The following is a 222,756-nucleotide window of genomic DNA, read 5'->3' as shown; positions in this document are numbered from 1 at the left end:
ACGCCGGACGCGCTAGCCGCGCTGCGAGCTCAAGGCATGCGGTTGGTAATGCTGACCGGGGACAATCGCACAACGGCTGAAGCTGTCGGACGCAAGCTCGGCATTGATGTTGTCGAGGCAGAGGTGCTTCCCGAGGATAAGTCACGCATCGTTACGCGCTTGAAGAGCGAAGGCCGGGTCGTGGCGATGGCTGGAGATGGCGTGAACGACGCGCCAGCGCTCGCGGCTGCGGACGTCGGGATTGCGATGGGCTCGGGGACTGACGTTGCGATCGAGAGCGCGGGCGTGACCCTGCTGCATGGCGATCTGACGGGCATCGTTCGCGCCCGTGCGGTTTCACGAGCGACGATGAACAACATCCGGCAAAACCTGTTCTTCGCGTTCGCGTACAACGTGGCCGGCGTGCCGATCGCCGCTGGCGTGCTCTATCCAATCACCGGCGATCTCTTGTCACCGATGATTGCGGCAGCCGCGATGGCGTTGTCATCGGTTTCGGTGATTGCGAACTCCCTGCGTCTGAATTCGATCAGGGTCTGATGCGGTGAGGGTGTGGCGCGACCGACCGCCTCAATGCCGCAGCGTTTTTTGGTCACCGAGAAGACGCTGCGGCAGCAATGCGTCATGTCGGCGCTGTACGTGAGGTCAAGTGGGGCGGCCCATTGGCGGTCATTCGCCGACGACTTCGGCGCATCACGCCGCTTGCCAGGCTCGTAGTAGCGTCTCGCAGATCTCTCCGTAGGGCTTGCGACGTTTGGGTCGTGATACCGATTGTGCGATAAACCAATCTAGGGGTGCTCCACTGACGCCTCCGGCTGACGCGAGCGTGCAGGCATGTGACTCTCGGATGGCGAATTCGCTGTATTCTGGGGCGCAAGGGGAGAACTTTTGTTCCGGGCGTGGGGTCCGGTTATGAAGTTGCTGGTGGTCGAGGATGATCCGAAGGCGGCGCGCTTCCTTAAAAAGGGGCTCGGCGAGGAGGGGTTTGTCGTCGATGTCTGCCATGATGGCGAACTCGGACTTCAAGCGGCGCTGACCGGCCAGTACGGGCTCATGGTGCTCGATGTGATGCTGCCCTCGCTCGACGGATGGAGCATCGTCGAACGCATGCGCGCCGAATCCTGTGACACGCCGGTTCTCATGCTGACCGCGCTGGATTCCGTGGCGCACCGTATTCGCGGCTTGTCTCATGGAGCCGACGACTATCTCGTAAAACCCTATGCGTTCGGAGAACTTGCCGCGCGGATCCACGCCGTGCTGCGACGGCGCACGAATGCGGTGGCGCAGACTCTGCAATTTGAGGATCTGCGTGTCGATGGCAAACGCGGCTTCGCTGAACGTGGCGATCACAAACTCGATCTGACCGCGAAAGAATTGCAATTGTTGGAACTTCTACTCTTGCATCGCGGCGACATCCTCACCCGAACGTTCATCGCCGAGGCGGTGTGGGAGATGACGTTTGATGGCGACAGCAATGTGATCGACGTGAACATCCGTCGTCTGCGTGCGAAGGTCGACGATCCGTTTGAACGCAAATTGATTCACACCGTGCGTGGGCGAGGCTATGTCCTTCGCTGACCAAGTGCTTGGCGGCGCCAAAGCGTTCGTCCAACCGTCGAAAAGGCAGCCGCTCCAGCGCCGACGTCTCGATCTTATCTACTTCGCTCTTGCGGGATTTGATCTGCTCACTATCGGCTTCACTCTGATGCTGAGCAATCATATCATGGGCCTCTATCAGCAATCCGTTAGTCGCAGCGCCGTCTGGTCAGAGCGTGTGGGAGAGGTGGTTCAGCTTGCGCAATTCGCCCAAGAAGCCAATGCGCCTGGAAACGATGTGTTCGACAGCCATGACGTCGCCCAAGAGCGCGTGAGGCGAGACGCGGGTCTCGCGCAATATCAGGCGCAGCGTGACGCGGTATTGGAAAGTCTTTCTGCGACAGAGCAGGGAGAAGACGTCTCGACAGTCATTGAAAATCTCCGCAGCGCCGATCTGCAGATGCAAGAGATGATGACGGAGGCGGATCGTATCTTCGCGGAGATTGAGCGCGGAGGTGATGAAGTCGCCGCCCGACGCATGGCGACGATGGATCGAATATACGCGCGGCTTACACGCGACCTATTGAGCGCGGTGCTTGCGGTGCAGGCGATCGAGGATCGCAATCTCGCGCGACAGGTCAAGCTCGCATCAAGTTTGCGGCAGCTCGAAATGATGGTGATGGGGTTGATCTTCCTCATCGTCGTCGGCGTTGCGCTCTATGGCCGCCGAATTGGGCAGGTCATGCGGCGAACCGAGGATGCGCACAATGCGATGTTGCACGAATTGGAATCCGCCAACGAAGGGCTTCAGCAATACGCGGACAACGTGGCGCACGAACTTCGCAATCCAGTGAACAAGATGTTGCTCGCCTCGGAGGTTGTGCTTTCTCGCGCGCGCAGTAATGAAGAGTACGAAGACACGCTTCTTTCCATTGTGGAAGAAAGTCAGCGTCTCTCAAGTATCGTGGGAAGCCTGCTCTTTCTGGCGCGCGCTCGGCAAACCCGAATTGACCTGGATCTGAGTTCTGTCGTCGTGGCGACAGAATTGAACGTGATCCGGGAGTACTTTGAGACGGCGGCGGAGGAGGCAGGGCTCAATTTTTCCGTTGTGTGTCCGCTGGACTTAACCCTCGCGGTTGATCGAACCCTCTTCCAACGCGCGATCAGCAATCTGGTCTCCAACGCGATCGCCCATACGCCCAAGGGGGGCGCCGTGGTCTTAAGTGGGCGGCAGGAAGACGATTGGGTGTCTATCGAAGTGCGAGACACTGGCGAGGGGGTGTCCGTGGAGGATCAATCGCGAGTGTTTGATCGGTTCTATCGGGCCGATAAGGCGCGAAATCCTTCCAGTGGACGGCTCGGGCTTGGGTTGCCTATCGCCAAGAGCATCATGGATTTGCACGGCGGCGCCATGGCTCTCGACAGCGAGATTGGGCGAGGGACGTCGGTTGTGCTCCGTTTCCCGACGGCCCCAAAGTAACATTACAACTCGTGTAATGTGGGCGTCATTTTCCCGTAATTTTGCTGTCACGGCTCCGTAATCGGCCCTCAGTTACCGTTGTTCCCGATGATGCGTGTGAAGGCGCGTTGTCGGGGATGGAAATGTCTGCACGTCGTTCGGTTATTCGATTTGGTCGTCGAAAATGCCGAACCCGGCCGGCGGGAGACAAGCGCAAGCGCGTAAGTGTTCGCCAGAATTCCATCTCCAGGAAGTTAAGAGGCCCCGTGAAGACGGGGGAGTTGCGCGCCGTGGCGATTCAGCGGCGACCGTGGCTTGAGGAGACGGAGGCGCCAGGTCGCTTGTGGTTGGCCACATCGATCGTTTTTGGTTCTCTCATCCTCATCTTCTTTTTCTGAATCGCAACGCACGGCAGTGCGCAACGTCGCTTCAAAAGGGCGGCGCGCTGCGCGTTTCGGCGCGAAATTAAGTTGTACAAAATGCACAGAGCACGGAATAAGGCGCGGCGTCCTCGATCCGCCTTCGCGCAGTGCGCGAGTGTAATGCGCATGATCGCCATCGACGCTACTTGAATTGAGCGCGCGCGCCAACAAGCGCAACCATTAACCATTGGGCGCGCGATTGACGCGCGAGATGGCGAATGCACGGGGCGCAAAATGGTTCAGCTATTCCGTACTGATCTTCAGTTTATTCTTGATCAAATCATCTTAGCTGAGAGCGGCGCACTGCCGCCAACTGCGTTTCACCCGTGGGGTTTGCGCACAGTAAACGGCACGAACAATCACATCATTCCAGGCCAAGAGGCGTGGGGATCCGCGGATCAGAATTTTCCACGTTTGCTGAATCCAGTGTGGCGCAACGCAAGTGTAGTCACGATGCCGGGCTTACCCGGACAACCACTCGGTTCTTCGACAAGCTATTTGCAAACCTCCGGCTACGTATTCGATCCCCAGATTCGTCTCATCTCGAACTTGATTGTCGATCAAACGCCGAACAATCCGGCGGCTGTCATCGTTGCTCTGCAAGTGGCGGGGATATCGAACGGCGACAACGTGCCAGCGCTTCAGCAAGCGCTTCAGAACGCGCAAACATTGGCTGCGGGACAGAGCGCCGAGGTCGGCCCGCTCTTGGCGGCTCTGACCACCGCAAATGCGCAAGCTGCCGCCGCCGCTTCTGCGGCGGCCGCCGCACAGGCACAGGCCCAAGCCGATGCGAGTGCTGCCGCTAGTGCGCAGGCGGCGGCGAGCGCGGCGGATGCAAGCGCAGCAAGCGCCTTGGCGACGTTGACAGCACTTTTGAACGCGGACGTGTCGCCGGCGGCGGTTGCGGCCGCGCAGGCCGCCTACGACGACGCGGTGACGGCCTCGGATGCTGCTGACGCGGCGGCAGCGGCTGCGGCGGCAAGCGCTGCAGCTTCGCAGGCGAACGCCGCTAGTGCAGCCGCCGCTGCCGGTGTTGCGGCTGATGCAGCTATCGCCGCGCAAGCAGCGCTCGATAGCGCCGTTGCGGGAGCGACTGTTGCGCAGGCTAATGTTGATGCAGCCAACGCAGCGCTTGCGGTTGCGATCGCGGATCGCGTCGCGGCGGATGCGGCGGCGGCTAACGCGAATGCAAACCTTGTGACGGCTTTGGCGGTGCTTGCAGCTGCGGACACGGCGTTGGCGTTGGCCAATGCAGACGCGGCCGCTGCGGCCGCCGCTGCTGTTGCCGCCGAACAAGCCGCAACGGACGCGAACGCAGCTGAGGCGGCGGCATTGACGGCGCGGGACGATGCCCAGGCGGCTCTGGACACCCTGATCGCCAACGGCGCCGCGCAAGAAGAAATCGATGCAGCCACGGCAGTGCGAGACGCTCGCCAGTCCGACCTGGATGCAGCGATTGCCGCCTCCGACTTGGCGGATGCTGCTGCTGCTGCTGCCAGCACTGCCTCCGCAGACGCCGCCAGCGTCGCGGCGACAGCAGCGGCGGCTCAGGCTGCCGCCCAGGCCGATGCGGACGCCGCGCAAGCGGCTGCGGACGCCGCCGCTGCAGCGGCCACAGCCGCGGCTCTGGTCGAGGCGAATGCGAATGCGGCGTTGGCAAGTGCGCAAGCAGACCTTGACGCCGCCAATGCGCTGGTTGTCACGCGTCAGGCTGAGTTGGATGCGGCCAATCTCGCGAATGCGGATGCGCAAGCAGCGGCGACGGCTGCGGCGGCCCAAGCCGCCGCCGATGCTGCGTCGGCTGCGGATGCGCAGGCGCAGGCCGATGCTGCGGCGGCCGCTGAGCAAGCCGCGCTGGATGCGCTGACAGCGCTGCAAAACGCGGACATTCCGCAAGCAACGATCGACGCCGCGCAGGCGACGTACGACGCGGCGGTGATTGCGGCCGCGGAGGCGAACGCACAAGCGGACACATTGTTGGCGCTCGCAACCGCAAGCGCGGCGAATGCCGCAGCGCTTGGCGCGGATGCAGCGGCCGCCGCCGCTGCCGCCGCCAGCGCCCAGGCGGCTTACGATGCCGCTGTGAGCGAAGCCGCGGAGGCGAATGCCGCGGTAGTCGCAGCTCAGGCAGCGCTGGATGCAGCGCTTGAGGGCGCGCCGATCGTCCAAAGTCCGGGCCTCGATGGGGCCTTTGGCACAGGTGACGATCGCGACGTCTTCTTCATTCCAAATATCGCCCCCGATGAAGGCTTGTCGGCGCCGTTCAACAGCTGGTTTACGCTGTTTGGCCAGTTCTTCGATCACGGTCTCGATCTCGTGAACAAGGGTGGTTCGGGCACGGTCTTCATGCCGTTGATGCCCGATGATCCGCTCTATGATTTCGGTGCGGATGGTGTGGTCAGTGCGGACGATGGTTTCGGCGCCGATGGCGTGGCCAACACGAGCGATGACAGCCCCAACTTCATGCTGTTGACGCGAGCGACGAACGGGCGTGGCCCGGACGGAATTCTCGGCACGGCCGATGACATCCGCGAGCACAACAACCAAACAACACCCTTCATCGATCAAAACCAGACCTACACGTCACACCCGGCGCACCAGGTTTTCCTCCGCGAATACCGGCTCAACGATAACGGCGACGCGGTGTCGACGGGGCGCTTCTTGGATGGTGCGCACGGCGGATTGGCGACGTGGGCGGACATCAAGAACCAGGCGCGCGACATGCTGGGCGTGCTGTTCAGCGATCATGACGTGCACAACATCCCGCTCGTCATGACCGACGCCTACGGGCGCTTCATTCCCGGCGCCAATGGGTACGCGCAGATCGGTGTTCGCGTCGGCAATGGCGCCGATGGGATCAGCGGCACCGCCGACGACGAGATTGTTTACGTCGAAGGCGTCGCGGGCGGCTTGGACATCAACGACCCGGCGGCGATCTCGGCAGCGCTTGCGGCGGCTGGTTCGTCGTTCACGTCAGGCTCCGTGGTTCGCATCAATCACGCGTTCCTGGATGACATTGCGCATGGCGCCGCGCCGGGCGTGTTTGACCATGACGGAAGTCCGGCCACACCGCGGATCAACCAGACTGCGGACGCCGACGATCTGGTTGGCAACAATGATGGTCTGCCGGGCACCTATGACGATGAATTGCTCGAAGCGCACTTCATTACGGGTGACGGTCGCGGCAACGAGAACATCGGCCTCACCGCCGTTCACACCATCTTCCACTCCGAGCACAATCGCCTGGTGGGCGCGATCCACGACGAGGTGCGCGCGATCCTGGCGACCGACGGCATTTCCGACTTTGTGCGCGGCTGGGTCTCGCGCCTGCCAGGTGAGAGCGATGCGGCGTTCGATGCGCGCATCCTGGACGGCATCAGCGACGAAGAGTTCAACGGCGAACGTGTATTCCAAGCCGCACGTGTCTTCACTGAGATGCAGTATCAGCACCTCGTCTTCGAAGAGTTCGCGCGTAAGGTCCACCCGGGCATCGATATCTTCATCAATATCGATATGACGATTAACCCGGCGATCTTCGCCGAGTTCGCCCACGTCGTGTATCGCTTCGGTCACTCTATGTTGACTGAGACGGTCGATCGCTTCGATGCGGATTTCAACGTCATCGGCGCGGGTGGTGTCGCTGGCCCTGAAGAACAACAGATCGGGCTGATCGCCGCGTTCCTCAATCCGGTGGAGTTCGTGGCGAGCGGTGTTGATGCGGCCGAAGCGTCAGCCGCCATCATCCGGGGCATGACCCGTCAATCGGGCAACGCCATCGATGAATTCATCACCGAAGCGTTGCGCAACAATCTGGTCGGCTTGCCGCTGGACCTTGCGGCCCTCAATCTAGCGCGCGGTCGTGACACCGGCGTTCCCGGGCTGAACGAAGCGCGTCGCCAGATTTACGCGATGAACGGCGATTCTGCGCTGACGCCGTATACGAGCTGGATCGACTTTGCGCAGAACGTGAAGCACCCGGCGTCGGTGATCAATTTCATCGCGGCGTACGGCACCCACGCGCTGATCACGGCGGAAACGACGATGGAAGGCCGCCGTGCGGCGGCGATGGCGATCGTCACTGGAGTGGATCAGGTGTTGGCGGACGGACGCGTGATTGCGGCGCCCACCGACGCGTTGGCGTTCTTGAATGCCACCGGCGCCTATGCGGGTGGCTCTCTTGGCGGTCTGGAAGATGTCGATCTGTGGATCGGCGGTCTCGCCGAAATGCCGCCGCCCTTCGGCAGCATGCTCGGTACGACGTTTGCGTTTATCTTTGAAACGCAGATGGAGATGCTCCAGAACGGCGACCGCTTCTATTATCTGGCGCGCTTCTCGGGCCTCAACTTCCTCTCCGAGCTGGAAGGCAATTCGTTTGCCTCCCTCATTATGCGCAACACTGACCTGAAGCACTTGCCGGGCGACGTGTTTGCCACCCCGGATTGGACGCTTGAGGTCGACCAATCGCAACAACACACGGGCCTTGGGCCAAATGGCAATGCCGACCCGACTTGGGCCGACGAAGGTGAGCCCAATAATCTGTTCACACCGCTCGTCTCACGCAACAACCCGGATACACTTGGCGCCGATACGAACTACCTCCGCTACAATGGCGGCGGCCACGTTGTGCTCGGCGGCACTGAGAATAATGACATCCTAATCGGCGGCATTGGCGACGACACCGCCTGGGGTGACGGTGGCGACGACCGGATCGAAGGCGGCGGCGGCTTCGACATTCTGAATGGCGGCGACGGCAATGACATCATCACCGACAATGCCTTTGATGGTAATATCAAAGGCGGCGATGGTGATGACGTCATTCACGCCGGCGACGGCATCGACTTGGTCATCGGCGGTCGCGGCAATGATTTCGTGAACCTCGGCACCGGTGAAGGCGATGAAGTGTTCGCCGGTCTGGGTAACGACTTCATCACCGGCGACGGCACGCTTGTGGGCTTGGTCGGCGGCTTCGGCGACGATTGGGTGGAATCCGCCTTCGGCATCGGCACGCTCGCTGGCGATAACGCCGACGTGGACGGCGCCGCGTTGAACTTCGCGGGTGAGGATGTCAATGGCGGCCACGATGTGATCATCGGCGGCGGCGCGCCCAACGATTTCGACTCGTTCGGCGGCGATGACATCATGGTGTCCGGCCTCGGCACTGACCGCCTCGAAGGCTTCATCGGGTTCGATTGGGTCAGCTATCAGAACAACACCGAGTTTGGCGCTGTCGCTGACATGGAAATCCGTGTGTTTGGCCAGCCGCCATTGCCGGGCGATCCGGGCGCCACGCTCGATCGCTTCGACATGGTTGAAGCGTTGTCAGGATCGCAACTCGACGACGTACTTCGTGGCGATGATCGTGTAGCCGACCCGCTCACCGAACCTGAGCTCACGCTGACCGGCCATGAACTCAATGCAGAGGGCATCGCGCGTATTGATGGTTTGGCTGAATTGCTTGGTCAACTTGGCGCTGGCGCGAACGGAGTAGTGGGCGACGCCGACGACATGTTCACCGGCGGCAACATCATCCTGGGCGGCGGCGGATCGGATATGATCGAGGGCCGCGGCGGCAACGACGTTCTGGATGGCGACGCCTACTTGCAGGTGGCCATCGGTGTCGATCGCAACAATGATGGCGACTTCAATGACGCAAACGAGCGCGTCACGAGCATGAAGACGATCCAAAATGAGATGCTCGCCGGTACGCTCAAGGTGAGCCAGCTTGGGATCGTGCGTGAGATATTGACCTCAGCGACACCCGACATCGACACGGCTGTGTTCACGGGCAATCGCGCGGACTATTTTATCGAAGGCCAAGACACCTTCGAGGGGATCAGCGATCAAGACGGCGATGGTTTCATTCAAGTGATCCATCTGCAGCGTGACGGCGCGGGTGTCATCGTACCGGGCGCCGTGGGCATTGATGGCTTCGACTACCTGCGCAACATCGAGCGCATGCAGTTCAACGACACCGTCGTTCAACTGGGCGATATTGCAAATGAGGGTCCCGTTGGCGTACCGCTGATCAACGACACAACGCCTGCTGAAGGCCAATTGCTGACAGTTGATGTTTCGGGCGTCACGGATCCGGACAATATCGCGACCGGAGGCGTGATCACGGGGCTCTCCTCGATCACCTGGCAGGCCGATGGCGGCGATGGCGCCTGGCAAGACATCATGGTTGTTGGCGGCGCCAACGGCAATGAAGGCCCAGTGCCGGCAACCGGGCCGACGTTCCGCGTGACCCAATTGGAAGCTGGCGCGCAACTGCGCGTCCGCTTCAACTACATCGACGAGAACGGCGTGCTGGAGACGGTGTTCTCGGCGCCGACGGCGTCGGTGACGCCGCTCAATGACGCACCGGTGGGGGCGCTGGTGATCAGCGATACGACGCCGACAGAGGGAGATATCCTCACGGCCAATGTGGCGTTTATCGATCCGGACGGCACGGACGGCGCGGTATTCACGTTCCAGTGGCAACAGCAATTGGCGAATGGCACATGGCAAGACATCGCCGGCGCCAATCTGCAGCAATTCCTTGTTGCGGCGGCGCAGATTGGTCGCCCGTTGCGCGCCATCGTTACCTACACTGATGATTTCGGCACGACAGAAACGGTGACCTCGGCGGCAACCGACGCCGTCGGCGATTTCATCACCGGCACCAATGGCGCCAATGTCATCACGGGTACGGCGTTCGCCGATCGTATCCTCGGTCTAAACGGCGCTGACACACTCAACGGCGCAGCTGGTGGGGATGTGCTTGAAGGCGGCGCTGGCGGCGACATTCTGAACGGCGGCGCGGGTGCGGACGTTCTCCTGGGAGAAGCCGGCGGCGACTCGCTCAACGGCGACGCTGATAACGACACGCTCAATGGCGGCGCCGGCAATGACAACATCAATGGCGGCGGCGGCGACGACCTGATCCAGTACACGATTGGCGACGGCACAGACACCGTGAACGGCGCGGCAGGCAACGATACATTGGCGATCACCGGCACGACCGGCGACGACGTGCTCGACGTCCGCTTCAATGGCACGCGTCTTGTCACCGTTGAGGACGGCAACGTCACCAACGTCGAGGTGGTCAACGCCAATCTGCTCGCGGGCAGCGATACGTTGAATTATTCAACAACGCTCGCGGCTGTGGCTGTTGCGGTCAATCTGACAACTGGCGTGGCGTCCGGTTTCACCACAATCGCTGGCATTGAGAACGTGACCGGCGGGTTGGGTAACGACAACATTGTCGGCAACGCTGGAGCGAACATCCTTACCGGTCTCAATGGGGCCGACACGATCGATGGCGCCGGCGGTGATGACATTCTCGTTGCCTCAACGGGTGACGGCAATGACACCTATGTTGGCGGCCTTGGCGTTGACTTCTACAGCCTAGCGAACACGACAGCCGGCGCGGTGGTTAACGTGTCGACCGGCTCGGCGACGAGTGCGCAGACAGGCACGGACTCGCTGTCGGGCATTGAGGGCATTATCGGCTCATTCGGCGCCGATAACATTACCGGGGACACCAATGCGAACATCATCGATGGCGGCGATTCTGCCGATGTCATCAATGGCGGCGCAGGCAATGACACGCTCTCGGGCGGTGCAGGCAACGGCGATGTCGTCAATGGCGGCGCGGGCAACGATCTCATCATCTACAATTTCGGTGATGGGACAGACAGCTCGTACGATGGCGGCGCCGATGTAGATACATTGCGCATAAACGGCACGACCGCTGCGAATACGCTGACGGCCGTGTGGAATGGCGCACGTCTCACCAACGCCAACGGCACGACGCTGATCAATATCGAAGCGGTAAATGCCGATCTGCTCGGCGGGGTCGATCGCCTCGACTACACCGGCACGGGCGCTGGCAACGGCGTCACGGTCGATCTGGGCGCCGGTTCGGCCTCCGGCTTCAGCGCCATTGCCGGCATTGAGAACGTAACCGGCGGCGCCGGGAACGACTCAATTCTGGGCGACGGCGGCGCCAACGACCTCGATGGCGCCGGCGGTTCGGATACCTTGAATGGCGGCGGCGGCAACGACAACCTCAATGGCGGTGGCGGCAGCGATACGCTCATTGGCGGTTTGGGCAACGACGATCTGAATGGCGGCGCTGGCAACGATACGTTCGTCTTCAGCGGCGCGTTCGGAGCCGATCGGATCACCGGGTTCGACGAAAATCCAACTGGTGGTCAGGATCTGTTGGACATCAGCGCCTTGGGCGTCACCGCGGCGAATTTCGCTGCCTCGGTGACGATCGTCCAGCAAGGGGCGGACGTTCTTGTCACGATCAACGGCCAAACCATTACGCTGCTGGGAGAGACCGTAGCCAACATTACGGCTTCGGATTTCTTGCTCGCGCCGTAAAATCTCTGCGCGCGGTCGCTCTTAACCAAGCGACCGCGCGCAGATGGTGTGCGCGCTAAGCCGGTTGGGGAAACGGCTGTCGCTCGGGGAACCTGTACGCAAGGGTTATGAGCGTTACGCGAGAGTATGGGCCGTGGCTGGGCTGGGCATAAGATTTCCACGTCTTTCATTGGTTGAGTTGTGGGCACGGGGACAGGCCTTGCTGTCGCGCGCGGCCGACTTCGTGCGCACGCGTATCGGTGCGCTGCGTGCGTCAATTGACCGGTTCTTTAATCTGCCGCCTGAGCAGCTCGAAACATTTTCCGCCGCGCAGATGATGAGCCGCGGACCGCAGAGTCTGCGTACGCATGTGATGTTGATCGTGGGCTTTAGCGCGGCGATCAATCTGCTGTATTTGGCGCCATCGCTCTACATGCTGCAGGTCTATGATCGCGTAATCCCAACGAGCGGGGTGCTAACGCTTGTTTTGCTAAGCGTGGTGCTAATCGCAAGTTTAGCGGTTTTGGCGCTGCTTGATTCTATTCGATCGCGACTCTTGGCGCGTGCTTCGGTTCGCGTCGAACGTCTCGCGGCGGACGCCGTGATTGAAGAGGGGATGCGCGCGCGCCGCGCGGGCGCACAGCCGGAAGCCACAAGCCGTGATCTGGACAATCTGCGCACGGGCATCACAAGCCCCGCGGCCGCGGGTTTGCTGGATCTGCCCTGGACGCCGCTCTTCATCATTATCTGTTTTGTGATCCATTTTTGGATCGGCGTGCTCGCCATCGTTGGCGCCGTTATCATTTTGCTGCTGGCGCTGGCGAACGAGCGAAGCTCACGTGACTCGATCTCTCGTTTGTCGAGCCTGGCTGCGCGTTTCTATTCGGCAAGCGATGCAGACTTGAACGCCGCTGAGACTATCCATGCGCTGGGCGCCAATTCTCGCTTTCGCCATCGTCGTGGAAAGGCGCGCGCCGATTTCGTCGGCGCTCAAACCGATGTCGCCATAACGGGTGCGGGATACTCGTCGATCACGAAGGCGACGCGCATGCTGCTGCAATCCGCCGCGTTGGGACTGGGCGCCTTTTTGGCGGTACAGCGGGAAATCTCACCTGGGGCCATTATCGCGGCGACCATCCTGACGGCGCGCGCGTTCGCGCCGGTTGAACAGATCGTGGGCGGCTGGCGACAATTGGGTATGGCGCACACCTCCTATCTCGCATTGCGGAAATTGTTTGCAGCCATGCCGACGTCAATGGCGCGTACGCCGTTGCCGACCCCGGAAGGGCGACTCGAGCTTGAGCAAATCTCAGCGACCGCCCCGGATGGACGCACATTGGCGCTGCAAGGCGTGTCCTTGCAGATCGAGCCGGGTGAGGTTGTTGGCGTCATCGGTCCCAGCGGCGCCGGCAAGACAGCGCTTGCGCGCGTGCTTGCGAATGCGGCGACGCCCCGAATGGGCGCGGTGCGATTGGATGGCGCACGGTATGCGGACTGGGATGAAGAGGCTCTGTCTCGCCACATCGGTTATCTGCCGCAGCGCATCGATTTGTTCGACGGCACGATCGCTGACAACATCTCGTCCTTCGTGCCGAGAACGCCTGAGACAAGCGAAGCGATCGGCGAAAGTGTCGTGGCGGCTGCGATCGAGGCTGGCGCGCACGATCTCATCTTGCGCTTGCCGCGCGGCTACGAAACCGAACTGGGGCCGTCAGGCTCGGGCATTTCACCCGGTCAGGCGCAACGTATAGCGCTGGCGCGCGCGCTTTTCGGCCAGCCCTGCGTGCTCGTGCTGGATGAGCCGAATTCGCACTTGGACCAAGAGGGCGAGGCCGCGTTGGCCGTAGCGATCCAGCGCGTACGCGCACGTGGCGGCGTTGTTGTGGTGGTGGCCCATCGAGCCGGCATCATCGGTATCGTTGACAAATTGCTGGTGCTTCGAGACGGGCGTGTCATCGAGTATGGACCGCGACAATCCGTGCTTGCCAAGATCCAAGCAGCGGCCGCGCCTAAGTCTGCACCTGTTGGGGCGCGTTCATGAAGATGGAGCCGCCACCTACCGAATTTGAGGCGCTCAACGACAATCCGTGGCGAGAGGGGCGCCTTGGTGTGGTCGTGCTTGCGGTGTTCTTCGGCGTGTTCGGACTTTGGGCGGCCTTTGCACCGCTGGATGCCGGCGTCGTGGCGGTGGGCGAAGTGATCGTTTCGGGCAATCGCCAGGTCGTGCAGCATCGCGAGGGCGGCGTGATCTCAAGCGTTGCTGTGCGTGAAGGGGATCACGTCGAAGAAGATCAGATTCTTATCGAACTCTCTGCGGTGGAACTGCGCGCACAGGAGCGCGCGCTCGCCGGGCAAGCGATTGAACTGGAGGCGTCTCGGGAGCGCTTGTTGGCGGAGGCGGCGCGCGCGACACGAGTGCAACGGCCTGCAAGTTGGGCGAATTTGCCGTCGGAATATGTCTCGTTGGCCGATGCCGTGTTGGCGCGCCATCAAGATGAGCTACGCGCCAGACGATCCGCCGTTCGCGCACAGACGGGCGTCCAAGGGCAACGCCAATCACAATTGAGCGCACGTATTGCCGGTTACCGCGAGCAGGTTGCCGCCATCGATCAGCAGCACGCGCTGATCAGCGAGGAGCTGCAGGGCTTGCGCACTTTGGCGGCGGAAGGGTTCGCTGCGGAGACGCGCGTGCGCAGTGTCGAACGCACGCAGTCCGAACTCGCTGGGCGTAGAGCGGAATTGCAGGGATTGATTGAGCAATCGCGCGAAGGCATCGGCGAGGCGCAAATGCAATCTCTCTCCATCCGAGAGGATCGCGCGCAATTGATCGCCCAAGAGCTGCGTGTGACCGAAACACAGCTCGCGGAAGTGATTCCGCGTCTCCATGCCGTGCGCACACAATTGGAATCTTCTCGGGTTCGCGCGCCAACCTCTGGCGTGGTGGTGGGACTTTCTTTCTTCAATGAAGGCGCGGTCGTGGGCCCGGGGGAGCGCATTCTGGAGATCGTTCCTGACGAACAAGATATGATCATGAGTGTGCGCATCAGACCGATCGACGCCGACAATGTCGCAGTGGGCCAGCCGGTCAATGTGCGCCTTGCCGCATTCGAAGGCCGGCAAATGCCCTATCTGCGAGGCGAGGTAAGCCGCGTCTCGGCCGACAGGTTCGAAGATGAGCGCAGCGGCGCGCCGTACTTCGTCACCGAAATCCGCGCACCGAGTTCTGAACTCGAGCGGCTCACGGCGGCGATGGGCGGCGACGATCTGCGACTTTCGCCTGGTCTGCCCGTCGAGGTCATGATTCCGCTGCGCAAACGCACAGCACTGCAATATCTACTGGAGCCGCTCAGTCAGACCGTGTGGCGGTCCTTCCGAGAGAATTAATCGATGCGTTTGTCTGCTGCGTCTGTTGGTATTGTTATGCTGATCGCCACTGCCTCGTTTGACGCGGCGGCGCAGGAGACCGAGCGGGCGACGTTCGAATCCGAGGCGATGATCGCGATTTCCACGAGTCCGACATTGGCCGCCGAGCGCGCGCGCGTCCGCGCCGTGCGTGAGGCGCTGCCCCAGGCGTGGTCAGAAATATTGCCGCAAGTTTCGGTCGATGCGAGCGCCATCGAGCAGGATAGCACGGAGGACGAATTCACGCCGGCCTTCACGATCCGAGAGCAACCGGAATATTGGATCGCATCGGTGCGCGCCTCGACGTTGCTGTTCGGGTCCGGGCGTGTGTTGGCGTCGACGCGCCAGGCGCGGGCGCAAATCGCATCGGCAGTGGCGCTTTATCAGGAAGCTATTCAAGGTGCGGCGCTTGAGTTCACTCAAGCCTATGCGCAGACGATCTTCACGCGTGAAGCGCTGCTCGCGCAGGAAGAGCTGCTGACGAACCTTGAAGAGCAGGTGCGCTTTGCCCGCGCCAACCAGCGAGAAGGTTTCTTGACGCGGACAGATGTCGCACAAGCGGAAGCGCGTGCGGCGCAGGCGCGCGCCGATATCTCGCGTGCGCGTGCGCGGATGATCGAGGCCACACAATTCTATGCCCGCGTTGTCGGGCATCTCCCCCGGGAGCTTGCGCCGCCGCCGCCGTTGGCGGGGTTGCCGGAGAGTTTGTCTGATGCGCTCGCACGTGCTGAGGATGATCACCCGGCGTTGGTGGCTGCGGCCGCGGAAGTAACCGCCGCCAACGCGGCGGTGGATCTCGCCGCGGCAAATGGACGGCTGAGGTTGTTCCTGGAATCGTCGAACTCGACCTTCGATGCGATTGGCGGCTCCACCGACTTCAATCAAGAGTTCGAAAGTACGGTGTCTGTGCGCGTACAGGTGCCGCTCTTCTCGGGCGGCGCCAATCGTTCGCGCGAGCGGCAGCAACGACACGTGCGTGACGCCGCGCGCTATGGGTTGCTCGAGACCCAACGGCGCGTGAATGAACGCGTGAATGTGGCCTGGTCCGACGTGGAGGCGGCGCGCGCGCGGGTGGAGGCGTCGCGTATAAGGCTTGATGCGGCGGACCTTGCAAGCCGTGGCGCGCGTCGCGAGCAGCAATTTGGTCAACGGTCCATGATTGATGTCTTGAACCAGGAGCAGGAGCGTTTGAGCGCGCGCGTTTCCATGGCGGAAGCAGAACGCGATCTCGCGATCTCAGAGCGTGCGCTCGCTGCGGCAGTGGGCACTATTGCGCCATTGCTCGGCGTTGAGGCGGTGGCGCATCCGCGTCGTGAGCGTCGGCGCGAACCGGTGATTGTGGACAATGACGATTGGTGGTGAACGCTTCACGCGTCGACTTGTGTTGGCAAGCGGCGCGGCAAGCCTCGTTGGCGTATCCGCGTGCGCCCCTGCGGCGCCGAATGAGTTCGCCAACCTTGGCCGGGGCCTTGATGATGTGACGCTGACAAGTTCCGCAGGCGCTTCCGTTCGTTGGGGTGAACTGGCCGGCGCGCCGCGCGCTTTGTTTTTCGGCTTCACGCGGTGTCCCGTCATATGCCCGGTGACGATCTACGAGCTGACAGCTTCGGCTGATCGTATCGGCGAGCCCGTCGCCGATCTCAGGATCGACTTTGTCACCGTGGACCCTGATCGCGATACACCCGAACGCATGGCGCAATATTTCGCTGGCTTTGGACCAAAGGTGACGGGCTTCACGGGTAGTCAGGAAGCGCTCGCGAGGCTACGCGAGGCGTTTGATGTATCTGCCGCGCGTGTGCCGTTGGAATCTGGGGATTACACAATGGATCACACGGCGACCGTTTTCCTGGTCGGTCGGGATGCGCGTGTGGCGGATGTCATTGCCTATGGCGCCGATCAGGGCGTGATTGACGAACGCCTCCGGGCGCTCGTCAGCCAATAATCATCCCGAGGATTTTCTCGGCTGTCCAAATCAAGCCGGCCCACAGCAGCAACGACGCGATGACCGCGCTTAATGCGGATGCAGCTGGCGATGCACGCTGGGGTGGTGGATCCGGGCGGGTCCCGACGACAGGACGTGCTATAATAGGCCGCGCGGACAGTTTGCGCGTCGTGTTGGCACGCGGCACGTGCGCCTCCGCCTGTTGCGCCGATGACTCAATCTCGACGGTGAGAGACTACGATCTGGCCAAAGTATTATTCCGCCGCCTCATTGTGTTTTGGCCCATTATGGGTCTCGCGCCGCGCGCCAGCCAATAAGGTCAATCTCAACCGTCGTTAGCGGGAGACTGTCCCGTTCTATTGCGCCAGTCACGCGATAGAGTTGAACCTCAAACCCTGTCGGATTGACCGTCTGGCTCACGCCCGAGATCGGTGTGCTGGACCAAGCGAGCTCCGTGCGCGCATCGAGCCGCCGCCGTCCGGCTGGCGTGGACATCGGGTTGAGGTCGCGGAGTAGCGCCAGTGCATTTTGGGCGCTCGTGGATTGTTCGTGCGATGCGTCCAAGCGCGCTTGGCTGCGTGCAAGCTGCGTCTGCAACATCATGATCGGGAAGAGCGCTACGGCGATGATCGCCACAGCCGCAATTACCTCCAGGGTGCTGAAGCCGGATTCTCGACGGCGCGTCATAGGGTGAGCGCACGCAAGACGGCGATAGCCGCGGTCGCCGCGGCCAGGCCTACGCCAAACGGCGCGCCCACAGAGACCACGCCGCCGCGGTTTCGAACCGCCACAACCAAAATCGTCGCCAGCCCCGCGATGAAAACCGCGTAAAAGGCATGCACAGGACCGAGCACCGCGCCGATGGCCGCCGCAAGCTTCACGTCGCCAAGGCCAAGCGCTTCGGCGCTGCCGCGCGCCGCGAATGCGTAGCGTGTGGCCAAGAAGAGGGCGCCCAGGACAACTGCACCGAGTGTTTGGGCTTGAAGGTCATCATCAAACGGCATGACCAAGGCAAGCGCAAAGAGCGCAATCGTGAATGTGTCGGGGATGAGGTGGTGACGTCTGTCCGTTTCGATGATCATCAAGCAGATCAAGATGAGCACGCCGAGCGAGGCGAACGCCGGTCCGATCGCGTGAATGCTCAAGCTCAGGGCTACGGCAAAGGCGCTGAGTGTGGTCCAGAGCGGTATCCGAAGGTCGCGCCGCGCGCCCCATGCAGTCAGGAGCGTTACGACCGTGAGTATGATGACGGACAGAGTGTCGATCATGCGTTAGCCGATCGCTTCGTAAACGCCCACCAGCGCCGAGGCGAGCGCGAGTACGACGCCGCCCACCATCAGCGCAACGGTGGCGATCGCCGCAGGTTCGACGATCAGCGTCAGGCGCTTCAGCACGTCCCGAAGCGCCTCCTCCTGGCGATTGGCGATCGTGTGAAACATTTGGGCAAGCGCGCCGGAACGCTGCCCCGCCCGCAACAAGCTCGCATCAATCTCGGCGATAGCCCCTGCGCCCCGAAACGCGGTGTCGATCTCCGAGCCGGCGCGCAGCGCGGGGATCGCAGCCAGTACAGCTTGGCGATGTGTGCCAGCCGGAAGTGCGCCGGCGGCAAGTGATGTGGCGTCGAGAATTCCTACGCCCGCATCGAGGCTGAGTGCAGCCACGCGGGTCCAGGTGGCGCCCTGGCGGGCTGCGAGCAACGCGCGCAGACCAGGCGTGGCATGCGCGAGGCTGCGCAAGTTCGCGCGGAAGGATTGCGTGCGCGATAGCGCAGAGATCGCCAGTGCCAGGCCCACGAGGCTTAACAGGATCGCTGCCGCATTTGCATGAAAGGCGACGCCAGCATCTAGTACGAACCGCGAAAGGCCATTTGGCATCGATCGCGAGTTTTCCAGCATGGTCGCGAAGCGTGGTACGACCGCGTAAAGCAGAAATGCAACGCTTGCGACGCCGCTGACCACTAGGAAGACGGGGTACGTGAGTGCGTTCAGAATGTCGCGCTCAACGCGTTGTTCGAAGGCGAGCTGTTGTGCTGCCTCTGTCAGGACGCGTGGGAGTTTGCCGCTGGATTCACCGGCGCGCACGAGGCCGTACACATAGGCCGGATAGATAGGCAGCGATTGTTCCAACGCGTCGCCGAACCGATCGCCGCGGCGCAGCGATTGGTTGATCGCGTTAAGGCGCGCTGCCGCCTCGGAACCCGTAAGCGAGTCCGCAAGTGTTTCCATCGCGTCGAGTAAGCGAACACCGGCGCCAGTCATAACGGATAGTTGTTTTAGGATCAGAATGGCGTGCTCGCGCGTCACCGGCCGGCGGCGGGGCGTGCTTTGCGCTTCTTCGCGCAAATCAAGGATCGTGTGGCCAGTTTGCATTGCATCGCGCATTGCATCGGCTCGCGTGGGGGCTTCAACGGCTTGCGTTGTCACCCGGCCGTTGGCGCCCACTGCGCGAATGACGAAGCGGCGCGCGCTCATGCGCCGCCCCCTAGGACGCGCAGAGCCTCAACAAAAGTAGTTTGCCCCTTGCGCGCCGTTACGAGAGCGTTTTCGAGAAGTGACGAGAAGCCATCTTCCCGCGCCAGCGCTGTCAAGACAGTCTCGGGTTCGCGGTTGCGGATTGCGTGCTGAAGTGCAGGCGTGACGCGCGCGGCTTCGAAGACGCCGATGCGGCCCTGATAGCCAGACCGACCGCATGTGCTGCAGCCAATTCCATGCCGCCAACGCGCGTCGCCTGTGCGCAATGGGCCGGGAAGCAAGCGCTCGGCCTTTTGCTCGATGTCGGCCTCGGGCTCGGGCGCCCCACATTGTGTGCAGACACAGCGCACGAGGCGTTGGCCGATGACCATGCGAAGCACATCGGCGAGTAGGAATGGCTCGACGCCGAGATCATTCAGGCGCGCCGCGGCCGCGAGCGCAGAATTGGTGTGAACCGTGGAGATGACGAGGTGGCCGGTTAGCGCAGCTTGCACTGCCGTTTGCGCCGTCTCGGCGTCGCGGATTTCGCCGACGAATATAATGTCTGGATCCTGGCGGAGGATGGAGCGCAGGCCCGCAGCGAAATCGAGTTCGATGTCCGCGCGCACGCCCATCTGCAGCACGCCCGGCAGATTGAGTTCAACTGGGTCCTCGATGGTGACGATCTTACGCACGCCGTCGTTCAGCTCCGAGAGCAGGCGATAGACGGTGGTGGTCTTGCCGGAGCCCGTGGGGCCGGTAATGAGAACGAGACCGTGCGGTTGGTGGATCGCCTCAAGAATGATGCTGCACTGGTCGTCCGTGAGGCCAAGTTCGCTCAGTTCTGGAATGCGATGCGTCGCGCCGAGAAGGCGCAGCACGATGGATTCGCCCCAGGTCGTGGGCAGAGATGAGACCCGAAGATCGACGTCTTGGCCGACGACATTGATGCTCTGGCGGCCATCTTGCGGCAGGCGTCGTTCGGCGATGTTCATGCCGGACAATAGCTTGAGGCGTGATGACACTGCGTCGAACATGTCGATGCTGACGACGCGGCGTTGCGTGAGGACGCCATCGACGCGCATGCGGACAATGAGCTTGTCCTCAAACGGCTCGAAATGAATGTCGCTGGCGCTGCGTGAGAGTGCTTCGGAGAGCACCGAGTTCACAAAGTCGATGACCGGCGCCTCTTCCGCCAACTCGGCAAGGCGACGCGGATCCAAGTGCCGGCTCCGCTGATGTTCCCCACGCAGCGCCATCAGAATGGGATCGACCATGATTGCCTTGGCGAGATGAAGCGTGTAGCCCCCGGCCACCCATTGCTCTAGCGCTTCTTGGATCGGGGCTTCGTGCGCCCGCGGTCCAGCGGCGTGCATGCGCCCCTCAGCGTCGCGCCAGAGGACCAGGTCGTGCTCGATGAACCATCTGATCGGTGCGTCGGTTGTCGCAAGCGTCTCTCGCACGGCCTCAAGACTCGGGCCCCCTTCGAGCGGCAAGACGGGCAAGCGGAATTGATCGCTGAGGAAATCAAGCAGCGCATCTTCGGAGATCACGCCAATTCGCATCAGCGTTGAGAAGAGTTCGTGGGGTTCGCCTTGCTTTGCCGCGATCGCCACAGCGTCCGCCGGCGCAAGCCCACGCTCAACCAGAATTTCCCCTAATTGGTGCATGACCTCACCGGTCCCGATATGGGTGGGAGATTAAGCTATAGGTGCGGCTGCGCGGGAGCCAATATTGGCGCGCGTGGCGCGTGTTTTTCGCGAATTCGGCAGATCGCTGGTGGCGCGCGTCGCGACAAGCTAATCTGGTATGCGGGATGCGCCGCCGGGCCGATACTGCACGCGTGAGAAAGCCTGAGCACTTGAAACGAAATCGGCGACGCGAGCGGGGCTATAGCCTGCTCGAAGTGCTCATTGTGCTGACCATTATCGCGCTCATCGCGGCCCTGGTGGGACCGCGCCTCATGGCGCAATTGGATCGCTCGAAAGTGACGGCCGCGCGCGTTCAGGTGCGTGCGCTGGGCGCGGCGATCGAAACGATGCGGATGGATCTTGGCCGCTATCCAAGTGACGAGGAAGGCATCGCCCTTTTGAACACGCCGCCGCGTGGGGACGATGCGGTGCTGTGGCGTGGGCCGTATCTCGATGCGGACACGCCACTCGACCCTTGGGGCGCCGCGTACGTGTATGCGGCGCCGACGACTGATTTCGGGCGGCCGCGTATTGTGAGCCTTGGTGCGGACCGCGCGGAGGGCGGCGAAGGTTTGGCGGGCGATATCGCCTATGGCGATGATCCGTGAGCCAGCGGCGGGACGGCGAACGGGGTCTGACGATTATCGAGGCCATCGTCGTTACGACAATCACGGCGCTATTGGCCCTCTTGATCCTGCCATTGCTGACACGCGGCGCGATCAACAACACTGCAATCGCAGAGCGCGCTGTCGATACGGTCGATGAGATGCGCGCCGAGCGTGAGTTCAGAACACTCGTGCGCGCCGTGTCGCGCCGCGAGCGTGAGGGCGAGCCGGAAGCGGTGATTGTGGGCGACACCACGCGTATCGTGTTGCACCCAAGCTTACCGACGATTGCCGCGTGCGCCGATGCAGGCGCGCCGGCGGTGGTGCTTTCGATTGGCGACCAGGCATTGAATTGCATCAGCGATGGACGCGAACGCGAGATACTGGCGTGGAATGGCGGTGCGGTGGGGGCTTTTGCCTACAGCGCCGATGGCGTTTCGTGGCAGGAAACTTGGCGCGACGCCGAAAATGCGCCTTTTGTCCGGTTTGAGTTGCGCCAGGGGACACGCGCGCGTGTTATATGGATCGAGCGCGCGTCAAATGGTGCCTCATGAGGCCGGCCGAGCGGGGATATGCGCTGTTGTTGGCCATTGTCGTGGTCGCCGTGCTGGCATTTTCGGTGCTGGCCGCCGCACGTGTCGCCGGTGATGTGAACGCTTCATCTATGCGGTTGCGCGAAAGTGGGGATTTGCTCGCCGCGGAAAATGCGGCGACGCGGGTGGCGTTTCTGTTGCTCACGCATGACGCGGACGGGCGGGCGCTCCGAATTGGCGACGCGGCGCGTTGGGATGGGACTGAGCTTGCGCTCGATGGGCGTTGGTATGCGGTCGAAAGTGCGCCGGGGCTCCATGTCGCGGTGCAGGACGAAGCGGGGCTTTTTGAGTTAAACAATCCAGACCAAAGCGGGCTCGCGTCGTTGCTTCAGCGCGGCGGCGCCGGGGAGGCCGCGCCTGCGCTCGCGGCCGCGTTGGCGGATTATGTCGATGGCGACGATCTTGTGCGCGATCGCGGCGCGGAGCGCGCGGAGTACACGCGGGCCGGAATGCCGGCGCCCGCCGATCGGCCGCTGGTAGCGCGTTGGGAGGCGTTGGAAATTATGGGTTGGCGTGCGCAGGGCATGGATCGCAGCGACGTCTGGGATTGGTTAACGGCGAGCGCACCGGGCCCCGGGATCAACATCAACACGGCGCCGCGGCCGGTGCTGGAGGCGATGCTCGATGATGCGCGTAGTGCAGCAGCGCTCATCGTGCGCCGCGAGGCATCGGCGTTGACTGATTTCGCGGAGCTTGAAGGTCTTATCGGCGCCGGGCGCGTCGCGCGCGGCGACTTTAGCCTCGTCCCTGGGCGGGAATTTCGCGTCCGAGCCGTTTTCGGTTCTCGCGGCCCTCGGCATGGGATTGAAAGACGGATGGAGTTGGGCGGCGAGGACGCCACGCAACCCTTCAGGTGGGTGGAGCAACGCGAACTCAGGTTAGCGCCGATACGGGATGACCAAGCAATCACCTCCCTCTCGCTCGCACCGCCTGCTCCTTGAGAGCGGCGCTGTTTCGGATGTGGCGACGCCGCACCGTGGCGGTGCGCGCGATGTGATTCTGAGCCGCGCCTTGACGCGGTTTCGCGTCTATCGCGCGCCACCTTCGCTGAACTTCTTTCAGCGTGCGCAGGCGGCGCGCGTGTTCGCTGAGGCTCATGCACCATTCGACAATCCGGGGACGCTCATTCTGCGCACGACTATCGGCGCCGCCATCTGGTATTGGGATCGCAATAAACTCGCGGCTTTGGAGCCGCTTGGACGGGTGTCTCCCGAAAGCGTATGGGGCGCCGCAGGTGAAGGTTGGCGTATCGTGGCATGCGCAGAAGGCGTGGCGGGGGAATATTGGGAGGCGGGATGCCTGCAAGCCTCGATGTGGCGGCGACAAGACTTTACCGCTGAGCAATGGCGCACTTTCGTGTTGAGTGTGGCGAGCCCAGCTATTGCGGCGCCGGCTGATCCGCCGCCTCCGATAAAGCTGCCGCTGAGCAGCATAGCTTGGCGGTGGCGCGTAATTGGCCCGCCGCCTTCTTGGCGCGATGCGGAGCGCGCAAGCGTAACAATGGCGATATGCGCGGCCGCGATTGGTGCGTTCCTGAGTGGCCAGGCGATCAAGTCGAGCGCTATTGCACAGCGCGAAGAGGCGCGCATCGAAGCCGTCGAGCAGACATTGCGCGAAGATGCGCCTGTTGCCGAGGCGATTGAGCAGCATCGATTTCTGACTGAATATGCGCGGGCGACCCGACCGCGGCACGTGTTGATCGCGGCGACAGAGGCGCAAGAGGTGCTGGCTCGGTTCGGTCTGCAGGCCGATACTTGGCGCATCAGCGACGGACAGATGAGCCTGCTCGTAAACGGTGTGCTTGGCGAAACGCCGGTGCGGGATGTAGTGCGCGGCATCGACGAAGCCGACCATCTTTGCGCGGCGATGCCGGAGATTGCCGGCGCTGGCCGCTTCGAGATCAGGGCCAACGTAACAGAACCGGACGCGCCATGTCCGGCTATGGCAGGGCCGGAGGAGCGCGGGTGATCGCATCGACGGTTCAGGCCATCGCTCGGACAGTGAGTGGATCGACGCCGCGCGAGCGCGCAGGGCTTGCGCTTCTTGCAGCAGTGGCGGCCGTCACGGCTGCATTCTACGCGCTTGAGTGGGCAAGCGCGAGTGGTCGAGAGGCGGCGCGGGCCACTCAGCAAGCTGCAGAGCGTGCAACGCTGTTGAGCGTGTTCTCGAACGAGGAATTTCGCAATCGCGTGGCTTTAGGCGTTGGAAACGCCTGGCGCTCAGGGTTGGCGACCGACGAACTATCCGGCGAAGAGATGTTGGTGGAATTGGAGACCTACGCCCAGCAAGCGGGCTTCTCCGATGTGCAGATAACCCTGCTGGAACCAAGCGGCGGCGAAGGGCGTGTGACGCTGCAGCCCGTGACCATAAGCGCGGCGTTTGATTGGGGCAGCATGATTGCATTGCTGGAGGCCCTGGAATCCACTGAACGCAGTTACGCGGTGCAATCAATTGATGTCGTTGGCGAGGAGGGGGCGCAGCAGCTTACGCTGGTGGTCGCCGTGCCGCTCCTGCGAGAGATTGGTTCGCCATGAATGCGCAGATGTGGATCATCCTTGGCGGTGTGCTCGGCGGCTTGGGGCTTGGATGGTTAACGGCGCCGAGGCCTGCGCCTGCCAATGAAGCGGCGATTGAGATTCCCACATTGGCGCATCCGAGCGCTGAGGCCGCAGAAGCGAGGGCGCGGCTGGTGGCGCTGGGATTGAGGCCGCCCCTCGTGATTGATGAGGGGCCTCCGCCGCCGGATATCGCACTTCTTTTTCGCCGTGATCTCACGGCAATTGAAGAGCGCGATGACGGCCATGTGGTTTGGATCGTGGACTTTAACCAAACAACGCAGAGACGCGCACTCCGTGTGGGCGATGTTTACCAGGATCGCTGGCGTGTTGCACGAATTGGACCGCAATCGGTTGAGCTGCGCCGTCGCCGCGAGGTGCGAACGATCGATGTGTTCGCGTCCTCGGGGATTGCACCGTGAGCGTGGCCCCAAACGTGCTAGGCGGTCATTAGCGGAGAAATGCGTGGCCAGGGCCCCGGGGACATTGCGACAACGCGCGCTCATATTGGCGGCCTATGTGCTGGCCTTGTCGGGCTGCGCGTCGTTTCCGCGACTTCAGGCGACGCCGGGTGTTGGGTTGCCGGACGGCGCCGCGACCATTGCGGGTCCCCGTGAAGATGCGGCTTCAAGTGCTATCGAAATCATAGCACCATCGCCGGCAGAGACTCCTGCGATCGCAGAGGTGCAACGGACGGCGCCCACGCAAGAACAAATCTCAGCGCTCGTCGATGCGCGGGACCTTCAGGTGAGTTTGCCACCGCAGCCTCTGCCTCAATTTCTCGATACGGTTTTTGGTGAATTGCTGCGCGTGCCCTACGCGATGGGGCCGGGTGTCGCCGAGCGTCGCGAGATCATCGCGCTCCGGGGGCCGGACGTGATGACAACCACACGTCTGTTCACCATGGCGCAAATGTCATTGGCGCAATACGGACTCGCGGTCGTCATCGACGAAGGCGGCGTGCACATCCTTGACGACACTGTCTTGAGCGGTCGCGCCCCAAGCTTCATCCGCGCGCGCACCGGACCGGAGACACCGGGGCCGTCGCGCCCTGTGATGCAATTCTTCCCGATCTCGACGCTCGACGTTGCGTCGATACTCCCAGTTCTGGAACAGGCTTATCCAAATCGCGGGTCAGTGCGCTTCACCGCAAACGAAGATACGAACACGCTGTTGATCAGTGGTGGCGCGCGCGATGTGGCGGCTGCGGCTGCGGTGTTGCGTGAGCTCGATCAACCGCACTTTTCAAGTGGACAGATCGCGCGCATTGAGCCTGTGTTTCTGTCGGTCGAACAATTGGCGGAAGAGGTGACGTTAGCGCTGCGGGCCGAGGGATATCGGGTGCAGAACCCATTGGAGGCACGAGGTGGATCGCTTGTGCTGCTGCCCTTGCCCAATGCCAATCAGGTCCTGCTCTTCGCAAGCGATACGCGCATGTTCGACCGTGCGCTCCACTGGATCCGGACGCTCGATAGCGCCTCCGCCCTGGGCAATGGCGAGGGGCTGTTCATTTATACGGCGCAGAATGTGAGCGCCGAGGAATTGGCTGCGTTGGTCGGACCAGGCTCAGCCGCGAGCGAATCCGCCGCTAGCGTCACGCCTCCGGAAATTGCGGTGCGGCGAAATGGAAACAGCGGCGGAGGGCGTACCGTTCAGCCGGTTGCACGAGGCGCCGGCGGTATCACTGTGGACGCGATCGGCAATCGGCTAATCTTTCGCGGCACGTCGAGTGAGTATCAGAGATTGCGCGACACACTCGTGCAATTGGATCAGCCGCCACGGCAAGTGCTCGTGGAGTTGACGATCGCGGAAGTGACGCTAACTGACGAGACGCGGTTCGGCATCGAGTGGTTTTTGGATCAGACGATTACAGACGGTACGCTCACGGCGACCACAGAAGGTGGAACTACGCGACAACCAGGTGGGCTCGGCGTGGTGGCGTCGCATGTGTTTTCGCGGGGGCGCGTGGAGGCCGCTCTGAACGCGTTTGCCTCAAACCGAAATTTGAACATTCTCTCAACGCCGCGTGTGTTCACGCGCTCCGGTAATGAGGCCGAAATCTTGGTTGGTATCGATGTGCCAATCATTACGTCGCAACGCGCCTCAGACAGTCAAAGCAGCGGGGATACGGATGTGCTGCAGACGGTGCAATATCGTCAGACCGGCATCATTCTCAACGTGCGGCCGATAGTGTATGGAGACGATCGCATCGATATCTCGCTCTACCAAGAGGTCTCGAGCCAACAACCGAATACGAGTGCCGCGATCAATAGTCCGCTCATCCTCAATCGTAGCGTCTCGACACAGATCTCGCTGCAAGAGGGCATGACCGCTGTCATTGGCGGATTGATGCAGGACACTTACACGCGCGACCAACGCGGTATTCCGGGCCTCAAGGACCTGCCCGTTATCGGTGCAGCGTTCCGGAGTGAAGAGGTCACAGGCGACAAGGTGGAACTCGTCATTCTGCTGACGCCCTACATCGTCCGCGACGATGACGATGTGCAGGCGATGACCGATGCCTTGACGCGCTCGGTCAACAGTTCGCTTCGCCGGCGGGGCGCACAAGTGTATACGCTCTATCCCTGGCGAACGCCTTTCTCATCCGACCGGACGCATGATCGTCTCACGCCGCGACCGCCTGCGCTCAACTAGTCGCGCAAAGCACCCCAGCCAAAAATGTTGTCGTGTCCTGGGTCTCCGAGGTCGTGGGCGCGCCGCTGCAAGTCAGCGATGATGGCGATTGCGCGCGTCGGCGAGGGTTCGTGCAGATCTTTTGCAACGCGTGCGGCAATGACAGGCGCCGCGAACGATGTGCCGGTGACGTGCATTGCGTCGTTCTGCAGCTGCACGGGTACGTCGACGCCAAACGCAGCGAAATCGATATAGTCGCCGCGATTGGCGCGGATGTAGGGCTGGCCCTCGGCGTCGATCGCTGTGATGGCGAGCACGCCGTCAAAGGCGCCGGGGAAGGTGGGACGAGCGGCAGGGCCGCGATTGCCCGCGGCAGCGACAATGATGTGACCGCGATCGACCGCGCGTCGAACCATCTCTTCCAGGATGGCGTTGCTAGGTCCCTGCACGCTGATATTCACCACCGCCACACGATTAGCGATCATCCAGTCGAGGGCTGCGGCGATGCGCTCGGCAGAGGCGGCCAAAGCGCCGTCGGTGCTTTCACCGAAGACGTCCGCCACGTGGACGTGTGCGCCGTTCTGCACCGCAATGGCGGCGACAGCAGAGCCGTGAGTGCGCGCAACGCTGCGCGGGCCGGCAAACGCACGCTGGCTCAGCAGGGCGTTGGATACGGGTAGAGCGTTGGGGTCGACGCCCGTGTCGATAATGCCAAGTGCGCCTTGGAGCCGCGCAGGCGCGCGCGATCGCCTGGATGCAAACGTCGCGCTCGAGGATTGGGAGCTGCGATAGATGCTGTTGTGCGTCACGAGCGCCTGTGGCGCCGCGTGTCTGAGGATTGCGAGCGCCTCTGGAATAGGCGTTCGTGAAGGAATGCGCAGGCGCACCATCACGCCGCCGGACGTAAGTCGCCGTGTGCTGAGGCGTCGGAAGCCAAGTCGGCGTGCGGTTCGTACGTCTTCGGCGTGGCCTACGAGCACGACCTCGTGTGGTAGATACTCGCCCCAGTGCTCGTCGTATTCGATCGAATAGAGGACGTGTTCGATGAGCTGAGCTTGATCATAATCTGCGCCACGGATGTTGCGGGAGGCTTCATGCTCGTCACGACCGTCATCCCCACCACCACCCGGGCCGGAGTTCGAGTCGTCATCGGGCTGGTCGTCGAAATCATCGCCGCCGCCATGGCCGCTTGAATCGTAGTCGTCATCGTCGCCCGGCTCCCAATCGCCATTCCCAGGGCCGGAATTGTCATAGTCGTCCAGATCGGGGCCATCGTCAGCGTCATCGCGACCCGACGCCCAGGCGGACGAGCCATCGAGGAAGGAGTTCCCCGCTCCTGGCCATCCAAAGCTGAGCGCTGTGACGATAAGTGCACACGTCGCAAGAGAGACAAGCCGCGTCATTTCACCCACCGCGCGTCTTGATGCACCACGCCAGGAGATCAGGCGAATAATACCGTGCGGGAATAGAAATACTCGTCAAGCGTAGTCGCCCTGAGGGATGAAAAAGGACAGCCTCGCCTTCCGGACGGAGCTCGTGTCGCTGCTGCCGCGGCTGAGACGTTTCGCGCTTGCGCTGGCGGGGCAACAGGAAGCAGCGGAAGACCTGCTACATTCTGCCGTGGAGCGTGCGCTACGCAATTGGGCGGCGTTCGAGGCGGGGCGACGCCTCGATTCATGGATGTTCAAGATTATCCAAAACCGGTGGATCGATATGCGGCGGGCGCAAAGGCATGCGCCGTTTCAGACGCTCGACGACATGGATGTCGCGGGCGAAGACGGACGCGAGATCGTTGAGATGCGAGACGAGATGCGCGTGGTCCGTGCAGCCTTCGGTGCATTGCATGCCGATCAACGGGCGGTGCTTACTCTAGTTGTGCTTGAGGGGCTTTCCTATTCGGAGGCAGCCGAAACGCTCGGTGTGCCAATTGGGACGATTATGAGCCGGTTGTCGCGCGCCCGTGCCGCGCTATCGACCGCGCTGCAGCGCGGCGATGTCGTGCCAATACGGAGAGGCAAAAATGCTCAATGACGAGTTGATCGGTGCGTTTCTCGATGGCGAGCTAGACGCTGATCAGCGCGCTGATGTGGAAGATAAGCTGCGTCGCGACAACGGCGCTGCGACGCGCTTGAGGCGCATGCAAGCGGCGGATGCTTTGTTGAAACGTGGACTAGCGCCGGAAGTGCAAAGCGAGCCCGACGCGATTGCCGCGATGATATTGCGCGGTGAACAAAAGCGTGCTTGGCGCAATTGGGGCGCACGTGTTGCGGCAGTTGCTGCTGCGTTGGTGCTGGGCGTCCTTATTGGCCGGATTGTTGACGAAGCCGCGCCAATGCACGCTGTTTACGAGATACCCGCAGACCAAGCGCGTTTGCTCAATACATTGTCCAGTGGTCGTGTATACGAAAGCGACTTCGGAATATTCGAAGTTGTACTGTCATTACAAAGCGAGGCGGGCGAATTTTGCCGACAATTCAGGCTGACGCGGGACCAACACAGTACTGACGTGCTGGCATGTCGCCATGAGGGTGGCGCCTGGCGGATGGTGGCCAGTGCGGTCGCTGCTGACGATGAAGCCTATACGCCGGCAGGGGCGCATTCACCGCTTGATGTCGCCATTGCGAATTTGGGGCGGGTCGAGGTGCTCGATGTGAGCCAAGAACGCGCCGCACTTGCACAAAACGGCGCTGAGGCGCCTTAGAGTGGTTGCAATTACAGTCGTCAATGTATTGATAAATAAGCCATTCCCTTAATGGGCGAATTACGTTCGCTTCATGGTAAATTGTTCCAGAATTACTTGGTTTCCATGTGCGGACGCTGCGGTCTGTCGTGGGAATCTGGGGATTCAGAATGGGCGCGCTTTTTGGGATTGGTCGGTATTCGGCAAAATTGATCGTCGGTGGCGCCCTCGCCTTGACGCTTCTGACCACGCCGACTGCAAAAGCAGAAGATTTCGATGTTCCCACTGGCGGGCCGCGTAGCCCAACCTTTGGGGCGACGCCCTTCAGTCAGCCGCTGATGTTGTTTGAGGAATTCGGCACCCAGGCGGTGCCGACAGCGCCTTGCCCCACGTGTACGCCATTGCCTTCAGCGAATGGATGCGCTGGCACGCCCAACAGCGCAGCGCTTGATACGTTCTTGCGCCAACCCTTGTCGCCCTTACCGACGCGCGAGGCGAACCAAACGCGTGGCTCTTACTGGGCCACGCTGGTTGGGTCTTGCGTACGCCCGCTCGCGACGAGTTCCGTCGAGGGGCGGCCGCCGGGCGAATGGTTTGCTCACCAGCGCTGGGATGAGTTTTATCCGCGCGTCTATTTTCAATCGGCGCAAGCGGGCGCGCGTGCGAACCGCGGTTTGCGCGATGCATGGCAGCGCCATGGTTATGCCGTCGGTGAGTTCCGTCGTAATGGCGGCCTCTATTACAGGGGCGGCACGACGCGCGGCACCGAGGTTCGTTTTCACCCCAACTTTCCGATTCAAAATCGTAATTCGGTGTGGACCTTCGACGGCACGATGCCGCCTAAGCTGCTGATGGCCCGCATTGGCGAGCCGGTTCTTTTCCGTCACTTCAACACGCTTCCAATTGATCCCTCCGCCAACAACGGTTTCGGGGCCAACACGATCACCACCCACCAACACAACGGGCACAATCCCGCTGAAAGTGATGGGTTTGCGGCCGCGTTCTTCTTCCCTGGGCAATTCTACGATTATCATTGGCCGATGGTGTTGGCGGGGCACGACACGATCAACACCAGCGCCACGGACAATCGCGCAGGGTATCCGGACGGAAATGGCGGCATCACCCGCATCCGCGGCGATTGGCGCGAAACGCAAAGCACACTTTGGTTCCACGACCACATGCTCGATTACACGGCGCAGAACGTGTACAAGGGCAATGCGGCGATGATGAATATCTACAGCGCCATTGATCGTGGTCGTGAAGGTTTGCGCTGCAATTACGCTAACGCGAATAATCCAAACCTTTGCTTCCCGAGTGGCACCGCGCTTGATTGGGGCAATCGCGACTACGATGTGAATCTTGTCATTGCCGATAAGGCCTGGGATTCCGCTGGCCAGCTCTGGTTTAATATCTTCAATCTCGATGGCTTCCTGGGCGACCAAGTGTTGGTGAATTGGACCTGGCGGCCATACTTGGATGTTCGCGCGCGCCGTTATCGCTTCCGTATTCTGAACGGCAGCGTGTCGCGAAATTTCCAACTCGCCTTGGTCAATCAGCTTGGGCAACCAGTGCCGTTCCATATGATCGCCAATGATGGCAACATCATGCAGCACACTGTGCGTTTCCCGAATTCGGAATCGCAGTCGCTGCCGGAGCAAGCGATCGCTGAGCGCTACGACATCGTTGTCGATTTCAGCCAATTCACACCGGGCGCGCGGCTCTATCTCGTGAATCTGCTTGAGCACCGTGACGGTCGTCGCCCGCGCGAAACGGTGCCGATCGCGGACGCCTTCAGCGGTCGCTACCAAGGCGATCCGGGCGTTGGCCGCATCATGGAATTCCGCGTGCAGGCTTATGGTGGCGTGGATCGGAGTATGGATCCCGCAATGTACGAGGAGGGCGGCCGTCAGATGGTGCCGCTGCCACAAGTATCGCAGACCGAGATCAACAATGCACGTCGGCGGACATTTGAATTTGGCCGCACTGGAAACACGGACGAAATGCCGTGGACGATTCGTGTAGATGGGGACGTTGGCCTCGGCATGGATCCTCATCGCGTCTCCGTCGCCACCACTAACAATCGCTGGGAAGTCTGGGAGTTTGAGTCAGGCGACGGCTGGGCGCATCCGGTCCATGTCCACTTCGAAGAGGGGCGCATTTTGAGCCGTGACGGCGCCCCGCCGCCGAGTTGGGAGCGCGGTGCGCGGAAAGATGTGTTCCGCGTGGGGGCTGGCCCGCACACCACAAGCCGCGTGCAGGTGCTTCTGCGCTTCCGCGAATTCCTCGGAACCTACATGGAGCATTGTCACAACACGATGCACGAGGATCATTCGATGCTGCTCAGGTGGGACAACCGTAATCCCGGCCAGGCGGTGGCGATCCCGACGCCCATCGCAGACTGGGAGGGCGTGTATTACGAGCCATCTCTCGATCTGCCGACGGCGCAATGATGCGAAAGTGGCGACTCTGGGCGCGCATCGCATCGGCGCTCACGATCACGGCGCTCACCTTGATGCCGCAATCGGCGATGTCACAGCAGACGCGCTGGCGGGCCGAGTATTTTCCGAACGTGGTCCTCACAGATCACAACGGGAGGCAGGTGCGTTTCTATGATGATCTGATCCGCGGGAAGATTGTCTCGATCAATTTCATCTTTACGTCGTGCGCAGACATCTGCCCGCTCGACACCGCCCAATTGCGGCGTGTCCAACAAATCCTGGGCGATCGCGTGGGGCGCGATGTCCATATGTATTCGATCTCGGTGGATCCTGCGCGCGATACGCCAGCATCGTTGCGGCGCTTCATGCGCTCATATGATGTCGGGCCGGGATGGACGTTCTTGACGGGATCGCGAGAAGACGTGGACTTGCTTCAACGCCGGCTTGGCGTTCGTCCGATTGACCCTGGCAGACCGCTCACGGAGCACGATACGAACATAATCGTCGGCAACGAAGTCACCGGACAATGGATTCGACGTACCGCGTACGAAAATCCGCAATTGCTCGCGAACCTTCTAAGCAGCCGTCTGCAAAACCACATGCCTGACGGTGAGTCGCGGCAAACTTATGCGGTGGCGGGACGTGTGACGGAAACCTCCAACGGCGCATATTTGTATCGAACCCGTTGTCGGTCGTGCCACACGCTCGGGGAGGGCGATCGGCTCGGACCCGACCTAGCCGGCGTGACGCAGGCGCGTTCAAACGCTTGGCTCTCGCGTTGGATTCGTGAGCCCGACGTGATGTTAGCCGAGGGCGATCCAACAGCGACGGCGATGCTTCCCCGCTATCGCAATTTGCCTATGCCCAATTTGGGGCTCTCACCCTCTGAAGTGGATGCGGTCATCACCTATTTGCGCGAGCAAGACGAGGCGCGCGCACGACGGCGACAATAGAACCGCAAAGCGTGTTCAGTTGAGAGCGCCTGGCAACCAGTTGAACCGGATTCCAACCATCGCGTCAGGGCTTGCGTCGGACAATCCACCGCTTGCGGTGAGGGTGATGCGGAGCCGCTCGCTCATGCGGTAGGAAACATAAGCACCGGCATTAGCGGGCTCATCGTTTCCTTCAACCGAAGCCTCGCGCCAATTTGCGAATGCGCCAACACGTGTTCGACCGCCGACGGGTACCCAGGCGCCCACGCTCGCTTGGGCGCCATCTTGCCGTTCGGGACCCTCGTCCCGCTGTCCCAACCAGCGATGACCCGCGCTGACATAAACCCCGCCTGCGTTTGTGGCGACGCCGACTTCCGCAACGAGCGCATAATCGACAGTACCGACGCCCAGGCCGCGTTCCTCGTCGCCAGTAGGTAGTCTGGCGCGCGCAGAGATCTCCGCGTAGGCGCTTGAGCCGCCAATGCGCCTAAAAGCCCGTTCGACCGACAGATGTGTGTCGCCAAGACCTTTGTCGGCGCCGACGCGTGTGACAGCGCCCGTTCCGTCTCCGGTCTCGCCATCCTCGCTGACATCGGCGGGGCCATCTACATGGAGATAGGCGCTCGAGGCTCGAATGGTCCAATCATCGACGGTGAGACGAACGCCGAACGGAACAGCGATGACCTCGGTCTCTTCTTCAGCGCCGTATTTACCACTCGAGTAATCAACTCCAGTGGAGAAGCTCAGCCGCGTCTCCGCCTCGGCTGGGTTAACGAAGGACCAAAGCGCGACCAAAGCTGAAACAGCGATCACTCGCACGCGCGTGTGCATCAACGGCTCCCCGGAAGATAATTTGATCTAGGGAACACGAGGAGTGGGGGATTTCACGGTAATTCTCTACTCAAGCGATCAAGGTCTCGATCTCGCGAGTGAGCGCGGTCGGCTTCGTGCGAGGAGGGAATGCCATCTCATGCGTCAGGCAATTGGCGAAGATACGTCCCACGGGCCTGCACTAAACGCGGGTTAAGGTTAATCGTGGGGGATCATTTGCGTCTGCTTGTCGCCATCGCGCTAATGCTGTCGGCATGTGCGAAGTCAGAGCTCGCCAAACACAGTGAGATCGCCGGTCGCTTACTAGAGCAGCGCGGCGCTCCAGATTTTGCCGACGCGAGCACGCATGAGTATCCAGCCATTCGACACGTGCCCAGCGGTATGCTTTGCCTGCTTCCGGCTGAGGGCGCATTCGAGTTTGACGTCTTTCCAGCGAGCGCATTGAACGCCGGAGCGCAGTGCTCAACGACTTCAGGCGACACGCTAGTTGCGTGGGTCGCCGTGCAGTTTCGCGAACCGACAACGCTCGACATTGCCTTCGCGAGCGCAGTTGCTCAATTAAATGAGGGCGATCCCAACGCGCGGGCGTGGGAAGGTGAGCCCAGCGCTGCGGACAAGTCATCACCGGAAGGTCTGCCACACTATCGTATTCACAGACTGCGATCCAACATTGGCGGCGAGGACCGGTATCTGCGTCTCGCAATGAGCGAACGTAACGGATGGTACGTGCAGCAACTTGTCTCTGCGCCGATTGCTGATGCGACGACGACAGAGGCGCAAGCTGGTCAGACTTGGCGAACGGTGCTCCGGGAGTTTGCGGCGCAACCTGTGGATCACTAGGGAGTGGCCTTGTCCCTTGGTGATGTGAAGAAAAGGATTTGCGTGTCATTCTGTTGAATGGCCAAGCGGATCCTCCGCCGGCAGGCTGTCCGTAGATGCGTTCCTTTTTGGTCGGCGCTCAGGTTCAGACGTAGGTTCGGGAGCGGATCTGATCCGTTTAGCCGCGGCCGGCGTACCTTCCCCTTCGTGATTTGGTCGATCTGGGATGGCCGCTTTGCTGGTGCAAATTCGAGTGTTGGCGGCTGCATTGGCCGCTGTTGTCGCAGTCGCGGTTCCGACTGCGCAGGCGCTCTTTGGGTTCGGGCTTTCGGCTGGGGAATTTTCCTACCAGGGCGATGCGACGCTGCGCGTGGCGGGTTACGCGTTCTCGATCTGGGGGCTGCTCTATATCGGCATGATCGCCCATGCCGGCTACCAAGTCGTGCTGGGGCCACGATCAGACACGCCACCGATGTTAGTCTGGGGTTCTGTGCTTGCGATGAGTGGATGCGGGCTTTGGATTATTGCTGCGGCGCTGAATGGCGTTTGGTGGACGCTTGGAATTCTGAGCGTCGCCGCCGCGGCACTTATTTTTGCGCTTGCGCGCGCCGGTGAAGCAGGATCGACGCCGGAGCAGTGGTTGGTGCGCGCGCCGATGAGTCTGCTGGCCGGCTGGCTCACGATTGCCGCGATTGTGAATGCCATGACGTCGCTGACGATCGAAGGGTTCATTGGCGCTGAGCATGCGCAAATTGCAGCGCTTGCCGCGATTGCCGTTGCTCTTGTTTTGGCGAGCGCGTTGGCCTTGCGCTTGCGCAATGCGCTTTATCTCCTGCCGATCGCCTGGGGCCTGGGCGGCGTCTATGCTGCGGAACTGGCGCGAAAGACGCTTGTGGCGCAAGCTGCTGCGGCTGCGGCGTTGGCGCTGCTGGTCGTGGCCGTACTTGTCATCGTCGCGAGACGTCGCCAACGTCAGGCCTAAGCGCTATCTAAAATTCATGCGTGTGGGGTAGGTATGGCAAAGCGGCCATCGACAGAGACTTTGGCGGATGCGAGTGTTTCGCAGCGTGTTCGCGCGCGCCTGGAGAGCCAGGGGCGACGCTTTCACGCCAATGATTGCATCGCCGACGTGCTGGAACCAGGCGATATGGATGCGCTTCTCGAAGAAGTCGCGCAGAAGTTCGAGACGGTGCTCGACGCCCTGGTGATCGACACGAAAAGCGATCACAACACGCAAGACACAGCGCGTCGCGTCGCCAAGATGTACCTCACCGAGGTGTTCGCCGGTCGCTATGCGCCGCCGCCGCAGGTCACGGAATTTCCCAACGCGGAATCGCTGAATGAATTGATGATCGTTGGCCCCGTCACTATTCGGAGCGCGTGTTCGCATCATTTTTGTCCGATCATGGGGCGTGTGTGGATCGGTCTCATGCCAAATCAGCATTCCAATCTGATCGGCCTCTCGAAATATGCGCGCTTGGCGCACTGGATCATGTCGCGGCCGCAGATTCAGGAGGAGGCCATCACGCAATTGGCTGACTTGCTCAACAAGAAGGTTCGGCCCGACGGCCTCGCCGTCGTCATGGAGGCGGATCATTATTGTATGCATTGGCGTGGCGTGAAGGACGACAACACCAAAATGATCAACAGCGTCATGCGCGGTGTCTTTCTCAAGGACCCTGCGCTTCGACGTGAGTTCTTGTCTCTGATCAATCTTAAGGACTGACGCCATGCTGGTGCGATTGCTCTATTGCAGCGAAATGGCCGAGCCGCGTGGCTCAAAGCTGCTGGAAGACATCATGGCGCAATCGCGACGCCTGAATCCCGAGCGGGGTGTGACCGGGTTGCTGTGCGTGTCTGATGCGCAATTTATCCAAGTGCTCGAAGGCGGGCGCGCTCAGGTTTGCGCTTTGTACAATGCCATCGTTCGTGATCCGAGACATACGCATGTCACCTTGCTTTCGTTCGAGGAGATCACCGAACGCACGTTTGGATCTTGGTCGATGGGGCAAGTGGAACTGGCCAAGATCAATCCGGGGCTGCTGTTGAAGTATTTCGAGCACGCCAAGCTCGCCCCGACGGCGGCGTCCGGTCGTGCGACCATGGCTCTGCTCGAAGAATTGCTCGCCAGCGGCGCGATCGTTCAGCGTGCGGACTCCTGATGCTGTGTTGAGCGCAACACGCCACACCTCCTGATCCGCGTCTGCCCCATTGACGTATCAAGGACGTTAGCGGGGGTAGTATGCGCATTTCGACTGTAGGTTTGACACTGGGGATGCTGTGCGCTTCGGTGGGCGTTGCGACGGCGCAAGAGCGTGATGCAAGCGGCTGGCGTCTGAGCGTTGGCGCCGGCGCTATCGTTTCTCCATCGTACGAGGGTGACGACGAGGTCCGTCTTTCGATAGTCCCCGACATTCGCGTGGCGTATGGCGATCGCTTTTTTGCATCTGTCCAGGAGGGGATCGGCTATCGCGCTGTTCTCACGCCCAATCTGCAAGCAGGCCCGATCGCGCGCGTGAAGTTTGGCCGTGAGGAGAGCGGTGAGCAGGCCTTTGCGTTGAGCGGCGACGACAGCGCCGATCTTGTCGGGCTGGGCGATGTCGATACGAGCCTCGAACTGGGTGGGTTTGTGCAATATGCTTTGGGCCCGATGCTGGTCGAGGCGGAGGCGCGTCGGGGCGTGTCTGGCCATGAGGGATTTGTCGCCGACATTGGCTTGAGATGGCGCGGACAAGTGGCGCTCGATGGATCGACGCTTCGTTACGGCTTGGGGCCGCGCGTTCGTCTGGTCGATGATGATTACGTCAGCGCATATTTCGATGTGGACCTGGCGCAAGCGGCGGCGTCTGGCCTCGCGGTGTTCGACGCGGACGGCGGCTTGTATTCGTTCGGGGCCGGCGCCAACGCCCTATGGCGTCCAAACGGCGCCAGTCCATGGTCTATCGGTGCGTTCGCTTCGATGGATCAACTAAGCGGTGATGCGGGCGAGAGTTCGCTCGTAAAGACGCGCGGCGACGCCACGCAAGTCAGCGGCGGCGTCTTCTTCTCACGTTCTCTCTTTTGAGTAGTATGGGAGATCGCCAACCGCTCGTTGGGCGCGCGGTCGTATTCGGCGCCCAAGGCGCGATAGGCGGAGCCCTAGCGGATTGTCTGGCTGAGAATCCGGGAATCGAAATAGTGTATTGCGGCGCGCGGCATGAGCCTCGTGCGGGTTCGAAGCGTCTTCCATTTTCGTTCGATCTGGTTGACGAACCGAGCATCGCCGCAGCGGCGGCGCAGATCGGCGCGGATGGCCCGGTAGATTTCGTGCTCGTCGCCACGGGCGCGTTGCACGGTGATGCAATGCAGCCCGAAAAGACGTGGCGCCACTTCAGCGCATCACAGTTTGAGCGGATGTTCGCTATCAACGCGACGGGCCCCGCGCTCATCGCCAGACATTTTCTGCCGCTTCTCTCCAAGGAACGACGCAGTATTTTTGCCGCGCTGTCGGCGCGCGTTGGATCGATTGAGGACAATCGTTTAGGAGGATGGGCGTCGTATCGCGCCTCGAAGGCCGCGTTGCATCAAATCATCCGGACATGCGCGATCGAATTGGCGCGAAGGAACCCGAAGGCGCTTTGTGTGGCGCTGCACCCGGGCACTGTGGATAGTGCGCTGTCGAAGCCTTTCCAGCGATCGGCAACACATGGCGTATTTTCGCCCGAAGAGAGCGCGCGTCATCTGATCGATGTATTGGAGCGCTTGGCGTCTTCGGATTCCGGCTGCGCATTCGCGTGGGACGGAGCCAAGATTCCGTTCTAATCGAAGTGACAGACCGTGTTCAAAAGAGGCAGGTCACGTCCACTGTTTGCGCGATCTGAATTTCGACCATGCCTGCTTCCAGAGCAGGCCTCCCAGGAAGTGTTGTGTCCGCGCTCGTCATCATGATCAGGAAGGGACAGGCTGTGCCGGCCTGAGGGCGGGTGAAGATGAAAGTGAAAGGGCGGCTGTCGGTGTCGGCGCCAAGAACCGCCCAGCCTTGGTGTAGCAGCGACGCCGAGATGGCGTCGAGCGCTCCTGTTTCTCGATTGATATCTGTGCGAAGGCAGTAGAAATTGAGGATGGCCTCGCGGTCGCACGTAATGATCTCCGCACCATCGGGCAGGGTTGTCGTGGTGACTTGCGTTTCCCCCGGACGCGAGAACCTAAGCTCTGTTTCCGCGGCCGCCAGGGTTGGCGCAAAGAATAGCGCGGCGAGGAGCGATGCGAGGCGACGTTTCATGCTGCTTTCTTGCGGCTGTTGAACGCTGGCGGCAATCGACGTCATAGCGCTGAAGCGCCCGCCGTTGAGGCGGCGGGCGCACAGGTCTTCACTAGCCGCGCTTTAGGCCGCTGGCGGGGTGACCACCGTATCGATGACGTGGATCACGCCGTTGGACCCGACAACGTCGGCCGCCGTAACGGTCGCATATGCGCCGGATGAATCGGTGAGGCGAATGGCGCCGTTCACACGCGTTGCCGTGAGCGTGCCGCCTTGCACCGTCGTCAAGGTCGCGCTGCCGCCGCCGGCATCGATTTGAGCGCCGAGTTCGGCCGCGCTCACGCGGCCCGAGACCACATGGTAAGTGAGAATACGCGAGAGCGCGTCACGGTTCTCGGGTTGCGTCAGGCTTTGCAACGCGCCGGGCGGAAGTTTATCGAACGCTGCGTTGGTTGGCGCGAACACCGTGAAGGGGCCGGCGCCGGAGAGCGTCTCGACAAGCCCCGCAGCCTGAACAGCGCTCACCAACGTCGTGTGATCGGGCGACGCGATGGCCGCATCGACGATCGTGCCCGACGCGGCCGGCGCTTCTACCGCTGCTTGAGCTGTTTCTTCCGCAGCAGGGGGCGTCTGTTGCGCGCAGGCAGCGAGCGCCACAAGCGCGGCGCATGAGGCCAGCGTCAGTCGAAGAGTGCTTTTCATCAATCGATCTCCTAGGAAGTGATGCGCTGTGTACGCGCGCGAACGCGGATCGGATGAGTCTTCAGAAACGCTCGGGACGCATTACACTTACGTCAGCGAGTGTGGCCACGCCGGAATACGTCTTGAAGTACTGCTCAAGCCAAACGAGCGCCGCCTGCGCGGAGTCTTCATTGCCAATGGCGACAATGAGCAAGGCTGCTTGTTCCCCGACGCCTGTCTGCCGCCACATGCCGTGAGCGCCGGCGCCTTCGATCCCCTGGAACACGCTCCATCCTTTGAAGCCGCTTTTGCCCAGCATGTCTTCAACGGCGGCGAGACCGTGCTGTTCGACGAAAATGTCGAGCCGCTTTTTGGGAACAAGGTTCATAGGAAACCTCCAAGTGCGCTGCAGAGGGCGTGATAGAGGGGAATGCCGACGATCAGATTGAACGGGAACGTAACGCCAAGCGCCATCGGCAATGAGACGCCGGCGTCGGCCTTCGGCAGCGCCACACGCATGGCCGCTGGCACCGCGATGTAAGAGGCGGAAGCCGTCAACACAGCAAAGAGCGTCGCGTCTCCGATCGAAAGTCCGAGGGATGAGGCTGCCAGCGCACCGGCGCCGCCAGCGCATACAGGCCAAAGGATAGCGAAGGCAAAACTCGCGACGTTGAGCTGCGAGTTCTGCGCCAGACGACGCGAGGCCAACAAGCCCATATCGAGCAGGAAGAGACACAAGGCGCCCTGGAAGAGCGGTCCGCTGACAAAGCCGCTCAGTTGGTTTGCGCCGCGCTCACCCGTGATGAGGCCGACAACAAAAGCGCCGACCAGAAGCACGGCGGCGCCGTTCAAGAGGACCTCCCGCCAGAGTCCGGCGCGATACTGCCCGTTTTCGGGCTGAGACCGCTCGCCAACCACAAGAAGCGCGGCAAGGATGGCGGGGGTCTCCATGAGCGCGAGCACCGCGGCCATGTGTCCGCTGAATGCGACATCCATGCTGCGCAGATATTCTGCGCCGGCGGCGAAGGTGACGAGTGAGACACTGCCATAATGCGCAGCGGTGGCGGCGGCGGTGATGCGCTCCAGTTTGCACACATGCCGTAACACGAAGAATGCGACGAACGGTGTGGTGAAGCTGAACAACACACCCAGTGCGCCCGTCGCGACCAATTCTGTCGTGAAGCCGGCGGCGTGCGCCTCAACGCCGCCTTTGAAGCCAATTGAGAGCATCAGATAAAGGGCGAGCGTCTTCGCCGCCTGGTCCGGGATGGTGAGATCCGAGCGCAGTGCGCCGGCGATCGCGCCGAGGGCGAAGAAGAGGATCGCCGGCGATGCGAGATTGACGATCGCCGCGCTAAGTCCGGATTCAATCACGAGAGCCACTCCGCACCTGGGATCGGTGAGCGGCGGCGGAGGTGCCCTGCATCGGCGGTGTGAAGCAACACATCCGCCGATGAGTTTCGCACATCATAGCAATCGGCTTGAACGGGGTGAGGGCGAACCGCGTGCTCTTTCGCGGTTCGCCCTCAGTGCACGCTTAGCCTCTGCTGCTGAGCGCCTCATCGCGCGTGCGGTAGAGCGAGTAGAGCATCGCGCCGCCGATCAGAGCGATCGTCATGAGCAACGCCCAGTGCGGCTCCAGGTAGGGAACCCAGCCAAGCTCTTTCGAGAGCCCGAAGTTCCAGATGATCTTTGCCCCGATCAGCACCAGCACGAGCGAGAGGCCGTACTTCAGATATTTGAAGCGCTCGACCGCGGCCGCGAGCATGAAATACATCGACCGCAAGCCGAGAATGGCGAAGATGTTGGATGTGTAAACGATGAAGGGGTCGCGCGTGACCGCAAAAATCGCCGGCACCGAATCAACCGCGAAAACGATGTCGGCCGCTTCCACCATGATTAGCGCGAGGAAAAGCGGCGTGGCGTAGAGCACCGCTTTGCCCGTCTGCGGATCGGGGAGACGCACGAAGAAATTGTGGTTCTCGATGCGATCGGTCACTCGCATACGGGCGCGCACGAAGGCGAGCAGCTTGTTGTCTTCAAGCTTCATCTCCTGGCCGTGGCCGCTGACCATCTTCCAGCCCGTCCAAATGAGGAAGGCGGCGAAGATGTAGAGAACCCAGGTCCACGAATTGACCACCGTGGCGCCTAGAGAAATGAATATCGCGCGGAAGAAGATGGCGCCCAGGATGCCCCAGAAGAGCACGCGGTGCTGATATTCGCGCGGCACTGCGAAATACGTAAAGATCAGCGAGATGACGAAGATGTTGTCGAACGCGAGCGCGGTCTCAAGCAGATATCCGGTAAAGTACTGGACTACGGCCTGCTGGTTCAAATTGTCCGGCGAAGAATAATATTGCGGATCGGGCTGATAGACGAAGCCAACATAAAGCCCGAACAGAAGCGCAAGCGTCGCGAAGCTCGCCCACATGATGGCGCTCTTCTTAGGCGAAATCACGCTGTCCTTGCGATTGAGCAGACCGAGGTCCACCCAGAGCAGGAATACGATGAAAGAGAGGAATGCGAGCCAGAGCCAGATAGGCTGGCCTGCGTAGCTCGCAGTGAGAAAATCCATCTTCTTGTCTCAAAAAAGCTCGCGCCCGCGCGCGGTATGGCGCGCGGGCGCGATAGGTGGGGAAACTATTCTTCGCGCTGCCCGAAGAGCGACAGCAGCAATTGGAAAAGGTTGATAAAGTTCAGATAGAGGCTCAGCGCGCCCCATACCTGCGTCTTGCTGGCGATGTCGCCAGACATGCCATCCAGATATTCCAGCTTGAGGCGTTGCGTGTCGAACGCGGTCAGGCCGGCGAATACGATGACGCCGAGCACCGAGGCGACGAATTGCAGCAAGCTGGACTGAAGGAAAATGTTGACCAGGAAGGCGATGACGACGCCCACCAACCCGATCATCAAAAATGTGCTCATGCCGGAGAGCGAGCGCTTCGTTGTGTAGCCGAAGAGGCTCAACGCGCCGAATGCCGCAGCGGTCACGAAAAATACTTGAGCGATGGAGGTGCTCGTATAGGCCTGAAACAGGATGCTCAGGCCCACGCCCTGCAGCGCCGCCAAACCCCAATAGAGCCCGTGCGTGGCCGCCGTAGAGAGTCGCTGCGCCATGAAAGAGGCGATGAGCAACAGACCAAGCGGGGCCAGCATGGCGACCCACCCCAGCGCCGTGAATTGTCCGGCGCTGGAATAGAAAAGCGCGCTTGCGCCGGATTGCATGAGCAGGAAGGCAGTTGCGCCACTGAGGCCTAAGCCGGCGAACATGTAATTGTAGATGCCGAGCATGTGTTGGCGCAGCCCGGCATCATAGAGGGCGTCCGCGGGGATCGCGCGTGCGCCCGCTCTGGTCGATCGTTGAAAGTCGTTAAAGGCCATCTCTTCCGTCCTTGTAGCGTTCAAGGTTGGATCGCGGACGGAGGGCCAATCCCGCTTGCGGGGCTTGGGGGGCGAGGGAACGCGAGATCGATGCGCTCTCCGCCGCAATCCTCCAGTCCGACATCGCGGCGCTACGCACCGCCAGAGGGGCCCGGCCTGGCCCCACAGAAGTAGTATCCGCGCGCGCCGAGAAAAGCCCGCGCATCATTTAAAACCGCAATATCTGCTATCGCGATTGCTCATCGGCTTTCGCGCGGCGGCTATCTAGGGACGCCAGAATAAAATTGGCGAGCCGCTCAGCCGGTAATGCTAATGATTTACCGGCACGGACCAGCGCAATCTCGGCATCTGCCAGCGGCGGGAAGCCTTGGTCGGAACCGAACATTATCAGGTCGCTGGGGACCATCTCTGTCGGCAAGACGGTAACGCCCAACCCCGCGCGCAGCGCCGCGTGTTGGCCGGCGAGCGACGGGCTCGTGTAGGCGACACGCCATGGCCGGCCCACCTGATCGAGCGCGGAGATTGCGCGCTTACGATAAACGCAGGGCGCAGGCGCGGCGATCAGGGGGATCGCGCCGTCCTTCGGCAATACATCCTCGCCAGCGCCCACCCAGACGAGATGCTCCTGCCAGACCGATTGGCCCACATTCGCACCGATCGGCTCGCGCTTGATAAGCGCAAGGTCAAGTTCGCCCTGCGCCATTTTATCCATGAGATTGAGGGTGAGATCGCAGGTTACCGAGAGGCTCACATGCGGATAGGCGCGCGCATAATCGCCCAGGATTCCAGGCAAGTGCGTCGTCGCGAAGTCTTCGGGCGCGCCGAAGCGCACCTCGCCTTCGAGCGCGTGCTCGAAAATTTCGCCAACAATCTCGTCGTTGAGACGTAACAGGCGTCGCGCTTGCGCGAGCAGGGCCTCGCCTTGCGCGGTTAGAACGACATTACGAGGATCGCGGCTGAACAATTCAGCGTCAAGCTGTTCCTCGAGACGCTTGATCTGGAGCGAGATCGTCGATTGCGTCCGCCCGAGGCGCACGCCGGCGCGCGTAAAGCTTTGGGCCTCCGCGACGGCGACGAACGCACGCACCAAGTCGAGATCAAGATTCACCAAGCGCGGCTTTTGTTGGGGCATCGATACGGAGCCAAGGAGTGGTCAGAAGGGTGCGCCGCAAACGGCGCCAGGCTCCGACCCTAGCCGGAACCTCATGCCGCGCATACATCAAGAGCGCAATTTGGGAGCTCTAAGCAATGGTTCTGCGGTCGCGCCGTGATTTGCTCAAGGTTCTGAGCGCTGGCGTGCTTGTCGGTGCGTGCAGCGAAAACCCGGCAACGGGGCGGCGTCAATTGAGTTTGGTGTCGGATGAGACGCTGGCAGCCTTGGGACGCGAGGCGTGGGCGGACGCGCTGGCGCGCATGCCCCGTGTTGATGATCGGGGCATGCATGCGCGATTGGAGCGAATTGGCCAAGCCATGGCGGCGCGGTCGAGCGCGCCCGCGGAGTGGGAATTTGCCGTATTCGACAGCGCAGAGGTCAATGCCTTCGTGCTTCCTGGCGGCAAGGTTGGGTTCTTTCGAGGTTTGATGGAAAGTGCGCAATCCGACGATGAGATTGCCGCGGTGATGGGCCACGAGATCGGTCATATCGAAGCGCGCCATTCGAACGAGCGCATGAGTCAGCAATTGGCGCTGGAGATCGGCGTCTCGCTGGCGGCGGCGGCGTTATCGGAAGAGTACGGACAGAATGCGGAGGCGATCGCGGGTGCACTGGGCGCGGGCGTGCTCTACGGGGTTGTCTTGCCGTATTCACGTTTGCAGGAACTGGAAGCCGATCGGCTTGGCCTCGGCCTCATGCGCAACGCTAGTTTTGATCCCCAGGGCGCACTTTCATTCTGGCGTCGAATGTCGGGTGATGGCGTGGATGCAATCGAGTGGATGTCCACGCACCCCGCTGACGCGCGCAGGCTGGAAGCTTTGGCCGCGTTGGTGAGCGAAACGCAATAAGGCCAGGCACTGTAGCTGATGCATGTGACGCTCGGCCTCATCACTGTTGAGAAGTCCGGTGGGTCGACCGGAAAAGGCGCTACTTGAGCCACAGCGTCGTTTGATGGATGGCGAGGCCGATCAGGCCGCCGATGATCGTGCCGTTGATGCGGATGTATTGGAGGTCGGCGCCGACGTTCTGTTCAAGCTTTTCGACCACGGTGGCCGTGTCCCAGCTGCGGATCGTCTCAGAGATCAGGGCGCCGACGTCGCGATTGTGGCGCCCGGCGATTTCGGTCAGTAGCGCACGGAGGCGCCGGTTCAGCGTCTCAACCACCGCCTGGTCTTCGAGCAAGGCTGCGCCAAAGCGCTCGATGCCGGCGGCCAGGGTTGTGCGGGCGGCCATTTGTGTTTCGACATCGCTCAGCGATTGCTTCATCGCCTGCCACACTTCGGCCAGATAGGTCGCCACGGACGGGTGCGCGAGAATGTCGCCGATCATGCGCTCCATCTGCGCGCGCAGCTCGGGCGAGTGCTGCAGGTCCTCGGAAAACTTTTGGAGCAGCGCAGTGATGCGTTGCCGCGCGGGATGGTCCGGCTGCTCCGCGACCTGATGCAATGTGTCTTCGATAGCGCCAATCAGCGCATCGGAGGCGCGCGCGTCGAGCGAGATGATGCGCCAGACCCACGAGGTGCGCGCGCGGACTTGGGCGCGTATCGCTGGCTCATGCTCCTCCAGCGCGCGCCAACCTTCGGCGAGCGCCGCGTCGAGCACGGGTTGATGGCGGCCATGCTCGGTCAGCAGCTTGATGCCGCGGCCGAGCGCAGATGAAAGCCGTTCGTCGCGGCTGAACTCGGTCAGCTGACGGCGCATAAATTCGCTCACCACTTCATCATCGAGGAGATCGACGATTGCCGGCAGCGCGTCCATGATCCCATCGGAAACCCGACGCGCGGTCGCTGGGTCCGCCAATTGGCGGCCCAAGGCGCTTGCAAGGTCTTGGTTGCTGAGGCGCGCGCCGATCACGTCAGGGGCCAGGAAATTCACCGCGACGAATTCGCCAAGGGCTTGGGCGATGCGCTCCTTGCTGCGCGGGATGACGGCTGTGTGCGGGATCGGCAAGCCGAGGGGGCGGCGGAAGATCGCGGTGACGGCAAACCAATCCGCAAGTCCGCCCACCAGAGCGGCTTCCGCGAAGGCGCGCACATAACCCCAGACGGGCGCCTGATCTTGCCGTGAGAGCGCGAGCACGAAAATGGACGCCATCAAGACCAGCAATCCGCCGGCGATCAGTCGCATCGTTGCGAGTGATCGCGCCTTCTCCACTGGCGCTGGCTCGTGTGCAAATTCGTGCGACATGCGCGGAAGCTCTCATATTAGACCGCTGGGCGATTGATTTGAGGCAAGTCTGTCGTCCAGGCTAGGCTCTAGCGTGCCAGGAAAATCTGTGAATGGAGACGGCGGTGGCGTTGGGTAGCCGAATTCTGGGTGCGGTTCTTCTCGTCGGCGTTGGCGCAGTGGCCATCGCCGCGTTGACCGCCGCGCCGCACATCCTGAAGACCGCGCGCCCATTACTGCGTGAGGGGCTGAAGCGCGGTGTGAAATTCTATGAGGGCGCACGCGCGTCCGCCGCGGAGTTTGCGGAGGATGTCGAAGATTTGCTGGCGGAGGTGAAGGCCGATCTGACGGCCAAACCCGAAACGCCCACTGTCAGCGAGAAATCGAACGGCGCGCCATGAGTCTTGCTGCAATCGGCAGGAGGGAGAAGCCGACAATGGTCGCCGTCTCGACCAAACGCGGCGGCGCAATACGCAGCATGTTGCGCAGTGGCGCGAACGCAAACGGCGCAGCAAGCAGCACGTAAGCGGCGGCGACGCCGAGTTCGACCGGGCGATCAAACAGATCGCTGACGGGGCGCCCCGGACGCAAGCGCAGAGCGTGTGCAAGTTGGTGGCTCGCAAGCGCCAGGAACGTGAGGCCGCGTGTGCGGGGCCCCGAACCGTGGCGCGCCGTGCCGATGACGTGGGTGATGATGGCCGGCATAGCCATTCGGAGCGCGTCGCCTGCGATCGAGCGGAGTTCGTCGCGGCCAAACACGTCCTGCGACGCGGCGCGGGGCGGTCGGTCAAGAATATCGGCGGCAGGGCGCGCCATCGAGAGACCGAGCGCGGGGAACACGTCGGTCATCAGATTCAGCCAGAAGAGCTGTGCCGGTGTCTCCAACGCGTTTGGCCCATGCAGGCCTTCGGCGAGGAGTAGCGCCACCTCGCTTGCGTTGGTGGCGAGCAAGAACCGCACGGCGCGTCGAAGATTTTCATCCGCCGTTCGGCCGCGCGCCAGCGCGCGCGCAAGCGTGCCCAGATCATCGTCGGCGATGACGATGTCGGCGATATCGCGCGCGACGTCGGCGCCGGATTTGCCCATGGCAATGCCGACATCGGCGGCCCGCAATGCGGGACCATCGTTTACGCCATCGCCTGTCATCGCGACCACGTGGCCCTCGGCCTGAAGTGCGCGGATGATTGCGAGTTTGTCCGACGGGCTCACGCGCGCGAACACTTCGGTGGTGCGAATGGTCTGGCGGAGCGTCGTAGCGGACATGTCGCGCAACGCGCTGGCGTCAACCACGTCAAGCGCGCCATCATTGGAAAAGCCGAGGTCTTGCGCCAGGCGGCGTGCGGTGCCGGCCTGATCGCCGGTGAGAATAAGCGTGCGCAAGCCAGCCCGTTGAAGCGTCGCCACCATCTGGGCCGCGCCCGGGCGGAGCGGATCGCGCAAGCCGACAAGCCCCAGCCATTCCAGCTGCGTGGGCGCCTCGTCGCCAAGACCCAAGCCGACGCCGCGCGCAACAGCCAGGACGCGCAAGCCCTCCTGCGCGAGTTCGTCATTCTGACGCGCGATCTGCGCGCGATCTGCGTCCGACAACGCGCGTGTGGCGCCGCCTGATCGAACCTTGGCGCACAGGTTCAAGACTTGATGCGGCGCGCCCTTGACGGCCAACAGGCTTGCATCGCCATTCTGGTGCGCGGTGACCATGTAGAGGCGTTGTTCGCTCCGGAGCTGCACGCCCGTGCGTGGCAGAGTCGCACGCAATTCGTCGAGGTCGAGGCCGGCGGCGGCCGCCAAGCGAAGCAGCGCTAATTCGGTGCCTGAGCCCGCCGATGGGGTCTCCGCGTCCGACAATTGTGCGTCGTTGCAGAGCGCGGCGAACTTCGCGACCAGTCGCGCGCCCACGGGCGCACGATCATCTTCGCCCAGGTCGTAACGCGACGCGAGCGTCCGCACCACAGAGGCCTGCATGCGGTTTTGCGTCAATGTGCCGGTCTTGTCCAAGCAGAGCACATCGATGTTTGCCGCGGTTTCAAGCACGTTCACATTGCGGACGAATGCGCCCTCGCGCGACATGGCGCGCGCAGCAATGGCTTTGGTGGAAGCGGCCAACGCCGGCAAACCCTCTGGGATAGCGGAAACAGCCAGCGCAACAGCGCTTCGCGCGACGGCGCCGAGGGGTGCGCCGCGGAGAAGCAGCATCAGTGCTAGTATGGACGACGCGCCAAGGCAGGCGATCGTCAAACGAACGCCAAGTCGATCGAGCGCCTGGTCCATCGGCGGCTTCGGCGGATGCGTACTTTGCAGCAGACCGCGTACACGTCCAATTTCGCTCGCGGCGCCGGTGGCGGTGACGATTGCCAATCCGGCGCCATTGGTGACGATGCCGCCGCGATGCACCATGGTGCGGCGCGCCGCGAGCGGCGCCTCCTCAAGCACAAAGGCGTCCGCCGATTTCTCAACGGGAAAGCTTTCGCCGGTGAGGGAAGATTCATCGACAAGCAAGGCTTCCGATTGCAGCAAGCGCGCGTCTGCAGGTACGGCCGCGCCCGTCTTCAAGGCGATCCAGTCACCGGGCGCCACGCGCGATGTCGGCACACGCATCTCTTGGCCGTTGCGCACCACAATCGCGTCGGGATCGGTTTGTCGTGCGAGGCGGCGGATAAGATTGGCCGTCCAGCTTTCGGTTGAAGCGCCAATGCCCGCGTTGAGCGTGATGACGCCAAGCGTCAACGCTGCATCGATGAGGCCGCCTGTTGCAATCGAGAGCGCCGCGGACCCGCCAAGCAATGCGACGGGCGCGGATTTGAATTGATCGACGAACACATTGAGCGGCGAGGGCGGGGACGGCTCCGCGAGACGGTTTTCACCTATGCGGTAGAGACGCTCCAACGCCTCGCCTTCGCTGAGTCCATTCGGACTTGCGAAGGCTGACGCCACCGCCGCGCTAGGCATAGCGTGCCAGGCGCGCGTCTCAGCATCCGCTGGCGCCGGCGCCACGGGCGCGGTCAGGCCGCTGCGCCATAGGTTGCGGACCATTGCGGCGATTTCTTCGGCCGTGAGGCGCGGATCATGCTCGATCAGAAGCGCGCCGGAGCAAGGGCTCTCGCGCACATCCGCGACGCCCTCACGCGCCGCGACCCGTCGTGCGAGTGCGCCGAGCAGATCGTGCCGGCCACGCAGAGGATCAAGCCGCAGCCGTGTGCGCCCTGGCAAGGCATGGTGCACGCGGACGTGAGGTTCCAGCCGATGGTCGTATGTCACATCGGCGACATCGACTGTGAGGCTTGGCCTCGCTGTCACGCCGGTGGTTTCGCCTGGTCTTCGATCGCAGTCACAGCCGTGTCGTGCTTGAGATGTTCGGCCACGCGCTGCGCGGACTTGGCGCCAACCTGCAGCGCCTCAGCCGTGTTTTCAGCCAAGAAGACCACGGCGTGCCGCAGCGCGACCTGCGCCTCTTGGCCGAATTCCTTCAGCTTCTCCTGCGCGATCGCCGTCTGGTTCGGCAGATCGGCGCGGATGGCTTGAGCCATTAGACCAGCGTGGGTCTTGAAGCGCGCCAATTGCTCGCTCGCTTCTTCAAGGTGCTTTTTAGCTTCGGCGCTGGCGCCAGTGGCGCCGACTTCGAGGTGGCTTTTTGCCTTGGCGAGGCGGTCCTCCAAAGTCAGCAGTGTGGATTTCAAACCTTCGCAGAAATCGATAACGGCCTGGCTCATCACGATACTCCTCTCGGGTCGCAGTGTTCACGCCGGCGCCGATCTTACTTTGCGCCCGATCAAGCCATGTGCCCAGACTTTAGCGCGCAGTGCGAATACGCGCGCCGTCAGCCAGATTGTCACCCGGAAACAGCACCACGCGCTGGCCGGGCTCAAGTCCTTGCGTGACGGCGCGGTAATCTTGGCCGCCCGCGCCGACATTTATGGGCGTCAAGCGGGCGCGCCCACCTTCAAAGACGAACACCGCCCAGCCGCGCCCGTCGCGCACAAGCGCGTCCGTCGGCACGCGCAGAGCGTCGGTCTGTTCGGCGATCACCACGCGCGCATCAACGCGAAAGCCGTGGCCGAGCGATAGCGCTTGGTCCGGCGCTTGAAGATGGAGGATGACATTCACGCGCTGCTCTTCCACGCCGAGGGCGGAAATCTTCGTGCGTGCGTAAGGCTCAATGCGGAACACGCGCGCCGCGATAGGCGTATCGCCGCCCCAATTCTCAATTTGCGCTGCGGCGCCCGCCTGCATGCGTACGGCGTCTTGCGACAAGAATTCCGCCACGATCTCGATTTGCGCCGGATCACCGATCTCGATGAGCGGTGAACCGGCGAGGGCGATGGTCTCGCTTTCCTGCAGAACACGCAGCACGCGCCCTGCGGCTGGGCTGAAAATTGGTGTCGCGCGCCGGGCGCGTGACGAACTCGAGTTCGCGGCTGCGCGGGCGCGCACCAGCTCAGCGCGCCTGGCGTTGACGTTTGCCCGCGCGGCGCTTGCCGACGCATCGGCTGCGTCAAGGGCGGCCTGGGAGGCGAAGTCGCGGGCGTGAAGCGCCGCTATTCGTTCGAGATCGTTTTGCGCGAGACGATACTCAGCTTGCGCTGCATCCAGCGCCGCCTGCGCTGCGTTGACCCCAGCATTGGCCTCCGCCGCGACGCGCGCATCCAGCAACGCCGGATCTGCAGGTGAAATGGTGGCGACGATCTGGCGTGGCTCGACCATATCACCAGGCTCCAATTCCACACGCTGGAGTTCGCCGCTGACTGGCGCGCTGATCACAAAGACGTCGTGAATGCGCGTGCGGCCTTCGTCCACCACCTCGGTGCGGACGGGCCCGCGATCAACCACGGCGACGTCAACCGCTTGCGCGCGCGGCCACGCCAGCCAAACCAGTAGCAGCGCCAGAGCGGCGCCGGCGCCGATCCAGATCCATTGCGCCCGCGCGAGCTTGGGAGGCTTCGTCGGGATGCGCTCACGTACGAGCGTCATCAGTTCGCTGGGTGAAGGCAGGCGCATGTCTAATCCCTGGCCTTGAGAACGCCGATCATATCAAGCTTATCGATCCCTGTCCGCACCACGAACGCCGCCGCCGCGACACAAGCAAGCGTAAAGCCAATCGCGAATGCATAGCCGCTCGGATTGAAGACGAACGGGAAGGCGTACATGTCGGTCTGGAAAAGCTGCATGAGCCAGATCGCGAGGAGCGTGCCGAACGCTATGCCCGCAGGCACGGCCAAAAGCGCCAACGCCATAAGCTCGCCAATCAGAATGTAAGACACCTCGGTTCGCGTGAAGCCTAGGACGCGGAGGGTAGCGAGATCGCGTTCCTGCTCGGCAAGCGTGATACGCGCGGCTGAGAAGGCGACGCCGCCGGCCATGATCGCGGCAAATGCGGCATAGATGTAATTCATGACGCCGACGCCTTCCTCGAACTCGCGTCGCATCGTGGCTTCAGCTTGACCGATATAGCTGGCGCCCGCGATGGCGGGGATGCGCTTGATCGCATGATTGAACGCCTCGAATTGTGTGGCGTCCATCATCAGGTGCGCGCCGCTGATGCGTCCTGGCTCGTGCAAGAGACGTGAGAGCGCGCCAAGCTCCATATAGGCGGACGATCCGATCATGGGCTCTACGATCGCGCTCACGCGTACCTCGGCTGCAAGGCGTTGGCCGCGCGTTTGTTCGATGCGGATTTCATCACCCGGGCGCGCATCCAGTTTGTCGGCCAGGGCGCGGGCGAGCGCGATGCCGGCGACGGGCGGCGGAAGCGGCTCCTGATTGGCGCCGACGACACGACTCAAGCGCGCGATCTGTGACACGCCGAAGACGGCTTCGTGAACCGTGCGACCGTTGTGCCGGAAGATGATGTCGTCGATGCGGAAGGGTTCCGCGTAGAGCACGCCGGGAAGGCGTTCGACATGATGCAACACGCCCTGATCGCGGGCTTCGGCGAAAGTCAGTGTGACGTCCTGGCGGTTGGCGACGCCGAAATTCACGTCGAGCAGATAATCCATCTCCGCTGGGAAGGTGCGGGCGACGACGAGCAGTGCGATGGCGAAGGCGACGCCGAGCGCCGTCGTGCCGGCGCGGCGCGGGAAACGTACGATCCGCCGCATGATGATACGTGATTTCGCATCGAGCTTCGCTGCAAAATCGGCAAGGCCGCTGCTAGCAGCAAAGAAGGCCGTTGGGCGGGGCGGCGTCAAAGCAGCGGCTGGCGCGAGACGCGCGGCGCGCAGCACTGAACCCAGACATCCCGCCAATGCCGCGGCAAAACCTGCCGCCCATGCGCCGATGAAGCTTGCGGGCGACGCCGCGAAGTCGAGGCGCGGGAAATGGTAATAATCGCGATAAATGTCGGCGACGGCGCGGCCTAAGGCGATGCCAGCGGCCGAGCCTAGGAATGCGCCGATGGCCGCGAAGATGAGCGCGCTTTTAGCATAGTGCCAAGCGACAGCTGCATTGGAATAGCCGAACGCCTTTAGCAAACCGATGTTGGAGCGCTCCGTGGCAATCACGCGGCCAAGCGCGATGTTAACCAGGAACGCCGCGGTGATGAGAAAGAGCGCCGGGATGAACGCCGCCATAGTCGAGAGCTGGCGCAATTCCTCGCTCAAGAACCTGTCCGAAAGCATGCGGTCACGGCCGTAGGCGCCGGTGGAGCCGTAAGGCTCAAGAATGCGGTCGATCGCGGCGATGGTCTCGGCGGGGTTCGCATTGCGCCCAAGCGTGAACACGGCATCGTTGAAGGCGCCATCAAGATCATACGCGCGCGCCAATGCTTCTCGACCCATCCAGATCACGCCGAAGCGGTCCGCCTGACGAAACAATTCACCAGGCGCCGCAACGAACACAAACTCCGGTGAGTTAGCGACGCCGACGACAAGCAGATTTTGCCGGCGACCATACATCGTCGCTGCGAGCCGATCGCCCGGTTCAATGTGATTGGCGTCCGCGAACGCCTGACTGAGCAGGATTTCATCAGCGCGCGCGGGATCGGGCCATCGGCCGCGCGTCAGAGTGAGATCATTGACGCGGGGCCGGCCGTCGCGCGGCAGCGAGACCAAGCGCGCTGACGGCGGCTCGTCCACGCCGGCCAGATCCAACAGCGCTATGCCGCTCACGCGCGTTTCCACCGCCTGCACGCCCGGCGCATCGGCCAAGCGCTGTGCAATGCGTTCGGGGGCGCGCACGAGCGATACGGCGATGTCCGCCATGTGCCGCTCGGCATAATAAGCCGTGCGCGTGCGTTCCATCGAGCCGCGCATGCCGACGGCCATCACCAGAACCGAGAGGCCGCAGCCGAGAACGAGCGCCACACCTGCCGCGTGCAGGCGCATGCGCCAGACATCGCGAAGGAGCTTTTTGTCGAGCGTGCGCATGGTTCACCAAACCAACTGCGATGGTGGCGTACGTTGTGCGTTCACTTCAACGCTGCGGACGCGGCCGTCACTAAAGCGGATCACACGCGCCCCCATGCGGGCGACGTCTGCGTTGTGGGTGACGATCAGAGTGGTCGAGCCGTAGCGTTCGTTGACCTCCTGCAGCGCCTCGAGCACGCGCACGCCGGTTTTCACATCGAGCGCACCAGTCGGCTCATCACACAACAGCACTGCCGGCCGCTTGGCGATCGCGCGCGCAACTGCAACACGTTGCTGCTCGCCGCCGGAGAGTTGGGACGGGAAATGGTCGATCCGATTGCCGAGGCCGACAAGCTCAAGCGCCTCCGCGGCGTCGAGCGGGTCGTCACTGATCTCGCCAACGAGTTCGACATTCTCCCGCGCAGTCAGGCTGGGAATGAGATTGTAGAATTGGAAGATGAAGCCCACGTGCTTGCGGCGAAACTGGGTAAGCGCGTGATCGCTCATGCCCGTCAGCGACTCACCGCGAAAGACGATGTCGCCCGTGGTGGGCCGATCCAACGCTCCAAGAATGTTCAGCAGCGTCGATTTCCCCGAGCCGGAGGGCCCGAGCAGGACAATCAGCTCTCCCGCGGCGATGTCCAGATCGACATCAATCAACGCGCGTACGGCTGTTTCGCCCTCGCCATAGGTTCGGCAAATGCCGCGCAGAGCAAAGAGCGGCGCATGCAGATCCGATGGCGCGGCGCTGGTCATGACGTTTCATGCCCATTCTAGTCGGACTAGCCTTGATCGGGCTCAAGTGGGATTGTCTGGCAAGGCATGAATATATGTCCAGCCATTTCACGTAAGCGGACATTGGCAGGTGCGCACATGACGCTGACATTAAAAAGCCTCGGCGGCGCTGAAACCGTCACCGGCTCAAAGCATCTCCTGGATGCGGACGGCACGCGCGTGCTGGTCGATTGCGGTCTCTTTCAGGGGCTAAAGCATCTGCGCGAGCGCAATTGGGCGCCGCTCGCCGTGCCGCCGGATTCGATCGATGCGGTCGTCCTCACCCATGCGCACCTTGATCATAGCGGGTATCTGCCCAAACTCGTTCGAGAGGGCTTTCGCGGTGTCGTGCATTGCACTGAAGCGACTGCGTCGCTTTGTGAAATCCTGCTCAAGGATAGCGCGCAGATCGCCGAGAAGGATGCAGAGTATGCCAATCGCAAAGGCTTCTCGAAACACGAGCCCGCCTTGCCGCTCTACACGATGCGAGATGCTGAACGCGCGCTGAAGCATTTGAAGCCGATTCCGTTCAATGCGGAGTTCGAGGTCGCGCGCGATTGCGGTCTAACCTTTCGACGCGCCGGTCACATTCTGGGCGCTGCGACTGCAGAGGTGAAGATCGCGGGAAGCACCCTCGTGTTTTCCGGTGATCTTGGCCGCTATGACGATGCGGTCATGCTGAGCCCTGAGGCGGTCGCGCACGCGGATTATGTGATTGTGGAATCCACTTACGGGGATCGCACGCACCCCAAAACGGACATCCTCTCAGAGTTGGGCGACATCATTGAGCGCACAATTCAGCGCGGCGGCACGGTGATTATTCCGGCGTTCGCGGTGGGCCGCGTGCAGATTTTGCTCTATCACCTATGGCAGCTGAAACGCACTGGCCGTCTCGCGGCAACGCCGATCTATCTGGATAGCCCGATGGCGATCAGCGCGACGGAATTGCTTCGCGCACATCCCGACGATCACAAGCTCGATTCGGCGGCCATTGAAGGCTCGTGCGCGGTCGCGCGTTATACGCGCGACGTCGCGGACTCGATGGCCATAACAGCAAATCCAATGCCGAAGGTCATCATCGCCGGTAGCGGCATGGCCACAGGCGGTCGCGTGGTGCACCACATTCGCACATTCGCGCCCGACCCGCGCAACACTATTCTATTTGCAGGGTACCAGGCGGTGGGCACGCGCGGTGCGCGTTTGCTAGCTGGCGAGACCGAGCTGAAAATGTTCGGCGACTGGATTCCAGTCCGTGCTGAGATCGCCAATCTGCCCCAGCTTTCCGCGCACGCCGACGCTGACGAGATCATGCGATGGCTGTCGGGCTTTACCCGGGCGCCTCGGCGTGTCTTCATCGTGCACGGTGAGCCCGCAGCATCTGAAGCGCTGCGCACACGCATTGGACGAGAGCTTCACTGGAAAGCGAGCGTGGTCGATGCACTGGTCGGCTATGAGCTGAAAGAAGAATGTGATCGGTCAAACGCCTGCTAAGGGGCGTCATGGAGTTTGGGTCTCTCCCTAAGGCTTGACTCTATTTGCGCGCGGTTTATTGAAGCCGCCCGCTTGAATACGCCCTGGTCCCGCGCCGGGGCGTTTGCCGTTGGAGCCGCCGATGAATACCCCTCTCGGTCTGGACTTCGGCACGACGAACACAGTCGCCACGACTGTGACCGCCGATGGACGTGTCGAAGCGTTTCACTTTTCGTACGCGGACGAGACCTTTGATGCGTTCCGTTCCGTCCTCTGTTTCTGGCAAGCGCAGGACGAGTCGGTGCGCCGCAATCTTGTCGAGGCGGGGCCATGGGCAATCGAGCAATTCCTGGAATTGGCCGGCGATTGTCGCTTCATTCAGTCGTTCAAGACGTTTGCCGCCAGTCCGCTTTTTACGGATACGTTGATCCATGGCCGGCGGATGGCCTTCGAAGACCTGCTCTCGAACTTCTTGACGCGCGTGCGCGCACACGCGGGCCTCGATTTTCCCAAGCGCGTCGTCATCGGGCGGCCGGTCAAATTCGCCGGCGGGGCGCCGGATGAAGCGCTTGCGCGCACGCGCTATGAAGCGGCATTGCGGATGGTGGGCTTTGACGAAGTCTATCACGTCTATGAGCCCGTCGCGGCTGCGTACTATTTCGCACAGCGGCTTGAAGCAGATGCAAATATTATCGTCGCCGATTTCGGCGGCGGCACGAGCGATTTTTCTGTTGTGCGCTTCGAGCGCGGCCAGCGCGGCCTTGTGTACCAGCCGCTGGCGCATGCAGGCGTCGGCGTCGCTGGCGATGCCTTTGACTATCGGATTATCGATCAGGTCGTGGCGCGGGCCTTCGGTAAAGGGTCCGAGTATTCGAGCTGGGGCAAAGTGCTGCCCGTGCCTAACGGCTATTTCAGCAAGTTCAGCCGCTGGCATGAACTCTCGATCATGCGCCACTCGCGCGACTACCGCGAGCTGCAACAATTGGCGCGCACCAGTCTCGATCCCGAGCGCATTCACGCGTTTTTGGCGTTCCTGGATGCCGACGCCGGGTATGAAATGTATCGCGCCGTGTCGGCGACAAAGATGGCGCTTTCGCATGCCGAGGAGGCGCAGTTCTCGTTCCATGTCGCGGGGGTCGACATTGAGCGCGCCATCAAACGTGCTGATTTCGAGAAATGGATCGCGCCTGAACTCGCCGAGATTAATGCCTGCGTTGATCGCGCTCTACGCGAGGCCAATTTGCGCGAAGCGGAAATTGATCGCGTGTTCCTGACCGGCGGTACATCGTTTGTGCCCGCTGTGCGGGCGCTGTTTGCGCACCGCTTCGGCGACGCCAAGATCGAGACCGGCGATCAGCTCGTGTCGATCGCGTATGGCTTGGCGCTCATCGCGGCAGAAGACGAAGTCGGGCGTTGGGCGGCGGCATAAGCGCCTGGCGCAAATGTTTGGGCGGCGCCTATTAGCCGGCGTCTTCCAACTTCAGCTGCTCTCGCACTTGTCGCTTCAGAAACTTCCCGTTGGCGTTGCGCGGTAGCGGTTCGGTAAGCAGCCAGATATAGCGTGGGATTTTGTGTTTGGAGATGTGGCGGGCGGCTTCGGCGCGGAAATCGTCGGCGCCAGCTTGCGCGCCTTCGCGTAGCACGATGGCTGCGGCCACTTCTTCGCCAAGACGCGCGTCAGTCACACCGAAGACGATACATTCGGCGATGGCCGGATGACGATAGAGTGCGGCTTCCACCTCGGCGCAATAGACGTTCTCGCCGCCGCGCAACACCATGTCCTTCTTGCGATCGACGATGAAGACGAAATTGTCTTCATCGATACGCACGATGTCGCCGGTGTGAAACCAGCCATCGGTGATGGCTTCGGCGGTGGCTTCGGGGCGATTGAGATAGCCTTTCACGATCTGCGCGCCGCGCACCCAAAGCTCGCCCAATTCGCCAAGTGGCACGACGTTTCCGTTATCATCGACGGCTTTGGCTTCGAAATCCGGCATGATCATGCCGCAGCTCGCCGGTTTGCCGACGAAGAAGTCGCCGGCGACTGACGTGATGATGCCGCAGGTCTCAGTGAGACCGTAGCCGGTATTAGGGCGACGCCCGCCGGGACGTGTTTCGATCTTGGCGACGAGATCAGGCTGCAACGGCGCGCCGCCACCGCCCATCGTCATCAGGCTGGACGTGTCGTACTTGTCGTAATCGGGATGGGTGACGAGTTCGCGCGCCATGGTGGGTACGCCGGAGAGCGCGGTCGCGCGCTCGCGCTCGATCAAGCGCAAAGCTTCGCTCGCATCCCATTTGTGCATCAGTACGAGCTTGCCGCCTTGCGCTGTGATCGGATAGGCGACGCAATTGTTGGCGGTGACGTGGAAGAGCGGCGTGGTCGCGATGGCGATCGGCGTGGGCGGCGCAGGCGGCTCAACACCGGCGCCGCGATGGACGGCGAGACCCTGCACGGCGCCGGAGAAGAGCACGCTCATCAGATTGTTGATGCAGCCGCGATGCGTGAGCTGCGCGCCCTTCGGGTGGCCGGTGGTGCCGGAGGTGTAGAAGATGCAGGCGTCGTCGTCGGGATCGATGGTCGCGTCCGGGAGTGCTGCGCGGGTGGCGATTGTGTCTTGCCATGTTGCGATGCCGGCTGGCGTGGTCGAGGCGCGGACGAGCACGATCTTGCATGATTCAAAATGCTGCGGCGCCAAGCGCGCGAAGCGTTCTTCATCGCAAACGATCACTTTGGGCTGACTGTCGGCGATGGCGTACGCCATCTCCTCGGCGATCCACCACGCATTGAAGCCAACGGCGGCGACGCCCATCGAGGTGCAGGCCCAATAGGCCAGCAGCCATTCGGGATAATTGCGCATGGCGATGGCGACGCGATCGCCGCGGCGCACACCTTGCGCGAAAAGCCACGCCGCGAAGGCGGCGACTTGCGCATGCGCTTCGGCGTAGGTGATGCGGTCCCGCTCGAAGATCAGATATTCCGCGTCGCCGAATGCGGCGGAGGCTTGGAAGAAAGCGCGCAGGTTGGGCGGGGCATTTTTGTAGGCTCTTAGCTGCTGGCCGCGCACCGCCACGTGCTCGATCTCGAACGGCGCCCCCGGCGCCGTGAGCATGGCGGCGGCTTCTTTGAGCTCTTTATAATACATGCGTTTTCTCCCGGCCGACACCCTCACCGGGGCTGGGATCGCGTGCAAGTGGACTTTGCGGGGCTTACGTAACGTTGCCCTGACTAGGGCCCTCGACCCATCTCATCTTCCCAATGTTTGCGGCAGAGGGAGACGTATACGTCTTTCTCGATCTCGACTTGTTCGCCGCTGGTGGCCGCGCTTCCGGAGGCGTCGCGGCGGAGCACCATGATCGCCTTGGCGCCGCAATGGCAGATGGTGCGGACCTCGCGCAGGCTGTCGGCGATGGCGAGCAATTCGGCCGAACCTTCGAACAGTGCGCCGCGGAAGTCCGTGCGCAGGCCATAGCAGAGCACTGGGATTTTCAGCCGGTCGGCAACGCGAGCTAGCTGCCAGACCTGGGCGCGCGTCAGAAATTGCGCCTCGTCCACGAAAACGCAATCGATCTTGGCCGCCTCATGCTCACGCGCGACCCAGGCAAAGAGATCGTCTTCGGCTTTGAACAATTCCGCTTCGGCGCGGACGCCGATGCGTGAGCTGATCTGGCCGTCGTCCATCTCCGCGTAGAGCGCGGAGGTGAAGAGCAGCGTGCGCATACCGCGCTCGCGATAATTGTACGACGCCTGCAGCAGGATCGTGGATTTGCCGGCGTTCATCGCGGCGTAAGAGAAATAGAGCTTCGCCATGCCTTAGGCCTTGAGGCCGATTTCTTTGAGGCGTTGGGTGAGGAACGCGCCAGCGGTGGTGGGCGGATAGAGCGCGCCTTTGCCGACGCAGGACGATAGCGCTGCAAGCGAGGTGTCGGCGGTGGGGTGCATGAAGAAGGGCATCGAATAACGACTCAAATGGGAGTCGGCCGAATTGACGACCCTGTGCGTTGTCGCCGGGATCACATTGTTGGTGAGCCGAGCCATCATGTCGCCGCTGTCGACCACGAGCGCGTTGGCTTCGGTGACGATCGGCAGCCAGGCGCCGTCACGATCCAAGAGTTCGAGGCCGGCGCCACGCGCGGCGACCAGGATGGTGAGCAGATTGATGTCCTCGTGCGCGGCCGAGCGCACGGCGTTGGGATCGGCATCCTTGCCAATCGGCGGATAGTGCAGAACACGCAACACGGAATCGCCGCGCCGCACGAGCGGCTCGAAATGATCGGGCGCGAGGCCAAGGCTTGGCGCGAGCGCTTCGAGTAAGAGACAGCCGGTGTCGTTGAGTGCGGCGAAGAGCTGCTCGAACACGAGTTTGAAATCGCTCGGGCGCGACGGCCAGACATTGGGCGCCGAGAATGGATTGGGCGCTGCGCCCGGTTCGGGTTCGTGGCCGATCTGCCAGAATTCCTTGAGGTCGGGCGTCGGATTGTCCTTGGCGTGCTCGGTGCCGAACGGCGTATAGCCGCGCAAGCCACCCGCGTATTGGCGCTTCTCCGCATCAGGCAGAGCGAAGACTTCAACGGCGCGCGTGTAGGCGTCATTGAGGAGCGCGGTCGACACGTTGTGATCGACGAGCACGATGAAGCCGTACTCGCGCAGGCCGGCGGAGAGGGCCTCGGAGAAGGCCGTACGTGCGGTCGCATCGCCGTGTGTGAACTGGCGCAATGAGAGTTCGGGCACTTTGCGCATTGCGAGTCTCCGATCAGGTGCGGGCAAGAAGTGCGTCGACCTCCGCGCGTGTGGGCATGGCCGGTTGCGCACCTTCGCGTGTGGCGGCGAGAGCGCCGGCGATGCAGGCGAAGGTCAGCGCGGCTTCGGGCGCGGAACCTTCAATCAGCGCCAGCGTGAGGGCAGCGCTAAACGTATCGCCTGCGCCGGTCGTGTCGCGCGCGACGATCTTGGGCGGTCGGGCGCGGGCAATCTCTTCGCCTTGTCGGAAGAGCGTCGCGCCTTCAGCCCCGTAGGTGATGGCGACCATGCTCTTGGCCGCGCTCAGCGCATCGCCATAGCACGCGGCTTCGCCTTCGTTGACGGTCACCAAATCTGCGCGCGCGATCAGTGCATCCGGCACGGGTGCTGCGGGGGCGAGGTTGATGGCGAAAAAGCCGTGGAAGCTTTGCGCGGCCGCAAGATTCGTCTCGACCGGCACTTCCAATTGGCAGAGCAAGGCGTCCGCTTCGATCGCGCCGACATCGCTTGGGGCTAACAGCGCATTGGCGCCGGGCGCGACGACGATCTGATTTTCACTGCTCTCCGCCACCGCGATCAGCGCAACGCCGGTGGGTGCATCATCGCGCGCGCGGCAATGATCGAGATTGACGCCATCCGCGCGGAGTAGCGCCAGCGCTTCGCCCGCGAACGCATCGGCGCCAACGCAGCCCCAGAGCGCGACCTCGGCGCCGAGGCGTCGCGCGGCGAGCGCTTGGTTTGCGCCCTTACCGCCCGGATAGCGCGCGAACGTCGCGCCGCCGACGGTCTCGCCGGGCGCGGGCAGATGCGGTGCGCGGACGACCAGATCCAGATTGATGGAGCCGACGACAGCAATGCGCGGGGCGCTCATGCGAGCCTCCGCGTCAGCAGATCGAACACGCCATCTGCATGCACACGCGTCGCCCAGCATGTAGCGCTTGGTGTCTCAAGGGGAAATTCGACGGCGGTGTGACCGCGTGTGAGCGGCGAATCCGTCTCGACGTCGATACGCGCGGCTTGGGTTTCGAACAATTCGGGCGCCAGCAAATAAGCGATCACGGCAGGATCGTGCAGCGGCGCGCCTTCGCGGTGCGCCAACGTGCGCTCCACGTGTTCGCCGAAGCGTAACAACTGACACGCCGCGCGTGCGCGCGCTGAACTCAACGCCTCGAGCCGCGCCATGCGGGCGGGATTGGTGCGGACTTGGTGCGTCGCGTCCAGGCCGAGCGCGACGATGGGCAAGCCGGAGGAAAACACGATCGCGGCCGCATGCGGATCGGCATAGATGTTGAACTCGGCCGACGCGGTGATGTTGCCGCCCTCGCTGCGTGCGCCGCCCATGATGACGATCTCGCGCACGCCTTGCGCGGCCGCCGCGTTCGCGCGTAGCGCCAGCGCAATATTGGTGAGCGGGCCGAGTACGGCGACGCTCACGGAGTGCGGCGCGGCTTTGCTCAAGGTGTCTGCGAGAAAAGCGACGGCGTGTGTGCTCTCGGGGCCTTTCGTGGGCGCTGCGAAAGTCAGATCGCCAAGCCCATTGGCGCCATGGAAGTGACCAGCCTCGACGGGCGCAACCAGGAGCGGGCGATTGGCGCCGACGAAGACGGGCACGTCTTCACGCGCGGCCAAAGATCGGATCACGCACGCATTGTGCGCGGTGAGCGCGCCGCTGACATTGCCGGCGACGGTGGTGATGCCGCGCAGATCAAACGTGTCCGGCGCCGAGAAGGCGAGCAGCAGCGCCACGGCATCGTCAACGCCGGGGTCGCAATCAATGATGAGCGGGCGAGGCGGCATGATCAGGCTTATCCGGTGATGAAGAGGCTCGCCAGCGCAGCACTCATCAGGTTGGAGAGCGAGCCCGCGGCGACGACGTGAAAGCCATAGCGCGCCATCTCGGGCGCACGTGACGGCGCTAAGGTGTTCAACGCCGCGAGCAAGATGCCGATCGAACTCAGATTGGCGAAGCCGCAAAGCGCGAACGTGGTGATCGCCATCGTGCGCGGCGACAGCGTGTCACCCATCTGGCCCAAATGCATGAAGGCGACGAATTCGTTGAGGATCAGCTTCTCGCCAAACACGCCGCCAGCTTGCTGCGCCTCCGACCAAGGAATATTCAAGAGCCACATCACTGGCGCGAAGATGTAGCCGAGCAGGCCTTGAAGCGTCAGGTTCTCCACGCCGGCCAGATTGCCGAGTGCGCCAAGCCCGCCATTGACCAGCGCAATGAGCGAAACGAAGGCGATCAGCATGGCGCCGATCGAAGCGGCCAGCATCAAGCCGTCTTGTGCGCCCGAAGCTGCGGCCATGATGACATTGCTTTGCTTGGCGCGTTCAAAAGTCTCAGCGTCAGATGCTTTCTCGCCCACGCTATCCTGCGGGCCATCACCGGTCGCTTCGAGTGTAGCGGGCGTGCGCGGCGCTGGTTTGTCGTCCGGCATGATGATCTTGGCCATGAGCAGGCCGCCGGGCGCGGACATAAAGCTCGCCGCCAAGAGATAATTGATGTCGATGCCCATCTGCGCATAGGCCGCCAATACGCTGCCGGAGACCGACGCCATGCCCGTCGTCATGATCGCGAACAATTGCGCCCGCGTGACGTGCGGCAGATACGGGCGCACGACCAGCGGCGCTTCGGTCTGGCCGACGAAGACGTTCGCCGTCGCCGTCAATGATTCAACGCGCCCTGTGCCAAGCAGGAAGCGCAACGCGCCGCCGCCCCAAGTGACGATCGGCTGCATTACGCCGATATGGTAGAGCACCGACATCAGCGCCGAAAAGAAGATGATGATGGGCAGCACGTTCAGCGCAAAGCTGAAACCGACTTCGCTCGCGAGCGGGCCAAACACCATGGCAATGCCGGCGCCGGAAAAATTGATCAGCGCCTGCACGCCGTCCGACATCGCCGCCAGCGCCGCGCGGCCGGCGGGCAGATAAAGCACAAGCGCTGCAAGTGCGGCCTGCAGCGCGAGGGCCGCGGTGACGATCCGCAGCCGGATGGCGCGCCGGTTCGTGGAGAACAAGACCGCCATCGCCAGGATGGCGATAATGCCGACAAGCCCTTGCCAATATTGCACCCGCGCTTCCCCGATTTGGTCCTTGGGCATGGGGCTTAGACCGGTCCAAGCGTGGGTTCAATCGGCGGTGTCCGAACACGGAACGTGGCGGTGGCGCCGCCTAGCCGCGTGGGGGACGCGGTGTGGCTTCGGTTAACGACTTCTTGCTGCGTCCAATTGCGGCTCTGATACACGGTTCCGAAATATATGAATGGTATGTGCATGCCTTCGGGTGGGTATGCGAGCCGATGCTGGAAGCGCGAAAGACGATACGCGTTATTATCGCGGATGCGACGCCAAGCGTGTTGCGCCTCTTGTCGGAGGTGCTGCGTGGCGCGGGCGTCGAGCGCATTCATTTTGCGCGCAATGGCCGCGATCTGCTGAATTACGTTAGCGAGTTTTCGCCGGACATAGTCATCACCACGTCGCGCTTGCCGGAATTCTCCGGGCTCGAATTCACGCGTCTGATCCGCGGCGGCTACAAGAGCGTGCCGCGTGATCTGCCGATCATCGTGATGACCAACTCGGCGACGAAGACCTTTCTGGAAGCGGCGCGGACGAGCGGTGTGGATGAGATGCTGGTGCGTCCGTTCACGGGCGAAGCCGTGATCGAGCGCATGCTGGCGGTGCTGAAGCACAAGCGCGATTTCGTCGACAGCGTCGAATATGTAGGGCCTTGCCGTCGCCGCCGCGCGCGTGACGAATATAACGGCCCGATGCGCCGCTTCATGGATCCGACCGACGACATGCCGGGTGCGCCGCTCTGGGAGAGCGAAACGCACCGTCAAGCCGTGCGCAAATGCGTGCAGCGGATCAGCGAGCACGTGAGCGGGCTGACGCCGGGCGATCGCAAGAAGCTTCGCGAGATATACAGCGCGGTCAAGGAAACGGAATCCATGGCCGATGAATCGCGGGACGAAGCGCTTGGCGCGGCGTCGCGCTCGCTGGGGCGCTACATCATGGCGGTCGGCGCTGGCGGCGTTCTGGACGAAGAGACGGTGCGCACGCACATCGATGCGATGCACACGTTGAGCGTGCTCACGAGCGCGGAATATGATGAGCGTCAAAAGCTGGTCGAAGGCTTGTCACGCATTGTGGACAAGAAGCTTGGCCGAAGTGTGGACGTCGCGGCCGCTAATCTGATGCTGCGCTAGGCGCGGGTCAGTCCCGAAAAATCGACGAGCTGCCCCTAGGTCGCGCGTGCGTTCGCGAAGGCCTTGCGCCATGATGCACGCAACGAAAAAGCCTTAGGGGGACGAAATGGGCGGAACGTGGCGTGGGCTGGCGGCGGCTATGGCCGTGCTGGCGGTCGCTTCCTCTGCGGGCGCGCAGAACGATCCGCCTGCGGGCGCGACGACTGAGCGGCCGAACATCGTGCTGATCTTGATCGACGATGCGGGTTTCACGGATCTCGGCGCCTATGGCGGCGAAGCGCGGACGTCGAATATCGACGCGTTGGCTGAGCGTGGCGTGCGCTTCTCGAACTATCATTCTTCGCCGCTCTGCTCCCCTTCGCGGGCGATGCTGCTGACGGGCGTCGATAATCACCGCACGGGTGTGGCGACGATCGGTGAAGTCATCCCGCCGTCGCAGCGTGGGCAGCCAGGCTATTCGCTGCATTTGGAGCCGGGCGTGACCACGGTGGCGTCGCGGCTGCAAGCGAGCGGCTATCGCACCTACATGACGGGCAAATGGCATTTGGGTGATGGGCCTGGTCAGCTGCCGAATTCGCACGGCTTCGATCGCTCGTTTGCGCTGGAAGCGTCCGGCGCGGACAATTGGGAGCAGAAGCCGTACATGCCCTATTACGCGCATGCCGATTGGTATGAGGACGGGCAACCGGCGACGCTGCCGAGCGACTTTTATTCATCGCGTTTCCTCGTCGATCAGATGATCGACTACATCGACAGTGAACGTGCAGATGCGCGGCCGTTCTTTGCCTATGTAGCGTTCCAGGCGGTGCACATCCCGGTGCAGGCGCCGCGCGAGGATAGCGCGCGCTATCGCGGGCGTTACGATCAAGGCTGGGCGGCGTTGCGCGAGCAGCGTTTCCGTCGCGCGCAAGAGCTTGGTCTTATGCCGGCGGAAGCGTCGCTGGGCGCGAGCCCGCCGAATGCGCGCAATTGGCAGGACGTGGAGCCGGGCGAGCGAGCGTTGTTGGCGCGCAGCATGGAAGTGCATGCGGGTATGTTGGATTCGATGGATCAAAATATCGGCCGGCTGATCGCGCATCTGCAGGAGATCGGCGAGCTTGAGAACACGGTGTTCGTGGTCACGTCCGATAATGGGCCGGAGCCGAGCAATCCGCTGGCGGCGCGCGGGTTCGAGCAATGGATGCATCTGAACGGCTACACGCGCGAACTCGATAATCTTGGCGAGCGCGGCTCGATGGTGGCGATTGGGCCCGAATTCGCGAACGCGACGGCCGCGCCCGGCGCGTTGTTCAAATTCTATACGACCGAAGGTGGCACGCGCGTGCCGATGATTATCGCGGGGCCTGGCGTCGGTGCGGGTTTGCGCGCGGATGGTTTTGCGTATGTCACCGACATTGCGCCGACCTTGTTGGAACTCGCGCGCGTTGCGCCGGCGACGGACGGCGTGCCGGTGACAGGCCGCTCACTCTCGGCGGTGCTGCGCGGCGAGGCGCAATCGGCTTATGGGCCGGAAGAACCGGTCGGCCTCGAAGTCTCAGGCAACGCGGCCTTGTTTCGCGGCGACTTCAAGCTCGTGATCAACCAGCGGCCGAACGGCGACGGGCAATGGCGGCTTTACAATGTGCGCCTTGATCCGGGTGAAACGCGCGATCTTTCGACTGAGATGCCCGATCTCTTCGCGCAGATGCAGCGCGAGTATGAGGCATACGTGCAGGAGATGGGCGTGCTGCCCATGCCCGAAGGCTACAACATCCACGGCCAGATCGAGACCAACACGTATGCGCGTCAGTTCACGCGCTATTTGCCATTCCTGATTGGCGGCGGCGTGGTGTTGGTTGTGCTGATTGGTGGGATTGTGTGGCTGTTTAGGCGGAAGCGGAAGGCGAAGGCCTAGGCGCCATGGAGCGCGGGCGTCCTCGCCCGCGTTGAGACACGCAGCACTTTTGGCCGCGCAGAGCTCAGCTCTGCACGGTTGGTGCTGGCGGGAAGATGCGGGCGAGGACGCCCGCGCTCCATGTTAGGAGCTATCCGCTGCAAACACTGGCGGAGTAGCCAGCGTGCTGACGCGCTCGTGCGGTGGGCGTACGAGGCGGATGCCGAAGAGGCGTGTTAGGCCGCGCGCGAGGCGACGCGCGGCGTGGTCGGCCAGCGCATCGACGTTGTTGAGCGCGTTGACGATCAGCAGGAAGCGTCTCAGCAAATCGTGATGCTGCAAGCTTTTGCGCAGACAGGAACCGCGACCGGCGCGGGTGATGGAGCGGACGCGGGTGCGACGTGAGAAGCCGCTGCCGGCGTAATTGCGCAGCTTCGGCGGATGACCTGTGCCCATGCCAAGCTTGGCGGCCGCGTGAAGGATGATGATGTTGTTGATGGTGCGGGCGACGGCGTCGAGATTGGCGTAGAAGCCGCGTGCGAGCAGGTGACGTTCGCTGATGCGGCCTAAGCTGTCGCGAAACATGAGCGCGCCCACCCAGAACAGAAGCAAGCGAGCCCAGGCGATCAGCCTGGTCTTTCTGTGCTCTGTGATGGTGGGCGCGGTGTGTTTCATGCGCGGCAGTGTAAGTGCGCGCACAAGTCGGTCGGATAGAGTCTTTTTCCTGGACCGCCGGCTTTCAGCCGGCATCTTCGTTTGCTCGTGCAACACCGTTGAAGGCCTTGGCCTTTCAGACAATGCCGGCTGGAAGCCGGCGGTCCGAAGTTTGGGATAGAGCGCCGCTCTATCCCCGCATTCAAACGCGCAGCGCCGCTGCCAGTTTGTTTAAGCCCTGCTCGAACAGGTCGTCTTCGATGGTGAGCGGATAGAGCAGGCGGATGGTTTCGCCGGAGATTCCGCAGGAGAGCAGGATAAGCCCCTCTTCGAGCGCGCGCGTGGTGACGCGTTTGGCGGCGGCCCCGTCGGGCGCTTTGGCGCCGCGCTCGGTGATCAGGTCGAAGGCGATCATGGAGCCGGGCCCGCGGATGTCGTCGATCGGGGCCATGTCGTTGCGTGATTGAATTTCCTTGAGCTTGGCTTTGGCGCGTTCGCCCAGCGCATTCGCGCGCGCCAGCAGGCCTTCGCCGTCGATCACGTCGAGTACGGCGAGGGCTGCCGCGCAGCCGATCGGTGAGCCGCCATAAGTGCCGCCAAGGCCGCCTGGATCGGTTTTGTCCATAATGTCGGCGCGGCCGACCAAACCCGAGAGCGGAAAGCCGCCCGCGAGGGATTTGGCCATCGTGATCAGGTCGGGCGTTACGTCGTAATGCTCCATCGCGAAGAGTTTGCCGGTGCGGGCAAAGCCGGTTTGCACTTCGTCGGCGATGAGCAGGATGCCGTGCGTGTCGCAGAGCGTACGCAGCGCGCGCATGAGTTCAGGCGGGACCATGTGGAAGCCGCCTTCGCCCTGGACCGGTTCGATCACGATGGCGGCGACGCGCGAGGGCTCCACGTCGGCGCGCAGAATGTGATTGAGCACGAGCAGCGAGGTCTCCACATCGACGCCGTAGCGCGCGAGCGGGAACGGCACGTGGAAGACGTCCGGCACGGAGGGGCCGAATTGCTGTTTGTAGGGCGCGACCTTGCCAGTCATCGCCATCGTCAGCGTGGTGCGGCCGTGGAAGCTGCCGGTGAACGAGATGATGCCAGTGCGGCCGGTTGCGGCGCGCGCGATCTTCACGGCGTTCTCGACCGCCTCGGCGCCCGTGGTGAAGAAGATGGTCTTCGCGTCGCCTGCGATCGGGGCGCGGGCGTTGAGCTTTTCGGCGAGCGCGATGTAGGGCTCGTAGGCGCTGACCTGGAACGCCGTGTGCGTGACGCAATCGAGCTGCGCGCGGACTGCTTCGATCACTTTGGGATGGCGATGGCCGGTATTGAGCACGGCGATGCCGCCGGCGAAGTCGATATATTCGCGCCCCTCCACGTCCCACAGGCGGGCATTCTCGGCGCGCGCGGTGAACACGGGTGTCGCGGTGGAAACCCCGCGCGGCACAGCTTTGGCGCGGCGGGCGAGGAGTTCGGCGTTGGTGGTCATGATCTTGGCGCCTTCGGTCAAGCGGAAGCTTTTCCTAGCACATATCGCAGCGTCCTGAGGAGCGGCCGCGCTGTCAGACTTGCGGCTTGTTGCCGTCGCGACAGGGCTTTTCAGTCTTGGCGTTCGTCGCGATGTTGGGTTTCGAACCAGAATGAGAGGAGGCCAGAGTGCCGGAAGCTTGGATCATCGACGCGTGCCGTACGCCGCGTGGCATCGGCAAAGTGGGCAAGGGCGCGCTGGCGGACATTCACCCGCAGCAAGTCGCCTCCTCGGTGCTGAAGGCGATCGCCGAACGCAACAATCTGAAGACGGGTGAAGTCGACGACATCATCTGGGGCACCTCGTCCCAACGCGGCAAGCAAGGCGGCGACCTGGCGCGCATGGCAGCCCTCGATGCGGGCTATGACGTGAAGTCGAGCGCTGTGACGTTGGATCGCTTCTGCGGCTCGGGCATCACCAGCGTCAACCTCGCGGCGGCGCAAGTGATGGCGGGCATGGAAGATCTCGTCATCGCCGGCGGCACCGAGATGATGAGCTACAACGCGGCCACGGCCGATCCGAAAAAGCCGATGATGATGGACCAGGGCAATCTGCGCCTGCGCGCCAAGCATCCGCAATCGCACCAGGGCGTGTGCGCCGATGCGATCGCGACGCTCGAAGGCATTTCGCGCCAGGCGGTGGATGAATTGGCTTTGGTCAGCCAGCAGCGCGCTGATGCCGCGATTAAGGGCGGCCATTTCAAGAAGAGCGTCGTGCCGGTTTACAAAGAAGACGGCGCGCTGGCGCTGGATCACGAAGAATTCCCGCGCCCGCAGACCACGATGGAAGGCCTCGCGGCCTTGAAGCCGTCGTTTGAGGCGATCGCGGGCTTTCCACTGGATGAAGAAGGCCTGACCTATGGCGCGCTGATCCGCCAAGTCTATCCGGACCTGAAGATCAATCACGTCCACCATGCCGGCAATTCGTCGGGCGTTGTTGATGGCGCGGCGGCGGTGCTGCTCGCCTCCCCGGACTACGCCAAGAAGAATGGCTTGAAGCCCCGTGCGCGCGTGGTGGCGACGGCCAATGTCGGCGATAGCCCGACTTTGATGCTCAACGCGCCGGTGCCTGCCGCGCGCAAGGTGCTGGAGAAGGCTGGCCTCACGGTGGACGACATCGATCTCTTCGAGATCAATGAAGCGTTCGCGGTCGTCGCCGAGAAATTCATCCGCGACCTCAAGCTCAATCGCGAGAAGGTCAATGTGAACGGCGGCGCGATGGCGCTGGGGCACCCGATCGGCGCGACGGGTTCGATCCTGATCGGCACGGTGCTCGATGAATTGGAGCGCCGCGACCTGAAGCGTGGCCTGGTGACGATGTGCGCCGCCGGCGGCATGGCCCCGGCCATCATCATCGAACGCATCTAACCGGCGTAACCCGCAACTTTACCGCCAGCGCCTTCATTGGCGCTGGCGAGTGCGGCTTCGAGGTCCGCCAGATATTCGTGCGCGACCTCGTTGTGCTTGGGCGACAGCATCAAGTGGAGTGCGGGCGGTTCGAGCAAGGTCGCTGTGAACCAGCCGCGCTTGTACATCTGCACATAGATGTTCATCGGGTTCACGCTGTCATGCGTGAAGGCGATGATGCCAAGCTGGGGCTGGCCCAGCACGCGGAAGCCGAGCTTCTTGACGCCGGCTTCGATCTTCTCACGCGCGTCGGTGACCAGCTTTTGCTTGGCGCGATAGCCGTCGACGCCGAGATATTGCATCACCGCCCAAGCCGCAGCGATGGCGCCGCCGGGGCGTGTGCCCGCGAGCGTCGGCGTAACCATGCGGCCGAGCGGCCAGGGGCCGGCGTCTAGCCCCATATGTTCGTGCAGATCTTTGCTGCGGAAGAACACGGTGGACGCGCCTTTGCTGGCGTAACCGTATTTGTGCAGATCGCCGGAGATCGAGAGCACGCCGGGCACGGCGAAATCGAAGGGCGCCAGAGCCGTGCCGTTCATGCGCACGAAGGGCGCGAGATAGCCGCCGACACACGCATCGACGTGCAGCCAAACATTTCGGCGCAGCGCCACCTCGCTTAGAGTTTCGATCGGGTCGAGCAGGCCGAAGGGAAAACACGGCGCGGAGCCGACGATCATCAGCGTGTTCGCATCGATCGCGGCTTCCATCGCACTGACATCGGCCAAGAGATCGCGCACCGGAATGCGGCGGACTTCGATGTCCATGATCATGCCGGCTTTGTCGAAGGCCGGATGCGCGGTGGATGGGATGATGATGTTGAGCCCGCTCTTCGGGCCGCCTTTGCTGCGCAGATAATCGCGCGCGGTTTTGACGGCCATGAAAATGGATTCCGTGCCGCCGCTGGTCATGCCGCCCGCAGCGCCTTCCGGCGCACTGAGCAGCGCCAAGCCGGTGGCGACGATTTGGCGCTCCATCTCCGCGAGGCTCGGGAAGGCCGCAGGGCCCAAGCCATTCTCGGCGGAGAACATCGCATAGGCGGCCTTTTGCACCTGCTCGAGTTCGGGGCCGGCGTTGAAAATGTAGAGGCCAGTGCGGCCGTCGCGCCATTTCACATCGCCCGCGCCCATCTCGCGCATGCGCGGCTCGATGTCGCTCCAGGGGACGCCGTGGTCCGGCAGGGCCGTCTTTGTCATCGGGAAGTCCTCGTGTTTTGCGAACCGAAGCACGGCCTAGGTCGTCTTGGCTAGGGTGTGACCAGGGACACAGCGTCCGGGGCGGGGTGTGGGTACCTTCAACTCATGGCCGGGGCGGGAAACGCCGGGGCCTAGAGGAGGAAGACCAATGACCGCAGCGATGACCGAAATGGCCCACGACGCCCGCAACACCCTGCAATCCGCGCTCGTTTTCGTGCTCTGCATCGGCGCTGGCATGGTTTTGCCGATCGTGCTCGCGGTACTTGGCTTCCAAGCGCTCTAATCCGCAATAAGGTAGCCTAAGCCGCAGGCCTCAAAAGCGGTGCGGGCGGGAGCGGGTCAGATGCCGGGTAAGATCAGAACAGCCATCTGTGGTCTCTTCCTCACCACGATCGCTTTCATCGCCCCGGCCGCGGCCCAGCCCCGCCTCTTTTCCGAAGAGTCCGAAATTCAATTGCTGCTCGAAGCGCCGTTCACGGATTTGGTCCGGGCGGCGCCGCGCAGCACTGAGCCGTTTGCCGGCGGCGTGACTTGGAGCGGCGAAGGCGGCGATAGCACGCGCTACGATTTGCAGATCGCGCCGCGCGGCATCTCTCGGCGTACGCGCGGCATTTGCAGCTTCCCGCCGCTCCGGCTCGATTTCGATCAAAGCGCGATGCGCGGCACGCCTTGGCGCGGTCAGAACCGACTAAAGCTCGTCACGATGTGCCGAAGCGGCGACCGCTACGAGCAGATGATCGTGCTGGAGATGCTCGCCTATCGGATGTTCAACGAGATCACACCGATGAGCTTCAACGTGCGGCCGGCGCGCGTCACCTATCGTGACGCCAACGGGCGCCGTCGCGAGGAAACGCAGTTCAATTTCCTGATCGAAGACGCATCCGACATGGCGCGACGCAATGAGCGGCGCGCGGTGGAGGTGTTGCCGAATGAGGTGACGTCATCGCAGCTCAATCCAGCCGCGGCGGCGCGCGTGACCATGTTCCAATTCATGCTTGGCAATCTGGATTGGGACATGACCGAAGGCGTGCCCGGCGAAGAATGCTGCCACAATGGCAAGCTGATCGGCGCAAGCGCGGAAGCGCGCAGCGATCTGATCCCGGTGCCCTACGATTTCGACATGACGGGTTTCGTCGATCCGCCCTATGCGTTGTTGCCGGCTGAGGTGCGTGTCGAGAATCTGCGCCAGCGGGTCTATCGCGGCCTCTGCCGCCACAATGACCAAGTGCCGGCCACGATCGCGCATTTCCAAGCGCGCCGCGAAGCGATCTTGGCGCTGATCGATGGCGAAACGCGATTGACGGACGCCCGCCGCCGCACTGCGCGGCAATTCATCGAGGGCTTCTACGCAATCATTGACGATCCGGAGCGGGTGCAGAATTCCATCATTCGGCGCTGCCGCGGTTAGGGCGCGGTTGCCGGCAATTGTAGCGCCGCGTGGCATTGTGAGGCCGTCGTGCGCAGCGGTGAATCTTGTGGTTCGAACGCGAGCACTGAATCCAGATAGGCGCAGGTCTCGGCTTGGTTGCTGACATTCAGCGGCACGCGATGGCCGCGATGGATCGTGGTCAGTGCGCCGTTCTCGATGATCAGGAAGGCGTGCGGATCGGCATATCCGTCGCGCCGGGCGATATCGGTGATGATCACGCGGCCGCCGAAGCGGGGCAGCACGGTGGCGGCGCGCTTGGTGTGGCCGACGATGATGCGCGACACGCCGTGACGGGCGAGCAGCGCAGCGAGATGCGGCTCTTCCCTCGGCTCCTGATTGAGCGAGAGGCCGCGATACCAGAGCGGGCCTTCTTGGTTGGTCAGGATGTCCGCGAAGGCGGGATCAGGCTGGCCGTTCAGCGCATCGCGCACGGCTTCATTCATCGCGTCGCGTTCGGCGGGCAGATAAGACGGGCCGATGCCGGCGTGCAGGAAGAGCAGGTCGTTGATGCGGATGACGCTCTCATGGGAAGCGATCCAGCGACCGTAGCGGCCATGGGGCGACCAGGCTTGGCGGTGTTCGACGTAACCGAGCGGGTGCTCTGCTTCCCATTGCGCGCGGAAGGCGTCGTCAAAGACCGGCACGCCGGTCGGCGGCGGATTGGCGCGCATATACTCTTGCGTCTGGCGATAATAGGCGTCGCGCAGGCGGCGGGAGTTGCGGTCGGCGAAGGCGGCGTATTCGCCCGGATGCACGTAGCGCAGATCGCCTTCGACGTTCATGGCTTCGTGATTGCCGATCAGCGCATGCACGTAACCGCCAGCGCGTTCCGCTTGCGGCTCAAGCCGCATCAAATGATCCATGACCATGCGACTGTTCGGGCCGCGATCGGGAATGTCGCCCAATTGCACGAGGTGCGTCCGCCCGCCGCTCCAATTGCCACGCGTGTCGATCAGGCCGGCGGTGCGGAGCATGTCGGTGAATTTTTCGTAGTCGCCTTCAAGATCGCCGATGACGACGATGCGCTCGACGCCCGTCCAACTGGACTGCGCGCGCGCGAAGCTTGGCGCTACGAGCAGCGCCAGCGTGAGCAACAGAGCGGAGAGGAAACGCTGGAAATGGGTCATGGCACTCGAGGATAGCGGCTCAGCAACGCCCGCGCATCTCCGGCTTCATCGGCGACGGCCAAGGCGCCGTCAGCCAACACAGCTACGCCCTCGGCCTGAATATGGCCTGAACCGAGCGCGCGGGCGGCGAGGAGTTCGCCCTCGGGGGAAAGTTCGGCCAGTCCAGCGTCACGGGCGGAGAGCAACAGGAGCCGGCCCGTGCGCGGGTCAATTTCGAGCGAGGACGGGCGGAAATGTTCGATTCCGGCGCGCCTGGCGATGTCCGCTTCGGCAAGCGTGCGCCAGAGCGGTACGGTGGCGTTTGGACGCCATGTGTAAAGCGCGATCGTGTTGCGCATGTCGCGCGCGATGTTGCGTTTGCAGGCGAAGATGAGGCCTTCGCTTGTGGAGAATGCGAGGCCTTCGATCTCGCAAGCATCGCCGAGATTGGTGTTGAAGCTTTCATAGGCGACGTGGGCGCCATCGGCGCCCTCCCGGAAGCGATGTACCAGGCCTTCGCTGGTGGTGATCCAAAACTCCCCTTCCGCGGTGATGGCCAGGCCCTCGTAATCGCCAGCGAGCGGTGTCTCGCCGAGCGTGAAGCTTTTGACGATCGCGCCGCGCGTAATGTCGATTTGGTAGATGACGGCACGTTCGTCGTCGTGCGCGAAGAGGCGGCCATCGGGCGAGACGGCGAGCCCGGAGATTTCTCGGAGCTGATTAGGCAGGCGCCATACGAGATCAGGTTCAGCCGCGAAGAGCGAGCCGGGCGGCGGCGCGCTGGTTTGTGCGTTTGCGGGCGTTTGCGAAGCTTGGCCGCATGCGCCGACAGCCAGCAGGGCGGCGATCAGCGCCCGCTTAATCGTCGTCGTCATCATCGTCGCGGTGCTTTTTGTGGTCATCGCGCTTTTTTGGTTCCTGCTCGCCCGCCATCCATTCGCGCGAGAACATCTGCTTGCCCGTGGTCTCGGCCCCGAACTCCGTCGCCCAGAGGCCGAGCACTGTGTAATTGAAGAAGATCGAGATTATGGCGGCGACCTCGACGGCGTGGATGCCACAGGCGACACCGACCGCGATGGCGGTGAAGAGATAGGTGGTCTCGGCGCTGTCCTTCAGCGTGTGACGGAAGCGAACGCCGGCGACGATGCCGGCGAGGCTGAACGCAAGCGCCAAGCTGTTGTGCACTACGTGCACGATGCCGGTGATGACGAGTGGCAGGACGAGAATGGTCTGGATGAAGCTTTGGCTCACATCCTTGCGCTTGCGTGCGCCCATGCAGATCCAGGTGACGGGCAGCATGAGGATGAAGGACGAGACGATCGCGAGCGCGAGCTTGATGCCGTCCGCGAGCGTGGAGGCCGCGGGCTGGATCACTTGCGCGGGATCCGCCTGCTCGAATGTCGATTGGCCGACTGCGCCAAAATTCGCCGCGCCGCCGACGGGTAAGAGCTCAAGCAGCTGCGGCTGCAGCGCGAGCATGCCAATGACGGCCGCCGTGACCGTCACATAATAGGCGGTGATGTAGAGATAGGGCTTCAGCAGCTTGGGCAAGCCGGGCGTCGCTGGCTTGGGCGCCGGCGCAGCTGGCTTTGGTGGTTCCGTTGCGTCCGTCATTGCCCCGCCGACTCCTTCGTCGGCGGGACTTTAGCGGGGGCGATCCCGGCGGTCTGCCCTTTTCGCGTTGTCGGCTTAGGCCGCTTGGAGCGTTTCCAGCGCACAGCGGTCGCGGACGACGACGTGGCGCGAGCTGGGCAGGTCTATCGTGTGCTCGCGCTCCATTTGCGTGAAGGCGCGGGAGACGGTCTCGATTGTCAGCGCGAGATAATCGGCGATGTCGGCGCGCGACATCGGCAGATCGATCTCTGGCCGTTGCGCGAAGCGATCGGCGAGCTGGAGCAAGAAGGCGGCGACGCGTTCGCCGGCGCCTTTGCGGCCGAGCACGAGCGCGTGTTCTTGCGCGTTGGACAATTCCTTCGACATGAGGCGCAGCAAGGCTTGCGCGGCGCTCACGTCTTGTGCGGCGGCTTGGTCGATCAGTGAACGGCGGATCATGGAAACTTCCGCGTCGCCGACGGCTTCGGCCGAGAGGGTGTGCGCGGCGCTGGGCTCGAGGCCGAACACATCGCCCGGTAGGTGGAAGGCCATGATCTGGCGGCGGCCATCGGCGCTGAAGCGGATGGTGCGTACGGCGCCCGAGACGACCCGGTACACGTATTCCGCCTTTTCGCCTTCGCCGAAAATTTCTTCGTTGCGCTGGAAGCGCATGCGCGTGCCTTGCAGCACCACGCCGGGGCCAAGGGCGATGCCGTCGGACACTTGTGCGTGCAACGCGCCGCCTGCCGTTTCGATACCGAGATCACGCATGAATTCGTCCTCCTGAGTGAAGGGCTACGCGCTTCGGCGGCGGCGCAAAATTCGGGACGAGCGCTTAAGGGAAACCCCGTAGGACATAAGGCGTAGCGTCCCGCGGCTTGGCCATGGCGGCCTGGTTGGGTAAGGAAGGCTCATGCAATTGAGCGGCGTTTTCAGGAGCTTGAGCGACGCGCTGCAGGCGCGGCGGCCGGCGGCTGTCTACGGCGCGGTGGCGGCGCTGAGCGTGGCGGCCGCGGCGCTGACTCTGGCGCTGCGCATGGCGGCGCCGGATGCGAGCGGCTTTTTGCCGTTGGCGCTGGTCGTGTTCGCCAGCGCGCTGTTTGCGGGGCTTTGGCCTGCGTTGTTTGCGACCGTGCTCGGCTATGGGCTGGGCGCTTGGATCGAGGGCCACGCGGGCGGCGGCGCGCTTGTGTTTGCGCTGCTCGGCGCCGCGGTGAGCTTTGCCGGCGATTGGTATTTCCGCAATCGGATGCGCGGAGATCGCACGTCGCGCGTGCTGGCTGAACGCGAAGCGCATTTGCGTTCGATCTACGACACAGCGCCGGACGCGCTGGTGGTGATTGATGAACGTGGCGTGGTGCAATCGTTTAGCGCGGCGGCCGAGCGTGTGTTTGGCTGGACGGCGTCCGAAGTGCTTGGGCGCAATGTGAAGATGCTTATGCCGCAACCTTATCGCGGCGATCATGACGGCTATATCGGACATTATCTCGGCACGGGCGAGCGCCGCATTATCGGCATTGGCCGCATCGTGGTGGGTGAGCGCAAGGATGGCTCGACGTTTCCGATGGAGCTGGCCGTCGGTGAAGTGCGCTCCGAGCGCGGGCGCGTGTTCACAGGCTTTGTGCGCGATCTGACCGAGCGACAGAAAACGGAAACGCGGTTGCAGGAGCTGCAAGCCGAACTCGTGCATATGTCGCGATTGACGGCGATGGGTGAAATGGCCTCGGCGCTGGCCCATGAGCTCAATCAGCCGCTGAGTGCGGTGAACAATTATATGAGCGGCGCGCGGCGTTTGTTGGAGCGAACGCCGCATCCGGAACCGCGCATTCAGGAAGCGTTGGATAAGGCATCCGAGCAGGCGCTACGCGCGGGCGAGATCATTCGGCGCTTGCGCGATTTCTTGGCGCGCGGCGAAGGCGAGCGACAGGTGCTGTCGTTGCCGAAATTGGTGCAGGAGGCGTGTGCGCTGGCGCTGGTGGGCGCCAAAGAGCATGGCGTGCGCGTGCGCTATAGCCTCGATCCGCGCGTGGACATGGTGATCGCTGATCGCGTGCCGATTCAGCAGGTTATCATCAATCTGGTGCGCAACGGGTTGGACGCGATGAAGGACCAGCCGCGCCGGGAATTGTCCGTGGCGACCGCGCCGGCGGCCGATGATTTTGCGCTGATCAGCGTCAGCGACACCGGCCCCGGCATTGATCCGAGTGCTGCGGCAAAGCTGTTTCAGCCATTTGTGACGACGAAAGCGACTGGCATGGGCGTTGGCCTTTCCATCTCCCGCACCATCGTTGAAGCGCATGGCGGCCGCATCTGGACGGAGCCGAACGCGGATGGCGGCGCCACGTTCAAGTTCACAGTGCGCCTCGCGCGTGAGGAAGAGGTCGAGCCCAAAGATGAGTGAGCCCGTCGTTCATATTGTCGATGACGATCCAGCGATGCGCGAATCTGTGGCGTTTCTGCTGGATACGGAAAACCTCGCGACGCGCGTCTATGACGGCGCGCATGCGCTGCTGGCGCGTGTAGGCGAGTTGGAGTCGGGCTGTGTCGTGACCGACATTCGTATGCCGGAGATGAACGGGCTCGAGCTTGTCGGCGAATTGAAGAAGCGGGGCGTAACGCATCCGGTGATCGTGTTGACGGGGCATGCGGATGTGGCGCTCGCGGTGGAAGCGATGAAGGCGGGCGTGCTCGACTTTCTGGAGAAGCCGTTTCAGGACGAAAATTTGCTCAGCGCGGTGCGCGCCGCGCTGGCGAAGGACGAGGGCGAAGCGAGCAAGGCGAAGGAGCGCGCGGAGATCGAGGCCCGTTTGAGCCAGCTCACGCCGCGCGAACACGATGTGTTCGAAGCGGTGGTCGCCGGTGATTCCAACAAAGCGGCCGCGATCCGGCTCGGCATCAGCCCGCGCACGGTGGAAATCTATCGCGCGAACGTAATGGACAAGATGCAGGCGCGCACGCTGTCGGATCTCGTGCGCATGGCGCTGCTGCGCGGCGACGCCTAGGCGGCCGCGATACCGAGATCGCGGACGCGCGCAATTCGGTGCTTTTGCGCCTCTTTGGGTCCTTCGATGGCGCCGAGCAGTGTCGAACGGATCGGTGAGAGGCCGGCGAAGCCCAGGATGCTCTTGGCGATCGCGCGCAAGCCGAAAGCGCCATAGACGATGCGATAAAACAGCGACGGCGCGCCCATCGTGACGATCATGCGCGCCGATTTACCCTTGAGTTTCCCGCGCGGGCCTGTGCGCGACAATTCCGCGAAGAATTGCCCACGCGCGCATTGCTCGAGGAACGCGCGCAGCAAGGATGGCGCGCCGCCTAGCCAGAGTGGGAAGACGAACACGACGTGCGACGCCCAAAGGATGTCGTTGCGCGCTTCCTGGATGGTGGGGTCGTCTGGCGGCGTGGTGAAATCAGCGGCGCGGCGCAGAAGTGGAAAATTCGCGTCGGCCAAGCGGATGAGCCGCGTTTCGTGGCCGGCTTGGCGCGCGCCTTCGATGTAAGCCTCGGCCAGAGCGTGGCAGAGGGCTGGGCCGCGATCTGGATGGCCGTCGATGACGAGAACGTTGGTCATTCTGAACCGCTAAACCAAGTCGCGCCTGCGCGAATTGATCGCACGCAACGCCCCCGTCTCTGTTGGCGTCATGGTGAACGCCGAAGGGAGCATCGAGATGCTGAAATCAATCGTAGCGGTGGCTTCGGGCGGCCCGGAGGATGAGGCGCTTCTGGGCGTGAGCGCGGCGCTGGCGGCGCGGAGCGACGGCGTCGTTCAAGTGATTCCGGCGTTTCCGGATGCGGCGGCGGATTTGATCTATTATGGCGCGACGCTCGGCGCCAGTTTGCCGGAGGTGGCGGTCGAGCGTGTCGTGGCGTCCGAACGCGAGCGGCAGGAAAAGATCGAGGCGGCGGCGCGTGCGGCGGCTTCCGCGAAGAACGCCAAATTGAATGTTGCGGCGCGTGACTTGGTGCCCGCGATTGCTGTGGCCAACGCGGCAGTGCTCGCCGACGTCACTGTGTTTCACGGCGCTGCGGCGCGCGGCGCGCTCAACGGTGTGTTCGCCGAGACGCTGATTTCGACGCGCGCGCCATGCCTGATTGTGAATGGGGCCTCTGACGCGTTTGCGTGTGGGGCGATCGCCTGGGACGGCAGCGCGCAGGCCGGACGGGCAGTGCGCGCCGCGCTGCCCTTGTTGCAGCTGGCGTCGAAAGTGCTGGTGCTGCGCAACACGGAGGATGAGGGTCTGGACGACCACGCGGCCAGCCCTGCGGCGTTAGCCGAATATCTTGCGCGCCACGGCGTGAAAAGCGTCGCAACGCACGACATCTCCGGCGATCGTGTTGCGCCGTCGCTTCTGGAGGCGGTGCGCGCGGAAAAATGCGACCTGCTCATATCCGGCGCCTATGGTCGGCCGCGCCTCTATGAGATGGTGCTTGGCGGCACGACGCGGACTCTGGTGCAGGCCGAAGCCGCGCCACATCTCCTCCTCGCCCATTAGGAGCAGCCACATGGCGTATAAGGACATTCTCGCGCCGGTTATCACGTTGGACGCCGATGAAGCCGCGCTCAATGCGGCGGCGGAACTGGCGCATATGTTCGGCACACGCGCCACCGCGCTCATTGTGGCCGTGCACATTGCTTCCGCCTTCGCGGACGACCAGCGCCCCTTCTCGGAAGTGTTGGCTGACATCGCCAAGGGCGCGCACAACGCCGCAGCGCAGGAACGGGCGAAGATCGCCGATTGGCTAGAGGCCGCCATCCACGATTTCGAAGTGCGCGATCTCACCATTGAGGCGGCGGTCGATCAAAACGAGGTGCTCGCACACGCGCGGGTTACGGACCTTGTGGTGATGGCGCGGGCCGAGACGCATGCGCATGCGCGCCGGGCGCTTGGCGAGCACGTGTTGTTCGATGCAGGGCGTCCTCTGCTCCTCGTGCCAAGCGCACCCAAGAAGCCGCGCGCATGGAAGCGGGCGCTGATCGGCTGGAACGCAAAGGCGCAAGCGATGCGCGCGGTGAGCGCGGCGCTGCCGTTGCTGAAACGCGCTGACGCCGTGGCGGTGGCGACGGTGGACGCAATGCCCAGCCGCAGCGGCCACGGCCAAGCGCCGGGGCGCGAGTTGGCGGCTTATCTGGCGCGGCATGGAGTCGATGTCGAGGTACGCAATCTCGATAGCATGGGGCGCTCCGAGGCGCGCGCGTTGCTGGATGAAGCACAAGGCTTCGGCGCGGACGTGATGGTGCTTGGCGCCTACGGGCGGTCGCGCGCGAGTGAGTTCGTTTTTGGCGGTGTCACCCGCGAAATGCTGCTGGGCTCGCCTTTGCCGTTGCTGATGGCGCATTGAGGGAGGCGTGAGTGGGCCGTGTTGCTGGAAAGGTGGCGCTTGTTACAGGCGGCGGTCTGGGGCTTGGGCGCGCCGCTGCGCTCATGCTGGCGCGGGAGGGCGCGAAGGTCGTTGTCGGCGATGTGAAGGATAAGGAAGGCGCCAAGGTTGCCGACGAGATCGTGGATTCAGGCGGCGAGGCGATGTTCCTGCACCATGACGTCGCCAGCGAAGCCGAGTGGGATCGCGTCGTGCGCGCGACGGTGGAGCGCTTCGGCGGGCTGCAGATCCTGGTGAACAATGCCGGCGTCGCGCTGGGCGGCGATGTGGAGCACACGACGCTGGAGGATTGGCGCTGGCTCATGTCGATCAATCTCGACGGCGTGTTTCTGGGCACAAAGCGCGCGATCGAGGCGATGAAGCCGAGCGGTGGTTCGATTATCAACCTTTCTTCGATCGAAGGCCTGATCGGCGACGCCAATCTGGCTGCGTACAACGCCAGTAAAGGCGGTGTGCGCATTTTTACGAAGTCGGCGGCGCTCTATTGCGCCAAGGCTGGTCTCAACATCCGCGTGAACTCGATCCATCCGGGCTATATCTGGACGCCGATGGTGGAGGCGCATCTTGCGCACCAACCTGATCCGGCGGCGGCGAAGGCGTTGGTAGCGAGCCTGCACCCGGTCAATCATCTGGGCGAGCCGGACGATATTGCCTACGGGGTGCTCTACCTCGCGTCTGACGAATCCAAATTCGTGACAGGCGCCGAGCTCGTCATCGATGGCGGTTATACCGCGCAATGAATGAGACGCCCGCCTCCAATGGAACTTGGCGGCGTGTGTTGAGCGCGGCGGCGCTCTATTTTGTGCTGGTGTTCGCCGTCGGCTTGCTGCTGGGGCCGGCGCGCGTGCTGTGGCTGGAGCCGTGGCTTGGGCGCACGTTGGCGGTGTTGTGCGAAGCGCCGTTGCTGACCGTGGCGATGTGGTTCGGCGCGCGCTGGGCGCCGGCATGGGCGAAACTTGAGCCGGGCTGGCGGCGGCGTCTGGCGATGGGGCTCTTTGCGTTGGCCATGCAGCAAGTGGCTGATCTGGCCGTGGGTTTTGGTCTGCGCGGCATGACTGTGGGCGATCAGCTCGCCTATTTCGCGACGCCCGCAGGGCTCATTTACATTGCGACCCTGATCGTTTTCGCGGCGATGCCGCTGATCGTGGCGCTGCAGGCGCCGAGGAGTGAACCATGATGAAATGGACGATGAGTGCGGCGCTGTTGGCGTTGGCCGCATGTGCTGAGCCGCCGCAACAGCCAAGCGAGCTGGGCGGGCGTTGGGAGGTGCAACAGGTCGCCGGCGCTTCGTTGGGGGACGGGATTTATCTCTGGGTCGAGATCGATCCGGCGACGCACGCGGTCAGCGGTTTCACGGGCTGCAACGCGTTCACCTCCACAATCACTGAACTTGGCGCTGGTTTGAGCTTTGCGCCGGTGACGGAAGAGCCGGGCGAATGCCCGAGCGAAGCGGCGGCGACGGACGAGGCGCGGTTCTTGGGCGTGCTGCCGTCAGTGACGCGTTATGTGCGCAATGGCCGCTCGCTGGAATTGCTGCCACGCGAGGAAGGCGCGGAGGCGCTGGTCAGGCTGCGGCTTGCCGACGAAGCTGGCGGCTAGGCGCAAGTATCATCGCGGCGGCGATCAGAAACGCCGCCGCACCCGCCCAACAGGCGGGGCAATGGCCGAGAAACTCGAACGCAGGTTCGCCAGCGCCGCACCACGCGCCGCTGAGCGCGCGTTGGTAGGGCGTCAGCATCGCATCGGTGACGGCGCAGAAGGCCGCAGGCCAGAGCGCGCCCGCGCCGGCCAGGAAAGAAGCTGCACCCATACGTTTCAAGTCGAGACTCATCTGCGATCTCCCGCGACATCTCGTCATTAGCCGGCTGCGCCGCAGCACATCTTGACCGAGATCAAGAGCCGCTGACCGCCTCGCTGGTACCGCCTCAACAGATTTCCAGGAATCGCTCGGCGCGCGGGTGCGCCGGTTGGGGAGCGGCGAATGAGTGCTGCAATCACAAAGCAAGAATGGCGCATCGACGCCCTCGCTATTCTTGCGATCGTTGTTTTGGGCGCCTTTTATGCGCTTTGGGGCGCCGCGCACGCCACGGACCGCGCTTTCGCGATCCAAATGTGGACAGCGTTGGCGGCCTTCATTGTGGGCGGCGTGCTGCTGGTCGGCAGCGTCGTCAATCCCAATCCGGCTGACCATGGCTCGCGCTATGAGAACGGCGTGATCAAGGCCGGTGTGATCGCGTCCATGTTCTGGGGGGTCGCGGGCTTCTTGGTCGGCGTGATCATCGCGGCCCAGCTCGCGTTCCCGAACATTCTCTATTTCGAAGATTTCGGCTGGCTCAACTTCGGCCGCCTGCGGCCGTTGCATACCAACGCGGTGATCTTCGCGTTCGGCGGCAACGTGCTGATCGCGACGTCGTTCTACGTCGTGCAGCGCACCTGCCGCGCGCGTCTGGCCGGCGGCTTGTGGCCGTGGTTCGTGTTCTGGGGCTTCCAGCTCGTGATCCTGCTTGCGGGCACGGGCTATCTGCTCGGCGTCACGCAAGGCCGCGAATATGCGGAGTTGCCGTGGTACACGGACATTTGGCTCACCATCGTGTGGGTCGCCTATCTGCTGGTTTTCCTCGGCACGATCTGGAAGCGGCAAGAGCAGCACATCTACGTCGCCAATTGGTTCTATCTGGCGTTCATCGTCACCATCGCGATGCTGCATCTCGTCAACAATCTGGCGATCCCGGTGAGCTTCAGCGGCTGGTTCAGCTACTCCGCCTTCGCGGGCGTGCAGGATGCGCTGACGCAATGGTGGTACGGCCACAACGCCGTCGGCTTCTTCCTCACCGCCGGCTTCCTCGGGATCATGTATTATTTCATCCCGAAGCAGGCGGATCGCCCGGTCTATTCGTATCGGCTTTCGATCATCCACTTCTGGGCGCTGATCTTCCTCTACATCTGGGCGGGTCCGCACCATCTGCACTACACGGCGTTGCCCCAATGGGCGCAGACGCTCGGCATGACTTTCTCGCTCATGCTGTGGATGCCGAGCTGGGGCGGCATGATCAACGGCCTCATGACGCTCTCGGGCGCGTGGGACAAGCTGCGCACGGACCCCGTGTTGCGCATGCTTGTTGTCTCGGTGGCGTTCTACGGCATGTCGACCTTTGAAGGCCCGGTGATGTCGATCCGCGCCGTCAACTCGCTGTCGCACTACACGGATTGGACCATCGGTCACGTGCATTCGGGCGCGCTCGGTTGGGTCGGCTTCGTCAGCTTCGGCGCGCTCTATTGCTTGACGCCGTGGCTCTGGAGAAAGCGCCAGGTGAACCATGCGCTTGTCGAGTGGCACTTCTGGCTCTCGACCATCGGCATCGTGCTCTACATCACGTCGATGTGGGTCGCGGGCATCATGCAGGGCCTGATGTGGCGCGCGTACAACGAGTTCGGCTTCCTCGAATACTCGTTCGTCGAAAGCGTCGAGGCGATGCATCCATACTACGCGATCCGTGCCTTGGGCGGCGTTCTGTTCCTGCTCGGCGCGCTGATCATGGCTTACAATCTGTGGCGTACGGCGACGGGCAAAGAGCCCAGCGTCGACCGCGCCGCCGACGTCCCGGCGCAAGCCGTCGCGGCTGAATAAGGGGGCGCGCTTATGTGGAACTTTCACAAATGGTTTGAGCGTCACACGCTCATTCTTCTGGTTGGCATCTTGGTCGTCGTTTCGATCGGCGGCCTGGTGCAGATCACGCCGCTCTTCTTCATCGAGAGCACGATCGAGCGCGTGCAGGGCGTTCGCCCCTACACGCCGCTCGAGCTGGCGGGTCGACAAGTCTATATCCGCGAGGGCTGCTACACGTGCCACTCGCAGATGATCCGCCCGCTGCGCGATGAGGTCGAACGCTACGGCCATTATTCGCTCGCGGCCGAGAGCATGTACGACCACCCATTCCAATGGGGCTCGAAGCGGACGGGGCCGGACCTCGCACGTGTCGGCGGGCGCTATTCGGACGAATGGCACCGTGCGCACTTGGCCGATCCGCGTTCGGTGGTGCCTGAATCGGTGATGCCGCCTTATGCGTTCCTCGCGAACGCCGAGGTGAACACGTCGCTGATGCCCGATCACCTCCGCGCCAATCGTCTGCTCAGTGTGCCTTACACGGATGAGCAATTGGCCAACGCCGCGATCGACGCACAAGCGCAAGCCGAGCCGATGGGCGAACACGCCTACGACTTCCAAGAGCGCTATCCGACCGCGAGCGTGCGCGATTTCGACGGCGATCCCTCGCGCGTCACCGAGATGGATGCGCTGATCGCGTATCTGCAAATGCTCGGTACGGGCGTGGACTTCGAAACCTATCAGGCCGACGCGCCTGAAAATCAGAGGTAGTCGCCATGAGCTACGAACAAGCGACTCATTTCGCGCAAACCTGGGGGCTCGGGCTTCTTACCGTGAGCTTCGCGTTAGCCGTGGCGTACGCGCTCTGGCCCAGCAACCGCGACAAATTCAATCGCGCAGCACATGCGCCGCTCAATGATGGGGACGACGATGGCCGATAAACGCGAACGCGACGAGGTCAGCGGCACTGAAACCACTGGCCACGAATGGGATGGCATCAAGGAGCTCGATACGCCGCTGCCGCGGTGGTGGCTCTACATCTTCTACGCCACGATCGTTTTCTCGGTCGTCTATTGGGTGCTGATGCCGGCCTGGCCGCTTGTGAACGGCTATACGCGCGGCACGCTCGGGTTTTCTGATCGCGTGAACGTGGCGGCCGACGTGCAGAATTTGCGCTCGGCGCGCACGCCGATGTTTGAGCGCTTGGCCAATGCCAGCGTTGCCGACATCGCCGCCGATCCGGAGCTGCAGGAGTTTGCCCGTGCGGCGGGTGAGTCTGTGTTCGGTGATTATTGCCGCACCTGCCACGGCGCCGGCGGCGCGGGTGCGCCGGGCTATCCGGTGCTGGCCGACGACGTATGGATCTGGGGTGGTTCGATGGCTGACATCGAGCACTCGCTGCGCGTCGGCATTCGCGCCGACCATTCCGAGACGCGCGTCTCGCAAATGCCGGCCTATGGCCGTGATGGTTTGCTGACGCCCGCGCAGATTGGCGACGTAACGGAGCACGTGATCGCGATTTCGGCGGCGAACAGCCGGCTTGAGGCGAACGTGGGCGCAGCTGCGCGCGGCGCGGTCATTTTCCAAGAGCAGTGCGCGGCGTGTCACGGTGCAACCGGCGCGGGTGATCGTGCATTCGGTGCGCCGAGCCTCACGGATGATGTCTGGCTCTATGGCGGTTCGCGCGAAGAGATCCGGCGTCAGATCGAGCTTGGCCGTGGCGGCGTGATGCCATCGTGGGAAGCGCGGTTCGATCCGGGCACGCTGCGCGCACTGGCTTACTACGTCCACGAAATGGGTGGTGGTGAGCCCGACGCACCGCCGCCGGCGCCTGCGACAAATGACGCAGCCGCGCCTGCGCCAGCTCAAAACGCACCGGCGAACACGCCGCTACGTTGAGAGCACGACCAATGGCCCCCTCCTTCGCGGGAGGGGGCGGAGGTTGGGAGAGCCTCCGCTGATGACCAAAGTTACGCTGATCGATAAGCGCGCCAACGGCGAGCACACCATTGACGCAAGCGCGGTCAATTCGAAGGAAGCGCGCGCTCTCTATAAGAAGCGCGTTCAAATCTATCCGAAGCTGGCGCAGGGTTTCTTCCGAAACCTGAAATGGGCGGCGATGGTTGCCCTGCTGGCGATCTATTACATCACGCCGTGGCTGCGCTGGGATCGCGGCGTCGGGCGGCCCGATCAAGCCGTGCTGATCGATTTTGAGGGTCGGCGCTTCTATTTCTTCTTCATCGAGCTCTGGCCACAGGAGGTGTATTACATCACCGGCCTGCTGATCCTGGCCGCTTTCGGCATCTTCCTTTCGTCAGCGCTGTTTGGTCGTGTGTGGTGCGGCTATGCCTGCCCGCAGACGGTGTGGACTGATCTCTACATTTATGTGGAGCGCATGATCGAAGGCGATCGCAATGCGCGCATGCGGCTCGATAAAGCGCCAATGTCGCTGGACAAGGCGACAAAGAAGGTCTCGAAGCACTTCATCTGGCTGTTGATCGCCGCGGCCACGGGCGGGGCGTGGGTGTTTTACTTCGCCGACGCGCCGACCTTGTTCTTCGACATTTTCGCGGGCCGGGCCGATGTCACTGCGTATATCTCGATCGGTCTGCTGACGTTCACGACATATGCGCTCGCCGGCACGATGCGCGAGCAGGTGTGCACTTATATGTGCCCGTGGCCGCGGATTCAGGCGGCGATGATGGATAAAGACGCGCTGAGCGTCACCTATCGCGTCGATCGCGGCGAGCCGCGCGGGCCGCACAAGAAGGGCGAAAGCTGGGAAGGGCGCGGCGATTGCATCGATTGCCGCCAATGCGTCGCCGTCTGCCCGCAGGGCATCGACATCCGCGACGGCGATCAGCTCGAATGCATCAATTGCGCGCTCTGCATCGATGCGTGCGACGACATTATGCGCAAAGTCGGGCGCCCGACCGGGCTGATCGCGTATGACAGCTACGCCAACGAGACGCGGCGTGCGCAGCGCAAGCCAGCGCGCATTCGGTTGATCCGGCCGCGCACGATGCTGTACGGCGCGTTGTTCGCATTGGTTGGCGTGCTGATGATCTATGGGCTCGCAACGCGCCAGACTCTGGATTTGAACGTCATCCGCGACCGCAGCCCGCCTTTCGTGCGCTTGGCCGACGGCTCATTCCGCAATGATTATGCTTTGAAGCTGATCAACATGACGAACCAAGAGCGTCGCTTGGTGATCGAGGTGAGCGGTCTGGACGGCGCGCACTTGCAGGCGCCGGCTTTGGCGGACGGCGATCGCTTCGTCGCCACCGCGCAGGCCGATAGCGTCACCAATGTGCGCATGCATGTGGTCGTGCCCAACAGCGTCGGCCAAGGCTCGCACGACCTCACCTTCACCATTCGCGATTTGGATAGCGGCGATGTCGCCACGAGCGAGTCGGCCTTCCTGGCAGGAGCAACGCCATGAGCACGGCAACGGAGTTTCGCATTCGCGGCTGGCACGTGCTGGCGATGATGCTGGCCTTCTTCGGAGCGGTGATCGCTGTGAACGTGGTGTTCGCCGTGATCGCGGTGCAATCCTTCCCTGGCGAGGATGTGCGGCGCTCGTATCTGCAAGGCATCCAGTACAACGACACTCTGGCGCAACGGCGTCAGCAGGCGGCGCTCGGCTGGCAAGCCAGTGCGGCGCTGGCGCCGAACGCCGAGGGTGCTGTGCTGGAGGTGGTGCTGCGCGACCGCGATGGCGTGCCGATCGACGGGGCCACTTTGAGCGGCGAACTGCAATGGCCGACGACGGATAGTTTCGATCGCGCGGCCACGTTCGAGGTGCGCGGCGATGGGCGCTACGTCGCGCAACTTGGTGATTTGCACCCTGGCCGCTGGCGCCTGCGCGCGCATGCTGAGCGTGACAGCGGATCACTCGATTTCGAAGCGGAGCTGACATGGGCGAACCAGCGTTAAGCGAAGCCGGCTGCCCGTCGGGGCTTGCGCCGCCGCCTGAGAACGACAATCGCGCCAATCCGGCCGCGTTCGTGCGTACGGATAAGCAGGGCCGCGAGTCGATCGAGCTCATGGTGCAGGGCGCAAAGTGCGCGGGCTGCATCAAGAAGATAGAGGGCGGGCTGCTCGCGATGCCGGGCGTGGAGGACGCGCGGCTTAATCTTTCCACTGGGCGGCTGAGCGTCGCCTGGACTCCAGGCGTGCTGCGCGCTGGGCAGGTGACGGAGACATTAGCGAAGCTCGGCTACAATGCCGCCGCGTTCGATCCGGAAGCCGCGAAGCAACAGACCGACGAAGAAGGCCGCAAGCTGCTGCGCTATCTCGCCGTTTCAGGCTTTGCGGCGATGAACATCATGATGTTCTCGGTGCCGGTGTGGTCGGGGCACGGCGAGATGGGCGAAGGCACGCGCACCTTGCTGCACTGGGTGTCGGCAATCATCGCCATTCCGGCCGCACTTTATGCGGCGCAACCCTTCTTCAAATCGGCGTTGAGCGCGCTGCGCGTACGCCGCGCCAATATGGACGTACCGATCTCGCTGGCCGTCTTTCTGACGCTCGGCATCAGCGTGGCCGAGACCTTGCAACAGGGTGAGCACGCCTATTTCGACGGCATCACCATGCTGCTCTTCTTCCTGCTGATCGGGCGCTATCTCGATCACAGGCTGCGCGAGCGGGCGCGTACGGCCGCGCGCGATCTGTTGGCGCTGCAAGCGGTGACGGCGTCACGGATCGATGCGAACGGCCACGTAAAATCGGTCGCCGCGCGCGAAATCGCCATCGGCGATCGACTGCAATTGGCGGCGGGTGACCGCGCGCCGGTGGATGGCGTCATCGAGGACGGCGTGTCCGAAATTGATTGCTCGATGCTGACAGGCGAGACGCTCCCGCAAGCCGCGCGCGCTGGCGTGAGGGTGCATGCGGGTGCGATCAATCTGACGCAGCGAGTCGTGATGCGCGCCATAGCGCGTGTGCAGGACTCTGCCGTCGCCGAACTCGCGCGCCTGATCGAAACGGGCGAGCAGAGCCGCGCCAAGTTTGTGCGCCTCGCCGATAAGGCGGCGCAAATGTATGTGCCGGTGGTCCACTCGCTGGCGGCGCTGACGTTCCTTGGCTGGTTCTTCGGGCCTGCGCTTTTGCGTATGGCCGGGCTTGAGTTTGTCGATGTCGGCTTCCGTGTGGCGTTGATGAACGCCGTGGCGGTGCTGATCATCACGTGCCCTTGCGCGTTGGGGTTGGCTGTGCCGGCGGTGCAAGTCGTGGCGACGGGACGGTTGTTTAAGCGCGGCGTTCTGGTGAAGTCCGGCGATGCGCTGGAGCGGCTGGCGCACGTCGACGTGGTTGTGTTCGACAAGACGGGCACGCTGACGCTCGGCAAGCCGAGGCTCATCAGTTTGGTCGATGTGGATACGCTGCAAGCCGCAGCGGCGTTGGCGCGCACTTCGCGACACCCGCTGTCGCGCGCGCTCGTTGAGGCGGCTGGTCCAGGCGTCGCGATCAAGGGCGTGCGTGAGCTGCCGGGTGAAGGCATCGAAGCCGAGATCGATGGCGCGCGCGTGCGGCTTGGGCGACGCGCCTTCGCTGCGCCGAATGCGCAGGATGTTGCAGATGGCAGCGCTGAGCTCTGGTTCGCGCGTGGTGACGCTGCGCCAACGCGCTTTGCCTTCACGGATGCGCTGCGCGCCGATGCAGCGGAGACGATCGTAGCGCTGAAGAAGCGCGGCATCTCGGTGGAGATGATCTCTGGCGATCGGCCGATTGCCGCCGAAACGGCGGCGTGGGCCGCCGGTATCGAAACCTGGGTCGGTGGTGCGGCGCCCGGCGACAAGGTCGCGCGTCTCCGTACGCTGCGGGCGCAGGGCAAGAAGCCGCTCATGGTTGGGGACGGCCTGAACGACGCCGCCGCACTCGCCGCCGCCTACGCTTCGGCTTCGCCGGGCACGGCGCTTGAGGCGAGCCAAGCCGCGTCGGACATTGTGATCCAGGGCGCGGGACTTCTGCCACTGGTCGAAGCCATTGATGTCGCCAACGCCGCGCGCAGGCGGGCGATCGAAAACCTGCAATTCTCGGCAATCTATAATCTGGTTGCGGCGCCGATGGCGGCGCTTGGCTTCTTGACGCCGCTGGTCGCGGCGCTGGCGATGTCTGGTTCGTCGCTCGTGGTGACGCTCAACGCGTTGCGTCTGCAATGGGAGGGCCGCTCATGGACATCATGATTTTCTTGATCCCCGCGGCCGTGCTGATGGGCGCAATCGGACTTGGCGCGTTCTTTTGGAGTTTGCGGTCGGGCCAATACGAAGATCTCGACGGCGCCGCGCATCGCATTCTCATCGACGACGAGTAGGCGATTTATTCGTTCGCGCCGATACGCTTCAGGGCTTCAATGTCGAGCAGGCGCGCTTGGCCTAGTCGGATTTCGAGAGCGCCCAGGCGACGTAGAGTCAGCAACGTCCGGTTGGTGTGCGCGGTGGTGATGCCGAGCGCGTCGGCGAGATCCTCCTGGCGCAATGGGAACTCGAACGTCTCGCCTTCGACGAGGCCACGCTCACGCAGAGTTGAGTGAATATCCAACACAAGACGCGCGATGCGCGCGACCGCGCGACGGCGGCCAATATCAACCAAGCGCCGTTCCGCTTGATTTATCATGTGTTGCACGTGTGTGGAGAACATCCGCTGTTGAGGCATGTTCGCATCGACGATCTCCAACAGATCGCGCGGCTCGAAGGCGCACAGCACGACGTCCGTCAGCGAGCGCACGGTGAACGGCACTTTGTAATTGTCGACCCAGATGTTCTCGATGCAGATCGTGTCGCCCGGCAACAGCACCGACAAGATTTGTCGTCGCCCGTCAGGGAAGTGAATCGCGCGGCAAGCCCAGCCTTTGAATAGAGTATAAGCGCGTGAAGGCACTTCACCGGCGCGCTGAATTGTTTGATGCGCGCGATAGCGCACGACTTGTTTGCGCAGTCCGCAAATCGTCTGCGGTGATTGCGCGAATGTCGGCGCGTAGATCGTGAGCGCGCCGATCTTGCATGTATTGCAATCGGCTTGGCTCGGCACGTTCTGCACCTTTTCATCACGGATGGGAGAAGGCGCGCGCAATTCATGCGTGCCGCCAAGGAACATCTGGTACCTCATTCTTTGAAGCGCAGGCAACAAGTACAAACTAAGTAAGAAACCTGACTGTGACGTCACTGATAAAGTGTATTGATGTAGATCACTCCGTCTTTTGATGCTGATCATTGCGACTCTGCCTTACGTACGTGTCAGGTTGTCGCGATCTTTGCCTTGATTGCGACAAACACACTTGTGGGTTGTATTTTGGGGTGGGCATCGCGATGGGGCCGAGGAGCGATGTTGCGGCGTTGGCGCACTTTCTGCGCATCGACGAAGACGAGCGCGCGGCGTTGGCGGCGGGGCGCGTCACGCTTGAGGCGGCGCTGCCGCATGCGGTCGACCTGCTCTACGACGATATGCGCCGACACGCGCCGGCTTTGGGCAAGTTCGTAGACGAGCCGCACCTGCAGCGCGCACGCGCCGGGCAATTGAATCATTGGCGCTGGCTCGTCGCGGGTGAATTCGGCGCAACCCATGCTGAACGCGCCAAACGGATCGGCGAGGCGCACGCGCGCATTGGCCTGGATCATGGCTTTTACATTGGCGGATATGCGCTGGTGCTCGCCGAGTTGGTGCGTGCGTTGTTGCGGAACGCTGCGATCGCGGCGGACATGCGTGCGCGAACGGTCACGGCTTTGCTGAAATGCGCGATGCTGGACATCAGCATCGTGCTCTCTGCTTATCTGGACGCCGCAGATGCGGAGAGCACGGCGCGAGCGCGCTTCTTTGCGGGCCTTGGCGATGATCTGCGCACGCCTTTGAATGTGATTATTGGCTACGCCGAGCTCATCCTCGAAGATTTGCCGCCGCAGCTCAGCACGACCGATGATCTGAACCACGTCATCCGCTCCGGCGAGCGTCTGCGGCGGTTGATCAACGGGCTGCTGGAAGTGGCGCGAGTGCAGACTGATGCCGCCGCAGGCTTTGATGTGATTGACCCTGCCGTCGTGGTGGGCGCCGCGGTTGAAATCGTGCGCGAGGAAGCGGCGAGCCGGCGCGTGAACATCAAAGTGTTCGGCGTGGTGCCGCCCGTGTTCACGGATTCGGAAAAGCTTGGGCGCTGCTTGCACATTCTGTTGCGCAACGCCGCGCGCTTCACCGTGGACGGCGATGTCGAAGTGCGCATGTCGCACACGCGGGGGTTGGGCGAGGATGTCGTCACATTCGACGTGCGCGACACCGGTATTGGCCTCAGTAGCGCGCAGCTTGCGCGCCTGTTCGGCGATGGCGCCATGACGGAGATGCGCGATCGCGGTGGGCCGGGCTTCGGGTTGATGGTGGCGCGTACGCTCGCCAAGCAGCTCAATGGCGAGCTGAGTGCGCGCAGTGAATTGGGCAAGGGCAGCGTGTTCACGCTACAGATACATTGTCCTTTGCAGGAGAGAGGTTGATCATGGCGCGTCTGTTTGTGCTCGATGGGCAACCCTTATTTCGCGACGCGCTCTGCGCTGTGCTGACGGAGGCGTGGGGCGAAGGCGCGGTCTGCGCATTCGACGCCGAAGGCGCGCTCGATGATTTGAACAAAGGGGGCTTCGATGTTGCGCTGATCAATGCCGAGACGCTGAAGCGCGTCGACATTGGCGGCGCGATCCGCGCAGCGGGCGAGGCGCCGGTGATAATCACGTCAGCCAGTCTCAACGACGACATCGCACGCCAAGCGCTGGCGGCCGGTGCGCATGGCTATATCGTCAAGACGATGCGCGGCCAGGCGATCGTCGGCGCGGTCGCATTGGTGCTCAATGGCGGCGCCTGCTATCCCACGCAGGCGTTGCCGCTGATGGCGGCGGACCGCTCCGCCGCGCGCTCGGCGCACAGCTTGAGCCGGCGCGAGATGGAAATCTTGCACCGCATCGAACAGGGCGGCTCCAACAAGGTGATCGCGCGTGATCTGGGGCTCTGGCTGGCGACCGTGAAATTCCACGTGCAGAGCCTGTTGCGCACGACCGGGGCCCGCAATCGGGTCGAGGCGATCATCAATGCGCGGCGAATGGGGCTGCTTCCGGTCGCGCGCTGAGACCGTTCAGGCTGACTAAACTGAGACTTTAGCCGAACGCGACGCGATCCTGACTTGGATGGCGGGCCAAAACGCGCCACATGGTCGGCGTACGCGCGTGAGGAGCCCTCTATGGCGATCTACAATTCGGTTCTCGATTCCATTGGCAATACGCCGCTGATTAAGTTGAAGCGCGCCTCGGAAGAGACTGGCTGCACCATCCTGGGCAAGGCGGAGTTTCTGAACCCCGGCCAATCGGTGAAAGACCGCGCAGCGCTCGCCATCGTGAAGGACGCCGAGGCGAAGGGCTTGCTGAAGCCGGGCGGCGTGATCGTGGAGGGCACGGCCGGCAACACGGGCATTGGTCTGGCGCTCGTGGGCGGCGCGCTTGGCTATCGCACGATCGTTGTGATGCCGCGTACGCAGAGCCAGGAAAAGAAAGACGCCGTGCGCGCGCTGGGCGCCGAGCTTGTTGAAGTCGACGCCGTGCCGGCCGCCAACGAGAACCATTATCCGAAAGTCGCGCGTCGGATCGCCGAAGAGAAGGCGAAAACCGAGCCGAACGGCGCGATCTGGGCCAATCAATTCGACAACGTCGCCAATCGCCAGGGCCACATCGATACGACCGCGCCCGAAATCTGGAACGACACGCAAGGCAAGGTCGACGGCTTTATCTGCGCGGTAGGCTCAGGCGGCACGCTCGGCGGCGTGAGCATGGGCTTGAAGGCGAAGAACAAGGATGTGGTGATTGGTATTGCTGATCCCGGTGGCGCCGCGCTCTTCAATTATTACAAGCACGGCGCGCTGAAGGCCGAAGGCACATCGATCACAGAAGGCATTGGCCAAGGCCGCATCACCGCGAACCTGGAAGGCGTCGTGGTCGATGAGGCGTTTCGCATCGAGGACAAGGATTGGCTGCCGGTGATGTATAGCCTCGTGCAGGACGAGGGCCTGAGCGTGGGCGGCTCGTCGGCGCTGAATGTTCTGGGTGCGATCGAGCTGGCGAAGAAGCTGGGGCCCGGCAAGACGATCGTCACCATCCTCTGCGATTACGGCAATCGCTATATGGGCAAGCTCTTCAATCCAGAATTCCTGCGCTCGAAGGATTTACCGACGCCGCCCTGGCTGGGCTGAAGCTCGCGCTTCGTCGCTTTTTGGCTTCCCTCGTGGGGTGTGCGGTCTAGATTGCCGCTCAATCCATTTGGGGGGAACGCTTTATGAGACTACGCCACGTCGCACTTGCGGCCGTGTTCGCGTTGGCCGCCTGCGCCAGCGCGAGCCAAACCACAGAGACTCTGCCGCCGCCGCCAAACGCGACGGCATTCGCCGCGCCGCCGTTGTCGGCGGCAGCGTTGCTAGAGCACACGCGCACGCTGGCGTCGGATGAATTCGAAGGTCGCGCGCCGGGCACCAATGGCGAGCGCCTGACGGTGGATTATGTCTCGCGCTCGTTTGCAGCTGCGGGTCTGGAGCCGGGCGTCACTTTGCCGGACGGCACGCGGTCGTGGGTGCAAGAAACGCAATTGAGCGCAGCCACGCTCACCAACACGCCGACGTTGACGCTGCGCGGCCGCGATGGCGCGCGCGACTATGCGTACGCGACACAATTTTCGGCGTGGACGCGCCGTCTTGAGCCGACGATCAACATCGAGAGCGCCGAACTCGTGTTCGTCGGCTACGGCGTCAACGCGCCAGAGCTTGGCTGGAACGATTACGAAGGCGTTGATGTGCGCGGCAAGATCGTTGTCATCCTGATCAACGATCCGGATTTCGAAACCGGCGATGATCGGGGCTTCGGCGGTCGCGCAATGACGTATTATGGTCGTTGGACCTACAAGTTCGAAGAGGCTGGCCGTCAGGGTGCTGCCGGTGCGCTGATTGTGCACGAAACAGCGCCGGCCTCTTACCCGTGGGCCGTGATCCAAAGCTCGACTGGAAGTGCGCGATGGGACGTCGTGCGCGCCAATGGCGGCGCGGATCGCGCGGGCTTTGAAGGTTGGATGAACAATGAGGTGGCGATGGAAACGTTCCGTCGTGCGGGTCTCGATTTCAACCAGCTGAAAGCGCGCGCACAACAGCGCGGTTTCCGTGCGGTGCCGATGAACCTCTCTGGCTCAGTGCGCCTAGAAACGACCGTGGAAACGCGCACCACGTCGAACATTGTCGGTGTGTTGCCGGGCCGTACGCGTCCGGATGAGACCATTCTCTATTCGGCGCACTGGGATCACCTCGGCCGTTGCCCAGCGATCGACGGCGACGACATCTGCAACGGCGCGCTCGACAACGCGACCGGGACGTCGGCCTTGATCGAGCTTGCGCGTCGCTATCACACGCAGGGTGCGCCGGAGCGGTCAGTGGCGTTCATTGCGCTGACGGCTGAAGAGCAGGGCCTTTTGGGCGCGCTCTATTACATGCAAAACCCGATCTTCCCGGCGCGCAACACGGTGGCGGCAATCAATATGGACGGCATCAACAATGCCGGCCTGACGCGCGACATCGAAGTTGTCGGCTTCGGTAAGAGCGAAATGGATGATCTGATTGTCGAGGCGGCGCGCGCGCAGGGTCGTCGCGTTGAACCGGATTCAGCGCCGGAAGCCGGCTATTTCTATCGTTCGGACCATCTGCATTTCGCGCAACTGGGCATTCCGGTGCTCTACACGTCGAATGGCATTGATATGGTCGATGGCGGCGTGGCGCGCGGCCGCGCCATCAACGAGGCCTACACCGCCAACAATTATCACAAGCCGTCGGACGAAGTGACGGCCGATTGGGATATGAGCGGCGGCGCGCAAGACCTCGAATTGCTCTACGCGGTGGGCCGTCGCCTCGCCGATGGCAATGAATGGCCGCAATGGCGCGAGAACGCGGAATTCCGCGCCGCGCGCACGGCGTCGGGCCGCTAAGCCAAAGCAAACGAATGATTGGGGCTGTGTGGGATGAAACCCACACAGCCCTTTTTGTTTGCGGATTTCCATGAGCGCGCTCGCACTCCGTGTGCCCCGTCCCTATGTCTGCGCCGTCAGGGCATCACAGGCGGAGGGAGTACGCATGTCTGATGCATTTACGCTGTACGGCAGCTCATCGAGCGGCAATTCGCTGAAGCCGAAATGGGTGGCCGATAAGCTGGGCATTCCGTTTCGTTGGGTGGAGGTGAACACGTTCAATGGCGAAACGCGCACGCCGGAATTTCTGAAACTCAATCCAGCGGGCCAAGCGCCGGTGATCGTATATCCCGACGGTCGCGCACTCGCGCAATCGAATGCGATCATGCTGCATCTGGCCGAGGGCAGTGCGCTTGTGCCGAGAGACGCCTTCGCGCGCGCGAAAATGTTCGAGTGGATGTTCTGGGAGCAATACAGCCACGAGCCGACGATCGCGGTGCGGATCGCGCGCAAACATTATCTGGGCATGAGTGACGCGGAGCTTGATCCGGCGTTGCTGACCAAGGGGAATGCGGCGCTGGCGCGGTTGGAGCTGCAATTGGCGCAGACCAGCTATCTCGTCGGGCAAGGCCTGACGCTGGCGGATGTGGCGCTTGTCGCTTACACCCGCGTCGCCCATCGCGGCGGCTTCGACCTTGGCCAATACCCGGCCGTGAAGGCTTGGGTCGCGCGCGTGGAAGGCGATTTGGGCCTGAAACCGGCAGATTAAAGCTGACGCTGTAGTCATTGGTTAAAGGGAACCTCCCTGATCTGGCCGCATTGGGCTGCGAAGGGCTATGATCGCTTGCGAGCTGATCGAGGGTGTTGTTGGAAATTCCGCCTGAACTCTGGCCGGCGCTTTTGGCGACGTTTGGCCTTTTCCTGCTGGTCGGCTTCTTCGCCCAATTGGTCGATGGGGCCGTCGGCATGGCCTATGGCGTGATTTCTTCGAGCGTGCTGTTGGCGTTTGGTGTGCCGCCGGCGCAGGTCTCCGCCACCATCCACGCCGCCGAGTGCTTCACCACCGGCGCTTCCGGCACATCGCATCTGCTGCACAAGAACGTCGATTGGCGTTTGCTGTTACGCTTGGCGCCAGCTGGTATCGTCGGCGGCGTCATTGGCGCGTATTTGCTAACGGGCTTTGAGCCGACTTTCATCAAAGCCTTCATTGTCGCCTATCTCGGCATTTTGGGACTTTTCCTGCTCTTTCGCGCGATCCGCGGGCCCCGCGAGGAGCCGCCGCATCTGAAGCACGTGATTCCGCTTGGCGTCGCCGGCGGCTTTCTCGATGCGAGCGGCGGCGGCGGTTGGGGCCCGATCGTGACGACGACCTTGCTCGGCCGCGGACATGCGCCGCGTTATGCGATCGGCTCGGTCAACACGGCTGAGTTTTTTGTTACGGTTGCGATATCAGCGACATTCATCTGGACGATGATGACCGGGCGCATGGTCATCGAAGGCGGCATCGGACACGCGCTCGCGGCGCTCGGTGGGCTGGTGCTGGGTGGCTTGGTCGCGGCGCCCTTGGCCGGGTATGTCACCAAAATCGCGCCGGCGCGGCTGCTTCTGGGGGCCGCCGCGGTGCTCGTGATTTCGCTGTCGATTTGGCAGGGCATTCAGCTCTGGCCCAAACTGCTGGACGAGCCGATCCTGACGCAGTTTTTCGCCAGCCGTTAACCTTCAAGTGCAAACGCGGCGTTTACGACGCTCTGCGAAGCTGGACGCTTCGCGGAGTGCGTTTTGGTCAGTTCAGTCAGCTCCTCTATGGTCACGGCCTTGTTCGGGTCGACCTCGACGACGGCGACAACCGGCGTTGGCGCTGACTTGCTTGCGGCTTGGGCGCAGTCGAAGGCCGGCATTGGCGTGAATACCGCCACCGCGACACAAGATCCGAATGCGCCGCTGGCGCCGGTTTGGCAGCCGGGCATTTCGCCAAGCGCGGAAGTGCTGGTGCAGCGGGCGCTCACCAACAAGGCCTTCTTCGACACAAGCTCGAAGCTCTACAGCGATCTCGGCGCCACCGGCGATTATCAGAAGCTCTTCGCACTCTATTCCGGGCTCTCAACGCTGAACGCGCTCGCTGCGCGCGCGGGCGAGGACGGGCTTTCGGCGCTCCAGAAAACGCAAACGGCGACCGCGTTCGGTCGCGGGATGACCGAGCTCGAAGCGTTCTTCCGCCAACAGCAATTCGATGACATGCGCCTTGCCCAAGGTGACCGTGTCGACAAAGCGCAAAGCACGCTCGGGCTGCCAGTGAAGACTGAGGATTACACCACTGGCATCATTCACAAGGGCGGGCTCTACGACAAAATCTCCGGCCTCGATCCGAATGCGGAATTTGAGATCGTGGCGACGTCGTCGTCCGGCACGGTGCGCAATGTTGCGATCGATTTGTCCGAGATGGGTTCGATCACGCGTACGCTGAGCAATGTGGTCAGCTTCATCAATGGCAAGCTCTCCGCCGCTGGCGCCTCGTCGCGCATCGAGACGGTGGATCAGACGCCGAAGACCAACACGATCGTGCTTGGCGGCAAGGCGATCGAAAGCCGTTACACGGGGCCGAAGCAATACGCGCTGAAGGTCGATGTGCGCGCGAGCGAGAAGGTTGAGTTCAAGGCCGTCCATGGCGTGCCGGCGTTCTATGCGCTGGGCTCCACCGGCAGCAGCACACGCTTGATCAAGATCGAAGATGTCGGCGAGGCCGCAGGCCAGCCTGTTTGGCTGACGCGCCCGGTCGCGACCGACGATCCAATCGGCGCGTGGATTTCGACAGGCTGGTACGGCGTCGATGGCCCAGCGCCTGCGGGCGCAATCGAGCAGCGCAGCAACGCGCTCGTGTCGGACGACGATGGCGTCACGACCTCATACGAAGATTTGCTCAACAAGGCCGGCGAAGCGGTGCTGAAGCTCGACATGGGTGACGGCCGCGTGCTGAGCGTGAGCACGGCGTGGCGCAGCGGCGATCAAGAGCAGTGGCGCACGTTGACGGGCGAAGGCGCGAACGCGGCGATGCTCAACGATGTCGCCGAGCGTTTGACGCAATTGCTGCACGAGCAGGGCGTCGCGGCGGGTGTCGATGTTTGGGAAGATGATGGGCAATATGGCCTTTCCGTCTTCTCTGTCGACGGCTTGCGCGTTTCCAATTTGAGCATTGGCGGCAAATCCGTCGTCTTCGAAACCACAGCTAATCCGGGCTCCATCGGCGGTTTGAATGATGGCGTGTTCGCGCGCCGCTACGGCGCCAATGGCGTTGCTGCGACATCGGATTTGTTTGTCGACAAGCAGACGTTCGTGTTCACGACGGCCACGACCACGCACTCGATCGTCATTGATGGCGGCGAGGATGGCATCGACGCTGAGACGTTGATGGAAAAGCTCAACGAGCAGCTGCGCTCCAACGGCATCGCGGCCGCGGCTTATCTCGATGACAATGGCGGCGCGCTCGATTTCCGCGTCGATGCCTTGCACGACGTGATCGGTGTCAGCGCAGTGTTGAATGACACCGACAACGACACAATCATCCAAGCGCCGGGCGCTTGGGCAAATGGCGGCTTGCCGGTAAGCGGACCGGGTGAACTCTTCGCCAATTCCATCCGCACCTACAATGCTGCGTCTTCGCCTCTGCTCACGCATACGGACGCGCTTGATCTGCAGATCGTCGTTGGCACGCCGACGGGCCAGAAAACGGTGAGCGTTTCTGTGACGGCGCAGGAGCGCTTGGACAATCCGGATGCTGGACCCGGCGAATGGAATGCGGTGCTGCAGGACCGCCTGAATGCGGCGCTCAACGAAGCGGGCGTGTATCTCGCAGCACCTGGTGGTGATCTGAGTTCGTGGCAGATCGCTGAAGGTTCGGGGCAGCGCTTGTTGTCTGTCACCGTCAATGGCGACGCGGTAGCGCTCGAAGCTGACGCGCCAACTTTGGGCCTTGGCGGCGCCTTCACGGCGGAGCGCAGCTTCACGTCCTCGCAGGCGGCGACCGGCGTTGCCGATGACGTGACCTCGCTGTTGAGCGATGACAATGTGTCCATCACGATCAACACCATCTGGGGCGAGCGCACGATCAGTGCGGCTCTTGAGCCGGGCGACCCGCGTACGTTGGAAAGTGCGGCGCTGCGCCTGAACGAGGCGCTTGCAGCGCAAGGCTATGACGTCGGCGTCGCGGCGACGGCGTTGTCTGACGGTGGCGCAGGGTTGCGCGTCGTCACGGGCGCGTCGCACACAGTGCGCGGCGTGAGCGCGATCAATCTGGGCGGTGAGGTCGAGAACGTGACGCTCGATCCGATCGACGCGGTCTCGCATGTGAACAATCCAGTGGGCGCGCTGCGTGTGTATGACCGCGCCTCGCGCGGGGCCACGATCACGGAAGTGCAGCCCTCGGCCTCCACGTTTACGTCGCCAACCTCCAATTCCGCGGCGTGGTTTCCGGGGCGCGCGTTTGACATCAGCGTGGGCGGCGGCGCGAAGGTCGCGACCGCGCGCGATGTGGCGACTGGGCCGGATGGCTCAGTTTACGTGTTGGCCGATCTCAATGACGACGGCGCCAACACGGCCGTGCGCGGTTCGCGCGATGTCGCGCTGATCAAGTACGATTCCGCCGGCAAGCTTGTGTTCACGCAAATGCTGGGCGCTGTGGAAGAGGCGAACGGTTTTGCGCTCGCGGTTTCGGCGGATGGCAAAGTCGCCGTCGCGGGCTCTGTCGAAGGCGTGCTGTCCGGCACGAGCGTGAAGGGCAAGGACGATTCCTTCGTCACAGTGTTCGACGCGAGCGGCAAAGAGCTCTGGACGGCGCGACGCGGCGCGACGGCGGACGATCAGGTCAACGATATCGCCTTTGCATCAGACGGCAGCTTGGTCGTCGTCGGGCAGACCTCATCCGTGCTCACCGGCGCGATCGCGTTGGGCGGCGTCGACGCTTATGTGCGCGGCTACAATCCGAGCGGTGTTGAGACGTTTACGCGCCAATTCGGCACGGGCGGCGCGGATGCGGCGACAGCGCTGCTCGTGCGCGACAATGGCTCCGGCGGCATCGACATCGTCACCGGCGGCGTTGAAAACAATCGCGGCGTGCTCCGTAGCTTCACCTATTCTTCGACGGCCGGCTTCAGCACCGGCGCGACGCGCGATCTCGGCAATTTCCACGAGGGCTCAATCACCTCGCTCGCAGCGGATGGCGCATCGCTCTACGTCGGTGGCCAGATCGTCGCCGATCGTCTGACTTTGGGCGCGACGGGCCGCGCTTCGGTGGCGGGCAAAGAGGGCTTCGTCGCGCGCCTGGATGTGGGGCTCGTTTCCACCGCCCTCGATCGCGCCAGCTACCTTGGCTCGTCGCAGGACGACATCGTGAAGAGCATCGCCATCGTGGACGGCGATGTTTACGCGTCTGGCGTCTCCGGCGGCTTGATCGCTGGGCAAGGCGCGTCGAAATCGGCGACGAGTTTTATCTCGCGCCTGGATGGCGCCGGCGAAGTCGATTGGATGCGCTCGTTCAGCTCGTCGGCCGGCCAACTCACGCTGACGACGATGGCGGTGGATGAAAGCGGCGCATCGGCGCTGGACATTCTGGGGCTGCCGCAAGGTGTGGTGGCGTCGAACGATTCCGGGCTGCTGGTGAATCGCAGCGGCTTGCGTGTTGGCGATGAGTTTCAGATCGGCGTGGATGGGCGCAGGCTGACGACGATCAAGATCACAGATAAGGACACGCTTTCGACGCTCGCAGCCTCGATCAATCGCGCGATCTCTGGCGCGGGGCGCGCAACGATCGTGAAGGCCGACGGCGTCGAGCGCATCGAGATCACGCCGAGCGGCGACAAGGCCGTGCGCCTCGACGCAGGCCGCGATGGCAAAAACGCGTTGCCTGCGCTGGGGCTCATTCAAGGCGTGGTGGCGAGCAATGCGAGCGCCGGTCGAGCGGGACTGCAGACCTATGGCCTGGGTATGATCGCCTCGGAGCTGAAGCTCGACACCGCTGAAAACATCGCCAAGACCAAAGCCGAGATCTCGGCGGCGATCTCGATTGTGCGCATCGCCTATGATGCGCTGCTCAATCCGAATGCGAAGGCGCTGACCGAAGAAGAGAGGGCGCTCGAAGCGCGCCGCGCCGCCGCCGCCAGCGCCACACCGCCCGCGTATCTCAGCGCGCAGCTGGCGAATTACCAGGCCGCGCTCGCCAAGCTAGGCGGCAGCTAAGCGTCTGAAAAATGGGGGCTGCGTGAGTCATCCGGAGCTCGCCATGCGAGCGTAGGCTGGTGCCACGGGAGAGGATTGAACTCTCGACCTCACCCTTACCAAGGGTGCGCTCTACCACTGAGCTACCGCGGCGATTCCCAGGAAGCGGCGCTTCTAGCTTGCCCGGCTCAGGGATGGAAGCCCGCCGGTGCGCGGCGCGATGGCCTTGGCGTCGGCCGGCTTTGGCATCGGGCCGGGGCCTTCCGGCTTGCCGGCGCCGCCGTCGAGCGGCGGCGTGGGGTTTGTGGGCGCCGGGGCCGGAGGCGTAGGTGGGGTTTCGTCCGATTCCGGCGTCTCGGTGGGCGGGATCTCGGCTGGTTCATCCTCCAGCCCGCCGCATGCGGCGCGCACGATCCGCCAATCGGCGTCGCTGATGGAGGGCGCCAAGCCCGGCCGCGAACGGGCGCGGGCGGTGGCGGCGCGTTCGGCGCTGGCGGGGTGGCTTGAAAGCAGCGTGGGGATATCGCCGCCGCCTTGTTCTTCGGCCATTTCGGTGAAGCGGGCGAAAAGGCGGGCGACGCCGCCCGTGTCGATTCCGGCCGCATCCATGTATTCGAAGCCGCGCAGGTCGGCGTCGGTTTCGTCGTCGCGACTGTAGCGCAGCCCGGTGAGGTTGACCGAGGCGATGGCGATGGCTTGGCCGGCGCCCGCACCGCCGAACACGATGTCGAAGAACACGCCCGCGCCGACATTGCGGATGATGTTCTTCATGACGTGGTTGTGTTCGATGTGCGCGATCTCGTGTGCGATCACGCCGGTCACCTCGTCCGGGCTCTCGGCCATCTCGATCAAATCGTCGGTGACGATGATTGAATAATCCGGCAGCGCGAACGCGTTGGGGAATGGCGCATCGACGATGGTGATCCAGATGTCATCACGGCGCGCGACGTTGGAACGCTCCATCATGCGATAGGCGACGTCATTGAGGATGCGCGCGGCCTCGTCGCTGTCGTCGCAATAATCGGTGAACGCGTTCACTTGCGACCAGGAGATGTCCGCGATCTGGTTGCGCTGGCGCTCTGGGATCATGTCCGCGATGGGCGCCGCAGCGAGCGGGATGCCAATCAGAAAGATTGCGGCGATGCTCCAAGCGGCGGTGACCAAACCGCCAACCACGACGCGGCCTTCGATGCCGAAAGCGCGTGGCTTGAAGAGCTCGGGCGCCGCACTTTGTAAATCGGAGCTCTGCTCCAGCATCAGGCGCTCACCTGTATCGGGCTTGCGCTTCAGCATGATGCGGCCGGAGCCATCATCGGCGCGGCGGAGCTCGGCATAAACCCAAACGTGCGCTTGATCGCCGACTTGGATCGTCAGCGAGTCGGGCCCGAGTTCAACCTGGGCGTCATGCGTGACCGCGGCGCGGCCGTCGGCGTAGCGCGCGAGGATCATACGACGCCCACTCCCATGTCGAGGTCGAACGCATCGCCCAAACCTTCGCCGGACGAACCCTCAGGCACAATGCCTTGGCCGATTTCGGAGAATTTCGGCGCGCCGATCACTTCTAGCCGGTTGATCACGTAGCGGACCTGCAAGAAGCCGGCGACGGGCGCCAGCAGCGTCAGCGAAAAGATGGTGATGAGCCAGCCGGCGAGCGTGATGCCGAAGAGAGAGAAGGTTTTGGCTTTGAGTTTGAAACGCGCGCCGTCTAGTTCGATGAGCGACGCGATGCGGTTCATGGCGGCGGCGTTGTAGGGCGCCCAAGCCAAGGTCATCAGCAACAAGCCCAACACAAGCGAGGCGATACCAATGCCGACGAAGATCATCGCCGCTTGCTCGGAGGATTCCGCGCTCTGGCTGATGTATTCGCCGAGGCCTGCCGCAAACGCGATCATGAAGACGATAAAGTAGGCGACGAACATTGCGAGCAGCGAGCCGAACCAGCCCATCGCGAACGGCCACCACATGCCCTTCTGCGGGCTTTCGCCGTCATCGACGAATTGAAAGGGCTGATCGCCGAAGCGGGCATTGTCCCACATCAGCTTGGCGCGGTTCATGCGTGCGGCTGGCGTGTACCAGCCAAGCGAGAGCGTCTGCAGGATCGTCCAGCCAAACGAGGCGAACGCGTAGCGCGCCGACGAGCCGGCAAGCCCGAAGCGGATGCCGCGCCAACGCGTGCGCGAGAGTTGGTAGCGGCGCATCAGATAGCGCGCGGCGGCGATCAGCGGATTGGCGATGATATAGAAGGCGATGGCAAGCCACGTCGCGGCCACCGGGTCCATCATCAGCGGTGCGATATAGAAGATGAAGATCGCCGGCAGGAAAAAGCAGGGCAGCGAGATCAGGAAACCGCGGAAGAGCTCCCAGGCGGAGCCGGTATATTCGAGCGGGTCCCCCATCACCCAAACGCGCGACCAGAGCCGGCGGCGCATCGAGGTTCGGGCCCAGAAACGGTAAAGCGTGAGCGTGGCCAGGGTCAGCCCGGCGTTCTTGAACGCCAGCCCCAGGACATTGCCCAACTTGCCGCTGTGGGCGAAGGCTTGTGTTGGCGCTGCTTCTAGCGTCATGAAATCCCCCGTCGCCAACCTAGCGACGTTGCACGCCAGGGTCGATTCCAGAGATGCAGGGCAAGCCGCCTCCACCGCAAAAGGACCGGGAAAAGCGCGCTGCGGAGGCGCTGAAGCGCAACATTGCCCGCCGTAAGGCTGCCTCGAAGCCGGCGGACAAAAAATAGGCGCCAACAAAGGCCTGGGGCGGTTGTCCCGCGCCTTGCTTACGCCGTTCCCGCCCCCCATAACCCGGCCAAAGGCGGGGGCCGCCGTCGAAAGAGCCATATGGATCGCATCGTTATTTCGGGCGGGTCGCCGCTCAATGGAATCATCCCGATTTACGGGGCCAAGAATTCGGCGCTGAAACTGCAGGCGGCGGCTTTGCTGTGTGGCGATCCGCTGATCCTCGAAAACATGCCGGACCTGGCCGACACGCGCTTCATGGTGCAGCTGCTGGCTTCGCTGGGCGTCGAGATCACCTGGATCAAGGAAACGCGCACGCTGCGCATGCACGCGGCCGAGATCGCCTCGACCATCGCCCCGTACGATCAAGTGCGGAAGATGCGCGCTTCGTTCAACGTGCTGGGGCCGCTTCTGGCGCGCGTCGGCCATGCGACCGTGTCGTTGCCGGGCGGCTGCGCGATCGGCGCGCGGCCGGTCGATTTGCACTTGAAGGCGTTCGAGGCGATGGGCGCCGATATCGTCATCGAGCAGGGCTATGTGAAAGCGGCGGCGCTGCGCGGCTTGAGAGGCGCCGAGATCGAGTTTCCGTTCGTATCCGTGGGCGCGACTGAGCACGCGATGCTGGCGGCCGTGCTGGCGCAGGGCGATACCGTGTTGAAGAATTCCGCACGCGAGCCGGAGATCGCCGACTTGGCCGATTGCCTGAACGCGATGGGCGCGCGGGTCGAAGGGGCGGGCACAAGCGAAATTCGCATCAAGGGTGTCACGTCGCTGAAGGGTACGAAGCACCCGGTGGTGGGCGATCGGATCGAGGCCGGCACATATGCGTTGGCGGCGGCGACGGCGGGCGGCGATGTGCTGCTGAGCGGCGCGCGTGCGGAGCATTTGGGTGCTCTGATCGATGTGATGAAAGCTGCCGGCGTTGAGGTGAGGGCTGAGGATCGCGGGCTGCGGATCAAACGCGATGCGAGCAAGCGCCTGAAGCCCGTCGATTTCGAAACCGAGCCGTTCCCCGGCTTCCCCACCGATTTGCAGGCGCAGACGATGGCGATGCTGTGTTTCGCGGACGGCCAATCGCGGATTCGCGAAACCATTTTCGAGAATCGCTTCATGCACGCGCCGGAACTCGCGCGTCTCGGCGCGCAGATCGCGGTGCACGGCAACGAAGCGGTCGTGACCGGCGTTGATCGTTTGATTGGCGCCCCGGTGATGGCGACGGATTTGCGGGCGTCGGTGAGCTTGGTGATCGCCGGCCTTGCGGCTGAGGGTGATACGATCGTCAACCGCGTGTACCATTTGGATCGCGGCTTTGAGGGCTTGGAGGGCAAGCTTTCGGCGTGCGGCGCGCGCATCGTGCGCGAGAAGGAAGAACAGGCGTAAGCGGGCTGATGAGCGGCATGCTGAAACTGATGGCCGAGGACGAGGCCGACCTCGACATCATCGGGGCGGCGGTTCAGGACGCGCTCGTGCGCGTCGGCGAAATCAGCGTCGATAGAAAAGCACGCCGCTTCACGGCTATGCTCAATCGGTTTCGCTGGGAAAGCGCCGGCGAGCGTGGCCCATATGAGCGCGTGCGCGCGGCGCTTTCCTTCGACGGCGTGATGGGCGTGAAAAGCAAGCGCGTGCGCCAAGATATCGATGACGCGTTGGCCTCGGTGTTGTCGGTGACGTTCGAGGCGGACGCTGAGCCGCCTTCCGGCACGGTGCGCATCGTGTTGGCCGGTGGCGGCGAGATCGCCGTTGCGGTTGAGTGTCTCGACGCTGTGCTGGTGGATATCGGGCCAGTGTGGCCGACGCCGCGCCGACCCGATCACGAACGCGGCTGACGTCCGATGAGTGAGCGCAATCGCCTCGCCGATGTGATCTTGGACGAAGCCTCGCTTGCGCCCGCCAGCCCCAATGCCGAACACGAACGCCGCATTGCGCTGTTCGATCTGAAAGAGAGCAATTCGTTCGCGATCGCGGGTGAGGACCGTGGGCCATATCTGTTGCTGCTCGCACAATCGGATGGGCGGCTTGCGTTCGATGTCACCGACGAAGCCGGTGAGCGCGTGGTGCTGCACCATTTGCCGATGTCGGCGATGCGCAAGCTGGTCAAAGATTATCTGATGATCTGCGACAGCTATAACAACGCCATCCGCACCGCAGCGCCGAGCCAGATCGAAGCCATCGATATGGGACGACGTGGGTTACACAACGAAGCCGGCGAAGTGCTGATGGAAGCGCTGGCCGGCAAGATCGAGATCGACCTGGAAACCGGGCGGCGGCTGTTCACTCTGGTTTGCGCGCTGCATGTCCGGGCCTGAGACCCTGCCGGGGTCGGTGCTGTTCATGTGCACCCACAATGCCATTCGCTCGCCGATGGCGGCGGAGTTGATGCGGCTGCGCTTCGGGCCGTTGGTGCGGGTCGATAGCGCCGGCGTGCGCCCGCACGAGGAGGTGTCGGCGATGGCCGCGTTCGTGGTGGACGAGCGTGGCGGCGATATCTCAAAGCTGAGACCGAAGGGGCTAAACGCTTTTGAAGAGGCCGAGGAAGGCCCGTTTGACCTCATCGTCACGTTGAGCCCCGAGGCCCATCACCGGGCGTTGGACATGATCCCTGCGCTTGGCCTGGCTGCCGAGTATTGGCCGACCTTCGATCCATCCCTGGCGGAAGGCTCGCGAGATCAAGTGCTTATGGAATACCGGGCGGTGCGGGACACGCTTGATAAGCGTATTGCGTCCCGCTTCGTCCGCCCGTCGACGGGCTAGGTTCGAGCGCCTATAAGGCGGCGCGCCCGGCCCGATTCAGCAAGGGCCCCAGGAGAGAGAATGGCAAAGGAAGAATTATTGGAATTCGCGGGAACCGTGGTTGAGCTGCTGCCCAATGCGACGTTCCTGGTGAAGCTCGAGAATGATCACGAGATCATCGCCCACACCGCCGGCAAGATGCGCAAGAACCGCATCCGCGTGCTGGCCGGCGACAAAGTGCTTGTCGAAATGACGCCCTATGATCTGACCAAGGGGCGCATCACGTACAGGTTCAAATGACACAGAACTCGCTCGACCGCGCCATCGTTATAACCGGCGCCTCCACTGGCATTGGCCGCGCTGCTGTCGCGAAAGCCGTGCGCGAAGGCGCGCATGTTTTCGCCAGCGTGCGTAAAGAGGCGGATGCGGAGAGCTTGCGCGGCGAGTTTGGCGCGAGCGTGACGCCGTTGCTGTTCGATGTGGCCGATGAGGTCGCTGTTCGTGCGGGCGCTGCGCAAGTTTCGGCCGCGCTTGGCGCCAAGAGGCTCTATGGCCTTGTGAACAATGCAGGCATCGCCGTGCCAGGGCCGTTGCTGCATCTCGACACGGACGATTTGCGCCGCCAATTCGAGATCAATCTGTTCGGCGTGCATAACGTGACGCGGGCGTTCGCGGATTTGCTGGGCGCCGACAAGGATCGCACCGGCAAGCCCGGCCGCATCGTGATGATTTCGTCGGTGGGCGGGCGGAACGGATCGCCGTTCGTTGGCCCGTATTCGGCGTCGAAGTTCGCCCTCGAAGGCTACTCGCAATCGCTACGCCGCGAATTGATGCTCTACGGCATCGACGTGATCGTCATTGGGCCAGGCGCGATCGCGACGCCGATCTGGGACAAGGCGGAGGGCGAAGATCTGAAGCGCTTCTCGAACACCGATTATGCGCCGGCCGTTGAGCGCGTGGCCGATTATATGCTTGCGCAAGGCAAGCAAGGTTTGCCGCCGTCCGACGTAGGCGATCTGATCTGGCATTGCTTGAGCGATCCGAAGCCGAAGGTCCGGTATGAGATTCTGCGGAAGCCGCTCATGGATGCGGCGCTGCCGCGTATGCTGCCGCCGCGCACGGTGGACAATATCATCGCCAGACGCCTGGGGCTGACGAAGCGCACATGACGCGTTTGGTGCTTGCCAGCGCGAGTCCGCGCCGGCTGGCGCTCTTGGCGCAGATCGGCGTGAAGCCGGACGATGTGATCTCAACCGACATCGATGAAACGCTGCTGAAGGGCGAGACGGCGCGCTTGCTGGCGTTGCGTCTGGCTCGATCCAAAGCCGAAGCCGCGCGTGCGGATGATGCGCTGGTGTTGGCGGCGGATACGGTAGTGGCTGTCGGACGTCGGATTTTGCCGAAGGCGGAGACAGAAGCCGAAGCGCGCGATTGCTTGGCGCTGCTCTCGGGACGATCGCACAGAGTCTATACCGGTGTGGCGCTGCGTCATGACGGCAAGGTAAGCGAGCGCCTTGTTGAAACGCGCGTTGCGTTCAAACGGCTTACCGCTGAAGAAATCGACGCTTACATCGCCAGCGACGAATGGCGCGGCAAGGCGGGCGGCTATGCTGTGCAGGGGGTGGCGGCGCGCTACATCATTTCGATCATTGGCTCTTACTCCTCCGTCGTCGGCTTGCCGCTTTATGAAACGGCGCTGCTGCTTGAGGGCGCGCGATGAGTGAGCCGCTGGAGACTTGGATCGACGCCGCGATTGGCGAAACGCGCGAAGCGTTGGTGCGCAGCGGCAAGCCGATCGCGCTGCGCGTGGCGCGAAAGACCGATGACGGCCGTCGCGCGCGCTGGGGTGAGCTCTATTGCGCACGGGTGCGGGAATTGGATCGGCGCCGGCGCGGCGCCTATCTGGATTTGGGATTGCGCGACCAGTTCGGTTTCATGCCGCTCGGCGAAGACGGCAAAGTGCGGATGCGGCGCGAGCGTGTGGCGCTGCGCGAGGGGCAAGGCGTGGTCGTCTCCGTGACGCGTGAGGCCGCACGAAGCAAGAACCCGGTCGTTGATCTGCAAGAGGTCGGCCACGATGGTGAGGCGCCGCATCTGATTGGGCGCCACGATGCGGATGAGGAATTGGTGCTCGCCAAGCCCGCTGACCCGCTGATGCGCGGCAAACTGGACGCGGCGATCGAGGATGCTCTGGCGCGCATTGCGCCGATCCCCGGCGGCGGTGTGCTGACCATTGAGCCGACATCGGCGCTGGTGGCGATCGATGTGGACGCGGGCGGCCGCGCCGGTTCGGGCGATCCGGAGAAATTCGCGCTCGATCTTAACATCGCGGCCGCGAAGGAGGCCGCGCGGCAGATCAGGTTGCGCGGGCTGGGCGGTGTGATTGCGATTGATTTCGTGTCGTTGCGCTCAAAAGGCCACAACAAGCAATTGGAAGAGGCGGTGCGTGCGGCGTTCGCGGGCGATCCGTGGAGCGTGCAGTTTGGCGCGTTGTCACGGTTCGGCGTGTTTGACCTGGCGCGCTCGCAATTGCGTACGCCTTTGCATGAACAGATGCGCGATCCGGATGGGCGCTTGAGCGTTGAAACGGTGGCGCTGATGGCGTTGCGTGCGATCGAGCGCGAAGCGCGGGCGCAGGGCGGGCGCCAGATTGCGTGCACGGTCTCGCCTGAAGTGAAAGCTTGGCTGGATGCTGGCGAGATCGATTGGCGCACGGAGCTGTCGAGCCGGATTGGCATGCGCTGGGCGATCGATTCCACGCCGGCGCCGCGCGAACGCATTGATGCGAGGGCGCTATGAGCAAGTGCGCGATCTGCGGCAAGCCGCAAGACCCGAACTATCGGCCGTTTTGTTCAAAGCGATGCGCTGACGTTGATCTCAACCGTTGGCTGAGCGGCGGGTACGCCATTCCGGCGGTCGAAGAAGACGATCCAGGCGAAGACGAGATGCCGCCGACGGAGCGCTAAACGCGGCGCGGATCGTCCAAATGGCGCAGCAAAATGCGCACGTTGCGCACATGCGATTTGAAGGCCAAGTCGAAAATATCGCCGACGAGTGGGATGGCGCCGACGAGCGCGTCGATCGCCAGATTGAGCACCATGCGCGCTTGCAGCAGCGGCGGCGCGCCGAGCTCGCGTGCGCGGATGACGATATAGGCGCCGAGCACGGTGGTCGCGAGATCGCCGATGCCGGGGATGAGGCCGATGATCGAGTCGAAGCCAAAGCGGATTTTCGTGCCGGGAATCTCGAAGCGTGTGTCGAGCCATTCGGCGAGCTGGCGGATGTCGGACGTGTCGGCGACATCGCGTGAACGCAGGCGCGCGACAAAGGGTTCGAAGACGGATTGCGTAGCCATGTGCGTGCAACCGCTGAGTGGCGCGCTCAGTTCCTAGCCGAAGTTGGCGATCACGGGCACGTGGTCGCTGGCTTTCTCCAGGCCGCGCGCTTTCTTGAAGATTTGCACGCCGGTGAGTAGATCAGCCGCCTGCGGTGAGAGCAGGAAATGATCGATGCGGATGCCGTGGTCTTTCTGCCAGGCGCCGGCTTGGTAATCCCAGAACGTGTAGCGGTGCGCGGCGCCATCAACGGCTATGAAGGCGTCGGTGAGGCCCAGATTTTCCAGCGCGCGATAGGCGGCGCGGGTTTCGGGTTGGAAGAGCGCGTCGCCGGTCCAAACAGATGGATCCCAGCAATCGACCTCGCGCGGGATCACATTGTAATCGCCGCAGAGCACAAAGCGTTCTTCGTTCTTCAGCAATTCACGAGCGTGCGCTTGCAGCGCTTCCATGAATTGGAGTTTGAAGCTGAATTTCTCCGTGCCGATCGGATTGCCGTTCGGCGCATAGATTGACGCCACACGCACTGGTCCATCCGGTGCGGCAATCACGGCTTCGATGTAGCGGGACTGCTCGTGCTCCAAGCCCGGCACGCCGCGAACAAATTCTTCAATGCGGTGCTTGGAGAGAATGGCGACGCCATTATAGCTCTTCTGCCCGAACGTCTCGATATTGAAGCCCATCGCTTCCAGCTCAAAGCGCGGGAAGCGCGGGTCTTCGCATTTGATTTCCTGCAAGCACCAGACGTCGGCGTTCACTTCCTCGAACACCTTCATCGCCGTCGGCAGACGGGCGAGAATCGAGTTGACGTTCCAGGTCGCGATTTTCAAAGCCATGCGCGAGGCTTAGCCTCGCGCGGGCTCAAGCTCAACCAAACCAGCCCATCGCCATCGCGCCAAAGCCAAGCACGACCAGCACGATGCCAGCGGCGAGGATGTAGCGGACATGGTGGCCGGTCTCGCCGGCGCGGGCCTCGTCCTGTGGAATTTCGACGTGTTCGCCGACTTTGCGAGCGGTCATGAGACAACCTCCTAAGCGCCCCCGCGATCGACATTTTCCGCCTGATTGGCTCCGAGGGAAAGCCTTTTGGCGGCCGCCATGCTAGAGAGGCGACATGATTGTAATCCTTTGGGCCTTCACCCTGTTCCATCTTGTGGTGAGCGCGGCGAGCTTGGGGCTGGCGGTGCGGTTGTTGACGGCGGAGGAACGGGCGCTGTGGCGTTCGCCGGTGGCGCTGCTGATCGCGGAGCTGCTGTGCTGGATTTATCCGATCGTGGCGTTCATAGCCGCGAGCGCTGCGTGGCGCGCTTACAGCGAGGGCCACCATCTGGCCATGCCGATGCTGATCGCGCCGATCGCGTGGCTGCTGGTGATGGGGCTCGTGTTCGCGATCGTGGATTTCGTGGAGGACGGCATCCTCGGCAATACGCGCGAAGCCGGGAACTAGAAGCCCTTGAACGTCGCAATCTCATCCACTGGCGCGCGATCGCTGCGGAGAGCGTTTACGGGCGCGCTCATGTCGGCGTAGCCCAGCGCGATGGCGCAATAGATCATCTCTTGCTCTTCCAAGCCGAAATGCGCTTTGAGCGGCGTGCGCAGTGTGGCCCAGGCTTCCTGCATGCAGGTGGCGAGGCCGCGTTCGGTCGCGGCGAGCGCAATCGATTGCATGAACATGCCAAGATGCGCCCATTGGCCGTAGCCCATGCGTTCATCGATGACGATGAACAGCCCGACAGGCGCGCCGAAAAATTCGTAATTGCGCGCGAATTGCTGGAGGCGGCCCATCTTGTTGTCGCGCGGCACGCCGAGCAACGCGTACATATCCTCGCCGACTTTGAAACGGCGTGAGCGATAGGGCTCCCAGAGATCGGCGGGATAGATGAAGCGTTCGCCGATATGGCCAGGCAGGTTTGCCTTGGCGATGTCGAGCACCTCCTGGCGCGCATCGCCGGCGACGGCGATCACTTTCCAAGGTTGGAGATTGCCGCCGGACGGCGCGTAGCGCGCGACATCGAGAATATCGCGCACTTGCGCTTCGGAGACGGCATCGGGCTTGAAGGCGCGGATCGAGACGCGGGCTTTCAGAGCTTCGTCAACATTCATCGTCTTTCCCGCGCCCGCTGCTGGATATCCTTGGCGTATTGTCGGCCAGCTTTTTGGGCGGCGTCAATTTCCGCAGCGGACATCTCGCGTGCGAGGGCGCCGGCGCGCTTGCGCGCGGCTTCGTCGGCCGACAAGGCCACCGCAGCGTAAAGCCACGACAGCGCTTCGATCGGATCGTAGCGCATCAGCGCGTCGGAGAGGTGGCGCATGGCCGGCGCGTAGCCGAGTTCGGAGGCGCGCAAGAGCCAGCGGCGATGTTCGTCCGGCTCGCACATGGTGGCGATCTGCACCATCGCTTCGCAATCGCCGGCGCCGGCGGCGGCGCGGAAGTTTGCGCGCGCGGCCTCGATATCCTTCTCGACGCCAGCGCCTGAGCGCAACGCGATGCCATAGGCCGTCTGCGCGCCGGCATGGCCGACGTCCGCAGCGCGCGCGAAGCAATCCGCGGCCGCGCGTTTGTCGCGATCACCGCCCAGGCCCCGCCAATAGAGGACGCCCAGATGATAGAAGCCGTTGGCGTTCTCATCATCCATCAGCGCGTCTTCAAGTGTGCGGCGCGCGCGCTTCCATTCGCCTTTTTCGAAAGCGTCGAGACCCCGGTCGAGTTTTGAAGCGCCGAGGCCGAACATGGTCAGACCGAAAAGCTGACGCCGCAGCCGCAGCTGGTTTTTGCGTTCGGGTTTTTGACTTTGAACGCCGCGCCGATCAGCTCATCGACCCAATCGACCTCGGAGCCCAACAGGAAGGGGAGCGAGACGGGATCGACGAACAGCTTGGCGCCGTCGCGCTCGATGACGAGGTCGTCGGCCTTGGCGGTTTTATCGACCGCGATCTCGTATTGGAAGCCGGAGCAGCCGCCGCCCTCGACCGCCACGCGCAGGCCCGCGCCCGCTGGTTCAGCGGCGACCACGGATTTGATCCGCTCGGCGGCGGCGGCGGTAAGGCCAACACTGGACATGCGTTAACGATCTCCTGAGACGCTTTCTCAAGTTGCTCGGCCCCATATATGGTCTCATCCAGGGCAAGAGGAGAAGCCGGCACGTGGCCGACGGGCAGAAACCAACAGCTACAGCCAACAAGGCGAAACCGTCCAAGCCGGACGAGGCCGCCTATGTGCGCCCCGGCCGGGCGATTTACGCCACGGACCCGGCCAAATCCCGCGGCCGGCTGCACCCGGAACCCGAAAGCCGCACCCGGACGCCGTTTGAACGCGACCGGGATAGGATTGTCCACGCGAGCGCCTTCCGACGGCTGCGGGGCAAGACGCAAGTGTTCGTGGCCCATGAGGGCGACCATTACCGCACCCGCCTGACGCATTCCTTGGAAGTGGCCCAGATCGCGCGCGCTGTGGCGCGGCAGATGGGGCTCGATGACGATTTGGCCGAGTGCCTCGGCATCGCGCACGATCTTGGCCACCCGCCATTCGGGCACACGGGGGAAGACGTGCTCGACGCCTGCATGGAGCATTATCAGGGCTTCGATCACAACGCGCAGACGCTGCGCGTGCTGACGAAGCTTGAGCGCAAGTATCCAAATTTCGACGGGCTCAATCTGACGTGGGAGACGCTGGAAGGCGTCGTCAAACACAACGGGCCGCTCATCCGTTATGGCGCGACGCTGAAGGATTTGCCGATCGCCATACAGGAATATGTCGCGACGCATGATCTAGAGCTGGACTCGTGGCCAAGCTTAGAAGCGCAAGTCGCCGCGCACGCGGACGACATTGCTTACAACAATCACGACATCGATGACGGCCTGCACGCGGGGCTTTTCACGATTGAAGAGCTGCGTCGCGAAGTGCCGATGTTTGAGCGTGTGCTGGTGACTGTGGAGCGCGATCATGCGGGGTTGGATGATGATCGCTTGGGCGCGGAGACGATCCGGCGTCTGATCGGTGTATGGATCGACGATCTGGTTTGGGAATCGGGCAACCGCATCGCGGCGGCCAATCCGCAATCGGTGGAAGATGTGCGCGCGGCGGGTAAGCCGCTCGTGGGTTTCTCGGACGTCATGAACGAGAACCAAGCCGTGCTGCGGCGCTTTCTGATGGCGCGCATGTACCGGCACTGGAAGGTCAATCGCTCGCGCAGTCACGCCAAGCGCATTCTGAAAGACTTGTTCGACCTGTTCATTGGCGAACCGGAGCTTTTGCCACCGGACTGGCAACAGGGTGGCGACGGCGCCAACGGGCCGCGTACGGCGCGCCGCGTGTGCGACTATATCGCCGGCATGACCGACGATTTCGCCATCGATGAACATAAACGCTTGTTCCGTCTGGAGCGCTAAATCCTCGAAGGTGCTCCCCCGTGCACGGGGGAGCTGTCGCGTAAGCGACTGAGGGGGGCGAGGGCGCGCGATTGTCTACCGGACTTGCCCCCTCCGGCTCGCTTCGCTCGCCACCTCCCCCGCTTGCGGGGGAGGAGTTTCGTAACACTTGCGAAATTATGGATTCCGCAGGGCTGCAATTTCATCTCGTTAAGCGCGGGTGAAGGCGGGGGCGTGGTAATCTGCGCTTTGATTCCGGAGCATGGCCTTGAACTCTCGATACGATCCCCGCGGCGGTCACGCCTATGACGACCAATCGCGTCACGCGGGCATGGTCTATATTTTGATGCTCGTGGTGGCGCTCGCGTTTGGCGGCTTCCTTTGGCAGCTCTATAGCGAGCCGGAAGTGCCGCGCATTTCGGCGCCAAGCGGGCCGTACAAAATTCAGCCGCCACCGGAAGCCGCGAATGCGCCGGATCGCGTCGAGCAAGGCGCGTTCAACGATACGCTCGAAGGTCGCACTGAAACGGCGGAAGCCACGCCGCGCGCTGGCCCGGAGCAAGTCGCGGCGCCCGCCGAGGAAGCGATGCCCGCAGGTGCGCCGCAATTGGCGGCTGATCCGACGTTTGTTTCAAATGGCCCTTACGTCGCGCAATTGGCAGCGCTGCAATCAGAAGAGGCTGTGCAGCAGGCGTGGGCGCGTTTGTCGTCGCGTGCGCCGCAATTGTTTGCGTCGGCCCGGCTTGATGTGGAGCGTGCTGATCTCGGTCAACGCGGCGTCTATCACCGCATTCGCGCCGGGTATTTCGCCGATCGCGCCAACGCATCCCGTTTCTGCGAACGCATCCGGCAAATGGGCCAGGACTGCATCGTGACGACGCGCTAGAAACAGCGCCGATGTCCATGCTCGCGTGCTCTCTCGGCCTGCGCCAACCTAAGCTCGACGCGGAGACGCGCGCGTTTTTTCGAGATGCGCGGCCGTGGAGTTTTATCCTGTTTCGCGAAGCGTGCGTGAGCCGCGAGCAGGTGCGGGCGTTGTGCGCGGAGCTACGTGACGCGGCGGGGCGCGACGCGTTGGTCTGGATCGATCAGGAAGGCGGGCGCGTTGCGCGCTTGAAGCCGCCGGAATGGCCGACATGGCCGCCGGCTGCGCGCTATGGCGAAGTGTTTGAACGCAATGCGATCGCGGGGCTGGAAGCGGCGCGGCTTGGGCATCGCTTGATGGCGCATGAGCTGAAGAGCATGGGCGTGGATGCGGATTTCGCGCCGGTGCTGGATGTGCCGGTCGCAGGCAGCGACAAAATCGTCGGCGATCGCGCGTTCTCAGCTGACCCGAAAAATGTCGCGACCCTGGCGCGTGCGGCGTTGGAAGGTTTGCACGCGGGCGGTGTTGCAGGCTGCATCAAGCACATGCCGGGGCATGGCCGCGCCACGGCGGATTCTCATTTGGCGCTGCCGCGCGTGACGGCGAGCGAAGCGGAACTGGCCAACGATGTGGCGCCGTTCGCGGCGCTGGCCGACGCTGAGGCGGCGATGACGGCGCACATCGTGTTCGATGCGTGGGACGCCGACCGGCCTGCGACGTGCTCACCAATCGTGATCGACACCATCATCCGTGGCCGCATCGGCTTTCAGGGTCTGCTGATGAGCGACGATCTGGATATGAAAGCACTCCAATACGCACTGAATGGCGGCCTGAAAGAGCGCGCCGAGGCGGCTTTGGGCGCTGGCTGCGACGTGGTGCTGCAATGCTCGGGCGTGCTGAAAGAGATGCAGGAAGCGGCTTCTGGCTGCCGTGCGCTGGGGGGGCTCTCGCTGGTGCGGGCGCGAGCGGTGGAGGCGTTCGGCAAACGCCCCACTGACGAATTCGATGCCGAGGCCGGCTGGGCGCGCTACAAGCAGCTTGTGAGCAATTAGGCCGCGCGAGCGGTTCCCATTTTATGAGCAACGACGAAGACCAACTCGAGTTCGATCTCGCCGCCGCCGAAGAGGCGGAGGGGCGAGAGGCGCTCGTGGTTGCGCTCGATGCATTCGAGGGCCCGCTGCACGCGCTGTTGGAGCTGGCGCGGGCGAAGAAGATCGACATTGCGAAAGTCTCGATCGCCGAGATCGCCGATCAATATCTCGCTTTCATCGCCGAAGCGCGCGCTCACAACATGGAGATCGCTGGCGATTATCTGGTGATGGCGGCGTGGCTGGCGTTGCTCAAATCGCGCCTGCTCATCCCGAAGCCTCAATTGCCGGCCGATGAGCCCGATCCCGAGCAGATGGAAGAGGCGCTGCGGCAAAAGCTGATGAACCTCGCCACCGCGCGCATGGCGGCGAAGAAGCTCGAAGAATTGCCGCAACTCGATCGCGACGTGTTCTTGAACGGCCAGCCGCAAACCACCGTGCTGACGAAGACGACGACATGGCGCGCCGATTTGTATGAATTGCTGAACGTCTATTGCGCTGAGCGCTCCAAGAGCGTGCGCAAGCGCGCGTTCAAAACCTTTGTCCGCCGCGCGTATCCGCTGGAAACAGCGCGCAAGAAGCTTGAGCAGGCTTTGGTGAAGCTCGAAGAATGGACAGCGATCGAAGCCGTCGCGCCCGCGAGCGACGAGAGCGGCCCCGAAGCGCCGCCGCGCGAGAGTTATATCGCGTCCACGTTTGGCGCGGCGCTGGAGTTTGCCCGCGAGGGCCGCATGGAGCTGCGACAAGCGGAAGCGTTCGCGCCGCTATTCGTGCGCGCCAAGCCGGTGCAGGAAGACGGCCGTGAGCGCTGAGAACGATCCCCCGCTCGCCGACGCTATGCGCCGGATCGAGGACGCCTTCGTTGAGGGTGGCGAGGGCCGCGTGCGCGCTGAGCCGTCACAGGATGCGATCCGCGCCGCTGAGGCGCTGTTGTTCGCCGGCGGCGAGCCGATCTCGGCCAAGGATTTGGGCGCAAAGCTGGGGCCGGCGGTGGACGTCGCTGCCGTGCTCATGAAGCTGAAAGCTGATTATGCCGAGCGCGGCGTGCAGCTGGTGGAGACCGGGGCCGGGTGGCGGTTCCAATCCGCGCCCGATTTGGCTGGCCTCTTTACCGAGACCCGCGAGGCGCCGAAGCGGTTGCCCAAGGCGGCGATGGAAACGCTTGCGGTTATTGCCTACCACCAGCCGGTGACGCGGGCGGAAATTGAGGAAATTCGAGGGGTTAGCCTGTCGCGCGGCTCGATGGAGCTGCTGCTGGAGATCGGTTGGATTCGCCCGCGCGGGCGCCGCCGCACGCCCGGCAGGCCGCTGACCTTTGGGACGACGGACGTATTCCTAGGTCAATTCGGTCTGGCCTCGCTTGACGCTCTGCCGGGCAAGGACGATCTCAAGAGTCTGGGTCTGCTCGACCCGCGCGCAGCGTCGGTGATTGACGTGCCGCGTCCGAGCGAGGACTTGGAGAGTGACGAAGAACCGCTGTCGGAAGGTGACGACGCGGCAAGCTTTTTCGTGGATCATATGGAAGAGGGCGAATAAGCGCCGTTTGGCGAGCCGCCCGCTGAGTTGGAGTGAATTCAAATGCATATGCCAGGGCTGATTCCGCTCCTGATCGTGCTGGGGTTGGCGTTCCTGCTGTTCAGCCGTCCGGGCCGCATCTCGGGCCTCATGGAAGATCTGGGCAAGGGCATCAAAGGCTTCCGCAAGGGGCTGACAGAGCCCGAGCAAACGCCGGCGAATCCCGAAGCGCCGCCGGCCCAAGTCCGCGACCAGAATTCCGACCGCGCGCAATAAGCGCAGCGGGATAGTAGGTCCATGCTTCCGAGCCTCGGCTTCAACGAGATCATCATTCTCGGCATCCTCGCCCTTGTGGTCGTGGGGCCGAAAGATTTGCCGTTGCTGTTTCGCAAGCTTGGCAAGTGGACCGCGAAACTGCGCGGCATGGCGCAGGAGTTTCGTACCGGGTTCGATGAACTGGCGCGCCAGGCCGAGTTGGATGAGCTGAAGCGCGAAGTTGATGCGCTGCGTCGCACAACGTCGCTGCAAGAGATCAATCGCGAACTGACCAGGCCGTTGCCGACGCTTGAGGATTACGCGGGCGTCGCGTCGCCGCCGAAGCAGCTTGAAGCGCCGACGACAACGGCGTCGCCAGGGCGCGGGCCGAGCGCTGCGCCTGTTGATCGCGCTGCAGCGCCGGAAGCCGCGAACGCGAGTGGTGATGCGGCAGCGCCGCTCGCCGAGGAAATCAAGCCTGCGCCGATCGCGCGGAGCGCGCCGTGACCGCTGCTCAATCCGACGACGATGAAGTCGAGGCGTCTCGCGCGCCTTTGATGGATCATTTGATGGAGCTGCGCGACCGGCTTGTACGGTCGATTGCGGCTGTCGTCGTGGGCTTCATCGTCTGCTTCATTTTCGTCGACCCGTTGTTCATGTTTCTTGCGCAGCCGTTTCAGACGGCAATGGCGGTGGCGCATCCCGAGCGCGCGGGCGAGGCGATTGAGCTGATCAACACGGGCGCGTTCGGCTTCTTCTCGGTAAAGATGCAGATCGCATTGTTCGGCGGCATCGTGCTCGCGTTCCCGGTGGTGGCTTGGCAAGTGTATGCCTTCATAGCGCCCGGACTTTACAAACGCGAACGCATGGCGGTGGCGCCCTTTATGATCGCGTCGCCCGTGATGTTCGCGCTGGGCGCCGCGTTCGTGTTCTACGTCGCGATGCCGTTCGCGCTGAATTTCGCGCTGACTCAGGAAGTCACCGACGGCCCGGTGCGGGTGACGTATCTGCCTAAGGTCGAAGAATATATGGGCCTGGTGACGACGCTGGTTCTGGCGTTCGGGCTCATGTTCCAGCTGCCGGTGGTGCTCTCGTTGCTGGGCAAGGTTGGCATCGTTTCAAGCAAGCTGCTCCAGCAGGGCCGCCGTTACGCCATCGTCGGCATCGCCGCTTTCTCGGCGCTGGTCACGCCCAATGACGTGATCTCGATGTTCGTCATGGCCGTGCCGGTTTACCTGCTCTACGAAATCTCGATCTGGATCGTGGCGGCGATGGAGCGGACGCGCGCCAAGGAAGAGGCCGGGACAGCGGTTACGCCGCCGGCCCCGTAGAATCGGCCCCGTAGAATTGGCCGCGCGGTTCGGCTAAGCGAACCCCACCATGCACGATATTCGAGCCATCCGCGAAAACGCCGCTCTTTACGACGCCGCCTGGGCGCGTCGGGGCCTTGCGCCGCAAGCGCAGAAGATCATCGACATCGACGCCAAGCTGCGCACCGCCTCCACGGCAAAGCAGGAAGCCGAGGCGCAGCGCAATGCGTCGTCCAAGGCGATCGGCCAAGCCAAGGCGCAGAAGAATGAGGCGGAAGCCGAAAAGCTGATGACGCAGGTCGCGGCGCTGAAGCAACGCATCGAGGTAAGTGGCGTTGAGGAAGCGAAGCTTTCGAAGCAGCGCGACGATCTGTTGGCTTCGCTACCGAACTTGCCGGACCCCCAAGTGCCGGACGGCGCCGACGAGCACGGCAATGTCGAAGTGCGCCGCTGGTACAAGACGGACGGGGCCGAGCCGCCCGCGCTCGATCTGACGGCCGATCACGTCACGCTCGGCGAAAATCTCGGCATGATGGATTTCGAAGCGGCGGCGCGTCTCTCGGGCGCGCGCTTCGTGGCGCTAAAAGGTCCGCTCGCACGGCTTGAGCGCGCGCTCGCGGCGTTCATGCTCGATAAGCACACGACGCAAAATGGGTTCACTGAAGTAGCGCCGCCGCTTCTGGTGAAAGACCATGTGATGTTCGGCACGGGCCAATTGCCGAAATTCGTCGACGATCAATTTACCGCCGCGCGCACGGTGAGCCGCGAAGAATTGTTGTTCGAGGCGCTCGATCGCTTCGACGATGAATTCGCCAAGCGCGGTGGGCAAGCTAAGCCGACAGAGGTGATGAAGGAGCTGCTGGAAGTCGCGCCCACGCGCGAGGATTTCTGGCTGATCCCAACCTCGGAAGTGGCGCTGACCAATCTGGTGCGCGAACAAATTTTGGCTGAAGACACATTGCCGACGCGCATGACGGCGGACACGCCGTGCTTCCGCGCCGAAGCGGGTGCGGCAGGCCGCGACACGCGCGGCATGATCCGCATGCACCAATTCCGCAAGGTCGAGCTCGTCACGATCTCGACGCCGGAGCAAAGCCATGAAGAACACGAGCACATGGTGCGCTGCGCGGAAGACATTCTGAAAGCGCTCGAATTGCCGTTCCGCACCATGTTGCTGTGCTCGGGCGACATGGGGTTCAGCGCGAAGAAAACGTACGATCTCGAAGTCTGGCTGCCGAGCCAAGGCAAGTATCGCGAGATCAGCTCGTGCTCGAATTGCGGCGACTTCCAAGCGCGCCGCATGAACGCGCGCTTCCGCAACAAGGAAGGCCGCACCGAGTTTGTACATACGTTGAACGGCTCGGGCCTCGCGGTGGGCCGTACGCTGGTGGCGGTGCTGGAGAATTACCAAAACGCCGACGGCTCGATCACAGTGCCGAAGGCGCTCGTGCCGTACATGGGCGGGCTGGAGCGGATTTCCCTCTAGCCTGCGGTTTGCGCTTTCTGCCAGCGCGCGTGCAGCATGAAGGCGGCGATCGCAAATCCAAACTCGGTGGCGCTGCCTGCGATCGCACCCACTTGCGCGTTCGCCTTCAGGAAGACGAGCGCCATCGCTGCGCCGGCAAGTGTGAGCCCAAGCACCCAATAGAAGCGCATGCCGTAGATGGTCGCGAAGGTTAAATAGCGTCCGCCGATGACCAGCAGCATGGCCGGGAAGAACCATTCCATGCGCTGGAGATGCGCGACGTAGACCAACGGCAGGCTGAAGATCAGCCAGAAGGTGGTCGCGCCAGCCAACCCGCCGAGCGGGTTGGCTTTGGCGTTGCCGCCGCTTGCACCGAGCAATTTGCAGATCACGAGCCCGACGGGATGAATGAGCATGCCGCCGATGAAGAGCACCCACACCGATTGCGCGGGTGACACGAAAATTGCCGTGCCCGCGGCCGCGGCCCATGCCAATGACGACGCGAGAATTCCGCCCGCGCCGCTCAAATAGCCGCGCCGCATGTCGGCTTGTGCTGCGTGCAGATCGTTCATTGGCGTCCCCCGTCTGAGTGACGACGCTAGCGCGCTGCGAGGATGGAGACCAGCGTTGCGCCCGGGGTGTCCTCGGGTAATGCCCGGAAATCCGCCTTCGTCTCCAGCGCGACGCTCAGCAGCCCCTGAAAGATCCGGCGCGGCAGTGTTTGGGCGCCGAATTGCGCGAGGTGCGGCGTGATGAATTGGGCGTCTAGCAATTTGAAGCCGCCGAAGCGCAGCCGCGCGGCGAGATGAATGAGGGCGGCTTTGCTGGCGTCGGTGGCGCGCGAGAACATGCTTTCGCCGAAGAAAGCGCCCCCGATGGCGACGCCGTATAGGCCGCCGACCAATTCACCATCAATGCGCGCCTCGACGCTGTGGGCTACACCCTTGCGGTGGAGGTCGAGATAGAGCGCGCGGATGTCTGGATTGATCCAGGTGTCTTCGCGATCCGGGCCAGGGGCGGCGCAGCCATCTATCACGGCGGCGAAGGCGCGATTGATGGTGAAACTGAATTGGTCGCCGCGCAGCGTGCGGGCGAGGCGGCGCGGCACGTGGAATTGATCCAGCGGGAAGATGCAGCGCCATTCAGGATCGACGATGAAAAAGCCGTCGTCTTCGCGGCTTTCCGCCATCGGGAAGACGCCGCGCCGGTAGCACGCCAAGAGGTCATCGGTGGTGAATGGCTTCACGCGCGCCAGAATGCCAAAGCCTGGTGCGTCTGGAAACGGGATTAAGCGGCGAGCGCGAGCGCCAGGAAGGCGAGCGCCACGAGAAGCGCCCAGAAGCTGTGCTGTGCCATGAATAATCAGCCCTTGAGATTTGAGGGCCGATCTGCAAGGGCGGCGCCCGTTAACTCACTCGGCCGGGATGCCAAGCACATCCGCCGGGACGCCATACTCCGCCGGCCAGCTCAGCCAAGCCACGTCCGTTGGCGCGATCACGTGGGTGACGACGCGCCAAGCGCTGTTCTCCTGCTTGAGCAGCACGTGCGTTGAACCGCCGGTGTCCATGGCGCCATGTTCATAGCGACTGGCGAGTGCGGTGGTGGTCCAATCGATGGCCGCGCCATCGGGCTGTTGCGGACGCCCAACCACGTAAGCCCATCCGTCGCGGATGGTGACATTTTCGGGTTCGAAGCGGATGGGTTGGCCGATCTCGGCCGACACGATCGGCGTGAGCACGGCGAGCAGGGCGTCCGTGGCGGCGTCCGCTGATGGCGTTTCAGGCGCTGCGGGCGCGGCTGGGTCAGACGGAGGCGCGGGCTCCGTGCAGGCCGCGACACTCAACGCAACAGCAACAAGCAACGCCCGCATGATCAGACTCCCGCGTCGGTCTTCGCTTTCAGATTTTGTTCGAGCCAGTGGATCGAATAATCGCCGTTGATCACGTCCTGCTCGTTCACGAGGTCGCGGAAGAGCGGCAGCGTGGTGTCGACGCCGGTGATGACCATCTCGTTCAGCGCACGCTTCAAGCGCATCAGGCACTCGGAGCGATCGCGGCCGTGGACGATGAGCTTGCCGATGAGCGAGTCATAATTCGGCGGGATCGAGTAGCCGGCGTAGATCGCGCTATCGAGGCGCACGCCGAGGCCGCCCGGCGGGTGATAGCCGGTGATCTTGCCAGGCGAGGGCGCGAAGGTGCGCGGGTTCTCGGCATTGACGCGGCATTCAATGGCGTGGCCGTTGAACTTCACGTCTTTCTGCTTCACCGAAAGCGGCGCGCCGTCGGCGATGCGGATCTGTTCGCGCACGAGATCGATGCCGGTGATCATCTCGGTGACCGGATGCTCGACCTGCAGACGCGTGTTCATTTCGATGAAATAGAATTCGCCGTCTTCGTAGAGGTACTCAACCGTGCCGACGCCGAGATAGCCGAGCTTCTCGATCGCATCCGCCGTGATTTTGCCGATGCGCGCGCGTTCGTCGGCATTGAGGGCCGGCGACGGGGCTTCTTCGAGCACTTTCTGGTGGCGGCGTTGCAGCGAGCAATCGCGCTCACCCAGATGGATGACGTTGCCGTGGCTGTCGGCGACGACCTGAATTTCGATGTGACGCGGCTTGGTGAGATATTTCTCCATATAGACGTCGTCATTGCCGAACGCGGCCTTCGCTTCGGCGCGTGCGGTGGAGAAAGCTTCAACGACGTCATCCGCGGTACGCGCGACTTTCATGCCGCGTCCGCCGCCGCCAGCGGCGGCCTTGATCAGCACTGGATAGCCGATCTTCTTGCCCCACTTCTTGGCGTCTTCTTCGGTGGCGATGCCGCCGTCAGAACCCGGCACAACCGGCATGCCAGTGTCGATCGCGGCTTGTTTGGCGGCGATCTTGTCGCCCATCAGCCGGATGTGCTCGGCTGTGGGGCCGATGAACGTCATGCCATGCTGCGTGACGATCTCGGCGAACTTGGCGTTTTCGGAAAGAAAGCCGTAGCCCGGATGGATCGCTTGCGCGCCGGTGATTTCGGCGGCGGCGATGATGCTCGGAATGTGCAGGTACGATTTGCCGGCTGGCGGCGGGCCGATGCACACGCTCTCGTCGGCGAGGCGCACATGCATGGCGTCCGCGTCCGCGGTGGAGTGCACCGCAACGGTGGCGATGCCCATTTCCTTGCACGCGCGGTGTACGCGCAATGCAATTTCGCCGCGGTTCGCGATGAGAACTTTTTCAAACATGATGCGCAACTCCTCCCCCGTTCACGGGGGAGGTCCCGAGCGAAGCGAGGGGGAGGGGGAAAGTCGGGCCAACGTCGCGCCGTCCCCCCTCAGTCATCGCGCTACGCGCGCTGACAGCTCCCCCGCAAGCGGGTGAGCAGTTACGCAGCGCCGTGCTCATTCCAAAATCACCAGTGGCTCGCCGTATTCGACGGGTTGAGAATCGGCGACGAGAATGGCGACGACTTTGCCCGCGCGCGGCGCCGGGATCGGATTGAACGTCTTCATCGCCTCGACGACCATCAAGGTCTGACCGGCGCTGACGCTGTCGCCAACCTTGATGAAGGTCGCCGCACCCGGCTCGGGTGAGAGATAGGCGGTGCCGACCATCGGGGAGGACACAGCGCCCGGATGCGACGCGGCCTCGGCGGCCGGCGCAGGGGCGGCGGCTGGCGGCGGCGCCGCGGGTGCCGCCACATGGGTCGGCGCTGTGGCCACGACGTGCGTGTGCACGGGTGCGGCGGCCGCGACCAAGGTGCGCGCCAGACGCAGGCGCAACTCGCCATGCTCAACTTCGATTTCGCTCAGGCCGCTATCCGAAAGGATCGAGGCCAATTCGCGCACAAGATCGGGATCGATCGCTTGAGTCTTCTTCTCGCTCATTGTCTGCGGTTTCCTGCTCACGCGCCTTTGCTTTCATTCGCCAACAAGGCTGCCGCCTCGATGGCCAGTAGATACGAGGTCGCCCCAAAGCCGGCGATCACGCCCTTTGCGGCTTTGCCCACTAACGAAACGTGACGGAAGTCCTCACGCGTTGCGGGGTTGGAGAGGTGAGTTTCGATCACCGGAATGGAGATGGCCTTGATCGCGTCATGAAGGGCGACCGAGGTGTGGGTGTAGGCGCCGGCGTTTAGAACAACCGCGCCCGCGTTGTCGCGGGCTTCTTGCAGCCAATTCACCAACTCGCCCTCGATGTTCGATTGGCGGAAATCGACGGTAAAGCCCAATTGGCCCGCCCGCGCGACGCAGGCTTGCTCAATGTCGGCCAGGGTGGCGTGGCCGTAGATATGCGGCTCGCGCGTGCCTAACAGATTGAGATTAGGGCCGTTAAGCACGTAGATCGGTTTCCGGTCCGGCATGGTCCCTTTGCGCGGCTGGAGGGTGGCGGGCGTTGAACCCGGCCCAGGGGGGCTTTAAGTCGGGGCGGATAGGAAGGCTTATGCGTCTGACGGTCAACGGAGAAATGCGCGAGGCGCCCGATTCGGCGACCATCGCCGATCTGCTCGCCTCCCTGGAGATCGAGGGCGCCCGCGTGGCCGTCGAACGCAACCGCGAGATCGCGCCCAAGAGCCTGTGGGCGAGTACCAGCCTGCAAGACGGGGACCAGCTGGAGATTGTTCAGTTCGTGGGGGGCGGGTGAGCGTGGGCATCCTGCTTCTCGATGAGTTTGTCCTGATCCCGCGCGGCCCGTGTCTTTTCGACAGTTACGAGCATCCCACCCCGGCGCCGTCGCCGGTAGGCGATTTCGTCGTCTGCCTCGACGTAAAGATGGACCAATCGCCATCGTCGGAGATGCTTCATGCCGCTGCCAGATTGATTGAGCGTTTCGAACAGGATCGAGAACTGGCCGCGCAGATGATCTTTGATGAATACACAGCGCTGCGTGATGATCCCAAGGGGCGCTGGTGGCGAGAGGAATGCGGCGTGCCTGCAGAGTTGCAACGCAGCGAGCTTCACAACTTTCTGAGCCCGCGACAGCTCTCGGTCGCTGATGATTGTAGCGCAGCCGTTTACGTTGGCCCTGATTGGGATCGTGAACACGGGCTCACTTACGAACTGACCCCAGAGGGTTGGGAGAAACTCAATTGACCGCTGACACCCTCACCATCGCCGGCAAGAGCTATAATTCGCGCCTCATCATCGGCACCGGCAAATATAAGTCGTACGCGGAGAATGCGGCGGCACTGGAAGCCAGCGGGGCGGAGATTGTCACGGTTGCGGTGCGGCGGGTGAATTTGAGCGATCCGACCAAGGAACGCCTCACCGATCACATCGATCCAAAGAAGGTGGAATTTCTGCCCAACACCGCCGGCTGCTTCACGGCCGATGATGCGTTGCGCACGCTGCGCCTTGCGCGCGAGGCGGGCGGTTGGAAGCTGGTGAAGCTTGAAGTGTTGGCCGATCAGAAGACGCTCTATCCCGAGATGGAAGAGACGCTGAAGGCCGCGAAAGTGCTCGTCGCCGAGGGCTTCTCTGTGATGGTCTATTGCAGCGACGATCCCGTTTATGCGCGCAAGCTTGAGGATGCGGGCTGCGTCGCGATCATGCCGCTGGGCTCGCTGATCGGCTCGGGGCTGGGCGTGCAAAACCCTGTCGGCATTCGCTTGATCGTGGAGCAAGCGCGCGTGCCGGTGATCGTGGACGCCGGCGTCGGCACCGCAAGCGATGCGGCGATCGCGATGGAGCTGGGTGTCGACGGCGTGCTGATGAACACCGCCATCGCCGAAGCCAAAGACCCAATCCGCATGGCGAAAGCGATGAAGCACGCCGTGATCGCGGGGCGCGAAGCGTATCTGGCCGGGCGGATGGGGAAGAAGAAATACGCTGATCCGAGCAGCCCGCTGGGTGGCTTGATTTGAGAGAACCCTCTCCCCGAGAGGGGAGAGGGCAGGGTGAGGGATAGCTCCGTCGTCAGCGCAATGAGGCGCCGTCCAACCATCCCGCCAAATCCTCCAGCGCCCGCTCCGCCATCGCCAGCTTCTTCGCTCTCCCGCGTTCTTCGCCTTTGAGTTTCTTCCCATCAGGCCCGTGCGTCGGCGCGTCGATCGGCGGGAAGAGGCCGAAGTTCACGTTCATCGGCTGGAACGAGCCTTTGCCGTCCGTGATGTGGCCGCCGGTGACGTGGGCCACCAACGCGCCGAGTGCTGTTGTGTGCGGCGGCGGTTCGATGGCGCGGCCTAAGCGTTCGGCGGCAGCGAAACGGCCAGCAAGCATGCCCATCGCGGCGCTTTCGACATAGCCTTCAACGCCCGTCACTTGGCCGGCGAAGCGCACGCGCGGTTCGGCCTTCAAACGCAATGTTGAATCGAGCAGGCGCGGTGAGTTCAGGAACGTGTTGCGATGAATGCCGCCGAGACGCGCGAAACGCGCGTTCTCAAGGCCGGGGATCATGCGGAAGATCTCTTCCTGCGCGCCGTATTTCAGCTTGGTCTGGAAGCCGACCATGTTGAAGAGCGTGCCGAGCTTGTTGTCTTGGCGCAGTTGCACGACGGCGTAGGGCCGTGTGCCGACGCGCGCGTCCATCAAGCCGACAGGCTTCATCGGCCCGAAGCGCAATGTCTCCGGCCCGCGCTCCGCCATCACTTCGATCGGCAAGCAGCCTTCGAAATAGGGCGTGTTCTTTTCCCAGTCCTTGAACTCAGTCTTCGCGCCGGCATTGAGAGCGGCGATGAAAGTTTCGTACTGCGCCTTGTCCATCGGGCAGTTGACGTAGGCGGCCTTGTCGCCGCCGGGGCCCTCTTTGTCGTAGCGCGATTGCTTCCAGGCGATGTCGAAATTGATCGAGTCTGCATGCACGATCGGCGCGATGGCGTCGAAGAAGGCGAGGGAGTCCTCGCCGGTGAGATTGCGGATGGAATCCGCTAGCGCCGGTGAGGTGAGCGGGCCGGTGGCGAAGATCACGCTCGCGTCGTCGCTGGTCAGCAATGCATCCAGCGACTTCACCTCGTCGCGCTCCACACTGATCAATTCGTGCGCCGTCAGTGCGGCGGTCACCGCATCGCTGAACACATCGCGGTCCACCGCCAGCGCACTGCCCGCCGGCACTTGCGCGGGACCTGCACTCGCCATCACCAGCGAGCCCAGGCGGCGCATTTCCTCGTGCAACAGGCCGACGGCATTGCCTCGCCAATCGTCGCTGCGGAACGAATTGGAGCAGACCAGTTCCGCGAACTTATCGGTATGGTGCGCGTCGGTTTTTACCACCGGCCGCATCTCGTGCAGCACCACCGGCACGCCAGCATTCGCCAGCGCCCAAGCGGCTTCCGATCCGGCCATACCGCCGCCGACGACGTGAACAGGTTTCATGGCGATCACATGCCGCGCCGGGCCAGCGCCTTCAAGCCTCGCGGGCGGCGGCAAATGCAGGCATAAGCGCCTCGTAAGGGAGAAAAATCATGGCCGAAGGCGGCGCGGTGCCAGTTCAGGAAAGCGTTGGGGCGGCTCTGGCGAGCGTGCGGTCGAACCTGCGGTTCGTGCTGAGCGCCTCGTTGATCTGCGCGCTTGTGCTCGCCTTGGTGACCGGGTTGGCGTTGTTCGTGCCGCAGGTCGGCCTGCTGACGGCGGTTGGCGCGATGTTCGTGCGCGCGATCACCTACGCCGCGTTTATCGTGGCGGCCTTCGGCCTCGCCGCAAGCGCACAGCAACGTGTTCTGAATGACGGCTTGCGCGTGTGGGCGGCGATGGCGGTCGTCGGCTTCTTCATGTGCATCGTCATGTTCGTGCTGCTGATCCCCGGGATGATCGCACTCTTCGCCGGACCGATGGCGCCTTATATCGGCGATCTTGAGCGCGCTGGTTCGGATCAGGCGGCGGTGATTTCGGTCATGACGCGCTTCGTTCAAGAGCAGCCGGGTGCGCTCGTGAGCTTTGCGCTCTTCTACACAATCGTGTGGATATTGCTCACATCGCGCCTCTATCTGGCGGCGCCTGCAAGCGTCGAAGCCGGGCGCATTCTCACGTTTGAAACATGGGCGTGGACCAAAGGCTCGATGCTGCGCATCACGGCAGCGCGGCTGATGTTGCTTGGGCCAGCCTATGTGCTGGTCGCGGCGCTTGATTACGTTGTCGCCGCCATCGCCGGCATCAACGCGCTGGACCCGATGGCGACGGCCGCCGTCGCGCAGAGCAATCCAGTGCTCTTTATCGGCTACGTGTTCGTGACGAGCTTCATAACCTTCGCCCTCTATTCCTCACTCGAAGCAGGGCTTTCGACGTATTTGTATCGCGGCCTAAAGCCTGCTGCGGCGCAGCAATCCGCCGCTTAAGCCTCGACCGACTCTCGCCGTTCAGCTAAACGGCGCCTCCCCATGCGGTCGACACGCTCATACGTCGCGCCTTTGCTGCGCATTGCCGGACCGACCGCGCTCGCGCGGCTCGGCATTATCGGCATGGCGTTGGTGGACGTGGTCGTTGTCGGCCAATTGGCGCCGGACGAGCTGCCGCACCAGGCGCTCGGATGGGCGCCGACCGCCGTGTTCTTGGTCGCCGCGATTGGCTTGCTGCAAGGCGTGCAAGTGTTGGCTGCGCGCTCGTTGGGCGAAGGCCATGCGGAGGGCGCAGGCGTTGCGTTGCGTCGTGGCTTGGTGATCGCGGTGGTCGCCGGCATCGTGTCGGCGTTGGCGATGTGGGCCGCGGGCAAAAATCTCTTCACGGTGTTTGGCATCGAGGAGAGCTTGGCCGGGCCATCGGCGCCGGTGATGTCGGTGCTTGCCCTCTCAATCCCGCTGCACTTGATGTACATCGCCGGCACGTACTTTCTGGAAGCGATCAAGAAGCCCGGCATTTCGACGGCCGTGATGTGGCTGGCGAACGGCGTGAACCTCGCGCTGAATTTGTGGTGGGTGCCGGAGCATGGCGCTGTCGGCTCGGCGTGGGCCACAGTGGGCGCGCGCGTGTTTCTCGCGGGCGCTTTGCTGCTCGCGATCTTCATGCTGCGCGAAGGCGCGCGCTATGGCGTGCGCAAAATGGGTGCGGGAGGGCCGAGCTATCGCGCCTTGCTCGCGGTCGGCATTGCAGCAGCTGTGAGCCAGGCCGTTGAAGCTGGCGCGTTCTCCGCGATGACCGTCATTGCGGGCCGCATAGGTGCGGATGTCGTCTCGGCCTATCAGATCATTCTCAATCTGCTCGCACTCGTGTTCATGCTGGCGCTTGGCATATCTGCGGCGACAGCAGTGCTGGTCTCCGAAGCAGTAGGGCGGCAAGCGCCGCAAGATGCGGTGCGTGCAGGCTGGACGGGTATTTGGCTGAACGCGATTGCGATGTTGGTCGCCGCCGTCGTGATCCTTTTGTTCGCCGAACCGATTGGCCGTGTTTATACGGCTGACGTCGGCCTCGCCGCGCTCATTGCGTCTTTGATGTGGATCGCGTCGCTCGTGCTGTTGCCGGACGGTACGCAAGTCGTCGCCGCGTCCGCTTTACGCGCGCGCAGCGACAATTGGTTTCCGACCTTCAGCCACATTGCCGCGTACGCGGTGGTCATGCCGCTTATCGGCTATTGGCTGGCCGAGCATGAAGGCATGGGTGTCGCCGGGCTGTTGTTCGCGATCTTCTGGGCAAGCGTGCTGAGCGCGGCGGTGCTGCTGGCGCGCTGGTATTTCCTGCGTAATCGGCTGCCGCCGGTTGAAGCAAACGCCAGCGTTTAAGCTGGCGCGCCAAGGATCCAGCCTTCTTCGCGCTCCACGACTTCACGACGCGGATCGTCCTTGGCCGGACCGAACATCGAAGCGAGCTGACCTTTATCATCCAGCGCATTGAAGCGTTCGCACGCGGTGCGGACTTGCGCCTGATCCTTGATCTCGCCGGCTGCGGGTTTGGCGCCGAGCATGCTCGGATAGATTTCCGCGAATACGCATTCGACCTCGGAGAGATCGGCCGGCGTCAGCGGCTTCCAGCCCGTTTCAAACGGCCAGAACTTCGCGGCACGCTTCTCTGCGAGGCGTTTGATCACCGGCAGACCCGTCAGCGCCTGACCGCCAACGGAGCCTTGATAGTAAAGCTTCCAGATCGACGAGGGGCCTTTTATCGCCTGCTCAGCCAAGCGCAATTCCGGCAGATCGCCTTCGCCATGTTCGCGCGGGCGCTTGGCCGAGAGCATGGTCTGCTCATCGCGCGCCGGCGCGCCCCAGAACGGAAACGCCTCGCCGGTCATCAGCCGGTTCATCTTGGCGCCGACTTGGAAGCGATTGTTGGTGTTGTCGGGCTTGTCCTTCACCTCCTTGGCCGCGAAATCGATCAGCGCGCGCCAGGGCTCACCAACCAGCTGCAACGCCGCCGCCGTGCCGCGCGGAAAGCCGAGCGGGAAGTCGAAGCCGACGAGCGTGCGCTCGCCCTTGCGTTTCAGATCATCGAGCACATTGGTGAGCAGCTTTTCCGCGTCGAGGCGGGTGGCGGGGTTGTGAGACTCAAACGCCATCTGGAAGCGCACATTGCGCTTCAGCACGCCGACCCAGATCGAGTCCGGGCCAGTCGTCGGCTTGGAGGCGGCGCTCCAATCGACCATCACATAGGCTTGGAAGAGGCGTTGGCTCATGTGTCTCGTGAACCGGTTGTTGGCCGGTTGGTCCTTTTAGCGGAGGTAGAGGGGCGCTTTGCGGGCGCGGGACGTAGGGGCTTTTCTAACCGAAAACAACATCCGGCCAAGCCAAACTGAGCCTGCGGCGTCTGATAAGGAGGCCGACGCTGGACATTTCCGGGCGGCGCGCCGCATAACCCGGCCCTTCTCGCGACCAAAAACCAGAAACTAAAACAATGTCCATCCGTCTCCGTTTCGCGCCGTCGCCCACGGGCCGCATCCATGTCGGCAATGTCCGTACGGCGCTGATGAATTGGCTGTTTGCTGTTCGCGAAGGCGGGCAGGTGCTGCTGCGGATCGACGATACCGACATCGCGCGCTCCACGAAAGAGTTCGAGCAGAGCATCGTCGACGATCTGGCGTGGCTGGGCTTGCCCTGGAGCGAGCGCGCCAACCAATCGCATCGCTTCGATGTGTATGAGAAGGCGGCCGAGAAGCTGAAGGCCGCGGGCTTGCTTTATCCCTGCTACGAGACGGAAGACGAACTCGATCGCAAGCGCAAGATCGCGCAAGCGACGAACAAGCCGCCGATCTATGATCGTGCCGCCTTGAAGCTGACCGACGCTGATCGCTCAAAGCTGGAAGCCGAAGGCCGCCGCGCGCACTGGCGCTTCAAGCTTTCGGGCGCGCGCAAGGATTGGGTCGATCTCGTGCGCGGGCCGCAATCGATCGATACGGGCTCGCTCTCGGACCCGGTGCTCATTCGCGAAGACGGCGCTTTCCTCTACACGCTGCCGAGCGTGGTGGACGATATCGACTTCAAGATCACGCATATCGTGCGCGGCGAAGATCACGTCACCAATTCAGGCGTGCAGATCGAGATCTTCGAAGCGTTGGGCGGCGACGTGCCGGCGTTCGGCCACTTCCCATTGCTCGTTGGCGCGGACGGCAATGCGCTGTCGAAGCGTATTGGTTCGCTCGGTGTGAGTGAACTCGCTACTGAAGGCTACGAGCCGATGACCATCCTCTCGCACCTCGCCAAGATCGGCACCTCTGATCCGGTGGAGGCGCGCACGAGCTTGGAGCAATTGGCGTCCGAGTTCGCGTTCGAGAAGATCGGCCGCGCGCCGGCGCGTTTCGATCCGGAAGAATTGAAGCGGGTGAACGCGGCGCTGCTGCATCAATACGAGTACACGACCGTGAAGGAGCGCCTCGCGAAGCTTGGCGCGGACAAGGGTGAAGCGTTCTGGAACGCGGTGCGCGCGAACCTCGTGCTGCTGCCCGACGTGCAGGAATGGGCCAAGATCGTTGACGGCCCGATCGCGCCCGTCGTGCAGGATGCCGAATTCGCGCAAGCCGCCGCCGAAGTGCTGCCGAGCGGCGCTTATGATACAACGACCTGGAGCGCGTTCACTAACGCCGTGAAGGAAAAGACGGGCGCCAAAGGCAAAGCGCTCTTCATGCCGCTACGCCAAGCGCTCACCGGCATGGATCACGGCCCGGAAATGGCCGCGCTCTTCCCCCTGATCGGTGAAGAGCGCGCGCGCAAGCGGCTGCTGGGGCAGTCGGCTTAAGACGCCGTCAGTTACGCTTGGCGCATCTGATCGAGCGTGGCGATTTCGCGATCAAGCATCTTCACGGCTTGAGCGTTCAGCCACGCGATCGCCGCGAAGACCGCGCCCATGACGCAAGCGCCCGCGCCAAAAAGGGTGAGACGCGCCGCCAGGGGCATGGGCGCTTCCGGCGCAAAGGCGACACCCGCGAGAAATGCCAGAACTCCTGGTGCAAATGGCGCAAGGTACCAGCTCCAAACGGTCGCGAGCGCTGTGCGCTGGCGCTCAAGTTCGCGCCGCTGGAAATCTGTCCAAGCTTGCGCTGTGTCGGGTGCGTTGGCGTCGACGGCGCGTGCGAGTGTGTGCAGCTTCCAGCACACGTAGAGCGCGCCGAGCACAATCATCAGAGCGCCCAATTGCGCCACCGGCGCAGGAATGGCGAAGGCAAACCACCCGAACACGCCGACAACGAAAACACCCGCTAGGTATTCGAGCAAATTGCGCTGGCGAATGCGCGCCTGGAAGCGCGTGGCCTGCGCACGGATATCGTCCAGTTTCATGTCGAATGGCTCCTGCGCTTGATTGGTCCAAAGGTCTTGGAGGGGATCGCGGTCAGTCATGGGGTGAGCCGGATTGAAAGTGTTGGGCGAAAGAGGATTTGAGGCGGGAGATGCGCGTGGCGACAGCGCCTGCGCTCAAGCCGGTGATGTCGGCGATCGCTGCGGCGTCGACGCCTTCGAGGTAAAGCGTGATGATTTGCCGATCTGGCGGCTTCAGTGCGCGTATGAGCTTGTGCAGACGCTCTAGCGCCTCGTTGGACTCGTGATCGTCGCGGAGATCACGCGAGTCCGGCAAATGCTCGATCTCGTCGAGCGTCGCGGCGCCGGCGCGCATGCGGCGTTCTCGACCGACATGGCTTGCAGCCACGTTGTGCGCGACGCGATAGACCCAGGTCCGCAGGGCGCAACGGCCGTCGAAGGTGGCCAAGCTACGCCAAAGCGCGACATGCATGTCTTGTAGCAAATCGCGCCGCCGCTCCGGATTTGCCTCCGTCGCGCGCGCGAGCCGCTGCATGGCCCCGCCGAACTCAGCGACCGCGGCCAGATAGCGCTGATCTTGGTCGGTATTCCCAGCCATATTCCTATAGTCGGAGGTGGCGTGGGTTTCTTACAAGGCCTAACGCCCGCGCCCCGCCGGGCCGTTCTTTTCCCAGGCTTCGATCAATGTGCGGGAAAATTGCATCGCCAACGCTTTGACGCGCATTTGCACGTCGTCGCGCGTAGTTTGGTAGGTGGCGAAATCGTGGGTGATAGTGGCGGCTTCGTGCGCCTTGGTCATCTGCTCCTGTGCGCGGACCATGAATTTCGCCGCGGCTTCCACGAAGGCGGGCACATTGCCGTTAGGATGCATGGCGATATCGGCGACGAGTGCTGTGCGTTCGTCGGCGGCTAAATACATCACGTTCCAATCGTCGTACGGATAGAGATCGAGCGACGTCATCAGGAAGAGGCCAGTCGCGCCGTTCCAGCACGGATCGGGGATTAGGAAGAACGGGCGCACCCTTGCGCCGGCTAGACGTGTTTCGATGCTGCGTTGCGCCAGTGCGTTGCGTTCTTCGTGACGCGCGCGGCCTTCTTCGATGCGTGCGGCGATCGAGGCTTCGTTGGGGATGAGATTGCTTTCGTCGTCGGGGCTCAAGCCCAGTTCGCGCAGAAATTTGCCCTTGGGGCCGTCCCAGACTTCGTCTGGAATGACTTTACGCCGACCATAGGGATCGCGCGGCGCTGGTGCGGGTGATGCAACAGGCGCGCTGCCCGGTGGCGCGGAAGGCGGCTTCTTCCCGAAACTCATGGCCCGTCCAAAGGCTGAACGGGCCGAACGCTAACGCAGCGTCGTTAACCGAAGGTTCAAACTCGGACCGGAGCGGCGAGCGCGGCGAAACAATCTTCGATCGTGCGCACGTTGGCGACGGCGTTGTGAAAGCTCGCAGGGGTCAGGTTGGCGTCGACCGTATGCTGGATCAGATGGAAGAACGGATCCCAGAAATCGTCTTCGGAGAGGAAGACGACCGGCTTGAAGTGCAGGTCGAGCCGGCGCCAGGAAAGCGTCTCCACCGCTTCTTCGAGTGTGCCGATGCCGCCAGGCAGCACGACGAATGCGTCCGATTCCTCGAACATTATGTGTTTGCGCTCGTGCATCGTATCGACCATGCGATGCGGCACGGCCTCCAGCACACGTTCGCGCTGCATCAGGAAGTTCGGCATGATGCCCAGCACTTCGCCGCCCGCGTCGGCCGCGGCTTTTGCGCAACGACCCATGAGGCCGACGCCGCCGCCGCCATAGACGAGGCGCAGGCCGCGTTCAGCCAAAGCCGTTCCGAACCGCGTCGCGAGATCGAGATATTCGGGCTTCGTCGTTTCCGACGACCCGCAATAGACGCACACGGAACGCACTTTGGCGCTCGCTGCACTGGAATCGGCCATGGGGCTCATCACACTTAGCCAATACGGCGCATTGCGGGCGAAAACCAGCGCGCCTAAGTCCGAACCTCAAGGATTGTTCCATATGGCGCGTGGCGAGCATAAGCAGGTTGGGCAGCCGGAGGTCGTCGCGGACGCGTCGCCGCCGATCCTGCGGACGATCGCGCGCCTTATGCGGCTGATCGGCGGCCTTGAAGGGCCAGGCTACCGCCTGCGGCTGTGGGCGGCTTTTCTGCTGACACTGGTCGGCAAAGTGTTGGCGGTGTTTTCGCCGCTCGTCTTGGCCGACGGCATCAATCGCCTGAGCGAAGGTGATGCAGGCGGCGCGCTGCAAACCTTCATCGGTCTGGCGGGCTTCTGGGCTGCGTTGCGCTTTGCCTCAACGGCAGGCCCGCAATTGCGCGACGCGATCTTCCAGCCGATCAGCGAAGAAGCGCAGCGCCGCGCCGGCACGAATGTTTTTTCGCACGTGCACCGACTTTCGGTGCGCTTCCATCAATCGAAGCGCACAGGTTCTGTGTATCGCACGATCGAGCGTGGCGTCCGCGCGATCGATTTTCTGCTGCGCTTCCTGGCCTTCAACATCGCCCCGACCATTATCGAGCTGCTGCTCGCTGCCGGCGTGCTTGGTTTCAAATACGGCTGGTCGTTCTCGTTAATCGCGGCGCTCACGGTGGTGATCTACGCTTGGATCACGTTTGGCGTGACGGAATGGCGCTTGAAGCATCGCCGTGAGATGAACGAGGCCGACAGCGAAGCCGCAGGCCGGGCAGTGGATTCACTGCTGAATTTTGAAACCGTAAAGAGCTTCGCCGCGGAGGCGCGCGAGAGTGAGCGCTACGACAAAGCACTGTCGTCTTACGCCAGTGCGGCGGTGCGTTCGAACACATCGCTTGTCATGCTCAACGTGCTGCAGAACCTCGTCATGAACGTCGGTTTGGTGGCGATGGTGCTGGCGGCTGGCTTTCTGGTGGCGCGCGGGCCCATGGGGCCGGGCGACATCACCGCCGTCATTCTCATCATGACGAACCTCTACGCGCCGCTGAACATCTTGGGCTTTGCCTATCGCGAGATCAAACAGACCTCGATCGATATGGAAAAGATGTTCGTGCTGTTGGATGAAACGCCGGACGTCGCCGATGCGCCGAACGCGGTCGCCCTGAAACCGGGGCCGGGCGAAGTCGTATTCGACAATGTGGGCTTTGCGCACGAGGGCCGCGATCAAGGTCTCGATGGCGTCTCGTTTACCGCGCCAGCTGGCAAGACGACGGCGATCGTCGGCCCTTCGGGCGCGGGCAAGTCCACAGTGCTGAAGCTGCTCTTCCGCTTCTACGATCCCGCCAGCGGCGCTGTGCGCATTGATGGGCAGGACTTGCGCGCGGTCACGCAAACCAGCCTGCGCAACGCACTGGGGCTGGTGCCGCAGGATGTCGTGCTGTTCAACGACACGATCCGCTACAACATCGCCTATGGTCGCCCTGAAGCAACGCAGGAGCAATTGGATCAGGCCGCGTCGCGCGCGCAGCTGTTGACGTTCATCCAAAGCTTGCCGCAGGGCTGGAATACGCGCGTGGGTGAACGCGGCTTGAAGCTGAGCGGCGGTGAGAAGCAGCGCGTCGGCATTGCCCGCGTCGTGCTCAAGAACCCGACGATCCTGATCCTGGACGAAGCCACCTCATCGCTCGACAGCGGCACCGAGGCCGAGGTGCAGGATGCTTTGGAAGAAGCCTCACGCGGCCGCACGACGCTCGTCGTCGCGCACCGCTTGAGCACCATCGCGAACGCCGATCAGATCGTGGTGTTAGAGGCCGGCCGCGTCGTCGAACGCGGCACGCACGCAGCACTCATCGCCAAAGACGGGCTCTATGCAGGCTTGTGGAAGCGCCAGGCCGAAGAACCGGAAAATGTCGCGGCGGAGTGATCCGCTAATAAGCCCTAAAGCAACCGGTGGTAGTCTTCGTGCAAGGAAGCGAAGAATTTACCATGTGGCGCAGAATTTTCGTAGGCGTTGCAGTTGCAATCGCAATTGCCTTCGGCATGGGCGTCGGTCGAGGAATCGTCGACCAGGTTGCTGCACGCGTGCTGAGCGGTCCGGAGCGGCAGCGCGCTCTTGAGTGGCGACAATGCTATGGGCCGGATGCGGCAATTGCGAACGCCGGGTGTTCGGCGCGCGGCGCCGATGAACATGAGCGCCCCGAGCATCGTGCCGCTGCGTACATGCAGCGTGCACGCGCGCAGCCGGAAGATGCGGCAGCACGTATCAGCGACTATTCATTGGCCGCGGAGTTGGACGCAAATAACGCGTACGCATATGCGTACCGAGCGGAAGCGCGGCTGACCGTCGGCGACGTTGAAGAGGCGGCGGTAGATTTGCAGCGCGCGATGACTCTCAAGCCGGGCGATTTTCACATTCGGTATTTCGAGGGGATTCTCTGGTTTGAGCGTGGAGAGTACCAACGCGCCGCCGCTCGGTTCCAAGATCTGCTAGATGATCTCGACATCGCCGAGACCAGACGCGAGGAGGCGGTACGCCACGCTGGGTTTGAGCCCTCCTCTGAAGATCCGACGTCGTTCGACTCGGACACATGGATCGTAAAGCTCAACATGCTGCGCGCGACCTCACTCTACAGCGTTGGTGAGACCGCTCTTGCCGTTCAGTTGCGCGATCGCGCCCTCGCGCTTGATCCCCATGCTGGAGCAGAGATGGAGGTGCTTTGTGGCAATCGCCTCCGGACATCGGTCAACTTGGACGCGGTGTTGGCCGCATGTGATGCGGCGATCGCGTTTTTCCCTGTTGAGATGTCGCATCGCGTTAATCACGGCGTGGCGGCGCTTCGCGATGGAGATGCGCGCAGGGCGCTGGCCGATTTCGAAAATGTCCTGGGTAGTGCGCCGAACGTCGAGGGGGCCGCGCTCACGATTGAAGCTGCGATGGCTAGATACAATGTCGCGTTGGCGCTCTACGGGCGCGGACTCGCGCGCCGTCAACTCAACCTGAGCGGGGGTGATCAAGATTTGATCGCGGCTACGTTGCTCTCGGCTGACGCGCCGGGTTTCTACCAGCACTTTCGCTTGCGTCCGAGCTAGTTCACCACGCCTTTCCTGAAATCACGCGCCACGACCTTCGCTGCATTGTGCCCCGGCGCGCCGGTGACGCCGCCGCCTGGGTGCGTGCCGGCGCCGCACATATAGAGGCCGGCGATCGGTGCGCGATAATCGCCGTGGCCAAGCACGGGGCGGGCGCTGAACAGCTGATCGAGCGAGAGGCTGCCGTGCATGATATCGCCGTTCACGAGGCCGAACGTGCGTTCGAGATCGAGTGGCGACATGATTTGGCGGCCGAGCACGCTTTTCGCAAAGCCGGGCGCGTGTTTGTCGACGGTGGCGATCATCAAGTCGGCGACCTCGTCGCGATGATCGTCCCACGAGCGGCCGTCGGAGAGTTGCGGCTGCACGTGCTGGCAGAAGAGGCTGGCGACGTGTTTGCCGGGTGGGGCGAGGCTATCGTCCAGCGTCGACGGGATCAGCATTTCCACGATGGGTTCGCGCGACCAGCCGAACGCGCGCGCATCGTCGTAAGCTTTTTCCATGTAACGCATGGAGGGCGCGATGATGATGCCGGCGGTGAGGTGATCGCCCGGCTCCGGCTTTGAGGTGAAGCGGGGCAGCTCCGAGAGCGCCACGTTCATACGGAATGTGCCCGAGCCGTTGCGATAGCGCGTGATGCGTTCTTGAAAATCGGCGGGCAACGCGCCTTCCGGCACGATGCGCTCGTAGAGCAGCTTCGGATTGAGGTTCGAGATCACCGCTTTCGCGCGCAGCACCTCGCCCTTCGCCGTCACAACGCCGCGCGCATGTGAGGTTTCACCAACGCGCACGCCGCCGGCCATTTGCGCGACGTGATCGATCACAAGCTCCTTCACCGTGACGCCGGTGCGGATTTCGACGCCGCGCTCGCGGCAGCAGGCGGCCATGGCTTGCGTGATCGCGCCCATGCCGCCGATAGCGTGGCCCCAGAGGCCCTTCTTGCCGTTCACCTCGCCGAACACGTGATGCAGCAGCACATAGGCCGAACCCGGCGTGTAGGGGCTCGCGTAATTGCCGACGATGGAGTCAAAGCCGAACAACGCTTTGATCGGCTCGCTTTCGAACCAGCCGTCGAGCCAATCGCCGGCGCTTTCGGAGAAGAGATCGAGCAGATCGCGCTTGGCGGTGATGTCGAGCTTGTTGAGGCGCCCGCCAAGTTCGGCCGCGCGCAACGCTTCTTCGATGCCGCGCACCAAGCCGTGTTCGATAAGGTTCGGCGGTTGCTCCAGCAGCAGCCCGCGCACCAAGTCGGCGATGACTTCGAGGCGCCGCTCGTATTCGGGTAGGCGCACGGCGTCGTGATTGGAGAAACGCGCAACTTCGCTTTGCGTGATGCCCGGCGCGGACATGAAATATTGCCCGTCGGGCAGCGGCAGGAAGTTCGAGACTTTGCGCTCGACCACGCGCAGGCCGTGGCGTGCGAGATCGAGGTCTTTGATCACTTTGGGGTTCAGCAGCGAGACGGTGTAGCTCGCCACCGAATTGCGAAAGCCCGGATGAAATTCTTCGGTGACAGCCGCGCCGCCGACGACATCGCGTCGTTCGAGCACGAGCACCTTAAGCCCGGCCTCGGCCAGATAAGCCGCGCAAACCAGGCCGTTATGGCCCCCGCCAATAATGATTACATCATGCATGGGCACGGGTCATGGCGTGGAACACGCCCGCCCGCAAGCACACTCACGCGCCTTGGCGTGCGGCTGCTTTGCTGGTTTCGCTGCCACCCATGCGGCCGCCGCTCAATATCTGCGCCGCGTTCGGCGCCACCTGCGCCAGCGCGTTGCCGAGCAGGATCGTGCCGCCGAGGACGAGGAAGGGCTGGGCGATCAGGAAGATTGGATAGAGCGGCGATCCAAGTGGGCCGGTGATCAGGCCGATGAGCGGACCAAACAGCCAGATCATGATCATGTGCGCGCAGAAGAGCAGGAACATGTAAGGCTCAAGCGCTTTTACGCGATCCGCGAATTTGGATTTGGAAACGGCCCACGCCAGGCGCCAGAAGAAGGCGGCCGCAGCGAGGCGCAGCACGATGTCGGCGCTTGCGTGCGCGGCGCGCGGTAATGGCCCGGCGCCATACATCACCCAAGCCTTCAGGCATGCCGTGGCGACGAAGAGTGCTGCAAGCAAAGCGATTGGTTTGGCGGCGACGCTCTCAGCGAGGTCACTGCGGCGCGCCAACATGCCGATCAACAGAAACACAAGGATCGACGGACGTAGCAGCAATACGAATTTGAATTCGGTGACAGCCCACACCAAAGCGATCGCGAGAACGCCAAACAACACCGACGACGGCATGCGCGCGAGGAATGGGATGAAGAGCATGCACACGAAGAGATCGCGCAGGAACGGCATCTGCACGTTGATGTCGTTGGGCTGCGTAAACGCGAACAATTCCTCGATCGTCCAGAGCCATTCGCGTGGTGCGGGCGCGGCGAGCAAACCCGCGAACGCCAAGCCACCGACGATCGCAATGGACAAGCCGTTCCAGAGCAGCATCGGCGTCAGCACGGTGCGCGCTTTGTTGGCGACGAAGCTGCCCCAGTTTTGATTGAGCGCCGAACTCGCGGCGAGCCAGCCGGCGACAATGCTAAGCAACGGCACGGCGCTGCGGCCCAGGAATTCCATGAGTTGCCAGCGCAGCACGCCTTGAGCGGTGTGCGCGGCTTCAACGAGGTGGGCGTAGTTCAGGCCGGTCCAGGCGTGGGCATAGACCATGCCCGTGATGCAGAGCACGCGCGCGATGGCGATGCTGTCCGACACCTGACGGGTCGGGCGGCGCACTGCCCCACTGGTTTCTGCTGTGCTCATCGTTCCAGCACGCTTGGCTGTTCCGGGAGCGGCGCTCAACCTGTTTAACCGCATAGCGCGGATGCGTCACAGCAGGCGCCCGCCGCTTGTGCAAACACGGGTTAGGGCGAAACAAAACCCCGCCGGCCGTCGCCTGCGGGGTTAGAAAATCCAACCAACACTAGAAAGATGCAAAAAGGAGAATGGCTCCCCGGGTAGGATTCGAACCTACGACCGATCGATTAACAGTCGATTGCTCTACCACTGAGCTACCGAGGAACATCTCATTCTTCGCGAGCCGGGCCCGCGAAGGCGCGCTTCCTACCAAGTTCGCGTCCGCCGGGAAAGCCCCGTGTGGAGTTGAATTTTCACTTGCACACCCAGGCCCTAAAGGAAAACGAGGGCCCCTTGCGGGGCCCTCGAAGGCGTTGGGTATGGTGGGGTGTCTCCAAGGGAAGACAAGGTGAATATCGCCCTAACCGGTAAAGGAAGCATTAATGGCGAACGTCATGTTCACCAAGGTCGCCAAAGTCTTGCTTTGTAGGGGATTTATTCTGAGGGGACTTGGAGGCCTCGCCGAGAATCGAACTCGGGTGCACGGATTTGCAGTCCGCTGCGTCACCACTCCGCCACGAGGCCAAGTCCTGCGCAGACGCGCTGGGGCGGCACTCCTAGGCGCGTCACATGGAATCGGTCAAGGCGGACGCCGCTTTCCATGCGCAAATTTGGTCTGATCCCGCCGCCCTCCAAGGAGGAGCATCAACGCGCCCGCATCTGGGCCGCGGGCGCTTTGGCGGTTCTGGCGCTCTTTATGCTGATGTTGCTGATCGGCTCGCCGCCGCCTGAAGAGGCCGATCTGATGCCGCCAGCGCTGCGGACGGCGCAGATTACGGTGTTTGAGGACGACGTGCCGGCCTGCCGCGCGGCATTGGCGGGCGCGGGCTTTGCGACGGAGCGGTTGCCGGATCTGCAGGAAGGGCGCTGCGGCTATGACGACGCGGTCGAGCTCACACAATCCGTCCATGCCTATTCAGAGCCGGTGGCGACCACGTGCGCGGTCGCGGCGGCCCTGGTGCTGTGGGAGCGGGATGTCGTAGCTCCAGCCTCGGAAAAGCGGTTCGGGCAGGCGGTAACCCGGATCGACCTCGCCGGCTCGTCCTATTCTTGCCGTCCAATCGCCGGCCGCCGCGACGGCCGCTTGAGCGAGCACGCCAGCGCCAACGCCGTGGATATTGCCGGTTTCACCCTGGCGGACGGGCGCCGGGTCACGATCTCGGCCGGCTGGCGCGGTTCGCAGGCGGAGCGGGCGTTCCTGCGCGATGTCCGGGACGGGGCCTGCGATTATTTCCAGGCCGTGCTCTCCCCTGACTACAATCGCGCGCACCGCGACCACCTTCATTTCGATCTGGGCCGGGACGACATGTGCCGGTAGAGGCCCCCCGCGTCACCCGTGCGGCTTGCGGTTCGCGGCGGGGCGGCTTAACCGGGCGGATAAGGAGCAGTTTCATGGATTTCGCGCGCGCCCGCGACATGATGGTCGAAAGCCAAGTCCGCACAGCCGACGTGACGGACCCGCGTATCGCGCACGCCATGCGTACGCTGCCGCGCGAACGCTTCGTTCCGGTGCAGAAGCGGGAGATTGCATATGGCGATCTCGAAGTCGAAGTGGCGCCGGGCCGTTTTCTGATGCGGCCGCGTGATCTTTCGAAACTGCTGCAAGCACTCGCGCCGCAAAAGCATGAGCGCGCTTTGGAAATCGCCGGCGCGACCGGCTATGGCGCGGCTGTGTTGGCGACGATCTGCAAAGAGGTCGTGGCGCACGACATCAATCCAGACCTCTCCTTCAGCGCGCGCGCCACGCTCGAATCATGCGGGCTCACCAATGCGAAGGCGGTCACGATCGCCGCCGCTGAAGGCTGGCGTGATGATGGGCCGTACGATGTGATCTTGCTCAATGGCGCAACGGAGTTCGTGCCGGATGCTTGGTTGGAGCAATTGGCGCCTGGCGGGCGCTTGGGCGTGATCGTACGCCAGGGGGCGGCGGGCTCTGCGCGCATTTACACGCGCGCGGGCGAAACAGCGGCCTATCGTACGGCGTTCGATGCCGCGCCGCCGATCGTCGCCGGCCTGCAGAAGCCCGCGATTTTCAGGCTTTGAGTTAGCTTGCGTTAGCCAAGCGAAACGAGCGGGAATTAACGTCCTCTTATTTTATCGGACGCAACGCTGCGCATGCTTTCGCGCGGTCGATTCTTGTCCGCATGCGCGCGCATTTGCGCACGCGCTTTGATGGACGGGAATCAATCGCATCAATAATCTTCCTGCGAGTCACGCGACTCGTTTGAACTCACGAGGCAGGAAATGGCGCTGCAGGACCCGCAAGCCGAACCTTCAATGGAAGAAATTCTGGCGTCGATCCGCCGGATCATCTCCGAAGAAGAACAGGCGCCGGCGCCGGAGCCGGTGCTCGACCTGACGCAATCGGAAGCGCCCGCGCCTGCGCCTGCGCCAGCGGCTACAGCGGCTGCCGTTGCGCCGCCACCGAGCGATGACGATATCGTCTTTGATGAAGAGCCGTCTCCCGGGCCCACTTATCAGGCGGCTGCGCCAGCGGCGCCAGTTTATACGCCGCCGCCGAGCGTCGATCTCGCGAGCGTCGACACCATTCTCTCGCCGCCGAGCGCAAGCGCGGCCGCCGGCGCCATGGCGCGCTTGGCTGGCACGTTGCGCATTTCGGATGCACCGAACCAGACGATCGAGGGCGTGGTCCGCGAACTCTTGAAGCCCATGCTCAAGGAATGGCTCGACAAGAATTTGCCGGCGATCGTGGAATCGCGGGTCGAGGCCGAGCTGGAACGGATTGCCCGCTTGGCGCGGTAAGCTCGTCAGCTTTGAGATTTTGAGGACGCCCCGGCCCAGGTCGGGGCGTATTCTTTTGCGCTTTTGGGGTGACCTGGCCCTCTCGCAATGCAGCATCGGGGCCTGCTATAGCCTCCCGATGATTGAGACCACGTTTAATCCGAAGGAAGTCGAGCCGCGCTGGAGCGAGGCTTGGGAGAAATCCGGCGCCTATAAGCCCAAGGACGATCCGAACGCCGAGGCGTTCTGCATCGTCATCCCGCCGCCCAACGTCACCGGCTCGCTTCATATCGGCCACGCGCTCAACAACACGCTGCAGGACGTGCTCTGCCGCTTTGAACGCCTGCGCGGCAAGAACGTGCTTTGGCAGCCAGGCATGGATCACGCCGGCATAGCCACGCAGATGGTGGTCGAGCGTCAACTCGCGCAGGCTGGTAAGAACGAAGATCGCCGCTCGCTCGGTCGTGAAGAATTTCTGAAGCGCGTTTGGTCGTGGAAGGAAGAATCCGGCGGGATGATCTTCCAGCAACTGCGCCGCTTGGGCGCCTCGTGCGATTGGTCGCGCGAACGCTTCACGATGGACGAAGGCTTGTCGGCCGCGGTGCTGAAAGTGTTCGTGCAGCTCTACAAGGAAGGCCTGATCTACAAGGACAAGCGCCTTGTGAATTGGGACCCGCATTTTGAAACGGCGATCTCCGATCTCGAAGTCGAGAACAAGGAGGTCGCCGGCCATTTCTGGCACTTCAAATATCCGCTTGAGAACGGCGAGACCTACCAATTCCCGATCGCCTACGACGAAGAAGGCAATCCGACCGAATGGGAAACGCGCGATTACATCGCCATCGCCACGACGCGTCCGGAAACGATGCTCGGCGACGGCGCCGTGGCGGTGCATCCGAGCGACAAGCGCTATGCGCCGATCGTAGGCAAGCGCGTACTGCTGCCGCTCGCGGATCGCTACATCCCGATCATCGCCGACGAATATCCCGATCCGGGTTTTGGCTCGGGCGCGGTGAAGATCACCGGCGCGCACGATTTCAACGACTACAAGGTCGCGCGCGCGCACAATCTGCCCATGTACATCCTGATGGATACGAAGGGCCGTATGGCCGACGCCGAGCATGTGCCGGCGAAGTATCGCGGTCTCGATCGCTTTGAAGCGCGTAAACAAGTTGTTGCCGACATCGAAGCGCTTGGTCTGCTGGCGGGCGTTGAGAACAAGAAGATCATGCAGCCGTTTGGCGATCGCTCCGGCGTCGTCATCGAGCCGATGCTGACGGACCAATGGTACGTCAATGCGGGTGAACTCGCAAAGGACGCGATCGCCGCCGTCGAAGACGGCCGCACCAAGTTCGTGCCGGAAGCGTGGACGAAAACCTACTATCAATGGATGCGCAACATCGAGCCGTGGTGCGTCTCGCGCCAGCTCTGGTGGGGCCATCGCATTCCAGCTTGGTACGGGCCGGACGGCCACGTGTTCGTCGAAGCGAGCGAAGCGGCGGCGCAATCCGCAGCAAAGAAGCATTACGGCAAGGAGACCGAACTTCGCCAAGACGAAGACGTGCTCGACACGTGGTTCTCGTCAGGCCTGTGGCCGTTCTCGACTTTGGGCTGGCCGGACAAGACCAAGGAGCTTGATCGCTTCTATCCGACGTCCACGCTCGTCACCGCGCACGACATCATCTTCTTCTGGGTCGCGCGTATGATGATGTTGGGCATGCACTTCATGAAGGAGGTCCCCTTCCACGAAGTCTATATCCACGCGCTGGTCCGCGATGCGAAGGGCCAGAAGATGTCCAAGTCCAAGGGCAACACGATGGACCCCTTGGACCTGATCGATAAGTACGGCGCGGACGCGTTGCGCTTCACGCTGGCGGCGATGGCGGCGCAGGGGCGCGACATCAAGCTCAGCGAACAGCGCATCGAGGGCTATCGCAATTTCGGCACCAAGCTCTGGAACGCCGCCCGCTTCGCGCAGATGAACGAATGCGCGGTGTGGGATAGCTACGACCCGCGCTCGCCGCAGCAAATCGTCAACAAATGGATCATCGGCGAAACAGCGAAGGCGGCAGCGTCCGTGACGCGCGAACTGGAAGCGCGGCGCTTCAACGAAGCGGCGGGCGCGCTCTATAAATTCGTCTGGAACGTCTATTGCGATTGGTATCTCGAATTCATCAAGCCGTTGCTGAACGGTGAAGACGAGGCGGCCAAGCTTGAGACGCGGCGCACGGCCTCCTGGGTGCTCGATCAAATCCTGATCATGCTCCACCCGTTCATGCCCTTCATCACCGAAGAGATTTGGACGCGCATGGGCGAGTACGGCCACAAGCGCGAGCGTATGCTGATCGCCGAAAGCTGGCCGCGCCTGGGTGATGATCTGATCGATGCGGACGCCGAAGCCGAGATCGATTGGATGGTGCGCCTCATCGAAGAGACGCGCTCCACCCGTTCCGAGCTCAACGTGCCGGCCGGCGCGAAAATTCCGTTGCTCCTGATCGGCGCGAATGCGGCCACCGAAGCGCGGCTCGAGCGTTACCAAGATCTGATCGATCGCATGGCGCGGCTCGAATACTCGACCAGCGCCAAGGATGCGCCGAAGGGCTCGGTCACATTCGTGCTCGACGGCGCGACGGTGGCGTTGCCGCTGGAGGGGGTCGTCGATCTGCCGGCGGAGTCAGCGCGTTTGGCGAAGGAGATCGGCAAGCTCGAAGCGGAAATCGGCAAGATGGACGCGAAGCTGAATAATGCCGAGTTCATCAAGAAGGCGCCGGAAGAGGTTGTCGAAGAATTGCGCGAGCGGCGCGAGGACGCGACGACGTCGGTGACAAAACTCTCGCACGCGCTGAAACAGATTGGTGGAGGCGTCTAATGCGAATCTTCGTCACCGGCGCGTCGGGCTTTGTCGGCGGGGCGGCGACGGAGAAGCTTGCGGCGGCCGGGCACGATGTCTGCGCTATGTCGCGCTCGGAGAAGTCTGACGCAAAGATCGCAGCACTCGGCGGCAAACCGGTGCGCTGCGATCTGGAAGACGTGACGGCTGCCCATATCGGCGACGCAGAAGCGGTGATCCATTGCGCCGCGTTCGTGGAGCAATGGGGGCCGCGCGACGCGTGGAAGCGCTACAATGTCGATGGCACAGCGCGCATGCTGGCGGCGGCGCGTGACGCGGGCGTGAAGCGCTTCATCCATATCGGCACGGAAGCGGCGCTGTTTCACGGCCAGCATCTGCGCGGTGTGGACGAAACTTACCCGCTCGCGCCGCATTCGCCCTATCCCTATTCATCTACAAAGGCGCAAGCAGAGCAATTGGTGCGCGCCGCCAATGCGCCGGGCTTTGAGACGATCGCGCTGCGCCCGCGCTTTATTTGGGGGCCGGGCGATACGACATTGCTGCCGGTGATCGAAGCCATGGCCAAGAGCGGCCAATTCATGTGGGTCAACGGCGGCCGCGCTATGACCTCCACCACGCACATCGCCAATCTCGTGCACGCGATCGAGCTTGCGCTCACCAAAGGCCGTGCGGGCGAAGCCTATTTCATCCTCGATGACGGCGTCCGCCCGATGCGTGAGATGATGAGCGGCATGGCCGCCTCGCGCGGCATCACGCTCGCCGACAAATCTGTACCCGGCTGGGTCGCCGACGCTATCGGCGCCACCTGCGAAATGCTCTGGCGCACGTTCCCGATGAAAGGCGAGCCGCCGTTGACCCGCTTCAGCGCCATGATCATGTCGCGGGACGCGATCCTGAAAGACGACAAAGCCCGCGCCGAGATGGGTTACGCGCCGGTGATCAGCGTCGAGAAGGGGCTGCGGACGCTCTAAGTCCCCGGCTGCACGTAGGGGATCGCGGCGAAGAATTCGCGTTCCCATTGGCGTGGGTCGTTTTCCATGCGCGTGTTGGTGTCGAACACCATCGTCTCACGCGTCGGCAGATTATGCGGCGTCCAGCGCGGGATCGCAGCGCAATTCGGATCGCCCGTGCGTGCAAAGGCGATGAACGCTTCCATCATGCGTGCAGACATCGCTTCGCCAGCCTCGGTACGTTCGCCGATGAAGCTCGACGCTTCGAGATTGGCGAACACGAGCGGGATATCGAGCGTGTGCGGCGCGCGGAAAATGCCGCCTTCGCGCGGGCTGCGCCAATCGAGCTGATACACATAAGCTGGCGCACCAGCACGGGCGCGCTCCTCCGCTTCGATCACTTGGCCGCGCCAGGAGCGCGCGGCCGTGGAGGCGGCGAAATACACCTCGCTTGGCGTCCAATCCGGGAAGCGTTGGCGATAGGCGGCGACGACGTGTGCGGGGTCGGTGTCGATCCGCATCTGCGTGGCGAGCGCGGGCGCCACTTGCTCCCAGGTGTAACTGAATGGCGCCCGATCCTGACCCGTAAAGCCCCGCGTTTCGTCGCGCGTATTGCCGAGTATCATCGGGATGTGCAGCGATTGCGGCGCGGCGTCTGGATAGAATGGGTGCCGCTGCAGATGCATGAAATCCAGCACCGGCCCGAAATAGAGCCCGCTATTGTCGAGGATCGGATCGCGCGCGGATTGGGCCGAGACGAGGCGCTGCACCGGCAGCGTGCGCAATTGCTCGACATCGCCGCGCGCCAAACCAAGTGCTTCCATGTACGCCAGCGTTCGCTTCTCCGCGTTCAGCGGTCCCGACGCGGTGACTTGTTGCCCGCTCATGGTCGCAGCGCGGTGAAATAGGCCTGCCGCCGCTGGCTGCGCCATCATCGTCGCGATCTTCGCGCCGCCGCCGGATTGGCCGAACACCATGACGCAATTCGGATCGCCGCCGAATTCCGCGATGTTCTCCTGCACCCAATGCAGCGCGAGTATGATATCGAGCTGTCCGGCATTGCCGCTGTCTGGGAAATCGCCAAGCCGCGCGAGCGAGAGATAGCCGAAGGCGTTCAGACGATGATTGATCGTCACAACGACGACGTCGCCCCGCTGCGCAAGCCGCACGCCATCATAGAGTGGATCGGAGCCGGAACCTGATGAATAGGCGCCGCCGTGAATGTAAAACATCACTGGTCGGTGCGCGTTGTCGCGCAGACCGCGCGTCCAGACATTGAGGAAGAGGCAATCTTCGCTTTGTGTTTCGTTCGCCAAGCCGCGTTGCGGACACGCCGCACCATAGCCTAGCGCATCGCGCACTCCGGACCAGCGCCGTGGCGCGAGCGGGGCCTGAAAGCGCCGCGGGGCGGTGTCGGCGCCGTAGCGCACGCCTTTGAATACATGCACGCCGTCGATCGTCGCGCCGCGCACGCGGCCATGTTGCGTGCGGGCGATGGGGGCGGCTTGCGCGAACGCTGGAGCGGGGGCTGCGGCGGCGAGCGAGGCGGCCAGGATGGCGCGGCGGTCTATCTGCATGGACGAAAATTGGCGCGATCGGAAACCGGTGGCAATAGGCGCGCGACATAGAGCAGGCTAGGAACGACCCGAAGGCCCAAAGGGATTCGCCGTGGACGCACAGACGCAAATGATCGACCTCGCCCGTCTCGACGACGCGACATTCAACCGCCTCTACAAGGAGCGGATCGAGCCGTGCTTCGTCGCGAACGAGACCGATCGGCTCGCGGCGGTCGCGTCGTTCAAGAAGTGGATGTGGGTTACGGCCGGCATCGCACTCGCGATCGCTGTCGCGCTGTTCGCTTACACGCAACAAATCGTGCACGGCCTCATGTTTGGGCTCGCCGTGTTGGTGGTGGGCGGCGTGCTCGCCTATCAGCCGCTCGCGAAAATCGGGCAAACGCTGAAGAAGCAATATTGCGCAGCGATCGCCGAGGCGATGGGCGCGTCGTTCTATCTTGGCGGTTTCAGCCCGCCCGCGTTTCCGCGCCTCCAGCAGCTACAGCTTGTGCCCAGTTTTGCGCGCTCCAAGTTCGAAGATTGGTTTCACGGCAATTACAAGGATTGTTCGTTTGATCTCTACGAAGCGCATCTCGAGCAACGCTCGACTGACAGTAAAGGGCGCACGCGCTACACCACGGTGTTTCGCGGCCAGCTGATCCGCATGCATTTCCCGATCGAGTTCTTGGGCGTCACGATCGTGCGGCGCGATGCAGGCGTGTTCAACGTCTTTGGGGGTGGCAAGATTGAGGGCCGGCAACTGGAGCGCGTGCGGCTTGTGTCGTCGGAGTTTGAGAAGGCGTTTGAGGTCTGGGGCACGGATCAAGTCGAAGCGCGCTATCTGCTGCATCCAGTGATGATGGAGCGCTTGATTGCGCTGGAGACCGGCTTGCACGGCAAGCGCATCCGGTGCGCCTTCGAGAATGGCGATCTGCTCGTGGCCGTCGAAGGCGGCAATCTCTTCGAACCGGGCGATCTCTTCAAACCTTTGGTCGATCCCTCACGCGCGCGCCGCATTGTCGATGAGATCGCGAACGTAGTGAAGGTGATGGATCAAGTGCTCACGGCGCAAAACACGCGACCGCGCTGAGATGGAATCATTTCCCGTCGAGCCCACGGTGATCGTGCCGTTCTTACTGGCTGTGAGTTTGATCGAACTCACGCCGGGGCCGAACATGGGCTATCTGGCGGCACTCTCTGCGAGCGAAGGCCGTGTGGCCGGTTTTAGAGCTGTGCTCGGCGTCACGGCGGGGCTCGCGTTCTACATGCTGCTCGCCGTGTTTGGCGTGGCCGAGCTGATCGCGGCGGCGCCGCTCGTCTATGGCGCGCTGCGTTGGGCGGGCGTGCTCTACCTCCTGTATCTGGCGTGGGAAGCGTGGCGCGGCGCGCGTGAGACATCGCCAGGTCATGCGGGCAATTCTGATCACAAGCCGTTCTGGCGCGGCTTCATCGCCAATGTACTGAACCCGAAAGCCGCGGTATTCTATGTGACGCTGCTGCCGGGCTTCATCGCCGACGATCATGCGGCGTTTTGGCTGCAAGCGCTGATCCTGGGCATGGCGCACCTCGTCGTCGCATTTATAATTCACGGTCTGATCGTGCTGGGCGCCGCGCGCGCAGGTCAGCTGATTGCTGCGACCTCACATGCGTCCACGGCGCGACGTGTGCTGGCGATTGGCATTGCGCTAATCGCGCTGTGGCTCGCGTGGGAGACGCGGTGATTAGAGATCGATGATCGCGCCGCGACCGGCTTCGTCGCCGATGGCGATGCGATTGCCATCGGCGCTCCAAGCGAGCGCGGTGACGGCGCCTTCGCCGGGCTCATCAAGCTCCATGCCCATGCTGTCGGCAAAGCGCACGACGATGGCCGCGCCGTCTGAATAGCCGATCGCGAGCACTTCTTCAGTCGGATGAAATGAAACCGCTGTCACCAAGGCCTCGCGTTCGCCGGGTTGCAGCGGCGGCTTTCCCTGTGGCCCGAGCTTGCCGACGAACGGCCAGACGATCGCGGCGTTGGCGCCGGAGGTGGCGAGCCAGCGCCCGCGTTTGTCCCATGAGAAGGAGCGCGTCTTGGACGGATAGCCGTCCATGCGCAGATCGGTTTTCTCGGGCATACGCCAGCCGTGCAGCGAATTTTCCTGCATGCCGGTGATCACATATTGCGCGTCAGGCGAGATGGTGATGGCGAGGTGCGACCCTTGCCAATTCATCGCCGTGCCTTTGTCGCCGGCCGTCAGCACGTAGCGCAAGGTCGCGCCGTTATAATGGCTGGCCGCGAGACGACGGCCCTTCGCATCAAGCGCCAAGCCGCCGACGCTGGTGGGATACGCGAAGCGATGCGTTTCCTTGTCGGCTTGGAAAACGATCGCTTCCTTGCCGACTCCCGCGACGATGAGATTGGTCGCCGCACTGGTGACGAGATGATCGACCCATTTGCGGCCTTCAGTGAGCGTGCGCACATCGCCGTTCGGCGCGATGGCCTTAACGCGGCCATCGTCTCCACCGGTGACGATGCGTTTGCCGTCTGGATGGAGCGCCGCACTTAGGATCACGCCATCATGCGCCTGGATGCGGCGGGCCTCCCCTTCGCGGGGGGCGGCGAGCACTTGGCCATCGCTCAGTGCAAAGAGGGCCTCATCGCCGATCCAGTGGATCGAGGTCGCGCCCGCGCCGAGCGCTAAGCGGCGGCCGTTTTCGTAAACTTGCGCGGTCACGCTGCGCAGGCCGCGAAGGCGGTTTCGAGTTCGGCCCGGTCAAGATTGCGGCCGATGAAGACGAGGCGCGAAATGCGCTTTTCACCCTCGCGCCAATCGCGCTGCGTATCGCCTTCAATGATCATATGGACGCCTTGGACGACGAAGCGCTTGGGTTCGTCCGGGAACGCGAGGATGCCTTTGAGGCGCAGAAGGTCCGGGCCGCGTTGCTGGGTGAGGTCATTCAACCAAGGCAGTAGCTTTTGCGGATCGATCAGTTTCTCAGTTGAGAGCGACACGCTGGCGATTCCGGAAGCCGCGACATGGTCGTGCTCGTCATGGTGATGATGGTGGTGATCGTGGCCGTGATGGTCGTGATCATGATCGTGGTGATGCGCGCAGGCGTCGTCGCAATCGTGATCGGGCAGGAAGTGCGGATCAATCTCGGTGACGCGGTCCAGGTCGAAGGCGCCGACGTCGAGGATTTTATCCAGCGCTATGTCGCCGCGATTCATCCGGTGGATGCGGGCGGTCGCGTTCACGGCGCGGACTTGGCGCTCCACGGCCGTGAGTTCTTCCGGCGAAACGAGATCGGTCTTGTTCAGCAGGATCACGTCGGCGAACGCGATCTGCTCGGCGGCTTCTTCCTGGCTCGCGAGTTGGCCGGCGACGTGCTTGGCGTCGACCACGGTGACAATGGCGTCGAGCTTCGTTTTCGCGCGCACGTCAGCGTCCACGAAGAAGGTCTGCGCCACGGGCGCGGGCTTCGCCAAGCCGGTGGTTTCCACCAGGATCGCGTCGAAGCGGCCCTTGCGCTTCATCAGGCCTTCGATGATGCGAATGAGGTCGCCGCGCACGGTGCAGCAGACGCAACCATTGTTCATCTCGAACACTTCTTCGTCGGCGTCGACGATGAGGTCGTTGTCGATGCCGATCTCGCCGAACTCATTGACGATGACGGCGTATTTCTTGCCGTGCTGCTCGGTCAGGATACGGTTCAAAAGGGTGGTTTTGCCCGCGCCTAGGAAGCCTGTGAGCACGGTGACGGGAACGGGTTGGGTCATGGCTCCTAGATAGCTATTCCGGCCCCGGACGCCAGCGGCTAGGGTGCGGCCAAAGGTGGGGAGAGCCGGCATGAGCTGGAAGCGGTGGGTTCTGCTGATCGGTGGCGGCCTGATCTCGGCGGCGATCCTGGGGGCGGGTGTGCTCGCCTATCTGATCCTGCGGCTGGATATCCGGGCCGAGGTCGAGCGGGCGGTTGAGAACGGAACCGGGCGCGACCTGACGATTGCCGGCGATGTCGGCTTGAGCTTCTGGCCAGTGCTTGGCCTGCGGGCCGAGCAGACGACGTTGGCCAATGTGGAGGACGGCCGCGCGCCCGCTTTCATCACCGCTGACGAGATCGATATCGGCGTCGAGCTGCGGCCGCTTCTGGATCGCCAAGTTGTGGTCAGCCGCCTCGTGCTGCAGCGACCGAACATTGCGCTCGAAGTGAGCGCCGAGGGGCGGCCGAATTGGATTCTCGCGCCGCGCCGGCCGGGGGGGCAAACGCCGCCGCCCACGACCACACCGCCGCCGACCACGACACCTTCCCCCGCGCCCGTCGATGTAGCGCAAACGCGCTTGCGTGAAATTCGTATCATCGATGGCGAAGCGAGCTTCTTCGATGCGCGCCGTGGTGTGGGCTGGGTTGTTGGCGATGTCGATCTGACCACCGCGTTCGCCGGCATGGAAGAGCCGATGCAAGTCAGCGGTTCGGTGCGTTACGCCGACAAGCCAGTTGAGCTTGCGTTGGAGATGGGGCGGCCTGGTGCGTTGGCGCGCGGCGAGCGCATGCCGCTGAACATCGATGTGCAGAGCGAATTGCTGAACATGCATTTCGAAGGCCAGACCCTGGCGGCTTCGGGCGAGATTGCGGGCTTAGTGCGCGCGTCGGGACCGAGCTTGCGGCAGCTGGCGGCTTGGGGTGGATCGCCGATCCAAGGCGGTGTGGGGCTTGAGGCGTTTGCTGTGTCGGGCCGCATGGAAATTGGCGGCGGGCGTTATGCGTTCTCGAACGCGGGCTTTGCGCTTGATCTCATCCGCGGGCGTGGCGATTTCGTGCTCTCCTCTCTCCGCAACAAGCCGTATCTGAGCGGACGCCTTGAGCTCTTTGACTTTGATCTAAATCCATATCTCTCTGGCCAAGCGCCGCCGGCGCCGGCTGTGGAGCAAGTGGAAGTCGCCGCTGCTATGCCGGACGCGGTGCAAAGCGCGCCGGACGCGCAGATCGCTGCGGTGGAAGCCGCACCCCGTGCGCTCGATGTGCAAGCTGAAGCGAGCGAAACGCCGATCAATTGGTCTGGCCTGCACATACTGAATGCTGACCTCGAATTGGTGACGCACGCGGTGCTCATTCAGCACATGCGGCTCGATAGTGCGCGGCTGAACCTGGTGCTGAACGACGGCTACATGGCGGCGACGTTGCACAACACGAGCCTCTATGGCGGCTCCGGTCGCGGGCGGTTTGAGATCGATGCGCGTCAGCCAAGTGTGCGTATCGTGCAGGATTTGGCTTTCACCGGCTTGGACGCGCAGCGCTTCCTGAGCGACGCGATAAATTTCGGCGGCATCGAGGGCCGCGCGGAACTGAGCTTGAACCTCGTCACGCAAGGCGCGACGCAGAGCGAATTGATCGCGGGCGTCGATGGCCAAACGCATCTCGAAGTCGTCTCTGGCACATTGCACGGCGTCGATCTCGGCGGTGTGGCGACGACGATCCGCAATGCTTTGCGCGGCGAATTGATAGCGCCCGAAGCGCGGACGCCGTTCCAAGGCTTCTCCGCCACGTTCGCGATCGCGGATGGCGTGTTGGGCTCGGACAATTTGAGCTTCAACACGACCGATCTGCGCATCCCGGGCATCGGCGTGATCGACCTGCCGCAGCGGCGCTTGGACGTGCGGCTCGCGCCGCGTTCGCCGCGTGGCGGCTTGGTGTTTCCGTTCGCGGTGCGTGGGCCGTTCAATCAATTCGCCTACAACAGCGATCTGAACGATCGGGCGCAGCGGGAAATCCTGGCGCGGGTGCGCGCCACGCAAACCGCGTCACGGGCGGTGCAAGCGGCGAGAAATTGAAGCGCGCAGCACGTTTGGCCGCGTGAAGCGGAGCTTCACACGGTTTGGGCGGTGCTGGGCCGGCTGGAAGCCGGCGGTCCGAAGATTAGGAGCTGTCGGCGCAGGCGATGGCGCGCGGTTCGGCGCTGCGGATGGCGTCGGCGATCGGCGCCGCCAGGATGAGGTTCAGGAAGCGGGCGCCGCTGCGGATTTTGCGCGTGAGCCGTGCGATGAAAGGCTCAGGGCTCGCGAACCTATGCAGCGCGTGGAGGATACGCTTGTAGAAGCTCTTGCTGCGCGAGCGCATCGAGCGCGCGAGCAAGCGCAGATGTGGTTTGCCGATGTGGAGGCCGGGCGCCGCATTGATCGGGCTTGCGTGCCTGGCGCGATGCACGCGCGAGAGCGCGCTGCAGATGAGAAAGGCGTGCACGAAACGCTCGCAGCGCGCGATGACGCGCTTCAGGCGTTTGCTGCGATGCGCGTTGACGCCCAAACGCATGACCGGAAACGCCGCCCACGCCAGCCAAGCAAAGAGCGCCGCGCCGTAGCGGTCGAGCTTTTGCTTGGTGAGGAGGAAGGGATCTGGTTCATGGGCGCGATTGCATGCGCGCCGGCGGAGGGGCGGATTGATTTTGCGCCGGGCATTGTGGCGCTTGGGTTTTTGTGGGGTTTGGTGTGGGATAGAGCGCGTGGAGCGCGCGTCTTCAGACGCGCGTTTTTGCTCCGGCCTGAAAGGTTGCGCTGACGCGGGTCTGAAGACCCGAGCTCCGACTTACTTATTTGCGCTGAAGCTCAAATAGCCGCGCTCGACCATGCGGCGCATGGCTTCGTAGGCTTCGGCCAGCTCGTCATAAGCTGTGCGCAAAGCGGCGAGGCGGGCGATCTCGGCGTCGCTCGGCGTGTGCGTGTGTTCGGTGACGGCAAGCGCTGCGCCCACCCATTCAGCGCGCGCGTGCGCGGCGCAGACGGCCAAGCGCTCGAACTTCGCCATGTCCGTGGCGCCGAGGGTTTTGCCGATGACTTCGCGGTTGGCGGCGAAGGCGGCGTAGTCGATCTGATCGAGATGGCCGCGCAAGCGGCGTTGCTCTTGGGGATCGAGCATGGCTTCGGGTTCAAAATGGTCCTGAACCGCGCGCCGGGAATTGGTCACGATGGTCGACATGGCCGCATTGTGCACGGGGCCCAGTTAAGGCCGCGTGTGGCGGTGTGGTTTACAAAGAATGATCGGTTGGCAGCGGCGGCGCTTCGCGCAGCAGCGTGATGGCGATGCGGCGATTGCCGGGCAGGCTCGGGTCGTCAATGAACATGGGTTCGCTGTCAGCGCGGCCGGCGACTTCGTAGAAGCGTTCGGACGGGATGCCTTGGGCGGCGATGATGCGGCGGGCCTCGTTGGCGCGGGCGGCGCTCAGTTCAAAGTTCGAGGCGTAACGGCCGCCGGGCTGTGAGCCGTCGGTATGGCCGGAGATGGTCATGCGGTTCGGCAATTGCTGCAGCACGCCAGAAATGGCCACGAGCAAACGGCGTGCGCGATCGTTGGGGGCGGCGTCGCCCGGATTGAACATCGAGCGGCCTTCCTGATCGATGATCTGGATGCGCAGGCCATCGGGCGTCTGCTCCATGATGACGTTACGGGAGAGCTCGGCGATGTCGGGCATGTCGTTCATGGCCTGACGGATCGCCATCTCGGCGCGGGTGAAGTCGGCGTTCTCACGCAAAGTGCGGGCGCGGTTGAGCGCTTCGGCGCTGGGCGATTGCTCGCCGCCCGGAGAGGATTGGCCATCGGACGCCTCTTCGGACGCGGCGTTCGAGGTGTATTGCGGCTCCGAGGCGGGTGCGACCGGCGCGGAGTGGCCGTGGCGCACGCCTTCCTCGGCGAAACTGGTGCCTTCCAAGAGACCGCCCGCACCTGAGGAGACCCGGCTGACGCTCGCTGGGGCGAAGAATTCGGCAATACCCCGACGTTGTTCAGGGCTTGTGGTGTTGATCAGCCACATCAAAAGGAAGAAGGCCATCATGGCGGTCACGAAGTCGGCGTACGCGACCTTCCAGGCGCCGCCGTGGTGACCACCGCCGCCGCCCTTTTTGATTTTCTTGATAATGATAGGGCGTTGATTGGTCGCAGACGTCATTGTCCGTCCATTCTGGCGGAGAGGGCGCGACATTCGCCGAACAGCGTTAAGATCGTGTTGAGCGTGAAGCGGAGATCTGGGTGGAAATCGATCAGGAACAGGAATACCGGCGCGCGATGGGCGCGTTCGCCACGGGTGTGACCGTGGTGTCCGCGGCGCGGGGCGACGGGAGCCTGTCCGGGATGACGGTCAATTCGCTGACTTCAGTGTCGCTGCAGCCGCGCTTGCTGTTGTGGTGCTTGGGCGATCAGTCCGAGCGCTATGACGTGTTCGCGGGCGCTGACGTTTGGGGCGTGACGGTGCTGGGCGCCGATCACGAGGTGTTGGCGCGGCGCTTTGCCCGCGCCGAGACGGAGACAATCGCGCGGGATGAGGCCGAACTTTTCGGCGACGCGCAGGTGTTGCGCTGCGGCGTGGCCCATTTTGCTTGCCGCACGTTTGATCGCCGGCAAGCGGGCGACCATTTGATCATCGTGGGCGAAGTGTTGGCGTGCCGCAGCGCGCCGGGAGCCGCACTCACCTATTTCCGCAGCCGCTACGGGCGTGCTGACGAGCCTCAGTCCGGGAGCAAGTGATGGCCAAGACTGCGTTCATTGGGTTGGGGGTGATGGGCGGTCCGATGGCGGGCCATCTCGCGCGCGCTGGTCATGTCGTCTCGGTGTTCAATCGCACCGAAGAGAAGGCGCGCGACTGGGCGCAGAAGAATGAGGGCCGCACCTATTCGACGGTGGCGGGCGCGGCTGAGGGCGCAGACATCGTATTTGCCTGCGTGGGCGCTGATCGCGACGTGCGTGAGGTGTTCGAGGCGGCCGCTCCGGCGATGCGCAAGGGCGCGATCTTCGTCGATCACACGACGGCGTCGGCGGGGCTCGCCCGCGAACTGGCGGAGCGCGCCGAAGAGCGCGGCCTGGGTTTTCTCGATGCGCCGGTATCGGGCGGGCAAGCGGGTGCGGAAACGGGGCGGCTGACCGTGATGGCGGGCGGCGCGCCGGGCGTGTTCGCGGAAGTCGAGCCGGTGATGCGCGCTTATGCGGCCAACATGACGCTGATTGGACCTGCGGGTTCGGGGCAACTTGCGAAGATGGTGAACCAAATCTGTATCGCGGGCGTGGTGCAGGGGCTGGCGGAAGCGCTGCATTTTGCCAAGCGCGCGGACCTCGATGCGGAGAAGGTGATCGCGGCGATTTCCAAGGGTGCTGCGCAAAGCTGGCAGATGGAAAATCGCTGGAAGACGATGGTCGACGGCAAGTTCGACTTTGGTTTCGCGGTGGACTGGATGCGGAAGGATTTGGGTCTCGTGTTGGAAGAGGCCGAACTCAATGGCGCGCAACTCGAATTAACCAGACTGGTCGATGGTTTTTACGCTGATGTGCAAGCAATGGGCGGAAAACGTTGGGATACGTCGAGCTTGATCGCGCGCTTGGAGCGCCCGCCGCGTTAATCCTGTAGTGCGCATTTCGCAGTCATTTTCAAAGTCTTTTAAGCTGAACGCGCTAGCTTCCAATCTTCGACTTGGGGGCCGGTGCGGCAATGAACGAGAAGCTTTGGTCGGTCTGCGTCATCGAACCGAATAAGTACGAAGCGCAGATTGTGCAGGACATGTTGTGGAATGCCGGCGTGCCGAACATTCGCGTGTTTACGGATGCGGCGCTGGCGATGGATTCGCTGGAAGGGTTCAACGCCAACATCGTATTGGCGACATTCGAACTCGGCAAGCAGGATGCCGCGGCCTGGACGCGCGCTTTCCGTCGCAATCATCGCGCCGCCAACCGCAAGGCTGCGGTGTTTATTCTCTCGGGCTCGTTCTCGCGCTCGCTGGCGGAAACCTGCCGCCATGCCGGCGCGAATGCGCTGATCGGCAAGCCGATCTCGAACAAGGCGCTGCTCGACACGATCAAGAAGGTGCTGAGCGCACCGCGTGAATTTATCGACGCAGAAGGTTATGTTGGCCCGTGCCGCCGCGCCGGCATTGTGACCGCCGGAACCGGTGCAACGGGCAGCACGAGCAAGCGTCGTAAGGCTGACAAGCCGGTTGAGAAGCCGGCGGCCGCGCCTGCAGCGGGCGGTATGCCTTCGCTGACATTCGAACAAGCGGTCGGCGCGTTGGCTGCAGCGACAAACCAATTCAAAGTGGATCCGAGCGCGGCTGCGACCTGCGAAGCGGCGCTGCGTTTCGTGCAGGCCTACGCGGTGGCGGGCAAAGACCAGCCGATGATGCGCGCGTGCGCCGCGTTTGCGCAGCAGATCATTGCGACGAAGAGTTTGCCTGCCGATGTGGCGCGTGTGGCGCTCGATGCGTGCGTCAACGCGGTGACTGAATTGGCGCGCTTGAAGCTCGACGAAGGCGCCAAGCGCGAAGAAATCGCCGAAGGCGTGCGCCAGGCTGTCGCTAAGGCAGCCATGCAGAAGGCCGCCTAAGTCTCCGTTTGCTTGATCGCTTGAAGGTCGGTCGATAGCTTCCGCGCAAAATGCGTGGAGGAACAATGTCGGACGGACCACTAACGGGCGTGCGTGTGTTGGAGTTCGGCGGCATCGGGCCGGGCCCGTTCTGTGGCATGCTCCTTTGCGATTTGGGCGCCGAGGTCGTGCGCATCGATCGCGCCGGGTTTGAGCCGGCTTATGAGCAATTCGCGCATCGCGGGCGTTTGTCCGTTGCGCTTGATCTGAAGAAGCCCGAGGCGGTGGAAGCGTGCCTGCAACTCGCTGCGCAATCTGATTTGCTATTCGAAGGCTTTCGGCCGGGCGTGATGGAGCGCTTGGGGCTTGGGCCGGATGTGGCGCTCGCGCGCAATCCGAAGCTTGTCTATGGACGCATGACGGGCTGGGGACAGGAAGGGCCGTACGCGCACGCGGCTGGCCACGACATCAATTACATTTCGCTCTCGGGCGCGTTGCACGCGATCGGCCTGAAAGAGCAGCCGGCTGTGCCGCTCAATCTCATCGGTGATTTTGGCGGCGGTGCGCTTTATCTCGCGTTCGGCATGCTCGCAGCGCTGACGCATGCGCGCGAGACGGGGCGCGGGCAGGTTGTCGATGTGGCGATGACGGATGGTGTGGCCTCGTTGATGACGACGATCTTCGGCCGCTTGAAAGCTGGCCAATGGCGCGATGGGCGGCAGGTCAATCTGCTCGATGGCGGCGCGCCGTTTTATGGCGTGTACAAATGCGCGGACGGCAAATGGGTGTCGATCGGGTCGCTGGAGCCGCAATTCTACGCGCTGTTGCGTGAGAAGGTGGGCGCGACGGAGCCATTGTTCGATGCGCAGCATGACCGCACGCTTTGGCCAGCACAGCGCAAGCGTCTGGAGGAGATCTTCGCCACGCGCACGCGCGATGAATGGACGGCTTTGCTTGGCGGGACTGACGTGTGCTTCGCGCCGGTGCTCGATCTGGAAGAAGCGCATCGCCATGAACACAATGCAGCGCGTGAGACCTTCATCGATGTCGGCGGCGCTTTGATGCCGGCGCCTGCGCCGCGCTTTTCGGAAACGCCGGGCCGCGTGCGTTCGCCTCCGCCAAAGACGGGCGTGCATACGCGCGACGTGTTGCGCGATTGGGGCGTCGATGCGGGCGTGATCGAGGCGGCGCTCGACTAACGCGTCTCGCGTTTTGCCTTTTGCACGAGCGCGTCGAGTGCGTTGAGGAATTGCTGGCGGTCGCGCTGCGAGAAGGGCTTTGGCCCGCCGCTGGCTTCGCCGAACGAGCGCAGATGCTCCATCAATTCGCGCTGCGCCATCGCCACGCCGATTGATGAGGGTGAGAAGGTTTTGCCATTGCCTGCGAGGGCATAGCCTTTGGCTTTGAGCGTGCGATCGGCGAGCGGGACGTCGTTGGTGATGACGATGTCGCCAGGCTGTACGCGTTCGGCGATCCAATCGTCGGCGATGTCGGGGCCTGCATCAACGACAACGAACTCAACATCCGGCGGCGTGCGCATGAAGGCATTGGCGACGACGTGCACCGGGCAGCCGGTGCGGCGCGCGACTTTGTAAACCTCTTCCTTCACGGGGCAGGCGTCCGCGTCGATGAAGATGGTGGGAGTCAGCCGAGCAACTCCGCGGCCCTCGGCGCGAAGTATGTCACGATGCCGTCGGCGCCGGCGCGTTTGAAGGCGGTGAGGCTTTCGATGATGGCGCGGTTTTCGTCGAGCCAGCCGTTCGCGGCGGCGGCTTTCATCATCGCGTATTCGCCGGAGACCTGGAACGCGTAGGTCGGCATGCCGAACTCGGCTTTCACGCGCGCGACAATGTCGAGATAAGGCAGGCCCGGTTTCACCAAGAGCATGTCGGCGCCTTCGGCGACATCCATCGCGACTTCGCGAATGGCTTCGTCGGTGTTGCCGTAATCCATCTGGTAGGTGCGCTTGTCGCCGGGATTGGCGACAGAGCCCGTGCCGAGTTTCCCTGAGCCGATCGCGTCGCGATAGGGGCCATAGAAGGCCGACGCGTATTTCGCGGCGTAGGACATGATCATCGTGTCTTGATGGCCGTTTGCATCAAGGGCTGTGCGAATGGCGCCGACGCGGCCGTCCATCATGTCGGAGGGGGCCACAATGTCTGCGCCAGCTTTGACTTGTATCAACGCTTGCTCAGTGAGCACCGCTACGGTCTCGTCATTGAGGATGCGCCCATCGCGCAGGAGACCATCGTGGCCGTGATCGGTGAAGGGATCGAGGGCGACATCGACCATCACGCCCACCTCCGGTGCGGCGTCCTTCATCGCGCGCACCGCGTTGCAGACGAGGCCGTTCGGATTGAGCGCTTCCTTGCCGCTGGCGTCTTTCTTGGCGCCGTCGATGAACGGGAAAACGGCGATGCTGGGGATGCCGAGCTTGGCGGCGCGCTTGGCGGCGTCCGCGGCGGCGCGCACAGAAAGTCGCGCCGTGCCAGGCATGGAGGCGACGGGGATTTCCGGCTCCACGCCCTCGTGCACGACCAGCGACCAGATCAGATCATCGACGCTCAGGCGGTTTTCGCGCGTGAGGCGGCGGACCCAATCGTGTTGGCGCAAACGGCGCGGGCGGGAGTTAGGGTATCGTCCAGTGAAGTTCATGCGAACCGTTCGCAACTTTCTGCGCTGAAATGCGCCGTCGGCCCCCAGTTACCTTGGAGGCCTGAACTAGCATATAATAATTCGAACGACGCCCGCCGGGCCGAAGCAGAGGCGCGACCGTGAGAGAAGAGGACAAAAAGGTCTTCGAAGACGCCGTTGCGGCCATCCGCGACGAAGGACGCTATCGCGTTTTCGCCGATATCATGCGCGAGCGCGGGCGTTTTCCCCATGCGCGCTTGCGGGTGGGCGACGGCGAATATCGCGACATCGTCGTCTGGTGCTCAAACGATTATCTGGGCCAGGGCCAGAGCCCCGAAGTGCTCGATGCGGCGCATGCGGCTTTGGACAAGGTCGGCGCTGGCGCCGGCGGCACGCGCAACATCTCCGGCACGACCTCTTACCACGTCGATCTGGAGAAGGAGCTCGCGGACCTGCACGGCAAGGAAGGCGCGCTGCTGTTCACGTCGGGCTATGTGTCGAACGACGCGACGCTCTCGACGTTGGCGAAGCTCTTTCCGGATCTCTGGATATTCTCCGACGCGCAAAACCATGCGTCGATGATCGAAGGGATCAAGCGCGCCAAGTGCGAGCGCCGCATCTTCCGTCACAACGACATTCAGCACCTCGAAGCTTTGATCAACGAAGCGCCGGCCGATGCGCCGAAGCTGATCGCGTTCGAGAGCGTCTATTCGATGGATGGCGACACCGCCCCCATCGAAGCGATTTGCGACATCGCCCAGCAATATGGCGCGATGACGTATCTGGACGAAGTGCACGGCGTTGGCCTCTACGGGCACAATGGCGGCGGTGTCGCCGAACGCGATGGCGTGATGCACCGCGTCGATTTCATCGAAGGCACGCTGGCGAAGGCGTTCGGGACGATGGGCGGCTACGTGACCGGCCCGGCCGCGGCGATCGACGCGATCCGTTCGACGGCTTCGGGTTTTATCTTCACGACCTCACTGGCGCCTTCGATTGCCGCTGCTGCGCTGGAAAGCGTGCGCGTGGTGAAGGCATGCCCGCATATGCGCGATCGTTTGGCCGAGCGTGCTGAGCGCTTGAAGGCGTTGCTGCGTGAATCTGGGCTGCCGGTGATGGCGGAATCGACGACGCATATCGTGCCGGTGCAGGTGGGCGACGCAGCGCTGGCCAAGCAAGTGTCGGACGCGCTTTTGTTCGAGCACGGCATTTATGTGCAGCCGATCAATTATCCCACTGTGCCGCGCGGCACGGAGCGTCTGCGCATCACGCCGTCGCCGTTCCATGACGATGCACTGATGGAGCAATTGGTCGCCGCGTTGAACGCGGTTTGGGCCAAGTACGTGATCGGGCGCGCTGCGTGAGCGACCGCGAAGACGCGGGCGAAGTTATCTTTGAAATTGTGCGCATCGGCGATGTGCAACGTGTGGCAGCGATCGATGCGGCGACGGGCGTTGAAGTCGTGATTCAAGCGCCTGCGAATGCAGCACTGGCGGACGTGCGCGCGTTGGCGTTGCGGAAATTGGAGCGCGCGCTGGCGGGCGACGAAGGTGACGAAAGCACGCCGCCGCCGCGCCCGGGCAAGCTCGTCTAGTCTTTACGGCGCACGCCTTTGCCGAGGCCGATGCTCTTGGCGAACTCAGAACGACGCGCAGCATACGCCGGCGCCACCATCGGATAATCCGCCGGCAGACCCCAACGACGGCGATAGTCGTCAGGCGACATGTTGTAAGTCGAGCGCAAGTAACGCTTGAGCATTTTCAGCTTCTTGCCGTCTTCCAGACAGACGATGTGATCGTGCTGCACGGATTTGTTGATCGGCACGGCAGGTTTCGGGCGTTCGCTGGGCGCCAACGCTTGTTCGCCAGAGAGCGAAGAGAGTGTTTTGTGGACGGTGCGGATCAGATCGCCGAGTTCGTCAGAGGCAATTTTATTGTTGCTGACAAAGGAGGCGACGATGTCCGTAGTCATGCGCATGGCGTCGCCGCGCCCATTGGCCGCGACTTCATCATCGTCACGCATACCCGCGCCTTTTCCTTAATGAATACAACGCCCTCAACATCACATCTACGTCATACATTGTGGATTCGGCAAGTATTACTATCGACATATTACAGTTTCAGCTTCCGAAAACTGTAAAGTTGTTCCGCTTTTCTCCTTCTGGGGAGTAACTTTGCTTACTGAGCCGCGTCGAACTATGTTCCGAGGCAGATTCCACCCCAAAGGACCTGACCGCCTATGACTGAAGCCGCCGCTAGCGCCGCCGCGGGCCGCGACCGCTTTTTCGAAGCCGCATTGGAGCGCGCCGATCATGACGTGAAAGCGGCGATCGATGCGGAATTGGGTCGCCAGCAGCGTCAGATCGAACTGATCGCGTCGGAAAACATCGTCTCGCGCGCTGTGCTGGAGGCGCAGGGCTCGGTGCTGACCAACAAATACGCCGAGGGTTATCCGGGCCGCCGCTATTATGGCGGCTGCGAATTCGTGGACGAGGTGGAGCGGCTGGCGATCGATCGGGCGAAGCGCTTGTTCGATTGTAAGTTCGTGAACGTGCAGCCGCACTCCGGGGCCAACGCCAACCAGGCGGTGTTCTTCGCGCTGCTGCAGCCGGGCGACAAATTCCTCGGCATGGACCTCGCCGCGGGCGGACACCTCACGCACGGCGCGCCGGCGAATTTCTCCGGCAAATGGTTTCAGCCCGTCTCCTACACGGTGCGACCAGACGATCATCTGATCGATTACGATCAGGTCGCGGAAATCGCGCACCGCGAAAAGCCGAAACTGATCCTGGCCGGCGCCTCGGCCTATTCTCGCGCGATCGATTTTGCGCGCTTCCGCAAGATCGCGGACGAGGTCGGCGCGTATCTGATGGTGGACATGGCGCACTATGCGGGCTTGATCGCGGGCGGGGTTTATCCTTCGCCGCTGCCGCATGCGCACGTGGTGACGACGACGACGCACAAGACGTTGCGCGGCCCGCGTGGCGGCATGATCTTGTCGAACGACGAAGAGCTCGGAAAGCGCATCAATTCAGCGGTTTTCCCTGGCCTACAAGGCGGCCCGCTGATGCATGTGATCGCGGCGAAAGCCGTGAGCTTCGGCGAGGCGCTGCAGCCTGAATTCAAGCTCTATGCGAAGCGCACCGTCGAGAACGCGAAAGCGCTGGCCGAGCGCTTGATCGAGAACGGCCTTGCGGTCGTTTCGGGCGGCACGGACAGCCATTTGATGCTGGTCGATCTGCGGCCGAAGCGCGTGACGGGCAAAGCGGGCGAGCAAGCGCTCGAACGCGCGCTCATCACTTGCAACAAGAACGGCATCCCGTTCGACACCGAAAAGCCGATGATCACCTCGGGCGTGCGCTTGGGCACGCCGGCTTGCACGACGCGCGGCTTCGGCCCCGGCGAATTCCGTCAGGTCGCGGATCTGATCTGCGAAGTGCTGGATGGGCTGTCGAAGTCGAACGGCGATAACTCCGCCACTGAAGCTGCTGTGGCGGCGAAAGTCGAAGCCTTGACCGCGCGGTTTCCGATTTACTGAGGCAGTGGGCAGTGGGCAGTAGGCAATAGGTGAGCGGCGCGACTCCGCTTAGAACCCATTGCCCAAGCCCCATTGCCCAATGCCTGCGAGCGTTAGCGAGCCCAAATGCGTTGCCCGTTCTGCCAAAACGAAGACACCCAGGTGAAAGACAGCCGTCCGACCGAGGACGGCGCGGCGATCCGGCGTCGGCGTCAGTGCGATAAATGCGGCTCGCGCTTCACCACGTTCGAGCGCGTGCAATTGCGCGATCTGGTGGTGCTGAAGCGCTCGGGGCGGCGCGTGCCGTTCGATCGCGATAAGCTGGCGCGGTCGCTGTCGATTGCGCTGCGCAAGCGCCCGATTGAGCAGGATCAGATCGAGCAGATGATCTCCGGCATCGTGCGTAAGCTTGAGAGCCAAGGCGAAAGCGAAGTGAATTCCGAAACCATCGGCGAGATGGTGATGGAAGCTTTGGCCGTGCTCGATCCGGTGGCCTATGTGCGTTACGCCTCGGTTTACCGTGATTTCCGCGAAGCCAGCGATTTCGCCGATTTCATCGAGGAAGCTGGCAGGCCGAAGGGCAAGAGCTAGCGAAAACTCGGCTTCGCGCGGCAGGGTTCGGCGCTGGCCGGCGAGACGCCGGCGGTCCATAAGGCAGGCGATGAACCGGCCGCGCGTCACCCTCAAACTTGCGACTTCGCTCGACGGGCGCATCGCGACCGCATCGGGCGAAAGCCGCTGGATTACGAGTGAAGCGTCGCGCGCGGAAGTGCAGAACATGCGCGCCGCGCATGATGCGGTGATGGTGGGGATCGGCACCGCGCGCGCGGACGATCCAGAATTGCTTGCGCGCACCGAGCCGCCGCCAGCGAGCCAGCCAGCGCGCGTGATCCTCGACACCGAATTTTCTCTGCAACCGGGCGGGCGGCTGTTCGCGAGCTTGGATCGCGCGGAGATCATCGTGATCGGCGCCGACGATGCCGACGGCAAGCGCCGTGCCGTGCTGGAGGGTGCTGGCGCGCGGACATTGGGTGTAGGCCGTGGGCCGGCGGGCATTGATGCGGAAGCGGCGCTGACGATCTTGATGGGCGCTGGCATCGGAAGCGTGTTCGCCGAGGGGGGCGGGCAAGTGGCGGCGTCGCTGATCGCGGCGGATGCCGTAGATCGCCTCGAATGGTTTCGCGCGCCGATCGTGTTAGGCGCCGAAGGGCGGCCTGCCGTAGCGGCGCTTGCATTGGCGCGGCTGGCGGAAGCGCCTACATGGAAGCGCGTGGCGTTGCGTGAGCTTGGCCCCGATCTTTGGGAAAGCTACGAGCGAGCCTGAAAGGCGAAAGCTGCATGTTTACAGGCATTGTCACCGCGCTGGGCGAGGTGAAGGCGGTCGAGCGCAAGGACGGGCTCGTGCGCCTCACTGTCGCCAGTCCGTACGACGCCGCCGGCGTCGAGATCGGCGCGAGCGTGGCGCATGACGGCGTGTGCCTGACCGTGGTTTCGACCGAGGGCCATCAGGGCGGCATGAGCCATGTCGTCGAGGTCGCGGCTGAGAGCTTGGCGCTCACGACGATGGGCGAGTTGAAGGTTGGCGATCGCGTTAATCTCGAGCGCTCGCTGCGGCTGGGCGACGAGCTTGGCGGGCATATCGTGCAGGGCCATGTCGATGGCCTGGGCGAGGTGCTTTCGGTGACGCAGGACGGCGAGGGCTATCGCATCCGCATCCGCCCGCCGCACGCGATCGAGCATCTGATCGCCGGTAAAGGCTCGATCGCCATCGCCGGTGTGTCGCTTACAGTTAATGAGGTCGACGACGAGGGCTTCGGCGTGCTGATCATCCCGCACACTTGGGCAGTCACGACTTTGTCTCGGCTGAAGGCTGGCGATAAGGTCAATTTGGAAGCCGATATGATGGCGCGCTATGCGGCGCGACTGATTGAAGCGCGGAGAAATCAATCATGACGGCACAGCCGTCCCCCATTTCAGAACTCAAGCGCGCCATCTCGCCGATCGCGGAGATCATCGAGGAAGCGCGCGAAGGGCGCATGTTCATTCTCGTCGACGCGGAAGACCGCGAGAACGAGGGCGATCTCATCATTCCCGCGCAATTCGCGACGCCGGCGCAGGTCAATTTCATGGCCAAGCATGGCCGTGGTTTGATCTGCTTGGCGCTGACGGCGGAGCGCACGCGCGATTTGGGGCTAGAGCCGATGGCGCCGCGTAATCAGGCGCGTCTCGGCACGGCGTTCACCGTGTCAATCGAGGCGCGTGAAGGCATTTCGACGGGCATCTCGGCGGCGGATCGTGCGCGCACGATCGCGGTGGCGATCGATGCCAGCAAGGGTGCGGAGGATATCGTCTCGCCTGGCCACGTTTTTCCGCTGATGGCGCGCGACGGCGGCGTGCTGGTGCGTGCCGGCCATACCGAGGCGAGCGTTGATATTGCGCGCCAAGCGGGGCTCAATCCGTCGGCCGTGATCTGCGAGATCATGAACGACGACGGCACGATGGCGCGCCTGCCGGAACTGATCGCGTTCGCGCAATTTCATAATCTGAAGATCGGCGCGATTGACGATTTGATCGCCTATCGCCGCGCCAATGATCGCTACATCGAGAAGGTGCAGGAGCAGCCTTTCGACACCCATGTCGGTTCAGGCTTCCGCGCCGTGGTGCTGCGCAATTGCTTGGATGGCATCGAGCACGTGGCGCTCGTGAAGGGCGCGATTGATCCGAACAAGCCTACTTTGGTGCGGGTGCACCGCGTCGATTTCGCCGCCGACGTCATGGGCGGGTTCGGGCAACGCGCAAACATGATCGACAAAGCTATGGCGGAGATCGAAGCGGAAGGCGCGGGCGTGCTGGTGATCTTGCGCGATCTGGTGCCGGATGCGGTGTCGCGGCGTTTGAGCGGCGTGCCGGCTGAGCTGGAAGGCGAGGACGAGTTGCGTGTGATTGGCTTGGGTTCGCAAATTCTGCACGAGCTGGGCGTCGGGCGCATGGTCGTGCTCGGCAACACGCCGCAGAAACTGGTTGGTTTGGAAGGCTACGGTTTGACGATCGAAGGTTGGCGCGGGTTCAAAGCGTGAAGGACATCGAGAAAACCCCGACGCCGAAAGTGCCCGGCGCGCGGCTGCTGATGGTGATTTCGCCCTATTATCGCGACATCGCTGATTACATGCAGCGCGGCGCGGAAGCGGCTGCGGCTGAAGCTGGCGCGACTTTGGATCGCGTGTTCGTGCCGGGCGCGTTTGAGGTGCCGGCCGCGATCGCGCATGCGGCCAAGACGAATTTGTATGAGGGCTTCGTGGGCCTCGGTTGTGTCGTGCGCGGCGAGACGAGCCATTATGATTATGTTTGCGGCGAGAGCGCGCGGGCGTTGATGGATCTGTCGGTGCAGGGCGGTTTGGCGATCGGCTACGGCATTTTGACGGTTGAAAATATCGCGCAAGCCGAAGAGCGCGCGAAGCCTGAGCGTGGCGATAAGGGCGGCGAGGCGACGAAGGCGGCGCTTTCGATGATCTTGCTGAAGCGCCGTTTCGCGGAGACGGCTCGATGAAGGCCGGTGAAATTGCGGCGCGCAGTGCAGCGCGCTTGGGCGCGGTGCAGGCGCTCTATCAGATGGAAGTTTCCGGCGCGACTACCGCGGATGTGATCGCGGACTTCACCGCCGGCAAGCTGCCGCGCGAAACCGAGGCGAGCTACACCGAGAGCGAAGGCGATCTCGATCTCTTCAAAGTTCTGGTGGAAAAGGCGGTCGATCGCCAGGCCACCTATGACCGCGCCATCGCACGCAATCTCTCCAGGGGCTGGCGGCTTGAGCGCATTGACGCTGTGGCGCGTGCGATCCTGCGTACGGGCGCCGCAGAGCTGGAGCAGCGCAAGGACATCCCGACCGCCGTGGTGATCGACGAATATGTCGAGATCGCGAAGGCGTTCTTTGAAGGGCCTGAACCAGGTTTCATCAATGCCGCACTCGATGCGTGCGCGCATGACTTGCGTCCGGCCGACGAGGGCGCATAAGCGGGCCCCATGTCCGCTGATGAATTCGACCTGATCCGAGACCTGTTCGCGCCGCTGGCGACGCATGAAGGCGCGCGCGGCTTGCGCGACGACGCGGCCGTGCTGCCGAGCTTCGGCAAAATGGTGGTGACGACCGACACCATTGTGGAAGGCGTGCATTTCTTGGCCGGCGACCCGATCGATACGATCGCGATGAAGGCGCTGCGCGCGAACGTCTCCGACCTCGTCGGCAAGGGCGCGAAGCCGGTGGCGGCGCTGCTGAATTTGACGTGGCCGAAAGATCGGCCATCGGAAGAGATCGCGAAATTCGCCGCAGCCTTGGGGCGTGACCTTCAGGGCTTCGGTATGAGCTTGCTGGGTGGCGATACGACGTCGACGCCGGGGCCGCTGACAATCACCATCACAGCCTTCGGCGAGCCGCTCGGCGTGCGTATTCCATCGCGCACGGATGCGAAGGTCGGCGATGATGTCTGGCTCGTCGGCGGCGAGATTGGTTCGGCGTGGCTTGGTCTGCAGGTGCGCACGGGCGCTATTGCGCTGGCGGAGATTCAGCGCGAGCGTGACGAGGTCGAGGCGGAGCGCAACAACCGCGCGTTCGCCGGGCAGATGCCGGACTATCTGACGCTGCCGGGGCAGGACTTCGACGCGGATGCGGCGTGGCTGATGTCCACGTATCTGGCTCCGTTCGTGCGCTTGGAGAGTGCGTCGATCGTGGCGCGGTTTGCCGGCGCGTCGATGGACGTATCAGACGGTTTGGTGGCGGATGCGGGCAAGCTGGCGGCGGCGTCTGGTGTGGCGTTGCGCATCGAGGCCAACGCGATTCCATTCTCCATCCCGGCGCAGCGCTGGGCGCAGACGGGTGGCGACTTCCGCAAATTGGTAACGGGCGGAGACGATTACGTCGTGCTGTTCACGGCGTCGCCAGATGCGCGCGGCGCGCTGCTGGCGTCCGATCCGGATAAATCGCTGCGCCTCGCGCGCATCGGGCGCGTCGAAGCGGGTGCGGGTGTTTCTCTGGTCGATTGGAACGGCAATGCGATTCCCATTTCGGAAACGGGATATTCGCATCAGCTTGGTCGCTAACGCGCCGATAACCGACGCACCCCAAGCTGGCGCAGATGAAGCCGAACACTTTCGCCCGCGCCATCGCTGCTGCGATGATTGCGTCCACATTGCTGGCGGGGCTCGCCAACGCGTCTGGCTCGCCGGCCAAGGAAAAGGGTAAGGCCGAAGAAGGCGAGGAGGGGGCGACCTCGTCGCGCTCGATGGACGCGCCGTATCTGGCCGTGCCGGTGATGCGCGACGGCGTGCTGGTGAATTACCTGTTCGTCTCCATCCGCATCGAAATCGCCCAGGGCGTAGACCTTTGGCAGACGCGCGAGAAGGCGCATTTCCTGCGTGACGCTTTGGTCCGCGCCAGCCACGCCAACGATCTCTCCGATCCGCAGAACAACAACGCCCTCAACGAGGCGCGCGCCATCCAGGTGTATCGGGCCGCCGCCGCGCAAGCATTAGGCGCACAGGCGGTAGCCGGGGTGTCGATCGTGGCGACCTATTCGAGCCAGGGCTCGGGCATTTAGTCTGCCTTGATTTCGCCCATGCATTGCCTAAGCGCGCGGCTTTTGGCAGTAAGCGGCCACCTTTGGGGGAAGCGTCGTCGCTGACTGAATGTCGCGGGGCGGCCAACCCATTCCCCAACCGGCGCGGTTCCGCGCCCAGGATGAAGGTCCCATGAGCCAAGAATTGATCCTTTGGCTGGTCGTAGCCAGCGGCGTCCTCGCCGCGATCTACGGCTGGCTGCAAACGCAAGCCATCACCAAGGCAAGCGCCGGCACCGACCGGATGAAAGAAATCGCCGCCGCCATTCAAGAAGGCGCGCGCGCATATTTGAACCGCCAATACACCACGATCGGCTGGGTCGGCATCGGCGTCGTGATCGTGCTGGCGATCGCGTTCTGGCCGACATGGCAGATTCCAGTCGGCTTCCTAATCGGCGCCATTCTGTCGGGCGCGGCCGGCTTCATCGGCATGAACGTGTCGGTGCAAGCGAACGTCCGCACGGCGGAGGCGTCGCGCACAAGCCTCGCGGGCGGCCTCAAAATGGCGTTCGATGCGGGCGCTGTGACGGGCATGCTCGTCGCCGGCGGCGCGCTGTTCGGCGTTGCGGCGTACTATCTCATTCTGACCTCGTTCCTGGGCCTTGAGCCGACAAGCCGCACGGTTGTCGATTCGCTGGTCGCGTTGGGCTTTGGCGCTTCGCTGATCTCGATCTTCGCGCGTCTCGGCGGCGGCATCTTCACCAAGGGCGCCGACGTTGGCGGCGACATGGTGGGTAAGGTCGAAGCTGGCATCCCGGAAGACGATCCGCGTAACCCGGCCACGATCGCCGACAATGTCGGCGACAACGTGGGCGATTGCGCCGGCATGGCCGCTGACTTGTTCGAAACCTATGCGGTGACGGCGGTCGCGACCATGGTGCTGGGCTCGATCCTGTTCCGCGAAGCGGCTGAAGTTTCGGCGATCATGCTGCTGCCGCTCGCGATTGGCGGCACGGCGATTATCGCGTCGATCATCGGCACGTATTTCGTGAAGCTCGGCTCGTCCAACAACATCATGGGCGCGCTCTATAAGGGCCTCATTGCTGCCGGCCTTCTGGCCATCGGCGGCTTGGCGATTGCCATCCACGTCACGACGGGTTGGGCGTCGATTGCGCCGAGCCTCGGGCCGACGTCCGACCTCGGCGGCATCTCGGGCCAAGACCTCTTCATCTGCGGCCTCATCGGCCTGCTGGTGACCGGCGCCATCGTCTGGATCACGGAATACTACACGGGCACGAACTTCCGCCCGGTGCGTTCGGTGGCGCAGGCTTCGGTATCGGGTCACGGCACGAACGTGATCCAAGGCCTCGCGGTCTCGATGGAATCGACGGCGCTGCCGGCGCTGACGATCGTCGCGGGTATCGTGGCGTGCTTCACGCTCGCGGGTCTCTTCGGTATCGCCATCGCGGTCACGACAATGCTTTCGGTCGCGGGCATCATCGTCGCCCTCGACGCGTTCGGCCCAGTTACGGATAACGCCGGCGGTATCGCCGAAATGTCCGAATTGCCGCCGGAAGTGCGCAAGACGACCGACGCGCTCGACGCAGTGGGCAACACGACGAAGGCCGTGACCAAGGGCTATGCGATCGGTTCTGCCGGTCTCGGCGCTCTTGTGCTCTTCGCCGCCTACACGGAAGACCTGAAATACTACGCCTCGAACGCTGCGGAGTATCCGTTCTTCAACGGCATCGTGCCGGACTTCAGCCTCTCGAACCCGTACGTGATCGTCGGCCTCTTCATCGGTGGTCTGCTGCCGTATCTGTTCGGTGGCTGGTCGATGACGGCCGTCGGTCGCGCGGCTGAATCGGTGGTCGCGGAAGTGCGCCGCCAGTTCAAGGAAATCCCTGGCATCATGGAACGCACGGCGAAGCCGGATTACGGCCGCGCTGTCGACATCCTGACGCAAGCGGCGATCAAGGAAATGATCGTGCCGTCGCTGTTGCCGGTGCTCGCGCCGATCGCGCTGTTCTTCGCAGTGTGGGCGATTGCGGGCGTCTCGATGGCGTTTGCGGCTCTCGGCGCGCTGCTGGTCGGCGTGATCGTGACGGGTCTGTTCGTCGCGATCTCGATGACCTCGGGCGGTGGCGCTTGGGACAACGCCAAGAAGTCGTTTGAAGACGGCTTCAAGGATAAGGACGGCGTGGTCCACAAGAAGGGCTCTGACGCGCACAAGGCGTCGGTCACGGGCGATACGGTCGGCGATCCCTACAAGGATACGTCGGGCCCGGCCGTGAACCCGATGATCAAGATCACCAACATCGTGGCTCTGCTGCTGCTCGCTGTGCTCGCGCACGCCGGCTAAGCGGAAGCTACACCTACAAAAGCAAACGCCCCGGCTTCTGGCCGGGGCGTTTTTCTTTGTTGGAAGTCTCGCTAGCGACGGACCGGTCAGTTGCGGCGACGTGGGCCCTGATCTTCTTCGTCGGCGCGGATTGGCGGTGTGGAGCCCACGTTGCCGAGCAATTGCTCCAGCACGCCGAGTTCACGGCCGCGCGTCGGCGTTTCGTTATCGTCATAAGAAATGATGCGGCCGCGCTCCATACCGTACTTTTCGACGCCCGAGACCACATCGCCATCGAAGCGCACGACCATCACGCGGCGCTCGGTGATGCGCGGCGTATAGAAGGCAACGCGCTCCTGGACCGAGCCGACATAATACCAGGCCGTTTGATCAAACACGGCGCTGGTGGATGGCGAGCCGAAGCGTTGCACGACCGTGTCACGCGTATCGACGCCGACTTGCGGGTCGGGAATTTCCTCATTGTTGCGGTCGGCGCGGAAGCCATTATAGGACTGCACCGGCGCGCAGGCCGCAGCGCCAGCCGCTAGTGCAACGGCAATCGCCGAGAAGCGCAAAAATCCGCGATTCATGTATCCCACCTCGCGGGCGAAACCGCCCAAAACCGGGCGTCAGGGGTAAGGCGGAGCGCGCCGAGGGGCAAGAGGGGACCACATGCCGGTTTGGCCATTCAAGCGGTCGAAGGCCGATATCGATGCGAAACGTCTGCTCGAGGCTGTGACCCAGACCAGCCGTCAGCCCGCCCTGTTCGGCGAAGGCCGCATTCCGGACACACTTGAGGGGCGATTTGAACTCATGGCGCTCAACGCCAGCCTGGCGCTGATCCGATTGCGCGAGGCGCAGGGCGTAGAGAGCTTGGCGCAAGCCTTTACCGACAAATTGTTTCGGCTCTGGGACGCCGGCCTCCGCGAAGACGGCGTGGGCGACCTTGTCGTACCGAAGAGGATGCGCAAGCTTGCGGCTTCGTTTTACGGGCGCCTCAGCGCTTACGGCGAAGCGCTGACGTCGCCAGAGGCCTTGGCGACGGTGATCGCGCGCAATGTGTTCGCTGCTGAGGCGCATGCGTTCGCGCCGGCTCTCGCCGCATACGCCGCGCGTACCGCAGAGACGCAAGCTGGCGGCGAACTTGACGCCCTGTTCACTTCGGAGGGCTGGCCAGCTTACCAAGGCTGAAAGCTCAATTTGGCAATCTAAGGCGCCGGGACTATGGTCCGCGCCCTGCGGCCCCCGGGCGGCCGGTTCTAGGAAATCTACCACGCATGGCCGACGGTCTCGTTCTCTCGATTGACGGGATGGGTGGCGACAACGCGCCCGACATCGTGGTGGAGGGGGTCGATATCGTTGCGCGCAAACGCAACGAACTGCGTTTTCTCATTCATGGCGACGAAGCGCGTTTGAAGGCGCTGCTCGATAAATATCCCGAAGCGAAAGCTGTGTCTGAAATCGTGCCGGCTGAAAAAGCTATCGGCATGGAAGTGAAGCCGAGCCAGGCGTTGCGCCAGGGCAAGGGCTCAAGTCTTTGGAACGCGGTCGCGGCCGTCGAGACCGGCCAAGCGCATGCGGTCGTCTCGGCGGGCAATACCGGCGCCTACATGGCGATCGCGATGTTTCGTCTGCGGACGATGGAGGGCGTGCATCGCCCCGCACTTGCGGCGCGTTGGCCGGCGGCGAATGGCGGCTATGTCGTCATTCTCGACGTCGGTGCGAATGTGGAAGCGGACGGCGAACAACTCGTTGAGTTCGCCATCATGGGCGAAGCGTTTCAGCGCGCGGTGTCGGGGAAAGAGCGCCCGACGGTCGGTTTGCTAAACGTTGGCTCTGAAGATCAAAAGGGTCACGAGGAAATTCGCACTGCAGCGCGGCTGATCCGCGAAAGCGGCGTCGACATGGATTTTCGCGGCTTCGCCGAGGGCGACGACATTTCCAAAGGCACGGTGGATGTCGTCGTCACCGATGGCTTCACCGGCAACATCGCGCTGAAGACAGGCGAGGGCACGGCGCGGCTCGTTGGCCAATTGCTGCGCGAATCTCTGACCAGCGGGATCTTGGCGAAACTCGGCGCGTTGATCGCATATCCGGCGCTGAAGCAATTGCGCGCGCGCATGGACCCCGGCACGTTCAACGGCGCTTTGTTTTTGGGCCTCAATGGTCTTGTGGTGAAAAGCCACGGCAGCGCCAACGGCAGCGGGTACGCCGCAGCGATCGGCGTGGCCGAGAAGATGGCGCGCAGCCATTATCGCGAAGAAATCGCGCGCAACCTAGAGCGCCTGTCGCGCGCTCCGGTCGCCGCCAAAGTCGAGGACGCTGGTTAAATCATGCGGTCAGTCATGCTTGGCGTAGGCAGCTATCTGCCGACGCGCGTCCTTACCAATGCGGAATTGGCAAAGCGTGTCGACACCAGCGACGAATGGATTCGCGAGCGCACCGGCATTCGCCAACGCCATATTGCGGCGGAGGGTGAACGTACTTCGGATCTCGCGATCGACGCGTCTCGCAAAGCTCTGGAAGCCGCGGGCCGTGAAGCCAAAGACATTGATCTCATCATCGTGGCGACGACGACGCCGGATTTGACGTTCCCCGCAACGGCGGCACGCGTGCAAGCTGCGCTCGATGTGCATCAGGGCGCCGCGTTCGATCTGCAGGCGGTGTGTTCCGGCTTCATTTTTGCGCTGGCGACGGCGGACAATTTTCTCGCGCGCGGTCAGGCCAAGACGGCGCTCGTGATTGGCGCGGAGACGTTCTCGCGTCTGCTCGATTGGGAAGATCGCGGCACGTGCGTGTTGTTCGGCGATGGCGCAGGCGCTGTCGTGCTGGAGGCCCAAGCGGACGCGGGCGATCGCGGCGTGATCTCGACCTTCATTCGCACCGACGGTCGCATGCACGATCTGCTCTATGTCGATGGCGGCCCATCTCAGACGCAGACCACCGGCAAGGTGCGCATGATCGGCAACGCTGTATTCCGCCAAGCGGTCGAGCATATCTCCGGCGCCATGCTGGAAGCCTGCGCGCGCGCGCAGGTATCGATCGACGCTGTGGATTGGTTTGTACCGCACCAGGCCAACCAGCGCATCCTCGATGGCGTAGCCCGCAAGCTCGGCATTCCGGTGGATAAAGTGGTCTCCACCGTGGGCGTGCATGGCAACACCTCGGCCGCCTCGGTGCCGCTCGCCTTGGACGCGGCCGTGCAGGATGGGCGAATCAAACCGGGTCAATTGGTGCTGATGGAGGCCCTGGGCGGTGGTTTGACCTGGGGGGCGGCGCTGGTTCGCCTCTAATTGCGTCGCAAGATTTGACCTAACCCTCGGGGGCGACTAGCTTTTCCGAACTCGCGCGGGGATGCGCGCGACGGAGGGGGCTCCGGTGCCTGGCAAGACGATTACCCGTGCTGATCTGGTCGAGGCGCTGGCGCGCCGCGCCAATATGCAACGCGCCGATGCAAACCGCCTGCTCACGCGCATGCTCGAAATGGTTCAGGACTCGCTGGTGGACGGCGATACTGTGAAGCTGTCGCGCTTCGGCAACTTCAACGTGCGCGCCAAACGCCAACGCGTCGGCCGCAATCCGAAGACGGGCGAAGAAGTGCCGATCACGCCGCGTCGCGTGGTGACGTTCCGTCCCTCACAGATGCTGCGTGAATTCGTGGAAAAAGGCGGCAAGGGTCGCGCGAAGAACTAATATCAAGAAATTGGAGGACGGCATGAAAGCGAAGCTCGTTTCCGTGATGGCTCTGCTTGCGCTCGGCGCCTGCGCCACCTCCGAACCGGCGGCTCCCGCCAACTTTGATCCAAGCGCCTGCTACGAGCGGTCGTTCGAAATTTACTTCGAGAGCCAAGAAGATCAGCTGAACGCGCCGGCGCGTGAAGCGATCGACACGGTGCAGCGCCAATTGCGCGGCTGTCGGATCGACAGCGTGCGTGTGCTGGGTCTCGCCGGCGCTGCCGGTGGTCCGCAAGAGAATTTCGATCTCTCGGCGCGCCGCGCGCTCTACATCGCGCAATACATGGAACGTGAGCCTGGCTGGTCGCGCGACAATTTCCAAACGCTCGCGGCCGGCGAAGCCGGGGCCGTGACAGCCGATGGCGCAATCCAACCCATGCGCCGTGTCGCGCGCATCAATGTGCAGGCCAGCGCGCCCGCTGCGGCGGCAAATTGAACTAAACGAGCGGATTTCACCGTCAGCGGCGCGTCAGCAGCCCAGACTTAATGTGCATTCCCAGGGATGGGTTGATGCACAAGGGCAAGTTTCACGCGCACGCTTCATTGCGGTGCGCTCTCGCGGCTTCGACGGCGATCTTCGCGTCGAGCGCTGCTTTTGCACAGGAGCAGAGTGCGGCGGCCGACGCCGTCGGCGCTGTCGTTTACGATGCCGCGTTCTTCGCGCAATTCTCTCCGCGTACCGCGCTCGACATGATCGAGCGGGTGCCGGGATTTGTGCTGGATGAGGGCGCGGAGCGGCGGGGTTTTGCAGGCGCGCAGAGCAACGTGTTGATCAATGGCGAGCCGCCGACATCGAAGGCGCAAGAGATTGACGACATCCTGGCGCGCATTCCGGCACGTGACGTGGAGCGGATCGAGCTGATCCGTGGCGGTGGCGCGAGTGCGGGCAGTGCGCAGAGCATGCATGTCAACGTGGTGCGGCGCGGCGGCGAAGGCGAAGGCGAAGGCATTTGGTCGCTCTCCGCGGAGCGCGCCGAGGAGGGGCGCGTGTCGCCGAGCGTTGGGGCCGCATGGTCGGGGCGCCGTGGCGCGCTTGAATACGGGCTTTCGCTTGATCTCGATGTCGCGCATGCGCCCGTGCGCGGTTTGCGCGTCGATCGTGATGAATCGGGCGAGCTGGACGAGCGCCGCGTTGAGCGTATTCCGCTGGACGGACGCGAAGGCGTGCTCGCGGGTGAGGCGTCGTTTCCGCTGTTTGGTTGGCATACGGCGCTCAATGCGCAGATCAGCCGGAGTGAAAGTGACGAGCGGGAAGCAACGCAGATGTTTGATGCGTTCAGCGTGAGCGACGGCGCTGTCGAGGGAGATTTGGCTGAACGCGAAGATATTGCCGAGCTCAGCGTCGCGCTGCGGCGCGAGTTTGGGCCCTGGCGCGCGGAGTTTGGCGGCGTCGCGACGCGGCGCTGGTACGAGGGCGATGAGGCGACGGTCGAACGCGATGCGGGCGGCGTCCTCGAAGAGGCGGCGTGGCAAAGCCAGAGCCTGGAGAGTGGCGAAACTATTGCCCGCGCCGCGTTGCGCCGCGATCTGCCGCGCGATTGGAGCGTTGAGCTGAGCGCTGAAGGCGCGCTCAACACGTTGGAGCAGCGCTTGGCGCTGGTTGAAGACGACGGCGCAGGGCCTGCACCAGTGGTGCTGCCGTCCGCCAATGTGCGCGTGGAGGAAGTGCGCGCGGAGTTCGGCGCGATGCTTGCTGGACAGCTGTCGCCGCGATGGTCGCTGGAGGCGGGCGCGTCAGTTGAGTTCTCAAATCTCACGCAGAGTGGCGATTCCGATCGCGAAACGGTGCTCGAATATTGGAAACCGTCGTTGCAGCTCACGCGCAGCCTGGGCGAGCGCGACCAAGTGCGCTTCCGCCTTTTTCGCGATGTGGGTCAGCTGGATTTCGAGGATTTTGTCTCGGCGGCGGATATTACGTCGTCTGTCGTTATCGCTGGCAATCCGGGGCTGCGTCCGGAAACGTCCTGGCGTGCGGAAGCGGCGGGCGATTGGCGCTTTGGCGAGGATGGGGCGCTGAGCGTCACGCTCTATCATTGGGCGATCGAAGATGCGCTCGACGTCGTGCCGGTTGGCCCGCCGGGCGATCAGCTCGACGCGCCGGGCAATATTGGCGATGCGGAAATGAACGGGTTTCGCGTCTCCACCTCGATCCCGCTCACATGGGGCGCGTCGCTGCGCATTGATTTCATGGAGCAGCGCTCGCAAGCGACCGATCCGCTCACAGGCGTCAAGCGTGAGCTTTCGGAGATCGACGAAAGCGCGCTGACGATGGGCCTTCGCCAGGACTTCTCAATTTTCGCTTGGGGGCTCGACTACGAGCGCGAGACGGAGACGCCATCGTATCAGCTCGATCAAATTGAACTTGAACGCGACGCGGAAGATTTGACCTTATGGATCGAGACGACCGCTTTCGCTGGGTTGAAGCTGCGCGCGTGGGGCTCGAATCTCACTGACGACGCAGAAACGCGTGATCGCCGCCATTATGATGCGGACCGGCTCGGACTCTTCGATGGTTTGGATTACCGCGCCCGCGGAGAGGGCCCCATGTTCGGCCTCTCCGCGAGCGGGCAATTCTAGCTCTTACTGCCGCGTCTCCAGATCGAGCGCTTCGGCAATCGCGGACCACGGGACCAGCTTGAAATTCTGGTACTGCTGTGGCGCGATGTTGCGGCCGTCTTGGGCGATGAAGATACCGCCGGCGTACGGCCCGCCGAGATTGTCGCTCAACACTTCCAAGCCATCGGTTTCAGAAATGCCGTCGATGCCGCGCGCGGCGTCGGCCAGCACAGCGAAGGTGCCGACATATTCGTTGTTACCTTGACGGTTGAACACGGCGTACGTGTTGTTGCCCTGGCTTGACACAATCAGGTAGCCGCGGCCGCCGCCGAGATCATAAAGGCCAATACCTTCAAGATCGTCTTTCAGCGCATCGTTGGCTTCGACGGTGGCGAACGAAGTCGGGACCGCGCCGCCATCGGGCTCGGCGCTGATGCGCCAGAGGCCGACATCCTCTTCGCCAATGTAAAGCACGCCAGCTTCGTCGTCGGCGACGCAGCCCTCGGTTTGGCTGGCGAATGGGATTTCACGGACCTGCGTTGCGCGCACGCGACCATTGCCGGCATCGGTCAGGCGATATTGGCGCATTGTGCCGACATCGCCGTTGACGAACACGTACGTGTCGTTGGTGCGGGCGCTGGTGTACATGCAAAGGCCGTACGGATCGGTGAAGCCCGTCGGCTGCACGCCATCGGCGACATCGATCAAGCGGCGCGTATTTGGATCAACGCGATAGATGGAAATGCCGTCTGTCGTGCGATTGCTTGACGTCACGAGTGAAACCGTCTGATTGCCGAGGCGGAAATTGTCGCGCACGTCGACATTGTTCATGCGCCCGTCTGGCAGGAATTGCAGCACACGGCCTTGGAGATCGTACACGTAGAGGCCCGATTGCTTTTGCGTGCCGATGATGATGCTGCGCGACGGATCGTTGCGATCGACCCAGATGGCGGGATCGTCAGCGCTGTCGCCGTCGGTTTCGACCGGCGCGGTTTCCGTGATCGGATGTACAATCGCCATCGAGGATTGCGGCGGCGTGCGCGGATCTTGCGCCGTGCCAGCGCTGAGATTGAGCGCGCCGGCGATGTTGGCCCACGAGATCAATTTGTAATTCGTGCCGCCGTCGTTTTCGTCATCCGTGGCGACGAGCGCGCCTTGCGTAAAGCTTGGCGAAAACGCGAAGCTTGATGCGTTGAGACCACCCGCAGCTTCGACGCCGTCGATGGTGGCGCCAGCGGCGAGCGTAAAGCTGCCGACATAGGTGTGATCGTTGTTGCGATCATAGACGTGGAATTGATTGGCTGAGGCGTCGGAACCGACGAGATAGCTCGCGGCGCCCGCATTATAGACTGCGAGACCGCCAGCTTCTTCGGTGATGTGGCCGAGGCGCACGGCGTCGATCAATTGCGGCACAACTTCCGCTTCGGGGTCAGGGTCAAACCGCCAAAAGCCTACGCCTTGTTCGGCGACATAGAGGTCGCCCGTGGCGTCGTCGGCGGTGCAATAGGAGGCTTCCGAGGCGAGGCGCAGCTCACGCACGAGCGTGGCGTCAAAGCCGCCATTGCGTTCGCCAATCATGTATTGCGCGACTTGGCCCGCGCCGCCGAGCGCAAACGCATAGAGCGTTTGGTCGCGCGCATCGCGATAGAGACAGAGGCTCTCGCCAGAGAAGCCCACGGGCAGTGCACGCGCCGTGCGTTCGCGGCCAACGCCAGTTTCGGCGTTCAGCTCGAACAAGCGCAATTGGTTGGTCGAGCCATCAAGTGTGGCGACAACCCAGGCATTCACAGCTGGCGCGCCATAGCGCGCGTCAACACCGACAGCGGCGCCCGCAGCGATCGCGCCCACGCGCGCGCCGTCGAGGCCATAGAGCTCGATGCCGGTGGTTTCGCTTGAGCCGATGATCAAGCCGCCGCCATTCGCGCGTGGCACGATGAGCGCGGTGTTTGCGTCGGATTGTTCTGTCGGCGCGGTTTCGGCGATCGCGGTGAGAGAGGGCGTGGTCGTCGCGCCGCCGCTCGCGCAGCCTGCGAGCGCTGCGGTTGCGAACAATCCAGCGAGCCAAGTCTTTTGCATTGTTATGATTCCCGTTGCGCGCCCGCGTGCCTACAGGCGGTTTGTGACAGTTTCCGCACACCTAAGCTGCCATCTGCAAACCCGGTTCGCAAGAAAAATTCCAAAATGGTTGCCAAATGGAATTTTCGTTCGTAACATCCCCGGGTCATGACATCTTGCCGTGGCCAGGCCCGTACGCCTTGCCCGAGCGAGGGGACCTCGAGGGGAGGAATATCGGATGAAGTTCACGCGAAAGGCGGCGCTGCGGACGCTGCTCTTGTCGTGCTGCCTGACGATGCCGGGCGTTGCCCTGGCGCAGGATCAACAGCCGGAAGAAGATCTCGAAGACATTGTCATCACGGGCGAAATCCAATATCGCAACCGTACGGACACGGTCGCGCCGGAGCTTGTGTACGACCAGCAATTCTTTGAGCAGTTCGAGCCGCTCTCGGTCGGCGACCAGCTCTCACGTGTTCCTGGCGTTGCGTTCACGAGCGACATCGGTGAGCGCGATGCGCCGCAAATGCGCGGTTTGGGCGAAGGCTTCACGCAGGTTCTCGTCAACGGCCGTCCAATTCCAGGCGCCGGCAACGACCGCACCGTGTTCGTGGACCGCATTCCGGCCGAAATCATCGATCGCATCGAAATCGTGCGCGCGCCAAGCGCCAACATCGATTCCGGCGGCATCGGCGGGACGATCAATATCATCCTGAAGGACGGCGCGAGCCTTCCGCCGGGTGTGATCGCGCGCGTCGGCGGCGTTTATGACGTCGACAACGAAGAGCTTGGCGGCCTCGGCGCGATCTCCATGTCCGGTCGGACGGATAATCGTCGCTTCGCCTGGTCGGCCACGTTCGACGCACAACAGCGCTACAACACGAAGGTGCTGGATCAGCAGCTGTTTGACGACACGTCGCCGGGCTTTAATCCGCTGTCGAACGGCTTAAGCATGTTCCAACCGGATGATTTTGACGCCTCGACGCCGTCGACCAATGCGATCGAGCACCAGGACCAAGTCGATACGCGCGAAAGCGTGGACTTGTCCTTCAATGGCGATCTCACCGTCGAGATGGCGCAAGGTCATCGCGTGCGCTTGGATGCGTTCTATCTGAGCACGCGTCGCGATGAGACGGAAGATACGCAAAACTATTTCCGCAACGATGATTCCGGCGACGATCCGGGCGGCGGCAACGACAACGACGACGTCTCCGACGATCCGTGGGAGCTGAATGAGACGGAAACCCAGGCGCAAGAAATCGAGCAGGATAGCTATGGCATTTCCGCGCTCTATGAGGGCGCGCTGACGTCGTCATGGTCGTTCGAGAGTCAATTCCGCTTCGCGCAATTCTTGGAAAACAACACCCAAGATACCTTCACGACGCCGGTCTACGACGGCGACCCAACCGAAGGCGAGCGCGAGCTGATCGATAGCGACGACCAAGAATTGTCGCTCGATGGCGCTCTGACGTTCAATTCGGACGCGTTCGCGCAACTTATCGGTCTGGCCAGCTTCGAATGGGAGTTCGGCGTCGCCGGCAAGGTGAAAACGCGCGACTACAGCCTACGCGTGTTCGAAGACGACAACGATCTCGATTTCTCCGATCCGGGTGAAGAGGAAACCAATCCCAACGCCAGCGGCAATTTCGAGTTCGAAGAGCGCCGCCTCGACGCTTACACGCAAGTTGAACTCGGTCTCTCCGAAACGCTCACGTTCCAAGCTGGCGCGCGGGTGGAAACGACAGAAACCGAAGCCTCGCTGCCGGGCGGCGCTGCGATTTCGAACGAGGTCGCGGAATTCTATCCGTCAGCGCACGTGCAATGGGATGTTTGGACCAACGGCCAGATCCGTGCTTCGGTCGCACGCACCGCGCGTCGTCCGTCGCTCGATCAGGTTGTGCCGTTCGAAGATGAAGAGAGCCCGGGCGATGACGATATCACCGTCGGCAATCCGGACCTCGGTCTGGAAACCGCGTGGGGCATCGATATCGGTTACGAGCACCGCATCGGTCAGCGCGGCATCATCGGCGTGAACTATTTCCACCGCCAAGTCAGCGATTTGATCAGCTTGGTGCGCACGCCAGACGTCTGCGCTTGCGACGGAGGTCTCTACACCTACGACAATATCGGCGATGGTGAAGTCTGGGGCTACGAGGTCGACGTTTCGACGCCGCTCGGCTTCATCGGGCTGCCGGATACGGGCTTCTTTGCGAACTACACGAGCCTTGAATCCGAGCGCACCGATCCGTTTACTGGCATCACCACGACCTTCAATGCGCAGCCCGAGTACGTTTACAATTGGGGTCTGTCGCACAACATGGATGCGTGGAACACGAGCTTCGGCTTCTCCTATCGCAAGCAGGGCATGTCGCGTTCGCTGTTCCTCGGCGAGATCGAGGATCAATGGTACGATGCAAACCTCGAAGTGTTCCTTGAGCATCGCTTGACCGAAAACATGGTCGTGCGTCTGGTCGGTAACAATCTGCTCGACGCGGACAGCATCCAGTCCGAGCGCAATTTCGATGGCGACAGCGCCGAAGAATTGCGTGACGCGATGCTCGCTAATGACGTCGATGAGTTCGAGATCGAACGCGAAAACTCATCGCCGACCGTCATGGTGACGTTCCGCGCGGTGTTCTAAAAATCCTCCAAATCCTCAAGCTGGCGGCCCCGAAAGGGGCCGCTTTTTTGTGGCTGTGCGCAAAGAAAGAGACGGCGACCTCGCGATCGCCGCCCTCTTACATTTCTGAAGCGATCGTTCAGAGCGCGACCGGTGCGCCATTACTGGCCGACGCTTGCGCCGCGGTTGCCAACGCCAGCGCCGCCACGCCATCGGCATAGCCAATCTTGGGCGCAGCGCCGCGCACCAGCATGTCGGCGAAGTGCGCGATCTCTAGGCGATATGCGTGTGCATAGCGATCGAGGAAAAAATTCTGGAATTGATCGGCCTGCGCGCCGCTCTCGGTCCAGGCTTCCACGGTGCTCTCGACCACGTTGCCCGCACGGAGCGCGCCGCCGGAGCCGAACGCTTCGATGCGTTGGTCGTAGCCGTAGCCGCTGCGGCGGCTGTTGGAGATGACGCAGAGCTTGCCGGACGGCGTACGTAGGATCGTCTTCGCCGTATCGATGTCGCCCAGGCGGCCGATCTCGGGATCGACCAGGCAAGCGCCAGCCGCGAACACTTCGCTTGGTTCTTCACCGAGCATCCAACGCGCCATGTCGAAATCGTGGATCGCCATGTCCTTGAACAAGCCGCCGCTGACCGGAATGTAGCCCGCCGGTGGCGGCGATGGATCGTGGCTGGTGATGTGCAGCGTCTCCAGCTTGCCCACATCGCCGGCGTCAAGTTTGCGCTTCAACGTCGCGAAATTCGGATCGAAGCGACGGTTGAACGCCAACAAGAGTTTCGCGCGCAGGACTTCGAATTTGCACGCCGCGCCTTCCGCGCGTTCGAGATCAAGATCGATCGGTTTCTCGCAGAAAATCGCCTTGCTCGCTTCCGCCGCCTTCAGGCTGAACGCCAAGTGCGTGTCGGTAGAGGAGGCGACGATCACGCCCGTCACCGAGGGGTCGCCCAGCGCGCCGTCGAGATCGGCCGTGCGCGCGCCGAAGCTCTCCGCCACGCTCTTCGCCGCATCGGCGATCGGATCGATCACGTAAGCGAGTTGCAGTTCGGGATGCGCGGCGACGTTGGAGGCGTGGATGCGGCCGATGCGGCCCGCGCCAATAAGAGCAATCTTTTGCATGGGATCCTCAGAGCTTGATCACGGAATTGGTGCGCGCCGATTCCGCGCACGCTTCGGCCCAGGCCAGCGCCATTAGGCCCTCGGCATAGCCGACGGATGGTTTCGCACGGCCCTTCAGCACATCGGCAAAATGGCTCATTTCGCCGGCATAAGAGGCGGCGTAGCGATTCAAGAAATTGGGCCGGATGGGCGAGGCGTGCGCGCCAGCTTCATTCCAGACCTCAACCGCGTCCAGGCGTTCGTTCGCCGTCGCCGCCATGCCGCGCGAGCCATAGGCCTCGACGCGCTGGTCATAGCCATAGCCGCTGCGGCGCGTGTTGGAGATCACGCAAAGCTTGCCGCTCGCCGCCCGCAGGATGACGCGCGCCGTGTCCACATCGCCCGCTGCGGCGATTGCTGGATCGACCAAGCAAGAGGCGGTCGCAAAAATCTCAACTGGCGGCTCACCCAGCAGGGCGTAGGCCAAGTCCAAATCGTGTATGGTGAAATCCTTGAAGAGGCCGCCCGAGCGCGGAATGAAGGCCGGCGGCGGCGCCGCTGGATCGTGATTGATCAAAGTCAGGGTTTCCAATTGGCCGATGGCGCCAGATTGGATCTTCTCGCGCAGCGCGCTGACATGCGGGTCGAAGCGGCGGTTGAAGCCCAGAATATATTGCGCGCCCTCGAATTTCGGCGCAGCGGCCTTAGCCTTGGCGAGATCGAGATCGATAGGCTTTTCGCACAGGGCCGCCTTGCCAGCGCCGATTACGGCCAGGCTGTGCTCTAGATGCATGTCCGTCGAGCTGGCGATGACGAAGCCTTTGATCGCCGGCTCGGCTAGCGCTTGCTCAAGCGTGCCGACTTCCGCGCCAAACGTCGCAGCCAGTGAGCCAGCGGCGGCCGCATCGCTATCGATCACATAGCGCAGCCGCAAATCCGGATGCCGCGCCGCGTTCAGCCCGTGAATCTGCCCCATCCGGCCTGCGCCGATGACTGCGACGTCGATCTTTTCCGCCATAAAGCCTCGCTTGGAAGCGGGCGCTCTACGCGTCAACGCCCAAAGCGGCCCCCGCGCGAAACGCCTATTGCATGGACCTCGCTTATGGAACGAAAATTCTGAAATTGGCAAGCCCTGGAAAGCGTGTTCATTGCGTTCCAGGTGCGGAAAATATATTCTGCGACTTTCCGCCGCCCGGAGCGTCCATGTCCAGCAAAGGCCCGCCGCAATCCAGCGAGGAGCTCCGTGCCGCCATCCTCGATAGCTACGAGGATTTGAGCAAACGCCTCCAACAGATCGCCCGCTATGTTTTGGACGAGCCGAACGCGGTGGCGCTCGAAACGCTGGCCGTGATCGGCGAACGCGCCGGCGTGCAGCCCTCGGCCATCGTGCGCTTCGCCAAAGCCATTGGCTTTGAGAGCGCCAGCCAGATGCAGAAGGTGATCCGCGACGGCCTGATCGCGGGCAGCTCGGTCCTCGGCTACAGCGAACGCGTGCGCCAGTTTGCCGAAGGCGCACACGCGCGCGAAAGCGGCAAGCCCGCCGAAGTGCTCTCCGAGTTCGTGGAAGGCAACGTGCTCGCGCTCAACAATCTGCGTGAGCTGGTGAAGGATGCCGATTTACGCGCTGCCGTTGAACTGATCGACGAGGCTGAAAGCGTTTATGTTGTAGGCTTTCGGCGTTCGCTGCCGGTTTCGTCCTACCTCGCGTATTCGCTCCAGCAACTTAACAAGAAGACCATCTTCGTGGACGGTGTTGGCGGCCTCACGCGCCAACAGATGCAATCGATTACGGCGCAAGATCTGCTGATCGATGTCAGCTTCCACCCTTATGCGGACGAAACGATCCAGGCCGTGCAGCTTGCGATCTCGCATGAGGCTAAAGTGCTCTCGATCAGCGACTCGCTCGTGAGCCCCACCGCAAAGCCTGCGACATTGGCGCTGCAGGTGAAGGAGGCGGAGATCAGAAAGTTCCGCTCGCTCGCCGCCACGATGTGCCTCGTGCAGGCGCTTGTGATCTCTTACGCGTTCGTCGCAGCGCGCGCGGAAGGGCAAGCGCGCAAGCCCGCTGGAAAGCGCCGTAAAGCCAGCTGATGCGGTGTGAAATGAATGTTGCACCGATATATAAAATGGAATACGTGTTGCAAATGAGGTCGCGCTGATCGTCCGCGCGGTGTGCAGGGCCGTTGGTTTATGGCGCAGAGAGAGCGCACGCTTGATCTGATCACAATCGGCAGATCGTCGATCGATCTCTACGGCCAACAGGTCGGCGGGCGTCTCGAAGACATGGGCGGTTTCGCCAAATATGTCGGCGGCAGCCCGACCAACACGGCCATTGGCGCCGCACGCCTTGGTTTGAAAACCGGCCTCATCACGCGCGTCGGCGGCGATCACATGGGCCGCTTCATCCGCGAAGAACTCGTGCGCGATGGCGTCGATGTGCGCGGCGTAAAAACCGATGCCGAGCGTTTGACTGCACTCGTCATTCTCGGCCTCCGCGATCCCGATACGTTTCCGCTGATTTTCTATCGCGAGAATTGCGCCGACATGGCGCTCGATGAAAGCGACATCGATCCGACGTTTGTGAGCGCTGCCGCCGCCGTGCTCGTCAACGGCACGCATCTTTCAAAGCCGAACGTGTTCGCTGCAAGCATGCGGGCGATCGACATTGCGAAGGGCGCAGGCCGCAAGGTCGTGTTCGATGTCGATTATCGCCCGGTGCTTTGGGGTCTTGAATCGCGCGACATGGGTGAAAACCGCTTCGTCGCGAACGAGCAAGTTACATTGCAACTTCAGCAAGTGCTGCCGAAGTGCGATTTGATCGTCGGCACAGCGGAAGAAATTCATATTCTCGGCGGTACGATAGATACGATCGCTGCACTGCGCGCCATCCGTAGCAAAAGCGCTGCACTGATCATCTTGAAGCTCGGCGCAGAAGGCTGCGCTGCGTTTGAGGGCGCTATCCCCGGTGCGGTGGAAGAGACGCTGATCGTCGCTGGCTTCCCGGTCGAGGTGTTCAATGTCTTGGGTGCGGGGGACGCGTTCATGGCCGGCTTCCTGCGCGGCTGGCTGCGCGGTGAAAGCGTCGAGCGCTGCTGCACTTTAGGCAACGCGTCTGGCGCGATCGTCGTCTCTCGTCATGGCTGCGCGCCGGCGATGCCGACATGGGAGGAGATGGAGTATTTCCTCGCCATGAAGGCGCGCCCGCGTCGGTTGCGCGAAGATCGCCAGCTTGCGCATCTGCATTGGGTCGGCTGCCGTCGCGGGGTTTATGATGAACTCACCGTGCTCGCCACGGATCACCGCACGCAATTCGAAGACTTAGCGCAGAAACTCGGTGCGAGTGATGCGCGCATCGCGCAATTCAAATTGCTCGCCTTGCGCGCCGCCGATCGTCTCGCCAAGGGCGACAAACGCTTCGGCGTGTTGCTTGATGGGCGCCACGGCATGCGCGCGCTCGAGGCGGCGGCCGATTTGCCATATTGGATCGGCCGCCCGATCGAGTTGCCGCAATCGTGTCCGCTTGAGTTTGATACGGGGCATGCCGACGTGGCGTCGGAGCTGGCGCAATGGCCGCTCAACCACGTCGTCAAAGTGCTCTTCCTCTATCACCCCGACGATCCGGCCGATTTGCGCGAGCGCCAGGAACGCCAAGCGCTGCGTCTTTTCGATGCATGCCGTGCGACAGGGCATGAGCTTCTGGTTGAGATCATCGCTTCGAAGAATGGCGCCGTGGATTCCAAAACCGCCGCGCGTGCGATCCAGCGCTTCTACGACATCGGTGTGTATCCCGATTGGTGGAAGCTTGAACCCGCCGCCGACAGCGAAAGCTGGGCCAATATTGAACGCGCGATTCTGAAGAACGATCCGCATTGCCGCGGTGTCGTGTTGTTGGGCCTCTCCATTCCGCACGATCAGCTCGTGCAATCCTTCGGCCCGGCTGCGCGCGCGAACATCGTTAAAGGTTTCGCCGTGGGCCGCACCATCTTCAGCGCCGCCGCTGAACGCTGGCTCAAAGGTGAGATCGACGACGAAGCCGCGATTGCCGCGCTGGCGAACAATCTCGCGGGTCTCGTCGAAGCGTGGCGCGCCGCGAAGAAAGCGCATACGAGATAGGGATGAGCACGCTGCGTCTGACAGCGGCGCAAGCCGCGATCCGCTATCTCGCTAACCAGTTCGTCGAGGCGGACGGTCGTGAAGTACCCTACTTTGCGGGCGTCTGGGCGATTTTCGGTCATGGCAACGTCGCCTGCCTCGGCGAAGCCCTCTACGATGCGCGTGATGCGTTGCCGACGTATCGCGCGCACAATGAGCAAGCGATGGCGCACGCGGCGATCGCATACGCCAAGCAGCTGCGTCGTCGCCGCGCGATGATCTGCACCACGTCGATCGGCCCCGGCGCTACAAACATGGTGACGGCCGCCGCACTCGCGCACGTCAATCGTTTGCCGGTGCTGCTGATGCCGGGCGATGTATACGCGTCACGCCGTCCAGATCCGGTGTTGCAGCAGGTCGAGGATTTCGGTGATGGCGCCATCTCGGCGAATGATTGCTTCCGCCCGGTCTCACGCTATTTCGATCGCCTGGTGCGGCCAGAGCAATTGCTCGACGCGCTGCCGCGCGCGATGGCGACATTGCTCGATCCAGTGAATTGCGGCCCGGCGACTTTGGCGTTCTGCCAAGACGTGCAGGCCGAGGCGTTCGACTTTCCGGCGAGATTCTTCGAGCGCCGCGTATGGCGCGCGCGCAAGCCGCAAGCCGAAGCGAATGATATCGAATCGCTCGCGAGCGCCATCCGCGCCGCGAAAGCGCCGTTGCTGATTGCCGGCGGCGGTGTGCTCTATGCGGGCGCTGAACAAATCCTGTCGCAACTCGCAAAGACGACGGGGCTTCCCGTTGCCGAAACGCAAGCGGGCAAAGGCGCGCTCGCATGGGATCACCCAAGTGCGCTCGGCTCCATCGGCGTAACCGGTTCGAGCGCGGCCAATGAGGCGGCGGCGACTGCCGATCTCGTGGTTGGTCTCGGCACGCGCCTCCAAGACTTCACCAGCGGCTCGCGAACGTTGTTTGAGCGGTCGGACGCGAAACTGATCCAAGTGAACGTCGCGGCGCATGATGCACACAAGCACGGCGCCGAGGCGGTGATCGGTGATGCGGCGAGCGTGCTCCAAGCGCTCGCGAACAAGCTTGAAGGCTGGCAAGTGCCGGGCGCTTGGTGTGATGCGAATGCGGGCCGTGTCGCCGGGTGGACCAAGGCGGTCGATGCCGCGACCGCCGCGCCCAAAACGCAAGCGCTGCCCAGCGACGCGCAGGTCATCGGCGCTGTGCAACGCAACTCGGACGAGAATGCTGTCGTTGTTTGCGCGGCCGGTGGTCTGCCGGGCGAGCTGCACAAACTCTGGCGCACGGCGAAACCCGGCGGCTACCATCTCGAATACGGCTTTTCATGCATGGGCTACGAAATCGCCGGCGGGCTTGGCGTGAAGATCGCCGCGCCCGAACGCGACGTCGTCGTCATGGTCGGCGATGGCTCTTACCTGATGATGAATTCCGAGATCGCGACGTCGGTGATGCTCGGCAAGAAGCTCACCATCGTCGTGCTCGACAATCGCGGCTATGGCTGCATCAATCGTCTGCAGCGCTCAACGGGCTCCGAATCTTTCAACAATCTGCTCGCCGACGCCGCGCACGAAACATTGCCGGACGTCGATTTCGTCGCCCACGCCGCCAGCATGGGCGCGATTGCCGAAAAGGCGCACAGCATCGCAGCACTCGAAGCCGCGCTCGCGCGCGCCAAGCAAGCGGATCACACGAGCGTTATCGTGATCGACACTGATCCGCTGAAGACGACGGAGGCCGGCGGCTGGTGGTGGGACGTGGCGGTGCCGGAAGTGTCCGAGCGCGCCGAAGTTCGCGCCGCACGCGCCGCTTACGAAGACAAGATCAATGAGAAGAAGACATGAGTATTCGTTTTGGCGTGAGCCCGATCGCCTGGGCCAATGACGATATGCCCGAACTTGGCGGTGACACGCCGCTGGAGTCGATCCTGCGCGACATTCAAGAGCTTGGCTTCGATGGCGTGGAGCTTGGCGGCAAGTTTCCGCGTGAGGCGAATGCGCTGAAGGCGACGTTAGCGCCGTTCCAGCTTGATCTTGTTGGCGGCTGGTATAGCGGCAGCTTGCTCGTGCAGGACGCCGACGCGGAGATCGCTGCGCTGCAACCTCACCTCAATCTGCTTAAAGCGCTTGGCTCCAACGTCTTTGTGTTCGCGGAGACTTCAAACGCCGTGCACAGCAACCGCGCCGTCCCGCTTGAAGGCACGCCGCGCCTGAAGAGCGGGGAATGGGCGCAATTCGGTCAGCGCATGAGCGATGTTGCCGATTACATCGCCGGCCAAGGGCGCAAATTCGCGTATCATCATCACCTTGGCACGGTGGTCGAAAACCAAGCCGACATGGATGCCTTCATCGCCGCCACGTCGCCCCGCGTCGGCTTCACGCTCGACACCGGCCACGCGGCCCTCGGTGGTGTCAAATCGCTCGACATCGTCGAAAAGTTCCCTGAGCGCATCGCCCACGTGCACTGCAAAGATGTGCGCGGCCCAGTGCACGCGGAAGCGCGGCGCAGCGGCAAGAGCTTTCTCGACGGCGTGCTCGCCGGCATGTTCACCGTCCCGGGCGATGGCGGCATCGATTTCGCGGCGGTGATGCAGGCGCTGAAGCGCATGGATTATAGCGGCTGGATCATCATCGAGGCGGAGCAAGATCCCGCACTCGCCAATCCACGCACCTATGCCGAACTGGGCCTCGCGACGCTCAAGCGCGAAGCCGCTGCCGCTGGCTTGATCTGAGGAGCGACGCCGATGCCGAACCTCCGCGTACGACCGACAGAGCCTGACGCCAACGGCGCAGTGATCGAAGTCACGCCCAAAAGCGCCGGCTGGACCTATGTCGGCTTCAAAGTGCACCATCTGAAAGCAGGCGAGAGCGCGGTCGGCGGCGAGCAAGGCCGCGAAGCATGCATCGTGGTGCTCAGCGGCAAATGCGACGTCGGTGTTGGCGGGCGGGTGTTCGAGAATATCGGCGAGCGCATGAGCGTGTTCGACGATGTTTCGCCAGCCTGCGTCTATGTGCCGGCGGATCAAAGCTTCAGCATCAAGGCGCGCACCGATCTGCAAGTGGCGATTGGAAGCGCGCCGGGCACGGGCGCTGGCGAGCCGCGCTTTATCGCGCCGGAAGCGATCAGCAGAGAAGTACGTGGCGAGGGCGCAAACACGCGCTACGTCCGCAATATCCTGCCCGAAAGCGAGGTCGCGGAGAGCCTGCTCATCGCCGAAGTGATCACGCCCGGCGGCAATTGGTCATCCTATCCGCCGCACAAGCACGATCGCTTGGCGCCGCCGGAAGAATCTTCGCTCGAGGAAGTCTATTATCACCGCCTCAACCCGGTGCAGGGCTTCGCGTTTCAGCGCGTCTATACCGACGATCGCTCGCTCGATGAAACCGTGTGCGTGGAAGACGGCGACGTTGTGCTGGTGCCGCGCGGCTATCATCCCGTCGGCGCGCCGCACGGATACGATCTCTACTATCTGAACATCATGGCCGGCCCCAAGCGGACATGGATATTCAACAACGATCCAGCGCACGCGTGGATCGCCAAGAAAGAATAAACGCGACCAATAAAAATGAAACAGGGGGAAGCGCGTGATTGGGAGATTGTTTAGCGCATTCGCGACCACCGCGGACGCGCCGCTGATCCAAGGTCAGAAAGAGATCGATCGCATTTTCCGCTCGACTCGTTGGCGGGTGATGACGGCCATCACTTTGGGCTATGGCCTGATCTATACCTGCCGGCTCGCCATCGGCATGGTGAAGCCGTCGATGATCGACGCGGGCATCTTCACGCCCGCCGAGTTCGGTCTGATCGGCTCGGCGCTCTTCTACACCTACGCGCTCGGCAAGCTCACCAACGGCTTCCTCGCCGACCACGCCAATATGCGCATCTTTCTCACGTTCGGCTTCGTGATGACGGCGATATGCAATATCGGCATGGGCTTTGCTGATACCGTGCTGCTCGCGGCCGTGATCTGGGGCCTTAATGGCTGGTTCCAGGGTTTCGGCGCGCCCGGCGGCGTCGTGGCGATGACGGCGTGGTTTTCGAACAAGGAGCGTGGTCGCGCGTACGGGCTTTGGAGCACGGCGCACTCGATCGGCGAGGGGCTAACGTTCTTCGTGATTGGCGCCGTGGTCGCTTATTTCGGCTGGCGTTGGGGCTATTTTGTGCCGGCCGTTATTGGCTTTGTGGCCGCGGCGATGATGTGGGCGTGGGTGCGCGATCGCCCACGCACGATGGGGCTGCCGACGGTTGCCGATTGGAAGAACGATCACCTCGCCGAAAGTGAGGTCTCGAAATCCAAGTCCACGCTCAAGCTACAATTCTCGATTTTGGCTATCCCGACGATCTGGGTTTTGGCGCTCGCGAGCCTCGCGAATTACGTGACGCGCTACGCGATCAATTCGTGGGGCCCGCTCTATCTGCAAGAAGCACGCGGCTTCGATGAGATCATGTCCGGCACGATGCTGATGATTTCGACGATCGCCGGCATTGCGGGCTCGCTGCTCTATGGCTTGATAAGCGATAAATTCTTCAACTCGCGTCGCCCGCCCGCGAACTTGCTGTTCTCCATCATCGAGATCATTGGACTCGTATTGATCTTCTTCGGTCCAACCAATCTGCCGACTTTGATCCTCGGCATGGTGATGTTCGGTCTGGGGCTCACCGGGCTCGTGGCGTCGCTAGGTGGTTTGTTCGCCGTAGATATCTGCCCCAAGCGCGTTGCGGGCGCCGCGATGGGCGTGATCGGCGTATTCTCCTATATTGGCGCGGCCATTCAGGAGAACGTGTCTGGCGTGTTGATCGACCAGCACTCGCACATGGTCGGCGCGGACCGCGTCTATGATTTCGGTCCAGTTATCTGGTTTTGGCTTGGGTCTTCGATTGTCTCAATGGTGCTTGCGGCCACGCTGTGGCGCGCCAAGCTGCGTGATTGATGAGCGCTTTAACGGACGCCATGGTCGAAGCCGCGCATGCGGCTGGGCGTGGTTTGATGGAAGATCGCGCGCGGCTCGATGAGTTGCGCATCAGCGACAAAGGTGTTGGCGATTTCGTCTCCGCGGCCGATTTGCGCGCGGAAGAAGCGATCCGCTCCGTGCTCATGCGGTTCGGACCAAGCTACGGCTTCCTCGGCGAAGAGGGCGGCCATACGGGCGGGGCCGATGAGCTCACTTGGATCGTCGATCCGCTCGACGGGACGACGAACTTTCTCTGGGGCACGCCGCTCTTCGGTATGAACATCGCGCTGGCGCGTGGCGACGATGTGCTCGCTGGCGTCATTTATTTGCCGGCGCTGGATGAGCTCTATGTCGCGGAGAAGGGCGCCGGAGCGTTCTTGAACGGCAAGCGCATTCATGTCTCGAAGCGCACGACGCTTGCGGAATCCGTGATCGCCATTGGCATTCCGTTCGCTGGCAAGAAGGGGCATCCGCGCTTTCACGCCGAGCTGGCGAGGCTCACCGAACACACGATGGGCATTCGCCGCACGGGTGCGGGCTCCGTCGATATGGCGTTCGTCGCGAGCGGCCGCTTCGACGCGTATTTCGAACGCATCGTCACGCCGTGGGACATGGCGGCGGGCGCCGCGATCATCATGGAGGCGGGCGGCATCGCGAAGAGCGCCGATGGTGGGGCTTTAGCGCTGCACGGCAACACGGTCTGTGCTGGCCCCGCTGCGCTTGTGAGCGCCTTGATTGAAGAAAGCCGCTTGGCCGGTGAAGGGCTCGCGAAAAAGGACGCACGATGAATTCACACCAAAATCGCCGTTCGTTGCTGAAGCGGACCGGTCTGGCGATGGCGTCGTTGCCATTCGTTCCAGCTGCGTGGGCGCAAACGCTCGGCTATCCGCGTACACTTCAAGGCCCGATGGTCGGCGCGCCGACAGCTGATACGATCGCGGTGTGGGCGCGTGTCAGCGGCGATTTCGATGTCGTGCTCGAAGCCTCGCCCGACCGATATTTCAACACCGTACGCGCCTCTGCGCCGGTGCGCGCCAACGCAGCGAGCGATCATTGTACTGTGACGCGCGTGAGTGGTCTCGATCCGGCGACCACATATTTCTATCGCTTGCGCATCGATGGCCAGCTCGATCGTTACCAGCCGCTGCCGTATCACACAAAAACGGCGCCGCGCGGACGCGCCGCGTTTCGCGCCGCCTTCGGCTCATGCGCGCGTCTGCAGATCGACACCGAGCAGCAAATCTTCGGCGTCGCCCAAGCGCTCGCCCCCGATCTCATGTTTTGGCTTGGCGACAACATCTATGCCGATAGCGGCGAACCGCGCGCCATCGCCGATCTCTATCGTCGCCAGCGCGAGATCGAGCGTCTGAAGCCGTACATTCGCTCCACGGCCAGCCTCGCCATCTGGGACGACCATGATTTCGCGTTCAATGATTCGGACGGCGCCAATCCGATCAAAGCGGAAGCGTTGGCGTTGTTCAAATCCTATTGGGCCAATCCGTCCTACGGTTTGCCGAATAAGCCGGGCGTGTTCAGCAAGTATGCATATGGCGGCGTGGACTTCTTCCTGCTTGACGGTCGCTACAATCGCGTGCCGACGGACGTGCCGGATGGTCCCGAAAAGACCATGCTCGGCGCCGAGCAAAAGGCGTGGCTGAAAGATGAACTCCGCGCCAGCCGTGCGCCGTTCAAAGTGCTCGTCTCCGGCGGCGGCTTTTCTAAAGCCGAACGCGGCGGCGATTCATGGGCCGTTTATACGCATGAGCGCGACGAGATTTTTGATTTCATCCGCGACAACAATATCGGCGGCGTGTTCGGCATCTCTGGCGACAGCCACATGGGCGAACTCAATTGCGTGCCGCGCTCAGAGCAGGGCGCTTATGATTTCTATGATCTCTGTTCATCGCCCCTGGCGAATTTGCCGGACCTCGATTTCGTCGATCAGATGCCCGAGGTGCGCATCCGCCCCACCTATACACGCAGCACCAATATCGGCCTGCTCGATTTCAGCTTCGAAAGCGGCCCGCAACTTAGCTACACGCTGTATAATATGTACGGTGCTCCAGCCTGGGCGCCACTGGAACTGACACCATCAGATCTGCGCAACGGGGTTCAAACCTGGAGGCAAAAGATTACGCCTTCGGAGCTGGTGCGTTGGGAGCGCTTCCAAGCGGGTGGCCCATATTTCCAACCACGAATGGATGACTGACGCACCGAAGCGCAAACATCTCAAGGGACGATTATGCGGAAGATTCAGATCAGCGGTAGGGCGCCTGATTTGCAATCAGGGGGCACGGTCTCTAGCGGGGCAAAAGCAGGCATCCAGCGCAGGAGCGAGTCTGCTTAAGCGGACATTGAACTGCGAACCAGGCGGCAGTGTCGTCGTCGGCTTTAACGCCAAACGCGCACGGCGTAAGGTGCAATGCTGATGCGGTCGCGCGGCGCCAGTCGCTTGGCGTCGTCGTGCGAGATCCGAACCTCTAGCGCGGCGCCATCATCAAGCACGCAATCGATGCGTGCGTCGGGTCCAGCCAAGAGAACATTGCGGACGCGCGCGGCAATGCCAGGGGCGTCAGCGGGGCCAACCGCAAAGCCATCTGGCCGCACGTGCGCCATGGCCGGGCCATTGCTTGCGGGCTTCGCTCCGATGATCGGCACGCCCGCGCCTGCAATGATGGCGATGCCGCCCTCGACCGTGCACGGCAATTGAATGCTATCGCCCAGGAAGTCGAAGACGAAGGCGCTGCTCGGTTCGTGGTAGAGTTCTTCGGGTGTGCCCACTTGTTCAAGCTGACCATCCTTGAGCAAGGCCACGCGGTCAGCCAGCTCAAGCGCTTCTTCTTGGTCGTGGGTGACAAAGATTGTCGTGAGGCCGGTGCGTTCGTGGAGATCGCGCAGCCAGCGGCGCAACTCGCGCCGCACCTTTGCATCGAGGGCGCCAAACGGCTCATCCAACAATAAAATCTTGGGTTCGATCGCCAATGCGCGCGCGAGCGCCACGCGCTGGCGCTGCCCGCCGGAAAGCTGGCTCGGGTAGCGTGAGCCTAAGCTCTCAAGCTGCACGAGGTTCAACAATTCATCGACCTTCGCGCGTATCTCGCGTTCGTCTGGACGATGCGCGCGCGGCTTTGAGCGCATGCCAAAGGCGATGTTCTGAGCCGCTGTCATATGACGAAACAGCGCGTAATGCTGGAACACGAAGCCGATGCCGCGCTGACGCACCGGCTTGGCGAGCAAATCGTCGCCACGGAAACGCACGGTGCCCTGATCAGCCAATTCAAGGCCGGCAATCACGCGCAGCAAAGTGGTCTTGCCGGAACCTGAAGGGCCGAGCAGGGCCAAAAACTCGCCATCCTCGGCAAACAACGAGATGTCGCGGAGCGCTGGAAAACGCCCGTAGGACTTGGCGACGTGCGAAACTTCCAACGACATGAAATGTCCCTCAACGCCACCTTTGGGCGGCAAGCTCGTCGGCGAATTGCGCTTCCAGGAAGGATTTGACGGCAAGTGTGACGAGGGCGAATAGGGCGAGCAGCGAGGCGACCGCGAACGCGGCGACGAAATTGTATTCGTTGTAGAGGATCTCAACGTGCAGCGGCATCGTAGCGGTCTTGCCGCGGATGTGGCCTGACACGACAGCCACCGCGCCAAACTCGCCCATCGCGCGCGCGGTGCACAATAGGACGCCATACATCAGGGCCCATTTGATGTTCGGCACTGTCACTTGGAAGAAGGTCCGCCAGCCGCTGGCCCCCAAAGTGGCGGCGGCGGCTTCTTCGTCGGCGCCTTGCGCTTGCATCAGCGGGATGAGTTCGCGCGCAACGAATGGCAGTGTCACCAAAGTGGTCGCCAATACGATGCCGGTGACCGTGAAGATCACCTTTATACCGAGCGCATCGAGGGCCGGGCCGAACCAACCGTGTGCGCCATAGAGCAGCACATAAACTAGGCCGGAAATGACTGGCGAGATCGAAAATGGCAGATCGATCAGGGTGATGAGCGCACTCTTACCCCAGAACTCAAACTTGGTGACCGCCCAAGCGGCGGCCAATCCGAAGATGGCGTTGAGTGGAACGGCGATCGCTGCGATCAGCAAGGTCAATTGGATGGCGGCGATGGCGTCGCGATCGGCAAAGCTTTGCAGCAAAGGCGCAAGCCCGCGGCGCAGCGCTTCCGCGAACACGGTGAAGAGCGGCAAAAGCAATACGAGAGCCAGATAGGCGACCGAGATGCCGATCAGGACGGCGATCAGCCAGGGTGGATCGCGGCGTGCGGGGGAGACGGCATGCTTCATCGACCGCGCCGGGCGATATGACTCTGCAGCAGATTGAGTACGAGCAGCAGCAGAAGCGACACCGCCAGCATGACGAGGCCGACTGCGGCAGCGCCCGCATAGTCGAATTCCTCAAGTCGGATCACGATGAGCAGCGGCGCGATCTCAGAAACGTTCGGCAAATTGCCGGCGATGAAGATGACCGAGCCGTACTCGCCGACGGCGCGCGCGAAAGCTAAGGAGAAGCCGGCGACAAGCGCCGGAGCGATCGCCGGGCCAATCACCGAGACAATGGTGCGTAAACGCGTGGCGCCGAGGGTCGCTGCAGCTTCCTCCACCTCTACCTGTAAATCTTCCAACACCGGCTGGATCGAACGCACCACAAACGGAAATCCGACAAACACGAGCGCAATCATCACGCCGAGCGGAGTGTAGGCGATCTGCACACCGAGCGGGTCGAACGCTGCGCCGATCAGACCGTTCGGCGCGTAGATGGCCGCAAGCGAAATGCCTGCGACGGCGGTGGGCAGTGCGAAAGGCAAGTCCACGAACGCGTCGAGTAGGCGCCGGCCAGGAAAGTCGTAGCGCACCAAAACCCACGCCACGATCGTTCCGAATATCGCGTTGATGAGCGCCGCCAGGAACGCTGCGCCAAAACTCAGCTTGAGCGCAGCAATGGTGCGCGGATGTGAGATGACGCTCCAAACGTGGTCTAGGCCCGCTTCCCACGGCCGCAGAATCAAAGCCGCCAATGGCAGCAGCAGGAAGAAGGAGAGATAGGCGAGGGTGAAGCCGAGCGCTGGCCAGAATCCCGGTAAAGCGCTCGGCTCCATGAACCGCCATCGACGAGGGAGAAGGGCGGTCATTGTCGCCGCGAACCGGCGCTGATCTGATCGAAGATTGCACCGTCCGCGAAATGGGTGGCGTGAATGCTCTGCCAGTCACCGAACATTTCGGCTGTGGTGAAGAGTTCAAGCTCTGGGAAATTGCCCGCGTGCCGGGCGAGAGCTTCGGGGTCCGAGGGGCGGAAATAGCGGCGCGCAGCGATGTCTTGCGCTTCGGGCGTATAGAGAAATCGCAGATAGGCTTCTGCGGCTTCGCGAGTGCCATGTCGTTCGACATTGGCGTCGACCCAAGCCACCGAGGGCTCCGCTAAAATGCTGATCGAAGGGGTGACGATTTCGAATTGACCTTCGCCAAATTCAGCCAGCGCGAGATGTGCTTCGTTCTCCCAAGTGATCAGCACATCACCGATATTGCGTTGCGCGAAAGTCGTGGTTGCGCCTCGCGCGCCGGTGTCAAGCACTGGCACATTGGCATAGAGCTGGCTCACAAAGTTGCGCGCGCTCTCAGCATTTCCGCCAGGCTGGCGCAGCGCATAGCCCCACGCGGCGAGATAATTCCAGCGCGCGCCGCCCGATGTCTTCGGATTGGGCGTGATGACCGCAACATCCGCTCGGATAAGATCATTCCAATCACGGATGTTCTTAGGATTGCCGGCGCGCACCAAAAACACCATCGTCGATGTGTAGGGGGCGCTGTTGCGCGGCAGCCGTGTTTGCCAATCTGAAGCGATCAGACCCGTCGATGCAATCTGATCGATGTCGTAGGGCAACGCCAATGTAACGACGTCGGCTTCCAGACCATCGATGACGGCGCGCGCTTGTCTGCCCGAGCCGCCATGCGACATCTCGATATTGAGGTTGGCGCTGCCGCCATGATCTTCTGCCCAACGCGCAGCAAAGGCAGCGTTCACCTCTTCGTAGAGTTCGCGCGTCGGATCGTAGGACACGTTGAGCAATTGCGTCGGCGCGCCCGATGCGCCGTCGCTGGTGGCGTCGCACGCGTTAAGCGCCAGGAGGCCGCCGCTCGCCGCCGCTGCAAGAACGAGCCGCCGTGTGAATTTGGAGAATGCCTTCAACGCCATGCGATCATCCCTTCACACACGCGCTGCGCGCGGCGCTAAAATCGCCGTTTAAGTTCATCGTGTCAATGTAGTTAAAATGAGCCGCGCAACGTCACCCCGTACGTGCGCGGGTCGCCAACATACCCGACGAAGAGGCCGGAGCCGCCAGGCGCTGCGGAGAGAAACTCGAAATATTCCTCGTCAGCTAGATTGCGTCCCCAGATGAAGAGGTCCCAACCGTTGTCCGCGCGAAAGCCGATGCGGCCATTGAGCAGGCTATATCCATCGACAATCAAGTAGCGCGATGGCGTTGGGCTCGACGAAAAGTCGGAGCGATAGCTTACGTCGAGCGCTGCGAAGACTTCGCCTGCGTGGCCGAGGAGCTGGCCCGCGTGTGTGTATTCGCCGCCGAGCGAACCCGACCATTCAGAGACGCCCGGAAGACGCTCGCCGGAAATGTCGACGAATTGCGGCCCGCCTGTTCCTTCAAGTGGCGCTGGCGCATCAGGGAAGGAAACGTATTCGCCATCGGTGTAGGCGAGCGCGCCGTGGAGTGAGAAATTTTCGGAGAAACGCGCGGAGAAGTCGAGTTCAGCGCCGCGCACGCGCACCTCTTCAGCGTTCGCCAGATAGCCGCGCAATACACCCACGCTCGCGTTCACGACCTGCGCCTGATAATCCTGCACAATGGTTTCATAAAACGTCAGATTGGCGGTCACGCCCTCGAAGGGCTCAGATTTGATCCCGAACTCGATGTGACGCACATCCTCGGGGTCGACGGTTGCTGCGGCCAAGATCGGCGCGCCTCCTGCGTCGGTAGGCAGGCCGTCGACGTTCAATCCGATAGATTTGAAGCTCGTCGCGTACGTCGCATAAAGATTGACGCTTTCGGTGAGGTCGTAAGCCACGGTGATTTGGCCTGAGACGTTCGTATCGTCGGCTTCGGCTTCGTAGGATTGCGCCGCGAGAATGGAGCGCTGTAACGCAATCAACGTAGGATCAGCGGTCGCTAAGCCGCCATAGAGGGCGCTGTCGTAGTCCACGGTCTTTTCGTCGTAATTTATACGCAGACCGGGCAGAATGCGGAGCCGATCCGTGACGGACCATTCCAATTGGCCGAACAGCGCCCCGCTTACATGCTCAGAACGAATGTCGGTGGTGCGGCCATAGCCGTCGAGCAAGCCTGGCGTCGCCGCCGCAGCGCTTGGAGCCAGCAGGAAACGCGCCGCCGCCGAGCCCTGTTCTTGCGCGCCTGTTGTGTGCACCGTCTGGCGAAACGCAAAGGCGCCAACGACGAAACCCAAGGCCGGGGAGAGATCGCCGGCATAGCGGAATTCCTGCGACCATTGACGCTGCTCTGAAGGGTTTGCCGACACCGTCGTAATCGGCAGTCCAAGGAAGTCACGATCGTTAGACGGATCCCAATCCCAATAGCGCCAGGCGCTGATCGAGGTGAGTTCGCCGATCCCGATATCCCATTCCGCTGTGACAGAGAAACCGCCAACATCCTGGTACGAACGGTGAGGTGTGTCGGCGTCGGTTAGGCGATCGAACGGGTTGGTCGATGGAGGCGTATAGCCCAGATCAGCGGCGATCGCGGCGTACTGGCGATTGGCGGCCCGTAAGGTGGGCGCCACGCCCGCATAGACTTGCGCATAGCCTTCAGGGCGCTGGCGCGTGTAATCGCCCGCGATCAAGAGATCGAAATTGGGCGACGGCGTGAACAGGACTTGCGCGCGAACACCAAGATTGTTGAGGTCGTTGAGATCATCTTGCGTGGCGACATTGTAGAGGAAGCCATCGCGCTGCGTGGACGAAAATGACAGGCGTCCCGCAACATTGTCGAGGAGCGGGCCGCTGATTGAAGCGCGTGCTTGCTGATATCCATAATCGCCGAAGCTCACCTCAATCTCACCCTCGGGCGTAAAGCTTGGACGTCGGGTGGTGATGTTGATGGCGCCGGCGGTGGTGTTTTTTCCGTAGAGCGTACCCTGTGGGCCGCGCAGCACTTCGATCTGGGCGACGTCAAGAAAATCGAGTGTCGCCACAGCAGGTCGTGCGTTGAAAACACCATCGACATAGAAGCCAACGCCAGGCTCGATGCCGTCATTAGTAAGCCCGAACGGTGCGCCGAGGCCGCGAATATTGACCGCGGAATTGCGCGGGTTCGAAGAGTAAAATTGAACCGTCGGCACGACTTCCTTGAGCCGGTTCACGTTGAATGAGCCGCTATCGGAGACAAAGGCGCCGCTCACAACCGACACGGGGATGGGAACGTCCTGCAGGTTTTCCTGCACCCGACGGGCTGTGACGACGATCTCGCCTTCGGCCTCCGTCGTCGTCTGCGCCTGCGCCCCGCCCAGCGGGAAAAGCGCGAATGCCGTTGATAATAATGCAAGTTTTGCGCGTGACATGAGCGGCCTCAGCGGATCTGGCGGCGCGGGTTGCGCACCCATGCTGGCCACAATCACTATTAACTCGACCAAATCAATCGAGTTAAGCTAAAGCTTCGGTTTAGCGTTGGAATTGGTTCAGGAGCCGGATTTTCGCCTTTTCGGTTGAGCGGTGTCTGCGACGGCGGAGGCTAAGGTGCGCGCTTCAAGGATGGCGGCGGTGGAATCACGCACCTGCACGAGGGTCTTGCGGATGGCGCAGCTCGCCTCGTCGCGGCAATCCTCGCAGCGCTGATAGGCGGTGCGGCTGGTGCATGGCGTTAATGCGAGCGGCCCGTCGATGGCGCGAATGACGTCGGCGAAAGTAATGAGATCAGGCGCACGCGCCAGTGCGTAACCGCCGGCCTTGCCGCGGTGGCTCACCACGAGCCCGTGCTTGCGTAGTTCAAGCAATATGTTTTCGAGAAAGCGGCGCGGGATGTCCTGGCGCTGCGCAATGTCGCCAATAAAGAATGGCCGACGTGGGCCGTCGCCCGTCTGCGCCGCCAGATCAATCATCGCGCGCAGCGCGTACTTCGCCTTACTCGTCAGCATGACGGTAGCAAAGCCACGAACGAGTAAGGCTGTCCAGCTTCAAGTCTATGGAAGTGGTGGGGTAAACAGGGGCGATGGCGGTTGTGCTGACGAGGCGAGGGTGGTTGAGCGGATAGCGGCAGGCCATCCTAAGCGGCGCGTCCGCTAAAGGTGCAGATGGGCAGAGTCCGCTCCTGGGAGTCTTCGGCGTGCGGACATCACCTTTCGTCTTAGGCAAAGCGGCGCCGCACGCGTGTGGGATCGAGACGTCTAACCGGCTTGCGCGGTTGACGACCTTTGATCAAACCCTTGCTGCGCAAGCGCTTCGCTGAGCGGGGCGGGGCGCCCGATGAGATAGCCCTGCGCGATATCGCACCCCATAGCGGTGAGCACCGCCAGGGTTTCCTGGGTCTCGATACCCTCTGCCGTGATTTTCATGCCGAGGCTGTGGGCAAGGTCGATGGTCGAGCGCACCAAGAGCGCGTCTCGTGCGTCCTTGTCGAGCGATTGGACGAACGACTTGTCGAGCTTCAGCTCATCAGCGCGAATGCGTTTCAGATAGGAGAGCGACGACAAGCCCGCGCCATAGTCGTCGATCGAGATGCGAACGCCGGCGGCGACATAGCGATCAATATTACGCAGCGCCGCTTCTGGATCGTGCATGGCCGCGGTTTCGGTGATCTCAAGGCAGAGCTCAGCCTCGGTGTCCTCGATCAAAGTCAAAGCCATGTCGGTGAACGCGTCATCGCCGATTAGGCGCCCAGAAAGATTGACCGAGACAAGCCCGTGAAAATGCGCGGCGCGCATCGCCTTTTGATCGGCAATCGCCTGGATCAGCGTCCACTCAGTGAGCGCGTGTATTTGACCGGTTTGTTCGGCCATCGTTACGAACACGTCGGGCGCTATGCGTCCGCGCGTGGGATGCTGCCAGCGCACAAGCGCTTCGAAGCCTACGATTTGCTGTGTGCGAAGATCGAGCTTCGGCTGGTAGTGCAACGAGAGCTTACGCTGATTGATGCCGTCGATCATCTCGCTCATCAGCGACAAGTTGCGGGCAGGGTCGCCATACGTCTCGGCGTCGAAGGTGGCGATGTCTCTATGGCTTCCACGCGCCTGCTCGATGGCGATGAGCGCATGATCCAGCGCAGCGTCGCCAGAGCCAGATGAAACGCTGGAAATCCCTGCGGTCAGCGACACGTCGACTTTCACTGTATCAAGACGGATCGAGCCGCCGATCCGCTCTCTCAGTCTCTCGGCCAGGAGGCGTACATTGATCTCATCGCTCTCAGGAAGCGCAAGACCGATCGTATCGGCGCTCAACCGTCCGATTGCCGCCTCGGGTGCGGATGTTGCCATCTGTGAGCCGACCTCACCCAAGAGGCGTGCGGCCAAGCGATATCCAATAGCGTCGCGGATCTGATTGAAGCGATCGATTGAGAAGGCGATGACATGGCCGCTTTGGGAAAGGCTTGTAAGCGCCGTCTCAAGCGAGCGACGATTGGGCAAATCGGTGTCGCTATCGTGCATGGCCATGTGGGTTATGCGCGCTTGGCGCAATTCGATCTCACTCGACATGGTGTTGAACGATTGCGCGAGCCGTCCGATTTCATCGGCGGTCTCGATGCGCACTTCAGTACGTTCGCCATGCTGCAAAGCGCGCGCGGCGTCGGCCAGGGCTGAAATGGGGCGCGTGATGTTACGTGCAAGCAACCAAGTAGCGAAGGCGAGCGCGACAACGCCAAGCAATCCCATCGCCACGATAGCCGCAAGCAGGGGCTGATAGGGACGCATCGCCAGCGCGATCTCATAGCGCAAGACCAGCACCGCGCCGTCGCCGCCGTCGAACGCGGCGAGGCGAGCCGGGAGCGCTAAGACTTCGCCGCCGGACAGCCGGATGCGCGAAGGGCTAGGAGCTTGGCTTGTGAGGATCGTGTCGAGCGCGTCGATGTCGCTGCGGACGAGAGCGGTGTCGCCAGTCCTCCATGCGTCATCCGCGTCGCGCGTCAGCACGGCCGCCTTCAGAGGTATGGGGGCGAGCGCTTCAAAGGACTGTAGCTGTGCTTCATCCAGCTCGGCGGCGAATACGATCCAGCCAACAAGGTTTGGCGCGAGGATGGGTGCGGAAACGGCTTGATAGGGGCGGCCATTCAGCATGAGGACGCCGGATGCACGTTCCGCAGAATCAAGCGACGTCCAAAGCGTGTCGAGTTCGGCGTCGGACGCGCCGTCGAGACCAATGAGATCGCCGTCGAGCGTCATCATGAAGGCGTGGTCGATCTGGAGGCGTCCCGCCAAATTTTCGAGCGCCGAGTGAATCGTCGGGGCGTCGCGCGTGGCGACAGCTTCGCGAAAGCCAAAATCGCGCGCCAGGATGTCGGCGCTATCGCCGAGTTGGCGTGCGCGGAGGTCCCAAAGGCGATCGAACACCGCAGCGTTTGCCTGCAATTCGTCACGCACGACGCGCGCGGCATTCTCGGACACCATGGTATGCACGAGACCCGCGATCGCCAACATCGCAAGTCCGAACAATCCAGCGTAGAGGAAGGTCAGTTTTGTGCTGAGGCGCGTGAACATGGCGCGTGCGCTCAGTGCGCGTGGCCGCCAGCGCGAAGCTGGACGCTAAAATGTTCTTGTGCGACGCCTGAGGCGGCGAGTGTCACGGCGCGCGTCACGACCCCACCGCGTGCGCGCAGGTTTGGATGCCAGACCCGCAGTTCGCCAGGCCCGTTGACGCCCTGGATCAACACCGATCCGCCGTTATTGGTGCGCCCCACGTGTGGGGTATCGACGACAACTATGTAGGCTTGCATCTGATCGTGAATGTTGCACCCAACCGCCGCGATGCCCGCCCGTGTGAAACGGTGCGCCCGTGTTTCGTCGCGCCCGTAAAGCTCAAGCTCAAAGCGATTGCCGTCCGAGAATGAATAGACGTGGTGGCGAACGCGATCGAGATTTGGGAAGCGCACCTCGGCGCCAACCGGCACAATCAAAATGTAGGGATCAAACTGGAGGTTGCGCTGTGCAACTTGGTAGGGCCAGTTGAAGCGTATGGGCGCGCTGGCGCCGCTCGCGGGCGTAAACGTGACCACTGCGTTCTCAACAGGCGCGCCTGAGGCTTCCACGACGCGCACCGTGAGGTCCGCGGCGTAGGCTTGGCCAAATGCAGAGACGGCCATCGCGATGGTGAGAAGCGCGCGCACATCTTCAAACTACACACACCCGCGTAAAGGTCAGGTGAAGCAAACGATACACAATTCATTAAGCGAAGCGGCGAATGCATCAACATATGAACAGAGTATTGATGCTCGCGCCCGCCGCGCTGGTTGGATTTTGCATCGTCGCGAATGCCGAAGCGCGGCCTATGGTATTCGGCGGCAAGCTGCCGCTGACGCGCGGCGCCACGAGTATCGAAGGCGGCGCAGGCGGCGGCCTTTCGACGTGGGCGCTAATCGGGGGCAATCAGACTGAGGATGGAATTGGCGCCTCTGCATTCTACACCGCTGTACCGCTGTCAGATTATGACTTCACGGCCTATGGTTTCGCGATCGGCTTGTTCGATCGTGTTGAATTGTCGTATGCGCGCCAGGAATTCGACACGGGCGAGACGGGTGCAGCACTTGGCATCGGCGAGGGGTTCACCTTCTCGCAGGATATATTTGGCGTAAAAGCGCGTGTGCTTGGCGATGCGCTCTACGAGCAAGATTCATGGATGCCGCAGGTCGCAATAGGCCTCCAATACAAGCAAGCCGACGAAGAATGGTTGCTGGGCGCGCTCGGCGCGGACGATGACGCAGGTTTGGATGTCTATGTCTCGGCGACCAAGATACTGCTCGACCAGTCGCTAGTGTTGAGCGCGACTGTGCGCGGCACGCGCGCCAATCAATTTGGTCTACTAGGTCATGGCGGCGATCAGGACGACGATTACCATGCCGAGATCGAAGTCTCTGGCGCATACATGTTGACGGATCGCGTGATCGTTGGCGCAGAATATCGAACGCGTCCTGACAATCTTGGCTTTGCCGAGGAAGAGCGCGGCTATGACGTCTTTGCCGCGTATGCGTTGACCGACAACGTCACGCTGGTGGGCGGCTACGTGGATCTGGGCTCAATCGCGACCTTCGACGACCAGGACGGCGCGTATCTATCCATCCAAATCGGCTTCTAGGGCATTTCCCCATGCGTATCGGAATGATCTCAATCATATTCGCGCTCGTGACGACGCCCACGCTCGCCTTGGCTCAGGCAGGCGAAGAGCCTGTCGCCCCTTATGTCCAATCGGATGCGAACGCCGGGGCGGCGCCAATCGAAGACCCGGCGGTGTTTGCTGCATTCAACGGTCGCGATGGGATCGATCGCATCGTCGATCGGACCGTGGATTTGTCATTGGAAGATCCCCAATTAGGTCCGATTTTTCGCCCGTTTGACATGGTTCGTCTTCGGCGCACCTTGAAGGAGCAATTGTGCTATCTGCTCGGCGGTGGTTGCGCGTACACTGGGCGCGACATGCACACGTCTCACGCGGACATGGGTGTTCAGACCAGAGACTTTAATCTCCTCGTGCAGCATCTCCGGACGGCCATGCGAGAAGAGGGGGTGCCCAATCGCATGCAGAACCGACTACTTGCGTTGCTTGCGCCGATGCACCGCGACGTCGTGCAATAGAATTATTGAAACGACATGCCGCCGTGCTCGGGAGGGCGGCGGAGGTCTGGTCTCGGCGGATTCTGTTGAAAAAGTCCGGGCGATCTTCGCCCTCCTGTTATGTCGGAGGCTTTCGTCGAAGTTCATCGCCCGGCGGTTCGAGCCGCCCGGTGGTGCGTACGATCAGCTTAGGAGCCCTGCCCCCGACGCATGGGACGACGTGTGGCTGCGAAACTCTGCCTGGCTTCGCGCTATCCGACGCGAAGATCATGAATGACGGCAAACGGCGAATTCGCGCCTCCTTACCGGGGCCTTACCAACGTCTTCCACCCGCGCCAGACTTGCCGGTGATTGCCAACGAAGTTGGCGATCGTGAGCGATCTTGAAGCGCTATTTCTTCCTGAGCCGAACACTAGGCCCGCCGTCCTTGTTCTCGCCCGAGGCCAAGAAGATCACGCCCTTTTTTTCGAGCGCGCGTTGCACGCGCTCGAGTGTGTGCGGAAAAATCTCGCCACGGCTCGTTTCAAACCGCCGAATAGTTGCTTCGCCAACGCTTAAAGCCTCTGCTAGATCGGCCGCACTCCAGCCAATGGCGACCCGAGCCATTCGAAAGTCGCGGAAACACGCGGAAACCAGTTGAGACATGGCGCTCTGCTCGACGCCAATTCATGTTTTCATCGCACGGCAGAATAGATTTGTTGGTTGTGGATAAGCGCATCTTTCATTGAGCAACCGCGCGAGATTTTTGCCGTGACGCGCGATGCTGAAAGGAAAGCATCATGTCCTCAGAAGTTTTGCTAACCGTCGAAGACGCCGCCGCGCGTTTGAAGATTTCAAAGCACACGCTCAATCGCTGGCGTGGAACGGGTGAGGGGCCGCCTTACATCAAATCGGGGCCGCGCCTGGTGCGCGACGATCAAGCGGCCCTCGATGCGTGGGCGCAAGATCGAACGAGAAGCTCCACGACTGATCATGGGAAGGGTCCGCGCGCATGACCGCCCCGGATCCCAATCAGATGCTCACCACCACTGAGGCGGCGACACTGCTGGGACTTAAACCGGTGACGCTCTCCAATTGGCGCGAAGATGGCTCTGTTGATGGCGCATTTTCGAAGTTCGGCAGCTGCGTGCGTTATCGCTACGCAGATGTGGTGGCGTTCGCCGAACGCGCGCGCTGCACAAACACGCTGGCCGCGCGACGGCTTCTAGGCAAGAGAGGGACAGCGTGAGAACGGAGCTCTTGCTCGGCCGAAAACTGGGGCACGGCTGGGGCACGGGCATTTTTTGCGAATTTTGGGGGTCGCAGAAGCTGTTGATTTTATTGGTCGGAGCGGCGGGATTCGAACCCACGACCCCTAGTCCCCCAGACTAGTGCGCTAACCGGACTGCGCCACGCTCCGACCTGCTCGTGGGCGGCTGGCCGCCCGCGAGGGACGCCCTCTTAGCCTTCCCCGCCGCCCGCCGCAATGCGGGGCCGGGGCGGGGCGGCGCCGGTTTTGTGGGCTTCGCGGAGGGCGGCGACGAAATTGTCGCGCCAGGCGACGATGTCGTCTTTCTCGACCCCGTCCATCAGCGCCCGCCAGCGCTTGCGGCGTTCTTCGATGGGCATGGCCAAAGCCTTCTTGATCGCGTCGGCGACATCCTCTTGGCTGAACGGGTTTACGATCAGCGCGTCCTTCATCTGCGCGGCGGCGCCGGCGAAGCGGGAGAGCACGAGCACGCCCGGGTCGCTCTCATCCTGCGCCGCGACGAATTCCTTGGCGACGAGGTTCATACCGTCGCGCAACGGCGTGACGAGGGCGACGTCTGCGGCGCGATATATGCCGGCGAGCTCTTCGCGCGAATGCATGCGGTGCACGTTGCGGATCGGGATCCAATCCATCTCCGCGTGGGCGCCGTTGATGCGGCCGGAGAGCGCGTCGAGTTTAGCGAACATGTCTTGATAGGCCTCGACTTCGCTGCGTGTGGCTGTCGAGATTTGCAACAGGAAGATTTGGCGCTTGAGCTCGGGATTGTCCGCGAGCAAGCGCTCATAGGCGAGCAGGCGCTCGTCGATGCCTTTTGAATAGTCGAGACGATCGACGCCGAGCAGCATTTTGCGGCCGGCTTTGCTTTCGACCATGCGATCATAGCTCTCCTGGCCGACCTCGGAGCTTTTGAGGCTGGTGAACGCGCCAGGATCTATGCCGATCGGAAAGGCTTGCGGGCGCACCATGCGGCCGAATGCGCGCACGCGGCCGTCGCTCAATTGCATGCCGCCGGCTTCGTGGAGAACATAGGAATTGAAGGCGTTCTTCCATTCCTCGGTGTGAAAACCGAGCACGTCGTAGTGAAACATAGATTCCACGAGTTGACGGTGGCGCGGCAGCGTGAGGATGAGCTCGCGCGCGGGCCAGGGAATATGCAGGAAGAAGCCGATCGCGTTCTTGACGCCACGCGCGCGTAACTCGCGGGCGAGCGGGATCAGGTGATAGTCCTGCACCCATACGAGATCGCCTGGTTCGATCAATGGCACGAGCATATCGGCGAAGCGGGCATTGACGCGCTCATAGCCCTTGCCATAGGAGCGCTCGTATTGGGTGAGATCGATGCGATAATGGAAGAGCGGCCAGAGCGTGCGATTGGCATAGCCGTTGTAATATTCTTCGATGTCCTGCTCTTCGAGGTCCATCGTGGCCACGGTCACGCCATTGACGCGCTGCATTGAGAGCTGGCCGGTGTAGGTCGGCGTTGAATTGCCACTCCAACCAAACCAGATGCCGGAATACTCGCGCAAGGCTGCCGAGATAGCCATGGCGAGGCCGCCTTGGCTTGATGCGCCTTCGGGCGCGGGCGGGGTGACGCGGTTGGATACGACGATCAGTCGGCTCATCGGACAGTGCTCCACGGATTGCTGAGGAGGACGGCGCAATTGATGAGGCCGGCCAGCGAATAGGTTTGCGGGTAATTGCCCCAGGGCGCGCCGGTGCTGAGATCGCAATCCTCCGAAAGCAGGCCGGCGCGTGTGCGGCGCGCAAGCATTTGGCCAAACAGGTCGCGCGCTTCGTCACGACGTCCGACGAGGTAAAGCGCTTCGATGAGCCAGAAGGTGCAGAAATTGAAGGCTGTCTCGGGGCGGCCGAAATCATCCTCTTCGGAATAGCGCAGCACGTGATCGCCGCGGCGGAGATCCTTCTCCAACGCTTCGAGTGTGGTCAGGAAGCGTGTGTCTGTGGGCTGCAGGAAGCGGGTGTCGAGCATTTGCAGCAGGCTTGCGTCCATGCCTTTTCCGTCGAGCTCGGCGGCGAAGCGGCCGAGCTCTTCGTTCCAGGCGCGGGTTTCGATGGCGGCGCGCACTCTTTCGGCGCGCTCGCGCCAATGTGTGGCGCGGTCGGTGAGGCCGAGATGCGATGCGGCATTGGCGAGACGATCGCAGGCGGCCCAGCACATGAGCGTGGAATAGGTGTGCACGCTGGCGCGGGTACGGAATTCCCAGAGGCCGGCGTCGGGCTTGTCGTGCACCTCGAAGGCGCGATCACCGACGCTTTCGAGGGCGCGGAAATCGTCGACGCCGGCGGGGCGGAAGAGGCGCGTGTCGTAGAAGGCTTGGACGGTGGAGAGCACGATCTGGCCATAAACGTCGTGCTGGTGGTGCTCGTGCGCTTGGTTGCCGACACGCACCGGGTCCATGCCGCGATAGCCCTCAAGGCTGGTGACGATGCCTTCTTGCAGGATTGGTTCGTAGCCGACGCCATAGACAGGCTGGATGCGACCGCTCGGTGTCGCGTCCACGATGTTGCGGAGATAGCCGAGATAGCCTTCGAGGATATCGGCGGCGCCCAATCGATTGAGCGCTTGGACGGTGTAATAAGCGTCGCGCAGCCAGCAGAAGCGATAATCCCAATTGCGCCCGCTATCCGGCGCTTCGGGCACGGAGGTGGTCATCGCCGCGACGATGGCGCCGGTTTCTTCGTGTACGCACAGTTTCAGCGTGATGGCGGCGCGGATGACATCGGCTTGCCATTCCAGCGGCGTGGCCAACATGCGTACCCAGCGACGCCAATAGAGCGCGGTGTTCTCGTACATCTGGCGTACACGCGCGCGTAGATCGCCTTCGAACGGTTCGTCAGCGCCGAAGAAGAAAATATGCTCTTCTTCGAGGCGGAAAACGCGCTCGCTGAGAATGTGCGAGACCGGCGCGCTCGTCGTGAGGCGCATGAGGCCGGGGACGCGGAAGCGTATGTGATTTGAGCCGGAGGTGGCCTCCGCGGCATGCGTTCCCCAATCGAAGGCGGGCGTGAGGCGCATGCGGATTCGTGGCGCGCCTTTGACCGGGCGGACGATGCGAATGAAGGCGTTGGGGCGATAGATGCGGTTGTTCTGGCGATAGCGCGGGCAAAAATCGACGATTTCGACCTGGCTGCCGTATGTGTCCGTGAGGCGTGTCACCAGGATTGGTGTGTTGGGTTCATAGTGCTGGGTCGTGCTCGCCTCGTCGATCAGATCGATCGCCCATACGCCGTGTTGCGCCTCGGCCGGATCGCGGCCCGACAGCAACGCGCAGAACATAGGATCGCCATCGACGCGCGGTGCGCAGGCCCATACGAAACGCGCGCGCGCATCGATGAGGGCGCTCGCCGCGCAATTGCCGATGGGGGCAAGGTCAAGGTCGCCATATTTCATTGCGCGAGTCCGGCTTGCAGCCAAGCGTGCACGGCGGCGGGATCGTCGAGGCGATAGGCGGCTTCGGTTTTGCGTGCCGCGCCAACGAGAATGCCAAAGCCGCCAGCGGCGCGCGCGGCGCGGAAGCCGTGCTCATCGGTGATATCGTCGCCGATCATGATGGGCGTACGTCCGGCAAACGGCGGCGTGCGCATGAAGTTCATCAAAGCATCGCCCTTGGTGTGTGGGCCGGAGATGAGCTCAATCACCATCTTGCCTTCGAGTACGCGCAAGCCGCGGCGTGTGGCTATATCTCGGGCGATGCGGCGCACTTCTTGTTCGGCCCGCGGGGCGTGGCGATAATGCAGCGCGAGACTTGCGCCCTTATCCTCGACCAACGCGGGCATCCGATCGTTGCGTTGAAGGGCGCGGATCTCAGCGGCGGCGAAGGGGATAGGGGAGTGGCGGGCTTCGTCGCGGCGTATTTCGCCGCCATATTTCATCTCGTGACCATGCACGCCGGCGATGTGCGCGAATTGATCGCCGAGCAGCGATTGAATATCGGCGATGGTGCGGCCAGAGATGAGCGCAAGCGCCGTGACGGTATGAAGTGCTGCAAGCAACGTGCGCAGCGCATCTGAAACAATAACGGCGTGCGGACGATCCGCGATGTCGACAAGAGTGCCGTCAAAATCGAGAAAAAGTGCATGCTTCAGCACGTCGAGCGCTGGTGACGCGGGCGTTGAGACATGGGTGTGTTCTGGCGTCGATTGAACGCGCATGGCGATCCTTTGTGAAGCAGGCGCATCTGCGCCCAGGTTTCGCGCGCGCATGGCCCGCAGCGTTTCGCAAACGCACGATAAAGCGCTTGGTTCCGTCGTGGGAACGCGAAATTTGTTGTGTCGAGCTTTGTCAGATGAGTGAAGTGAAACAGAATGGCGCCGCTTGCGCTATGCTTCGCAACACATGCTCAGAACCAGTTCAGCCGCCGCGCGTAGTCTTCAATACATACGAGACAGCGAGAAGCTCGAGAACGGTTAGGAGCATTGAACATGAAACGCACAAAGAAAATTGCGATCGCGACAATGGCGGCTCTGATGGCTGCCGGCCCGATCGGCGCGAGCGCTGCGTCTGCGCAGCAGCATCGTGGCGATGGCGGTTACCAGCGCAATGATCGTGACGATCGCCGCGACAACCGCCGTGACGCGCACTGGGATCAACGCCAACACAATGGCTTTTATCTTGGCAACACATTCTATCGCGGCCAGCCGACGCGTGCGCAGGAAGCGCGCCGCGACTATCGCCCTGCGTATCAGCAATGGCGCCGTGGTGATCGGATTCCCACGAGCTATCGCGCGCACTATCGCAACGTCGATTGGCGCCGTGAGCGTCTGCGCGAGCCGCCGCGCGGCTACCAATACGTCCGCACCGATCGCGGTGAGACGTTGCTGGTCGGCATTGCGACTGGCGTGATCTTGGGTCTCATCCTCAGCAACAACTAAGCTTGCTTGAGCGCTGAGACAAAACCGCCTCGAACCCTTAGGTCTCGGGGCGGTTTGCTATTCAGCTTTGTTCATCCAGCCGAAGAGCGGCTTTAGCGGGAAAATCCAGACGATTCCGGCGATGGCGTAATAGATCAGCTGGGCCCAGGCGGGCAGGATCGGGAAAAGCGCCACGCCAAGCGAGGCCGCGAGCAGGGCATAGATCGCCAGGTACGCCAAAAAAGCGAAGCATCCGACGGCCTTACGGGTTCGTACGTTCATAGCTTCCCCTGCGCGGCGGCGCGCCGCGTTTCCGTCGCACTCGACCGGTTCTATGGGGAGCGACGGAGAGGACCGCAAGCATGTCCAACGATGACGTTTGGCCGCCGCGCGAGCCGTGGGTCGGCGCTTGGCTTCTGATCGTGTGCGCTTTGGTGCTGACGATGATCCTCGTCGGCGGCGCAACCCGGCTGACCGATAGCGGCCTCTCGATCACCGAATGGGATTTGTTCAAGGGGCTGATACCGCCGCTGAACGATGTGCGCTGGGCCGAGGAATTCGCGCTCTATCAGCGCACGATGGAATACCAAGCGCAGAACAACGGCATGACCATCGATGAGTTCAAACACATCTATTGGTGGGAATGGGGCCATCGCTTTTTGGGCAAGATGATCGGCGTCGTGTATGCGCTGCCGTTCTTTTTCTTCCTCTTCACCGGCCGCCTGCGTGGGCGTTTTCGCCTGACAATCCTGCTGTTTGCGCTGGGTGGCCTGCAGGGAGCGATTGGCTGGTGGATGGTGACGAGCGGTCTGTTCGATCGCTTGGACGTGAGCCCGTTCCGTCTCGCTATTCATTTGGCTATGGCGTTCGTGATTTTAGCGCTTGGCTTGTGGGTGGCGCTTGGCGCGTTCGCGTGGCCGAAGCAATCCTCGAAACTTGGTCTGCCGCGCTGGGCGCCGTTTGTGTTGATGGCGTTCGTGTTCGTGCAGATCATGTTAGGCGCGCTGCTCGCAGGCTCTGACGGCGGGCCAGCGTACGCGGATTGGCCGAAGATTGGCGGCGAGTGGATTCCGTCGACGGCCTTCGGGCTCGAACCGCTCTGGCACAATTTCACTGAGGATCACGCCACACAGCATTTGCTGCACCGAAGCATGGGCTATGTGGTCGGCTTACTGGCGTTGCTGCTGGCGCTGGTTGGCCTCATCCGCGGGCAGGGGGCGGCGCGCTGGGCGGCTTTGGCCGTAGGATTGGTCACGCTGGGGCAAGTCGCGCTGGGGATTCACACGGTTCTGATGGTTTCGCCGTTCTGGCCGAGCTTGTTGCACCAGCTGGGGGCGGCCATTTTGTGGATGGCGGCGCTGGTCTGTGCACGGGCGGCATGGCGGTAATTGTGCGACATCGCATAATACCGTACTCATATCTAACTGTTATATAACAGAAAAACATGCCCCCTTGACGACAATTCGGCGCTCAAATAAACGCGCGCCTTCGTTTCGTCAGGACTTATTCCAATGCGCACTCTTTCGACGCGCTCGGCCAAGGCCTCGGAAATCACCAACGGCTGGATCGTTGTGGATGCCGAAGGCGTGGTGGTCGGCCGCCTCGCTTCTTTCATCGCGCTGCGCCTTCGTGGCAAGCATCGCGCCGATTTCACGCCGCACGCCGACACCGGCGACAACGTGATCGTCATCAACGCTGAGAAGGTCGCCTTCACCGGCAAGAAGATGACCGACAAAATCTATTATCGCCACACCGGCCATCCGGGCGGCATCAAGGAGCGCGTCGCGGGCAAAGTGCTCGAAGGCAAGCACCCTGAGCGCGTCCTGGAAAAGGCCGTCGAGCGCATGATGCCGAAGGAAAGTCCGCTGGCGCGCAAGCAGCTCGCGAAGCTGCATGTGTACGGCGGTACGGAGCATCCGCACGCGGCGCAAAAGCCGGTGACGATCGATTTCAAATCCAAGAACCGCAAGAACTCGAGGATCGGCTAATCATGACCGACACGACCCAAGGCTTCGAGTCTCTCGGCCAAATCGCAGGCGTCCCGAAGGGTTCGGGCACTGAACACATCGCCATCGCGCGCGAGAAGAAGGTCGACAAGTTCGGCCGCGCTTACGCCACCGGAAAGCGCAAGAACGCTGTCGCGCGCGTTTGGGTGAAGCCCGGCAAGGGCAACATCACGATCAACGGCAAGACGAGCGACGCGTATTTCGCGCGCCCGGTTCTGCGCATGATGATCAACCAGCCGTTTAAGATCACCGATCGCGAAGGCGAGTTCGACGTGATCTGCACGGTGACTGGCTCGGGCCTTTCTGGCCAAGCCGGCGCGGTCCGTCACGGCATTTCGAAGGCGCTGGCCGATTACGAGCCGGCGCTGCGCCCGGCGCTGAAGCACGCTGGCTTCATGACCCGCGACAGCCGCGTGGTCGAGCGTAAAAAGTATGGCCGTGCGAAGGCGCGCCGGAGCTTCCAATTCTCGAAGCGCTAATCGCTTCAGGACTTTGGTTTCGGGACGGGCGCTTCGGAAACGGAGCGCCCGTTTTGTTTTGGGATTCCGCAGTATGACGGCAAAAGTTTTCATCGACGGCGAGGCGGGCACGACGGGTCTGCAAATCCGCGAGCGCTTGGAGAAAAGGCGCGACATCGAACTCGTCTCGATCGCGCACGAGAAGCGCAAGGATGCGGACGAGCGCCAGAAGCTGCTGAACAGCGCGGACGCTGTGATCCTGTGCCTGCCAGATGATGCGGCAAAGGAAGCGGTGGCGCTGATCGAGAACGGCAAGACCAAAGTGATCGATGCATCCACTGCGCATCGCGTGGCGCCGGATTGGGCCTATGGCTTTGCCGAGATGAGCAATGATCAGCGCGACAAGATTGCTGCGTCCAGGCGCATCTCCAATCCGGGCTGCTATCCGACAGGCTTTATCGCTCTGGTGCGGCCGTTGGTGGAGGCGGGGATCGTGCCGCGCGATTGGCCGCTCAGCGTCAACGCTGTCTCCGGCTATTCCGGCGGCGGCAAAAGCATGATCGCCGAGTTCGAAAACACCGGCGCGCCAGAACACACGAGCGTGCCATTCCGCATTTACGCGATGGCGCAAAAGCACAAGCACGCGCCGGAAATGCGCGAATACACCGGTCTCGCGCACGGACCGGTCTTTGCGCCGAGCGTGGGGCGTTACCTGAAGGGTATGCTGGTCGAAGTCCCGCTGCCGCTCTGGGCGCTGAAGGCAAAGCTTGCGGACGTGCATGGTGCTTTGGCGCGCGCGTATGAGGGCGAGCGCTTTGTCAAAGTGGCGTCGCTAGAAGAAGCGAGCGCGACGAAGACGCTTGATCCGGAAGGTCTGAACGGCACCAACGAATTGAAGCTCTACGTCTTCGGCCACGATGAAGAAGCGCGCTTAGTCGCGCTGCTCGACAATCTCGGCAAAGGCGCCAGTGGCGCGGCCGTGCAGAACATGAATATCGCGCTGGGCTTGGATGAGGGCGCGGGGCTTTAGGCCCTCACTCCGACCGCACCTTCACGTATTCGCCCGGCGCATCGCAGAGCGGCTGTAGCTCGCCATCGCCTGGGCGGCGTGCGTCTACATCGTCGCCGCTGATCCGCGTCAGCCATTTGTCCCAATGCGGCCACCAGGAGCCGGGGTGTTCGGTGGCGAAGGCTTGCCAATCTTCGAGCGCGCCTTTGAGGTTTGGGTTAGTCCAATACTGATATTTGTTGGCGCTGGGGTGGTTGATGACTCCAGCGATGTGGCCGGAGCCGGCGATAATGTATTCGACTGGGCCGCCGAACGAGAGTGCGCTGCGATACACGCTCTTGGCCGGGGCGATGTGATCTTCCTTTGAACTCTGCATGAAGATCGGGATGGTCACGTCCTTGAGCGAGAGCTTCTCGCCTAGAAGCGTCATCTTGCCTTCGGTCAGCGCGTTGTCGCGATAAAATTTGCGCAGATAGAAGAGGTGCAGCGCTTTCGGCATGCGCGTTTGATCGGCGTTCCAAAAGAGCAGATCGAACGGCGGGGGCTGCTTGCCGATATAATAATTGTCGACCACGTAATTCCAGACGAGGTCGTTCGAGCGCAGCGCGTTGAAGGTGTTGGCCATCGTCTGCGCGCTCAGCACGCCGCCGTGCTGATCCATCTCGCCTTCGAGGAATTTGATGCCCTCGTTGTCGGAGAAGACGAGAAGATCGCCCGCATATTTGAAATCGGCTTGAGAGGCGAAGAAGGTAGCGCTCTGGATGCGCTTGTCGCCCTTCTTGGCCATGTGGGCGAGCGTTGCCGAAAGCAACGTGCCGCCGACGCAATAGCCGACCGTATTCATACGATCGACGTTGGCGGCTTTCGTGACGGCTTCGACGGCGTCATAAATGCCCTCGCGCATGTAATCTTCGAAGCCGACCTCGGCCATGTCCTCGCCGGGATTTACCCAGGAGACGACGAACACGGTGTGGCCCTGATCCAAGAGCCAGCGGATCATCGAATTCTTCGGCTGTAGATCGAGGATGTAAAATTTGTTGATCCAGGGCGGGAAGATCAGCAGCGGGACTTCGTGCACCTTCTCGGTGGTCGGATTGTATTGGATCAGTTCGAACACGCGGTTGCGGAAAACGATCTTGCCCGGCGTGGTCGCGACATTCTCGCCAACCTTGAACGCATCGAGATCGGTCTGCGAGATCGCCAACATGCCTTCGCCGCGTTTCAAATCCTCGGCGAGATTTTCGACGCCTTTCAACAAGCTTTCACCGCCGGTTTCGAAAAGCGCGCGGAGCGCCGCCGGATTGGTCAGCAGGAAGTTCGAGGGCGAGGCCGCATCGACGGCTTGCTTGATGTAGAAAACCGCTTTGCGCTTTGTGGCGTCTTCGACGCCTTCGGCTTTCTCCACGAGGTCGGTGATGAATTGCGACGTCGCGAGATAGGACTCGCGCAGCAGCGAGAACGCCGGGTTCGAACGCCACTCTGGATCTTTGAAGCGCTTGTCGCGCACCGGGCCTTCGTCGGGCTGATTGCCGGTGAGCATGTAGGCGGCGTGCTTTTGCCAAATCTCGGCGTAACGCTGCCAGAGCTGCGCGTGCGCGTCGCGCAGCGTCTCTGGCTGTTGGGCCAAGTGTGACCAGACTTCGTTGAGCGCCATCTGCATGCCGAGCGGATCCGGCTGCCAGTTCGCGGGATCTTTGGCTTGATCGATGAAGGCGGTGGAGAGGACTTGGTTCGCCCGCGTCATCGCCTGGGTGAGATTGGCGGAGAGCGCGGCCAGGCTCTCGGCGGTCTGGGCCATGATGACTTCGTTGAGCGCGGGCGGCGCTTCAACCGGGGGCTTGGCCGCAGGCGCCGTCTTCACCGCCGCCACGGGTTCCGCCGCGGCTGGCTTTTCCGCCGACGGCGCCTTGGGTTTGGCCTTGGCGGCGCGCTTGCGCTTGGGCTTTGGGGCGGGCGCGGCGGCGCTCCCAGCGTCCATGGGCGCTTCAGCCCCTGAAACCGGCCCCGCGGCAGTTTCTGCGCCGTCAGCATCCGTCATCGCGCTCTCCCTATGGCCGGAGTGTAATGCCGCTTCGCCTGGTGGCGCAAAGGCGAACCCTGGTATAGACCGGCCTAAAGGGGGCCGGAATCGAGCCCAAGGGAAGACGGGAATGCGCGCAGCGATCCTCGTAGCGGCGAGCCTTATGGCCGCAGGTTGC

Annotated in this window: 215 protein-coding genes, 4 tRNA genes and 2 pseudogenes (2 of these 221 running past the window's edge); 133 read left to right on the top strand and 88 right to left on the bottom strand. The window is 62.7% G+C overall.

What is annotated here, in order from left to right:
* The 9 genes and pseudogenes from EPJ54_RS05280 to EPJ54_RS05245 all read left to right on the top strand — a co-directional run.
* On the top strand, window positions 1-537 hold the final stretch of the coding sequence (locus tag EPJ54_RS05280) for a heavy metal translocating P-type ATPase (RefSeq protein WP_135210604.1). Its footprint begins 1,860 nt before the window's first position; 537 of the gene's 2,397 nt are visible here — the last part of the coding sequence; the start codon falls outside the window, past its left edge; it ends in the stop codon at window positions 535-537.
* 372 nt (window positions 538-909) lie between these two features.
* Window positions 910-1,575, top strand: a complete 666-nt coding sequence (locus EPJ54_RS05275; protein ID WP_135210603.1) for a heavy metal response regulator transcription factor — start codon at window positions 910-912, stop codon at window positions 1,573-1,575.
* Window positions 1,562-3,013 (top strand): sensor histidine kinase, encoded by a 1,452-nt coding sequence (locus EPJ54_RS05270; RefSeq protein WP_135210602.1) that lies wholly within the window; start codon window positions 1,562-1,564, stop codon window positions 3,011-3,013. The genes EPJ54_RS05275 and EPJ54_RS05270 overlap by 14 nt, the downstream gene beginning before the upstream one ends.
* Window positions 3,014-5,565: 2,552 nt before the next feature.
* Window positions 5,566-8,166, top strand: a pseudogene (locus EPJ54_RS20375) (peroxidase family protein); the annotation flags it as partial.
* Entirely contained in the window at window positions 8,146-11,784 is a 3,639-nt protein-coding gene (locus EPJ54_RS20370; RefSeq protein ID WP_476723324.1) for a beta strand repeat-containing protein, read from the top strand. The pseudogene EPJ54_RS20375 and the gene EPJ54_RS20370, both read left to right, overlap by 21 nt.
* Window positions 11,785-11,983: 199 nt before the next feature.
* On the top strand, window positions 11,984-13,804 hold the full coding sequence (locus EPJ54_RS05260) for a type I secretion system permease/ATPase (RefSeq protein WP_167755585.1): 1,821 nt from the start codon (window positions 11,984-11,986) through the stop codon (window positions 13,802-13,804).
* Window positions 13,801-15,147, top strand: a complete 1,347-nt coding sequence (locus EPJ54_RS05255) for an HlyD family type I secretion periplasmic adaptor subunit (RefSeq protein ID WP_135210599.1) — start codon at window positions 13,801-13,803, stop codon at window positions 15,145-15,147. The genes EPJ54_RS05260 and EPJ54_RS05255 overlap by 4 nt, the downstream gene beginning before the upstream one ends.
* A gap of 3 nt (window positions 15,148-15,150) precedes the next feature.
* Window positions 15,151-16,527 carry a TolC family protein gene (locus tag EPJ54_RS05250; protein WP_135210598.1) on the top strand — a complete coding sequence of 459 codons (1,377 nt, stop codon included), beginning with the start codon at window positions 15,151-15,153 and terminating at the stop codon, window positions 16,525-16,527.
* Entirely contained in the window at window positions 16,511-17,107 is a 597-nt protein-coding gene (locus tag EPJ54_RS05245; protein ID WP_135210597.1) for an SCO family protein, read from the top strand. Before EPJ54_RS05250 ends, EPJ54_RS05245 begins: the two co-directional genes overlap by 17 nt.
* Before the next feature lie 285 nt (window positions 17,108-17,392).
* Here the strand turns inward: EPJ54_RS05245 and EPJ54_RS05240 are convergent, their stop codons facing one another.
* Genes EPJ54_RS05240 through EPJ54_RS05225 form a run of 4 tightly spaced genes read right to left on the bottom strand, consistent with a single transcriptional unit; the run spans window position 17,393 to window position 21,227 of the window.
* Complete coding sequence (locus EPJ54_RS05240) at window positions 17,393-17,794, bottom strand: hypothetical protein (protein WP_135210596.1); 402 nt, start codon at window positions 17,792-17,794, stop codon at window positions 17,393-17,395.
* Complete coding sequence (locus tag EPJ54_RS05235; RefSeq protein WP_135210595.1) at window positions 17,791-18,375, bottom strand: prepilin peptidase; 585 nt, start codon at window positions 18,373-18,375, stop codon at window positions 17,791-17,793. Before EPJ54_RS05235 ends, EPJ54_RS05240 begins: the two co-directional genes overlap by 4 nt.
* A gap of 3 nt (window positions 18,376-18,378) precedes the next feature.
* Window positions 18,379-19,578 (bottom strand): type II secretion system F family protein, encoded by a 1,200-nt coding sequence (locus tag EPJ54_RS05230; RefSeq protein WP_135210594.1) that lies wholly within the window; start codon window positions 19,576-19,578, stop codon window positions 18,379-18,381.
* Entirely contained in the window at window positions 19,575-21,227 is a 1,653-nt protein-coding gene (locus tag EPJ54_RS05225) for a GspE/PulE family protein (RefSeq protein ID WP_135210593.1), read from the bottom strand. Before EPJ54_RS05225 ends, EPJ54_RS05230 begins: the two co-directional genes overlap by 4 nt.
* 191 nt (window positions 21,228-21,418) lie before the next feature.
* Here EPJ54_RS05225 and gspG point away from each other — a divergent pair, with 191 nt between their 5' ends.
* From gspG to EPJ54_RS05195, 7 genes are all read left to right on the top strand, one after another.
* A complete protein-coding gene (gspG, locus tag EPJ54_RS05220) occupies window positions 21,419-21,856 on the top strand; it encodes a type II secretion system major pseudopilin GspG (RefSeq protein WP_239590764.1) in 438 nt (145 codons plus the stop codon).
* Window positions 21,853-22,407: a hypothetical protein gene (locus tag EPJ54_RS05215; RefSeq protein ID WP_135210591.1), complete on the top strand. Its 555-nt coding sequence runs from the start codon at window positions 21,853-21,855 to the stop codon at window positions 22,405-22,407. The genes gspG and EPJ54_RS05215 overlap by 4 nt, the downstream gene beginning before the upstream one ends.
* A gap of 26 nt (window positions 22,408-22,433) precedes the next feature.
* The gene (locus tag EPJ54_RS05210) at window positions 22,434-23,387 is read left to right on the top strand and encodes a type II secretion system protein GspK (RefSeq protein ID WP_167755584.1); all 954 of its coding nucleotides are present in this window, start codon (window positions 22,434-22,436) and stop codon (window positions 23,385-23,387) included.
* A gap of 70 nt (window positions 23,388-23,457) precedes the next feature.
* Window positions 23,458-24,414 carry a hypothetical protein gene (locus tag EPJ54_RS05205; RefSeq protein ID WP_135210589.1) on the top strand — a complete coding sequence of 319 codons (957 nt, stop codon included), beginning with the start codon at window positions 23,458-23,460 and terminating at the stop codon, window positions 24,412-24,414.
* A 32-nt stretch (window positions 24,415-24,446) separates the two neighbouring features.
* Window positions 24,447-24,980, top strand: coding sequence for a hypothetical protein (locus tag EPJ54_RS05200; RefSeq protein WP_135210588.1), 534 nt, complete (start codon window positions 24,447-24,449; stop codon window positions 24,978-24,980).
* Entirely contained in the window at window positions 24,977-25,423 is a 447-nt protein-coding gene (locus EPJ54_RS19740) for a hypothetical protein (protein WP_167755583.1), read from the top strand. Before EPJ54_RS05200 ends, EPJ54_RS19740 begins: the two co-directional genes overlap by 4 nt.
* Window positions 25,424-25,466: 43 nt before the next feature.
* Window positions 25,467-27,656 (top strand): secretin N-terminal domain-containing protein, encoded by a 2,190-nt coding sequence (locus EPJ54_RS05195; RefSeq protein ID WP_167755582.1) that lies wholly within the window; start codon window positions 25,467-25,469, stop codon window positions 27,654-27,656.
* Here the strand turns inward: EPJ54_RS05195 and EPJ54_RS05190 are convergent.
* Entirely contained in the window at window positions 27,653-29,038 is a 1,386-nt protein-coding gene (locus EPJ54_RS05190) for a S8 family serine peptidase (RefSeq protein ID WP_135210586.1), read from the bottom strand. The genes EPJ54_RS05195 and EPJ54_RS05190 overlap by 4 nt on opposite strands.
* A 97-nt stretch (window positions 29,039-29,135) precedes the next feature.
* Between EPJ54_RS05190 and EPJ54_RS05185 the strand changes: the two genes are divergently transcribed.
* From EPJ54_RS05185 to EPJ54_RS05170, 4 genes and pseudogenes are all read left to right on the top strand, one after another.
* Window positions 29,136-29,666, top strand: a complete 531-nt coding sequence (locus EPJ54_RS05185) for an RNA polymerase sigma factor (RefSeq protein WP_135210585.1) — start codon at window positions 29,136-29,138, stop codon at window positions 29,664-29,666.
* Window positions 29,656-30,336, top strand: a complete 681-nt coding sequence (locus tag EPJ54_RS05180; protein ID WP_135210584.1) for an anti-sigma factor family protein — start codon at window positions 29,656-29,658, stop codon at window positions 30,334-30,336. The genes EPJ54_RS05185 and EPJ54_RS05180 overlap by 11 nt, the downstream gene beginning before the upstream one ends.
* Window positions 30,337-30,566: 230 nt before the next feature.
* A pseudogene (locus EPJ54_RS05175) lies at window positions 30,567-32,756 on the top strand (multicopper oxidase family protein); the annotation flags it as partial.
* Between the two features lie 5 nt (window positions 32,757-32,761).
* Complete coding sequence (locus tag EPJ54_RS05170) at window positions 32,762-33,706, top strand: SCO family protein (RefSeq protein WP_239590763.1); 945 nt, start codon at window positions 32,762-32,764, stop codon at window positions 33,704-33,706.
* Window positions 33,707-33,721: 15 nt separating this feature from the next.
* Here EPJ54_RS05170 and EPJ54_RS05165 read toward each other — a convergent pair whose 3' ends face one another.
* On the bottom strand, window positions 33,722-34,516 hold the full coding sequence (locus EPJ54_RS05165; RefSeq protein WP_135210582.1) for a hypothetical protein: 795 nt from the start codon (window positions 34,514-34,516) through the stop codon (window positions 33,722-33,724).
* A 216-nt stretch (window positions 34,517-34,732) separates the two neighbouring features.
* On the opposite strand from EPJ54_RS05165, the gene EPJ54_RS05160 reads away from it, so the two are divergent.
* From EPJ54_RS05160 to EPJ54_RS05135, 6 genes are all read left to right on the top strand, one after another.
* Window positions 34,733-35,356 (top strand): hypothetical protein, encoded by a 624-nt coding sequence (locus tag EPJ54_RS05160; RefSeq protein WP_135210581.1) that lies wholly within the window; start codon window positions 34,733-34,735, stop codon window positions 35,354-35,356.
* A 205-nt stretch (window positions 35,357-35,561) separates the two neighbouring features.
* Window positions 35,562-36,317: a hypothetical protein gene (locus tag EPJ54_RS05155; RefSeq protein WP_135210580.1), complete on the top strand. Its 756-nt coding sequence runs from the start codon at window positions 35,562-35,564 to the stop codon at window positions 36,315-36,317.
* A gap of 33 nt (window positions 36,318-36,350) precedes the next feature.
* Window positions 36,351-37,061 carry a GTP cyclohydrolase I gene (folE, locus tag EPJ54_RS05150; RefSeq protein WP_135210579.1) on the top strand — a complete coding sequence of 237 codons (711 nt, stop codon included), beginning with the start codon at window positions 36,351-36,353 and terminating at the stop codon, window positions 37,059-37,061.
* Window positions 37,062-37,065: 4 nt separating this feature from the next.
* On the top strand, window positions 37,066-37,497 hold the full coding sequence (locus EPJ54_RS05145; RefSeq protein WP_135210578.1) for a BLUF domain-containing protein: 432 nt from the start codon (window positions 37,066-37,068) through the stop codon (window positions 37,495-37,497).
* Window positions 37,498-37,577: 80 nt separating this feature from the next.
* Window positions 37,578-38,399 (top strand): MipA/OmpV family protein, encoded by an 822-nt coding sequence (locus EPJ54_RS05140; protein WP_135210577.1) that lies wholly within the window; start codon window positions 37,578-37,580, stop codon window positions 38,397-38,399.
* A 5-nt stretch (window positions 38,400-38,404) separates the two neighbouring features.
* Entirely contained in the window at window positions 38,405-39,136 is a 732-nt protein-coding gene (locus tag EPJ54_RS05135) for an SDR family NAD(P)-dependent oxidoreductase (RefSeq protein WP_135210576.1), read from the top strand.
* Window positions 39,137-39,155: 19 nt separating this feature from the next.
* Here the strand turns inward: EPJ54_RS05135 and EPJ54_RS05130 are convergent, their stop codons facing one another.
* From EPJ54_RS05130 to EPJ54_RS05100, 7 genes are all read right to left on the bottom strand, one after another.
* Window positions 39,156-39,641, bottom strand: a complete 486-nt coding sequence (locus EPJ54_RS05130; protein ID WP_135210575.1) for a hypothetical protein — start codon at window positions 39,639-39,641, stop codon at window positions 39,156-39,158.
* A 57-nt stretch (window positions 39,642-39,698) separates the two neighbouring features.
* Window positions 39,699-40,277: a fasciclin domain-containing protein gene (locus EPJ54_RS05125; protein ID WP_135210574.1), complete on the bottom strand. Its 579-nt coding sequence runs from the start codon at window positions 40,275-40,277 to the stop codon at window positions 39,699-39,701.
* 61 nt (window positions 40,278-40,338) lie between these two features.
* Window positions 40,339-40,644: a DUF190 domain-containing protein gene (locus EPJ54_RS05120; RefSeq protein ID WP_135210573.1), complete on the bottom strand. Its 306-nt coding sequence runs from the start codon at window positions 40,642-40,644 to the stop codon at window positions 40,339-40,341.
* On the bottom strand, window positions 40,641-41,630 hold the full coding sequence (locus EPJ54_RS05115) for a sodium-dependent bicarbonate transport family permease (RefSeq protein ID WP_239590762.1): 990 nt from the start codon (window positions 41,628-41,630) through the stop codon (window positions 40,641-40,643). Before EPJ54_RS05115 ends, EPJ54_RS05120 begins: the two co-directional genes overlap by 4 nt.
* A 163-nt stretch (window positions 41,631-41,793) precedes the next feature.
* Window positions 41,794-42,831, bottom strand: coding sequence for a TerC family protein (locus EPJ54_RS05110; protein WP_135210572.1), 1,038 nt, complete (start codon window positions 42,829-42,831; stop codon window positions 41,794-41,796).
* Between the two features lie 65 nt (window positions 42,832-42,896).
* The gene (locus EPJ54_RS05105) at window positions 42,897-43,637 is read right to left on the bottom strand and encodes a Bax inhibitor-1/YccA family protein (protein WP_135210571.1); all 741 of its coding nucleotides are present in this window, start codon (window positions 43,635-43,637) and stop codon (window positions 42,897-42,899) included.
* A gap of 226 nt (window positions 43,638-43,863) precedes the next feature.
* Window positions 43,864-44,769, bottom strand: a complete 906-nt coding sequence (locus EPJ54_RS05100) for a LysR substrate-binding domain-containing protein (RefSeq protein WP_135210570.1) — start codon at window positions 44,767-44,769, stop codon at window positions 43,864-43,866.
* A gap of 116 nt (window positions 44,770-44,885) precedes the next feature.
* Here EPJ54_RS05100 and EPJ54_RS05095 point away from each other — a divergent pair, with 116 nt between their 5' ends.
* Window positions 44,886-45,638, top strand: a complete 753-nt coding sequence (locus tag EPJ54_RS05095) for a M48 family metallopeptidase (RefSeq protein ID WP_135210569.1) — start codon at window positions 44,886-44,888, stop codon at window positions 45,636-45,638.
* A gap of 79 nt (window positions 45,639-45,717) precedes the next feature.
* Here the strand turns inward: EPJ54_RS05095 and EPJ54_RS05090 are convergent, their stop codons facing one another.
* Window positions 45,718-46,977: a DUF445 domain-containing protein gene (locus tag EPJ54_RS05090; protein ID WP_135210568.1), complete on the bottom strand. Its 1,260-nt coding sequence runs from the start codon at window positions 46,975-46,977 to the stop codon at window positions 45,718-45,720.
* A gap of 104 nt (window positions 46,978-47,081) precedes the next feature.
* On the opposite strand from EPJ54_RS05090, the gene EPJ54_RS05085 reads away from it, so the two are divergent.
* The gene (locus EPJ54_RS05085) at window positions 47,082-47,357 is read left to right on the top strand and encodes a DUF5132 domain-containing protein (protein ID WP_167755581.1); all 276 of its coding nucleotides are present in this window, start codon (window positions 47,082-47,084) and stop codon (window positions 47,355-47,357) included.
* Here the strand turns inward: EPJ54_RS05085 and EPJ54_RS05080 are convergent.
* From EPJ54_RS05080 to EPJ54_RS05060, 5 genes are all read right to left on the bottom strand, one after another.
* Window positions 47,329-50,250, bottom strand: coding sequence for a cation-translocating P-type ATPase (locus EPJ54_RS05080; RefSeq protein WP_135210566.1), 2,922 nt, complete (start codon window positions 50,248-50,250; stop codon window positions 47,329-47,331). The two genes, EPJ54_RS05085 and EPJ54_RS05080, sit on opposite strands and share 29 nt — an antisense overlap.
* Complete coding sequence (locus EPJ54_RS05075; RefSeq protein ID WP_135210565.1) at window positions 50,247-50,663, bottom strand: hypothetical protein; 417 nt, start codon at window positions 50,661-50,663, stop codon at window positions 50,247-50,249. Before EPJ54_RS05075 ends, EPJ54_RS05080 begins: the two co-directional genes overlap by 4 nt.
* A gap of 79 nt (window positions 50,664-50,742) precedes the next feature.
* Entirely contained in the window at window positions 50,743-51,948 is a 1,206-nt protein-coding gene (locus EPJ54_RS05070) for an efflux RND transporter periplasmic adaptor subunit (RefSeq protein WP_135210564.1), read from the bottom strand.
* A gap of 2 nt (window positions 51,949-51,950) precedes the next feature.
* Complete coding sequence (locus EPJ54_RS05065) at window positions 51,951-54,314, bottom strand: ABC transporter permease (RefSeq protein WP_135210563.1); 2,364 nt, start codon at window positions 54,312-54,314, stop codon at window positions 51,951-51,953.
* A gap of 3 nt (window positions 54,315-54,317) precedes the next feature.
* Entirely contained in the window at window positions 54,318-55,049 is a 732-nt protein-coding gene (locus tag EPJ54_RS05060) for an ABC transporter ATP-binding protein (protein ID WP_135210562.1), read from the bottom strand.
* Window positions 55,050-55,166: 117 nt separating this feature from the next.
* Here EPJ54_RS05060 and EPJ54_RS05055 point away from each other — a divergent pair, with 117 nt between their 5' ends.
* Entirely contained in the window at window positions 55,167-56,558 is a 1,392-nt protein-coding gene (locus tag EPJ54_RS05055) for an MBL fold metallo-hydrolase RNA specificity domain-containing protein (RefSeq protein ID WP_135210561.1), read from the top strand.
* Between the two features lie 121 nt (window positions 56,559-56,679).
* Window positions 56,680-57,966 carry an Hsp70 family protein gene (locus tag EPJ54_RS05050; RefSeq protein ID WP_135210560.1) on the top strand — a complete coding sequence of 429 codons (1,287 nt, stop codon included), beginning with the start codon at window positions 56,680-56,682 and terminating at the stop codon, window positions 57,964-57,966.
* 31 nt (window positions 57,967-57,997) lie between these two features.
* Here EPJ54_RS05050 and EPJ54_RS05045 read toward each other — a convergent pair whose 3' ends face one another.
* The 6 genes from EPJ54_RS05045 to EPJ54_RS05020 all read right to left on the bottom strand — a co-directional run bounded on the left by EPJ54_RS05045 (window position 57,998) and on the right by EPJ54_RS05020 (window position 64,385).
* Window positions 57,998-59,683: a class I adenylate-forming enzyme family protein gene (locus tag EPJ54_RS05045; RefSeq protein WP_135210559.1), complete on the bottom strand. Its 1,686-nt coding sequence runs from the start codon at window positions 59,681-59,683 to the stop codon at window positions 57,998-58,000.
* A gap of 83 nt (window positions 59,684-59,766) precedes the next feature.
* Window positions 59,767-60,348 carry a thymidine kinase gene (locus tag EPJ54_RS05040; protein ID WP_135210558.1) on the bottom strand — a complete coding sequence of 194 codons (582 nt, stop codon included), beginning with the start codon at window positions 60,346-60,348 and terminating at the stop codon, window positions 59,767-59,769.
* A 3-nt stretch (window positions 60,349-60,351) separates the two neighbouring features.
* Window positions 60,352-61,278, bottom strand: a complete 927-nt coding sequence (locus EPJ54_RS05035; RefSeq protein ID WP_135210557.1) for an isopenicillin N synthase family dioxygenase — start codon at window positions 61,276-61,278, stop codon at window positions 60,352-60,354.
* Between the two features lie 13 nt (window positions 61,279-61,291).
* Window positions 61,292-62,149 (bottom strand): ribokinase, encoded by an 858-nt coding sequence (locus EPJ54_RS05030; protein ID WP_135210556.1) that lies wholly within the window; start codon window positions 62,147-62,149, stop codon window positions 61,292-61,294.
* A complete protein-coding gene (locus tag EPJ54_RS05025) occupies window positions 62,146-63,075 on the bottom strand; it encodes a nucleoside hydrolase (protein WP_135210555.1) in 930 nt (309 codons plus the stop codon). The genes EPJ54_RS05030 and EPJ54_RS05025 overlap by 4 nt, the downstream gene beginning before the upstream one ends.
* 8 nt (window positions 63,076-63,083) lie before the next feature.
* Window positions 63,084-64,385 carry a NupC/NupG family nucleoside CNT transporter gene (locus tag EPJ54_RS05020; protein ID WP_135210554.1) on the bottom strand — a complete coding sequence of 434 codons (1,302 nt, stop codon included), beginning with the start codon at window positions 64,383-64,385 and terminating at the stop codon, window positions 63,084-63,086.
* Between the two features lie 197 nt (window positions 64,386-64,582).
* Here EPJ54_RS05020 and EPJ54_RS05015 point away from each other — a divergent pair, with 197 nt between their 5' ends.
* Entirely contained in the window at window positions 64,583-65,488 is a 906-nt protein-coding gene (locus EPJ54_RS05015) for a response regulator (protein WP_135210553.1), read from the top strand.
* Window positions 65,489-65,594: 106 nt separating this feature from the next.
* A complete protein-coding gene (locus EPJ54_RS05010; protein ID WP_135210552.1) occupies window positions 65,595-67,382 on the top strand; it encodes an arylsulfatase in 1,788 nt (595 codons plus the stop codon).
* Window positions 67,383-67,505: 123 nt separating this feature from the next.
* On the opposite strand, the gene EPJ54_RS05005 is transcribed toward EPJ54_RS05010, so the two are convergent.
* Together EPJ54_RS05005 and gabT are read right to left on the bottom strand one after the other, a co-directional pair.
* Window positions 67,506-68,036: a hypothetical protein gene (locus tag EPJ54_RS05005; RefSeq protein WP_135210551.1), complete on the bottom strand. Its 531-nt coding sequence runs from the start codon at window positions 68,034-68,036 to the stop codon at window positions 67,506-67,508.
* 181 nt (window positions 68,037-68,217) lie between these two features.
* A complete protein-coding gene (gene gabT / locus EPJ54_RS05000) occupies window positions 68,218-69,495 on the bottom strand; it encodes a 4-aminobutyrate--2-oxoglutarate transaminase (RefSeq protein WP_135210550.1) in 1,278 nt (425 codons plus the stop codon).
* A 167-nt stretch (window positions 69,496-69,662) separates the two neighbouring features.
* Here gabT and EPJ54_RS04995 point away from each other — a divergent pair, with 167 nt between their 5' ends.
* Window positions 69,663-70,901: an acetyl-CoA C-acetyltransferase gene (locus tag EPJ54_RS04995; protein WP_135210549.1), complete on the top strand. Its 1,239-nt coding sequence runs from the start codon at window positions 69,663-69,665 to the stop codon at window positions 70,899-70,901.
* Here the strand turns inward: EPJ54_RS04995 and EPJ54_RS04990 are convergent.
* Window positions 70,898-72,133 carry a pyridoxal phosphate-dependent decarboxylase family protein gene (locus EPJ54_RS04990; RefSeq protein WP_135210548.1) on the bottom strand — a complete coding sequence of 412 codons (1,236 nt, stop codon included), beginning with the start codon at window positions 72,131-72,133 and terminating at the stop codon, window positions 70,898-70,900. The two genes, EPJ54_RS04995 and EPJ54_RS04990, sit on opposite strands and share 4 nt — an antisense overlap.
* Window positions 72,134-72,281: 148 nt before the next feature.
* On the opposite strand from EPJ54_RS04990, the gene EPJ54_RS20215 reads away from it, so the two are divergent.
* Together EPJ54_RS20215 and EPJ54_RS04985 are read left to right on the top strand one after the other, a co-directional pair.
* Window positions 72,282-72,416 (top strand): hypothetical protein, encoded by a 135-nt coding sequence (locus tag EPJ54_RS20215; protein ID WP_275574742.1) that lies wholly within the window; start codon window positions 72,282-72,284, stop codon window positions 72,414-72,416.
* 60 nt (window positions 72,417-72,476) lie between these two features.
* Window positions 72,477-73,541, top strand: a complete 1,065-nt coding sequence (locus tag EPJ54_RS04985) for a hypothetical protein (RefSeq protein WP_135210547.1) — start codon at window positions 72,477-72,479, stop codon at window positions 73,539-73,541.
* On the opposite strand, the gene EPJ54_RS04980 is transcribed toward EPJ54_RS04985, so the two are convergent.
* The 4 genes from EPJ54_RS04980 to EPJ54_RS04965 all read right to left on the bottom strand — a co-directional run bounded on the left by EPJ54_RS04980 (window position 73,538) and on the right by EPJ54_RS04965 (window position 77,032).
* Entirely contained in the window at window positions 73,538-74,689 is a 1,152-nt protein-coding gene (locus tag EPJ54_RS04980) for a metallophosphoesterase (protein WP_135210546.1), read from the bottom strand. The genes EPJ54_RS04985 and EPJ54_RS04980 overlap by 4 nt on opposite strands.
* Window positions 74,686-75,570 carry an SdiA-regulated domain-containing protein gene (locus tag EPJ54_RS04975; RefSeq protein WP_135210545.1) on the bottom strand — a complete coding sequence of 295 codons (885 nt, stop codon included), beginning with the start codon at window positions 75,568-75,570 and terminating at the stop codon, window positions 74,686-74,688. The genes EPJ54_RS04980 and EPJ54_RS04975 overlap by 4 nt, the downstream gene beginning before the upstream one ends.
* On the bottom strand, window positions 75,527-76,282 hold the full coding sequence (locus tag EPJ54_RS04970; protein ID WP_135210544.1) for a DUF4956 domain-containing protein: 756 nt from the start codon (window positions 76,280-76,282) through the stop codon (window positions 75,527-75,529). Before EPJ54_RS04970 ends, EPJ54_RS04975 begins: the two co-directional genes overlap by 44 nt.
* Window positions 76,283-76,357: 75 nt before the next feature.
* On the bottom strand, window positions 76,358-77,032 hold the full coding sequence (locus tag EPJ54_RS04965) for a helix-turn-helix domain-containing protein (RefSeq protein ID WP_135210543.1): 675 nt from the start codon (window positions 77,030-77,032) through the stop codon (window positions 76,358-76,360).
* 169 nt (window positions 77,033-77,201) lie between these two features.
* Here EPJ54_RS04965 and EPJ54_RS04960 point away from each other — a divergent pair, with 169 nt between their 5' ends.
* Both EPJ54_RS04960 and fixJ read left to right on the top strand, forming a co-directional pair.
* Window positions 77,202-78,662, top strand: coding sequence for a PAS domain S-box protein (locus EPJ54_RS04960; protein ID WP_239590760.1), 1,461 nt, complete (start codon window positions 77,202-77,204; stop codon window positions 78,660-78,662).
* A complete protein-coding gene (gene fixJ, locus EPJ54_RS04955; RefSeq protein ID WP_135210541.1) occupies window positions 78,655-79,263 on the top strand; it encodes a response regulator FixJ in 609 nt (202 codons plus the stop codon). Before EPJ54_RS04960 ends, fixJ begins: the two co-directional genes overlap by 8 nt.
* Here fixJ and EPJ54_RS04950 read toward each other — a convergent pair.
* Complete coding sequence (locus EPJ54_RS04950) at window positions 79,260-79,832, bottom strand: NAD(P)H-dependent oxidoreductase (protein WP_135210540.1); 573 nt, start codon at window positions 79,830-79,832, stop codon at window positions 79,260-79,262. The two genes, fixJ and EPJ54_RS04950, sit on opposite strands and share 4 nt — an antisense overlap.
* 97 nt (window positions 79,833-79,929) lie before the next feature.
* Between EPJ54_RS04950 and EPJ54_RS04945 the strand changes: the two genes are divergently transcribed.
* The 5 genes from EPJ54_RS04945 to EPJ54_RS04925 are packed head-to-tail and all read left to right on the top strand — an operon-like array spanning window position 79,930 to window position 83,239.
* Window positions 79,930-80,754 (top strand): universal stress protein, encoded by an 825-nt coding sequence (locus EPJ54_RS04945; protein ID WP_167755580.1) that lies wholly within the window; start codon window positions 79,930-79,932, stop codon window positions 80,752-80,754.
* Between the two features lie 10 nt (window positions 80,755-80,764).
* Window positions 80,765-81,601: a universal stress protein gene (locus EPJ54_RS04940; RefSeq protein ID WP_167755579.1), complete on the top strand. Its 837-nt coding sequence runs from the start codon at window positions 80,765-80,767 to the stop codon at window positions 81,599-81,601.
* Window positions 81,602-81,612: 11 nt separating this feature from the next.
* Complete coding sequence (locus tag EPJ54_RS04935; RefSeq protein WP_135210537.1) at window positions 81,613-82,380, top strand: glucose 1-dehydrogenase; 768 nt, start codon at window positions 81,613-81,615, stop codon at window positions 82,378-82,380.
* Window positions 82,377-82,817 carry a hypothetical protein gene (locus tag EPJ54_RS04930; RefSeq protein ID WP_135210536.1) on the top strand — a complete coding sequence of 147 codons (441 nt, stop codon included), beginning with the start codon at window positions 82,377-82,379 and terminating at the stop codon, window positions 82,815-82,817. The genes EPJ54_RS04935 and EPJ54_RS04930 overlap by 4 nt, the downstream gene beginning before the upstream one ends.
* Window positions 82,814-83,239, top strand: a complete 426-nt coding sequence (locus EPJ54_RS04925) for an META domain-containing protein (protein WP_135210535.1) — start codon at window positions 82,814-82,816, stop codon at window positions 83,237-83,239. The genes EPJ54_RS04930 and EPJ54_RS04925 overlap by 4 nt, the downstream gene beginning before the upstream one ends.
* Here the strand turns inward: EPJ54_RS04925 and EPJ54_RS04920 are convergent.
* Window positions 83,205-83,471, bottom strand: coding sequence for a hypothetical protein (locus tag EPJ54_RS04920; RefSeq protein WP_135210534.1), 267 nt, complete (start codon window positions 83,469-83,471; stop codon window positions 83,205-83,207). The two genes, EPJ54_RS04925 and EPJ54_RS04920, sit on opposite strands and share 35 nt — an antisense overlap.
* A gap of 150 nt (window positions 83,472-83,621) precedes the next feature.
* Here EPJ54_RS04920 and ccoN point away from each other — a divergent pair, with 150 nt between their 5' ends.
* The 8 genes from ccoN to ccoS all read left to right on the top strand — a co-directional run bounded on the left by ccoN (window position 83,622) and on the right by ccoS (window position 91,560).
* Complete coding sequence (ccoN, locus tag EPJ54_RS04915; protein WP_135210533.1) at window positions 83,622-85,268, top strand: cytochrome-c oxidase, cbb3-type subunit I; 1,647 nt, start codon at window positions 83,622-83,624, stop codon at window positions 85,266-85,268.
* A gap of 12 nt (window positions 85,269-85,280) precedes the next feature.
* Window positions 85,281-86,015, top strand: coding sequence for a cytochrome-c oxidase, cbb3-type subunit II (ccoO, locus tag EPJ54_RS04910; protein ID WP_135210532.1), 735 nt, complete (start codon window positions 85,281-85,283; stop codon window positions 86,013-86,015).
* 5 nt (window positions 86,016-86,020) lie between these two features.
* A complete protein-coding gene (locus EPJ54_RS04905; RefSeq protein WP_135210531.1) occupies window positions 86,021-86,185 on the top strand; it encodes a cbb3-type cytochrome c oxidase subunit 3 in 165 nt (54 codons plus the stop codon).
* On the top strand, window positions 86,175-87,143 hold the full coding sequence (gene ccoP, locus EPJ54_RS04900; RefSeq protein WP_135210530.1) for a cytochrome-c oxidase, cbb3-type subunit III: 969 nt from the start codon (window positions 86,175-86,177) through the stop codon (window positions 87,141-87,143). The genes EPJ54_RS04905 and ccoP overlap by 11 nt, the downstream gene beginning before the upstream one ends.
* A 61-nt stretch (window positions 87,144-87,204) precedes the next feature.
* Window positions 87,205-88,686: a cytochrome c oxidase accessory protein CcoG gene (gene ccoG / locus EPJ54_RS04895; RefSeq protein ID WP_135210529.1), complete on the top strand. Its 1,482-nt coding sequence runs from the start codon at window positions 87,205-87,207 to the stop codon at window positions 88,684-88,686.
* The gene (locus EPJ54_RS04890; RefSeq protein WP_135210528.1) at window positions 88,683-89,180 is read left to right on the top strand and encodes a FixH family protein; all 498 of its coding nucleotides are present in this window, start codon (window positions 88,683-88,685) and stop codon (window positions 89,178-89,180) included. The genes ccoG and EPJ54_RS04890 overlap by 4 nt, the downstream gene beginning before the upstream one ends.
* The gene (locus tag EPJ54_RS04885; RefSeq protein ID WP_135210527.1) at window positions 89,162-91,432 is read left to right on the top strand and encodes a heavy metal translocating P-type ATPase; all 2,271 of its coding nucleotides are present in this window, start codon (window positions 89,162-89,164) and stop codon (window positions 91,430-91,432) included. Before EPJ54_RS04890 ends, EPJ54_RS04885 begins: the two co-directional genes overlap by 19 nt.
* Window positions 91,420-91,560 (top strand): cbb3-type cytochrome oxidase assembly protein CcoS, encoded by a 141-nt coding sequence (gene ccoS / locus EPJ54_RS04880; protein ID WP_135210526.1) that lies wholly within the window; start codon window positions 91,420-91,422, stop codon window positions 91,558-91,560. Before EPJ54_RS04885 ends, ccoS begins: the two co-directional genes overlap by 13 nt.
* A gap of 5 nt (window positions 91,561-91,565) precedes the next feature.
* Here ccoS and EPJ54_RS04875 read toward each other — a convergent pair whose 3' ends face one another.
* Window positions 91,566-92,354, bottom strand: coding sequence for a Crp/Fnr family transcriptional regulator (locus EPJ54_RS04875; RefSeq protein ID WP_167755578.1), 789 nt, complete (start codon window positions 92,352-92,354; stop codon window positions 91,566-91,568).
* A gap of 200 nt (window positions 92,355-92,554) precedes the next feature.
* On the opposite strand from EPJ54_RS04875, the gene EPJ54_RS04870 reads away from it, so the two are divergent.
* The 7 genes from EPJ54_RS04870 to EPJ54_RS04840 all read left to right on the top strand — a co-directional run bounded on the left by EPJ54_RS04870 (window position 92,555) and on the right by EPJ54_RS04840 (window position 103,436).
* Window positions 92,555-93,724 (top strand): sensor histidine kinase, encoded by a 1,170-nt coding sequence (locus EPJ54_RS04870; RefSeq protein ID WP_135210524.1) that lies wholly within the window; start codon window positions 92,555-92,557, stop codon window positions 93,722-93,724.
* Between the two features lie 2 nt (window positions 93,725-93,726).
* Window positions 93,727-94,347 (top strand): LuxR C-terminal-related transcriptional regulator, encoded by a 621-nt coding sequence (locus EPJ54_RS04865; protein ID WP_135210523.1) that lies wholly within the window; start codon window positions 93,727-93,729, stop codon window positions 94,345-94,347.
* Window positions 94,348-94,458: 111 nt separating this feature from the next.
* Window positions 94,459-95,460 (top strand): cysteine synthase A, encoded by a 1,002-nt coding sequence (locus EPJ54_RS04860; protein ID WP_135210522.1) that lies wholly within the window; start codon window positions 94,459-94,461, stop codon window positions 95,458-95,460.
* Window positions 95,461-95,543: 83 nt separating this feature from the next.
* Entirely contained in the window at window positions 95,544-97,229 is a 1,686-nt protein-coding gene (locus EPJ54_RS04855; RefSeq protein WP_135210521.1) for a M28 family metallopeptidase, read from the top strand.
* 145 nt (window positions 97,230-97,374) lie between these two features.
* The gene (locus EPJ54_RS04850; protein ID WP_135210520.1) at window positions 97,375-97,977 is read left to right on the top strand and encodes a glutathione S-transferase family protein; all 603 of its coding nucleotides are present in this window, start codon (window positions 97,375-97,377) and stop codon (window positions 97,975-97,977) included.
* Window positions 97,978-98,075: 98 nt separating this feature from the next.
* The gene (locus EPJ54_RS04845) at window positions 98,076-98,924 is read left to right on the top strand and encodes a sulfite exporter TauE/SafE family protein (RefSeq protein WP_239590759.1); all 849 of its coding nucleotides are present in this window, start codon (window positions 98,076-98,078) and stop codon (window positions 98,922-98,924) included.
* Between the two features lie 87 nt (window positions 98,925-99,011).
* A complete protein-coding gene (locus tag EPJ54_RS04840) occupies window positions 99,012-103,436 on the top strand; it encodes a hypothetical protein (protein WP_135210519.1) in 4,425 nt (1,474 codons plus the stop codon).
* Between the two features lie 57 nt (window positions 103,437-103,493).
* Here EPJ54_RS04840 and EPJ54_RS04835 read toward each other — a convergent pair.
* The 3 genes from EPJ54_RS04835 to EPJ54_RS04825 form a co-directional block, all read right to left on the bottom strand.
* Window positions 103,494-103,568 (bottom strand) — tRNA-Thr (locus tag EPJ54_RS04835).
* Window positions 103,569-103,589: 21 nt separating this feature from the next.
* On the bottom strand, window positions 103,590-104,864 hold the full coding sequence (locus tag EPJ54_RS04830) for a M48 family metallopeptidase (protein ID WP_135210518.1): 1,275 nt from the start codon (window positions 104,862-104,864) through the stop codon (window positions 103,590-103,592).
* Complete coding sequence (locus EPJ54_RS04825; protein WP_135210517.1) at window positions 104,861-105,979, bottom strand: DUF898 family protein; 1,119 nt, start codon at window positions 105,977-105,979, stop codon at window positions 104,861-104,863. Before EPJ54_RS04825 ends, EPJ54_RS04830 begins: the two co-directional genes overlap by 4 nt.
* A gap of 267 nt (window positions 105,980-106,246) precedes the next feature.
* Here EPJ54_RS04825 and murA point away from each other — a divergent pair, with 267 nt between their 5' ends.
* Genes murA through EPJ54_RS04780 form a run of 9 tightly spaced genes read left to right on the top strand, consistent with a single transcriptional unit; the run spans window position 106,247 to window position 111,840 of the window.
* Window positions 106,247-107,524, top strand: coding sequence for a UDP-N-acetylglucosamine 1-carboxyvinyltransferase (gene murA, locus EPJ54_RS04820; protein ID WP_135210516.1), 1,278 nt, complete (start codon window positions 106,247-106,249; stop codon window positions 107,522-107,524).
* An 8-nt stretch (window positions 107,525-107,532) separates the two neighbouring features.
* Complete coding sequence (locus tag EPJ54_RS04815; protein WP_135210515.1) at window positions 107,533-107,970, top strand: DUF2948 family protein; 438 nt, start codon at window positions 107,533-107,535, stop codon at window positions 107,968-107,970.
* A gap of 6 nt (window positions 107,971-107,976) precedes the next feature.
* Window positions 107,977-108,450 carry a UPF0262 family protein gene (locus EPJ54_RS04810; RefSeq protein WP_135210514.1) on the top strand — a complete coding sequence of 158 codons (474 nt, stop codon included), beginning with the start codon at window positions 107,977-107,979 and terminating at the stop codon, window positions 108,448-108,450.
* Window positions 108,437-108,895: an arsenate-mycothiol transferase ArsC gene (locus EPJ54_RS04805; protein WP_135210513.1), complete on the top strand. Its 459-nt coding sequence runs from the start codon at window positions 108,437-108,439 to the stop codon at window positions 108,893-108,895. The genes EPJ54_RS04810 and EPJ54_RS04805 overlap by 14 nt, the downstream gene beginning before the upstream one ends.
* A gap of 60 nt (window positions 108,896-108,955) precedes the next feature.
* A complete protein-coding gene (gene infA, locus EPJ54_RS04800; RefSeq protein WP_135210512.1) occupies window positions 108,956-109,174 on the top strand; it encodes a translation initiation factor IF-1 in 219 nt (72 codons plus the stop codon).
* Window positions 109,171-110,043 carry an SDR family oxidoreductase gene (locus EPJ54_RS04795; protein WP_135210511.1) on the top strand — a complete coding sequence of 291 codons (873 nt, stop codon included), beginning with the start codon at window positions 109,171-109,173 and terminating at the stop codon, window positions 110,041-110,043. The genes infA and EPJ54_RS04795 overlap by 4 nt, the downstream gene beginning before the upstream one ends.
* Window positions 110,040-110,594 carry a Maf family nucleotide pyrophosphatase gene (locus EPJ54_RS04790; RefSeq protein ID WP_135210510.1) on the top strand — a complete coding sequence of 185 codons (555 nt, stop codon included), beginning with the start codon at window positions 110,040-110,042 and terminating at the stop codon, window positions 110,592-110,594. Before EPJ54_RS04795 ends, EPJ54_RS04790 begins: the two co-directional genes overlap by 4 nt.
* Window positions 110,591-111,673: a ribonuclease E/G gene (locus EPJ54_RS04785; RefSeq protein ID WP_135210509.1), complete on the top strand. Its 1,083-nt coding sequence runs from the start codon at window positions 110,591-110,593 to the stop codon at window positions 111,671-111,673. The genes EPJ54_RS04790 and EPJ54_RS04785 overlap by 4 nt, the downstream gene beginning before the upstream one ends.
* Window positions 111,670-111,840: a DNA gyrase inhibitor YacG gene (locus EPJ54_RS04780; RefSeq protein WP_135210508.1), complete on the top strand. Its 171-nt coding sequence runs from the start codon at window positions 111,670-111,672 to the stop codon at window positions 111,838-111,840. The genes EPJ54_RS04785 and EPJ54_RS04780 overlap by 4 nt, the downstream gene beginning before the upstream one ends.
* On the opposite strand, the gene EPJ54_RS04775 is transcribed toward EPJ54_RS04780, so the two are convergent.
* From EPJ54_RS04775 to EPJ54_RS19735, 3 genes are read right to left on the bottom strand one after another with little or no spacing between them, the layout of a single operon-like run.
* Window positions 111,837-112,229, bottom strand: a complete 393-nt coding sequence (locus EPJ54_RS04775) for a DUF4112 domain-containing protein (protein WP_135210507.1) — start codon at window positions 112,227-112,229, stop codon at window positions 111,837-111,839. The two genes, EPJ54_RS04780 and EPJ54_RS04775, sit on opposite strands and share 4 nt — an antisense overlap.
* A gap of 33 nt (window positions 112,230-112,262) precedes the next feature.
* Window positions 112,263-113,039, bottom strand: a complete 777-nt coding sequence (locus EPJ54_RS04770; RefSeq protein WP_135211188.1) for an exodeoxyribonuclease III — start codon at window positions 113,037-113,039, stop codon at window positions 112,263-112,265.
* A 37-nt stretch (window positions 113,040-113,076) separates the two neighbouring features.
* Window positions 113,077-113,229 carry a hypothetical protein gene (locus tag EPJ54_RS19735; RefSeq protein WP_167755577.1) on the bottom strand — a complete coding sequence of 51 codons (153 nt, stop codon included), beginning with the start codon at window positions 113,227-113,229 and terminating at the stop codon, window positions 113,077-113,079.
* Between the two features lie 94 nt (window positions 113,230-113,323).
* On the opposite strand from EPJ54_RS19735, the gene EPJ54_RS04765 reads away from it, so the two are divergent.
* Entirely contained in the window at window positions 113,324-113,656 is a 333-nt protein-coding gene (locus tag EPJ54_RS04765) for a hypothetical protein (RefSeq protein WP_135210506.1), read from the top strand.
* Here EPJ54_RS04765 and EPJ54_RS04760 read toward each other — a convergent pair.
* From EPJ54_RS04760 to erpA, 3 genes are read right to left on the bottom strand one after another with little or no spacing between them, the layout of a single operon-like run.
* Window positions 113,653-114,312: a nitroreductase gene (locus tag EPJ54_RS04760; RefSeq protein ID WP_135210505.1), complete on the bottom strand. Its 660-nt coding sequence runs from the start codon at window positions 114,310-114,312 to the stop codon at window positions 113,653-113,655. The two genes, EPJ54_RS04765 and EPJ54_RS04760, sit on opposite strands and share 4 nt — an antisense overlap.
* Window positions 114,309-114,941, bottom strand: a complete 633-nt coding sequence (locus EPJ54_RS04755) for an SEL1-like repeat protein (protein WP_135210504.1) — start codon at window positions 114,939-114,941, stop codon at window positions 114,309-114,311. Before EPJ54_RS04755 ends, EPJ54_RS04760 begins: the two co-directional genes overlap by 4 nt.
* Window positions 114,942-114,943: 2 nt before the next feature.
* Window positions 114,944-115,270: an iron-sulfur cluster insertion protein ErpA gene (gene erpA, locus EPJ54_RS04750; protein WP_135210503.1), complete on the bottom strand. Its 327-nt coding sequence runs from the start codon at window positions 115,268-115,270 to the stop codon at window positions 114,944-114,946.
* Window positions 115,271-115,425: 155 nt separating this feature from the next.
* Here erpA and EPJ54_RS04745 point away from each other — a divergent pair, with 155 nt between their 5' ends.
* The 9 genes from EPJ54_RS04745 to serS all read left to right on the top strand — a co-directional run bounded on the left by EPJ54_RS04745 (window position 115,426) and on the right by serS (window position 123,096).
* Window positions 115,426-116,598, top strand: a complete 1,173-nt coding sequence (locus EPJ54_RS04745) for a deoxyguanosinetriphosphate triphosphohydrolase (protein WP_420823032.1) — start codon at window positions 115,426-115,428, stop codon at window positions 116,596-116,598.
* A gap of 247 nt (window positions 116,599-116,845) precedes the next feature.
* Window positions 116,846-117,463, top strand: coding sequence for an SPOR domain-containing protein (locus EPJ54_RS04740; RefSeq protein WP_167755576.1), 618 nt, complete (start codon window positions 116,846-116,848; stop codon window positions 117,461-117,463).
* 11 nt (window positions 117,464-117,474) lie between these two features.
* Window positions 117,475-118,494 (top strand): beta-N-acetylhexosaminidase, encoded by a 1,020-nt coding sequence (nagZ, locus tag EPJ54_RS04735; RefSeq protein WP_135210500.1) that lies wholly within the window; start codon window positions 117,475-117,477, stop codon window positions 118,492-118,494.
* 23 nt (window positions 118,495-118,517) lie between these two features.
* Complete coding sequence (locus EPJ54_RS04730) at window positions 118,518-119,342, top strand: segregation and condensation protein A (RefSeq protein WP_135210499.1); 825 nt, start codon at window positions 118,518-118,520, stop codon at window positions 119,340-119,342.
* A complete protein-coding gene (scpB, locus tag EPJ54_RS04725) occupies window positions 119,332-120,066 on the top strand; it encodes an SMC-Scp complex subunit ScpB (RefSeq protein ID WP_135210498.1) in 735 nt (244 codons plus the stop codon). The genes EPJ54_RS04730 and scpB overlap by 11 nt, the downstream gene beginning before the upstream one ends.
* A 48-nt stretch (window positions 120,067-120,114) precedes the next feature.
* Window positions 120,115-120,321, top strand: coding sequence for a twin-arginine translocase TatA/TatE family subunit (locus EPJ54_RS04720; RefSeq protein WP_239590757.1), 207 nt, complete (start codon window positions 120,115-120,117; stop codon window positions 120,319-120,321).
* Window positions 120,322-120,342: 21 nt separating this feature from the next.
* Window positions 120,343-120,807, top strand: coding sequence for a Sec-independent protein translocase protein TatB (gene tatB, locus EPJ54_RS04715; RefSeq protein WP_135210496.1), 465 nt, complete (start codon window positions 120,343-120,345; stop codon window positions 120,805-120,807).
* Window positions 120,804-121,631: a twin-arginine translocase subunit TatC gene (gene tatC / locus EPJ54_RS04710; protein ID WP_239590756.1), complete on the top strand. Its 828-nt coding sequence runs from the start codon at window positions 120,804-120,806 to the stop codon at window positions 121,629-121,631. Before tatB ends, tatC begins: the two co-directional genes overlap by 4 nt.
* 49 nt (window positions 121,632-121,680) lie before the next feature.
* On the top strand, window positions 121,681-123,096 hold the full coding sequence (gene serS / locus EPJ54_RS20210; protein ID WP_135210495.1) for a serine--tRNA ligase: 1,416 nt from the start codon (window positions 121,681-121,683) through the stop codon (window positions 123,094-123,096).
* Here serS and EPJ54_RS04700 read toward each other — a convergent pair.
* The 6 genes from EPJ54_RS04700 to aroQ all read right to left on the bottom strand — a co-directional run bounded on the left by EPJ54_RS04700 (window position 123,093) and on the right by aroQ (window position 127,421).
* Window positions 123,093-123,647 (bottom strand): DUF7010 family protein, encoded by a 555-nt coding sequence (locus EPJ54_RS04700; RefSeq protein WP_135210494.1) that lies wholly within the window; start codon window positions 123,645-123,647, stop codon window positions 123,093-123,095. The two genes, serS and EPJ54_RS04700, sit on opposite strands and share 4 nt — an antisense overlap.
* A 26-nt stretch (window positions 123,648-123,673) precedes the next feature.
* Window positions 123,674-124,321, bottom strand: coding sequence for a leucyl/phenylalanyl-tRNA--protein transferase (gene aat, locus EPJ54_RS04695; RefSeq protein WP_135210493.1), 648 nt, complete (start codon window positions 124,319-124,321; stop codon window positions 123,674-123,676).
* Window positions 124,322-124,486: 165 nt separating this feature from the next.
* Window positions 124,487-124,945, bottom strand: coding sequence for a hypothetical protein (locus tag EPJ54_RS04690; protein WP_135210492.1), 459 nt, complete (start codon window positions 124,943-124,945; stop codon window positions 124,487-124,489).
* Between the two features lie 2 nt (window positions 124,946-124,947).
* Complete coding sequence (gene accC, locus EPJ54_RS04685; protein ID WP_135210491.1) at window positions 124,948-126,303, bottom strand: acetyl-CoA carboxylase biotin carboxylase subunit; 1,356 nt, start codon at window positions 126,301-126,303, stop codon at window positions 124,948-124,950.
* A 156-nt stretch (window positions 126,304-126,459) separates the two neighbouring features.
* Window positions 126,460-126,945 carry an acetyl-CoA carboxylase biotin carboxyl carrier protein gene (gene accB, locus EPJ54_RS04680; protein ID WP_135210490.1) on the bottom strand — a complete coding sequence of 162 codons (486 nt, stop codon included), beginning with the start codon at window positions 126,943-126,945 and terminating at the stop codon, window positions 126,460-126,462.
* A 17-nt stretch (window positions 126,946-126,962) separates the two neighbouring features.
* On the bottom strand, window positions 126,963-127,421 hold the full coding sequence (gene aroQ, locus EPJ54_RS04675) for a type II 3-dehydroquinate dehydratase (RefSeq protein WP_135210489.1): 459 nt from the start codon (window positions 127,419-127,421) through the stop codon (window positions 126,963-126,965).
* A gap of 80 nt (window positions 127,422-127,501) precedes the next feature.
* On the opposite strand from aroQ, the gene thiS reads away from it, so the two are divergent.
* The 3 genes from thiS to EPJ54_RS04660 are packed head-to-tail and all read left to right on the top strand — an operon-like array spanning window position 127,502 to window position 128,921.
* Window positions 127,502-127,702 carry a sulfur carrier protein ThiS gene (gene thiS, locus EPJ54_RS04670; RefSeq protein ID WP_135210488.1) on the top strand — a complete coding sequence of 67 codons (201 nt, stop codon included), beginning with the start codon at window positions 127,502-127,504 and terminating at the stop codon, window positions 127,700-127,702.
* A gap of 2 nt (window positions 127,703-127,704) precedes the next feature.
* Window positions 127,705-128,151, top strand: a complete 447-nt coding sequence (locus EPJ54_RS04665) for a DUF6985 domain-containing protein (RefSeq protein WP_135210487.1) — start codon at window positions 127,705-127,707, stop codon at window positions 128,149-128,151.
* A complete protein-coding gene (locus tag EPJ54_RS04660) occupies window positions 128,148-128,921 on the top strand; it encodes a thiazole synthase (protein ID WP_167755575.1) in 774 nt (257 codons plus the stop codon). The genes EPJ54_RS04665 and EPJ54_RS04660 overlap by 4 nt, the downstream gene beginning before the upstream one ends.
* 52 nt (window positions 128,922-128,973) lie before the next feature.
* On the opposite strand, the gene trmFO is transcribed toward EPJ54_RS04660, so the two are convergent.
* The gene (trmFO, locus tag EPJ54_RS04655) at window positions 128,974-130,368 is read right to left on the bottom strand and encodes a methylenetetrahydrofolate--tRNA-(uracil(54)-C(5))-methyltransferase (FADH(2)-oxidizing) TrmFO (RefSeq protein WP_135210485.1); all 1,395 of its coding nucleotides are present in this window, start codon (window positions 130,366-130,368) and stop codon (window positions 128,974-128,976) included.
* Between the two features lie 89 nt (window positions 130,369-130,457).
* Here trmFO and EPJ54_RS04650 point away from each other — a divergent pair, with 89 nt between their 5' ends.
* Together EPJ54_RS04650 and EPJ54_RS04645 are read left to right on the top strand one after the other, a co-directional pair.
* Window positions 130,458-131,327, top strand: a complete 870-nt coding sequence (locus EPJ54_RS04650; protein WP_135210484.1) for a hypothetical protein — start codon at window positions 130,458-130,460, stop codon at window positions 131,325-131,327.
* 42 nt (window positions 131,328-131,369) lie between these two features.
* A complete protein-coding gene (locus EPJ54_RS04645; protein WP_135210483.1) occupies window positions 131,370-132,704 on the top strand; it encodes an MATE family efflux transporter in 1,335 nt (444 codons plus the stop codon).
* On the opposite strand, the gene EPJ54_RS04640 is transcribed toward EPJ54_RS04645, so the two are convergent.
* The gene (locus EPJ54_RS04640; protein WP_135210482.1) at window positions 132,701-133,591 is read right to left on the bottom strand and encodes a cobalamin biosynthesis protein CbiG; all 891 of its coding nucleotides are present in this window, start codon (window positions 133,589-133,591) and stop codon (window positions 132,701-132,703) included. The two genes, EPJ54_RS04645 and EPJ54_RS04640, sit on opposite strands and share 4 nt — an antisense overlap.
* Window positions 133,592-133,809: 218 nt before the next feature.
* Between EPJ54_RS04640 and gltX the strand changes: the two genes are divergently transcribed.
* Window positions 133,810-135,147: a glutamate--tRNA ligase gene (gene gltX / locus EPJ54_RS04635; RefSeq protein ID WP_135210481.1), complete on the top strand. Its 1,338-nt coding sequence runs from the start codon at window positions 133,810-133,812 to the stop codon at window positions 135,145-135,147.
* Between the two features lie 11 nt (window positions 135,148-135,158).
* Here the strand turns inward: gltX and EPJ54_RS04630 are convergent, their stop codons facing one another.
* Genes EPJ54_RS04630 through EPJ54_RS04615 form a run of 4 tightly spaced genes read right to left on the bottom strand, consistent with a single transcriptional unit; the run spans window position 135,159 to window position 137,609 of the window.
* Window positions 135,159-135,746 (bottom strand): hypothetical protein, encoded by a 588-nt coding sequence (locus EPJ54_RS04630; RefSeq protein ID WP_135210480.1) that lies wholly within the window; start codon window positions 135,744-135,746, stop codon window positions 135,159-135,161.
* Window positions 135,739-136,263 (bottom strand): RNA polymerase sigma factor, encoded by a 525-nt coding sequence (locus tag EPJ54_RS04625; RefSeq protein WP_135210479.1) that lies wholly within the window; start codon window positions 136,261-136,263, stop codon window positions 135,739-135,741. The genes EPJ54_RS04630 and EPJ54_RS04625 overlap by 8 nt, the downstream gene beginning before the upstream one ends.
* A gap of 39 nt (window positions 136,264-136,302) precedes the next feature.
* Window positions 136,303-136,977, bottom strand: coding sequence for a hypothetical protein (locus EPJ54_RS04620; RefSeq protein ID WP_135210478.1), 675 nt, complete (start codon window positions 136,975-136,977; stop codon window positions 136,303-136,305).
* A 56-nt stretch (window positions 136,978-137,033) separates the two neighbouring features.
* Complete coding sequence (locus tag EPJ54_RS04615) at window positions 137,034-137,609, bottom strand: LOG family protein (RefSeq protein ID WP_135210477.1); 576 nt, start codon at window positions 137,607-137,609, stop codon at window positions 137,034-137,036.
* On the opposite strand from EPJ54_RS04615, the gene EPJ54_RS04610 reads away from it, so the two are divergent.
* Together EPJ54_RS04610 and EPJ54_RS04605 are read left to right on the top strand one after the other, a co-directional pair.
* On the top strand, window positions 137,608-139,527 hold the full coding sequence (locus EPJ54_RS04610; protein ID WP_239590755.1) for an ABCB family ABC transporter ATP-binding protein/permease: 1,920 nt from the start codon (window positions 137,608-137,610) through the stop codon (window positions 139,525-139,527). The two genes, EPJ54_RS04615 and EPJ54_RS04610, sit on opposite strands and share 2 nt — an antisense overlap.
* Before the next feature lie 62 nt (window positions 139,528-139,589).
* Window positions 139,590-140,693: a tetratricopeptide repeat protein gene (locus tag EPJ54_RS04605; protein WP_135210476.1), complete on the top strand. Its 1,104-nt coding sequence runs from the start codon at window positions 139,590-139,592 to the stop codon at window positions 140,691-140,693.
* On the opposite strand, the gene EPJ54_RS04600 is transcribed toward EPJ54_RS04605, so the two are convergent.
* From EPJ54_RS04600 to EPJ54_RS04585, 4 genes are all read right to left on the bottom strand, one after another.
* Entirely contained in the window at window positions 140,690-142,327 is a 1,638-nt protein-coding gene (locus EPJ54_RS04600) for a phytoene desaturase family protein (protein ID WP_135210475.1), read from the bottom strand. The genes EPJ54_RS04605 and EPJ54_RS04600 overlap by 4 nt on opposite strands.
* Before the next feature lie 43 nt (window positions 142,328-142,370).
* Window positions 142,371-143,498 carry an acyltransferase family protein gene (locus EPJ54_RS04595; RefSeq protein WP_135210474.1) on the bottom strand — a complete coding sequence of 376 codons (1,128 nt, stop codon included), beginning with the start codon at window positions 143,496-143,498 and terminating at the stop codon, window positions 142,371-142,373.
* A gap of 183 nt (window positions 143,499-143,681) precedes the next feature.
* Window positions 143,682-143,756 (bottom strand) — tRNA-Asn (locus EPJ54_RS04590).
* Between the two features lie 286 nt (window positions 143,757-144,042).
* Window positions 144,043-144,116 (bottom strand) — tRNA-Cys (locus EPJ54_RS04585).
* Between the two features lie 76 nt (window positions 144,117-144,192).
* On the opposite strand from EPJ54_RS04585, the gene EPJ54_RS04580 reads away from it, so the two are divergent.
* From EPJ54_RS04580 to EPJ54_RS04560, 5 genes are all read left to right on the top strand, one after another.
* Window positions 144,193-144,909, top strand: a complete 717-nt coding sequence (locus EPJ54_RS04580; RefSeq protein WP_135210473.1) for an extensin-like domain-containing protein — start codon at window positions 144,193-144,195, stop codon at window positions 144,907-144,909.
* A 74-nt stretch (window positions 144,910-144,983) separates the two neighbouring features.
* A complete protein-coding gene (locus EPJ54_RS04575) occupies window positions 144,984-145,634 on the top strand; it encodes a protein-L-isoaspartate O-methyltransferase family protein (protein ID WP_135210472.1) in 651 nt (216 codons plus the stop codon).
* Between the two features lie 201 nt (window positions 145,635-145,835).
* Window positions 145,836-146,354: a DUF2497 domain-containing protein gene (locus EPJ54_RS04570; RefSeq protein ID WP_135210471.1), complete on the top strand. Its 519-nt coding sequence runs from the start codon at window positions 145,836-145,838 to the stop codon at window positions 146,352-146,354.
* Between the two features lie 118 nt (window positions 146,355-146,472).
* The gene (locus EPJ54_RS04565; protein ID WP_135210470.1) at window positions 146,473-149,202 is read left to right on the top strand and encodes a valine--tRNA ligase; all 2,730 of its coding nucleotides are present in this window, start codon (window positions 146,473-146,475) and stop codon (window positions 149,200-149,202) included.
* Window positions 149,202-150,155 carry an NAD-dependent epimerase/dehydratase family protein gene (locus EPJ54_RS04560; RefSeq protein WP_135210469.1) on the top strand — a complete coding sequence of 318 codons (954 nt, stop codon included), beginning with the start codon at window positions 149,202-149,204 and terminating at the stop codon, window positions 150,153-150,155. Before EPJ54_RS04565 ends, EPJ54_RS04560 begins: the two co-directional genes overlap by 1 nt.
* On the opposite strand, the gene EPJ54_RS04555 is transcribed toward EPJ54_RS04560, so the two are convergent.
* Entirely contained in the window at window positions 150,152-151,711 is a 1,560-nt protein-coding gene (locus EPJ54_RS04555; protein ID WP_135210468.1) for a carboxylesterase/lipase family protein, read from the bottom strand. The genes EPJ54_RS04560 and EPJ54_RS04555 overlap by 4 nt on opposite strands.
* A 91-nt stretch (window positions 151,712-151,802) precedes the next feature.
* On the opposite strand from EPJ54_RS04555, the gene EPJ54_RS04550 reads away from it, so the two are divergent.
* Both EPJ54_RS04550 and EPJ54_RS04545 read left to right on the top strand, forming a co-directional pair.
* On the top strand, window positions 151,803-152,780 hold the full coding sequence (locus EPJ54_RS04550; protein WP_135210467.1) for a DUF3137 domain-containing protein: 978 nt from the start codon (window positions 151,803-151,805) through the stop codon (window positions 152,778-152,780).
* A gap of 1 nt (window position 152,781) precedes the next feature.
* Window positions 152,782-153,411 carry a LysE family translocator gene (locus tag EPJ54_RS04545; RefSeq protein WP_135210466.1) on the top strand — a complete coding sequence of 210 codons (630 nt, stop codon included), beginning with the start codon at window positions 152,782-152,784 and terminating at the stop codon, window positions 153,409-153,411.
* Here EPJ54_RS04545 and EPJ54_RS04540 read toward each other — a convergent pair whose 3' ends face one another.
* A complete protein-coding gene (locus EPJ54_RS04540) occupies window positions 153,412-154,404 on the bottom strand; it encodes a WD40 repeat domain-containing protein (protein WP_239590754.1) in 993 nt (330 codons plus the stop codon). It lies immediately after the preceding gene.
* Entirely contained in the window at window positions 154,401-155,447 is a 1,047-nt protein-coding gene (locus tag EPJ54_RS04535; protein WP_135210464.1) for a CobW family GTP-binding protein, read from the bottom strand. The genes EPJ54_RS04540 and EPJ54_RS04535 overlap by 4 nt, the downstream gene beginning before the upstream one ends.
* Window positions 155,448-155,517: 70 nt before the next feature.
* Between EPJ54_RS04535 and EPJ54_RS04530 the strand changes: the two genes are divergently transcribed.
* Window positions 155,518-157,497, top strand: a complete 1,980-nt coding sequence (locus EPJ54_RS04530) for an AsmA family protein (protein ID WP_135210463.1) — start codon at window positions 155,518-155,520, stop codon at window positions 157,495-157,497.
* A gap of 85 nt (window positions 157,498-157,582) precedes the next feature.
* Here the strand turns inward: EPJ54_RS04530 and EPJ54_RS04525 are convergent, their stop codons facing one another.
* The 3 genes from EPJ54_RS04525 to EPJ54_RS04515 all read right to left on the bottom strand — a co-directional run bounded on the left by EPJ54_RS04525 (window position 157,583) and on the right by EPJ54_RS04515 (window position 159,605).
* Window positions 157,583-157,975, bottom strand: a complete 393-nt coding sequence (locus EPJ54_RS04525) for a hypothetical protein (RefSeq protein ID WP_135210462.1) — start codon at window positions 157,973-157,975, stop codon at window positions 157,583-157,585.
* Window positions 157,976-158,248: 273 nt separating this feature from the next.
* Window positions 158,249-158,638 (bottom strand): hypothetical protein, encoded by a 390-nt coding sequence (locus EPJ54_RS04520; protein WP_135210461.1) that lies wholly within the window; start codon window positions 158,636-158,638, stop codon window positions 158,249-158,251.
* 49 nt (window positions 158,639-158,687) lie between these two features.
* Entirely contained in the window at window positions 158,688-159,605 is a 918-nt protein-coding gene (locus EPJ54_RS04515; protein ID WP_135210460.1) for a flagellar motor protein MotB, read from the bottom strand.
* An 80-nt stretch (window positions 159,606-159,685) separates the two neighbouring features.
* On the opposite strand from EPJ54_RS04515, the gene EPJ54_RS04510 reads away from it, so the two are divergent.
* From EPJ54_RS04510 to EPJ54_RS04495, 4 genes are all read left to right on the top strand, one after another.
* A complete protein-coding gene (locus EPJ54_RS04510) occupies window positions 159,686-160,180 on the top strand; it encodes a flavin reductase family protein (protein ID WP_239590753.1) in 495 nt (164 codons plus the stop codon).
* Window positions 160,180-161,046: an NAD(P)-dependent oxidoreductase gene (locus EPJ54_RS04505; protein ID WP_135210459.1), complete on the top strand. Its 867-nt coding sequence runs from the start codon at window positions 160,180-160,182 to the stop codon at window positions 161,044-161,046. The genes EPJ54_RS04510 and EPJ54_RS04505 overlap by 1 nt, the downstream gene beginning before the upstream one ends.
* An 89-nt stretch (window positions 161,047-161,135) precedes the next feature.
* Complete coding sequence (locus EPJ54_RS04500) at window positions 161,136-162,023, top strand: response regulator (RefSeq protein ID WP_135210458.1); 888 nt, start codon at window positions 161,136-161,138, stop codon at window positions 162,021-162,023.
* Between the two features lie 65 nt (window positions 162,024-162,088).
* On the top strand, window positions 162,089-163,201 hold the full coding sequence (locus EPJ54_RS04495) for a CaiB/BaiF CoA transferase family protein (protein WP_135210457.1): 1,113 nt from the start codon (window positions 162,089-162,091) through the stop codon (window positions 163,199-163,201).
* Here the strand turns inward: EPJ54_RS04495 and EPJ54_RS04490 are convergent.
* A complete protein-coding gene (locus EPJ54_RS04490) occupies window positions 163,198-163,650 on the bottom strand; it encodes a YaiI/YqxD family protein (protein ID WP_135210456.1) in 453 nt (150 codons plus the stop codon). The two genes, EPJ54_RS04495 and EPJ54_RS04490, sit on opposite strands and share 4 nt — an antisense overlap.
* Entirely contained in the window at window positions 163,647-164,657 is a 1,011-nt protein-coding gene (gene hemB, locus EPJ54_RS04485; RefSeq protein WP_135210455.1) for a porphobilinogen synthase, read from the bottom strand. The genes EPJ54_RS04490 and hemB overlap by 4 nt, the downstream gene beginning before the upstream one ends.
* A gap of 119 nt (window positions 164,658-164,776) precedes the next feature.
* Here hemB and hemA point away from each other — a divergent pair, with 119 nt between their 5' ends.
* Together hemA and EPJ54_RS04475 are read left to right on the top strand one after the other, a co-directional pair.
* Entirely contained in the window at window positions 164,777-166,000 is a 1,224-nt protein-coding gene (hemA, locus tag EPJ54_RS04480) for a 5-aminolevulinate synthase (RefSeq protein ID WP_135210454.1), read from the top strand.
* Window positions 165,997-166,230 carry a DUF6898 family protein gene (locus EPJ54_RS04475; protein ID WP_239590751.1) on the top strand — a complete coding sequence of 78 codons (234 nt, stop codon included), beginning with the start codon at window positions 165,997-165,999 and terminating at the stop codon, window positions 166,228-166,230. The genes hemA and EPJ54_RS04475 overlap by 4 nt, the downstream gene beginning before the upstream one ends.
* On the opposite strand, the gene EPJ54_RS04470 is transcribed toward EPJ54_RS04475, so the two are convergent.
* Window positions 166,227-166,658: a Ros/MucR family transcriptional regulator gene (locus EPJ54_RS04470; protein ID WP_135210452.1), complete on the bottom strand. Its 432-nt coding sequence runs from the start codon at window positions 166,656-166,658 to the stop codon at window positions 166,227-166,229. The two genes, EPJ54_RS04475 and EPJ54_RS04470, sit on opposite strands and share 4 nt — an antisense overlap.
* A gap of 216 nt (window positions 166,659-166,874) precedes the next feature.
* Between EPJ54_RS04470 and glyA the strand changes: the two genes are divergently transcribed.
* The 10 genes from glyA to EPJ54_RS04420 all read left to right on the top strand — a co-directional run bounded on the left by glyA (window position 166,875) and on the right by EPJ54_RS04420 (window position 176,063).
* Entirely contained in the window at window positions 166,875-168,173 is a 1,299-nt protein-coding gene (gene glyA / locus EPJ54_RS04465) for a serine hydroxymethyltransferase (RefSeq protein ID WP_135210451.1), read from the top strand.
* Window positions 168,174-168,278: 105 nt separating this feature from the next.
* Entirely contained in the window at window positions 168,279-168,743 is a 465-nt protein-coding gene (gene nrdR, locus EPJ54_RS04460) for a transcriptional regulator NrdR (protein WP_135210450.1), read from the top strand.
* Window positions 168,744-168,813: 70 nt separating this feature from the next.
* Window positions 168,814-169,476 carry a RibD family protein gene (locus EPJ54_RS04455; protein WP_135210449.1) on the top strand — a complete coding sequence of 221 codons (663 nt, stop codon included), beginning with the start codon at window positions 168,814-168,816 and terminating at the stop codon, window positions 169,474-169,476.
* Between the two features lie 14 nt (window positions 169,477-169,490).
* The gene (locus EPJ54_RS04450) at window positions 169,491-170,105 is read left to right on the top strand and encodes a riboflavin synthase (RefSeq protein WP_135210448.1); all 615 of its coding nucleotides are present in this window, start codon (window positions 169,491-169,493) and stop codon (window positions 170,103-170,105) included.
* Window positions 170,102-171,229 (top strand): 3,4-dihydroxy-2-butanone-4-phosphate synthase, encoded by a 1,128-nt coding sequence (ribB, locus tag EPJ54_RS04445; protein ID WP_135210447.1) that lies wholly within the window; start codon window positions 170,102-170,104, stop codon window positions 171,227-171,229. Before EPJ54_RS04450 ends, ribB begins: the two co-directional genes overlap by 4 nt.
* Window positions 171,226-171,699, top strand: coding sequence for a 6,7-dimethyl-8-ribityllumazine synthase (gene ribH, locus EPJ54_RS04440; protein ID WP_239590750.1), 474 nt, complete (start codon window positions 171,226-171,228; stop codon window positions 171,697-171,699). The genes ribB and ribH overlap by 4 nt, the downstream gene beginning before the upstream one ends.
* Complete coding sequence (gene nusB / locus EPJ54_RS04435) at window positions 171,696-172,163, top strand: transcription antitermination factor NusB (protein WP_135210446.1); 468 nt, start codon at window positions 171,696-171,698, stop codon at window positions 172,161-172,163. Before ribH ends, nusB begins: the two co-directional genes overlap by 4 nt.
* Window positions 172,164-172,172: 9 nt before the next feature.
* Complete coding sequence (thiL, locus tag EPJ54_RS04430) at window positions 172,173-173,246, top strand: thiamine-phosphate kinase (RefSeq protein ID WP_135210445.1); 1,074 nt, start codon at window positions 172,173-172,175, stop codon at window positions 173,244-173,246.
* 35 nt (window positions 173,247-173,281) lie between these two features.
* The gene (locus EPJ54_RS04425; protein WP_135210444.1) at window positions 173,282-173,743 is read left to right on the top strand and encodes a hypothetical protein; all 462 of its coding nucleotides are present in this window, start codon (window positions 173,282-173,284) and stop codon (window positions 173,741-173,743) included.
* 151 nt (window positions 173,744-173,894) lie between these two features.
* Window positions 173,895-176,063, top strand: coding sequence for a sodium-translocating pyrophosphatase (locus EPJ54_RS04420; protein WP_135210443.1), 2,169 nt, complete (start codon window positions 173,895-173,897; stop codon window positions 176,061-176,063).
* Between the two features lie 86 nt (window positions 176,064-176,149).
* On the opposite strand, the gene EPJ54_RS04415 is transcribed toward EPJ54_RS04420, so the two are convergent.
* The gene (locus tag EPJ54_RS04415; protein ID WP_135210442.1) at window positions 176,150-176,632 is read right to left on the bottom strand and encodes an outer membrane protein assembly factor BamE; all 483 of its coding nucleotides are present in this window, start codon (window positions 176,630-176,632) and stop codon (window positions 176,150-176,152) included.
* 82 nt (window positions 176,633-176,714) lie between these two features.
* On the opposite strand from EPJ54_RS04415, the gene EPJ54_RS04410 reads away from it, so the two are divergent.
* The 6 genes from EPJ54_RS04410 to EPJ54_RS04385 all read left to right on the top strand — a co-directional run bounded on the left by EPJ54_RS04410 (window position 176,715) and on the right by EPJ54_RS04385 (window position 182,354).
* Window positions 176,715-177,233 carry a ubiquinol-cytochrome C chaperone family protein gene (locus EPJ54_RS04410; RefSeq protein ID WP_135210441.1) on the top strand — a complete coding sequence of 173 codons (519 nt, stop codon included), beginning with the start codon at window positions 176,715-176,717 and terminating at the stop codon, window positions 177,231-177,233.
* 86 nt (window positions 177,234-177,319) lie between these two features.
* The gene (gene plsX / locus EPJ54_RS04405) at window positions 177,320-178,372 is read left to right on the top strand and encodes a phosphate acyltransferase PlsX (RefSeq protein ID WP_135210440.1); all 1,053 of its coding nucleotides are present in this window, start codon (window positions 177,320-177,322) and stop codon (window positions 178,370-178,372) included.
* Window positions 178,373-178,375: 3 nt separating this feature from the next.
* On the top strand, window positions 178,376-179,335 hold the full coding sequence (locus tag EPJ54_RS04400) for a beta-ketoacyl-ACP synthase III (protein WP_135210439.1): 960 nt from the start codon (window positions 178,376-178,378) through the stop codon (window positions 179,333-179,335).
* Window positions 179,336-179,420: 85 nt separating this feature from the next.
* Entirely contained in the window at window positions 179,421-179,735 is a 315-nt protein-coding gene (locus EPJ54_RS04395) for an integration host factor subunit alpha (RefSeq protein WP_135210438.1), read from the top strand.
* A 22-nt stretch (window positions 179,736-179,757) separates the two neighbouring features.
* Window positions 179,758-180,213, top strand: coding sequence for an OmpA family protein (locus tag EPJ54_RS04390; protein ID WP_135210437.1), 456 nt, complete (start codon window positions 179,758-179,760; stop codon window positions 180,211-180,213).
* A 74-nt stretch (window positions 180,214-180,287) separates the two neighbouring features.
* A complete protein-coding gene (locus EPJ54_RS04385; RefSeq protein WP_167755574.1) occupies window positions 180,288-182,354 on the top strand; it encodes a TonB-dependent receptor plug domain-containing protein in 2,067 nt (688 codons plus the stop codon).
* A gap of 3 nt (window positions 182,355-182,357) precedes the next feature.
* Here EPJ54_RS04385 and EPJ54_RS04380 read toward each other — a convergent pair whose 3' ends face one another.
* Window positions 182,358-184,409, bottom strand: coding sequence for a phytase (locus tag EPJ54_RS04380; RefSeq protein ID WP_135210435.1), 2,052 nt, complete (start codon window positions 184,407-184,409; stop codon window positions 182,358-182,360).
* Between the two features lie 217 nt (window positions 184,410-184,626).
* Here EPJ54_RS04380 and EPJ54_RS04375 point away from each other — a divergent pair, with 217 nt between their 5' ends.
* The gene (locus EPJ54_RS04375) at window positions 184,627-187,026 is read left to right on the top strand and encodes a TonB-dependent receptor plug domain-containing protein (RefSeq protein ID WP_135210434.1); all 2,400 of its coding nucleotides are present in this window, start codon (window positions 184,627-184,629) and stop codon (window positions 187,024-187,026) included.
* A 118-nt stretch (window positions 187,027-187,144) separates the two neighbouring features.
* On the opposite strand, the gene iolG is transcribed toward EPJ54_RS04375, so the two are convergent.
* Window positions 187,145-188,131, bottom strand: a complete 987-nt coding sequence (gene iolG / locus EPJ54_RS04370; protein ID WP_135210433.1) for an inositol 2-dehydrogenase — start codon at window positions 188,129-188,131, stop codon at window positions 187,145-187,147.
* A 7-nt stretch (window positions 188,132-188,138) separates the two neighbouring features.
* Entirely contained in the window at window positions 188,139-189,128 is a 990-nt protein-coding gene (locus tag EPJ54_RS04365) for a Gfo/Idh/MocA family protein (RefSeq protein WP_135210432.1), read from the bottom strand.
* A 185-nt stretch (window positions 189,129-189,313) separates the two neighbouring features.
* On the opposite strand from EPJ54_RS04365, the gene EPJ54_RS04360 reads away from it, so the two are divergent.
* The 8 genes from EPJ54_RS04360 (at window position 189,314) to EPJ54_RS04325 (ending at window position 199,387) form a co-directional block, all read left to right on the top strand.
* A complete protein-coding gene (locus EPJ54_RS04360) occupies window positions 189,314-190,201 on the top strand; it encodes a MurR/RpiR family transcriptional regulator (protein WP_135210431.1) in 888 nt (295 codons plus the stop codon).
* A gap of 99 nt (window positions 190,202-190,300) precedes the next feature.
* Complete coding sequence (locus EPJ54_RS04355) at window positions 190,301-192,223, top strand: bifunctional 5-dehydro-2-deoxygluconokinase/5-dehydro-2-deoxyphosphogluconate aldolase (RefSeq protein ID WP_135210430.1); 1,923 nt, start codon at window positions 190,301-190,303, stop codon at window positions 192,221-192,223.
* A 2-nt stretch (window positions 192,224-192,225) separates the two neighbouring features.
* Window positions 192,226-194,070, top strand: a complete 1,845-nt coding sequence (gene iolD, locus EPJ54_RS04350; RefSeq protein ID WP_135210429.1) for a 3D-(3,5/4)-trihydroxycyclohexane-1,2-dione acylhydrolase (decyclizing) — start codon at window positions 192,226-192,228, stop codon at window positions 194,068-194,070.
* Window positions 194,067-194,957 (top strand): myo-inosose-2 dehydratase, encoded by an 891-nt coding sequence (gene iolE / locus EPJ54_RS04345; protein WP_135210428.1) that lies wholly within the window; start codon window positions 194,067-194,069, stop codon window positions 194,955-194,957. Before iolD ends, iolE begins: the two co-directional genes overlap by 4 nt.
* A 12-nt stretch (window positions 194,958-194,969) precedes the next feature.
* Window positions 194,970-195,776, top strand: coding sequence for a 5-deoxy-glucuronate isomerase (gene iolB, locus EPJ54_RS04340; RefSeq protein ID WP_135210427.1), 807 nt, complete (start codon window positions 194,970-194,972; stop codon window positions 195,774-195,776).
* 34 nt (window positions 195,777-195,810) lie between these two features.
* Window positions 195,811-197,157, top strand: coding sequence for an MFS transporter (locus tag EPJ54_RS04335; protein ID WP_239590749.1), 1,347 nt, complete (start codon window positions 195,811-195,813; stop codon window positions 197,155-197,157).
* Window positions 197,157-197,966 carry an inositol monophosphatase family protein gene (locus EPJ54_RS04330; RefSeq protein WP_135210426.1) on the top strand — a complete coding sequence of 270 codons (810 nt, stop codon included), beginning with the start codon at window positions 197,157-197,159 and terminating at the stop codon, window positions 197,964-197,966. Before EPJ54_RS04335 ends, EPJ54_RS04330 begins: the two co-directional genes overlap by 1 nt.
* Window positions 197,963-199,387 carry an alkaline phosphatase D family protein gene (locus tag EPJ54_RS04325; protein ID WP_135210425.1) on the top strand — a complete coding sequence of 475 codons (1,425 nt, stop codon included), beginning with the start codon at window positions 197,963-197,965 and terminating at the stop codon, window positions 199,385-199,387. The genes EPJ54_RS04330 and EPJ54_RS04325 overlap by 4 nt, the downstream gene beginning before the upstream one ends.
* 182 nt (window positions 199,388-199,569) lie before the next feature.
* Here EPJ54_RS04325 and EPJ54_RS04320 read toward each other — a convergent pair whose 3' ends face one another.
* From EPJ54_RS04320 to EPJ54_RS04285, 8 genes are all read right to left on the bottom strand, one after another.
* The gene (locus tag EPJ54_RS04320) at window positions 199,570-200,610 is read right to left on the bottom strand and encodes a sulfate/molybdate ABC transporter ATP-binding protein (protein WP_135210424.1); all 1,041 of its coding nucleotides are present in this window, start codon (window positions 200,608-200,610) and stop codon (window positions 199,570-199,572) included.
* A gap of 10 nt (window positions 200,611-200,620) precedes the next feature.
* On the bottom strand, window positions 200,621-201,472 hold the full coding sequence (gene cysW, locus EPJ54_RS04315; protein ID WP_135210423.1) for a sulfate ABC transporter permease subunit CysW: 852 nt from the start codon (window positions 201,470-201,472) through the stop codon (window positions 200,621-200,623).
* Window positions 201,469-202,317: a sulfate ABC transporter permease subunit CysT gene (gene cysT, locus EPJ54_RS04310; RefSeq protein WP_135210422.1), complete on the bottom strand. Its 849-nt coding sequence runs from the start codon at window positions 202,315-202,317 to the stop codon at window positions 201,469-201,471. Before cysT ends, cysW begins: the two co-directional genes overlap by 4 nt.
* Complete coding sequence (locus EPJ54_RS04305; RefSeq protein WP_135210421.1) at window positions 202,314-203,378, bottom strand: sulfate ABC transporter substrate-binding protein; 1,065 nt, start codon at window positions 203,376-203,378, stop codon at window positions 202,314-202,316. Before EPJ54_RS04305 ends, cysT begins: the two co-directional genes overlap by 4 nt.
* Window positions 203,379-203,449: 71 nt before the next feature.
* Window positions 203,450-205,771, bottom strand: a complete 2,322-nt coding sequence (locus EPJ54_RS04300) for a TonB-dependent receptor (RefSeq protein ID WP_239590748.1) — start codon at window positions 205,769-205,771, stop codon at window positions 203,450-203,452.
* A gap of 117 nt (window positions 205,772-205,888) precedes the next feature.
* Window positions 205,889-206,344, bottom strand: a complete 456-nt coding sequence (locus EPJ54_RS04295) for an RrF2 family transcriptional regulator (RefSeq protein ID WP_135210419.1) — start codon at window positions 206,342-206,344, stop codon at window positions 205,889-205,891.
* A gap of 249 nt (window positions 206,345-206,593) precedes the next feature.
* Entirely contained in the window at window positions 206,594-208,897 is a 2,304-nt protein-coding gene (locus EPJ54_RS04290; protein ID WP_135210418.1) for a putative bifunctional diguanylate cyclase/phosphodiesterase, read from the bottom strand.
* An 11-nt stretch (window positions 208,898-208,908) separates the two neighbouring features.
* Window positions 208,909-209,523: a cupredoxin domain-containing protein gene (locus EPJ54_RS04285; RefSeq protein ID WP_239590747.1), complete on the bottom strand. Its 615-nt coding sequence runs from the start codon at window positions 209,521-209,523 to the stop codon at window positions 208,909-208,911.
* An 86-nt stretch (window positions 209,524-209,609) separates the two neighbouring features.
* On the opposite strand from EPJ54_RS04285, the gene EPJ54_RS04280 reads away from it, so the two are divergent.
* Both EPJ54_RS04280 and EPJ54_RS04275 read left to right on the top strand, forming a co-directional pair.
* The gene (locus EPJ54_RS04280; RefSeq protein WP_239590746.1) at window positions 209,610-210,488 is read left to right on the top strand and encodes a DUF3034 family protein; all 879 of its coding nucleotides are present in this window, start codon (window positions 209,610-209,612) and stop codon (window positions 210,486-210,488) included.
* Between the two features lie 23 nt (window positions 210,489-210,511).
* Complete coding sequence (locus EPJ54_RS04275) at window positions 210,512-210,985, top strand: group I truncated hemoglobin (RefSeq protein ID WP_135211181.1); 474 nt, start codon at window positions 210,512-210,514, stop codon at window positions 210,983-210,985.
* Window positions 210,986-211,354: 369 nt separating this feature from the next.
* On the opposite strand, the gene EPJ54_RS20365 is transcribed toward EPJ54_RS04275, so the two are convergent.
* Window positions 211,355-211,570 carry a helix-turn-helix domain-containing protein gene (locus EPJ54_RS20365; protein ID WP_135210416.1) on the bottom strand — a complete coding sequence of 72 codons (216 nt, stop codon included), beginning with the start codon at window positions 211,568-211,570 and terminating at the stop codon, window positions 211,355-211,357.
* Between the two features lie 173 nt (window positions 211,571-211,743).
* On the opposite strand from EPJ54_RS20365, the gene EPJ54_RS04265 reads away from it, so the two are divergent.
* Window positions 211,744-211,959, top strand: a complete 216-nt coding sequence (locus EPJ54_RS04265) for a helix-turn-helix transcriptional regulator (RefSeq protein ID WP_135210415.1) — start codon at window positions 211,744-211,746, stop codon at window positions 211,957-211,959.
* Window positions 211,956-212,192, top strand: coding sequence for a helix-turn-helix domain-containing protein (locus EPJ54_RS04260; protein WP_239590745.1), 237 nt, complete (start codon window positions 211,956-211,958; stop codon window positions 212,190-212,192). Before EPJ54_RS04265 ends, EPJ54_RS04260 begins: the two co-directional genes overlap by 4 nt.
* Window positions 212,193-212,285: 93 nt before the next feature.
* Here EPJ54_RS04260 and EPJ54_RS04255 read toward each other — a convergent pair.
* The 4 genes from EPJ54_RS04255 to otsB all read right to left on the bottom strand — a co-directional run bounded on the left by EPJ54_RS04255 (window position 212,286) and on the right by otsB (window position 216,386).
* Window positions 212,286-212,363: transfer RNA gene (locus EPJ54_RS04255), tRNA-Pro, on the bottom strand.
* 41 nt (window positions 212,364-212,404) lie between these two features.
* A complete protein-coding gene (locus tag EPJ54_RS04250) occupies window positions 212,405-213,835 on the bottom strand; it encodes an alpha,alpha-trehalose-phosphate synthase (UDP-forming) (protein ID WP_135210414.1) in 1,431 nt (476 codons plus the stop codon).
* Window positions 213,832-215,625, bottom strand: a complete 1,794-nt coding sequence (locus EPJ54_RS04245) for a glycoside hydrolase family 15 protein (protein WP_135210413.1) — start codon at window positions 215,623-215,625, stop codon at window positions 213,832-213,834. Before EPJ54_RS04245 ends, EPJ54_RS04250 begins: the two co-directional genes overlap by 4 nt.
* On the bottom strand, window positions 215,622-216,386 hold the full coding sequence (gene otsB / locus EPJ54_RS04240) for a trehalose-phosphatase (RefSeq protein ID WP_167755573.1): 765 nt from the start codon (window positions 216,384-216,386) through the stop codon (window positions 215,622-215,624). Before otsB ends, EPJ54_RS04245 begins: the two co-directional genes overlap by 4 nt.
* Window positions 216,387-216,656: 270 nt before the next feature.
* Between otsB and EPJ54_RS04235 the strand changes: the two genes are divergently transcribed.
* On the top strand, window positions 216,657-217,106 hold the full coding sequence (locus tag EPJ54_RS04235; protein WP_135210411.1) for an RcnB family protein: 450 nt from the start codon (window positions 216,657-216,659) through the stop codon (window positions 217,104-217,106).
* 57 nt (window positions 217,107-217,163) lie between these two features.
* Here EPJ54_RS04235 and EPJ54_RS04230 read toward each other — a convergent pair whose 3' ends face one another.
* Entirely contained in the window at window positions 217,164-217,367 is a 204-nt protein-coding gene (locus EPJ54_RS04230; protein WP_135210410.1) for a DUF2842 domain-containing protein, read from the bottom strand.
* An 80-nt stretch (window positions 217,368-217,447) separates the two neighbouring features.
* Here EPJ54_RS04230 and EPJ54_RS04225 point away from each other — a divergent pair, with 80 nt between their 5' ends.
* From EPJ54_RS04225 to argC, 4 genes are all read left to right on the top strand, one after another.
* Window positions 217,448-218,473, top strand: coding sequence for a COX15/CtaA family protein (locus tag EPJ54_RS04225; RefSeq protein WP_135210409.1), 1,026 nt, complete (start codon window positions 217,448-217,450; stop codon window positions 218,471-218,473).
* 123 nt (window positions 218,474-218,596) lie between these two features.
* Complete coding sequence (rplM, locus tag EPJ54_RS04220; protein ID WP_135210408.1) at window positions 218,597-219,073, top strand: 50S ribosomal protein L13; 477 nt, start codon at window positions 218,597-218,599, stop codon at window positions 219,071-219,073.
* 2 nt (window positions 219,074-219,075) lie between these two features.
* Window positions 219,076-219,570 (top strand): 30S ribosomal protein S9, encoded by a 495-nt coding sequence (rpsI, locus tag EPJ54_RS04215; protein ID WP_135210407.1) that lies wholly within the window; start codon window positions 219,076-219,078, stop codon window positions 219,568-219,570.
* A gap of 73 nt (window positions 219,571-219,643) precedes the next feature.
* Window positions 219,644-220,579, top strand: a complete 936-nt coding sequence (argC, locus tag EPJ54_RS04210) for an N-acetyl-gamma-glutamyl-phosphate reductase (RefSeq protein ID WP_135210406.1) — start codon at window positions 219,644-219,646, stop codon at window positions 220,577-220,579.
* A 4-nt stretch (window positions 220,580-220,583) separates the two neighbouring features.
* Here the strand turns inward: argC and phaC are convergent, their stop codons facing one another.
* Window positions 220,584-222,596 carry a class I poly(R)-hydroxyalkanoic acid synthase gene (gene phaC / locus EPJ54_RS04205; RefSeq protein ID WP_239590744.1) on the bottom strand — a complete coding sequence of 671 codons (2,013 nt, stop codon included), beginning with the start codon at window positions 222,594-222,596 and terminating at the stop codon, window positions 220,584-220,586.
* Between the two features lie 112 nt (window positions 222,597-222,708).
* Here phaC and EPJ54_RS04200 point away from each other — a divergent pair, with 112 nt between their 5' ends.
* Window positions 222,709-222,756: the start of a hypothetical protein gene (locus tag EPJ54_RS04200; protein WP_135210405.1), read on the top strand. 270 nt of this gene lie beyond the right edge of the window; 48 of the gene's 318 nt are visible here — the first part of the coding sequence; its start codon is at window positions 222,709-222,711; its stop codon lies beyond the right edge, outside the window.

It is taken from the genome of Vitreimonas flagellata (assembly GCF_004634425.1).
In the GTDB taxonomy this organism is placed as follows: domain Bacteria; phylum Pseudomonadota; class Alphaproteobacteria; order Caulobacterales; family Aquidulcibacteraceae; genus Vitreimonas; species Vitreimonas flagellata.
Note: the sequence above shows the minus strand (reverse complement) of the source record. Positions and strands in the feature narration are given on the sequence as shown.

What these genes read in the sequence shown, in the direction of transcription:
- rpsI (WP_135210407.1), top strand. Translation starts at nt 219,076, where the DNA reads ATGACCGACACGACCCAAGGCTTCGAGTCTCTCGGCCAAATCGCAGGC.
- EPJ54_RS05130 (WP_135210575.1), bottom strand. Translation starts at nt 39,641, where the DNA reads ATGACGTCGATTGCCGCCAGCGTTCAACAGCCGCAAGAAAGCAGCATG.
- EPJ54_RS04810 (WP_135210514.1), top strand. Translation starts at nt 107,977, where the DNA reads ATGAGTGAGCGCAATCGCCTCGCCGATGTGATCTTGGACGAAGCCTCG.
- EPJ54_RS04645 (WP_135210483.1), top strand. Translation starts at nt 131,370, where the DNA reads ATGCGGTCGACACGCTCATACGTCGCGCCTTTGCTGCGCATTGCCGGA.
- EPJ54_RS04295 (WP_135210419.1), bottom strand. Translation starts at nt 206,344, where the DNA reads ATGCTGACGAGTAAGGCGAAGTACGCGCTGCGCGCGATGATTGATCTG.
- phaC (WP_239590744.1), bottom strand. Translation starts at nt 222,596, where the DNA reads ATGACGGATGCTGACGGCGCAGAAACTGCCGCGGGGCCGGTTTCAGGG.
- EPJ54_RS04605 (WP_135210476.1), top strand. Translation starts at nt 139,590, where the DNA reads ATGTGGCGCAGAATTTTCGTAGGCGTTGCAGTTGCAATCGCAATTGCC.
- EPJ54_RS04775 (WP_135210507.1), bottom strand. Translation starts at nt 112,229, where the DNA reads ATGGCTACGCAATCCGTCTTCGAACCCTTTGTCGCGCGCCTGCGTTCA.
- EPJ54_RS05035 (WP_135210557.1), bottom strand. Translation starts at nt 61,278, where the DNA reads ATGCGCAAAGTGCCCGAACTCTCATTGCGCCAGTTCACACACGGCGAT.
- EPJ54_RS05170 (WP_239590763.1), top strand. Translation starts at nt 32,762, where the DNA reads ATGATGCGAAAGTGGCGACTCTGGGCGCGCATCGCATCGGCGCTCACG.
- nagZ (WP_135210500.1), top strand. Translation starts at nt 117,475, where the DNA reads ATGTCCATGCTCGCGTGCTCTCTCGGCCTGCGCCAACCTAAGCTCGAC.
- EPJ54_RS05180 (WP_135210584.1), top strand. Translation starts at nt 29,656, where the DNA reads ATGCTCAATGACGAGTTGATCGGTGCGTTTCTCGATGGCGAGCTAGAC.
- EPJ54_RS05235 (WP_135210595.1), bottom strand. Translation starts at nt 18,375, where the DNA reads ATGATCGACACTCTGTCCGTCATCATACTCACGGTCGTAACGCTCCTG.
- EPJ54_RS04330 (WP_135210426.1), top strand. Translation starts at nt 197,157, where the DNA reads ATGAGCGCTTTAACGGACGCCATGGTCGAAGCCGCGCATGCGGCTGGG.
- EPJ54_RS04225 (WP_135210409.1), top strand. Translation starts at nt 217,448, where the DNA reads ATGTCCAACGATGACGTTTGGCCGCCGCGCGAGCCGTGGGTCGGCGCT.
- EPJ54_RS04600 (WP_135210475.1), bottom strand. Translation starts at nt 142,327, where the DNA reads ATGCATGATGTAATCATTATTGGCGGGGGCCATAACGGCCTGGTTTGC.
- thiS (WP_135210488.1), top strand. Translation starts at nt 127,502, where the DNA reads ATGCGTCTGACGGTCAACGGAGAAATGCGCGAGGCGCCCGATTCGGCG.
- EPJ54_RS04520 (WP_135210461.1), bottom strand. Translation starts at nt 158,638, where the DNA reads ATGTCGACCATCGTGACCAATTCCCGGCGCGCGGTTCAGGACCATTTT.
- EPJ54_RS04235 (WP_135210411.1), top strand. Translation starts at nt 216,657, where the DNA reads ATGAAACGCACAAAGAAAATTGCGATCGCGACAATGGCGGCTCTGATG.
- iolE (WP_135210428.1), top strand. Translation starts at nt 194,067, where the DNA reads ATGAGTATTCGTTTTGGCGTGAGCCCGATCGCCTGGGCCAATGACGAT.
- EPJ54_RS04595 (WP_135210474.1), bottom strand. Translation starts at nt 143,498, where the DNA reads ATGAGCACAGCAGAAACCAGTGGGGCAGTGCGCCGCCCGACCCGTCAG.
- infA (WP_135210512.1), top strand. Translation starts at nt 108,956, where the DNA reads ATGGCAAAGGAAGAATTATTGGAATTCGCGGGAACCGTGGTTGAGCTG.
- EPJ54_RS05135 (WP_135210576.1), top strand. Translation starts at nt 38,405, where the DNA reads ATGGGAGATCGCCAACCGCTCGTTGGGCGCGCGGTCGTATTCGGCGCC.
- EPJ54_RS05190 (WP_135210586.1), bottom strand. Translation starts at nt 29,038, where the DNA reads ATGACGCGGCTTGTCTCTCTTGCGACGTGTGCACTTATCGTCACAGCG.
- EPJ54_RS04825 (WP_135210517.1), bottom strand. Translation starts at nt 105,979, where the DNA reads ATGACGCTAGAAGCAGCGCCAACACAAGCCTTCGCCCACAGCGGCAAG.
- EPJ54_RS04385 (WP_167755574.1), top strand. Translation starts at nt 180,288, where the DNA reads ATGCACAAGGGCAAGTTTCACGCGCACGCTTCATTGCGGTGCGCTCTC.
- EPJ54_RS04720 (WP_239590757.1), top strand. Translation starts at nt 120,115, where the DNA reads ATGCCAGGGCTGATTCCGCTCCTGATCGTGCTGGGGTTGGCGTTCCTG.
- nrdR (WP_135210450.1), top strand. Translation starts at nt 168,279, where the DNA reads ATGCGTTGCCCGTTCTGCCAAAACGAAGACACCCAGGTGAAAGACAGC.
- glyA (WP_135210451.1), top strand. Translation starts at nt 166,875, where the DNA reads ATGACTGAAGCCGCCGCTAGCGCCGCCGCGGGCCGCGACCGCTTTTTC.
- EPJ54_RS04380 (WP_135210435.1), bottom strand. Translation starts at nt 184,409, where the DNA reads ATGCAAAAGACTTGGCTCGCTGGATTGTTCGCAACCGCAGCGCTCGCA.
- thiL (WP_135210445.1), top strand. Translation starts at nt 172,173, where the DNA reads ATGTCCGCTGATGAATTCGACCTGATCCGAGACCTGTTCGCGCCGCTG.
- EPJ54_RS04565 (WP_135210470.1), top strand. Translation starts at nt 146,473, where the DNA reads ATGATTGAGACCACGTTTAATCCGAAGGAAGTCGAGCCGCGCTGGAGC.
- EPJ54_RS04795 (WP_135210511.1), top strand. Translation starts at nt 109,171, where the DNA reads ATGACACAGAACTCGCTCGACCGCGCCATCGTTATAACCGGCGCCTCC.
- rplM (WP_135210408.1), top strand. Translation starts at nt 218,597, where the DNA reads ATGCGCACTCTTTCGACGCGCTCGGCCAAGGCCTCGGAAATCACCAAC.
- accB (WP_135210490.1), bottom strand. Translation starts at nt 126,945, where the DNA reads ATGAGCGAGAAGAAGACTCAAGCGATCGATCCCGATCTTGTGCGCGAA.
- EPJ54_RS04570 (WP_135210471.1), top strand. Translation starts at nt 145,836, where the DNA reads ATGGCGCTGCAGGACCCGCAAGCCGAACCTTCAATGGAAGAAATTCTG.
- EPJ54_RS04950 (WP_135210540.1), bottom strand. Translation starts at nt 79,832, where the DNA reads ATGACCAACGTTCTCGTCATCGACGGCCATCCAGATCGCGGCCCAGCC.
- EPJ54_RS05120 (WP_135210573.1), bottom strand. Translation starts at nt 40,644, where the DNA reads ATGAACCTTGTTCCCAAAAAGCGGCTCGACATTTTCGTCGAACAGCAC.
- EPJ54_RS05225 (WP_135210593.1), bottom strand. Translation starts at nt 21,227, where the DNA reads ATGCACCAATTAGGGGAAATTCTGGTTGAGCGTGGGCTTGCGCCGGCG.
- EPJ54_RS04625 (WP_135210479.1), bottom strand. Translation starts at nt 136,263, where the DNA reads ATGGCTGGGAATACCGACCAAGATCAGCGCTATCTGGCCGCGGTCGCT.
- EPJ54_RS04860 (WP_135210522.1), top strand. Translation starts at nt 94,459, where the DNA reads ATGGCGATCTACAATTCGGTTCTCGATTCCATTGGCAATACGCCGCTG.
- EPJ54_RS04355 (WP_135210430.1), top strand. Translation starts at nt 190,301, where the DNA reads ATGGCGCAGAGAGAGCGCACGCTTGATCTGATCACAATCGGCAGATCG.
- EPJ54_RS05060 (WP_135210562.1), bottom strand. Translation starts at nt 55,049, where the DNA reads ATGACCAGCGCCGCGCCATCGGATCTGCATGCGCCGCTCTTTGCTCTG.
- EPJ54_RS04455 (WP_135210449.1), top strand. Translation starts at nt 168,814, where the DNA reads ATGAACCGGCCGCGCGTCACCCTCAAACTTGCGACTTCGCTCGACGGG.
- EPJ54_RS05155 (WP_135210580.1), top strand. Translation starts at nt 35,562, where the DNA reads ATGGCCGCTTTGCTGGTGCAAATTCGAGTGTTGGCGGCTGCATTGGCC.
- EPJ54_RS04690 (WP_135210492.1), bottom strand. Translation starts at nt 124,945, where the DNA reads ATGCGGGCGTTGCTTGTTGCTGTTGCGTTGAGTGTCGCGGCCTGCACG.
- EPJ54_RS04305 (WP_135210421.1), bottom strand. Translation starts at nt 203,378, where the DNA reads ATGGCGTTGAAGGCATTCTCCAAATTCACACGGCGGCTCGTTCTTGCA.
- EPJ54_RS04730 (WP_135210499.1), top strand. Translation starts at nt 118,518, where the DNA reads ATGAGCAACGACGAAGACCAACTCGAGTTCGATCTCGCCGCCGCCGAA.
- EPJ54_RS04535 (WP_135210464.1), bottom strand. Translation starts at nt 155,447, where the DNA reads ATGACCCAACCCGTTCCCGTCACCGTGCTCACAGGCTTCCTAGGCGCG.
- ribB (WP_135210447.1), top strand. Translation starts at nt 170,102, where the DNA reads ATGACGGCACAGCCGTCCCCCATTTCAGAACTCAAGCGCGCCATCTCG.
- trmFO (WP_135210485.1), bottom strand. Translation starts at nt 130,368, where the DNA reads ATGAAACCTGTTCACGTCGTCGGCGGCGGTATGGCCGGATCGGAAGCC.
- EPJ54_RS20365 (WP_135210416.1), bottom strand. Translation starts at nt 211,570, where the DNA reads ATGGCTCGGGTCGCCATTGGCTGGAGTGCGGCCGATCTAGCAGAGGCT.
- gabT (WP_135210550.1), bottom strand. Translation starts at nt 69,495, where the DNA reads ATGACCACCAACGCCGAACTCCTCGCCCGCCGCGCCAAAGCTGTGCCG.
- EPJ54_RS05055 (WP_135210561.1), top strand. Translation starts at nt 55,167, where the DNA reads ATGACGCTGACATTAAAAAGCCTCGGCGGCGCTGAAACCGTCACCGGC.
- EPJ54_RS04815 (WP_135210515.1), top strand. Translation starts at nt 107,533, where the DNA reads ATGAGCGGCATGCTGAAACTGATGGCCGAGGACGAGGCCGACCTCGAC.
- EPJ54_RS04985 (WP_135210547.1), top strand. Translation starts at nt 72,477, where the DNA reads ATGCCGGGTAAGATCAGAACAGCCATCTGTGGTCTCTTCCTCACCACG.
- EPJ54_RS05240 (WP_135210596.1), bottom strand. Translation starts at nt 17,794, where the DNA reads ATGACGCGCCGTCGAGAATCCGGCTTCAGCACCCTGGAGGTAATTGCG.
- EPJ54_RS04555 (WP_135210468.1), bottom strand. Translation starts at nt 151,711, where the DNA reads ATGCAGATAGACCGCCGCGCCATCCTGGCCGCCTCGCTCGCCGCCGCA.
- EPJ54_RS04780 (WP_135210508.1), top strand. Translation starts at nt 111,670, where the DNA reads ATGAGCAAGTGCGCGATCTGCGGCAAGCCGCAAGACCCGAACTATCGG.
- murA (WP_135210516.1), top strand. Translation starts at nt 106,247, where the DNA reads ATGGATCGCATCGTTATTTCGGGCGGGTCGCCGCTCAATGGAATCATC.
- EPJ54_RS04450 (WP_135210448.1), top strand. Translation starts at nt 169,491, where the DNA reads ATGTTTACAGGCATTGTCACCGCGCTGGGCGAGGTGAAGGCGGTCGAG.
- accC (WP_135210491.1), bottom strand. Translation starts at nt 126,303, where the DNA reads ATGTTTGAAAAAGTTCTCATCGCGAACCGCGGCGAAATTGCATTGCGC.
- otsB (WP_167755573.1), bottom strand. Translation starts at nt 216,386, where the DNA reads ATGCGCGTTCAATCGACGCCAGAACACACCCATGTCTCAACGCCCGCG.
- EPJ54_RS05020 (WP_135210554.1), bottom strand. Translation starts at nt 64,385, where the DNA reads ATGCCCAAGGACCAAATCGGGGAAGCGCGGGTGCAATATTGGCAAGGG.
- ccoS (WP_135210526.1), top strand. Translation starts at nt 91,420, where the DNA reads ATGGACATCATGATTTTCTTGATCCCCGCGGCCGTGCTGATGGGCGCA.
- EPJ54_RS04420 (WP_135210443.1), top strand. Translation starts at nt 173,895, where the DNA reads ATGAGCCAAGAATTGATCCTTTGGCTGGTCGTAGCCAGCGGCGTCCTC.
- EPJ54_RS04765 (WP_135210506.1), top strand. Translation starts at nt 113,324, where the DNA reads ATGATTGTAATCCTTTGGGCCTTCACCCTGTTCCATCTTGTGGTGAGC.
- EPJ54_RS04245 (WP_135210413.1), bottom strand. Translation starts at nt 215,625, where the DNA reads ATGAAATATGGCGACCTTGACCTTGCCCCCATCGGCAATTGCGCGGCG.
- EPJ54_RS05270 (WP_135210602.1), top strand. Translation starts at nt 1,562, where the DNA reads ATGTCCTTCGCTGACCAAGTGCTTGGCGGCGCCAAAGCGTTCGTCCAA.
- EPJ54_RS04300 (WP_239590748.1), bottom strand. Translation starts at nt 205,771, where the DNA reads ATGTCACGCGCAAAACTTGCATTATTATCAACGGCATTCGCGCTTTTC.
- plsX (WP_135210440.1), top strand. Translation starts at nt 177,320, where the DNA reads ATGGCCGACGGTCTCGTTCTCTCGATTGACGGGATGGGTGGCGACAAC.
- EPJ54_RS04965 (WP_135210543.1), bottom strand. Translation starts at nt 77,032, where the DNA reads ATGCGTGATCTCGGTATCGAAACGGCAGGCGGCGCGTTGCACGCACAA.
- EPJ54_RS04850 (WP_135210520.1), top strand. Translation starts at nt 97,375, where the DNA reads ATGTCTGATGCATTTACGCTGTACGGCAGCTCATCGAGCGGCAATTCG.
- EPJ54_RS04530 (WP_135210463.1), top strand. Translation starts at nt 155,518, where the DNA reads ATGAGCTGGAAGCGGTGGGTTCTGCTGATCGGTGGCGGCCTGATCTCG.
- EPJ54_RS04890 (WP_135210528.1), top strand. Translation starts at nt 88,683, where the DNA reads ATGAGCACGGCAACGGAGTTTCGCATTCGCGGCTGGCACGTGCTGGCG.
- EPJ54_RS05070 (WP_135210564.1), bottom strand. Translation starts at nt 51,948, where the DNA reads ATGCGCCTGCCTTCACCCAGCGAACTGATGACGCTCGTACGTGAGCGC.
- EPJ54_RS04265 (WP_135210415.1), top strand. Translation starts at nt 211,744, where the DNA reads ATGTCCTCAGAAGTTTTGCTAACCGTCGAAGACGCCGCCGCGCGTTTG.
- EPJ54_RS04875 (WP_167755578.1), bottom strand. Translation starts at nt 92,354, where the DNA reads ATGAGGTACCAGATGTTCCTTGGCGGCACGCATGAATTGCGCGCGCCT.
- EPJ54_RS04920 (WP_135210534.1), bottom strand. Translation starts at nt 83,471, where the DNA reads ATGAGTCTCGACTTGAAACGTATGGGTGCAGCTTCTTTCCTGGCCGGC.
- EPJ54_RS05045 (WP_135210559.1), bottom strand. Translation starts at nt 59,683, where the DNA reads ATGTATTATAAAGAGCTCAAAGAAGCCGCCGCCATGCTCACGGCGCCG.
- EPJ54_RS04495 (WP_135210457.1), top strand. Translation starts at nt 162,089, where the DNA reads ATGTCGGACGGACCACTAACGGGCGTGCGTGTGTTGGAGTTCGGCGGC.
- EPJ54_RS04855 (WP_135210521.1), top strand. Translation starts at nt 95,544, where the DNA reads ATGAGACTACGCCACGTCGCACTTGCGGCCGTGTTCGCGTTGGCCGCC.
- EPJ54_RS04865 (WP_135210523.1), top strand. Translation starts at nt 93,727, where the DNA reads ATGGCGCGTCTGTTTGTGCTCGATGGGCAACCCTTATTTCGCGACGCG.
- EPJ54_RS04785 (WP_135210509.1), top strand. Translation starts at nt 110,591, where the DNA reads ATGAGTGAGCCGCTGGAGACTTGGATCGACGCCGCGATTGGCGAAACG.
- folE (WP_135210579.1), top strand. Translation starts at nt 36,351, where the DNA reads ATGGCAAAGCGGCCATCGACAGAGACTTTGGCGGATGCGAGTGTTTCG.
- EPJ54_RS04905 (WP_135210531.1), top strand. Translation starts at nt 86,021, where the DNA reads ATGAGCTACGAACAAGCGACTCATTTCGCGCAAACCTGGGGGCTCGGG.
- ccoP (WP_135210530.1), top strand. Translation starts at nt 86,175, where the DNA reads ATGGCCGATAAACGCGAACGCGACGAGGTCAGCGGCACTGAAACCACT.
- EPJ54_RS04410 (WP_135210441.1), top strand. Translation starts at nt 176,715, where the DNA reads ATGCCGGTTTGGCCATTCAAGCGGTCGAAGGCCGATATCGATGCGAAA.
- argC (WP_135210406.1), top strand. Translation starts at nt 219,644, where the DNA reads ATGACGGCAAAAGTTTTCATCGACGGCGAGGCGGGCACGACGGGTCTG.
- ccoO (WP_135210532.1), top strand. Translation starts at nt 85,281, where the DNA reads ATGTGGAACTTTCACAAATGGTTTGAGCGTCACACGCTCATTCTTCTG.
- EPJ54_RS04615 (WP_135210477.1), bottom strand. Translation starts at nt 137,609, where the DNA reads ATGGCCGATTCCAGTGCAGCGAGCGCCAAAGTGCGTTCCGTGTGCGTC.
- EPJ54_RS04325 (WP_135210425.1), top strand. Translation starts at nt 197,963, where the DNA reads ATGAATTCACACCAAAATCGCCGTTCGTTGCTGAAGCGGACCGGTCTG.
- EPJ54_RS04525 (WP_135210462.1), bottom strand. Translation starts at nt 157,975, where the DNA reads ATGCGTTTGGGCGTCAACGCGCATCGCAGCAAACGCCTGAAGCGCGTC.
- EPJ54_RS04940 (WP_167755579.1), top strand. Translation starts at nt 80,765, where the DNA reads ATGGCGTATAAGGACATTCTCGCGCCGGTTATCACGTTGGACGCCGAT.
- EPJ54_RS19735 (WP_167755577.1), bottom strand. Translation starts at nt 113,229, where the DNA reads ATGACCGCTCGCAAAGTCGGCGAACACGTCGAAATTCCACAGGACGAG.
- EPJ54_RS05090 (WP_135210568.1), bottom strand. Translation starts at nt 46,977, where the DNA reads ATGTCGCACGAATTTGCACACGAGCCAGCGCCAGTGGAGAAGGCGCGA.
- EPJ54_RS05025 (WP_135210555.1), bottom strand. Translation starts at nt 63,075, where the DNA reads ATGCCGCCTCGCCCGCTCATCATTGATTGCGACCCCGGCGTTGACGAT.
- EPJ54_RS04260 (WP_239590745.1), top strand. Translation starts at nt 211,956, where the DNA reads ATGACCGCCCCGGATCCCAATCAGATGCTCACCACCACTGAGGCGGCG.
- cysT (WP_135210422.1), bottom strand. Translation starts at nt 202,317, where the DNA reads ATGACCGCCCTTCTCCCTCGTCGATGGCGGTTCATGGAGCCGAGCGCT.
- aroQ (WP_135210489.1), bottom strand. Translation starts at nt 127,421, where the DNA reads ATGCCGGACCGGAAACCGATCTACGTGCTTAACGGCCCTAATCTCAAT.
- EPJ54_RS04390 (WP_135210437.1), top strand. Translation starts at nt 179,758, where the DNA reads ATGAAAGCGAAGCTCGTTTCCGTGATGGCTCTGCTTGCGCTCGGCGCC.
- EPJ54_RS04790 (WP_135210510.1), top strand. Translation starts at nt 110,040, where the DNA reads ATGACGCGTTTGGTGCTTGCCAGCGCGAGTCCGCGCCGGCTGGCGCTC.
- EPJ54_RS04610 (WP_239590755.1), top strand. Translation starts at nt 137,608, where the DNA reads ATGGGGCTCATCACACTTAGCCAATACGGCGCATTGCGGGCGAAAACC.
- EPJ54_RS05100 (WP_135210570.1), bottom strand. Translation starts at nt 44,769, where the DNA reads ATGCCCCAACAAAAGCCGCGCTTGGTGAATCTTGATCTCGACTTGGTG.
- nusB (WP_135210446.1), top strand. Translation starts at nt 171,696, where the DNA reads ATGAAGGCCGGTGAAATTGCGGCGCGCAGTGCAGCGCGCTTGGGCGCG.
- EPJ54_RS04290 (WP_135210418.1), bottom strand. Translation starts at nt 208,897, where the DNA reads ATGTTCACGCGCCTCAGCACAAAACTGACCTTCCTCTACGCTGGATTG.
- EPJ54_RS04515 (WP_135210460.1), bottom strand. Translation starts at nt 159,605, where the DNA reads ATGACGTCTGCGACCAATCAACGCCCTATCATTATCAAGAAAATCAAA.
- EPJ54_RS05010 (WP_135210552.1), top strand. Translation starts at nt 65,595, where the DNA reads ATGGGCGGAACGTGGCGTGGGCTGGCGGCGGCTATGGCCGTGCTGGCG.
- EPJ54_RS05110 (WP_135210572.1), bottom strand. Translation starts at nt 42,831, where the DNA reads ATGGATTTTCTCACTGCGAGCTACGCAGGCCAGCCTATCTGGCTCTGG.
- EPJ54_RS04755 (WP_135210504.1), bottom strand. Translation starts at nt 114,941, where the DNA reads ATGTTCGGCCTCGGCGCTTCAAAACTCGACCGGGGTCTCGACGCTTTC.
- serS (WP_135210495.1), top strand. Translation starts at nt 121,681, where the DNA reads ATGCACGATATTCGAGCCATCCGCGAAAACGCCGCTCTTTACGACGCC.
- EPJ54_RS04375 (WP_135210434.1), top strand. Translation starts at nt 184,627, where the DNA reads ATGAAGTTCACGCGAAAGGCGGCGCTGCGGACGCTGCTCTTGTCGTGC.
- hemB (WP_135210455.1), bottom strand. Translation starts at nt 164,657, where the DNA reads ATGAACTTCACTGGACGATACCCTAACTCCCGCCCGCGCCGTTTGCGC.
- EPJ54_RS05255 (WP_135210599.1), top strand. Translation starts at nt 13,801, where the DNA reads ATGAAGATGGAGCCGCCACCTACCGAATTTGAGGCGCTCAACGACAAT.
- EPJ54_RS04970 (WP_135210544.1), bottom strand. Translation starts at nt 76,282, where the DNA reads ATGACGGACGCAACGGAACCACCAAAGCCAGCTGCGCCGGCGCCCAAG.
- EPJ54_RS05250 (WP_135210598.1), top strand. Translation starts at nt 15,151, where the DNA reads ATGCGTTTGTCTGCTGCGTCTGTTGGTATTGTTATGCTGATCGCCACT.
- EPJ54_RS04885 (WP_135210527.1), top strand. Translation starts at nt 89,162, where the DNA reads ATGGGCGAACCAGCGTTAAGCGAAGCCGGCTGCCCGTCGGGGCTTGCG.
- EPJ54_RS05015 (WP_135210553.1), top strand. Translation starts at nt 64,583, where the DNA reads ATGCTGGAAGCGCGAAAGACGATACGCGTTATTATCGCGGATGCGACG.
- EPJ54_RS05005 (WP_135210551.1), bottom strand. Translation starts at nt 68,036, where the DNA reads ATGAAACACACCGCGCCCACCATCACAGAGCACAGAAAGACCAGGCTG.
- EPJ54_RS05230 (WP_135210594.1), bottom strand. Translation starts at nt 19,578, where the DNA reads ATGAGCGCGCGCCGCTTCGTCATTCGCGCAGTGGGCGCCAACGGCCGG.
- EPJ54_RS05040 (WP_135210558.1), bottom strand. Translation starts at nt 60,348, where the DNA reads ATGGCGAAGCTCTATTTCTCTTACGCCGCGATGAACGCCGGCAAATCC.
- EPJ54_RS04560 (WP_135210469.1), top strand. Translation starts at nt 149,202, where the DNA reads ATGCGAATCTTCGTCACCGGCGCGTCGGGCTTTGTCGGCGGGGCGGCG.
- cysW (WP_135210423.1), bottom strand. Translation starts at nt 201,472, where the DNA reads ATGAAGCATGCCGTCTCCCCCGCACGCCGCGATCCACCCTGGCTGATC.
- EPJ54_RS04830 (WP_135210518.1), bottom strand. Translation starts at nt 104,864, where the DNA reads ATGATCCTCGCGCGCTACGCCGACGGCCGCGCCGCGGTCACGCATGAC.
- EPJ54_RS04575 (WP_135210472.1), top strand. Translation starts at nt 144,984, where the DNA reads ATGGATTTCGCGCGCGCCCGCGACATGATGGTCGAAAGCCAAGTCCGC.
- EPJ54_RS05065 (WP_135210563.1), bottom strand. Translation starts at nt 54,314, where the DNA reads ATGCGCACGCTCGACAAAAAGCTCCTTCGCGATGTCTGGCGCATGCGC.
- EPJ54_RS05095 (WP_135210569.1), top strand. Translation starts at nt 44,886, where the DNA reads ATGGTTCTGCGGTCGCGCCGTGATTTGCTCAAGGTTCTGAGCGCTGGC.
- EPJ54_RS04975 (WP_135210545.1), bottom strand. Translation starts at nt 75,570, where the DNA reads ATGACCACAAAAAGCACCGCGACGATGATGACGACGACGATTAAGCGG.
- EPJ54_RS04925 (WP_135210535.1), top strand. Translation starts at nt 82,814, where the DNA reads ATGATGAAATGGACGATGAGTGCGGCGCTGTTGGCGTTGGCCGCATGT.
- EPJ54_RS04425 (WP_135210444.1), top strand. Translation starts at nt 173,282, where the DNA reads ATGAAGCCGAACACTTTCGCCCGCGCCATCGCTGCTGCGATGATTGCG.
- EPJ54_RS20215 (WP_275574742.1), top strand. Translation starts at nt 72,282, where the DNA reads ATGACCGCAGCGATGACCGAAATGGCCCACGACGCCCGCAACACCCTG.
- EPJ54_RS05245 (WP_135210597.1), top strand. Translation starts at nt 16,511, where the DNA reads ATGACGATTGGTGGTGAACGCTTCACGCGTCGACTTGTGTTGGCAAGC.
- EPJ54_RS05050 (WP_135210560.1), top strand. Translation starts at nt 56,680, where the DNA reads ATGAATACCCCTCTCGGTCTGGACTTCGGCACGACGAACACAGTCGCC.
- EPJ54_RS05125 (WP_135210574.1), bottom strand. Translation starts at nt 40,277, where the DNA reads ATGAAAAGCACTCTTCGACTGACGCTGGCCTCATGCGCCGCGCTTGTG.
- EPJ54_RS04400 (WP_135210439.1), top strand. Translation starts at nt 178,376, where the DNA reads ATGCGGTCAGTCATGCTTGGCGTAGGCAGCTATCTGCCGACGCGCGTC.
- tatB (WP_135210496.1), top strand. Translation starts at nt 120,343, where the DNA reads ATGCTTCCGAGCCTCGGCTTCAACGAGATCATCATTCTCGGCATCCTC.
- ccoG (WP_135210529.1), top strand. Translation starts at nt 87,205, where the DNA reads ATGACCAAAGTTACGCTGATCGATAAGCGCGCCAACGGCGAGCACACC.
- EPJ54_RS04650 (WP_135210484.1), top strand. Translation starts at nt 130,458, where the DNA reads ATGGCCGAAGGCGGCGCGGTGCCAGTTCAGGAAAGCGTTGGGGCGGCT.
- EPJ54_RS05140 (WP_135210577.1), top strand. Translation starts at nt 37,578, where the DNA reads ATGCGCATTTCGACTGTAGGTTTGACACTGGGGATGCTGTGCGCTTCG.
- EPJ54_RS04280 (WP_239590746.1), top strand. Translation starts at nt 209,610, where the DNA reads ATGAACAGAGTATTGATGCTCGCGCCCGCCGCGCTGGTTGGATTTTGC.
- ccoN (WP_135210533.1), top strand. Translation starts at nt 83,622, where the DNA reads ATGAGTGCTGCAATCACAAAGCAAGAATGGCGCATCGACGCCCTCGCT.
- EPJ54_RS04415 (WP_135210442.1), bottom strand. Translation starts at nt 176,632, where the DNA reads ATGAATCGCGGATTTTTGCGCTTCTCGGCGATTGCCGTTGCACTAGCG.
- EPJ54_RS04805 (WP_135210513.1), top strand. Translation starts at nt 108,437, where the DNA reads ATGTCCGGGCCTGAGACCCTGCCGGGGTCGGTGCTGTTCATGTGCACC.
- EPJ54_RS04470 (WP_135210452.1), bottom strand. Translation starts at nt 166,658, where the DNA reads ATGCGTGACGATGATGAAGTCGCGGCCAATGGGCGCGGCGACGCCATG.
- EPJ54_RS04275 (WP_135211181.1), top strand. Translation starts at nt 210,512, where the DNA reads ATGATCTCAATCATATTCGCGCTCGTGACGACGCCCACGCTCGCCTTG.
- EPJ54_RS04365 (WP_135210432.1), bottom strand. Translation starts at nt 189,128, where the DNA reads ATGGCGGAAAAGATCGACGTCGCAGTCATCGGCGCAGGCCGGATGGGG.
- iolD (WP_135210429.1), top strand. Translation starts at nt 192,226, where the DNA reads ATGAGCACGCTGCGTCTGACAGCGGCGCAAGCCGCGATCCGCTATCTC.
- EPJ54_RS05030 (WP_135210556.1), bottom strand. Translation starts at nt 62,149, where the DNA reads ATGAGCGCCCCGCGCATTGCTGTCGTCGGCTCCATCAATCTGGATCTG.
- EPJ54_RS04250 (WP_135210414.1), bottom strand. Translation starts at nt 213,835, where the DNA reads ATGAGCCGACTGATCGTCGTATCCAACCGCGTCACCCCGCCCGCGCCC.
- fixJ (WP_135210541.1), top strand. Translation starts at nt 78,655, where the DNA reads ATGAGTGAGCCCGTCGTTCATATTGTCGATGACGATCCAGCGATGCGC.
- EPJ54_RS04760 (WP_135210505.1), bottom strand. Translation starts at nt 114,312, where the DNA reads ATGAATGTTGACGAAGCTCTGAAAGCCCGCGTCTCGATCCGCGCCTTC.
- EPJ54_RS04500 (WP_135210458.1), top strand. Translation starts at nt 161,136, where the DNA reads ATGAACGAGAAGCTTTGGTCGGTCTGCGTCATCGAACCGAATAAGTAC.
- EPJ54_RS05105 (WP_135210571.1), bottom strand. Translation starts at nt 43,637, where the DNA reads ATGGCCTTTAACGACTTTCAACGATCGACCAGAGCGGGCGCACGCGCG.
- EPJ54_RS04620 (WP_135210478.1), bottom strand. Translation starts at nt 136,977, where the DNA reads ATGAGTTTCGGGAAGAAGCCGCCTTCCGCGCCACCGGGCAGCGCGCCT.
- EPJ54_RS04700 (WP_135210494.1), bottom strand. Translation starts at nt 123,647, where the DNA reads ATGAACGATCTGCACGCAGCACAAGCCGACATGCGGCGCGGCTATTTG.
- EPJ54_RS04545 (WP_135210466.1), top strand. Translation starts at nt 152,782, where the DNA reads ATGGAATCATTTCCCGTCGAGCCCACGGTGATCGTGCCGTTCTTACTG.
- EPJ54_RS04580 (WP_135210473.1), top strand. Translation starts at nt 144,193, where the DNA reads ATGCGCAAATTTGGTCTGATCCCGCCGCCCTCCAAGGAGGAGCATCAA.
- EPJ54_RS05185 (WP_135210585.1), top strand. Translation starts at nt 29,136, where the DNA reads ATGAAAAAGGACAGCCTCGCCTTCCGGACGGAGCTCGTGTCGCTGCTG.
- iolB (WP_135210427.1), top strand. Translation starts at nt 194,970, where the DNA reads ATGCCGAACCTCCGCGTACGACCGACAGAGCCTGACGCCAACGGCGCA.
- EPJ54_RS04505 (WP_135210459.1), top strand. Translation starts at nt 160,180, where the DNA reads ATGGCCAAGACTGCGTTCATTGGGTTGGGGGTGATGGGCGGTCCGATG.
- EPJ54_RS04640 (WP_135210482.1), bottom strand. Translation starts at nt 133,591, where the DNA reads ATGAGCCAACGCCTCTTCCAAGCCTATGTGATGGTCGATTGGAGCGCC.
- EPJ54_RS04930 (WP_135210536.1), top strand. Translation starts at nt 82,377, where the DNA reads ATGAATGAGACGCCCGCCTCCAATGGAACTTGGCGGCGTGTGTTGAGC.
- EPJ54_RS04360 (WP_135210431.1), top strand. Translation starts at nt 189,314, where the DNA reads ATGTCCAGCAAAGGCCCGCCGCAATCCAGCGAGGAGCTCCGTGCCGCC.
- EPJ54_RS04840 (WP_135210519.1), top strand. Translation starts at nt 99,012, where the DNA reads ATGGTCACGGCCTTGTTCGGGTCGACCTCGACGACGGCGACAACCGGC.
- EPJ54_RS04630 (WP_135210480.1), bottom strand. Translation starts at nt 135,746, where the DNA reads ATGACTGACCGCGATCCCCTCCAAGACCTTTGGACCAATCAAGCGCAG.
- EPJ54_RS05145 (WP_135210578.1), top strand. Translation starts at nt 37,066, where the DNA reads ATGCTGGTGCGATTGCTCTATTGCAGCGAAATGGCCGAGCCGCGTGGC.
- iolG (WP_135210433.1), bottom strand. Translation starts at nt 188,131, where the DNA reads ATGCAAAAGATTGCTCTTATTGGCGCGGGCCGCATCGGCCGCATCCAC.
- EPJ54_RS05275 (WP_135210603.1), top strand. Translation starts at nt 910, where the DNA reads ATGAAGTTGCTGGTGGTCGAGGATGATCCGAAGGCGGCGCGCTTCCTT.
- EPJ54_RS04230 (WP_135210410.1), bottom strand. Translation starts at nt 217,367, where the DNA reads ATGAACGTACGAACCCGTAAGGCCGTCGGATGCTTCGCTTTTTTGGCG.
- EPJ54_RS04980 (WP_135210546.1), bottom strand. Translation starts at nt 74,689, where the DNA reads ATGACCCATTTCCAGCGTTTCCTCTCCGCTCTGTTGCTCACGCTGGCG.
- EPJ54_RS04870 (WP_135210524.1), top strand. Translation starts at nt 92,555, where the DNA reads ATGGGGCCGAGGAGCGATGTTGCGGCGTTGGCGCACTTTCTGCGCATC.
- erpA (WP_135210503.1), bottom strand. Translation starts at nt 115,270, where the DNA reads ATGTCCAGTGTTGGCCTTACCGCCGCCGCCGCCGAGCGGATCAAATCC.
- EPJ54_RS04945 (WP_167755580.1), top strand. Translation starts at nt 79,930, where the DNA reads ATGCTGAAATCAATCGTAGCGGTGGCTTCGGGCGGCCCGGAGGATGAG.
- EPJ54_RS05165 (WP_135210582.1), bottom strand. Translation starts at nt 34,516, where the DNA reads ATGCACACGCGCGTGCGAGTGATCGCTGTTTCAGCTTTGGTCGCGCTT.
- gltX (WP_135210481.1), top strand. Translation starts at nt 133,810, where the DNA reads ATGTCCATCCGTCTCCGTTTCGCGCCGTCGCCCACGGGCCGCATCCAT.
- EPJ54_RS19740 (WP_167755583.1), top strand. Translation starts at nt 24,977, where the DNA reads ATGAATGCGCAGATGTGGATCATCCTTGGCGGTGTGCTCGGCGGCTTG.
- EPJ54_RS04320 (WP_135210424.1), bottom strand. Translation starts at nt 200,610, where the DNA reads ATGTCGTTGGAAGTTTCGCACGTCGCCAAGTCCTACGGGCGTTTTCCA.
- EPJ54_RS05075 (WP_135210565.1), bottom strand. Translation starts at nt 50,663, where the DNA reads ATGAGCCAGGCCGTTATCGATTTCTGCGAAGGTTTGAAATCCACACTG.
- EPJ54_RS04990 (WP_135210548.1), bottom strand. Translation starts at nt 72,133, where the DNA reads ATGACAAAGACGGCCCTGCCGGACCACGGCGTCCCCTGGAGCGACATC.